The sequence below is a fragment of the Massilia sp. 01N410 genome, from assembly GCF_056399665.1.
Window position 1 is genome coordinate 1 of record NZ_JBFTRV010000014.1, and the last position, 164,727, is coordinate 164,727.

160 protein-coding genes and 3 pseudogenes are annotated in these 164,727 nt (G+C 66.3%); 69 read left to right on the forward strand and 94 right to left on the reverse strand.

The window, feature by feature from the left end:
* Positions 1 to 221: SDR family NAD(P)-dependent oxidoreductase (locus AC1DOP_RS18130; RefSeq protein ID WP_442122331.1), on the reverse strand; the 221-nt coding region annotated here is incomplete at its 3' end.
* Positions 222 to 412: 191 nt separating this feature from the next.
* On the opposite strand from AC1DOP_RS18130, the gene flhF reads away from it, so the two are divergent.
* The 7 genes from flhF to AC1DOP_RS18165 all read left to right on the forward strand — a co-directional run bounded on the left by flhF (position 413) and on the right by AC1DOP_RS18165 (position 8,808).
* Positions 413 to 1,912: a flagellar biosynthesis protein FlhF gene (gene flhF / locus AC1DOP_RS18135; RefSeq protein ID WP_477252594.1), complete on the forward strand. Its 1,500-nt coding sequence runs from the start codon at positions 413 to 415 to the stop codon at positions 1,910 to 1,912.
* Complete coding sequence (locus AC1DOP_RS18140; RefSeq protein WP_442122481.1) at positions 1,905 to 2,774, forward strand: MinD/ParA family ATP-binding protein; 870 nt, start codon at positions 1,905 to 1,907, stop codon at positions 2,772 to 2,774. The genes flhF and AC1DOP_RS18140 overlap by 8 nt, the downstream gene beginning before the upstream one ends.
* A 20-nt stretch (positions 2,775 to 2,794) precedes the next feature.
* A complete protein-coding gene (locus AC1DOP_RS18145; protein WP_442122333.1) occupies positions 2,795 to 3,523 on the forward strand; it encodes an RNA polymerase sigma factor FliA in 729 nt (242 codons plus the stop codon).
* Positions 3,514 to 4,257, forward strand: a complete 744-nt coding sequence (locus AC1DOP_RS18150) for a flagellar motor protein (RefSeq protein WP_477252597.1) — start codon at positions 3,514 to 3,516, stop codon at positions 4,255 to 4,257. Before AC1DOP_RS18145 ends, AC1DOP_RS18150 begins: the two co-directional genes overlap by 10 nt.
* A gap of 14 nt (positions 4,258 to 4,271) precedes the next feature.
* The gene (gene motD, locus AC1DOP_RS18155; protein ID WP_477252599.1) at positions 4,272 to 5,015 is read left to right on the forward strand and encodes a flagellar motor protein MotD; all 744 of its coding nucleotides are present in this window, start codon (positions 4,272 to 4,274) and stop codon (positions 5,013 to 5,015) included.
* 69 nt (positions 5,016 to 5,084) lie between these two features.
* Positions 5,085 to 5,573 carry a hypothetical protein gene (locus tag AC1DOP_RS18160; protein ID WP_477252601.1) on the forward strand — a complete coding sequence of 163 codons (489 nt, stop codon included), beginning with the start codon at positions 5,085 to 5,087 and terminating at the stop codon, positions 5,571 to 5,573.
* Positions 5,574 to 6,237: 664 nt separating this feature from the next.
* The gene (locus tag AC1DOP_RS18165) at positions 6,238 to 8,808 is read left to right on the forward strand and encodes an EAL domain-containing protein (protein WP_477252604.1); all 2,571 of its coding nucleotides are present in this window, start codon (positions 6,238 to 6,240) and stop codon (positions 8,806 to 8,808) included.
* A gap of 52 nt (positions 8,809 to 8,860) precedes the next feature.
* Here AC1DOP_RS18165 and AC1DOP_RS18170 read toward each other — a convergent pair whose 3' ends face one another.
* From AC1DOP_RS18170 to flgA, 3 genes are all read right to left on the reverse strand, one after another.
* Complete coding sequence (locus AC1DOP_RS18170; RefSeq protein WP_442122338.1) at positions 8,861 to 9,328, reverse strand: flagella synthesis protein FlgN; 468 nt, start codon at positions 9,326 to 9,328, stop codon at positions 8,861 to 8,863.
* Between the two features lie 7 nt (positions 9,329 to 9,335).
* Complete coding sequence (gene flgM, locus AC1DOP_RS18175; protein WP_442122339.1) at positions 9,336 to 9,650, reverse strand: flagellar biosynthesis anti-sigma factor FlgM; 315 nt, start codon at positions 9,648 to 9,650, stop codon at positions 9,336 to 9,338.
* Between the two features lie 89 nt (positions 9,651 to 9,739).
* Positions 9,740 to 10,441, reverse strand: coding sequence for a flagellar basal body P-ring formation chaperone FlgA (gene flgA, locus AC1DOP_RS18180; protein ID WP_442122340.1), 702 nt, complete (start codon positions 10,439 to 10,441; stop codon positions 9,740 to 9,742).
* Between the two features lie 163 nt (positions 10,442 to 10,604).
* On the opposite strand from flgA, the gene flgB reads away from it, so the two are divergent.
* The 12 genes from flgB (at position 10,605) to AC1DOP_RS18240 (ending at position 22,193) form a co-directional block, all read left to right on the forward strand.
* Entirely contained in the window at positions 10,605 to 11,030 is a 426-nt protein-coding gene (flgB, locus tag AC1DOP_RS18185; protein WP_442122341.1) for a flagellar basal body rod protein FlgB, read from the forward strand.
* Between the two features lie 2 nt (positions 11,031 to 11,032).
* On the forward strand, positions 11,033 to 11,434 hold the full coding sequence (gene flgC / locus AC1DOP_RS18190; RefSeq protein ID WP_442122342.1) for a flagellar basal body rod protein FlgC: 402 nt from the start codon (positions 11,033 to 11,035) through the stop codon (positions 11,432 to 11,434).
* An 18-nt stretch (positions 11,435 to 11,452) separates the two neighbouring features.
* Positions 11,453 to 12,169, forward strand: a complete 717-nt coding sequence (locus AC1DOP_RS18195; protein ID WP_442122343.1) for a flagellar hook assembly protein FlgD — start codon at positions 11,453 to 11,455, stop codon at positions 12,167 to 12,169.
* Between the two features lie 16 nt (positions 12,170 to 12,185).
* Positions 12,186 to 13,712 (forward strand): flagellar hook protein FlgE, encoded by a 1,527-nt coding sequence (locus AC1DOP_RS18200; protein ID WP_442122344.1) that lies wholly within the window; start codon positions 12,186 to 12,188, stop codon positions 13,710 to 13,712.
* Positions 13,713 to 13,927: 215 nt separating this feature from the next.
* Positions 13,928 to 14,668, forward strand: a complete 741-nt coding sequence (flgF, locus tag AC1DOP_RS18205) for a flagellar basal-body rod protein FlgF (protein ID WP_442122345.1) — start codon at positions 13,928 to 13,930, stop codon at positions 14,666 to 14,668.
* Between the two features lie 61 nt (positions 14,669 to 14,729).
* A complete protein-coding gene (flgG, locus tag AC1DOP_RS18210) occupies positions 14,730 to 15,512 on the forward strand; it encodes a flagellar basal-body rod protein FlgG (protein ID WP_442122346.1) in 783 nt (260 codons plus the stop codon).
* Positions 15,509 to 16,159, forward strand: a complete 651-nt coding sequence (locus AC1DOP_RS18215; protein WP_442122347.1) for a flagellar basal body L-ring protein FlgH — start codon at positions 15,509 to 15,511, stop codon at positions 16,157 to 16,159. The genes flgG and AC1DOP_RS18215 overlap by 4 nt, the downstream gene beginning before the upstream one ends.
* Before the next feature lie 172 nt (positions 16,160 to 16,331).
* Positions 16,332 to 17,438 (forward strand): flagellar basal body P-ring protein FlgI, encoded by a 1,107-nt coding sequence (locus tag AC1DOP_RS18220; RefSeq protein ID WP_442122348.1) that lies wholly within the window; start codon positions 16,332 to 16,334, stop codon positions 17,436 to 17,438.
* A gap of 15 nt (positions 17,439 to 17,453) precedes the next feature.
* Positions 17,454 to 18,410: a flagellar assembly peptidoglycan hydrolase FlgJ gene (gene flgJ, locus AC1DOP_RS18225; protein ID WP_477252610.1), complete on the forward strand. Its 957-nt coding sequence runs from the start codon at positions 17,454 to 17,456 to the stop codon at positions 18,408 to 18,410.
* Positions 18,411 to 18,461: 51 nt separating this feature from the next.
* Positions 18,462 to 20,393: a flagellar hook-associated protein FlgK gene (flgK, locus tag AC1DOP_RS18230; RefSeq protein ID WP_477252612.1), complete on the forward strand. Its 1,932-nt coding sequence runs from the start codon at positions 18,462 to 18,464 to the stop codon at positions 20,391 to 20,393.
* Positions 20,394 to 20,413: 20 nt separating this feature from the next.
* The gene (gene flgL / locus AC1DOP_RS18235; protein ID WP_477252614.1) at positions 20,414 to 21,634 is read left to right on the forward strand and encodes a flagellar hook-associated protein FlgL; all 1,221 of its coding nucleotides are present in this window, start codon (positions 20,414 to 20,416) and stop codon (positions 21,632 to 21,634) included.
* A gap of 28 nt (positions 21,635 to 21,662) precedes the next feature.
* Entirely contained in the window at positions 21,663 to 22,193 is a 531-nt protein-coding gene (locus AC1DOP_RS18240) for a PH domain-containing protein (protein ID WP_442122352.1), read from the forward strand.
* Positions 22,194 to 22,491: 298 nt separating this feature from the next.
* Here the strand turns inward: AC1DOP_RS18240 and fliR are convergent, their stop codons facing one another.
* The 13 genes from fliR to fliF all read right to left on the reverse strand — a co-directional run bounded on the left by fliR (position 22,492) and on the right by fliF (position 33,774).
* Positions 22,492 to 23,331, reverse strand: a complete 840-nt coding sequence (gene fliR, locus AC1DOP_RS18245; protein ID WP_442122353.1) for a flagellar biosynthetic protein FliR — start codon at positions 23,329 to 23,331, stop codon at positions 22,492 to 22,494.
* Positions 23,328 to 23,597, reverse strand: coding sequence for a flagellar biosynthesis protein FliQ (fliQ, locus tag AC1DOP_RS18250; RefSeq protein WP_442122354.1), 270 nt, complete (start codon positions 23,595 to 23,597; stop codon positions 23,328 to 23,330). Before fliQ ends, fliR begins: the two co-directional genes overlap by 4 nt.
* A gap of 12 nt (positions 23,598 to 23,609) precedes the next feature.
* Complete coding sequence (fliP, locus tag AC1DOP_RS18255; protein ID WP_442122355.1) at positions 23,610 to 24,362, reverse strand: flagellar type III secretion system pore protein FliP; 753 nt, start codon at positions 24,360 to 24,362, stop codon at positions 23,610 to 23,612.
* Entirely contained in the window at positions 24,363 to 25,001 is a 639-nt protein-coding gene (fliO, locus tag AC1DOP_RS18260; protein WP_442122356.1) for a flagellar biosynthetic protein FliO, read from the reverse strand.
* A complete protein-coding gene (gene fliN, locus AC1DOP_RS18265; protein ID WP_442122357.1) occupies positions 24,998 to 25,423 on the reverse strand; it encodes a flagellar motor switch protein FliN in 426 nt (141 codons plus the stop codon). Before fliN ends, fliO begins: the two co-directional genes overlap by 4 nt.
* 32 nt (positions 25,424 to 25,455) lie before the next feature.
* Positions 25,456 to 26,439 carry a flagellar motor switch protein FliM gene (gene fliM, locus AC1DOP_RS18270; protein ID WP_442122358.1) on the reverse strand — a complete coding sequence of 328 codons (984 nt, stop codon included), beginning with the start codon at positions 26,437 to 26,439 and terminating at the stop codon, positions 25,456 to 25,458.
* A 24-nt stretch (positions 26,440 to 26,463) separates the two neighbouring features.
* The gene (gene fliL / locus AC1DOP_RS18275) at positions 26,464 to 26,985 is read right to left on the reverse strand and encodes a flagellar basal body-associated protein FliL (protein ID WP_442122359.1); all 522 of its coding nucleotides are present in this window, start codon (positions 26,983 to 26,985) and stop codon (positions 26,464 to 26,466) included.
* A gap of 127 nt (positions 26,986 to 27,112) precedes the next feature.
* Positions 27,113 to 28,444, reverse strand: a complete 1,332-nt coding sequence (locus tag AC1DOP_RS18280) for a flagellar hook-length control protein FliK (protein ID WP_442122360.1) — start codon at positions 28,442 to 28,444, stop codon at positions 27,113 to 27,115.
* Between the two features lie 11 nt (positions 28,445 to 28,455).
* Positions 28,456 to 28,896 carry a flagellar export protein FliJ gene (gene fliJ / locus AC1DOP_RS18285; protein WP_442122361.1) on the reverse strand — a complete coding sequence of 147 codons (441 nt, stop codon included), beginning with the start codon at positions 28,894 to 28,896 and terminating at the stop codon, positions 28,456 to 28,458.
* 36 nt (positions 28,897 to 28,932) lie between these two features.
* On the reverse strand, positions 28,933 to 30,354 hold the full coding sequence (gene fliI, locus AC1DOP_RS18290) for a flagellar protein export ATPase FliI (RefSeq protein ID WP_477252620.1): 1,422 nt from the start codon (positions 30,352 to 30,354) through the stop codon (positions 28,933 to 28,935).
* On the reverse strand, positions 30,317 to 31,060 hold the full coding sequence (locus AC1DOP_RS18295; RefSeq protein WP_477252622.1) for a flagellar assembly protein FliH: 744 nt from the start codon (positions 31,058 to 31,060) through the stop codon (positions 30,317 to 30,319). Before AC1DOP_RS18295 ends, fliI begins: the two co-directional genes overlap by 38 nt.
* The gene (fliG, locus tag AC1DOP_RS18300; protein WP_442122364.1) at positions 31,060 to 32,070 is read right to left on the reverse strand and encodes a flagellar motor switch protein FliG; all 1,011 of its coding nucleotides are present in this window, start codon (positions 32,068 to 32,070) and stop codon (positions 31,060 to 31,062) included. Before fliG ends, AC1DOP_RS18295 begins: the two co-directional genes overlap by 1 nt.
* A 3-nt stretch (positions 32,071 to 32,073) precedes the next feature.
* The gene (gene fliF, locus AC1DOP_RS18305; protein ID WP_442122365.1) at positions 32,074 to 33,774 is read right to left on the reverse strand and encodes a flagellar basal-body MS-ring/collar protein FliF; all 1,701 of its coding nucleotides are present in this window, start codon (positions 33,772 to 33,774) and stop codon (positions 32,074 to 32,076) included.
* A gap of 163 nt (positions 33,775 to 33,937) precedes the next feature.
* Here fliF and fliE point away from each other — a divergent pair, with 163 nt between their 5' ends.
* Positions 33,938 to 34,354, forward strand: a complete 417-nt coding sequence (gene fliE / locus AC1DOP_RS18310) for a flagellar hook-basal body complex protein FliE (RefSeq protein ID WP_442122366.1) — start codon at positions 33,938 to 33,940, stop codon at positions 34,352 to 34,354.
* A gap of 211 nt (positions 34,355 to 34,565) precedes the next feature.
* Here fliE and AC1DOP_RS18315 read toward each other — a convergent pair whose 3' ends face one another.
* The 8 genes from AC1DOP_RS18315 to AC1DOP_RS18350 all read right to left on the reverse strand — a co-directional run bounded on the left by AC1DOP_RS18315 (position 34,566) and on the right by AC1DOP_RS18350 (position 43,455).
* Positions 34,566 to 35,324 carry a flagellar brake protein gene (locus tag AC1DOP_RS18315; RefSeq protein WP_477252625.1) on the reverse strand — a complete coding sequence of 253 codons (759 nt, stop codon included), beginning with the start codon at positions 35,322 to 35,324 and terminating at the stop codon, positions 34,566 to 34,568.
* Positions 35,308 to 35,670, reverse strand: coding sequence for an EscU/YscU/HrcU family type III secretion system export apparatus switch protein (locus tag AC1DOP_RS18320; protein WP_442122368.1), 363 nt, complete (start codon positions 35,668 to 35,670; stop codon positions 35,308 to 35,310). The genes AC1DOP_RS18315 and AC1DOP_RS18320 overlap by 17 nt, the downstream gene beginning before the upstream one ends.
* Positions 35,654 to 36,781 (reverse strand): flagellar hook-length control protein FliK, encoded by a 1,128-nt coding sequence (gene fliK, locus AC1DOP_RS18325; protein WP_477252627.1) that lies wholly within the window; start codon positions 36,779 to 36,781, stop codon positions 35,654 to 35,656. The genes AC1DOP_RS18320 and fliK overlap by 17 nt, the downstream gene beginning before the upstream one ends.
* 7 nt (positions 36,782 to 36,788) lie before the next feature.
* On the reverse strand, positions 36,789 to 37,115 hold the full coding sequence (locus AC1DOP_RS18330) for a flagellar protein FliT (protein ID WP_477252629.1): 327 nt from the start codon (positions 37,113 to 37,115) through the stop codon (positions 36,789 to 36,791).
* Positions 37,115 to 37,549 (reverse strand): flagellar export chaperone FliS, encoded by a 435-nt coding sequence (gene fliS / locus AC1DOP_RS18335; RefSeq protein ID WP_442122371.1) that lies wholly within the window; start codon positions 37,547 to 37,549, stop codon positions 37,115 to 37,117. The genes AC1DOP_RS18330 and fliS overlap by 1 nt, the downstream gene beginning before the upstream one ends.
* A 109-nt stretch (positions 37,550 to 37,658) precedes the next feature.
* Positions 37,659 to 39,143, reverse strand: a complete 1,485-nt coding sequence (locus AC1DOP_RS18340) for a tetratricopeptide repeat protein (protein WP_477252631.1) — start codon at positions 39,141 to 39,143, stop codon at positions 37,659 to 37,661.
* Positions 39,140 to 41,047, reverse strand: a complete 1,908-nt coding sequence (locus tag AC1DOP_RS18345; protein ID WP_477252633.1) for a tetratricopeptide repeat protein — start codon at positions 41,045 to 41,047, stop codon at positions 39,140 to 39,142. The genes AC1DOP_RS18340 and AC1DOP_RS18345 overlap by 4 nt, the downstream gene beginning before the upstream one ends.
* Complete coding sequence (locus tag AC1DOP_RS18350; protein WP_477252635.1) at positions 41,044 to 43,455, reverse strand: tetratricopeptide repeat protein; 2,412 nt, start codon at positions 43,453 to 43,455, stop codon at positions 41,044 to 41,046. The genes AC1DOP_RS18345 and AC1DOP_RS18350 overlap by 4 nt, the downstream gene beginning before the upstream one ends.
* Before the next feature lie 322 nt (positions 43,456 to 43,777).
* Here AC1DOP_RS18350 and AC1DOP_RS18355 point away from each other — a divergent pair, with 322 nt between their 5' ends.
* From AC1DOP_RS18355 to fliD, 3 genes are all read left to right on the forward strand, one after another.
* Positions 43,778 to 44,590 (forward strand): flagellin N-terminal helical domain-containing protein, encoded by an 813-nt coding sequence (locus AC1DOP_RS18355; RefSeq protein ID WP_442122375.1) that lies wholly within the window; start codon positions 43,778 to 43,780, stop codon positions 44,588 to 44,590.
* 85 nt (positions 44,591 to 44,675) lie between these two features.
* On the forward strand, positions 44,676 to 45,029 hold the full coding sequence (locus tag AC1DOP_RS18360) for a flagellar protein FlaG (protein WP_442122376.1): 354 nt from the start codon (positions 44,676 to 44,678) through the stop codon (positions 45,027 to 45,029).
* A 41-nt stretch (positions 45,030 to 45,070) separates the two neighbouring features.
* Positions 45,071 to 46,426 (forward strand): flagellar filament capping protein FliD, encoded by a 1,356-nt coding sequence (gene fliD / locus AC1DOP_RS18365; protein WP_442122377.1) that lies wholly within the window; start codon positions 45,071 to 45,073, stop codon positions 46,424 to 46,426.
* Positions 46,427 to 46,430: 4 nt separating this feature from the next.
* Here the strand turns inward: fliD and AC1DOP_RS18370 are convergent, their stop codons facing one another.
* From AC1DOP_RS18370 to AC1DOP_RS18385, 4 genes are all read right to left on the reverse strand, one after another.
* On the reverse strand, positions 46,431 to 48,002 hold the full coding sequence (locus AC1DOP_RS18370) for a GGDEF domain-containing protein (protein WP_477252639.1): 1,572 nt from the start codon (positions 48,000 to 48,002) through the stop codon (positions 46,431 to 46,433).
* Between the two features lie 133 nt (positions 48,003 to 48,135).
* Positions 48,136 to 48,783, reverse strand: a complete 648-nt coding sequence (locus tag AC1DOP_RS18375) for a response regulator (RefSeq protein ID WP_442122379.1) — start codon at positions 48,781 to 48,783, stop codon at positions 48,136 to 48,138.
* The gene (locus AC1DOP_RS18380) at positions 48,780 to 50,246 is read right to left on the reverse strand and encodes a sensor histidine kinase (RefSeq protein ID WP_442122380.1); all 1,467 of its coding nucleotides are present in this window, start codon (positions 50,244 to 50,246) and stop codon (positions 48,780 to 48,782) included. The genes AC1DOP_RS18375 and AC1DOP_RS18380 overlap by 4 nt, the downstream gene beginning before the upstream one ends.
* 12 nt (positions 50,247 to 50,258) lie before the next feature.
* Positions 50,259 to 50,840, reverse strand: coding sequence for a hypothetical protein (locus AC1DOP_RS18385; protein ID WP_442122381.1), 582 nt, complete (start codon positions 50,838 to 50,840; stop codon positions 50,259 to 50,261).
* 102 nt (positions 50,841 to 50,942) lie between these two features.
* Between AC1DOP_RS18385 and greB the strand changes: the two genes are divergently transcribed.
* The 12 genes from greB (at position 50,943) to AC1DOP_RS18445 (ending at position 63,293) form a co-directional block, all read left to right on the forward strand.
* On the forward strand, positions 50,943 to 51,509 hold the full coding sequence (greB, locus tag AC1DOP_RS18390) for a transcription elongation factor GreB (RefSeq protein ID WP_442122382.1): 567 nt from the start codon (positions 50,943 to 50,945) through the stop codon (positions 51,507 to 51,509).
* A 3-nt stretch (positions 51,510 to 51,512) separates the two neighbouring features.
* Positions 51,513 to 52,112 (forward strand): biliverdin-producing heme oxygenase, encoded by a 600-nt coding sequence (locus AC1DOP_RS18395; RefSeq protein ID WP_442122383.1) that lies wholly within the window; start codon positions 51,513 to 51,515, stop codon positions 52,110 to 52,112.
* Between the two features lie 162 nt (positions 52,113 to 52,274).
* Positions 52,275 to 53,312: an SGNH/GDSL hydrolase family protein gene (locus tag AC1DOP_RS18400; RefSeq protein WP_477252643.1), complete on the forward strand. Its 1,038-nt coding sequence runs from the start codon at positions 52,275 to 52,277 to the stop codon at positions 53,310 to 53,312.
* Positions 53,309 to 55,156 (forward strand): carbamoyltransferase family protein, encoded by a 1,848-nt coding sequence (locus AC1DOP_RS18405; protein ID WP_442122385.1) that lies wholly within the window; start codon positions 53,309 to 53,311, stop codon positions 55,154 to 55,156. The genes AC1DOP_RS18400 and AC1DOP_RS18405 overlap by 4 nt, the downstream gene beginning before the upstream one ends.
* A complete protein-coding gene (locus AC1DOP_RS18410) occupies positions 55,143 to 55,508 on the forward strand; it encodes a hypothetical protein (RefSeq protein ID WP_442122386.1) in 366 nt (121 codons plus the stop codon). Before AC1DOP_RS18405 ends, AC1DOP_RS18410 begins: the two co-directional genes overlap by 14 nt.
* Before the next feature lie 19 nt (positions 55,509 to 55,527).
* On the forward strand, positions 55,528 to 56,265 hold the full coding sequence (locus AC1DOP_RS18415) for a hypothetical protein (RefSeq protein ID WP_442122387.1): 738 nt from the start codon (positions 55,528 to 55,530) through the stop codon (positions 56,263 to 56,265).
* A 33-nt stretch (positions 56,266 to 56,298) separates the two neighbouring features.
* Positions 56,299 to 57,093, forward strand: a complete 795-nt coding sequence (locus AC1DOP_RS18420) for a DUF6597 domain-containing transcriptional factor (protein WP_477252646.1) — start codon at positions 56,299 to 56,301, stop codon at positions 57,091 to 57,093.
* A 9-nt stretch (positions 57,094 to 57,102) separates the two neighbouring features.
* Positions 57,103 to 57,405: a hypothetical protein gene (locus tag AC1DOP_RS18425; RefSeq protein WP_442122389.1), complete on the forward strand. Its 303-nt coding sequence runs from the start codon at positions 57,103 to 57,105 to the stop codon at positions 57,403 to 57,405.
* A gap of 116 nt (positions 57,406 to 57,521) precedes the next feature.
* A complete protein-coding gene (locus AC1DOP_RS18430) occupies positions 57,522 to 59,105 on the forward strand; it encodes a methyl-accepting chemotaxis protein (protein WP_442122390.1) in 1,584 nt (527 codons plus the stop codon).
* Between the two features lie 112 nt (positions 59,106 to 59,217).
* Positions 59,218 to 61,932 carry an ATP-binding protein gene (locus tag AC1DOP_RS18435; protein WP_477252649.1) on the forward strand — a complete coding sequence of 905 codons (2,715 nt, stop codon included), beginning with the start codon at positions 59,218 to 59,220 and terminating at the stop codon, positions 61,930 to 61,932.
* Positions 61,933 to 62,058: 126 nt separating this feature from the next.
* A complete protein-coding gene (locus tag AC1DOP_RS18440; protein WP_442122392.1) occupies positions 62,059 to 62,856 on the forward strand; it encodes a prohibitin family protein in 798 nt (265 codons plus the stop codon).
* A 71-nt stretch (positions 62,857 to 62,927) separates the two neighbouring features.
* Positions 62,928 to 63,293, forward strand: coding sequence for a VOC family protein (locus AC1DOP_RS18445; protein ID WP_477252651.1), 366 nt, complete (start codon positions 62,928 to 62,930; stop codon positions 63,291 to 63,293).
* Positions 63,294 to 63,323: 30 nt separating this feature from the next.
* On the opposite strand, the gene AC1DOP_RS18450 is transcribed toward AC1DOP_RS18445, so the two are convergent.
* The 4 genes from AC1DOP_RS18450 to AC1DOP_RS18465 form a co-directional block, all read right to left on the reverse strand.
* Entirely contained in the window at positions 63,324 to 65,561 is a 2,238-nt protein-coding gene (locus tag AC1DOP_RS18450) for a RelA/SpoT family protein (RefSeq protein ID WP_477252654.1), read from the reverse strand.
* A 199-nt stretch (positions 65,562 to 65,760) separates the two neighbouring features.
* Positions 65,761 to 65,964 (reverse strand): DNA-directed RNA polymerase subunit omega, encoded by a 204-nt coding sequence (gene rpoZ / locus AC1DOP_RS18455; RefSeq protein ID WP_005665923.1) that lies wholly within the window; start codon positions 65,962 to 65,964, stop codon positions 65,761 to 65,763.
* 62 nt (positions 65,965 to 66,026) lie between these two features.
* A complete protein-coding gene (gmk, locus tag AC1DOP_RS18460; protein ID WP_442122395.1) occupies positions 66,027 to 66,674 on the reverse strand; it encodes a guanylate kinase in 648 nt (215 codons plus the stop codon).
* 225 nt (positions 66,675 to 66,899) lie between these two features.
* Positions 66,900 to 67,787, reverse strand: a complete 888-nt coding sequence (locus AC1DOP_RS18465; protein WP_442122396.1) for a YicC/YloC family endoribonuclease — start codon at positions 67,785 to 67,787, stop codon at positions 66,900 to 66,902.
* 118 nt (positions 67,788 to 67,905) lie between these two features.
* Between AC1DOP_RS18465 and AC1DOP_RS18470 the strand changes: the two genes are divergently transcribed.
* The 3 genes from AC1DOP_RS18470 to rph are packed head-to-tail and all read left to right on the forward strand — an operon-like array spanning position 67,906 to position 70,563.
* Positions 67,906 to 68,877: a serine/threonine protein kinase gene (locus AC1DOP_RS18470; protein ID WP_477252659.1), complete on the forward strand. Its 972-nt coding sequence runs from the start codon at positions 67,906 to 67,908 to the stop codon at positions 68,875 to 68,877.
* Between the two features lie 10 nt (positions 68,878 to 68,887).
* The gene (locus tag AC1DOP_RS18475; RefSeq protein ID WP_442122398.1) at positions 68,888 to 69,817 is read left to right on the forward strand and encodes a PP2C family protein-serine/threonine phosphatase; all 930 of its coding nucleotides are present in this window, start codon (positions 68,888 to 68,890) and stop codon (positions 69,815 to 69,817) included.
* 11 nt (positions 69,818 to 69,828) lie between these two features.
* On the forward strand, positions 69,829 to 70,563 hold the full coding sequence (rph, locus tag AC1DOP_RS18480) for a ribonuclease PH (RefSeq protein WP_442122399.1): 735 nt from the start codon (positions 69,829 to 69,831) through the stop codon (positions 70,561 to 70,563).
* 12 nt (positions 70,564 to 70,575) lie between these two features.
* Here the strand turns inward: rph and AC1DOP_RS18485 are convergent, their stop codons facing one another.
* The gene (locus AC1DOP_RS18485; protein ID WP_477252662.1) at positions 70,576 to 70,698 is read right to left on the reverse strand and encodes a hypothetical protein; all 123 of its coding nucleotides are present in this window, start codon (positions 70,696 to 70,698) and stop codon (positions 70,576 to 70,578) included.
* 13 nt (positions 70,699 to 70,711) lie between these two features.
* Positions 70,712 to 71,920, reverse strand: a complete 1,209-nt coding sequence (locus AC1DOP_RS18490; protein ID WP_477252664.1) for a cation:proton antiporter — start codon at positions 71,918 to 71,920, stop codon at positions 70,712 to 70,714.
* A 259-nt stretch (positions 71,921 to 72,179) separates the two neighbouring features.
* On the opposite strand from AC1DOP_RS18490, the gene AC1DOP_RS18495 reads away from it, so the two are divergent.
* Entirely contained in the window at positions 72,180 to 73,250 is a 1,071-nt protein-coding gene (locus tag AC1DOP_RS18495) for a glycoside hydrolase family 43 protein (RefSeq protein ID WP_477252666.1), read from the forward strand.
* Here AC1DOP_RS18495 and AC1DOP_RS18500 read toward each other — a convergent pair.
* On the reverse strand, positions 73,247 to 73,690 hold the full coding sequence (locus AC1DOP_RS18500; protein ID WP_442122403.1) for a nuclear transport factor 2 family protein: 444 nt from the start codon (positions 73,688 to 73,690) through the stop codon (positions 73,247 to 73,249). The two genes, AC1DOP_RS18495 and AC1DOP_RS18500, sit on opposite strands and share 4 nt — an antisense overlap.
* Before the next feature lie 111 nt (positions 73,691 to 73,801).
* Here AC1DOP_RS18500 and rdgB point away from each other — a divergent pair, with 111 nt between their 5' ends.
* Both rdgB and hemW read left to right on the forward strand, forming a co-directional pair.
* Positions 73,802 to 74,392: an RdgB/HAM1 family non-canonical purine NTP pyrophosphatase gene (gene rdgB / locus AC1DOP_RS18505; RefSeq protein ID WP_442122404.1), complete on the forward strand. Its 591-nt coding sequence runs from the start codon at positions 73,802 to 73,804 to the stop codon at positions 74,390 to 74,392.
* The gene (gene hemW / locus AC1DOP_RS18510) at positions 74,389 to 75,645 is read left to right on the forward strand and encodes a radical SAM family heme chaperone HemW (protein WP_442122405.1); all 1,257 of its coding nucleotides are present in this window, start codon (positions 74,389 to 74,391) and stop codon (positions 75,643 to 75,645) included. The genes rdgB and hemW overlap by 4 nt, the downstream gene beginning before the upstream one ends.
* 8 nt (positions 75,646 to 75,653) lie before the next feature.
* On the opposite strand, the gene AC1DOP_RS18515 is transcribed toward hemW, so the two are convergent.
* The gene (locus AC1DOP_RS18515) at positions 75,654 to 76,973 is read right to left on the reverse strand and encodes a carbohydrate porin (protein WP_477252669.1); all 1,320 of its coding nucleotides are present in this window, start codon (positions 76,971 to 76,973) and stop codon (positions 75,654 to 75,656) included.
* A 198-nt stretch (positions 76,974 to 77,171) separates the two neighbouring features.
* Between AC1DOP_RS18515 and AC1DOP_RS18520 the strand changes: the two genes are divergently transcribed.
* Positions 77,172 to 78,365, forward strand: a complete 1,194-nt coding sequence (locus AC1DOP_RS18520; protein WP_442122407.1) for an aminotransferase class I/II-fold pyridoxal phosphate-dependent enzyme — start codon at positions 77,172 to 77,174, stop codon at positions 78,363 to 78,365.
* A gap of 21 nt (positions 78,366 to 78,386) precedes the next feature.
* Here AC1DOP_RS18520 and AC1DOP_RS18525 read toward each other — a convergent pair whose 3' ends face one another.
* The 4 genes from AC1DOP_RS18525 to AC1DOP_RS18540 are packed head-to-tail and all read right to left on the reverse strand — an operon-like array spanning position 78,387 to position 84,316.
* Positions 78,387 to 81,503, reverse strand: coding sequence for an efflux RND transporter permease subunit (locus AC1DOP_RS18525; RefSeq protein ID WP_477252672.1), 3,117 nt, complete (start codon positions 81,501 to 81,503; stop codon positions 78,387 to 78,389).
* Entirely contained in the window at positions 81,493 to 82,665 is a 1,173-nt protein-coding gene (locus tag AC1DOP_RS18530) for an efflux RND transporter periplasmic adaptor subunit (RefSeq protein WP_442122409.1), read from the reverse strand. Before AC1DOP_RS18530 ends, AC1DOP_RS18525 begins: the two co-directional genes overlap by 11 nt.
* Entirely contained in the window at positions 82,662 to 83,933 is a 1,272-nt protein-coding gene (locus AC1DOP_RS18535; protein ID WP_477252674.1) for a TolC family protein, read from the reverse strand. Before AC1DOP_RS18535 ends, AC1DOP_RS18530 begins: the two co-directional genes overlap by 4 nt.
* Positions 83,930 to 84,316, reverse strand: a complete 387-nt coding sequence (locus tag AC1DOP_RS18540; RefSeq protein ID WP_477252676.1) for a hypothetical protein — start codon at positions 84,314 to 84,316, stop codon at positions 83,930 to 83,932. The genes AC1DOP_RS18535 and AC1DOP_RS18540 overlap by 4 nt, the downstream gene beginning before the upstream one ends.
* A 232-nt stretch (positions 84,317 to 84,548) precedes the next feature.
* Between AC1DOP_RS18540 and AC1DOP_RS18545 the strand changes: the two genes are divergently transcribed.
* From AC1DOP_RS18545 to AC1DOP_RS18560, 4 genes are all read left to right on the forward strand, one after another.
* Positions 84,549 to 85,250, forward strand: coding sequence for a winged helix-turn-helix domain-containing protein (locus AC1DOP_RS18545; protein WP_477252678.1), 702 nt, complete (start codon positions 84,549 to 84,551; stop codon positions 85,248 to 85,250).
* The gene (locus tag AC1DOP_RS18550) at positions 85,231 to 86,592 is read left to right on the forward strand and encodes a sensor histidine kinase (protein WP_442122413.1); all 1,362 of its coding nucleotides are present in this window, start codon (positions 85,231 to 85,233) and stop codon (positions 86,590 to 86,592) included. Before AC1DOP_RS18545 ends, AC1DOP_RS18550 begins: the two co-directional genes overlap by 20 nt.
* 8 nt (positions 86,593 to 86,600) lie before the next feature.
* Positions 86,601 to 87,179, forward strand: coding sequence for a DUF4337 domain-containing protein (locus AC1DOP_RS18555; RefSeq protein ID WP_442122414.1), 579 nt, complete (start codon positions 86,601 to 86,603; stop codon positions 87,177 to 87,179).
* A gap of 688 nt (positions 87,180 to 87,867) precedes the next feature.
* On the forward strand, positions 87,868 to 88,965 hold the full coding sequence (locus AC1DOP_RS18560; protein ID WP_477252681.1) for a hypothetical protein: 1,098 nt from the start codon (positions 87,868 to 87,870) through the stop codon (positions 88,963 to 88,965).
* A 12-nt stretch (positions 88,966 to 88,977) separates the two neighbouring features.
* Here the strand turns inward: AC1DOP_RS18560 and AC1DOP_RS18565 are convergent, their stop codons facing one another.
* From AC1DOP_RS18565 to AC1DOP_RS18590, 6 genes are all read right to left on the reverse strand, one after another.
* Entirely contained in the window at positions 88,978 to 90,606 is a 1,629-nt protein-coding gene (locus tag AC1DOP_RS18565) for a methyl-accepting chemotaxis protein (RefSeq protein ID WP_477252683.1), read from the reverse strand.
* Positions 90,607 to 90,729: 123 nt separating this feature from the next.
* Entirely contained in the window at positions 90,730 to 91,458 is a 729-nt protein-coding gene (locus AC1DOP_RS18570; protein ID WP_442122418.1) for a haloacid dehalogenase type II, read from the reverse strand.
* A 13-nt stretch (positions 91,459 to 91,471) separates the two neighbouring features.
* Positions 91,472 to 92,461, reverse strand: coding sequence for a M28 family peptidase (locus tag AC1DOP_RS18575; protein ID WP_442122419.1), 990 nt, complete (start codon positions 92,459 to 92,461; stop codon positions 91,472 to 91,474).
* Between the two features lie 110 nt (positions 92,462 to 92,571).
* Entirely contained in the window at positions 92,572 to 93,993 is a 1,422-nt protein-coding gene (locus tag AC1DOP_RS18580) for an efflux transporter outer membrane subunit (RefSeq protein ID WP_442122420.1), read from the reverse strand.
* Positions 93,994 to 94,001: 8 nt separating this feature from the next.
* Entirely contained in the window at positions 94,002 to 97,160 is a 3,159-nt protein-coding gene (locus tag AC1DOP_RS18585) for an efflux RND transporter permease subunit (protein ID WP_477252686.1), read from the reverse strand.
* A 27-nt stretch (positions 97,161 to 97,187) separates the two neighbouring features.
* Positions 97,188 to 98,435: an efflux RND transporter periplasmic adaptor subunit gene (locus AC1DOP_RS18590; protein WP_442122422.1), complete on the reverse strand. Its 1,248-nt coding sequence runs from the start codon at positions 98,433 to 98,435 to the stop codon at positions 97,188 to 97,190.
* A 257-nt stretch (positions 98,436 to 98,692) separates the two neighbouring features.
* Between AC1DOP_RS18590 and AC1DOP_RS18595 the strand changes: the two genes are divergently transcribed.
* The 3 genes from AC1DOP_RS18595 to AC1DOP_RS18605 all read left to right on the forward strand — a co-directional run bounded on the left by AC1DOP_RS18595 (position 98,693) and on the right by AC1DOP_RS18605 (position 100,263).
* Positions 98,693 to 99,217 carry a TetR family transcriptional regulator gene (locus AC1DOP_RS18595; protein WP_442122423.1) on the forward strand — a complete coding sequence of 175 codons (525 nt, stop codon included), beginning with the start codon at positions 98,693 to 98,695 and terminating at the stop codon, positions 99,215 to 99,217.
* Positions 99,218 to 99,309: 92 nt separating this feature from the next.
* Positions 99,310 to 99,816 carry a hypothetical protein gene (locus AC1DOP_RS18600; RefSeq protein WP_442122424.1) on the forward strand — a complete coding sequence of 169 codons (507 nt, stop codon included), beginning with the start codon at positions 99,310 to 99,312 and terminating at the stop codon, positions 99,814 to 99,816.
* Between the two features lie 3 nt (positions 99,817 to 99,819).
* On the forward strand, positions 99,820 to 100,263 hold the full coding sequence (locus AC1DOP_RS18605) for a hypothetical protein (protein ID WP_442122425.1): 444 nt from the start codon (positions 99,820 to 99,822) through the stop codon (positions 100,261 to 100,263).
* 14 nt (positions 100,264 to 100,277) lie between these two features.
* On the opposite strand, the gene AC1DOP_RS18610 is transcribed toward AC1DOP_RS18605, so the two are convergent.
* A complete protein-coding gene (locus tag AC1DOP_RS18610) occupies positions 100,278 to 101,171 on the reverse strand; it encodes a LysR family transcriptional regulator (RefSeq protein ID WP_442122426.1) in 894 nt (297 codons plus the stop codon).
* Positions 101,172 to 101,235: 64 nt separating this feature from the next.
* Here AC1DOP_RS18610 and AC1DOP_RS18615 point away from each other — a divergent pair, with 64 nt between their 5' ends.
* The gene (locus AC1DOP_RS18615) at positions 101,236 to 102,453 is read left to right on the forward strand and encodes a YbfB/YjiJ family MFS transporter (protein WP_477252689.1); all 1,218 of its coding nucleotides are present in this window, start codon (positions 101,236 to 101,238) and stop codon (positions 102,451 to 102,453) included.
* Positions 102,450 to 103,517 (forward strand): NAD(P)H-dependent flavin oxidoreductase, encoded by a 1,068-nt coding sequence (locus AC1DOP_RS18620; RefSeq protein WP_477252691.1) that lies wholly within the window; start codon positions 102,450 to 102,452, stop codon positions 103,515 to 103,517. The genes AC1DOP_RS18615 and AC1DOP_RS18620 overlap by 4 nt, the downstream gene beginning before the upstream one ends.
* Positions 103,518 to 103,640: 123 nt before the next feature.
* Here AC1DOP_RS18620 and tal read toward each other — a convergent pair whose 3' ends face one another.
* The 10 genes and pseudogenes from tal to pgi form a co-directional block, all read right to left on the reverse strand.
* Positions 103,641 to 104,570, reverse strand: a complete 930-nt coding sequence (gene tal, locus AC1DOP_RS18625) for a transaldolase (protein ID WP_442122429.1) — start codon at positions 104,568 to 104,570, stop codon at positions 103,641 to 103,643.
* 62 nt (positions 104,571 to 104,632) lie between these two features.
* Positions 104,633 to 105,043 (reverse strand): fosfomycin resistance glutathione transferase, encoded by a 411-nt coding sequence (fos, locus tag AC1DOP_RS18630; RefSeq protein WP_442122430.1) that lies wholly within the window; start codon positions 105,041 to 105,043, stop codon positions 104,633 to 104,635.
* A complete protein-coding gene (locus AC1DOP_RS18635; protein ID WP_442122431.1) occupies positions 105,037 to 105,534 on the reverse strand; it encodes a GAF domain-containing protein in 498 nt (165 codons plus the stop codon). Before AC1DOP_RS18635 ends, fos begins: the two co-directional genes overlap by 7 nt.
* Before the next feature lie 84 nt (positions 105,535 to 105,618).
* Positions 105,619 to 106,320, reverse strand: a complete 702-nt coding sequence (locus AC1DOP_RS18640; RefSeq protein ID WP_442122432.1) for a YjjG family noncanonical pyrimidine nucleotidase — start codon at positions 106,318 to 106,320, stop codon at positions 105,619 to 105,621.
* A 34-nt stretch (positions 106,321 to 106,354) separates the two neighbouring features.
* A complete protein-coding gene (locus tag AC1DOP_RS18645; protein WP_477252694.1) occupies positions 106,355 to 106,564 on the reverse strand; it encodes a glutathione S-transferase C-terminal domain-containing protein in 210 nt (69 codons plus the stop codon).
* Positions 106,565 to 106,803: 239 nt separating this feature from the next.
* A pseudogene (locus AC1DOP_RS18650) lies at positions 106,804 to 107,043 on the reverse strand (thioredoxin domain-containing protein); the annotation flags it as partial.
* Positions 106,988 to 107,842 (reverse strand): SIS domain-containing protein, encoded by an 855-nt coding sequence (locus tag AC1DOP_RS18655; protein WP_442122434.1) that lies wholly within the window; start codon positions 107,840 to 107,842, stop codon positions 106,988 to 106,990. The gene AC1DOP_RS18655 and the pseudogene AC1DOP_RS18650, both read right to left, overlap by 56 nt.
* 13 nt (positions 107,843 to 107,855) lie before the next feature.
* Positions 107,856 to 109,325 (reverse strand): glucose-6-phosphate dehydrogenase, encoded by a 1,470-nt coding sequence (zwf, locus tag AC1DOP_RS18660; RefSeq protein ID WP_442122435.1) that lies wholly within the window; start codon positions 109,323 to 109,325, stop codon positions 107,856 to 107,858.
* Positions 109,326 to 109,504: 179 nt separating this feature from the next.
* The gene (locus AC1DOP_RS18665) at positions 109,505 to 110,401 is read right to left on the reverse strand and encodes an SMP-30/gluconolactonase/LRE family protein (protein ID WP_477252697.1); all 897 of its coding nucleotides are present in this window, start codon (positions 110,399 to 110,401) and stop codon (positions 109,505 to 109,507) included.
* A 19-nt stretch (positions 110,402 to 110,420) separates the two neighbouring features.
* On the reverse strand, positions 110,421 to 112,073 hold the full coding sequence (pgi, locus tag AC1DOP_RS18670) for a glucose-6-phosphate isomerase (protein ID WP_477252699.1): 1,653 nt from the start codon (positions 112,071 to 112,073) through the stop codon (positions 110,421 to 110,423).
* A gap of 254 nt (positions 112,074 to 112,327) precedes the next feature.
* Between pgi and edd the strand changes: the two genes are divergently transcribed.
* The 4 genes from edd (at position 112,328) to AC1DOP_RS18690 (ending at position 115,937) form a co-directional block, all read left to right on the forward strand.
* Positions 112,328 to 114,250: a phosphogluconate dehydratase gene (gene edd, locus AC1DOP_RS18675; protein WP_477252701.1), complete on the forward strand. Its 1,923-nt coding sequence runs from the start codon at positions 112,328 to 112,330 to the stop codon at positions 114,248 to 114,250.
* A 21-nt stretch (positions 114,251 to 114,271) separates the two neighbouring features.
* Entirely contained in the window at positions 114,272 to 114,898 is a 627-nt protein-coding gene (eda, locus tag AC1DOP_RS18680) for a bifunctional 4-hydroxy-2-oxoglutarate aldolase/2-dehydro-3-deoxy-phosphogluconate aldolase (RefSeq protein WP_477252764.1), read from the forward strand.
* Positions 114,899 to 114,916: 18 nt separating this feature from the next.
* The gene (locus AC1DOP_RS18685) at positions 114,917 to 115,153 is read left to right on the forward strand and encodes a hypothetical protein (protein WP_477252703.1); all 237 of its coding nucleotides are present in this window, start codon (positions 114,917 to 114,919) and stop codon (positions 115,151 to 115,153) included.
* Between the two features lie 67 nt (positions 115,154 to 115,220).
* Positions 115,221 to 115,937: a hypothetical protein gene (locus tag AC1DOP_RS18690; protein ID WP_477252705.1), complete on the forward strand. Its 717-nt coding sequence runs from the start codon at positions 115,221 to 115,223 to the stop codon at positions 115,935 to 115,937.
* 606 nt (positions 115,938 to 116,543) lie between these two features.
* Here the strand turns inward: AC1DOP_RS18690 and AC1DOP_RS18695 are convergent.
* A complete protein-coding gene (locus AC1DOP_RS18695) occupies positions 116,544 to 117,506 on the reverse strand; it encodes an SIR2 family protein (protein WP_477252707.1) in 963 nt (320 codons plus the stop codon).
* A gap of 243 nt (positions 117,507 to 117,749) precedes the next feature.
* Here AC1DOP_RS18695 and AC1DOP_RS18700 point away from each other — a divergent pair, with 243 nt between their 5' ends.
* Positions 117,750 to 118,973: an RES family NAD+ phosphorylase gene (locus AC1DOP_RS18700; protein ID WP_477252709.1), complete on the forward strand. Its 1,224-nt coding sequence runs from the start codon at positions 117,750 to 117,752 to the stop codon at positions 118,971 to 118,973.
* Between the two features lie 303 nt (positions 118,974 to 119,276).
* Here the strand turns inward: AC1DOP_RS18700 and AC1DOP_RS18705 are convergent, their stop codons facing one another.
* A complete protein-coding gene (locus AC1DOP_RS18705; RefSeq protein WP_477252711.1) occupies positions 119,277 to 119,954 on the reverse strand; it encodes a recombinase family protein in 678 nt (225 codons plus the stop codon).
* Between the two features lie 128 nt (positions 119,955 to 120,082).
* Between AC1DOP_RS18705 and AC1DOP_RS18710 the strand changes: the two genes are divergently transcribed.
* Positions 120,083 to 120,877 carry a DUF4145 domain-containing protein gene (locus AC1DOP_RS18710; protein ID WP_477252713.1) on the forward strand — a complete coding sequence of 265 codons (795 nt, stop codon included), beginning with the start codon at positions 120,083 to 120,085 and terminating at the stop codon, positions 120,875 to 120,877.
* Between the two features lie 72 nt (positions 120,878 to 120,949).
* Here AC1DOP_RS18710 and AC1DOP_RS18715 read toward each other — a convergent pair.
* Positions 120,950 to 121,267: pseudogene (locus AC1DOP_RS18715) on the reverse strand (Hcp family type VI secretion system effector); the annotation flags it as partial.
* Between the two features lie 244 nt (positions 121,268 to 121,511).
* On the opposite strand from AC1DOP_RS18715, the gene AC1DOP_RS18720 reads away from it, so the two are divergent.
* Positions 121,512 to 121,997 (forward strand): hypothetical protein, encoded by a 486-nt coding sequence (locus tag AC1DOP_RS18720; RefSeq protein WP_477252715.1) that lies wholly within the window; start codon positions 121,512 to 121,514, stop codon positions 121,995 to 121,997.
* Here the strand turns inward: AC1DOP_RS18720 and AC1DOP_RS18725 are convergent, their stop codons facing one another.
* The 5 genes and pseudogenes from AC1DOP_RS18725 to AC1DOP_RS18745 all read right to left on the reverse strand — a co-directional run bounded on the left by AC1DOP_RS18725 (position 121,998) and on the right by AC1DOP_RS18745 (position 124,037).
* Entirely contained in the window at positions 121,998 to 122,171 is a 174-nt protein-coding gene (locus AC1DOP_RS18725; protein WP_477252717.1) for a hypothetical protein, read from the reverse strand.
* An 88-nt stretch (positions 122,172 to 122,259) separates the two neighbouring features.
* Positions 122,260 to 122,364: pseudogene (locus tag AC1DOP_RS18730) on the reverse strand (hypothetical protein); the annotation flags it as partial.
* A 22-nt stretch (positions 122,365 to 122,386) separates the two neighbouring features.
* Complete coding sequence (locus AC1DOP_RS18735; RefSeq protein ID WP_477252719.1) at positions 122,387 to 122,671, reverse strand: LIM domain-containing protein; 285 nt, start codon at positions 122,669 to 122,671, stop codon at positions 122,387 to 122,389.
* A gap of 21 nt (positions 122,672 to 122,692) precedes the next feature.
* Positions 122,693 to 123,535: a DUF1444 domain-containing protein gene (locus tag AC1DOP_RS18740; RefSeq protein ID WP_477252721.1), complete on the reverse strand. Its 843-nt coding sequence runs from the start codon at positions 123,533 to 123,535 to the stop codon at positions 122,693 to 122,695.
* A 22-nt stretch (positions 123,536 to 123,557) separates the two neighbouring features.
* Positions 123,558 to 124,037: a VOC family protein gene (locus AC1DOP_RS18745; RefSeq protein WP_442122444.1), complete on the reverse strand. Its 480-nt coding sequence runs from the start codon at positions 124,035 to 124,037 to the stop codon at positions 123,558 to 123,560.
* Positions 124,038 to 124,169: 132 nt separating this feature from the next.
* On the opposite strand from AC1DOP_RS18745, the gene AC1DOP_RS18750 reads away from it, so the two are divergent.
* From AC1DOP_RS18750 to AC1DOP_RS18770, 5 genes are all read left to right on the forward strand, one after another.
* Positions 124,170 to 124,934, forward strand: coding sequence for an autoinducer binding domain-containing protein (locus tag AC1DOP_RS18750; protein WP_477252724.1), 765 nt, complete (start codon positions 124,170 to 124,172; stop codon positions 124,932 to 124,934).
* A 55-nt stretch (positions 124,935 to 124,989) separates the two neighbouring features.
* The gene (rpiA, locus tag AC1DOP_RS18755; RefSeq protein WP_442122446.1) at positions 124,990 to 125,667 is read left to right on the forward strand and encodes a ribose-5-phosphate isomerase RpiA; all 678 of its coding nucleotides are present in this window, start codon (positions 124,990 to 124,992) and stop codon (positions 125,665 to 125,667) included.
* A 13-nt stretch (positions 125,668 to 125,680) separates the two neighbouring features.
* Positions 125,681 to 126,016: a hypothetical protein gene (locus AC1DOP_RS18760; RefSeq protein ID WP_442122447.1), complete on the forward strand. Its 336-nt coding sequence runs from the start codon at positions 125,681 to 125,683 to the stop codon at positions 126,014 to 126,016.
* Positions 126,013 to 127,503, forward strand: coding sequence for a hypothetical protein (locus AC1DOP_RS18765; protein WP_477252727.1), 1,491 nt, complete (start codon positions 126,013 to 126,015; stop codon positions 127,501 to 127,503). Before AC1DOP_RS18760 ends, AC1DOP_RS18765 begins: the two co-directional genes overlap by 4 nt.
* Positions 127,504 to 127,714: 211 nt before the next feature.
* Positions 127,715 to 128,962, forward strand: coding sequence for a glycosyltransferase family 9 protein (locus AC1DOP_RS18770; RefSeq protein WP_442122449.1), 1,248 nt, complete (start codon positions 127,715 to 127,717; stop codon positions 128,960 to 128,962).
* An 86-nt stretch (positions 128,963 to 129,048) separates the two neighbouring features.
* Here AC1DOP_RS18770 and AC1DOP_RS18775 read toward each other — a convergent pair whose 3' ends face one another.
* Complete coding sequence (locus AC1DOP_RS18775) at positions 129,049 to 129,321, reverse strand: oxidative damage protection protein (RefSeq protein WP_047823576.1); 273 nt, start codon at positions 129,319 to 129,321, stop codon at positions 129,049 to 129,051.
* A gap of 35 nt (positions 129,322 to 129,356) precedes the next feature.
* Positions 129,357 to 130,679, reverse strand: coding sequence for an amino-acid N-acetyltransferase (argA, locus tag AC1DOP_RS18780; RefSeq protein ID WP_442122450.1), 1,323 nt, complete (start codon positions 130,677 to 130,679; stop codon positions 129,357 to 129,359).
* 46 nt (positions 130,680 to 130,725) lie between these two features.
* Between argA and hrpA the strand changes: the two genes are divergently transcribed.
* Positions 130,726 to 135,036: an ATP-dependent RNA helicase HrpA gene (hrpA, locus tag AC1DOP_RS18785; RefSeq protein WP_477252730.1), complete on the forward strand. Its 4,311-nt coding sequence runs from the start codon at positions 130,726 to 130,728 to the stop codon at positions 135,034 to 135,036.
* A gap of 9 nt (positions 135,037 to 135,045) precedes the next feature.
* Here hrpA and AC1DOP_RS18790 read toward each other — a convergent pair whose 3' ends face one another.
* Positions 135,046 to 135,759 (reverse strand): CPBP family intramembrane glutamic endopeptidase, encoded by a 714-nt coding sequence (locus AC1DOP_RS18790; RefSeq protein WP_442122452.1) that lies wholly within the window; start codon positions 135,757 to 135,759, stop codon positions 135,046 to 135,048.
* Positions 135,760 to 135,860: 101 nt separating this feature from the next.
* On the opposite strand from AC1DOP_RS18790, the gene AC1DOP_RS18795 reads away from it, so the two are divergent.
* Positions 135,861 to 136,679 carry an alpha/beta hydrolase gene (locus tag AC1DOP_RS18795; protein ID WP_477252733.1) on the forward strand — a complete coding sequence of 273 codons (819 nt, stop codon included), beginning with the start codon at positions 135,861 to 135,863 and terminating at the stop codon, positions 136,677 to 136,679.
* Here the strand turns inward: AC1DOP_RS18795 and AC1DOP_RS18800 are convergent.
* The 15 genes from AC1DOP_RS18800 to AC1DOP_RS18870 form a co-directional block, all read right to left on the reverse strand.
* Positions 136,631 to 137,161, reverse strand: a complete 531-nt coding sequence (locus AC1DOP_RS18800; RefSeq protein WP_442122454.1) for a DUF6622 family protein — start codon at positions 137,159 to 137,161, stop codon at positions 136,631 to 136,633. The two genes, AC1DOP_RS18795 and AC1DOP_RS18800, sit on opposite strands and share 49 nt — an antisense overlap.
* Before the next feature lie 151 nt (positions 137,162 to 137,312).
* Complete coding sequence (locus tag AC1DOP_RS18805; protein ID WP_477252735.1) at positions 137,313 to 138,176, reverse strand: helix-turn-helix domain-containing protein; 864 nt, start codon at positions 138,174 to 138,176, stop codon at positions 137,313 to 137,315.
* A complete protein-coding gene (locus AC1DOP_RS18810) occupies positions 138,173 to 138,553 on the reverse strand; it encodes an alpha/beta fold hydrolase (protein WP_477252737.1) in 381 nt (126 codons plus the stop codon). The genes AC1DOP_RS18805 and AC1DOP_RS18810 overlap by 4 nt, the downstream gene beginning before the upstream one ends.
* Entirely contained in the window at positions 138,468 to 138,830 is a 363-nt protein-coding gene (locus tag AC1DOP_RS18815) for an alpha/beta fold hydrolase (RefSeq protein ID WP_477252738.1), read from the reverse strand. The genes AC1DOP_RS18810 and AC1DOP_RS18815 overlap by 86 nt, the downstream gene beginning before the upstream one ends.
* Before the next feature lie 10 nt (positions 138,831 to 138,840).
* On the reverse strand, positions 138,841 to 139,209 hold the full coding sequence (locus tag AC1DOP_RS18820; RefSeq protein WP_442122458.1) for a nuclear transport factor 2 family protein: 369 nt from the start codon (positions 139,207 to 139,209) through the stop codon (positions 138,841 to 138,843).
* A 64-nt stretch (positions 139,210 to 139,273) separates the two neighbouring features.
* Complete coding sequence (gene mnhG, locus AC1DOP_RS18825; RefSeq protein WP_442122459.1) at positions 139,274 to 139,705, reverse strand: monovalent cation/H(+) antiporter subunit G; 432 nt, start codon at positions 139,703 to 139,705, stop codon at positions 139,274 to 139,276.
* Positions 139,702 to 139,980, reverse strand: a complete 279-nt coding sequence (locus AC1DOP_RS18830) for a K+/H+ antiporter subunit F (protein ID WP_442122460.1) — start codon at positions 139,978 to 139,980, stop codon at positions 139,702 to 139,704. Before AC1DOP_RS18830 ends, mnhG begins: the two co-directional genes overlap by 4 nt.
* Positions 139,964 to 140,491, reverse strand: coding sequence for a Na+/H+ antiporter subunit E (locus AC1DOP_RS18835; protein WP_477252741.1), 528 nt, complete (start codon positions 140,489 to 140,491; stop codon positions 139,964 to 139,966). Before AC1DOP_RS18835 ends, AC1DOP_RS18830 begins: the two co-directional genes overlap by 17 nt.
* Positions 140,488 to 142,107: a monovalent cation/H+ antiporter subunit D gene (locus AC1DOP_RS18840; RefSeq protein ID WP_442122462.1), complete on the reverse strand. Its 1,620-nt coding sequence runs from the start codon at positions 142,105 to 142,107 to the stop codon at positions 140,488 to 140,490. Before AC1DOP_RS18840 ends, AC1DOP_RS18835 begins: the two co-directional genes overlap by 4 nt.
* Positions 142,104 to 142,460 carry a Na+/H+ antiporter subunit C gene (locus AC1DOP_RS18845; protein ID WP_442122463.1) on the reverse strand — a complete coding sequence of 119 codons (357 nt, stop codon included), beginning with the start codon at positions 142,458 to 142,460 and terminating at the stop codon, positions 142,104 to 142,106. Before AC1DOP_RS18845 ends, AC1DOP_RS18840 begins: the two co-directional genes overlap by 4 nt.
* A complete protein-coding gene (locus tag AC1DOP_RS18850; protein WP_477252744.1) occupies positions 142,460 to 145,396 on the reverse strand; it encodes a monovalent cation/H+ antiporter subunit A in 2,937 nt (978 codons plus the stop codon). The genes AC1DOP_RS18845 and AC1DOP_RS18850 overlap by 1 nt, the downstream gene beginning before the upstream one ends.
* Positions 145,397 to 145,473: 77 nt before the next feature.
* Positions 145,474 to 146,145, reverse strand: coding sequence for a PRC-barrel domain-containing protein (locus AC1DOP_RS18855; protein WP_442122465.1), 672 nt, complete (start codon positions 146,143 to 146,145; stop codon positions 145,474 to 145,476).
* 113 nt (positions 146,146 to 146,258) lie between these two features.
* Positions 146,259 to 147,062, reverse strand: coding sequence for an SDR family oxidoreductase (locus AC1DOP_RS18860; protein ID WP_477252746.1), 804 nt, complete (start codon positions 147,060 to 147,062; stop codon positions 146,259 to 146,261).
* Between the two features lie 85 nt (positions 147,063 to 147,147).
* A complete protein-coding gene (yghU, locus tag AC1DOP_RS18865; protein ID WP_477252748.1) occupies positions 147,148 to 148,002 on the reverse strand; it encodes a glutathione-dependent disulfide-bond oxidoreductase in 855 nt (284 codons plus the stop codon).
* Between the two features lie 72 nt (positions 148,003 to 148,074).
* Positions 148,075 to 148,992, reverse strand: a complete 918-nt coding sequence (locus tag AC1DOP_RS18870) for a LysR family transcriptional regulator (protein WP_477252766.1) — start codon at positions 148,990 to 148,992, stop codon at positions 148,075 to 148,077.
* 99 nt (positions 148,993 to 149,091) lie between these two features.
* On the opposite strand from AC1DOP_RS18870, the gene AC1DOP_RS18875 reads away from it, so the two are divergent.
* Positions 149,092 to 149,886, forward strand: a complete 795-nt coding sequence (locus tag AC1DOP_RS18875) for an SDR family NAD(P)-dependent oxidoreductase (RefSeq protein WP_442122468.1) — start codon at positions 149,092 to 149,094, stop codon at positions 149,884 to 149,886.
* Positions 149,887 to 149,904: 18 nt separating this feature from the next.
* On the forward strand, positions 149,905 to 151,098 hold the full coding sequence (locus tag AC1DOP_RS18880; RefSeq protein WP_477252750.1) for an L-dopachrome tautomerase-related protein: 1,194 nt from the start codon (positions 149,905 to 149,907) through the stop codon (positions 151,096 to 151,098).
* Between the two features lie 10 nt (positions 151,099 to 151,108).
* Here the strand turns inward: AC1DOP_RS18880 and AC1DOP_RS18885 are convergent, their stop codons facing one another.
* The 9 genes from AC1DOP_RS18885 to AC1DOP_RS18925 all read right to left on the reverse strand — a co-directional run bounded on the left by AC1DOP_RS18885 (position 151,109) and on the right by AC1DOP_RS18925 (position 160,535).
* Positions 151,109 to 151,453, reverse strand: a complete 345-nt coding sequence (locus tag AC1DOP_RS18885; RefSeq protein ID WP_442122470.1) for a TfoX/Sxy family protein — start codon at positions 151,451 to 151,453, stop codon at positions 151,109 to 151,111.
* Positions 151,454 to 151,502: 49 nt separating this feature from the next.
* Positions 151,503 to 152,501 (reverse strand): aldo/keto reductase, encoded by a 999-nt coding sequence (locus AC1DOP_RS18890; RefSeq protein WP_442122471.1) that lies wholly within the window; start codon positions 152,499 to 152,501, stop codon positions 151,503 to 151,505.
* 73 nt (positions 152,502 to 152,574) lie between these two features.
* On the reverse strand, positions 152,575 to 152,901 hold the full coding sequence (locus AC1DOP_RS18895) for a hypothetical protein (protein WP_477252753.1): 327 nt from the start codon (positions 152,899 to 152,901) through the stop codon (positions 152,575 to 152,577).
* Between the two features lie 9 nt (positions 152,902 to 152,910).
* Entirely contained in the window at positions 152,911 to 155,823 is a 2,913-nt protein-coding gene (locus tag AC1DOP_RS18900) for an Hsp70 family protein (protein WP_477252755.1), read from the reverse strand.
* Positions 155,824 to 155,826: 3 nt separating this feature from the next.
* Positions 155,827 to 157,686: an Hsp70 family protein gene (locus AC1DOP_RS18905; protein ID WP_442122484.1), complete on the reverse strand. Its 1,860-nt coding sequence runs from the start codon at positions 157,684 to 157,686 to the stop codon at positions 155,827 to 155,829.
* Positions 157,687 to 157,694: 8 nt separating this feature from the next.
* Positions 157,695 to 158,267 carry a DUF2760 domain-containing protein gene (locus AC1DOP_RS18910; RefSeq protein WP_477252757.1) on the reverse strand — a complete coding sequence of 191 codons (573 nt, stop codon included), beginning with the start codon at positions 158,265 to 158,267 and terminating at the stop codon, positions 157,695 to 157,697.
* 76 nt (positions 158,268 to 158,343) lie between these two features.
* Positions 158,344 to 158,805, reverse strand: a complete 462-nt coding sequence (gene hepT / locus AC1DOP_RS18915) for a type VII toxin-antitoxin system HepT family RNase toxin (RefSeq protein WP_442122475.1) — start codon at positions 158,803 to 158,805, stop codon at positions 158,344 to 158,346.
* A gap of 29 nt (positions 158,806 to 158,834) precedes the next feature.
* On the reverse strand, positions 158,835 to 160,097 hold the full coding sequence (locus AC1DOP_RS18920; RefSeq protein WP_477252759.1) for a putative Na+/H+ antiporter: 1,263 nt from the start codon (positions 160,095 to 160,097) through the stop codon (positions 158,835 to 158,837).
* A 114-nt stretch (positions 160,098 to 160,211) separates the two neighbouring features.
* Positions 160,212 to 160,535, reverse strand: coding sequence for a hypothetical protein (locus tag AC1DOP_RS18925; protein ID WP_442122477.1), 324 nt, complete (start codon positions 160,533 to 160,535; stop codon positions 160,212 to 160,214).
* Positions 160,536 to 160,791: 256 nt separating this feature from the next.
* Between AC1DOP_RS18925 and AC1DOP_RS18930 the strand changes: the two genes are divergently transcribed.
* Together AC1DOP_RS18930 and AC1DOP_RS18935 are read left to right on the forward strand one after the other, a co-directional pair.
* Positions 160,792 to 163,662, forward strand: coding sequence for a TonB-dependent receptor (locus AC1DOP_RS18930; protein WP_442122478.1), 2,871 nt, complete (start codon positions 160,792 to 160,794; stop codon positions 163,660 to 163,662).
* Positions 163,663 to 163,811: 149 nt separating this feature from the next.
* Positions 163,812 to 164,294 carry a hypothetical protein gene (locus AC1DOP_RS18935; RefSeq protein ID WP_477252762.1) on the forward strand — a complete coding sequence of 161 codons (483 nt, stop codon included), beginning with the start codon at positions 163,812 to 163,814 and terminating at the stop codon, positions 164,292 to 164,294.
* A 186-nt stretch (positions 164,295 to 164,480) separates the two neighbouring features.
* Here AC1DOP_RS18935 and AC1DOP_RS18940 read toward each other — a convergent pair whose 3' ends face one another.
* Positions 164,481 to 164,693 carry a hypothetical protein gene (locus AC1DOP_RS18940; protein WP_442122480.1) on the reverse strand — a complete coding sequence of 71 codons (213 nt, stop codon included), beginning with the start codon at positions 164,691 to 164,693 and terminating at the stop codon, positions 164,481 to 164,483.
* Between the last annotated feature and the right edge of the window lie 34 nt (positions 164,694 to 164,727).

The window sequence follows — 164,727 nt, forward strand, 5'->3', positions numbered from 1 at the left end:
ACCTTGTGCGCGCCGAACGCGGCTTCCATCGCCGCGCGGTCGCGGATGTCGGCCTCGACGAATTCGAAAGCCTTCCCCGTGATGCGAGTCACCCGTTCCTGCACGGAACGGTTGGCGTTGGACAGGTTGTCGACCACCACCACCTCGTGACCTGCGTTCTGCAGTTCAACCACGGTGTGCGAACCGATATAACCCATGCCGCCGGTAACCAGAATCTTCATCAATACACTTCTTTCTAAATAGTTTTGTAAATATTTGCAAGGCACGGAGAAATAGGCAGATTTCCTTGCCCTTTTCGAAGGATGCTTTCCTCCAGGCATCGTCAATAATTGTAACGTGAATGAGCCACTGCGCCCGCCGACCAATAGCGACCGACTGACGTAACACCTGCCTGCAAGAGCGGAGACCAACGATGAACGTGAAGAAATTTACAGCCCCGACTTCCCGTGAGGCCCTGCGCAAAGTGCGTGATGCCCTGGGACCGGACGCGGTCATCCTGTCGAACCGCCCGGTGGACGGCGTGGTCGAGATCCTGGCGCTGGACAACGACGACGTCGCCTCGCTGGCTTCGCCGGCGCCGGAGTCGGAAATGGCGGCCCCGCGCCCCCAGCTGAACCATCTGGACGATGCGCCGGCGGCACCAGCGGCCCGCACGCTGCATGCAGCGGGCCGTATCGACGGACCGGCACCGCGCCCCTACAGCGCGCCGTCATTCGAAGTCCCGGCCGAGCCGGCAGCAGCAGCGCCCCGCACGCCGATGGCCCGCCCGGCCATGCCGTCCTTCCACGACCTGGAAGAACCGGCCCCGCAAACCTACGCCAACCGCCGCGCCCCGCAGCCGGAAGCGCCAGCCTTCGACATGGCCGCGATGACGGCCATGATGTCGGCCGCGATCGCCCAGGCCAAGGAATCGGCAGCCAGCGCGGCTGCCAGCGCCGCCGCCGCCGAGATGCAGGGCATGATGAGCGAGCTGCGCGCGATGCGCGGCATGATGGAATCGCAGCTGTCCGAGCTGTCCTGGGGCAGCACCCAGCAGCGCGAGCCGCAGAAGGCCGCCGTGCTGCGCGAGATGCTGGGCGCCGGCTTTTCGGCCAGCCTCTCGCGCTATCTCGTAGACAAGCTCCCGGCCGGCAAGGATGCCGCCGAATCGCTCCGCTGGATCAAGACGGTCCTGGCGCGCAACATCACCACCATGGCCGATGAGGACGCGATCCTCGACCGCGGCGGCGTGTTCGCGCTGGTCGGCCCGACCGGCGTCGGCAAGACCACCACCACCGCCAAGCTGGCGGCGCGCTGCGTGATGCGCCACGGCCCGGAAAAGCTGGCCCTGATCACCACCGATGCCTACCGTATCGGCGGCCACGAGCAGCTGCGCATCTACGGCAAGATCCTCGGCGTGATGGTGCACTCGGTGAAGGATGAAGCCGACCTGCGGATCGCCTTGAAAGAGCTGCGCAACAAGCACACCGTGCTGATCGATACCATCGGCATGTCGCAGCGCGACCAGATGGTGACCGAACAGGTGGCCATGCTGACGGAGAGCGGCGCCAACGTGCAGCGCCTGCTGTGCCTGAACGCGACCTCGACCAACGAGACCCTGAACGAAGTGGTGCGCGCCTACCAGGGCAGCGGCCTGGCCGGCTGCATCATGACCAAGCTGGACGAAGCCGCTTCGATCGGCGGCGTACTGGACGTGATGATCCGCCAGAAGCTGAACCTGTATTACGTGTCGACCGGCCAGCGCGTGCCGGAAGACCTGCACCTGGCCGACCGCGCCATGCTGGTCGACCGCGCCTTCCGCAACAAGAAGGAGGCCGCGGCCCAGTTTTCCGATGCCGACCTGCCGCTGATGATGGCCGGCCTCGGCAACCTGAACAGCGACCGTTCGCTGCGCGAGGTGACCATTGGCTAGTTTCGACTTCGACCAGGCCGAAGGCCTGCGCCGGATGCTGGCCGGCCCCAAGCCGCGCATCGTGACCTTCCTTTCGGCGACCCCGCAGGACGACAAGGGCGCCATGCTGATCAACCTCGGCGCCTCGCTGGCGCAGAGCGGCAACGACGTGCTGATCGTCGACGCCTGCGAGCGCGACTACGGCGTGGCCCGGCGCCTGGGCGTGGACCGCGGTCCCGGCCTGCTGCAGGTGGCGCGCCAGGAGTGTGCGCTGAACCAGGTGATCCATCCGGCGCCGCAGGGCTTTTCGGTGGTGACGATGAATAGCGTCGTTCCCGCGGAGGCGGGAACCCAAGTTCCTGTGAGTGGCCGGGGACGCCAGCAAACTTGGCCCCCCGCCTACGCGGGGGCGACGGAGGATGCGCGCCGCCTGGCGAAAACCTTCGACGTGCTGGTCAAGCAGGCGGCCGGCAGCATCGTCATCGTCGACGGCGAATTCAGCGAGGAGGGCGGCTTTCCGGTGCCGATCATGGCCTCGTCGGAGATCGTGGTCCAGGTCTCGACCGGCGCGACATCCATCACGAATGCCTATGCCTTGATCAAGCGCCTGTCCCAGCATCTGGGCCGCCGTCCCTTCGGCATCCTTGTCACGGGCGCTACCGAAGCCGAGGCGAAGGTGGTATACGATAATATGTCATCTGCGGCAACACGTTACCTGGCGGTAACACTCAATTCGATGGGTTCCGTACCCGCCGACGAGTACCTGCACCGCGCCGCACGCCTCGGGCGGGCCGTGGTCGACGCTTTCCCGCTGGCGGGCGCTTCGGTGGCATTCCGCCGCCTCGCCGGCCGTTTTGCGACAGGCATGAGCCACGCTGCATAAGAGAATACGAATAAGCAAAAATGTACACGGTTAAAGGGAAAGCGGACAAGAATCACTTGCTGACGGAGCATATGCCGTTGGTGAAGCGTCTCGCCCACCAGATGAAGGCGAAGCTGCCGCCGTCCGTCGAAGTCGATGACCTGGTACAGGCAGGCATGATCGGCCTGCTCGATGCGATCGGCCGCTACGAAGAGAACCACGGCGCCCAGTTCGAGACCTATGCGGTGCTGCGGATCCGCGGCGCCATGCTCGACGAACTGCGCAGCAGCGACTGGATGCCGCGCTCGACCCGCCAGAACATGCGCAAGGTGGAGCAGGCGATGGCCGCGCTGCAGCAGCAGCTCGGCCGTCCGCCCAGCGAATCCGAAGTGGCGAAATCGCTCAAGCTGCCGCTGGCCGACTACCAGGAAATGCTGGGCGATTCCGGCGGCCACCAGCTGCTCTATTACGAAGACTTCCACAGCGGTGAAGGCGACGAGGGCAGCGACAGCTTCCTCGACCGCTATGCCGTCGACGAGGACGACCCGCTGCGCGCGCTGATGGAAACCGACTTCCGCCAGGCCGTGATCGACGCCATCGACGCCTTGCCGCCGCGCGAAAAACTGCTGATGGGCCTGTATTACGAGGAAGAGCTGAACCTCAAGGAGATCGGTGCGGTGATGGGCGTGTCGGAGTCGCGCGTCTCGCAGCTGCACAGCCAGGCCGTGGCCCGCCTGCGCGCCTACCTGCGGGAGCGCGCGTGGACATAGCCAGCCTGCTCGGGCTGCTGCTGGCGATCGCCGGCATCATCGTCGGCCACAACCTCGACGGCGGCAAGTTCTCCTCGCTGGTGCAGCCGGCCGCGTTCGCGATCGTGGTGGTCGGCACCTTCGGCGCCGTCCTGCTGCAGACCAGGAAATCCGCCTTCATCCGCGGCCTGCGCATGCTGCGCTGGGTGTTCGCGCCGCCGCCCGACCGCCGCCAGCACCTGGCGCGCGAAATCCACCTGTGGAGCCTGTCGGCGCGCCGCGACGGCCTGCTGTCGCTGGAACAGTATATGGTGAAGGCCGACCCCTTCATCCAGAAGGGCCTGCGCCTGGTGGTCGACGGCATCCATCCGGACAAGCTGCGCAGCCTGCTGGAAACCGAGATCAACAGCTACGAGATGCGCGAGCGCCAGGCCGCCCGCATCTGGGAAGCGGCGGCCGGGTATGCGCCGACGGTCGGCATCCTGGGCGCCGTGCTGGGCCTGATCCACGTGATGGAAAACCTGAGCGACCCCTCGCGCCTGGGCGCCGGCATCGCGGTCGCCTTCGTCTCCACGGTGTACGGCGTGGGCCTGGCCAACCTGCTGTTCCATCCGGTGGGAAATAAACTCAAAGGGATCGTCGCCGAGCGCGTGCTGCAGTACGAGATCCTGACCGACGTGTTCCACGACATCGCCACCGGCGACACCACCCGGGTGCTCGAGGAACGCATCGCCTGCCTGATGGCGCAGCACTGATCCGGGCCGGGCACATGGCGCGCCGCAAACCCTTCGTCGAAGACAGCGAGAACCACGAGCGCTGGCTGATCTCCTACGCCGATTTCATCACCCTGCTGTTCGCCTTCTTCGTCGTGATGTATGCGGTCTCGGTGGTCAACGTCGGCAAGTACAAGGTGCTGTCGGACGCCCTCGGCGACGCCTTCGGCGGACGCGGCGCTGCCGCGAAAATCAATACATCGGTCGAGACCGACCCCTTGCCGCTGCCGCTGGCGAACATCATCGCGCACAAGCGTGCGGAGGCGGCCAAGCGCGAGCGCGAGCGCCTCGACCTGCTGGCGCGTAAGCTCGACAGCGTGCTGGCGCCGCTGGTCAACAGCGGTAAGGTGCGCATCACCCGGAATGCCCGCGGCATCACCATCGAGATCAACGCCAGCGTGCTGTTCGACGAGGGCGACGCCGGCCTCGCCGGCAATGCCCGCGAGACCCTCGCCACCGTGGCCGGCCTGCTGAAGGACGACCCGCATGCGATCGAGGTCGAGGGCCACACCGACACCACCCCGATCGCCAACGCGGCCTTCCCCTCGAACTGGGAGCTGTCGGCGGTGCGCGCCACGACCGTGGTGCGGCTGTTCATCGAGAACGGCGTGCTTGAACGCCGCCTGGCCGCGATCGGGCGCGGCGCCAACCTGCCGATCGCTTCCAACGACGATCCCGTCGGGCGCGCGCGCAACCGGCGCGTGGCGGTCACCATCCTGGCGGGCACCGGCACGGAGTAATCCACCCTGCGCACGCTTGGCATTTCGGCCATGCCGGAGCACAATCGTTCAACCCGACAGGAGATGTCGATGCGCAGACGAACGATGCTGTGCGCCGCGCTGTGGCTCATGACGGCCACCGCCGCCCGCGCCGATGGAGGAGAACCGATGAATGTGCATGCGAGCCTGAGCGTCGACGCCAGGCATGACAAGGTGCTGGTGACGTTCAGGATCGAGAACCGCGGCGAGCGCAGGGTCGGCCTGCCGCGCGAGATCGCGGCGGATACCGAACTGGCGCGCCGCCTGTTCGACCTGCGCGAGCATCCCGGCGAGGCGCCGGTGCCGTACACGGGCCGCATGGTCAAGCGCGGCTCCTTGACCCTGGACGACTACGTCGAGCTGGCGCCGCACTCGGCCCACGCGCACACCATCGACATCACCCATGCCTACGCCTTCCGGCCCGGCACGCACACCTATGTGATCCGTTACGAGGGCAGCGCGCTGGCGGACGTGCGCCAGCTCGACTCCGCGGCCGATATCAAGACCGACGCGGTCATGTTCAGCCATACCCAGAAATAGGATGCCCAGGTAGCGCACCGGCAGGCCGTCGCGCGTGACCTCGAGCAGCGGGGCCTCGATGGCGCCGAACGGCGTCTGCCACTTCAGCAGGTATTGGGTGGCCGCGGTCGCGTTGGTGACGCTGACCTCGACCACCACGTTGTCGCTCTTCGCCAGGTTCTGGCGTCCCGGCGTAACCCGGATCGTGACGTCGGCGGCCGCCGCCGCGGCGCCGGACCCGGCCAGCAGGCCCGTTGCCAGCGCCGCCCCGATGATCGTTTTCCAGTCCATGTCTTCCTCCCGGTGCTTGTCCAAAAACCGGTTGTAGCAGGCCGGACGCCGGGGAATATTGCCGCGTCGCAAGAAACCACACTATGAGTGAGGCTTTAGCGCAACGGATTGATTGCTTGTCACAAATTTGGTTTCTTGGTGCAGTGCACGATTGTTAGAATGTAATGATGCTGGAAGAACATACGAGTTTCACGACAGAAATACCCACGTCCTGACCGCTCTTGCGCCGCCCGAACAACGCGCGTAAAGGCCCACGAGATGCGTCCCACAGCACCCCCGAACCACCGCGCTTGCGCCTGCCGCGGTGGCTGCCGCATTGGCGCGCCAGATCGGGGCGCAACCATCGGCGGGCGCATTCATCGAACATCGGTTTATGAGCGGATCAGACAATTCAGTGGCAGCAATCGCAAGCGAGATCGGACTGGACGAGCGCGAGCTCGCGGCGCGCAAGCGCTTCCTCGAACTGGACGGGGAAGACGAGGCCCTGCTGCGCGAAGTGCACGCCCTCACCGGCGCCGACGGCGCCTCCTTTTCCGAAGCCTTCTACAACCACCTGCTGGAGTTCGGCGAGCTGCGCGCGCTGCTGAAGGACGATGCCGTCATGGCGCGCCTGCGCGACACCCTGAGCGTGTATTTCCACCGCCTGACCGCCGGCGACTACGGCCCGGACTACGTGCACGACCGCCTGCGCGTCGGCGTGGTACACCAGAGCATCGGCCTCGAGCCGAAGTGGTATATCGGCGCCTACCGCAAATACCTGGCCGAGATGATTCCGCTGCTGTGGGAGCGCTTGAAAGGCGATCCGGCGCGCTTCGGCGCCGCCTACAAGGCGGTGTTGAAGGTGGTCGCCTTCGACATCGGCCTGGCCCTGGACACCTACGGCCACGCCGGCCAGCGCAGCGTCCTGCAGTACAAGAACTACCTGGAGCAGGTCATCGACGGCATGCCGGCCGGCCTGCTGGTGGTCGACGCCGGACTTCGCGTCCGCTCGATCAACGCCACCATGAGCGCCATGCTCGGCGTGCCCGAGGACGTGCTCAGCGCCCATCCCGAACTCGACGCCTTGATTCCGGCGCCGGAACTGGGCGAGCGGGTGACGGCCGCGCTGCGGACCAGCGCGCCGCAGGATGCTGTGGTGGTGCCGGTGTACGGCCACGCGGACGGCGTGCGCTGGTTCGAGTTCAACATCCGCCGCACCCGCCAGGCCGGCGACGAGCTGCTGCTCCTGATCGGCCAGGACGTCACCTTCCGCCGCCAGGCCAGGCTGCGCCTGCAGGAGAGCGAGGAGTTCTTTCGACTGACCTTCAGCCAGGCCGCGGTCGGCATCGCGCTGCTGTCGCGCGAAGGGCGCTTCCTGCGCGTGAATCGCAAGCTGTCGCGCATCGTCGGCTATACCGAGATCGAACTGCTGCAGCGCTTCTTCCACCAGATCACCCATCCGGACGAGCTGGATGAGGACAAATCCCTGGTGGCGCGCCTGGTGGCCGGTGAGGTCCGCGACTTCCAGCGCGAGACGCGCTACCTGTGCAAGGACGGGCGCGAGGTCTGGGTGGCGCTGAGCGCCTCGACCATGCGCGAAGCCGCCTCCGGCCACCTGCGCCTGATCGTCGCGGTCGAGGACATCTCGCGCCGCAAGCAGGCCGAGGAAGCGCTGCTGCGCATGGCCAGCCACGACGCCCTGACCGGACTGCCGAACCGATTATTGCTGCAGGACCGCCTGGCGCAGGCGATCGCCCAGGCCCAGCGCGCGCGGCGCCAGGTCGGCGTGATGTTCATCGACCTCGACCGCTTCAAGCACGTCAACGACAGCCTTGGCCACGAAGCCGGCGACCAGCTGATCGTCGAGATCGCGCGCCGCCTGTCCGGCGTGCTGCGCGAGAGCGACACCGTGGCGCGCCAGGGCGGCGACGAATTCGTGGTGGTGCTGGCGGACCTGGCCGGGCCGGACGATGCCGCGCTGGTGGCGTCCAAGTTGCTCGAGAGCCTGTTCCAGCCGCTGGCGCTGTGCGGCCAGGAGGTGTTCCCGTCGGGCAGCATCGGCATCGCCATGTACCCGGGCGACGGGCGCGACAGCGAAGCCCTGCTGAAGGCGGCCGACAGCGCGATGTATCGCGCCAAGGGCAGTGGCGGCAACCATTACGCCTTCTACGCGGCCGATCTCGCCGTCAAGGCCGAGCAGCACCTGCGCATCGAGAACGGCCTGCAGCGCGGCCTGCTGCGCGGCGAGTTCGTGCTGCACTACCAGCCCCAGGTCGATGCCGCCAGCGGACGCATCGTCGGCGTCGAGGCGCTGCTGCGCTGGCAGCCGGACGGCGGCCCGATGGTGGCGCCGGGCGACTTCATTCCGCTGGCCGAGGAAACCGGCCTGATCGTACCGATCGGCGAGTGGGTGCTCGAGGAGGCGCTGCGCCAGCAGGCGCGCTTCGCGGAACTGACCGGCGGCGCGCCGCCGCGCATGAGTGTGAACATGTCTGCGCGCCAGTTCCGCGAGCGCGACGTGGCGGCCAACGTCGAGCGCCTGCTGCGGGAAACCGGCTGCGAACCGTCCTGGCTGACGCTGGAGATCACGGAAAGCGTGCTGATGGAGAACCCGGCCGCGGCCGCCGACACCATGGCGCGCCTCTCCAGCATGGGCGTGCATCTGGCGGTCGACGACTTCGGCACCGGCTACTCGAGCCTGGCCAACCTGAAACGCTTCCCGATCCACTGCCTGAAGATCGACCGTTCCTTCGTGTCCGACATCGCCGGCAGCGATGCCACCGAAGGCGATGACGCCGCCATCGTCAAGGCGGTGATCGCGCTGGCGCAGTCGATGAAGCTGGAGGTGATCGCCGAAGGCGTGGAAAGCGCCGCCCAGCTGGACTTCCTGGGCGCGCACGGCTGCAGCCGGATGCAGGGCTTCTACTTCAGCCGGCCGGTGACGGCGGAGCGGGTGGAGGAGTTACTGAGGGAGCAGGGCGGCTGATCGTCGTGCCGGGCATTGCCCGCCCCGACGGTGATTTCGCGGGACGGCGGAATTAGCCGACCACGAACCGCCGCGAAGGCCCCGACCCCAGCGCCTGGCCGGCCGGGCCGTACACGGCGGCGCCGGCCGAAGCGGGGCGCAGTTCGTTCAGCATGTTCTGGGTGTGCGCCAGCTGCTTGTTGACCAGCATGCTGTTGACGCGATTGAGTTCCTTGGCTTCGCGCGTGAGTTCGAGCAGGCGGTTCCAGTCGGCGCGCACGTCGGCGTTGCCGCCCACCGCCAGCCAGGGCTCCATGCCGGTCTCGCCGGCGGGGAAGCCGGCGGTGCCGAGCGCCTTGTGGCGCAGTCGTGCCAGCTCGGCCGCTTTCTGTGCCAGCTGCAGCTTCTTCGGGGTAATGTTGGCGAGGCCATCGGCATCCGCATCGATCAGGAACTGCTGTTCCGATTTCATCAGCTCCACGATGGAGCCGATCAGTTGCTGTTCGTCGCGCAGCGTTGCGCCGGGGGATGCAATGGCCATGTCTTATCTATCGTTTGCGGGAGTGCAGCAGGTCGCGTACCGTTTCCAGCAGGCCATCCGCCACTTTCTCCGAATTTACCTGGAACTGGCCATCCGCGATGGCCGCCTTGATGCGCTCGACTTTCTTGGCGTCGAACACCTGATTCGTACCGCCGGCAGCCAGCGCCTGGCCCTGCGAGGACAGGCGCACGGTGTCGGATGCTGCGGGCGTGGTCGCGCTGGCAACGGCAGCCGCCGCGTTGTCGGCGCTTTTCGCGTTGGCGGGCGGCGTATTGTTCGCCTGAACGCCTGCGTTGTTCTTGAGGGTATCGTTGATTTTCACAGCATTATCCTTTGCAGTTCGGAACAGAAAGCCCGGGATCTGCATTCTGTAACGGCCTGGCTGCCGAAAACTTTAGGATACTCTCAAGCTCAAAACGCGACTTCCACCAGGCCGCCGGCCTTCGCCGTCCCGCTGACCACCGTGCCGGACGCCGTGCGCACCTGTACCACCTGGCCTTCGCCGGCGGTGCCGATCGCGCGGCCCTCGGACGACACCGAAAAACCGTTACCGGTCAAGACCAGGCGTACCGCCTGGTTCTGCTGCACCACCGGCTTGCTGCGCAGAGTGTCCAGGCGCAGCGGCGTGCCGGCCGCCAGCGAGACGGTCGGGGTGCGCCCGATCGCCTGCGCCATGTCGGTGATGATTCCGTTCGGCATCGCCGCGATGTCGCCTTTTACCAACATCAGCTGGCCTTGCTCGACCGGCTGGCCCTGGGCCAGCGGCACCGCCGCCGCCACGTAGTCCGCCTTCACGTTCACCTGGGCCTGTACATAGATGGTCCAGTTCGACGGCGCCGTGCAGCGCACCCCGACCGTGGTCTTGCCCCAGGCGCGCGCGCCCGGCTGCAGGAAGGCTTCGGGCGCCGGACAGCTGGCCAGCGCGGTGCGGGCGTCGACCGCGCCCACCTTCACCGAGACTTCGCCCGGCAGGCCGGCGGTCTGGGTCAGCAGGAACTGCTCGACCACGGCGCGCAGCGCGTTCACGTTCTGGACGCCGGTCGCGGCCGCGGCAAGGCCGGGCAGGGCGAGCAGAGGAGCGGCCAACAGGGAGACAAACAGGGTGCGGAGCATGGGAAAAAGGCTTGCGAGGAGATTCGATGCTGCCATCTTAGGCGTCCCGATCCGGTACTGAAACCTGGAATAGCCGCGGTTTGGGTCTCTTTATTGCCCGATTGGAAGACTCAACAGGCCCGTATGATCGATGCTGTCCAATAAGTGAAGGCCCGGAGGCGGCATGATCGGCAAACTCGACGATTACCTGCGTTTTAACGAAACGGCGCTGAGCCTGCGCTCGCAGCGCCAGGAACTGCTGGCGTCCAATATCGCGAACGCCGATACGCCCAATTACAAGGCGCGCGACATCGATTTTTCGAACGCGCTGCAGAGCGCGCTGTCACGCGGTGCCCAGCAGGGCGGGCTGGCCACCACCGCCCAGGGCCATATCGCCAACGGCCCGGTGGCGGCGGACGGCAAGGCGCTGACGGACGGCACGCCGGTGCTGTACCGCAACGTATCCCAGGGCGCGGTCGACGGCAACACGGTCGACATGGACACCGAGCGCACCCAGTTCGCCGACAACGGGCTGCGTTACGAAGCCGGCATCACCATGATCAACCACCAGATCCGCAACCTGCTCGCCGCCATCCAGGGAGGCCAGTAACCATGTCGCTATTTAACGTATTCAATGTCGCCGGTTCGGCGATGAGCGCCCAGTCGCAGCGCCTGAACACCACCGCCAGCAACCTGGCGAATGCCGACAGCGCCACCAGCGCCACCGGCGAAGCCTACCGCGCCAAGCAGGTCGTGTTCGAGGCCGTGCCGGTGGCGTCCGGCTCCACCGGCGTCAAGGTGCGCGAAGTGGTGGACGATCCGTCGCCGATGAAGCAGGTGTACGACCCGAAGAATCCGCTGGCCGACGGCAAAGGCTATGTGACGATGCCGAACGTGAACGTGGTCGACGAGATGGTCAACATGCTGTCGGCATCGCGCTCCTACCAGACCAACGTCGAAACCATGAACGCGGCCAAGACCATGCTGCTCAAGACCCTGACGATCGGTCAGTAACACTGAAAGCCCCTATCCATGACCACCGTGAATACCAATACCGGATCGACCACCACCATCAACGACCTGATGGCGACCATGAACGGCAAGCCCGCGGCCACCAGCGGCGACAGCGTGCAGGCCGATACCGACAAGTTCATGACCCTGCTGGTCACCCAGCTGAAGAACCAGGATCCGCTGAACCCGCTCGACAACGCCCAGGTCACCAGCCAGCTGGCGCAGTTGCAGACCGTGACCGGCGTGAACAAGCTGAACGAGACCCTGAACTCGCTGAAATCCAGCTACCAGAGTTCGGAAGCGATGCAGGCGACCAGCCTGATCGGCCACGGCGTGCTGGTCGACGGCAGCAACGTGACCCTGTCGAGCAGCAAGGGCATCCTCGGCGTGGAACTGGGCACCGACGCCGACAGCGTGAAGGTCGACATCATGGACAAGAACGGCAAGATCGTGCAGTCCATGGACCTGGGCAAGCAGAAGGCCGGCGTGATTCCGCTGGCGTGGGACGGCGTCCCCGATGCCACCAAGCTCGACAGCAACGGCAAGCCGATCACCTTGGCCGACGGCAATTACACCTTCCAGGTCACCGCGACCAAGGGCGCGGACAAGCTGAGCGACGCCAAGACGCTCTCCTTCGACAGCGTGGCTTCGGTCACCACCAACAGCACCGACGGCGTCAAGCTGAACCTGCCCGGCAAGGGTGGAGTTGCGCTGGCCGACATCAAGCAAGTCTTGTAAATTCTAGGAGCAGAACATGTCTTTCCAACAGGGCCTGAGCGGCTTGAACGGCGCCGCGAAATCGCTGGACGTCATCGGTAACAACATCGCCAACGCCAGCACGGTCGGCTTCAAGGGCTCGACCACGCAGTTCGCCGACGTCTACGCGCGTTCGCTGAACGGCGCGGGCGGCAACCAGGCCGGTATCGGCGTGGCCGTGGCCGGCATCGCCCAGCAGTTCACCCAGGGCAATATCGAGACCTCGAGCAATCCGCTCGACATCGCGATCAACGGCTCCGGCTTCTTCCGCACCGAGACCTCGGGCCTGGTCCAGTACACCCGCAACGGCCAGTTCTCGCTCGACAAGGGCGGCTACCTGGTGACCCCGCAGGGCGCCAACCTGACCGGCTACGGCGTCGGCCCCAGCGGCCAGATCCTGGCGGGCTCGCCGACGCCCCTGCAGATCAGCACCGCCGACCTGAAGCCGGTGCCGACGTCGAAGGTCGACACCTCGCTGAACCTGGATTCGCGCGCCACCCCGCCGACCAACTTCCCGTTCAATGCCGACGACCCGACCACCTACAACAAGCAGACCCCGGTCGATGTCTACGACACGCTGGGCAACGCGCATGTGATGTCGCTGTACTACGTGAAGACCGGCGCCGGTACCTGGGACGTGTACGCCGGCAGCGACGGCACCGAACTGACCAACGTGAACGTGGCCGCGGCCGGGCAGCAGAACGCCGGCGTGCAGGCCGCGCGCAACACCTGGCTGACCGCCACCAAGGCGGTGCCGCCGGATGCCAACGCGATCTCGGCCGCACTGAGCGACTATGCGAGCAAGGCATCAAGCGCCGTCGTGAGCGCCGCCACCGCCGCCGGCGCCAGCCCCGCGACCATCGCCGCGATCCAGAGCGCGGCCACCAGCGCCGGCAACACCGCCGGCTACAGCCCGGACCAGATCGACAAGGACATCGCCAAGGCCGTTTCCGTGCCGTCGGTGCCGGTCGGCCACCTGAACTTCGACTCGAACGGCGCCCTGTCGGCGCAACTGATGTCGCCGCAGACGCTGCCGCTGACCGTTAACCTGCCGGTGTACCCGCCGACCGGCGCCAATGCCAGCCTGCCGATCAAGCTGAACTTTGCCGGCACCACCCAGTACGGCGCCGACACCAGCGAGAAAAAGACCACCCAGGACGGCTACACCGCCGGTCACCTGCAGCGCTTCTCGGCCGGCCAGGACGGCACCATCCTCGGCCAGTACAGCAACGGCCAGACCAAGCCGCTGGGCCAGATCGTGCTCGCCAACTTCACCAACCCGGGCGGCCTGGAACCGCTGGGCAACAACGCCTTCGCCGAAACCTCGGCCTCGGGCTCCCCGCTGGTCGGCACCCCCGACACCGGCAGCCTGGGCGTGCTGCAATCCTCGGCCACCGAAGCCTCGAACGTCGACCTGACCGCCGAGCTGGTCAACATGATCACCGCGCAACGCGTCTACCAGGCCAACGCCCAGACCATCAAGACCCAGGACTCGGTGCTGCAGACGCTGGTGAACATGCGCTAATAAAATTCGGGGTCAGAGCACATTTCGCTGGAAATTCGGGGTCAGAGCACTTTTTCCAGCAATGTGCCGCCGGCAAAAAAAGCGCGCGTCCGATGGGCGTTGCACTGGAGAGCCAGGGCCTGCATATGCTCGTTAGCTATTTCCTCAAAAAGTGCTCTGACCCCGAATTTCGACAATAAAGTGCTCTGACCCCGAATTGAAGGGACTGGAAAAACATGGATCGGTTGATTTATACGGCAGCCAGTGGCGCCAAGCACATCCTGGAACAGCAGGCGACGACGTCGAATAACCTGGCGAACCTCAGCACCACGGGTTTCCGGGCGCAGTTCGATACGTTTCGTGCCGTGCCGGTCCAGGGCGAGGGCTTGCCGACGCGGGCTTTTGTGGTCGACAACACCACTGGCGCCGATTTTTCTTCCGGTCCGCTGCAGGTGACCGGGCGCGATCTCGACGTCGCGGTCAAGGGCAAGGGCTGGATCGCGGTGCAGAATGCGGACGGCACCGAGTCGTACACGCGCAACGGTTCGCTGCAGATCAGCCCCAACGGCATCCTGCAGACCTCGAACGGCATGACCATTGCCGGCGAGGGCGGTCCGATCACGATTCCGCCGGATGTGACGGTGGCGGTGGGCAGCGACGGCACCATCTCGACCATGTCGACCACCACCACGCCGGCCGCGCCGACGGTGCTCGGCCGCCTCAAGCTGGTGAATCCGAACGAGGCCGACCTGGTGCGCGGCGACGACGGCATGTTCCGCCTCAAGGACGGCAGCAGCGCCCAGGCCGATCCCGCCGTGGCCGTGGCCGGCGGCGCCCTCGAGGGCAGCAATGTGTCGGCGGTGGACTCGATGGTGAACATGATTTCGCTGGCGCGTTCCTTCGAAACCCAAATGAGCCTGCTGAAGAACGCCGAGAATAACGCGACGAAAGCCACCCAGATCCTCGCTTTGACTTGATTGCTGCTGGGACATAATTTCATGGTGGGCGATGGGGTTCCGTCGCCGTATGGAGAACACCATGATCCGTTCCTTATTCATCGCAAAAACCGGTCTCGAAGCCCAGCAGACCAATCTCGACGTCATCACCAACAACCTCGCCAACGTCAGCACCAACGGCTTCAAGAAGTCGCGTGCGGTGTTCGAGGACCTGCTGTACCAGAACGTGCGCCAGCCCGGCGCGCAGAGTTCGCAACAGACCCAGCTGCCGTCCGGCCTGCAGATCGGTACCGGTGTGCGCACCGTCGCCACCGAGCGCATCCACACCCAGGGCAATCCCCAGCAGACCGGCAACGACAAGGACGTGATGGTCAACGGCGCCGGCTACTTCCAGGTGCTGCTGCCCGACGGCACCCAGGCCTATACCCGTGACGGCTCCTTCCAGACCGATTCCAACGGCCAGCTGGTGACCTCCAGCGGCTACGTGCTGCAGCCGCCGATCACGGTCCCGAACAATGCGCTGTCCCTGACCGTGGGCCGCGACGGCACCGTTTCCGTGACCACCCCGGGCCAGACCGCGCCGACCCAGATCGGTTCGATCCAGCTGAACACCTTCGTGAACCCGGCCGGCCTCGAATCGCGCGGCGAGAACCTGTACGTGGAAACCGGCGCCTCCGGCACCGCCAACGCCAACACTCCGGGCACCAACGGCGCCGGCGCGCTGATGCAGGGCTATGTCGAAACCTCGAACGTCAACGTGGTCGAGGAGATGGTCAACATGATCACGACCCAGCGCGCCTACGAGATCAACTCGAAGGCGATCACCACTTCCGACCAGATGCTGCAGAAGCTGGCTCAGTTATGAAACACGTTCTTAGTATCGCTGCGGCGCTGCTGGCCTTGGCCGGCTGCGCCAGCACCCCGACCTCGATCGTCAAGGGCCCGACCTCGGTGCGCCCGATGATCGCCGACGCCGGGCTGCCTTCCGAAGGTGCGATCTACAACAGCAGCAGCTTCCGCCCGATGTTCGAGGACCGCCGCGCGCGCCACATCGGCGACATCCTCACCGTCAGCATCGTCGAAAAGACCTCGGCCAACAAGAGCGGCGCCGCCACCGGCAACAAGTCGGGCAGCGCCAGCTTCGGCGTGCCGGGTCCGCTTGCCGGCAAGCTGGGCGCGAACATCTCCGCCAGCACCGCCAACAAGTATGCCGACGGCGACACCCAGAGCGCGTCGAACGCCTTCACCGGCACCATCGGCGTGACGGTCTCGGAAGTGCTCTCCAACGGCAACCTGATCGTGGTCGGCGAAAAGCAGGTCGCGATGAACAAGGGGATCGAATTCATCCGCTTCTCGGGCATGGTCAATCCGGACACCATCCAGCCCGGCAACATCGTGTCGTCGACCCTGGTGGCCGATGCCCGCGTCGAGTACCGCACCAACAGCACGATCGACCGCGCCGAGCTGACCTCGATGATGTCGCGCTTCTTCCAGTCGATGCTGCCATTTTAAATTTTTGGGGTCAGAGCCCGAATTACTCGGGTGGGCTCTGACCCCAACTGACTAATATTTGGGGGCAGAGCCCGAATTACTCGGGTGGGCTCTGACCCCAACTGACTAATATTTGGGGTCAGAGCCCGATTCACTCGGGTGGGCTCCGACCCCAACTGACTAGACGATGACTATGAATTTCAAGCTGCTTATCCTGGCCACCGCCCTGATCGGCCCGATCCTGTCGACCCCGGCCCAGGCCGAGCGCCTGAAGGACATCGCCAGCTTCGGCGGCGTGCGCCAGAACCAGCTGTCCGGCTACGGCATCGTGGTCGGCCTCGACGGCACCGGCGACCAGACCACCCAGACGCCGTTCACCGTGCAGTCGATCATGGCGATGCTGCAGCAGAAGGGCATCAGCCTGCCGGCCGGCACCCAGCTGCAGTTGAAGAACGTGGCGGCCGTGATGGTCACCACCTCGCTGCCGGCCTTCGCCCAGCCCGGCCAGACCATCGACGTGACCGTGTCCTCGATGGGCAATGCGAAGAGCCTGCGCGGCGGCACGCTGCTCATGACGCCGCTGCAGGGTGCCGATGGCCAGGTGTATGCCATGGCCCAGGGCAACGTCCTGGTCGGCGGCGCGGGAGCCTCGGGCGGCGGCGCCTCGACCCAGGTGAACCAGCTGGCGGTGGGCCGCATCTCGGCCGGCGCCACCGTCGAACGCGCGGTGGCATCGAACCTCGGTGCCGATAACCAGGTCAAGCTGGAACTGAACACCACCGACTTCTCCACCGCCAGCCGGGTGGTCGAGGCGATCAACGACAAGTTCGGCCCCGGCATCGCCACCGCCCTGGATGGCCGCGTGATCCGCGTGCGCGTGCCGTCGTCGAGCGACCAGCGCGTGTCCTTCCTCGGCATCCTCGAGAACATGGACGTCAGGCCGTCGGAAGCCGCGGCCAAGGTGATCCTGAATGCACGCACCGGCTCGGTCGTGATGAACCGCGCGGTGACCCTGGACACCTGCGCGATCTCCCACGGCAACCTGACGGTGACGATCGGCGCCGATACCCAGGTCAGCCAGCCGCAGCCCGGTTCGCGCGGCGCCACTGTGGTGACCCAGACCCCGTCGGCCTCGGTCAAGAAGGACGCTGGTCGCGTCATCATGCTGAACAACGGCGCCTCGCTGGCCGAAGTCGTGAAGGCGATGAACGCGATCGGCGCGACCCCGCAAGACCTGCTCTCGATCCTGCAGTCGCTGAAGGCCGCCGGCTCGCTGCGCGCGGAACTCGAGATCATCTAAACAGGAAGGCAAACCATGCTCGGCTCGACCTCTGACCTGTCTGGAAAATTCGCGCTCGATACCAACAGCCTCGGCGACCTGAAACAGTCCGCCAAGGCCGGTTCGCCCGAAGCCTTGAAAGGCGCGGCGACGCAGTTCGAATCCATGTTCGTCAACATGATGATGAAGAGCATGCGCGACGCCACGCCGCAGGACGGTCCGATGGACAGCCAGGAGACCCGCACCTTCACCACCATGCTCGACCAGCAGATGAGCCAGAAGCTGGCCAAGCGCGGCATCGGCCTGGCCGACGTGCTGGTGCGCCAGCTGTCGGTGCAGCAGCAGGGCCAGGCGCTGGCCAAGCAGATGCAGTCGGGCGCGCTGGCGATCGGCGCCGACGCCGGCACCGCGCAGGGCAGCGCCGGCACCGCGCGCCTGATGCGCGACGCCGACACCATGTCGACCGACGGCGCCGCTTCCACTTCCGCCTCCGGCATCACCGGCTCTGCGCGCAGCACCAGCGACGCCGGCAAGCCGGCCCACGTGCGCGCCTTCCAGGACAAGCTGGCCGACGCCGCCGAGGAAGCCGAGCAGGTCACCGGCGTGCCGGCCAAGTTCATGCTGGGCCAGGCCGCGCTGGAAACCGGCTGGGGCAAGCGCGTGATCCGCAACCAGGACGGCAGCTCCAGCAACAACCTGTTCGGCATCAAGGCCGGCCCGGGCTGGAAAGGCAAGGTCGCCACCGCCGTCACCACCGAGTATGTGAACGGCCAGCCGCACACGCGCGTCGAGAAATTCCGCTCTTACGCCTCGCATGCGGACGCCTTCAAGGATTACGCGAAGATGCTCAGCAATAACCCGCGCTACGAGAAGGTGCTGGCCCATGGCGGCGACGCCGCCACCTTCGCGCACGGCCTGCAGCGCGCCGGCTACGCCACCGATCCGCAGTACGCGGCCAAGCTGTCGCGGATCATCAAGCACTCGCTTGCTTAAAGTTTTAGCGGGTCTTGCCGAAAACAACAGAGTACACAGGAAGAAGAGCACATGTCCCTCCTCAGCATCGGCAAGTCCGGTCTGTACGCCGCCCAGGCGGCGTTGACGACGACCGGCCACAACATCACCAACGCCAACGTGGCAGGCTACAGCCGCCAGGTGGTGGTGCAGGAAACGTCGATTTCGATGGGGGGCAGCAATGGCTTTTACGGCACCGGCACCCAGATCGCCCAGGTCAAGCGCTATTCGGACGAGTTCCTGAACGCCCAGGTGCGTACCGCGCAGGCGGCCAACAGCGGACTCGAAGCCTACCAGGCGCAGGTGACCCAGATCGACAACCTGCTGTCCGATTCCACGGCCGGCCTGTCGCCGGCGCTGCAGGATTTCTTTTCGTCGGTCCAGAACCTGACCGGCGACCATGCCGGCGTGCCCTCGCGCGGCGCGCTGCTGAGTTCCGCCGACACGCTGGCGGCCCGCTTCCAGAGCATGAACCAGCGCCTGGAAGAGATCCGCAAGGGCGTCAATACCCAGGTCACCTCGAGCGTCAACCTCATCAACAGCTATGCCAGCCAGATCGCCAAGCTGAACGACCAGATCGGCAAGCTCGCGGCGGGCGACAACCTGAACCTGCCGAACGACCTGCTGGACCAGCGCGACCAGCTGGTCATGGAGCTGAACAAGCAGGTCAAGGCGACCGTCATTCCGGGCGATAACAACAGCCTGACGGTATCGATCGGTAACGGCCAGCCGCTGGTGGTCGGCTCGAGCGCCTTCCAGCTGGCGGCGGTCGGCTCCGCCACCGACCAGACCCGGATGACGGTCGCCTACGTCACCAATTCCAAGGTGTCGCCGATTCCGGAGAGCGCCCTGGCCGGTGGCGAACTGGGCGGCGTGCTGGAGTTCCGCAGCCAGTCGCTGGACCTGGCGCAGAATTCGCTGGGCCGCATCGCCCTGAGCCTGGCCCAGACCTTCAACGACCAGCACCACCTGGGCGTGGACGCCAACGGCAATCCGGGCGGCGACTTCTTCACGGTGTCGCCGGCCGAAGTCACCAAGAACGTCAACAACAACCAGACCAGCACTACCAAGGTCAGCGCCACGGTCGTCGACGCCACCCAGCTCACCACCAGCGACTACAAGGTCCAGTACGACGGCAGCAAGTACATGGTCTACCGCCTGTCGGACAACACGGCCACCGAGATCAAGGGCGACCCGCAGGTCATCGACGGCCTGTCGTTCTCGATCAGCGGCAGCGCCGCCGCCGGCGACAACTTCCTGGTGCGCCCGACCATCAACGGCGCCGCCAACTTCAAGCTGGCGCTGACCGACCAGTCCCAGGTCGCGGCCGGCTCCCCGATCTCGACCAGCATTCCGCTGACGAACAACGGCACCGCCAAGATCAGCGCCGGCACCGTCACCAAGGATTACCTCGCATCGCCGCTCACCGGTCCGATGAACCTCACTTACTCGGGCGGTAACCTGAGCGGCCTGCCCGCGGGCCAGAAGGTGACGATGATGGTCGGCGGCACCCAGACCGAGATCGCCGCCGGCGACCCGGTCCCGTTCAAGGACGGCGCCACCTATACCGTGGCCGGCATCAGCTTTACGTTGACGGGGCTGCCGAAGGACGGCGACACCTTCACCATCCAGCGCAATACCGGTCCGGGCGACACCCGCAACGCCAGCCTGCTGGGCGACCTGCAGTCGAAGACCATCCTCGACGGCGGCACCGCGACCTACCAGTCGTCCTATGCCCACATCGTCAGCGCGATCGGCAACAAGACCCGCGAGGTCCAAGTCAACGCCGAAGCCGCCGCGACCCAGCTCGAACAGGCGCAGGGCGCGGCCAACAACGTCTCGGGCGTGAACCTCGACGAAGAAGCGGCGAACCTGCTGAAGTACCAGCAGGCCTACCAGGCTTGCGGCAAGGTGATGCAGGTGGCCGATACCATCTTCAACGCGCTGTTGCAGATCGGTCATTAAATAAATAAGCGGAGCAAACCATGGCTTTACGGATCAGTACGAGCGCCATCTTCGCGGCGGGAACGACCAAGCTCAATACGCTGCAGGCCCAGATGGCCAAGACGCAGCAGCAGCTGTCCAGCAACCGCCGCGTCCTGACCGCGGCGGACGACCCGATCGCCTCGGCGCGCGCGCTCGAGGTGACGCAGTCGCAGTCGATGAACAGCCAGTACGGCACCAACCGCACCAATGCCAAGACCTCACTGTCGCTGGTCGAGAACGCGCTCGACGACGCCACCAACCTGCTGGAAGACGTGCAGACGCTGACGGTCCAGGCCGGCAACGGCACGCTGAGCGATACCGAACGCGGCATGCTGGCGACCGAGCTGGAAGCGCGCATGACCGACCTGCTGGGCGTGGCCAACAAGGCCGACGGCACCGGCGCCTACCTGTTCTCGGGCTACCAGACCACCACCATGCCTTTCGTGCAGACCTCGACCGGCGCCACCTACCAGGGCGACCAGGGCCAGCGCGTGCTGAAGGTGGGGGCGATCCGCAACATGGCCATCAGCGAGACCGGCAGCAACGTGTTCGAGAACATCCCGACCGGGAACGGCACCTTCCAGGTGAGCCCGGGCAGCGCCAACCAGGGCAGCGCCGTGGCCAGCACATACTCCGTGACGGACAGCTCGCAGCTGACCGGGCATAACTACAGCCTGAAATTCCAGGTGACGGGCTCGCCGGCGGTGACGACCTACACCGTGACCGACGCAAGCTCCAACGCCGCCGTGTCGAGCGGCACCTATACGGCCGGCCAGCCGATCACCTTCGGCGGCATGTCGATGAAGATCGACGGTGCGCCGGCCGACGGCGATTCGATGAACGTGCAGCCGAGTTCCAGGCAGTCCCTGTTCACCACCCTGACCAACCTGATCGGGGCGCTGCGCACGCCGACCGACACCCCGGCCGGCAAGGCGCTGATGAGCAATGGCGTGACGATGGCGGGCGCCAACCTGGGACAGGCGCTGGACAACATCCTCTCGGTCCGCGCCTCGGTCGGTTCGCGCCTGAAGGAACTCGACTATCTCGACAGCAGCGGCCAGGACCTGGACATCCAGTACCAGACCACGCTGAGCGGCCTGCAGGACCTCGACATGGCCAAGGCGATCTCGCTGTTCACCCAGCAGCAGCAGACGCTGCAGGCGGCGCAGATGTCCTTCAAGACGATGTCGGGCCTGTCGCTGTTCAACTACATCAGCTGAGCGGAGCCGGCTGGCATATACTTGAGCGATGACCATCGAACCGATCACCATCCGCGCAAGATTCAACCCGCTCATCAAGCCCTTCCTGGTGATGCAGATCGGCGTCACGATGATGCTGACCATCGTCGGCATTCCGCTGGCGATCGCCTGGTTCCTGGGCGTCGGCCGTTGGTGGGCCCAGCATTATTTCGACAAGCTCGAATGCCAGCTGGGCGAGCGCAGCCTGCGCTACCGGAAGGGCATCCTGGTCACCACCGAAAAGACCATCCCGCTGGAGAACATCCAGGACGTGACCTTCATCGAAGGACCGATCCTGCGCCACTTCAACCTCAGCACCCTGAAATTCGAAACCGCCGGACACAGCGCCGGCCAGGCCTCGGACATGCGCCTGACCGGCATCATCGACGCCCAGGCCTTCCGCGCCAGGATCCTGCAGGCGCGCGAAGCCTTGCGCCATGCGCCGCAGCAGAAAAGCGAGGGCGACGAACAGCTGGTCGTGCTGCGCTCGATCGAGGCTAAGCTGGGCGAGATTGCAGAGCTGCTGCGCGCCAGGCAGTAACGCGCTTTCACCGACTCTCTCCGGATGCTTACTACCCGACCGACCAGCCGATGTGCTTCCTTCTCGTCCAGAGACGCGACGTCGGCGCCATCCAGCGCTGCCGTGAGGCGCCATTGGCCGCTGACTGCCTGCTCGTAGCGCTTTCCTGAAGCGGCCTGAGCCGGTAAGGCAGCCAGGGCGGGGGTGGCTTCCAATGGTGGCGGCTCGACCATCGGTGGTTGGGATCTGGCTGCGAATAAGGTCGCCTGACCGAATCATGAAAGGCCGCGGCATAGCGCTGTCCGGCCGGCGTCCTGTTTCAGGACGCCGGCACGATCGCCGGCGGCGGCGCGGCCGGCCGCGGCTGCCCCGGCCTTTCCGCGCCGATGCGCGGGATCCGGCGGCTCGCCTCGATGCCCTGGTTGAACAGGTTCTGCAGCGGCGTGTTCAGGTAGGGAAGGGTCAGGCTCAGCACCAGCAGGCCGGTGCCCAGCGTGACCGGGAAGCCGATGCCGAACAGGTTCAGCTGCGGCGCGGCGCGGGTCAGGATCGCCAGCGCGACGTTGGTGATCAGGAGGGCCGCCACGATCGGCAGCGTGAGCTGCAGGCCCGCCGAAAAGATGCGGCCGCCCCAGCGCGCCATCTCGAGCGGCGCGGCGAGCGACATCGGGGTGCCCGAAATCGGCAGCGTGAAGAAGCTTTCGACCAGCACCTCCACCAGCACCAGATGGGCGTTCATGGCCAGGAAGGCCATGGTCGCGACCAGCGCCATGAACTGGCTGACCGCCGAGGAGCGTCCGGCCGAGTTGGGGTCGAAGAAGCTGGCGAAGGAAAATCCCATCGTGGAGCTGGCGAGTTCGCCGCCGAATTCGATGGCGGCGAACACGAGCCGCATCGAAAAGCCCATCGCCATGCCGATCAGCATTTCCTGGCCGGCGATCAGGATGCCGGCCCAGGAGGTCGGGTCGACGGCGGGGATGGCGGGAATGGTCGGCGCCACGATCGCCGCCAGCAGCACGCCCAGGGTCAGCTTGACCAGGGAGGGCACGCCGGTATTGCCGAAGACCGGCGCGGCCGCCACCAGGCCGAGAATGCGCGTCAGGGGCCACAGCAGGCCCCCGATCCACGCGTACAGCTCGGTGGTCGTAAACGAGATCAACCGATCATGCCCGGAATGCCCGTGAACACGGTGCGCATATAGTCCGTCATCACGGTCAGCATCCACGGGCCGGCCAGCACCAGGGCGACGAACACGCCGACCAGCTTGGGGATGAAGGACAGGGTCTGTTCGTTGATCTGGGTCGCGGCCTGGAAGATGCTGACCACCAGGCCGATGATCAGGGACACCAGCAGCAGCGGCGCCGACACCATCAGGGTGACTTCCATGGCCGTGCGGCCCATCGCGATGACGCTTTCCGGAGTCATTCTCTGCAATCCTTAATTGAAGCTCTGGGACAGGGAACCCAGCAGCAGCTGCCAGCCGTCGACCAGCACGAACAGCATCAGCTTGAACGGCAGCGAGATCACCGCCGGCGACATCATCATCATACCCATCGACATCAGCACCGAGGCGACCACCATGTCGATGATGAGGAAGGGGATGAAGATCGCGAAGCCGATCTGGAAAGCCGTCTTCAGCTCGCTCGTGATGAAGGCCGGGATCAGGACCCGCAGCGGCACGTCTTCCGGGCCCTGCAGCGCCGGCGTGCGCGAGATCTTCACGAACAGCGCCAGGTCCGACTGGCGGGTCTGCTTCAGCATGAAGCCCTTCAGCGGCGCAGCGCCTTTGTCCATCGCCTCGCCCATCTGGATCCGGTTCTCCTGCAGCGGCACATAAGCCTCGGTGTAGATGCGATCGAAAGTGGGACCCATCACGAACAGGGTCAGGAACAGGGCCAGGCCGACCATCACCTGGTTGGGCGGCGCGGTCTGGGTGCCGAGTGCCTGGCGCAGCAGCGACAGCACGATGATGATGCGGGTAAAACTCGTCATCATCAGCAGCGCCGCCGGGATGAAGGTCAGCGCCGTCATCAGGAGCAGGGTCTGGACCGGCAGCGAGTAGGCGGTGCCGCCGCCCGGCGCGGGGCTGGTGGTGAAGGCGGGGATGGCGGGCGCCGCGATGGCGGCCGTGGCTGCGGCGAGCGACAGGGCCATCAGGCCGGCCGCCAGCAGGAAAGTCTGTTTGCGCATTTACTTACGTTTGTCGATGGTCTGCTTCAGCCAGTCGGCGAAGTTGTTCGCTGGCTGCGAATGTGGGGCCAGCGTAGCACCGCTTCCACTCATCTCGGCGCCCTCCTGTTTCGGCATCGTCGCCAGGGCGTTGATGCGGCCGGGCGAGGCGCCCACCACGATCCACTGGCTGCCGACTTCGACCACCAGCACGCGCTCGCGCCCGCCGAGGTTGAGGGCGCCGACCACGCGCAGGTTGGCGCTGCCGGCGCCCGCTTTCGGGCCGTAGCGCTTCAGGAACCAGGCGAGGGCGCCGAGCACGGCCAGCACCGCGATCAGGGCGAACAGGGTCTGCAGCAGGCTGCCGGTGGCCGAGCCGGAAGGGATCTGGACCGGGGCGACCGCGGGCGCGCTGCGGTTGGCGGCGCCGCCGCCGACGGTGGTCTCGGGTGCGTTGGGGCTGGACGGGTTCAGGACCGGCGCGTTGGCTGCCGGTGCCGGGACGGCCGGCGGCACGACCGTGCTGGCCGCCTGCGCATCCTGGCCGGGACTGGCTGTCTGAACGAGCGGTGCCTGGGCGGACGGCGCCGGCTGGGCCGCGCAGGCGACCAGCGGCAGCAGTAAGGCGAGGAGGGTCGGCAGGCGCGCGCTTGTCGTCATTTATTCAGTTTGCGGATACGTTCCGATGGCGTGATGATGTCGGTGAGTCGGATACCGAACTTGTCGTTCACGACCACCACCTCGCCCTGGGCGATCAGGCAGCCGTTTACGAGCACGTCCATCGGCTCGCCGGCCAGGCCGTCCAGTTCCACCACCGAACCCTGCGCGAGCTGCAGCAGGTTCTTGATGGCGATCTTGGTGCGTCCCAGCTCCACCGTCAACTGTACCGGGATATCGAGAATGAAGTCGATATCGTTCGGCGTATCCGGGCGCAGGCCCTTGTTCGAAAAATCCTGGAACACGGCGGCGCTCGCCGCCTGCTGCTGGCTGGCGATCGCAGCGGCTTCCGCGGCCGCCTGTTCGGCGATCGCGGCGCCCCAATCGTCGTCGAGGCTGCTTTGGTCGTCTTGGGTGTCGGACATGGACATTCTCCGGGTCTATTACGTACTACGTGTTATTTGTTGAAGGTTTCGCTGTTGGCGATCAGTCTTTCGACTTTCAGGGCGTACTGCCCGTTCGATACGCCATAGGTGCAGTCCATCACCGGCACGCCGTCGACGGTCGCCTGGATGGTTTCGGGCACCGAGATCGGGATCACGTCGCCGACCTTCATGTTCAGGATTTCGTCGAAGTTCGCCTTGCCGTGGCCGAGCACGGCCACCAGGTCCACTTCCGCCACCTGGATCTGCTGCGTCAGCAGGCGGATCCAGCGCTTGTCCACTTCGAGGGCCTCGCCCTGGATGCTGGACGTCAGCGCATCGCGGATCGGTTCGACCATCGAATACGGCATGCAGAAGTGGATCTGGCCCGACACCGAACCGAGCTCGATGGTGAAGGTGCACGATACCACGACTTCGTTCGGGGTGGCGATGTTCGCGAACTGCGTGTTCATCTCCGAACGGATGTACTCGAATTCGATCGGGTAGACCGGTTCCCAGGACTTCGCATAGGCCTCGAACACGATGTCGAGGATGCGCATGATGATGCGCTGCTCGGTCTGGGTAAAGTCGCGGCCTTCCACACGGGTGTGGAAACGGCCGTCGCCGCCGAACAGGTTGTCGACCAGCAGGAACACCAGGCCCGGATCGAAGACCATCAGCGCGGTGCCGCGCAGTGGCTTCATGTGGATCAGGTTCAGGTTGGTCGGCACCACCAGGTTGCGGATGAATTCGCTGTACTTCGAGACCCGCACCGAGCCGACGGACACTTCGGCGCTGCGGCGCAAAAAGTTGAACAGGCCGACCCGCAGATACCTGGCGAAGCGCTCGTTGATGATCTCGAGCGTCGGCATGCGGCCGCGGACGATCCGCTCCTGCGTTGCCAGGTTATAGGTGCGGACTCCCGAGGTGTCTTCAGGCGCCGCGACATCGTCCTGATCGCCGTTGACCCCCTTTAGGAGGGCATCGACTTCTTCCTGTGAGAGAAAATTATCGGCCATGCTCTATCAAGTCTTACTGAATGCTCATTGGATAATGAACTCGGTGAACAGGACGTCCGAGACATCCTGGTCGTCGCCGTGCGACTCGAAGGGTGTCTTGACCGCGGCCAGGATTTCGCCGGCCAGCTGCTGCTTGCCTTCGACCGTGTTGATCTCGGACGCCTTCTTGCCGGACAGGAGCAGCAGAACGCGGCTGCGCACCTTGGCCATGTTCGCCTTGATGAGCTCGGCCTGCTCGGCGCCGACGACCTGCAGCGTGAACGCGACGCGCAGGTACTGGTCGCCGTTTTCCGGCTGCAGGTTGACGGTGAAGGGCTCGATCGCCAGGTATTCCGGCGGCGCTTCCTTCTTGCCCTTCTTCTTGCTGCCGTGGTCCTTCTTGGCCGGCTCGGCCGCTTCGGCGCCGCCGCTGCCGTGCAGGAAGTACCAGCCGCCGCCGCCGCCCAGGCCCAACACGAGCACGGCCGCGCCGATCATGATGAACAGCTTGCTCTTGCCGCCCGCTGCCGGCGCCGCCGCTGCATCCGCTTTCGGATCAGCTTTCATTTTTGGATTCGCTTTCAAGATACCTCGGTCCCGCTGTGGTTCGTCCCGTCATTATGTCATTATCGGGAAAAAGTGAGCAGGAGCAATGATTGAAAAGAGGGGAGATCGGGGGCTATCTTGTTGTTTCTTAGGCGAACGTGTCGACCATGCCGCGATTGCCGAGCGTTGCGGTGCGGGTGACTGGACGGGCGCTCGCATCCTCGGTTCCGCTGCTGCTTTCGCCACGGCCGCGGCCATTGCCGGCGAAGCCGCCGCTATTGCGCGCCGCCTGCTGCTGGGCCTGGCCGCTGTCCGGCATGCCGGCGTTGACGGTGGCGCTGCCCAGCGCGATACCGCTCTCGCTCATCATTTCGCGCAGGCGGGGAAGGGCGTTCTCGAGGGCCTGGCGCACTTCTTCCTGGTTCGCGGAGAAGGCCACGCTGGCCTGGTCGTTGGTTACCGACAGCACCACCTGCAGCGGACCGAGGTCCGGCGGGTTCAAGGTCAGCGAAGCGGTCTGCTCTTCGCTGCCGACCATGTAGACGACCTTCTGGCCGACCTGGTTTTCCCAGGCATCGGTGCCGACCCGTGCGCTCAGTCCTTCGGCGGCGCCGGCGGCGGCCTGCACGGCTTCCATCACGGCCGGCTGGGCCTGGGCCAGCGCGGCGACGGCGGCCGCCGGTTCGCGGGCCGCGGCGGTCTCGCGCGCCTGCAGCAGGCTGAGTTCCGCGGTATCGATTTGCGGCTCGGCCTGGCCTTTGCCGGCGGTGGCCGCCAGGGCCGCGCGCAGGTCGGCGCCCAGCTTGCCCCCCGCATCCACAGCCGCGCTCTTGTCGTCCGCGCCGAGGGCGGCGCCGGCGGCGGCCAGGGCCGGGTTGCGCAGGGCCGCGGTGTCGGAGAAGGCTTTACCGGCGGTGGTGGCAATGCCGGCGCCGTCCTTCGACACTGACTTCATCGCCGCCTGCAAGGCGGCCAGCTGGGCGGCGTCGCCGCGCTTGCCCTTGCCGGCGGCGCCGCCCAGGGCGTCGTAGGCCTGGGCCGCGGCGTCCGTGGCGGGCAGGGCTTTCGCATCCTTTGGCTGCTGCAGGCTTGCCATCAGGGCCAGCATGGCGCTGGCCGGATCGCCGGCCTGGCCCGATTGCGCATTGTCCTTGCCATCCTGGCTGTCCGCATCGTCGCTGTCCCTGGCTTCGGCGGTCTTGTCGGCATCGGCCGGCTGCGCGGCTTGCTCCGGTTTCGAGGCTTCCTGCGCGCCGGCGCCCGCGTCGGGCTGGGCCGGCTTGTCGGCGGCATTGGGCTTCGGCGCCTCCGTCTTCGGGGCGGGCGCGGGCGCGGGGCTTGGCGCTGGCTGGCGCAGCTCCATCTCGTTCGACAGCATGGAGCTGAACTGGGCGCCGTCGCTGCCGGCGGAAGCGCCGTTGCGCTGGGCCGGCGCCTGGGCGTTGGTGTTCAGCTGGATCGGAAGGGAATTGGTCTGCATCGTTGTCTCGTTCAGCGTTTCATGCGTGCGGTGCGGGCCGCGAAGTCGTCCATCGTCTTCTGGTCGCGCCTGGTCTCGATCGCCAGCGCCTGGGCCGCCGCGCGTTCGTTCAGGGTGCGGTAGGAGAGGCGTTTGCGCTCGCTCTCCTGCAAGGCCTTGCGTTCGGTGTCGGCCTTGTATTCGGCATGCTTGATCACTTCGTGCTGGCCGTTGATCGCGTTGTCCAGCTTGCCCAGGAAGGCCACGAAATTCGCGTAGGCGAAAGGCGTGATCCCGTTCATCTGGGCCTGGTCCAGGCGGTCCGCGTAATCCTGGCGGTAACCCAGCAGCATCTGCAGCTTCTGTTCGGCTTCCTCGACCGCCTTCAGTGCCACCCCCAGGCGCTTGGCACGGTTGTCCGACTCGCGCTGTGCGAGGTCGACGAGGGTCTGGAGTGCGGAGGGGTTGGCCATGGTACGTCAAGTATATCGGCCGCGGGCTTCGCTCAATCAGCCGAACAGAGAGGTCAATTCCCCCAAGCTCTGCAGCATATTGGCGTTGTCGTGGATTTCCTGGCACAGGAAGGCCTCGATGCGCTCGTGCAGGACGATCGCCTTGTCCAGCACCGGATCGGTGCCGGCCACGTAGGCGCCCACGCTGATCAGGTCGCGCGAGCGTTCGTAGCGCGAGTACAGCTGCTTGAGCGTGCGCGCCGCCTGCTGGTGCTCGCGCGAGGTGATGTTGTGCATCGCGCGCGAGATCGATTGTTCGATGTCGATCGCCGGATAGTGGCCGGCTTCGGCCAGGCTACGGTTCAGGACGATGTGGCCGTCCAGGATACCGCGCGCGGCGTCGGCGATCGGGTCCTGCTGGTCGTCGCCCTCGGACAGCACGGTGTAGAAGGCGGTGATCGAGCCGCCGCCTTCCTGGCCGTTGCCGGCGCGTTCCACCAGTACCGGCAGCTTGGCGAACACCGAAGGCGGATAACCCTTGGTGGCCGGCGGCTCGCCGATCGCCAGCGCGATCTCGCGCTGCGCCTGCGCGTAGCGGGTCAGCGAATCCATGATCAGCATGACATTCTTGCCCTCGTCGCGGAAGTGCTCGGCGATGGCGGTGGCGTAGGACGCGCCCTGCATGCGCAGCAGCGGCGGCGAGTCGGCCGGCGCCGCCACCACGACGGAGCGGGCCAGGCCTTCCTCGCCCAGGATCTGCTCGATGAATTCCTTCACCTCGCGTCCCCGTTCGCCGATCAGGCCGACCACGATCACGTCCGCCGTGGCGTAGCGCGCGATCATCCCCAGCAGCACCGACTTACCGACGCCGGTACCGGCGAACAGGCCGAGACGCTGGCCGCGGCCGACGGTGAGCATCGAATTGATGGCGCGGATGCCGACGTCCAGGGTGTCCGAGATCGGTGCACGCTCCAGCGGGTTGATCGGGCGCGCGTTCAGCGGGCCCATCTCGGTGCTGTCGAGCGGACCCTTGCCGTCCAGCGGGCGGCCGGCGCCGTCGACCACGCGGCCCAGCAGGCCCCAGCCTACCGGCAGGTGGCGCGCGCGGTCCATCGGGCGGCGGCGCGGGTGATCGACGCTGCCGGGCTTCGGCACGCTCGGCTCGACCGGGAACACGCGCGAGCCGGGCACCACGCCTTCGACGTCGGATTGCGGCATCAGGAACAGGCGCTCGCCCTCGAAGCCGACCACTTCGGCCTCGATGCGCGCACCCGATGCCACCGGAATGGTGCAGGCGCTGCCCACCGCCAGCTTGAGGCCGACGCACTCCATCACCAGGCCGGCCACGCGGGTGACGCGGCCCGAGACCTGCATCGGCTCGACGAAATCGAGCACGTTGCCGCAGTCCTTCAGGTAGGACTTCCAGCGCGTGGTGTGGCGGTCACTCACCCAACCACTCCACGTTGCGGCCCAGCGCATGCGCCAGGCGCTGCCAGCGCGATCCGATCTGGGCGTCGATCTGGTTGCTGGCGGTGTCGATGCGGCAGCCGCCGCGTGCGACCTGCGCGTCTTCGACGATGCGCCAGCCGGTCTTTTCGAGTTCGTGGCCGATGCTGCCGCGGACGATCAGGGCGTCTTCCGGATGCAGGACCAGCAGGGCAGGCTGCTGCAGGGTCGGCAGGTAGTCGACCGCTTCGCGCACCACCGGCAGGATCAGTTCGGGGCGCACTTCGAAGGCGGTGCGCACCATGTTCTTCGCCAGGTGCAGGGCCAGTTCCAGCACGTCGGCGGCGATGGCTTCGTCGGCCTGGGTGACAGCGTTGCCGAAGTCGGCGGCGATGCCCTGCAGGTGGCTCAGTTCGGCGGCGGCTTCGGCGCGGCCCTGGGCCAGGCCGTCTTCGTAGCCGCTGGCGTGGCCGGTGGCGAGGCCGGCTTCATGGCCTTCGGCATAACCCTGCTGGCGCGCCGCTTCGCGGATCGCCTCGAGTTCCTCTTCGCCGATTGCCGGCACCATGGGGGACGGCACGGCTTCCAGCGCGCGCTGGGCGGCCAGTGCCTGGGCCTGGGCTTGCGCGGCGGCGGCTTCGGCCGCCTGGCGTTCGGCGACCCTGCTTGCGCGGTCGTCGCCGAAGGAGGTCATTTCCCAGCGCTTGAACATGGGCTGGACGTCTTTCGAGTTCACCATCAGACGAACGAGTCCTCACCCTTGCCGCCCAGGACGATCTGGCCTTCGTCGGCCAGGCGGCGGACGATCTGCAGGATCTGCTTCTGCTGGGATTCCACTTCGGACAGGCGCACCGGTCCCTTCGAATCGAGGTCTTCGCGCATCATCTCGGCCGCACGCTGCGACATGTTCCTGAAGACCTTCTCGCGCAGATCCTGCGAGGCGCCCTTCAGTGCGATGATCAGCATCTCGGACTGCACTTCGCGCAGCAGCAGCTGGATGCCGCGGTCGTCGATGTCGATGATGTTATCGAACACGAACATCTCGTCCATGATCTTCTGGGCCATGTCGTTGTCGTAGTTCTTGATGTTTTCCATGACCGAGCTTTCCTGCTCGCCGCTCATGAAGTTCAGGATCTCGGCCGCGGTGCGCACGCCGCCCAGCGAGGACTTCTTGATGTTCTCGTTGCCCGACAGGAGCTTGGTCAGCACGTCGTTCAGCTCGCGCAGGGCGGCCGGCTGGACGCCGTCCAGGGTCGCGATACGCAGCACCACGTCGTTGCGCAGGCGGTCGGTGAAGTATGCCAGGATCTCGCAGGCCTGGTCGCGCTCGAGGTGGACCAGGATGGTGGCGATGATCTGCGGGTGCTCGTTGCGGATCAGTTCCGCCACCGAGGGCGAGTCCATCCACTTCAGGCTTTCGATGCCGGAGGCGTCCTTGCCGCCCAGGATGCGGTTCAGCAGCACGGCGGCCTTGTCGTCGCCGAGCGCCTTGGTCAGCACCTGGCGGATGTACTCGTCCGAGTCCAGGCCGACGGTCGACTGCAGGTCGACGCGTTCGCGGAATTCGCCCAGCACGGTGGTCACTTCCTCGTGCTGGACCGCCTTCATCTGCGCCATTGCCGCGCCCAGCTTGAGCACTTCGCGCGGGCCGAGGAACTTCATGACCTCGGCCGCTTCGGATTCGCCCAGGGCCAGCATCAGGATGGCCGCCTTGTTGACGTTGTCTTTGTCTTTGTCTTTGTCGCTCATGTCTTATTCGGCGCCCAGCCATTCCTTGATCACGTTTGCCACGATGCGCGGGTCGTTCTGCGCAAGGGTCTTGGCCATCTCCAGGTTGCTCTTGTAGACGATGACCTGCTTCTGTGCTTCCGCTTCGCGCGTAATGCGTGCGATTTCATCGTGGTCCGGCTCCGGTTCCGGCTCCGGTTCTTCCGGTTCCGGCTCCGGCGGCATCTCGACCGCCTGGTCGAATTTCTTCATCACCGGCTTCATGATCGGACGCAGGATGCGGTACCAGAGGAACAGCAGCACCAGCGCGATGAACACCCACTTCGCGACGTCCTTCGCCATCGGCAGGTTGTTCGGGTCCTTCCACCAGTCCGGGGTGACGTCGGCCGGCTTGTCGACGCCGTCGAACGGGGCGTTGGCCACGTTCAGGGTGTCGCCGCGCGCCTGGTTGTAGCCCATCGCCTGCTTGACCAGTTCGTTGATCTGGGCGACTTCGGCCGCGCTGAGCGGCTTGATCACGACCTTGCCGGTCTTCGGATCGACGCTGCGGCGGTAGTTGACCACCACGCCCACGGTCAGGCGCTTGATGCCGCCCATCGGCTTCTGCTCGAAGCGCAGGGTCTTGTCGACTTCGTAATTGGTGGTGGCGTTCTTGCTGGTCGGGGCGGCGGCCGCTGCCGCATTGCCGGTCTGCTGGCCGGCGCTTGGGGCGGCGCCGTCGATCGGAGCGGTGGCCACGCCCGGCGGCTGGTTCGACAGCGCGCCCGGGATGCCGGACGGGTTCTGGCTGCCCGGACCGGTCGACTCCGAGGTCTGCTGGCTGCGGATCGCCTGCGGTTCCGGCGGCGAATTCGGCTTGTACAGCTCGGCGGCGGTGTCGACCTGGGCGAAGTCCACTTCGGCGGTCGCCTCGGCGCGCACATTGTTCTGGCCGACGATCGGGGCGATGATCGACTCGACCTGCTTGACGATGTTCTGCTGCAGCGCCTCGACGTACTTCAGCTGGTTCGGATCGAGCTGCTTGCCGTTCTTGGCGCTGGTGTCGGAAAGCAGGGTGCCGTTCTGGTCGACCACGGTCACGTTGGACGGGGTCAGTTCCGGCACCGACGATGCCACCAGGTGCACGATGGCGCTGACCTGGGCCTGGTCGAGGGCGCGGCCCGGCTGCAGGTTGAGCAGCACCGAGGCGGTGGGCTTCTGCTGGTCGCGCACGAACACGGAGGGCTTCGGCAGGGCCAGGTGCACGCGCGCCGACGACACCGCCGACACCGACTGGATCGAATTCGCCAGCTCGCCTTCCAGCGAGCGCTGGTAATTGACCTGCTCGACGAACTGCGAGGTGCCCAGCTTCTGGTTCTCGAGCAGCTCGAAGCCGACGTTGCCGGCACGCGGCAGGCCCTGGGCGGCCAGCTTCAGGCGCACGTTATGCACCTGCTCGGCCGGGATCAGGATCGCGGTGCCGCCTTCGGAAAACTTGTACTTGACCCCCATCTGGTCGAGCGACGCGGTGATCGCGCCGCCGTCGCGGTCGCTGAAGTTCGAGAACAGCACCTTGTAGTCGGGCGCCGAGCTCCACAGCCAGATCGCGGCGATGACGGCCATGGCGGCCGCGATGGCGCCGCCGATGACGACTTTCTTGCCCATCGGGGTTTCCCAATACTTCGGCTTGGGTTCGGCGTGGGCGCCGAGATCGTCGTCGAGGAGGGGTTCCGCTGCTGTTGCCATGGTTGGTGGTCGGGGATGTAGGGTAGTTGAACGCCATTATGAAGCCGTACGGCAACATCCAATACCGGGAAAAGGGGGGTGTTTACGGTGCTGCTCAAAGGCAGGCCTTGCTGGGGCGCTGATATTCTGACAGCCTGAATGAACCTGTTTTCAAGAGGCGGACATGAATATCGGCGGAATCGACAGCAGCCGTATCGAAGCGATGATGGCGCAACTGAAGGCGGCAGCCACCAGGCCGGCCATGCCCTCGGCGGGCTCCGCGGCATCGGCGCTGGCTTCCGGCGGCGTGGGCGGGATCGGCGGGATCGGCGGCCTGGGCAAGACGGGCGGCGCGGAAGGCGTCGAGTCGTCGTCGAAGGTCAGCTTTTCGGATGCGCTGAAAGCCCAGCTGGACAACGTCAGCAAGGCCCAGGACCAGGCCGACGAGATGGGCAAGAAGTTCGCCGCCGGCGACGATTCGGTCAGCCTGTCCGATACGATGATCGCAATGCAGAAGGCCAGCATCACCTTCCAGGCGACCGTGCAGGTGCGCAACAAGCTGGTGTCGGCCTATCACGACATCATGAACATGCAAGTCTAAAATTCGGGGTCAGAGCACTTTTTGGGACAAATTCGGGGTCAGAGCACTTTTTTGCGCAATGCCCTTTCGGCAATAAAAAACAGGCCGCTGTCGTCGCCCCCGCTGGGGCGCCGGAACAGCGGCTTTTTTGTTGACGGAGCAAAATTGATCAAAAAAGTGCTCTGACCCCGAATTTCAGCCAAAAAGTGCTCTGACCCCGAATTTCAGCGGGTCAGACCAGGCCGGCCAGGCGGGCGTTGCGTTCGCGCTCGAGCTTGGTGATGTAGCGCTGCACGGCGGCGAGGTTGCCGCGGGAGATGTCGACGAACTGGCAGCCGAGGCGGCGGTTGGTCTTGTTGTTCAGCAGAGTCATGTCCAGCGAGTTGCGGATCTGCAGCGAGGTCATGACCGGGCCGATGTCCGGCAGCTCCAGGCGGCAGCCGACGTAGGTTTCGCCGATGGTGGTGCCGAGCACCTGTTTGTTGTCGAGGATGGCGATGCCGCCGCAGCTGATGTCGGCCAGCGGGAAGGTCTCGAGCTTGCCGCCCAGTTCGGCGGCCAGGGGGATGGTCACGCGCACCGGATTGCTGACCGGGGTCGCCATCCGGTAGAACTCGCGGCGCTGCAGGCGGATCAGGCTGGCGGGGATGTTGGCGCGCACCGCGGTGCCGCCGTCGTAGCTGATCTCGCGCAAGCCGTCCGCGCCGAACAGGATGCGGATCTTGTCGAGCGAGGTTTCGCAGCGCACCGTGCCGGCGGCGACGATGCGTTCGCTCTGCTCGCGGCTGACCGGGCGGTCGAGCACCATGGTATTGGTGTCCGGATCGACGTCGAGGATCGAGGTGACGCAGACGTCGGCCTCGCCCCGGATCAGCACGCGGACGAGCTGGTTCTTTTCGGCGATCTGGCGCAGCAGTGCGACGATTTCCCTGCGCGACTCCACTTCATAGTCGTGCCAGGCTTCAAGTTCGGCATCAGTGATTGCTTGCATCTGTTCCAACCGGTGATTCTTCTGGTTGCAGGAGTCGCTTCGTGTCCGGGGGCGGGGATAAGGCCTGGCCGGTAGCTTGCGCTGACTCAATATAATAAAGCCATGCCAACAGTTCGGCAATGGCGCGATAGAGAAGGGGTGGAATCTGCCGGTCGAGGTCGACTTCCATGAGCAGCGCCACCAGTTCCTTCGACTCGTGCACGAACACGCCGGCGCCGCGCGCGCGTTCGATGATCTGTTCGGCGACCAGGCCCTGGCCCTTGGCCACCACTTTCGGCGCCGGATCGCCGGTGCCATAGGCCAGCGCCACCGCATGCTGGCGGCGGCTGTTATCGGCGCTCGTCATCGCCGTGGATCGCCAGGGTGTTCAGGGGCGTGCCGGCGGCGGCCAGGGCGTCGGCCAGGCGGCCGCTGCCGGCTTCCAGCAGGACGCGTGCCGATTCCGGCGCGTCGAGGCGGATGTGCAGCTGGTCGCCGGTCAGCACGACCTGCGCCTTGACCTCGCCCAGCTGTCCGAAGCGCAGCCGCAGGCTGCTTTGCCAGCTGCCGCGGGCGCCATCGCCGTCGCCATCGCCGTCATGCCGGCCCGGCTCGCGTTCGGGCGCGTCGCGCTCGATCTCCCAGCGCAGCTCCTGGCCCGGCCACAATTGGCCCTGCCAGGCCACGCGCGCCTGCTCGTGGGCGTTCAGTTGCTGGTTGATGAGCTGGGCGGTGGCCGGATCCGAGGGCGGCGGCATGCCGCGCGCCTGCGGTTCGGCGGCCAGGTCGGCCAGCGGACGCGCGCCCTGTGCCCACTCGGCGACGTGCGCCTCGTAGAACAGGCCGCTCTTCGCGAGCCCCTCCTGCAGCGCAGCCGCGACCCGGGCGGCGTCCGCGCTCGGCGCCGCCAGCAGCGGCGTGCGGCCGGCGACTGCCGCCGCCGCGCCATCCTTCTGGGCCGCGGCGATCACCTCGCCCAGCAGCTTGCCGGCGGCGCTGATCGACGCATGTTCGGTATCGGCGCCCGCCTCGGGCAGCCTGGCCGCCGCCAGGCTGGTGGCCAGCATGGCGGCGGCACGGACCGGCGCCGCTTCGCCGCCGCCGATCCAGGACAGCGGCAGCGCCTGCCGGAAGTCGCCCTCGGCAGGCGCGGGCCGGGTTTCGGCAAAGGCGCTGCCCTGGCCGGTCTGGAGCTGGAAGGTGGGACGCGGGGTCAGCGCCACCAGGGTCAGCGGCAACTGGGTGCCGAGCTGGGTGCCGGGCGGCAGGGAAAGGCGTGCGGCCAGGTCGTTCATGCGCACGACGAAGCTGCCGTCGGGCAGGCGCGCCAGCACCTGGGCCTGCAAGGATTTGCCCAACAGGCTGGCCAGCGTGGGCTGGCCCGCCTGCTGGCGGGGTTGGCCGGTCGCCTCGATGCCGGCGACCGGCACGGTCTGGCCGACCGGATTCGCGCCGGTGGAAGTGAGGCGCGTGGCCATTTCCGCCTCAGACGCCTCCGTAGGCGTTGACCAGCCTGCGCTGGGTGGTGGTGCTGTTGATCATCGCCGACAGCTTTTCCATCCACGGCATGGTGAGGTCGCGGATGTGGCGGTCGGCATCGAGGATCTTCTTGATCAGCTCCACCTTGCGCTGGCGTCCTTCAGGGGCGAGGGCCACCTCGCCGCTGTCGCGCAGGCGCGCCACGTGGAGGGTGCACGCCTGCTCGAGTTCGACCAGGCGGTCCCACTGGGCGCTGCGGGCGGCGCTCAGCATTTCGCCGGTGATGCGCTCGAGCGTCTCGTAGGTCGACAGCATTTCGTCGCCGGTCATCATCAGGCGCTCGCCAGGATCGGTGCCGCGTTCGGGACTGCCGCAGGCGCCGCCGGCGTCTTGCCGATCGAGGCCCAGGCGTCGCGCAGGTCGACCAGCAGGACCTGCACTTCATCCAGCATGTCCACCGAGTTCTTCAGGTTGGCCTGCAGCAGGCGGTCGGTCATGTAGCCGTAAAGACCGTCCAGGCTGTTGGCGATGTCGCCGCCGGCCTTCTTGTCCAGGCTGGCGCGCAGGCCGTCGTTGACGATCTCGATGGCGCGCGAAATCGATGCGCCTTTTTCCTGGATCTTGCCTGCCTTCATATGGAGGCGTGCGGAGTGGATCGCGGCGAGTGCGCCGTCGAACAGCAGGACGATCAGCTCATGGGGCGACGCGGCGACCACCGAGGTCTCCAACCCTACCTTGGCGTAAGCTTGCACGCCGCGTGGCGTCATTCCAAACATCTTGAACCTCCGTGTGAAACTTTTCGATTTGAACGGACTGTAATGTACCTAGTTAACGGCCGGATTCATCCGAACTTAAGAGCAATGAATCCCTGCTATTTCACTGCTTGGCCGGGTTTGTCATAGTGTCAATCCCGTCGCGCACCTGCGCCAGCACCGCGCTCCAGGGCTCGCCGCGCCGCTGGCGGATCAGGCGCGCGCGCGGATACCAGGGGCTGTCGCTGCGATCCAGCAGCCAGCGCCAGTCGGTGGCGGCCGGCAGCAGGATCCAGACCGGCTTGCCGAGGGCGCCGGCCAGGTGGGCGATGCTGGTGTCGACGGTGATGACGAGATCCATCGCCGCGCACAGCGCCGCCGTGTCGCCGAAGTCGGCCAGGCGCGCGCCGAAGGTGCGCACCGGGCTGGCGGCGAGCGGGGCGGCATCCTCGGGACGGTGGCGGTCCTGCAGCGAGACGAAGTCGCAGGCCGGGCTCAGGATCTCCGCCAGCGTGGCGAAATCGATGCTGCGCCGCTGGTCGTCCCTGTGCTCCTGGCTGCCGCGCCAGGCCAGGCCCACGCGCGGTCTGTCCGCCGGTCCGAGCAGGGCGGTCCAGGCGGCGGCCCTGGCGGCATCGGCCCGCAGGTAGGCCGGCGGTGCGGGGATGGTTTCGAGCGCGCTGCCGAAAGCCAGCGGCAGCGACATCAGCGGGCAGTGGTAGTCGAACGGCGGCAGCGCATCGCCGCGCGCCAGGACCATGGCCGGTCCGGCCAGCGTGCGCATCAGGTTCACCAGCGTGGGCGGCACCTCGAGGATGACGCGGGCGCCGCGCGCCGCCGCCAGCGTGGCGTAGCGGCAGAACTGCAGGGTGTCGCCGAGGCCTTGTTCGGCGTGCAGGAGTATGGTCTTGCCGCCCAGGTCCTGTTCCCCCAGCCACAGCGGCTGTACAAAGTCACGCCGCTGGCGCGACACCGACAGGTGCGAGACCCGCCAACGCCACTCGTAGCCGCGCCAGCCTTCCGCGAAGCGGCCGTGGCGGAGATGGAGCAGGGCCCGGTTCCAGTGGGCCTCGGCATTGCCGGGCTGGAGCCGCAGCGCCGAGTCGAAGCTGTGCAGGGCGTCGTCGTGGCGTCCGAGTTCCTGCAGGACGGCGGCGCGGTTGTTCCAGGCCTGGCCATCGTCCGGCTGCAGCGCCAGCGCCTGGTCGTAGCAGGCGAGCGCCTCATCGAAGCGGCGCAGCGCCTGCCAGGTGTTGCCATAGTTGTACCAGGCGTCCACATTGGCGCGGTCCAGCTCCAGCGCCCGCGCATAGCTGGCCAGCGCTTCCTCGAGGCGGCCGCCCGCCTTGAACACATTGCCCAGGTTGCCGTGCAGCGCCGAGACGCCGTCGCCGGTCTCGCGGGCGGCCAGCAGGAATTGCTCCGCCGTGGCGAGGTCGCCGGCCTGCCAGGCGAGGATGCCGATGTGGTGCAGCAGGTCGAACTGGCCCGGCTGCAGCAGCAAGGCCTGCTCATAGGCGGCCAGGGCCTGGCCCAGCGCGCCCTGGCGATGCAGCGCGAGTCCCTGTTCGAACAGATGCGCGGCCCGCGGATCGATGAAGCCGCTCATCTGGGGCCGCCCGCCAGCGCATCGAGGTCGGCGCGCACCCGGGCCAGCACGGCGCTCCAGTCCTCGCCGTATCCCTGGCGGACCAGGCGCGCGCCCGGATACCAGGGGCTGTCGCCGCGCTCCAGCAGCCAGCGCCAATCCGGCGCATACGGCAGCAGGATCCAGACCGGCTTGCCGAGGGCGCCGGCCAGGTGGGCGATGCTGGTGTCGACCGTCACCACCACGTCCATGACGGCGCACAGGGCGGCGGTGTCGCCGAAGTCGTGCAGCTGCGCGCCGAAGTCGCGCACCGCGCCGGCGGCGAGGGCCGCCGCATCGCTCGCGCGGACCTCCTTCTGCAGCGAGACGAATTCGCAGGCCGGCGTGAGCGCCTGCGCGAATTCGGCGAAGGCGATGCTGCGGTGATGGTCGTTCGTGTGGTCCGGATTGCCGCTCCAGGCCAGGCCGGCGCGCACGCGGGCGGCCGGGCCCAGCAGCGTATTCCACTGTGCGATCCGCTCGGGGGCGGCGCGCAGGTAGGAAGGCGCGGCCGGGATGGTGGCGAGTTCGGTGCCGAAGGCCAGCGGCAGGCTCATCATCGGGCAGTGGAAGTCGAAGTCGGGCAGCGCCTCGCCACGCGCCAGCACGCGCGCCGTGAAGCTGGACTGCGAGCCGGTCAGCGAGCCGGACAGCAGGCCCACCAGCGCCGGCTGCACCTCCAGGATCACGCCGGCGCCGCGCGCCGCCAGCAGGCCGGCATAGCGGGCCATCTGGATCGTGTCGCCCAGGCCTTGTTCCGCCCACAGCAGGATGGTCTTGCCCGCCGGGTCCTGCTCGCCCAGCCACAGCGGCTGCTCGAAGCGCTGCAGTTCGCCGTCCTGCATCAGCTGGTCGACCTTCCAGCGCCATTCGTTACCCTGCCAGCCTTGCACCAGGCGTCCGCGCAGCAGCGCCAGCAAGCCGAGGTTCCAGTGTGCGGCGGCGAGTTCCGGATCGAGTCCGATGGCGTGCTCGAGGTCGGCCTGGGCCGCATCGAGGCGTCCCAGGTCCTTGAACAGCTTGGCGCGGTTGACGTAGGCGTCGGCGTAGTCCGGGCGGCAGGCCAGTGCCCGCGTGAAGCTGTCCAGCGCGGCCTCGTGCCGGCGCAGCCGCAGCAGCAGGTTGCCGCGGTTGTTGTGGGCTTCGGCGTGTTGCGGTTGCAGCTTCAGCGCGGCATCCAGGCTTTCCAGTGCGGTATCGAAGCGGCCCATCTCATCGAGCGCCCTGGCGCGGTTCACGAGGGCGTCGGCATAGTCCGGGCGGCAGGCCAGTGCGCGCTCGAAGCTTTTCAGCGCCGCTTCCTTGCGCCGCTGGCGCATCAGCAGGTTGCCGCGATTGTTGTGGGCTTCGGCATGTCCCGGCTGCAGCCCGAGCACGGCGTCGATGCTGGCCAGCGCTTCCGCCAGCAGCCCGAGCTGCTGCAGCGCCACGGCGCGGTTGTTCCAGGCCTGCACCAGGCCGGGATCGAGCGCGAGCGCCCTGTCGTAGCCGGCCAGCGCTTCCTCGTGACGGCCCAGCGCCAGCAGGGTGTTGCCGCAGTTGTAATGAGCGTCCGTGTATTCCTGGTCGATTGCGAGCGCCTGCGCGTAGGCGGCCAGCGCCGCCTCGTGGCGGCCGCAGGCCTTCAGGACGTTCCCGAGCGCGTTCCACACCGCCACCGCGCCGCCGTCGATCTCGAGGGCGGCGTACTGGAATTGTTCCGCGGTGGCGTAGTCGCCGGTCTGGTAGGCGAGGATGCCGATGTGGTGCAGCACCTCGGCGTAGCCTGGCTGCAGCTGCAGCGCCTGTTCGTACGCCGCCAGCGCCTCGCCCAGCGCGCCCTGGCGGTGCCACTCCAGGCCCTGGGCGAACAGCCGCTCGGCCCGCGCTTCGATCGGGCCGCTCATGGCCGGTTTTCCGCCAGGGCGTCGAGGTCGGCGCGCACGCGCGCCAGCACGGCGCCCCAATCCTCGCCGAGCTGCTGGCGGTACAGGCGCGCACTCGGATACCACGGACTGTCGCTGCGTTCCACCAGCCAGCGCCAATCGGCCGCATAGGGCAGCAGGATCCAGACCGGCCGGCCCAGCGCGCCGGCCAGGTGGGCGATGCTGGTATCGACCGCCACCACCACATCCACGGCGGCGCACAGGGCGGCGGTGTCGGTGAAGTCGTGCAGCAGTTCGCTGAGATCGCGCACCGCGCTGTCCGCGAGCAGCGGCAGGTCGGCTTCGCGATGCTCCTTCTGCAGCGAGACGAATTCGCAGGCCGGCGTGAGCACGCGCGCGAATTCCTCGAATGGGATGCTGCGGTTGTGGTCGTTCTTGTGGACGGGGTTGCCGCTCCACGCCAGGCCCACGCGCGGACCGCGGGCAGGGCCCAGCAACTCACGCCAGCCGGCTTCCCGGACGGGGTCGCTGGACAGGTAGGCGTCCGGGGCCGGAATCGTGGCAAGGGTGGTCTTGAACGCCAGCGGCAGGCTCAGCAGCGGGCAATGGAAATCGAAGGCCGGCAGCGCGTCGCCCTTGGCGATCACCTCGGCGGCGCCGGACAGGGGCTGTATCAGCTTCACCAGCGGCCGCTGGACTTCGACGATGACGCGCGCGCCGCGCGCCGCCACCATCGGCACGTAGCGGCAGAAGTGCAGGGTGTCGCCCAGCCCCTGCTCGGCATACAGCAGGATGGTCTTGCCCGCCAGGTCCTGCTGGCCGAGCCACAGCGGCTGGGGGAAGTCGCGGTTTTCGCGGAACACCGCCAGGTGCTCGGCTTTCCAGCGCCATTCGTAGCCGTCCAGGCCCTGGCCGAATTCACCCATCCGCATGCACACCAGCGATTTGTTCCAGTGGGCGGCGACGAAGTCTGGCTTGAGCTCGATCGCCTTGTCGAATTCGCGCAGCGCGGCATCGAACTGGCCGATGCCCTCGTACAGGTTGCCGCGGTTGTTGTAGATCATCGGCTCGTTCGGGTTCAGCGCGATCGCGATGTCATAGCTGGCCAGCGCGCCTTCCGTGTCGCCCATGTCCTGCAGCAGATTGCCGAGGTTGAGATGACCGCTGATTTCCTTCGGGGCGATCCCGATCGCGCGGGCCAGGCTCGCGCGGGCCGCGTCGTGGCGGCGCAGCCTTTGCAGGGCGATGCCATGCCCGACCAGCGCGTTGTAGTGCGCCGGCGCGAGCGCGAGCGCGCGCTCGTAGGCTTCCACGGCCTCCTCGCAACGGTCCAGTTCGCGCAGCGTATTGCCGCGCACGACCTGGGAATCGGCGTCATCGTCTTCCTTCAGGGCGATCGCCTTGTCGAAGCTGGCCAGCGCCGCTTGATACGCTTTCCGGCGATGCAGCAGCAGGCCGCGGTGGAGGTGGGCCAGGCGGTTGTCGGGATCGGCGGCGATCGCCGCCTGCAGGCACTCCAGCGCCTCGTCGTGGCGGTCGCATTCCATCAGGAGCCGTCCGCGCTCCAGCTGGGCCTCGGCATAGGCGGGCCTGAGCGTGGCCGCTCGTTCGTAGGCGGCCAGCGCGCCGTCGTGGTCGCCGCGCGCGCGCAGCAGGTCGGCCTTGCGCTTGTGGGTTTCGGGTACCTCGGGCCCCAGCGCCAGCGAGCGCGCGTAGCTTGCCTGCGCCTGCTCGTAAAGGCCCAGTGCGGCCTGGTTGGCAGCGAGGTTCGACCAGCCGTCCGCGTAATCGGGCTGGATCCCAATGGCGGTCTCGAAACTGCGCATCGCCTCGTCGCGGCGGTGCAGGTAAACCAGGATGTTGCCGCGGTTATTGTGGGCGGCCGCCAGGCCGGGCGCCAGGGCCAGGGCCTGGTCGACGCTCGCGAGCGCCGCGTCGTAGCGTTTCAGGTCCTGCAGCACGACCGCGCGGTTGTTCCAGCCCGAGACGTCGCCCGGCAGCAGCGCCAGCGTGCGCTCGTAGCTCTGCAGGGCGTCCTCGAGCCGGTCGAGGCGCCGCATCACGTTGCCGCGGTTGTAGTGCGCATCCGCATTCGCATCGTCCAGCCGCAGGGCTTCGTCGTAACAGGCCAGTGCCGCGGCATGCTGGCCGAGGGCCTGGTACACATTGCCCAGGTTGCCATAGGCGGTCGACACCTGGGGATTGCGCTCGATGGCGGCGCCGATGAACTGCAGGGCGATGTCGTGATTGCCCGCATGATAGGCCGCGATGCCGATGTGGTGCAGGGCGTCGAAATGACCCGGCTCGCGCTGCAGTGCCTGTTCGTACAAGTGGACGGCCGTGCCCAGGTCGCCGCGGCGGTGCGCGTCCAGTCCCTGGGCGAAGAATTCGTCGGCTTGGCTCGGTGGTGCTTGGTCGATGGTGTGCATGCGCGGGATGTCCAGTTAAAGAAAACGCCGGCGCTGACGAAAACGGCAACAGCAGCGCGGGCGAGTTTTGACAGCCAGCATTGTAGCGAGAGGCAGCGAAGATTTATTGCCCGTTGTAATCGTGAAAGCGCCCTTAATTCAAGGGTTTGCACGATGGAGGGTGTAGCAGGGAAATCATGAAAAGTTGGCCATATCCAACTTTTTTTAAAAAATACCCTCAAGCTTTTTCGAAGCACTCCGTTAAAGAAATCAACCCCGCTGAACAAGCGACGAACCAACAAACGAACTTACCAAGCCGTACTCTGATAACAGGAGAACCACCATGTCCGTCATTAACACCAACCTGGCTTCGCTGAACGCACAACGCAACCTCGGCACCTCCGCCAACGACCTGTCGACCTCGCTGCAGCGCCTGTCCTCGGGTCTGCGTGTGAACAGCGCCAAGGACGACGCGGCCGGACTGTCGATCGCCACCAAGATGGACTCGCAGATCCGCGGCATGACCGTGGCAGCGCGTAACGCCAACGACGGCATCTCGCTGATCCAGACCGCTGACGGCGCACTGTCGAACATCTCCGACGCGCTGCAGCGTATCCGCGAACTGGCGGTGCAGGGCTCGAACGGCACCAACGGCACTGCCGAATGGAGCAACATCAACACCGAAGTCCAGTCGCTGAACACTGAAATCGGGCGTATCTCGACCGACACCAAATTCAACGGTGCAGCAGTGCTGAGCGGCACCGCCGCCACCAAGGACATCCAGGTCGGCGCCGATACCGGCCAGAAGATCACCATCAGCTTCGGCTCCGACACCGCCTTTGCCGGCATGACCATCGGTGCGATCACCGACGGCGCCTCCGCAACGGCAGCCCTGGCCCAGGTCGACAGCGCCCTGAGCGCACTGAATACCGAGCGCGCTTCGCTGGGTACTGCGCAGAACCGCATGGGCTACGCGATCAACAACCTGAACAGCTCGATCGAAAACCAGTCGGCCGCCAAGAGCCGCATCATGGATACCGACTTCGCTGCTGAAACCGCCAAGCTGACCCGCGCCCAGATCCTGCAACAGGCCGGTACCGCGATGCTGGCCCAGGCGAACCAGGTGCCGAACGGCGTGATGAGCCTGCTGCGCTGATCGAACGTTATAATTCGGATAGGAAAGCTGAGCGAGGTGTTGCGGAAACACCTCGCCTAGCGTCGTTTTGGAAAGGAGTGTCGTGATGCTGAATCCCTTATCTGGTAGCGTACAGGCTGCGCCCGGGAACGCAGCGGCGCCGGCGTCCAATTCGCCATCCAGGGGGGCGCCGGCTGCACCGGGCGCCAACGCCGGCAACCAGGGATCGGCGCCGGCTCGCGATGCGGTGGAAAACGCGGTCGGCAAGCTGAACGAGAATCCGCAGTTCACCGCCCAGGGCCTGCGTTTCTCGATCGACGAGGAAAGTGGCAAGACGGTGGTCAAGATCGTCGACACCTCGACCCAGGAAGTACTGCGCCAGTTCCCGAGCGCGGAGGCGCTGGCGCTGGCGCACTCGATCGACAAGATGCAGGGCCTGCTGTTGCGGGAAAAAGCATGATGGGCGCCTAGCGCCCTTTTTTCTTTTGATAAGGACACACGATGGCAATCGTTTCGACCGGTATCGGATCAGGTCTGAACATCGAATCGCTGGTCACCCAGCTGATGCAGGCCGAGAGCACGCCGCTGACCCAGCTTCAGGCCAAGGAAACCAGCTACAAGTCGAAGCTGTCGGCCTTCGGTACGCTGAAAAGCGCGATTTCCTCGTTCCAGACGGCCGTCAAGTCGGTCACCGGTACTTCGCTGGCTGCGCTGACCGCCGCTTCCAGCGACGAAACCATCATGAAGGCCAGTACGCCTGCAGGCGGCGGCGCCACCGCCGGTACGTATGCCATCGAAGTCAGCAAGCTGGCCACCAGTGACAAGCTGAGTTCGGCCGGCGTCGATCCCACCAAGATCTTCAGCCCGGCGAACAGCTCGATGACGATCAGCGTCGGCAGCGGCAACCCCGTCAACATTCCCCTCGACGATTTCTCGATGTCGGGACTGGCGAGCGCGATCAACGGCGCCGATGCCGGCGTGACCGCCACCGTCATCAACGACGGCACCATGAACCACCTGGTGGTCACGGCCAAGGATACCGGTTCGGCCAACACCGTGAAGATCGCGGCCACCGGCAGCGTGGCCCAGTTCGATAATACCGATCCGATGACGACCACGATGAGCTGGCAGCAGAAGGCCGGCGACGCTCAATTCACGGTCGACGGAATGCCCGTGGTCAAGTCGTCCAATACCGTGACCGACGCGATCAAGGGCGTGACCCTGAACCTGGCCAAGACCAATGTCGGCGCTCCGGTCAATGTGACGGTCGCCAAGGACTCGGACACGATCAAGAAGAACGTCCAGGGCCTGATCGACGCCTACAACAAGATCGCGAGCACGGTCGGCAACCTGACTTCGTACAACACCTCGACCAAGACCGGCGCCGTGCTCAACGGCGACTCGTCGGCGCGCGGCATCCTGAGCCAGCTGCGCAGCGAACTCGGTAAGGCGACATCGGATGCGGGCGACCTCAAGAACCTGTCCGACATCGGCATCGTGTTCCAGCGCGACGGCACCTTGATGCTGGAGAAGCCCGACAAGCTGCAGAAGGCGATCGACAGCAACTTCGACAACCTGAGCAAGCTGTTCTCGTCGACCAGCGGCGTCGGCACCCGCCTGACCGCCCTGACCACCGACATGCTGGGCTCGAAAGGCGTGATCCAGACCCGCACCGACGGCATCAACGACACGCTCAAGCGCATGAGCGACCAGGAAAGCACGATCCAGGACCGCCTGACGCAGACCGAAGCGCGCTACCGGAAGCAGTTCAACGCGCTCGACACCGCGATGGCCAACATGAAGAGCACCAGCAACTACCTGGCCACGCAGCTGGCCTCGCTGTCTTCCTCTTACTAACCGTCTAGCTGTCGGCGATCACCACGCGGTTCTTGCCGCTGGTCTTGGCCTTGTACATCGCATTGTCGGCGCGCGCCATCAGCGCGGCCTGATCCTCGTTCTGGCGGCGCAGGGCCACGCCGCAGGAGAAGGTGATCAGCATCTTCTCGTTCTCGTGCAGGAAGAAGTGCCTGGTCAGCTCGCGCTGCACCCGCACCATCGCCGCGCTGGCGGCTTCCACAGTCGTCTCCGGCAGCAGGATCAGGAACTCCTCGCCGCCGAAGCGCGCAATCACGTCCATCGAGCGCAGCGTGTCCTTGACCACTTTCACCAGATGGCGCAGGGCCTTGTCGCCGGCCAGGTGGCCGTAGGTATCGTTGAGCTTCTTGAAATTGTCGAGGTCGAGCAGGGCGACGCACAACGGCGTGCCGCGGCGGTCGGCGCGCGCGCTTTCGCGCTCGAACACGTCGTCCAGGCCGCGCCGGTTCAGGCTGCCGGTCAGCTGGTCTTCGCGCACCAGTTCGCTCATGTGCTGCAGCTTCGCTTCCAGGTCCTTGATGCGCGCTTCCGCTTCCTGCACCTCCTGGTGGGCGGCCAGCATGCGGTCGCGCGAGGCCAGCGCCTCGGCCTGCACCGCGCGGGTCTCGCGCAGCACCTCTTCCAGCACCAGGTTGAGTTCCTCGATGTTGGCGGCGGCGCGGATGCGTTCCGAGAAGCCGCCGATCTTTTCCTGGTAACTGCCGGTCGAGGCCGCCACCGAGCCGAGCCGGTCGATGAAGGTCATCATCATGTTCTTCATGGTCGACTTGACGTCGGCGATGCCGGTCTTCAGCTGGCCCTGCTTGTAGATGACGTCCTTCAGGCTGCGCGTCGCGTCTTCCAGCGCGCGCGCGTCGAGCGGACCGGAAATCAGGTCCTGGACTGCGGCGATCTGGCCGCGCATCCAGCTGTCGTCGTCCAGCAGTTCGCTGACGTTTTCCAGCAGCAGCTTGAACAGGCGCAGCAGCAGCTCCTGCTGCTCGCCGCTGTCGCCGCTCTTCAGTTCGATCTGGTAGCAGAGTTCCTTCAGGCGTGCGCCGATCTCGTGCAGCGCCGCCTCGTCGTGCGCGGTCCTGACGGCGGCGCCCAGCGATTCGGCCTCGCCGGCCAGCGGCGACGCCGCCGGCAGCAGGGCGGCCACGGCGAAGCTCAGGGTGCGGCTGAGCAGGTCGCGCATCAGCTTGGCTTCGGCGTTCTCGACGCCCAGCGCCATCACCGGATGGGTGTGGCGGCGCAAGTGCTTCTCGGCCAGCTGCGACAAGGTGCGCGCATAGCCGTCCCAGTCGCGCTGCTTGACCGCGCGGTTCAGGCGGGTGCCGAACTCGGCCAGTTCGCCGGGCGTGTCGGCGAGACGGTAGGCAAAGCCGGACAGCACGTTTTCCGCGCCCGGGTCCGGCTCGGGAGCCGGGGCGGCAGGCGGCGCCGCGGGCAGGGCGAGGCCGGCGATCTCGTTATAGATCTCGCGGTAGGCGTCGGGCGTGGGCGCGATGCGCCGCGTCGCCAGGCGGCGAAAGGCTTCCCGGGCGATCTCGGCCGGGTTCAGGGGAGAGCTGGACATGTGCGACGTTGCTACTTCGAATAGTTATTATCGCCATCGTAACGCTGTTTCCTGATGTCGATCGATCGAAAAAACACCGGAATACCACTCAGTTATGCGGAATGTATTGACATGGTGGCAAGTTCCTGGTCAATCAGTCAATGAGCTGATTGCGGATGGCGTAATGGGTCAGCTCGGCGCTGGTCTTGAGCTTCATTTTCGACAACAGGCGCGAGCGGTATTCGCTGACCGTCTTGACCGACAGCGACAGTTCCCTGGCGATCTCGCTGACCGTCTTGCCGGAGGCGATCATCGTGAGCGTCTGGTATTCGCGGTCCGACAGGGTGTCGTGGACCGGCTTCTCGTGGTCTTCGCCGAGCTGGGCCGCCAGCACCTGGGCCAGCTGGGCGCTCACGTAGCGCTGGCCGCCGGCCACCTGGCGGATCGCATTGACCAGCTCGCGCGGCGCGCTCTGCTTGGTCAGGTAGCCGGAGGCGCCCGCCTTCAGCGAGCGGATCGCGTACTGGTCCTCCCGGTGCATCGACAGCATCAGCACTGCCAGCTCCGGTTTGTCGTCCTTGATCTGCTTGAGCACTTCGATGCCGTTGCGGTCGGGCAGGGAGATGTCGAGCAGGAGCACGTTGCAGCGCGACTTGCGGAACAGCTTGACGGCGTCAAGGCCGGTCTCGGCTTCGCCGACGACGGAAATGTCGCGTTCCTCGGCGAGGATCTGTTTCAGGCCGGCACGCACGATGGCGTGGTCGTCGGCGATAAAAACGCGGATGCTGGCTTTTTCTGTCATGCTCGGGTTAGTTCGGATTGCAGCCTGATCTTGACGACCACCATCGTGCCGCCGCCGGGCGCGGGCGACAGGTTCAGGGTGCCGCCCAGCGCACGGGCCCGCTCGCTCATGCCGCGCAGCCCGAAGGAGTGCGGCTTGACGCGGTCGGCCGGGGTGATGCCGCGGCCATTATCGCAGATGGAGAGGGTCAGGTGCTGGCGCTGGCGGCGCAGGGTCACCGTGACCCGGGTGGCGTGGGCATGCTTGGCGATATTCGTCAGCGCTTCCTGGAAGATGCGGAACAGGGCGCTGGCGCGGTCCGGGTCGAGTTCGCCCTCGATTTCCTGGCCGTCGGCGGCGCCGTCGATACGCACGACGCAGGCGATGCCCATCTGCTTCTCGAACTCGCGCGCCTGCCATTCCAGCGCGGCAACGATGCCCAGGTCCAGCGTCGACGGCCGCAGGTCGAGCGAGATCCGGTGCACGGCCTCGATGGTGCGGTCGACCAGGCTGTCCAGGTAGTCGGCCTTTTCCTGCAGCACCTTTTCCTGCGGCAGGCGCGCTGCCAGCATGGCCAGCGCCATCTTGATCGCCGTGAGGTTGCCGCCGAGATCGTCGTGGATCTCGCGCGCGATGCGGGTGCGCTCCTGTTCCTTGACCTGCTCGATGTGCTCGGTCAGCTCGGCCAGGCGGGCGCGCGAGCGGCGCGTCTCTTCCTGTTCCAGCTTGCTGGCCGTGATGTTGGTCATGATGCCGTCCCACTGCATGCCACCGCCGTCGAGCGGGGACGGGGTGGCGCGCAGGTTGATCCACTTGACGTCGTTCCAGGTGTCGTTGATCCGGATCCTGCCTTCCCAGTTCCAGGCGCTGCCGTTCGCCTTCGAGGCCAGCATCGCGTCCTGGTAGCTCTTGCCGTCTTCGGGCAGGATCAGTTCCGGGAAGCGCGTCGGATCCTGCTGCAATTCGCTCACCGACAGCCCGAGCAGGGCGCCGCAGCCCTCGCTGAGGTAGGGAAAGGCGCTGCTGCCGTCCGGGTGCAGCACGAACTGGTAGACCAGTCCCGGTGTATGGTCGACCACTGCGTTGAAGCGCGCCTGGTACTGCTGCAGGGCAGTGCTGGCGGCGTGGGCGAGCGACTGGTCGTCGCCGATCGCCAGGAACAGCGAGCGGCCGTCGCGCAGGATGCGCAGGAAGCATAGCTTGATCGGATAGCGGCTGCCGTCGGCGCGCAGGAAACGGGTAGCCAGGCTGACCTGGGCGCCGACTTCCGGACCCAGCGAGGCCAGCAGTCCTTCGAGTTCGGCCCGGTCCAGCGCGGGGGCGAGGTCGAGCGGCGTCATCGCGTTCAGTCGGGCCAGGTCGTGGCCGAGGTTCTGGCGCGCCGCCTGGTTGACGTCGACCAGCAGCAAGGTGTCGGCATCGATCAGGTAGATCTCGGTGGCGGCGGCCTGCATGGCCGGGGCCAGTTTCGTCTCATTGTTCATCTTGTTGTTCCATCAGCGGCGCCGTGCGCGCCATTGGACGACGAAGCGCCGCAGCACCCGGGAGGCGCGGCTCGCGTGGCGGCTGCCGAAGCGGGCGCCGCGCCGGTTGCGCCAGCGGCGCAGCGTGCGCCGCATGGCCCGCAGCAGCCGTCCGGCCTGCACGAAGGCGTGGCTGGCGCGCAGCCGGCCGACCCAGTGGTCTTTCAGCGTCATGAACCAGCCGTGGCAGCGCGCGAACCAGCCGACCGCGAGCAGGGTCGGCAGGGTCAGCGCGTACAGCCGCGCCACCACCGCCGCGCCGCCCAGCTTGGCGACCACGATGGTGGCGATGCCGGACACCGCATGGCCGTGCGCGATCGCCACCACGGCCAGCAGCTTGACCGGCAACAGCAGCAGGCCGGGCAGCACGAACAGGCACAGCGCGCCCCAGGGCGGCAGCAGACGCACGCGCGCTTCGAGCGCCGCCAGCAGCGGCCAGCGCGCCAGGCCGGCGCCCAGCCATGCGCCGACGTCCCAGCACCATTCCTCGAGCAGCAGGAAGAGGGCGGCCAGGTGCACCAGCGGCGCGAACAGCCGGGTACGCGCATTCGTCATGGCTCGTGTCATGCCCGAATGATACGGGAAATGGCGGCGTCCGCCGTCACGGCCGTGCCGCGCGCACATCATATTCGTGCGCTTGCGGCTACAATAGGACGCATGAACAAGGCATTTGTAAAAGAGTCCGATAACGACGACGATGACGAAGCCCTGGCGCTGGCCCAACAGATTCCGGCCGGTTCCAAGAACTACATCACCCCGGCCGGGCACAAGGCCATCAAGGACGAGCTGCTGCAGCTGATCGACGTCGACCGGCCGGAAGTCGTGCGCGTGGTGCACTGGGCCGCCTCGAACGGCGACCGTTCCGAGAACGGCGACTACATCTACGGCAAGCGGCGCCTGCGCGAGATCGACCGCCGCATCCGCTTCCTCACCAAGCGCCTCGACTCGGCCTTCGTGGTCGATCCCTCGGTCCACCACGGCAACGACCAGGTCTTCTTCGGCGCCACCGTCAGCTATCTGAACAAGGCGGGCGAGGAGCACACCGTCACCATCGTCGGCATCGACGAGCTCGATCCGCTGAAGGGCCGGATCAGCTGGGTCTCGCCGGTGGCGCGCGCGCTCACCAAGGCGCGCGAGGGCGAGGTCGTGACCCTGCAGACGCCGCAGGGCACGGACGAGCTGGAAATCCTCAGCGTAGACTATCCCGAACCCATTACGGACTGATTCATGAAACACCCCTCCCGGTCGGCGCGCGAGCCGGATCCCCTTGCCGCGCTGCGCTCGGCCACCGCGAGCCGCCACCAGGCGCTCGACAGCGGGCTGCCGATCGGCGCCGACGATGCCTCCCTCGGCGATTACGCTTCCCATCTCGCCATGCTGCGCGCCTGGCTGGCACCGCTGCAGGCCTGGCTGACGGGCTTCGCGGACGGACCGCAATGCGGGCCGCAATTCGATCAGGCCCAGCGGCTGGCCCTGATCGAGCAGGACCTGGCCGAGCGCGGCATGCCGGCCGCGCCGCTGCCCGCGCCTGCGGCATCGGACTGGCCGGCCGCCGCCAGCCCCGCCTGGCGCTGGGGCGTGTGCTACGTGATCGAAGGCTCGCAGCTGGGCGGCGCCGTCCTGTACCAGCGCCTGCACCGGCGCCTGGCCCCGCATCCGCTGCGCTACCTGAAGGGGAACGAGGCCGGTCCCGGCCCGCGCTGGCGCAGCTTCATGCAGGTGCTGCGCGAGCAGGTGCGCAGTCCGGAAGAGATCCTGGAGGCCTGCGCCGGGGCTTGCGCGGCTTTCGACAGCATCCTCGCGCTGGATAGGTACCGCGATTCCTGATCCGCGAATTGTTTTAGAGGTTAATTTCTTATTCGTATTATTTCTTAATTCAAATAATTCAATTAAGAATTGTGTAAATACATAGTCCGGTTTTGAGTCCGGTTAAAAGCCTCATAAGCAAATAAATCATCATCATTTCCGTGGTCTAAAACAGGGGAAATGATGAGACAGTTTTACGAATACCATCCAGTCATCGGCTATCGCTACATTCCCGGCCTGCGGGTTCGTATCCCGCACGAAGGCGGCGGTTACCTGATGCAAGTCAACGGACTAGGCTTCCGCTCCGATAAAGAATTTGTGCAGGAACGTAGGCCGGGACATCGGCGCGTGCTTGTGTTCGGCGATTCCTTCACGGCCGGCGATGCCGTGCCGAACCGCCGGCGTTATACGGAATTGCTGGAGACATATTTATCCGCCAGCGAGGCCGGCCCGGTCGAATTATTCAATTTCGGCCTGTCTTCCACGGGTACCGACCAGCAATATCTGATCTGGCGTGAATTCGCCCAGGACATCGAACACGACCTCGTCGTGATTGCGGTATTCGTCGAAAACATCCGGCGCGTCAATGCCCGTTTCCGGCCTCACCACGACGAGCACGGCCGCGAGCGCATTTACGCCAAACCCTATTTCCAGCTCGAAGACGGCGAGCTGCGGCTTTGCCAGGTGCCGCCGCGCCGCGAACCCTTTGACGAAGCCGGGTTGAGCCCCGAGCAGGCCGCTGCGGTCGACCAGGGCGGACGCTTCATGGCGTTGCGCAGGATGGTCACGGCTCTCGGCGTGCGCGACGTGGTGCAGAAGCTTACCCAGTACCAGCCGCTGCCGCATTACGATTCGCCGTCGAGCCCGGCCTGGCTGCTGATGCGGGCCATCCTCGCGCAGTGGATCGGTGCACTCGGCAAGCCGGTGCTGCTGCTGCCGATTCCCCTCCCGCAGCACCTCGACCAGACCTGCGACGCCGCGCCTTACCAGGCCCGCTTCGCCGAACTGGCGGCCGACCTGGGCTGTGCGCTGCACGATCCTTTGCCCGGGCTGCTGCGCATTGCCCCGGCCGAGCGGCGCCGCCTGCGCTGGGAAAAGGACATCCATTTCACGCCGGCCGGACACGAAGCGCTGGCGCGCTCGCTCGAACCCGTGCTGGCCGGTATGCTGGCGCAAAGGCCGAGCCCTTTGCCGGCGGCTGAGCTGCGGGAGCTCGCATGAGCGCGACCATCCTGGGCATTGCCGGCTACTACCACGACGCGGCGGCGGCGCTGGTGCGCGACGGCGTGATCGTCGCGGCCGCGCAGGAAGAGCGCTTCACGCGCAGGAAGCACGACCCTTCGTTTCCCGTCAACGCCATCAACTACTGTCTCGAGGAAGGCTTCGTCGATGCCGTCGATCTCGACGCGATCGTGTTCTACGACAATCCGCTGCTGACCTTCGACCGTGTGGTGCAGAACGCCTGCGCGGGCGGGCCGGACGGACGCAGGCTGTTCGCCCAGGCCGCCGGCAATCTGCTGGGCGACAAGATCTGGGTCAACGAGCACGTGCAGCGCGCGCTCGGCACGCTCGGACGGGAAGGGCGGGTGCTGTTCACCGAACATCACATGGCGCATGCCGCCAGCGCCTTCTACCCTTCGCCCTTCGACAGCGCCGCGGTGCTGACCATCGACGGCGTCGGCGAATGGGCCACCACCAGCCTCGGCCTGGGACATGGGCGCAGGCTCGAGCTGTTCGCCGAAATCGACTACCCGCACTCGCTGGGCCTGCTGTACAGCGCCTTCACCAGCTTCTGCGGCTTCAAGGTCAATTCCGGCGAATACAAGCTGATGGGACTGGCGCCCTACGGCCGTCCGAAATACGCCGACCGCATCCGCGACCACCTGATCGACATCCGCCCGGACGGCTCCTACCGGCTCGACATGGCCTGGTTCGGCTATATCGACGGCATGGCGATGGCCGGGCCGCGCTTCGCGGAGCTGTTCGACGGTCCGGCGCGCGCGCCCGAGTCGCAGATCACGCGGCGCGAGATGGACCTGGCGGCCAGCATCCAGCAAGTGACCGAGGACATCGTCCTCAGGACCGCGCGCCACCTGCGCCGCCTCACCGGCGAAAAGAACCTGGTCCTGGCCGGCGGCGTGGCGCTCAACTGCGTCGCCAACGGCAAGCTGGCGAAGGCCGGGCTGTTCGACGGCATCTGGATCCAGCCGGCGGCGGGCGATGCCGGCGGCGCCCTCGGCGCGGCGCTGATGGCGCACCACGGCTACTTCGAGGCGCCGCGCGCGCGTCCGGCCGGGGCCGGCGACGCCCAGCGCGGCAGCTACCTGGGGCCGCGCTATTCGAGTGCGGAGATCCTCGCCTTCCTCGACCGCAAGGGCTACCGCTATCACCGCATCGCGGACCGCGACGAAAGGCTGGGGCTGGTGGCCCAGGCGCTGGCCGCAGGCAAGATCGTCGGCTGGCTGTCGGGGCGGATGGAATTCGGCCCGCGCTCGCTGGGCGCTCGCTCGATCCTGGGCGATCCGCGCAACCCGCGTACCCAGGCCACGATGAACCTGAAGATCAAGTACCGCGAGTCGTTCCGCCCGTTCGCGCCGGCCGTCCTGCGGGAAAAGTGCGCCGACTATTTCGACTACGACGGCGACAGCCCCTACATGCTGACGGTGGCGGCGGTGCGCGAGGACCGGCGCCGGCCGATGGATACCAGCGCCTTCGAGGGCGGCGACGACGACATGATGGCGCTGATCAACCAGCCGCGCAGCGACGTGCCGGCCATCACCCACGTCGACTATTCGGCGCGGATCCAGACCGTCGACCGCGACAGCCATCCGGAATTCCGCGCCCTGATCGAAGCCTTCGAGCGCCTGACCGGCTGCCCGCTGCTGGTGAACACCTCGTTCAATGTGCGCGGCGAGCCGATCGTGTGCAGTCCACAGGATGCCTACCGCTGCTTCATGCGTACCGAGATGGACCTGCTGGTGCTGGAAGACGTGCTGCTGTGGCGTTCGGAACAGGCGCCTCTGCCCGACGACGAAGACTGGAGAAAGACCTATGAGCTCGATTGACGATGCGGTACTGGGTGCGGCCACGGCGGCCCTGTTCGACGCCCTGACCGCGGGCGCCGCGCCGCCGGCCAGGGGGCAGGCGCCATTCCCGATGGGACCGGACCCGCAGCTGCCCAGCTATTACATCCAGCGCGGTCGGCCGGCGATGGCGCGTGAGGATTTCCTGTCCGCGTCCTGTCTCGATGCCGGCGAGTTCGGGCAGCGCCTGGCGGCCTGCTGGCTGGCGGCGGGGCGGCCGGCACTGGCGGCGCAGGCGCCGCTGGCGGCCGAGACGGCGGCGGCGCTGCACGCCCTCTACGTGCAGGCGCGGCCCGAGGCCGAGCTGTCGCCCTATATCTACCAGATGTTCTAGCCGGGCATGGTGGCCGAGCATGAAGAACGCCGATGCGGAAGTCGCTGCGGTGGCGGCCGGTCTCGCGTGCCCGCCGGGCTTCGTCGTGGTGCCGGAGACCGTCCTCCCATGCGGCATCACGGTGCCGGCCTTCGCCGTCGCGCGCTGGCTGGCGGCGTGCGGGCCCGACGGCCAGGTCCTGCTGCGCGAGGATGCGCCGCCGTGGGTGAACGTCAGCTATCACGCGGCGCAGCGCGCCTGTGCGGAGGCTGGGCTTGGCCTGCTGACCGAACTGCAGGCCCTGGCCATCGCGCATGACCTGGCGCGCCAGGACGCGAACTGGAGCGGCGGCGAGGCCGGGGCAGGCGAGTTGTACCGGGGCCTGCACCTGGCCGGCTTCGGCTGCGCCCAGCCGCCTTGCGTGTGCTCTCCCGATGCGCGCGAGCGGCGCTGGCACGTCCTGTCGACCGGCGAGCGCATCCACGATGCCGCGGGCAATGCCTTCAGTTGGGTGTTCGACGACGTGCAGGGCAACCCGGATGGCATCGTGGCGCGCGGCTTCGCCGAGACCTCGCCTACCGTGTCGGGGGCGCCCGGCAGGCGCTGGGAGCGGGGACTGGGCTGGTGGCCGAAGGCCGGACGCTGCTGGTGGGGGCGGGCGCTGGCGCGGGGCGGCGCCTGGTCGTCGCAGGAAGGAGCGGGGCTCTTCACGGTAATCGACGAGAAACCGGGAGCGCAGCGGCCCTACGTGGGGTTCCGCTGTACTTTCCCCGTGTAGTATTTTCCTGATAAGCCGCACTATACTCGGGGCATGCACCTGTACCGCGAATATCCGCCCCATCCGCTTCTCGCAGGCCACGTCGCCTGCCTGTGGACCAGCCACGCGGCGCCGAGCGGCGCGCCGGTGCGCCACCGCGTGCTGCCGGACAACTGCATCGACATCCTGTGGCAGGACGGCACGCCGCTCGGCTTCGTCGCCGGGATGATGTCGCGCCCGCACCGGGTCGAGGTGACGCAGCCGGTGCTGACGGTGGCGGTGCGCTTCCTGCCGGGCGCCGCGCGCGCCGTTTTCGACCTGCCGCTGCACGCCCTGCAGGACGGGCATCCGGCCTTGTCCGAGCTGTGGCCGCGCCATGAGGCGGAGGCGCTGGCGGCAGCCTTGTGGGATCGCGCATCGAGCGCTGAGCAGCGCCTGGCGGTCATCGAGCGTGCGCTGCTGGCGCGCCTGGGCCGCGCCCCGGATGGCGGCCCGGATCGCGCCGGCCGCCTGGTACGCGCGGCCGTCGGGCAGATCGAGCGTGCCGGCGGCGCCCTGCGCATCGAGGAGCTGGCGGGCACGCTGGGCGTCTCGCGCCAGCACCTGGCCCAGCAGTTCCGCGAGCGGGTCGGCCTGAACGCCAAGACCTTCGCCATGGTGTGCCGCTTCCGGCGCGCCAGCGCCGCCCTGCGTGCCGAAGCGGGCAGCGGCGCGGGCGCCATCGACTGGGCCGGGCTGGCGGGGGAGTGCGGCTACTATGACCAGTCGCACCTGATCCACGAGTTCCAGCAGTTTGCCGGGGAGACGCCGCAGGACTTCGCGCGGCCGCGGACGGGCCGGGCCGGCTAGAATGCCGGCATGCCCAAGAAAACCCCCACTTTTCCCGGCCCGCGCACGGCGCGCGGCCAGGTCCTCGCGATCCTGCTGTCGAATACCGACCAGGCCGGCGCCGAGCCCCTGCGCGGACGCGTGACGCTCGCCGCCATCGTCCGTTCCCTGAAACGCAAATACCATTGGCCGATCGAGACCACCAGCTTTCCGTCGAATGCGGCGGACGGCCGCGCCACCTGGGCCACCGTGTACAGCCTGCCGGCCGAGGTCATCGACAAGGCGCTGGATGCGCGTGGACGGGATTGGTTGCGCAGCAGCCTCGGAATGTGAAAATCTCACCAAAAACCACAATCTTTACCTGGATTAACAAATTTTTCCCGGAGGAAATCGTATAGTAGGGACTCGTGTCTGGTTTCCCTTTGGCACTCTTTTGTTGAGGTCATAAAATGTTCAACAAGCTCACGATACGCACCCGCCTCATCGCGACGATGGCCTTCCTTGGACTGATCATCCTGGCATTCGGCCTGCTGGGCGTTTTCGGCATGCGCTCCCTCGAGTCCTCGCTGGAAGACGTGTATTCGAACCAGCTGGTGTCGAGCATCTCGGTCAACGATTCGAAGAATTTCCTGTCCCGCGCCCGTTTCGCCATCGACCGCGCCGCCCTGCATCCCGAGGATCCGGAAGTCGGCAAGACGCTGGAGCGCGTCGCGGCTTTCCTGGCCGATTCCGACAAGTCCTGGGCCGCCTACATGGCCCTGCCTCAGGACGCGGAGGAAAGCGTACTGGCGCGCGACGTCGTCGCCAGGCGCGACGTCTATGTCAGGGAAGGCTTGCTGGCGCTGGCGGACGCGGTGAAAAAACAGGATGCCGCGGCGATCGATGCCCTGAACAACCGGCTCCTGAACCTCTACACCGATTTCAATGACGCTGCAGGCAAGCTGGACCAGTACCAGATCAGGGAAGCGAAGAGCCATTACGAAAGCGGCGTGCACCTGGCCGACAAGGTGATGTACACGTCGATTGCCGGCATCGTGATCGGCGCCCTGCTGATCGTGGTCTCGTCGGTGTCGCTGGTGCGCGCGATCATGGGCCCGCTGGACCAGGCGCTGCGGCACTTCCATGCGATGGCCGAAGGCGACCTGGCCACCAGCGTGGTCATCGAGCGCGAGGACGAGATGGGCAAGCTGCTGGCGGGCCTGGCGAAGATGCAGGGCCAGCTGGCCCGCACCGTGCGCAGCGTGCGCGACAGCAGCAGTTTCATCGCCGGCGCCAGCAGCGAGATCGCTTCCGGCAACCTGCACCTGTCGGGCCGCACCGAGGAGCAGGCCAGCAGCCTGGAGGAAACAGCGTCCTCGCTGGAAGAACTGACGTCGACGGTGCGCCATAATGCCGACAACGCACGCCAGGCGAACCAGCTGGTGGTGTCGGCATCCGAAGTGGCGCTGCGCGGCGGCCAGCTGGTGGCCCAGGTGGTGGACACCATGGGCACCATCAGCGATTCGTCCAGGCGCATCGTCGACATCATCGGCGTGATCGACGGTATCGCCTTCCAGACGAATATCCTGGCGCTGAACGCGGCCGTCGAGGCGGCGCGCGCCGGCGAGCAGGGCCGCGGCTTCGCGGTCGTCGCCGGCGAAGTGCGCAACCTGGCCCAGCGCTCGGCGGCCGCCGCCAGGGAGATCAAGGAACTGATCACGGCTTCGGTGGCGAATGTCGATACCGGCACCGAACTGGTCGACAAGGCCGGCGCCACCATGAGCGAGGTGGTGGCGAGCGTGGCGCGCGTGACCAGCATCATGTCGGAGATCGTGACCGCCAGCCAGGAGCAGAGCGAGGGCATCGAGCAGATCAACCGCGCCGTGCTGCAGATGGACCAGGTGACGCAGCAGAATGCCGCCCTGGTCGAGGAAGCGGCCGCGGCCTCGTCCTCGCTGCAGGAACAGGCCAGGTCCCTGACGGATGCGGTCGCGGTGTTCCAGCTCGAGCACCATCAGGCACCGCAGCGCGGCGCCATGCTGTTGACCGCCTAGCGGGTGCCTGGGCCTGCGGGCGTTAGCTGGACTTTGAAGAAACTGCTGTAGGATTGTGAGACCGGCGCGACCGGTCTCTACTCAACGTGCCGTCAACCACATTGGAACACACGTGTCCTTCCGCACCCACCCGGAGCTGATCGAGCTTGCCAGCCGCGCCCCAAGCAGGAGCCAGTCGCGCTTCGTCCTCCTGACCCTGCTCGCGGGTGTCGCCGCCTACGTCGCCGTCCTTGGCGTTGCCGAAGCGCCGGTCAGCCCGGCCCTGGGCATCGTCGAGATCCAGAGCGCCGGGCTGGCCATCACCGGCCTGCTCACCGGCCTGATGCTGATCGGCCAGATGCAGCTGCGCCGCTCAGCGGCCCTGGCCATCCTCGCGTTCGGCTACCTGTTCTCCTCGGTTGCGGCCTGCGCCTACACGCTGCTGTTCCCCGAATTCATCAGTCTGTTCCAGTCGATCAGCAGCCGGCAGGCCAACGACTGGCTCTACCTCGCATGGCATGGGATCTTCTCGGCCTGCGTGCTCGGCTACGCCTTCGCGAGCGGCGAACCGTCACGCCGCCAGCGCAGGCGCCAGGCAGTGCTGTCGTTATGCACCCTGCTCATCGTCGTCATCGGATTCGCCATCGGGCCGGACCCGCTCGTCGCTTCGCTCGCCGCGAACCGCCGTGCCGGCGGGACCTATTTTGCCGGCATCGGAATCGTGCTGGCGGTGTCGATACTGGCCCTGGCCGCCGTGCTGCAAAAGCGGCCGCGCACCCTGCTCGACCTGTGGCTGAGCGTGGTCATGCTGACCTGGGTGTACGACATCGCGCTGGCGGCCTCCTTCGACAACCAGTCCTTCGATCTCGGCCTCTATGTCGGCAGGCTGGGCAGCCTGCTGGGGTCCCTGTTCCTGCTCGGCGTTCTCGGCGCCGAAAACCTCAGCATCCACGTGCGCCTGCGAGCGGCCTTCGACGACATGATCGAATCGCGGGTGCGCGAAAAGTCCAACGAATTGCTGGCGGCCGTCCTGCACCAGCTGCCCGAAGGGGTGTTCGTCTTCGACGGCGACGAGCGCCAGGCCGTCGTCAACGCACGCGGCAAGGCGCTGATCGACGGCGGCCGGTCCGGGATCATGGACATGGTCGTCGCGCAGGCCGACCGCGCGGCCGGGCAAGGCCCCTTCGAAGACGAGATCGTGGAACGCGTGGCCGCGGGAGACCGCCGGGTCTTCTCGGTCAGCGGCGCGCCGATCTACACCAGCGAAGGAAGCCTGGCCGCCAGGGTGGTCGTCGTGAACGACGTGACCGAGCGGATCGAGGCCGAACGGGCCCAGTGGGAATATCTCGAGCGCCTGCACGCCCTGTTGGAAAACACGCCGCTGGCCGCCATCGAGTGGGGCGGCGACCGCATCGTGCGGCGCTGGAGCAAGCGCGCCGAGGAACTGTTCGGCTGGCCCGCCTCCGAGGTGATCGGCAAACCGATCGATGCCCTCCAGCTCATCCATCCCGACGATCTCCACATCGTCGACGGGATCATGGCTGCGCTCGTCACCGACGAGGCCGCCTACATCAAGAGCGAAAACCGGAATATCCGGCGCGACGGCACGGTCGTGCAATGCGAATGGCACAATTCGGCGCTGCGCGACGAGCAGGGCAGGATCGACGCGGTCTTCTCGCTCGCGCTCGACATCACGGAACGCAAGCAGGCGATGGCCCAGTTGACCGAGGCGGATGCGCGCAAGGACGTCTTCATCGCCACCCTCGCCCATGAGTTGCGCAACCCGCTGGCGCCGATCGCCAACGCGGCCTCGCTGCTCGTGAGCCAGCATGCGGACCGGGAGCGCGTCGAATGGCTCGCGGCGATGATCAGCCGCCAGAGCGCCCGCATGGGCCGCCTGCTCGACGATCTGCTCGATGTGTCGCGTATCGGCCGCGGCAAGATTCAATTGCGGAAGGAGACCATCGACCTGACCGGCCTGGTGCACGAAGCGCTCCAGGTCAGCATGCCGCTCATCGAGGCCGGGCGCCATCGCGTCGACATCGCTTTGCCGGACGAACCCGTGTGGGTGCTTGCCGATCCGGTCCGGATCGCCCAGCTCATGTCGAACCTGTTGAACAACGCGGCAAAGTACACGCCCGCGGGCGGCCGGATCGAGGTGCGGCTCGAGAAAGCGGATGCGCACTGCATGTTCACCGTCAGCGACAATGGCATCGGCATCGAGCCGGACATGCTTTCCCAGGTGTTCGAGGCCTTCGTCCAGGTGGGCAGCGCGCGTCACCTGGCCCAGGGAGGATTGGGCATCGGCCTGTCGCTCGCCCGCGGCCTGGCCGAACTGCATGGCGGCACGCTCACCGCGGCCAGCGAGGGCAAGGATCGCGGCTCCACCTTCACCCTGTGCCTGCCGCTGGCCAGCCGCCATCGGGATGCGCAGCCGCCGGCCGCCGGCTGCGAACCGGCGGCGAAGCTCGAGGCCAGCGTCCTCGTGGCCGACGATAACGTGGACGCCGCCGAGTCCCTGGCCATGCTGCTGCGTGCCCGCGGCGCGGAGGTGACGGTGGCCTACGATGGCGAGCAGGCATTGAGGATGTTCGGCGAGCGCCCGGCGGACATCCTGATTCTCGACCTCGGCATGCCCCACGTCGACGGACTCGAGCTCGCGCGCCAGCTTGCGCGCGTCCATCCCAGGCCCTACCTGATCGCCCTGACGGGCCGCGGCCGCAAGGAAGACCGCACGGAATCGCTGCTGGCCGGCTTCGACGAACACCTGATCAAGCCGGTCGACCTGGAACGCCTGGCGGCGATCTTGCAGCGCGCCGCCTTGAAGACAAACCGGGAGCGAGCTTGAGGCCGGCTTCGAATTTCCTGAACTTCAACATCCGAATTTCCTGATGTTCTTATCGCTTCTGCCGCTATACACTTTGTTGGCAGTTCATAAATAGTTCGTCAGAACAATTCAGAAAGGGACATCGAAATGCGAAGCTTTCCGTTGAAGGCCTTGGGGTTTGTGATCGTGCTGATCCTGCTGGTGGCGCTGGCGCCCTTCGGCACCGTGCCGGCGGGTCACCGCGGCGTGATGACGACCTTCGGCAGCCCGAGCAGCGAGGTGCTGAGCGAGGGCATCCACTTCCGCGTGCCGCTGGCGCAGAAGCTCAACCTGGTCAACGTCTCGATCCAGAAGGGCGAGGGCGACGGCGATGCCGCTTCGCGCGACCTGCAGACCGTGCACACCCGCGTGGCCCTGAACTACCACGTCAAGCCGGAAGCCGCCGTGACGGTGTTCCGCGACCTCGGCAACGAGCCGGGCACGCGCATCATCATCCCATCGGTGCAGGAAGCCGTGAAGGCCGTCACCGCGCGCTTCACGGCCGAGGAGCTGATCGCCAAGCGCACCGACGTGCGCGACCAGATCGTGACCCAGCTGCGCGAGCGCCTGGCGCGCCACGGCATCGTCGTGGACGAGTTCTCGATCGTGAACTTCAACTTCTCGCGCTCCTTCAACGAGGCGATCGAAGCCAAGACCACGGCCGAGCAGCTCAAGCTGAAGGCGGAACGCGACCTGCAGCGCATCGAGGTCGAAGCCAAGCAGCGCGTGGCCCAGGCCAGGGCCGAGGCCGAATCGCTGGCCGTGCAGCGCCAGCAGGTGACGCCGGAACTGATCCGCCTGCGCGAGATGGAGAACCAGCGCCAGGCCATCGAGAAGTGGGACGGCAAGCTGCCCAACGTGGCCGGCGGCGCCATCCCCTTCATCAATGTGAGCCCGGCCAAGTAAAGCTTCCATTTTTCCAATACACGGCGGGCGGCGTCGGGCATGATGCCGCTTTGCCATTCAAGGAGACGAATATGATCAAGGGATTACGTACCGTGAAGTACCCGGTGTCCGACCTCGGCAAGGCCAAGGCCTGGTTCACGGAGGTGTTCGGCAGCGCACCTTATTTCGACCAGCCTTTCTACGTCGGCTTCGCCATCGGCGGCTTCGAACTCGGCCTGGTGCCGGACGGGACGCCGGGCACGGCGGGCTCGGTGGTGTACTGGGGCGTGGACGACATCGAGGCCGAGTTCGCGCGCATCCTCGGGCTGGGTGCGACCGTGCACGAAGCCATCCAGGAGGTCGGGGAGGGGATCAAGGTGGGCGAGCTGGAAGACCCGTTCGGGAATGTGCTGGGATTGATCTACAACCCCGTGTTCGATCTGGCGGCCGTGCGTTGAGCGCGCGGGCTCTCCGAGCCCACGCGCAAATCAGGTCCGCTCGCGCTCGACCCGGTTCACGCCGGCCACGCGCCGCAGGTTGCGGATCAGGTGGGCCAGGTGCACGCGGTCCTTCACCTGGATGGTGAAGCGCAGCTGGGTCATCATGTGTTCGTCGTCCTCGTCCATGCCCACATAGGTGATGTTGGCGTCGGACTCGCCGATCTCGGCGGCGACCCGGGCGAGGATGCCCTTCTCGTTGTTGATCAGCAGGCGGATGCGGCAGTCGAAGCGGCGGTTCAGCTCCGTGCCCCACTGGACCGCGATCCAGCGGTCCGGCTCCTTGTTGCGCAGGCGCTTGGCCTGCGAGCAATCGCCGGTGTGGACCACCAGGCCCTGGTCGCGGCGCAGCTGGCCGATAATCTGGTCGCCCGGGATCGGCAGGCAGCAGGGCGCCAGCTGCACCGACACGCCTTCGCTGCCGTAGATCGTGACCGGATCCAGTTCCGGCGAACTGCTCGGCTGGGTGGGCACCGTGTCGACCGGATTGTCCATCAGGCCGAAGATGTGGCGCGCCACCAGCGCCGGCATGCGCTTGCCGATGCCGATGTCGGCGTACAGCTCCTCCATCGACTTGGCCGAGGATTCGGACAGCAGCTTCTCGATCGTGGTTTGCTGGATTTCGCCGCGGATGCCCAGCTGGCCCAGTGCCTGCGACAGCAGTTCCTGGCCCAGTTCCACCGATTCGTTCAGGTTGATGGTGCGCAGGTAGTGGCGGATCGCCGAGCGCGCCTTGCCGGTGCGCACAAAAGAGAGCCAGGTCGGGCTCGGGCGCGAGTTCGGGTCGGTCTCGATCTCGACGATGTCGCCATTGTGCAGCTCGGTGCGCAGCTGGGCCGGCTCGTGGTTGATCTTGACGGACACGGTGTGGTCGCCGATGCCGGTGTGGATCGAGTAGGCGAAGTCGAGCGGGGTCGCGCCGCGGGGCAGGGCGATGATCTTCGACTTCGGCGTGAACACGTAGACCGAATCCGGGAACAGGTCGACCTTGACGTGCTCGAGGAACTCGGCCGAGTCGCCGGTCTGCTGCTGGATGTCGAGCAGCGACTGCAGCCAGACGTGGGTACGCTGCTGCAGGTCCGACATGTTCTGGTCGCCGGTCTTGTACAGCCAGTGCGCCGCCACGCCGCTTTCCGCGGTGCGGTGCATTTCCTGGGTGCGGATCTGGAATTCGACCGGGGTGCCGTAGGGGCCGATCAGGGTGGTATGCAGCGACTGGTAGCCGTTGATCTTGCGGATCGCGATGTAGTCCTTGAACTTGCCGGGCATCGGCTTGTACAGGGCATGCAGGGTGCCGAGCGCCACATAACAGTTCGGCACGGTGTCGACGACCACGCGGAAGCCGTACACGTCCAGCACCTGCGAGAACGACAGGTGCTTGTTGCGCATCTTTTTATAGATGCCGAACAGGGTCTTCTCGCGGCCGTAGACTTCGGCATGGATGCCGGCGGCGGCGAGCTGGTTCTTGACGGCGTCGAGGATCTTCTTGACCACTTCGCGGCGGTTGCCGCGCGCGGCCTTGATCGCCTTGGCCAGGGTGCGGTAGCGCAGCGGGTACAGGTGCGAGAACGACAGGTCCTGCAGCTCGCGGTAGATGTCGTTCAGGCCGAGCCGGTGCGCGATCGGCACGTAGACTTCCATGGTCTCGCCGGCGATGCGGCGCTTCTTCGCGGGCGCCATCACGCCCAGCGTGCGCATATTGTGCAGGCGGTCGGCCAGCTTGATCAGGATGACGCGCACGTCGGATGCCATGGCCAGCAGCATCTTGCGGAAGTTTTCGGCCTGGGCCTCGACCACGCTCTGGAATTCGATCTTCTCCAGCTTGGACAGGCCGTCGACCAGGTTCGCCACCTGCGGGCCGAAGCGCTCGAGCAGCTCTTCCTTCTTGACGTCCTGGTCCTCGATCACGTCGTGCAGCAGCGCGGCCATGATGGCCTGGGCGTCGAGCTTCCAGTCGGCGCAGATCTCGGCGACGGCGATCGGATGGGAGATATAGGGTTCGCCCGACTTGCGCACCTGGCCGAGGTGCATCTCGTCGGAGAAGCGGTAGGCTTCCTTGACCTTCTTGAGTTCGGCGGGCGTGAGGTATTCGGCCAGCTTGCTGGCCAGGTGGCTGATCGACGCGACGCCAGGAGCAGGCGCCGGTTCGGCTTCCTGTGGCTTTGCAGGCCGGCTGGGCCGGCCTTTGGTGGTGCCTGAGTGGATGGAATCCGGTGGAGACAAAGTCATACTCGAAGAAAATCGGCCGCTGTGGAGAACAGCATATCAGAATAAGTCGGGGTCAGAGCCCGGTTCATGCGGTTGGGCTCTGACCCCGACTTATTCTCGATTCACTGATTCCGGCTCCAAAATCAGTTGGGGCCAGATCCCAGGCGTAAAAACCGGGATCCGACCCCAAGAAATCTGCCAAGAAATCTGACCCCAAAAATTACATCGGGACCTTTTTCAGCATTTCCAGGCCGACCTTGCCGGCGGCGATTTCACGCAGGGCGACGACGGTCGGCTTGTCCTTGGCTTCGACCTTCGGGGTGTGGCCCTGCAGCAGCTGGCGTGCGCGGTAGGTGGCGGCCAGGGTCAGCTGGAAACGGTTCGGGACGTTTTTCAGGCAATCTTCGATGGTGATGCGGGCCATGGTCTACTCCAAAATGATGATCGGTCGAGGTCGATCGGCGTCAGCCAATGACCCCGGAGGGTTTAATTTTGCGGTTGATGCGCGTGGATTCCCAACTGCGCGAACAGCGAAGCATTGCGGGCCGCCTGCTGGGCGAATCGTGCTCGTGTCGCTTTGACAATCGCCTGCAGCTCGGACAGGGCGACGTTGAACTCTTCGTTGATGATAACATACTCGAACTCGGGAGCGTGAGCGATCTCGCCACCCGCAGCCAGCAAACGTCGCGTAATGATGTGCGGTTCGTCGGTGCCCCGCTTGTGCAGCCGCTCCTCCAGCGCCGCGATCGACGGCGGCAGGATGAAGATGCCGGCCGCATCCGGGAACAGCTTCTTCACCTGGCGCGCGCCCTGCCAGTCGATTTCCAGCAGGATGTCGGTGCCGTTCTTCATCTCCTGTTCCACCATCAGGCGGCTGGTGCCGTAGTAATTGCCGTGTACCTCGGCCCACTCCAGGAACTCGCCGCGCTCGGAGCGGGCGACGAAATCCTCGGCGGTGGTGAACTGGTAATGGACGCCGTCCTGCTCGCCCGGGCGCGGCGGACGCGTGGTGGTCGAGATCGACAGCTTGATGCCCGGCTCCTGCGCCAGCAGCGCATTGACCAGGGTCGACTTGCCGGCGCCCGACGGGGCCGCGACAATGAAGAGGCTGCCGGAGAAGGCGTTGGTGTGCATGGTTGTTCCTTTGTTACGTGTATTCGATATTCATAATGTCCGTGGGCACGGAGTGCCCACCCTACGAATCGATGTAGGGTGGGCACCCCGTGCCCACGTGCGCCAGGCAAATCAGCCCGGCGTATAGTCAGTCGGGGTCAGAGCCCACCCGCCAAGTTGGGGCTCTGACCCGTTTAATCAGTCGGGGTCAGAGCCCAACCGTGAAATTCGGGCTCTGACCCGCGATTATTCGAGATTCTGCACCTGCTCCCGCATCTGCTCGATAAGGAGCTTGAGCTCCATCGACGCATCCGCCAGCTCCTTGACCGAAGCCTTGGCGCCCAGCGTGTTCGCTTCGCGGTTCAGCTCCTGCATCATGAAGTCCAGGCGCTTGCCGACCTGGCCGCCTTTCTTCAGGATGTGGCGGGTCTCGTTCAGGTGCGCGGTCAGGCGCGACAGCTCCTCGGAGACGTCGATGCGGATGCCATACAAAGTGACTTCCTGGCGAATTCGTTCGAAAACTTCCTGTCGCGTCAGCACCTGCGGATTGCCGTGGCCGGCCAGGCCCAGCGCGTCCTGCATGCGTTCGACCGCTTTCTGCTGGAACTGCGAGATCACCTGCGGGATCAGCGGCATGATGCGCTTGACGATGGCTTCCATCGATTCGATGCGCGACAGCAGCATCGCTTCCAGGGCCGCGCCTTCGCGCTGGCGGCTGTCGACGAAGTTGGCCACCACTTTCTTGGTGAGCTCGGCGACGTCGGCCTGCAGCGACTCCTGGCCCACCTGGGCTTCCTCGATCACGCCCGGCCAGCGCAGCAGCTCGGCCACCGTCATCGGGGGAGCGGACACGAAATGGCGCGTGACCTCGCCCTGCAGCCGCGCGAGGTCGGCCAGCAGCTCGTGGTTCAGCACCTGGGAGCCGCTCGCCGCCTTGCGGCCGAACGAGAGGCGGACTTCTACCTTGCCGCGCGTGATCGCAGCCATGATCGCCGAGCGCAGGTCCGGTTCGAGCGCACGAAGCTCGTCGTTGATGCGGAACTGGAGGTCGAGGAAGCGCGAATTGACGCTCTTGATCTCGATCGTGAGGGTACCCGCAGCGCCTTCGCTGGTGGCGACCGCATAACCTGTCATGCTAGAAATGCTCAATGGAGTCCCCGGATAATCACAGGCCCTGAAGTGGCCGTTTATTCTTTACAAAGCGGTGATTTATCCACACAATCGCCGTGTTACGCAAGGAATACTTTCCCAAATGGCTGCACAAAATAACGCTCCCCTGCCCGACGGGCTGGAAATTGGCGGATATCGCATTGTAAAGAAAATTGCGTCCGGCGGGTTCAGTATTGTTTATCTTGCATATGACGGCGACGGCAATGCGGTCGCGATCAAGGAATACCTGCCCAGCGCCCTGGCGCTGCGCCAGCCCGGCGAGCTGGCCCCGAGCATTTCGAAGGCCAACTTGCCGGTCTTCCGCATCGGCCTGAAGTGCTTCTTCGAAGAGGGCAGGGCGCTGGCGAAGATCGTCCATCCGAACGTGGTGCGGGTGCTGAACTTCTTCCGCGCCAACGACACGGTTTACATGGTGATGGCCTACGAGTCCGGCCACTCCCTGCAGGAGCAGATCTCGCGCCTGCTGGCGCGGGGGCAGCGCGCCGGCGAGGGCTTCATCCGCCAGTCCTTCAAGGGCGTCTGCGGCGGCCTGCGCGAGGTCCATGCCAACAAGCTGCTGCACCTCGACCTGAAGCCCGCCAACATCTACCTGCGTACCGATGGCACCCCGCTGCTGCTGGACTTCGGCGCCGCGCGCCAGACCATCAACACCGACGTGCCGACCCTGGCGCCGATGTACACGCCGGGCTTCGCCGCCCCCGAGCTGTACGCGAAGGGCGCCACGCTCGGCCCCTGGACCGACATCTACAGCATCGGCGCCGCGATCTATGCCTGCATGGCCGGGGCGCCGCCGCAGCCGGCCGACCAGCGCAGGGGCGCGGACGAGATGGCGGCCCGCATCGACAAGATCGGCGTGGCCTATTCGGCCGAACTGGTGGCGATGGTGAGGGCCTGCCTGGCGATGGATCCGCTGGCGCGCCCGCAGAGCGTGTTCGCGGTGCAGAAGGTGCTGCAAACCGGCCCTTCGGCGCATGCGCCGGCGCCGACCCCGGCACAGGAAGCGCCGATGTCCGGCTGGCGCGGCTTCGTCAACCGCTTCCGCGGCCAGACCTGAAAGGAACCCGATGCAGTTTTCCGTCTACCAGCAGAGCCATATCGGCGGCCGCAAAGTCAACCAGGACCGCATGGGCTACAGCTACACCCGCGAGGCCCTGCTGCTGGTACTGGCCGACGGCATGGGCGGCCACCAGCGCGGCGAGGTCGCGGCGACCATCGCCCTGCAGACCATGTCGACCCTGTTCCGCAACGTGGCCACGCCCTGGGTGAAGAAGCCGGAGCGCTTCCTCGAAGAGGCCTTCATGCAGGCCCATGAAGCGATCCAGCGCTATGCCCGCGAACACGCGATGCCGGACAATCCGCGCACCACCATCGTCGCCTGCCTGGTCCAGCACAACTGCGCCGTCTGGGCCCACTGCGGCGACTCGCGCCTGTACTGGCTGCGGCGCGGCCAGATCCTGGCGCGCACGCGCGACCATTCGCACATCGAGCACCTGATCGCCAAGGGCCTGGCCGACCCCGGCGAGCGCAACACCCATCCGGACCGCAACAAGCTGTACAGCTGCCTGGGGGCGTCGGCGCCGCCCAGGGTCGAGCTGTCGCGCCAGGCCAGCCTGGAGCCGGGCGACGTCCTGCTGCTCTGTTCGGACGGCCTGTGGGGCGTCCTGCCCGACACCGAGATTGTGCACCAGCTCTCGACCCACACGATCGTGCAGGCGGTGCCGGACATGATCGGCATGGCCACCGCGATCGCCGGCCAGCGCGCCGACAACACCACCGCCCTCGCCATCCAGTGGCAGGGCGCGCATGATGCGCCGTCCGCCGGCGACGACAGCATGGTCTCGACCCTGATGCTGCCGGAAGGCGAGGTCACGACCCGCCTGGCCGAGCATCCCGCCGCCGCCGGCATGGCCGACGACTTCGACGACGATGACATCGAAAAAGCCATCGCCGAGATCCGCGACGCGATCGAGAAATCATCCCAGCTACTCAAATGACAAGGACCCCAATGAGCTTCACTTCCCGCCCCAGCAACCGTACCGTCGACCAGCTGCGCGACGTCAGGCTGACCCGCCAGTACACCAAGCATGCCGAGGGTTCGGTGCTGATCGAATGCGGCGACACCAAGGTGATCTGCACCGCCAGCATCGAAGACAAGGTGCCCGGCTTCCTGAAGGGGAAAGGGCAGGGCTGGATGACGGCGGAATACGGCATGCTGCCGCGCTCGACCCACACGCGCATGGACCGCGAGGCGGCGCGCGGCAAGCAGTCCGGCCGCACCCAGGAGATCCAGCGCCTGATCGGCCGCTCACTGCGTGCGGCGTTCGACCTGCAGGCCTTCGGCGAGCGCACCCTGCACCTGGACTGCGACGTGATCCAGGCCGACGGCGGCACCCGCACGGCCTCGATCACGGGCGCGATGGTGGCGGCCTACGATGCCTTCAATGCCCTGGTCGGCCAGGGCCTGCTCGGCGCGGTGCCGGTCAAGCAGTTCGTGGCGGCGGTGTCGGTGGGCGTCTACAAAGGCATGCCGGTGCTCGACCTCGACTACATCGAGGATTCGGACTGCGACACCGACATGAACGTGGTGATGACCGATCTCGGCCACTTCGTCGAAGTGCAGGGCACGGCCGAAGGCGCGGCGTTCTCGCGCGCCGGCATGAACCGCCTGCTCGACCTGGCCGAGCTGGGTATCCGCGAGCTGGTGACCGTGCAGAAGCGGGCGCTGGGCCTGGCGGCGTAATCCGGCGGCAGATCAGAGGAACTTCAGCGCCGGCGGCCGCAGGCGCAGCGCGTCGACGAAGGGGTAGCGGCCCTCGGCCAGCAGCCGGTCGCGACAGGCCCTGACCTGGGATTTCGTGAGTCCCGTTCTCGCCATACGGTTCATGAAGTCAGGAGCTGGCCTGATTGACCAATCCGCGGTTCTGCGCCCGGTTCAGCTTCGGGTGCACCACGGGTATCGTCAGCATGGTACTGCCGACCGCCATCAGCAGCAAGGCCGTGAAGGTCTCGCTGGTGATGATCTGCTTGTCGAGCAGGATGTTGGCGAAGATGATCTCGATCAGGCCCTTGGTCTGCAGCAGCCAGCCGATGATCGAGGCCTCGCCATCCTTCCACTTGAGGACCTTGCCGGCGATGCGGGCGCCGGCCAGCTTGCCGGCCACCGACGCGAACAGCAGCAGGCCGCCGACGAAGAACACCTGGTAGCCGCCCAGGTCCCACTTGGTGCGCAGGCCGGTGCTGAGGAAGAACACCGGCATCAGCACCAGCAGCACGTTCTTGAACAGGGCGTCGAGCTGGTCCTGGCCGAACCACTCGGCGTCCATCACCACGCCGGCCAGGAAGGCGCCGACCATGAAGTGCAGGCCGGCCCAGTCGGCGCCGAAGGAGCAGGCGATCAGCCAGATCACGGCGACGTACCAGCGGTCGCTGCGCGGCAGGCGCGCCATCAGGCGGCGGAACAAAACGGTCAAGATGGCGAACGCGAGCAGGAAGCCGAGCTGGCGGCCCACGCGTTCCCAGTCGAGCATGATCAGCGCCAGCACGCCCCAGATGGCGACGTCGTCGAGGCTGGCGTAGCGCAGGATGCGCTGGCCCATCGGCTGGCGCAGGATGTCGAGTTTCTCCATCAGCAGCACCAGCACCGGCAGCGCGGTCACCGCGCAACCCATGCCGGTGCCCAGCATGAACTGCCAGGTCGCGGCCTTCGGTCCCATCCAGCCTTCGTAATGGACCAGCAGGAGGGCGGCGCCGCAGCCGAACAGCAGCGGCATGCCGAGCGACAGGCCGGCCGCGGTCGCGCTTTCGCGGCGGTACTGCCAGACCTTCTTGAGGTCGAGTTCGACGCCGGCCAGCATCACGAACAGCATCACGCCCCATTGCGCGACGCCGTTCAGGGTCTTCACGACGTCGGGATTGAAGACGAAGCGGTGGTATTCGGGGAAGAGTGCACCGACCACGCCCGGCCCCAGCACGATGCCCATGATGATCTGGACGATGGCCAGCGGGGCGAAGTAATCGGTCCTGAAGAGACGCCAGACCAGGTAGGGCGCGACGAAGATCAGCAGCATCGCGAGCAGGAAGATTTCGGTGGTGCTCATGGGTCTCCTCGGGATTACGTAATCATGTAATGGCGGGATGCTAGCGAACAATTAACACGATGCAAAGCAATTTCCGGTGGAAATGGGAGCGTTTCCAAACAGCCTCCATGTCTTGATAGGTAAATAGCGGCGGCAAATGATTCGTTTATCGCGAAACCACGAAACAGACGTGGACGAGCGGCGCTTTCGGAACATTCGTCTTTTTCGTCGGCGATAATAGTTTTGGGAATGACCACTTCGACTGACATCGATGAGAGTGATGAAAAAGTATCCACGTCTCGTAAGCCACGCCGCGATCTCGCTGTGGATGGCCGCCGCCGGCACCCTCGCACAGGCGGCCAACCCGATCGTCCCCGGCTGGTACGCCGATCCCGAAATCCGCATCTTCAAGGGCCAGTACTGGATCTACCCGACCTATTCCGACGACTACGGCAAGCAGGACCGTTCCACCCGCTTCACGGCCGCGCAGGAGAAGATGCGCGCGCAGAAGGAGCTGATCTGGGAGCCCTACCTGAAGCAGACCTTCCTCGACGCCTTTTCTTCCCCGGACCTGGTGCACTGGACCAGACATCGCCACGTGCTCGACGTCGAAAACGTCGCCTGGGCCGCCTACGCGGTCTGGGCGCCGTCGGCGATCGAGCACAAGGGCAGGTACTACCTGTTCTTCGGCGCCAACGACATCAAGAGCAACGGCCAGCCGGGCGGCATCGGCGTGGCCGTCAGCGACCGCCCCGAGGGACCGTTCAGGGATGCCATCGGCAAGCCGCTGATCGGCGAGATCGTCAACGGCGCCCAGCCGATCGACCAGATGGTGTTCAGGGACGACGACGCCCAGTTCTATATATACTACGGCGGCTGGAAGCACGCCAACGTGGTCAGGCTGGCGCCGGACCTGCTGAGCGTGCTGCCTTTCCCCGACGGCACGACCTACAAGGAAATCACGCCCGACCCCGACTATGTGGAAGGCTCCTTCATGGTCAAGCGCAAGGGCGTGTACTACCTGATGTGGTCGGAAGGCGGCTGGACCGGGCCCGACTACCGCGTCGCCTATGCGATGGGTTCCTCGCCCGTCGGGCCGTTCAAGCGCATCGGCACGATCCTGGCGCAGGACGGCAAGATCGCACGCGGCGCGGGGCACCATTCGGTGGTGAACGTGCCGGGGACCGACGACTGGTATATCGTCTATCACCGCCGGCCGCTGGGCGACGACAACGGCCACCACCGCGAGATGGCCATCGACCGGATGATCTTCAATGAGGACGGCACGATCCGGCCGGTGGTCATGAGCAATGAAGGGGTGGCGCCACGTCCTCTCGGCCCTGGCGTTTAATGGTGCAGCTGGCTCGGCATGGAAGGCTGGGCGGACTGGTCTGAACGGAAAGCCCGTTCGCCGGCCGCCGTGTCGGCATGCGCTTCGAATCGGATCACCTTGCCGTCACGCATGGTGAACGCGTGGATGAAGGGGGTATCGAAACTGCGTCCGGTCGGCTTGGCCTGCCACGTGGCATGCCCGAGGACGATGACCTTGTCGCCTTCCGCCACGAATTCCCGCGGTTCGAAGCGCAGGGCTTGCGCATTGGCGTCCAGCCGGGAAAAGAAATCCGCAATGCCTTGCTTGCCGTGGAAGGTGCCGGCGAAGGGGATGTATTCCGAGTCCGGGCTGGTCCATTCCGCATTGTCGTCGCAGCGTTCGATCACGCCGCGGATGTCGCCGTTCAGGAACAGACGGTAAGCTTCCTGTATCACTTGCTTGTTTTGTTGTGCGTCCATGACATCTCTCCAGTGACTCGGCCCCATGTGGCCGATGAATCAGCCTAGTACCGCACCCGGATAAGTCAAGACGGCTAAAATATGGCCTTCCCCGCGCTTTCCAACAAGACCATGACCCAACGCCTCATCCTTGCCTCGAATAACGCAGGCAAGCTCAAGGAATTTGCCCAGCTGCTGTCCCCGATCGGCTTCGAACTGCATCCGCAGGGCGAATTCAACGTTCCCGAAGCGGAAGAGCCTTTCGGCACCTTCGTCGAGAACGCCCTGCAGAAGGCCCGCCACGCCTCGCGCCTGACCGGCCTGCCGGCGCTGGCCGACGATTCCGGCGTGTGCGTGAACGCCCTCGGCGGCGCGCCCGGCGTATACTCGGCGCGCTATGCCGGCGAGCCGAAGTCGGACGCCCGCAACAACGAGAAGCTGATCCAGGACCTCGCAAGCCACGCCGACAAGTCCGCCTATTACTACTGCGTGCTGGTCTACGTGCGCCACGCCGACGACCCGCAGCCGGTGATCGCCGACGGCATCTGGCGCGGCCGGATCGTGGATGCGCCGCGCGGCGCCAACGGCTTCGGCTACGACCCCCATTTCCTGATCCCGGAACTGGGCAAGACCACCGCCGAGCTGGAGCCGGCCGAAAAGAACGCGATTTCCCACCGGGGCCAGGCGATCCGCGCACTGGTCGACAAGCTGAAACTGAAATGATCCCGATTAAACCCGTCGGCAACGGCGTCCCGGCCGGCACTCGCAGTTCGAACGACATGCGTTCCCCGGCCACCGCCGCCCTGCAATACCTGCAGCCCGGTTCCCTGAACCTGGCGGCGCTGCCGCCGCTGTCGCTGTACATCCACTGGCCCTGGTGCGTGCGCAAATGCCCCTATTGCGACTTCAACTCGCACGAATCGAAGGGCTTGGCCCCGGAGCAGGAATACCTGGACGCGCTGCGCGCCGACCTCGAACAGTCGCTGCCGCTGATCTGGGGCCGCAAGATCCACACCGTGTTCATCGGCGGCGGCACGCCCAGCCTGATGTCGGCGGCCGCGCTGGACCGCCTGCTGTCCGACCTGCGCACCCTGCTGCCGCTGGAGATCAATGCCGAGATCACGATGGAAGCGAATCCCGGCACCTTCGAGGCCGAGAAGTTCAAGGCCTACCGCGCCAGCGGCATCAACCGCCTGTCGATCGGCATCCAGAGCTTCAACGGCAGGCACCTGCAGGCCCTGGGCCGCATCCATGACGAGAACGAAGCGAGGAAGGCTGTCGAGATCGCGCAGGCCAACTTCGACAACTTCAACCTCGACCTGATGTTCGCGCTGCCCGGGCAGACATTGGATGAGGCAAAGCGCGACATCGATACCGCGCTCTCCTTCGCGCCGCCCCACCTGTCGCTGTACCACCTGACGATGGAGCCGAACACGGTGTTCGCCAAGTATCCGCCGCAGCTGCCCAGCGACGACGAGAGCGCCGACATCCAGGACATGATCCTCGAGAAGATGGCGGGGGCAGGGTATGAGCACTACGAGGTCTCGGCCTATGCCAAGCCGGGACACCGGGCGCGCCACAACCTGAATTACTGGAGCTTCGGCGACTATCTCGGCATCGGCGCCGGCGCCCACTCCAAGCTGTCCTTCCCGCACCGCGTGCTGCGCCAGGTGCGCTACAAGCAGCCGGCTTCCTTCATCGAGGCGGCGCAAAAGGGCAATGCGGTGAGCGAGGAGCACGAGATCGCGCGCGCCGACATGGGCTTCGAGTTCATGCTCAACGCGCTGCGCCTGACCGGCGGCTTCGATCCGAACCTGTTCGGCGAGCGCACCGGGCTGTCCATCACCATGATCGAGAAGGCCCTCAACGAAGCCGAAGCGAAAGGCCTGATCGACCGCGATTTCAAGCTCATCAAGCCGACCGAGCTGGGACAGCGCTTCCTCAACGACCTGCAGGAGATGTTCCTGGCGGACTAGTACTGATTTTAGTACGACAGGTGCAGGCGCAGCGAGCCGACGTCGACCGGCCCGCGCGCCCGGTTGTAGCCGGGGTTGGCGATGTGCTGGAAGTCGAGCGTCAGCTCGACACCCTTCGCGAGCGGAATCTTGTAGTAGGCCTCGGCGATCGATTCCGGGCGGTAGTCGAGGCGGCCGTCGCCGATGAAGGCACCGACGCCGCCGGCGGCCAGGTAGGCGCGGTGCGCGGCCGACAGGCCGTTCCTCACGACGGCCAGGCCGAGGCTGTCGCCGGCCCGGCCCCAGGCCGCGCCTTGCAGCGTGACCCCGGCGGAGACGGAACGCTCGATCTCGGCGAAGGCATAGGTCTCCGAGCGGCCGTCGTTCCAGCTGGCGCGCGCGAACACGCCCGCATTCTCGCCGAGCGCCTGTTCGGCGCTCACCCCGAATCCGGTCTTGCTGCGTTCGCGGCGCACCTGCGCCACGTCCGGAATGCCGCCGTCCGCCGCCGCCAGCGCATCGCGAAAACCGCCCATGCGCGCGCGGTCGCGGAAAGCCAGCAGGCGCAGCTTGCCGGGCTGGCCCAGCCAGGAGGTGGCGCGTTCGACTTCGAGCTGGTCGCCGTAGTGGCGGAAGATGCGCTTGTCGAGCGGCAGGCCGTTCGATTCGGCCGGCATCATGAAGCGTCCGGCGCGTACCGCCCACGGACCGTCGTAGTACTCGAGCGCCGCGCCCCAGGTATAGCCGCGGGCATCGGCCGCGAAGTCCCATGCCCCATGCGCCAGCAGGGCCCAGTTCATGAACTCGCTGCGGGCGTCGTGGGCATAGGCGTTGTTGTCGAAGATGTCGCTGACGGCCAGGTTGCCGGCCGTGAGCACCAGGCGCCGGCTATCGACCGCACCCGCCAGCTGGTTCAGGTCGGATTCCACCGCCTGCCGTTCGCCGCCCAGGTTCCAGGTCTGGCGCAGGAACAGGCGCGCGCGGTACAGCGTCGGGTTGGGGCCGCTGGTCTTCTGCTGCTCGCCGTTGCTCATGCCGCCCAGGCCGTGCAGGCCAGAGAAGGCCTTGCCCTGCACCAGTTCCGGGTCGAGATAGAGTTCGCCCCCGGCCCAGGGGCGCAGGCCGAAGGCGGCGGTGGCGCTGAAGGAATAGCCGGTCTCGCGCTGCGGCGACAGGCTGTTCGGCCCGCTGTAGGCGGCAGGGAAGGAAGGCTTGAGCTGCCAGACCCAGGTGGCCTGGGCGTGGGCATTCCAGGTTTCTTCCCGCGGCAGTTCGTCGGCGCGCGCGCCCGCCGGGGCCAGCGCGGCCAGCAGCAGCCAGGCGGCTTGTTGTTGGGTAAAACGGAACATCGGAATCTCACTTCGTGACAGCGCACGCATGATAGCCGCGTCGTATGACGGTGTCATTACAGATTGGTCATCCGTGCGTGCTTACAACGACATTACCGAACCGTAATATTTCCACTGTTCAGCCGCACCTATACTGCACGCACTCCGCACGTGGGCCTTTGGCCCCGCCATCCTTCTTCACACCGCCACACGATCACCATGCACGACCTGAGCGATATCGCCGACTGGCTGCGAAGCCACGCCATCCATCACGAATCGGCGGTGCACGACACGCTGCCCGACCCGGTGTTCCGGGTCAACGGCGAAGCGGCCGTCTCCTTCAGCACCAACAATTACCTTGCACTGGCCAACCATCCGCGCCTGGTCGATGCCGCCAAGGCCGGCCTCGATCGCTATGGCGTCGGCAACTGCGAGTCGCGCCTGCTGGGCGGCGACCTGCCGGTGTACCGCGAGCTGGAGCGCCGCCTCGGCGCCCTCAAGCACAAGACCGACGCGGTGCTGTTCGTCACCGGCTACATGACCAATATCGGCGTGCTGTCGACCTTGACCAAGGCCGGCATGCTCGCGCGCCTGCACGGCTACCGCGCCAAGACGCGGCGCAAGTACGCCTATTTCACGGACGAGTACAACCACATCAGCATCCGCGAGGGCATCCTGATGTCGGGCGCCGTGCGCCACACCTACCGCCATGCGGACATGGACCACCTGGAATCGCTGCTCAAGGCGGCCGACGGCTACAGCCCGATCATCGTCAGCGACGGCGTGTTCAGCATGGAAGGCACGATCGCGCCGCTGCCCGAGCTGACCCAGCTGGCCGAGCGCTACGGCGCCATCCTGTACATCGACGATGCCCACGCCACCGGCGTGCTGGGCGCGAACGGCGGCGGCACCTCCGAACACTTCGGCTGCTACAGCCCGACCATCATGCAGATGGGCACGCTGAGCAAGGCGCTCGGCGCGATCGGCGGCTTCGTCGCCCTCGAGCGCGAGATGGCCGACGTGCTGCGCCTGACGAGTTCCGCCTACGGCTTCACCTGCCCGCCGCCGCCGGACCAGGCCAACGCCCTGCTGGCCGCGCTCGACATCCTGCAGGAAGAGCCGGAGCGCCGCGCGCGCCTGTGGGACAACCAGCGTTACTTCGTCGAGCGCATGCGTCCGCTCGGCTACGAGTTGACCTCGACCGCCACGCCGATCGTGCCGGTGCTGATCGGCGATGCCGCGCGCTGCCAGCATTTCGCGCGCGCGCTGCGGGCCGAGGGCGTGCACGTCGACGCGATCCAGTTCCCGGCAGTGCCGGTGGGTCAGGCGCGCCTTCGCTTCATGCTGAACGCGGCGCATACGCGCGAGCAGATCGACCACGTGGTGTCCGTGATGGCGCGCCTGAGCGCCTGACCTGCCCGCCAATTTCCCTTCTCAAGTTACCGGCTCCTCGGCCGGTTGCGCCGGCGCCGCGGCCTCGCGACGCGGGCCGCGTCCGGAAAAATACGGATAGGCCAGCGGCAGCAGCACCAGCGTGAAGATCGTCGCCGAGACGATGCCGCCAACGATCACGACGGCGAACGGGCGCTGGGTTTCCGAACCGATTCCATGCGACAGCGCGGCCGGCAGCAGGCCCAGGCCGGCCATCAGGGCCGTCATCAGGATCGGACGCAGGCGGCCCACCGCACCTTCCACTGCGCTGTGCCACGGCGCCATGCCGCCGCGCGCCACCTCGACGATCTGCTCGACCAGGATCACGCCGTTCTGGACCGAGATGCCGGCCACGGCGATCAGGCCGACCGCCGCCGAGATCGAGAAATGCAGTCCGGCCAGGGCCAGTCCAGCCACCGCGCCGACCAGCGTGAACGGCACGATCGCCAGCACCAGCAAGGCCTTGGGCACCGAGCGGAAGGCGCCGAACAGCAGTGCGAAGATCAGGAAGGCGGTCAGCGGCACGATGATGCGCAGGCGCCGCAGCGCGCGCTGCTGGTTCTCGAACTGGCCGCCCCACACGATCCGGTAGCCGGGCGGCAGCTGCAGCTGCGCGGCCACCTTGGCCTGCGCTTCGGCGACGAAGCTGCCCTGGTCGCGGCCCAGCAGGTTGGCCTTTACGGAGGCGTTGCGCTGGCCGCCTTCGCGGCTGATGCGGGCGGCGCCCTGGCGGGTGCCGATGCGGGCGATGTCGGCCAGGCGCACGCTGCCGGCCGCGCCTGGCAGGCTGACCTGCAGCGCGCCGATGCCGTCCAGCGAATCGCGGGCCTTCTCGTCCAGGCGCAGGGTCAGGTCGAAGCGACGGTCGCCTTCGTAGAACTGGCTGACGGCGATCCCGCCCAGCGCGGCCTGGATCGCGCCATTCACGTCCGCGACGTTGAGGCCGAGGCGGGCGATGCGCTCGCGGTCGATGGCGATATCGAGTTCGCTCTGGCCGCCGATGCGCACCGCCTCGACGTCGGCGGCGCCGCGGATCCCGCGCAGGATCTCGGCCACCTGTTCCGCCTTGCGGCCGAGTACCGCGAGGTCGGGGCCGTACAGCTTGACCGCGATCTCGCCCTTCACGCCGGACAGGGCTTCCTCGACGTTGTCCTCGATGACCTGGGAAAAATTCGTCGGCACGCCCGGCAGCGCATGGATGCGGCGCGAGATGTCCGCGACCAGCGCTTCCTTGTCGGCGAAGCGCCACTCCTGGTGCGGGCGCAGGTCGGCCAGGACCTCCATATTGTTCGGTCCCTTGGGATCGGTGCCGTCATCCGGCCTGCCGACGTGCGCGACGATATTCCCGACCTCGGGGTAGGACTGCAGGATGGCGCGCACCCGGTGTTCGATGCCGCTGGTGGTCTCGAGCGAGCTGGAGGTCGGCAGCTCGATGGTCAGCCACAGGTTGCCTTCGTCCAGCTTCGGCAGGAATTCGCTGCCCAGCAGGGGCGCCAGCGCCAAGGTCAGCGCCAGCAGCGCGGCGGAGGCGCCGAACACCGCAAGCCGGTGCGCGTGGGCGCGCAGCAGGAAGGCGCGGTAGGCCCGCTGCAGCCGCGCCAGCCAGGCATTCGGCCGCTCGCGCAGCGGGCTGGCGCGGTGGGCCCAGGCCAGCAGTGCGGGCAGCAGCGTCATGGTCAGCAGCAGGGCGCCCAGCATCGCGAAGCTGAGCGTGAACGCGACCGGCGAGAAGATCTTGCCTTCGACGCGCTGGAAGGTGTAGATGGGGATGAAAGCGACCACGATCACGGCCTTGGCGAACAGGATGGGCTGGCCCAGGCCGGCCACCGTGTCCCTGACCGCCGCTTCCGCGGATGGCGGGTGGGCGGCGCGCGCCTGCAGGTGCAGGCGCACCAGCAGCGCCTCGACCAGCACCACGGCGCTGTCGATGATGATGCCGAAGTCGACCGCGCCGAGCGAGATCAGGTTGGCCGGAATCCCGCGCGCGTCGAGCACGATGAAGGCGCACAGCAGCGACAGCGGGATCACGGCGGCCACGATCAGGGCGGCGCGCCAGTTGCCGAGAAAGATGACGAGGATCGCGATCACCAGCAGCGCGCCCACCACCAGGTTCTCGGCCACGGTGCGTACCGTATGCCCGATCAGCTCGCTGCGGTCGTAGATGGTGCGGATGCGCACGCCCGGCGGCAGCCGCGCGCCGAGCTGCTCCACCGCCTGCTTGACGTCGGCCACGACCTTGGCCGCGTTCGCGCCTTTGCTCATCTGGACGATGCCTTCGACCACGCTGTCCGCGCGGTTGAACGACACGATGCCGGAACGCGGGCTGTGGCCGACCTCGACCCGGCCGACGTCCGACACCAGCACGGTGCGGCCGTTGCTGGCGCTGACCACGGCGCGGCCGATGTCCTCGATGCGCTCGAAGATGCCGATGCCGCGCACCACCAGGGACTCGTCGCCGCGGCGCACCAGGCCGCCGCCGGCGTTGGCGCTGGCATTGTTCAGGGCCTGGCGCACCTGGTCCAGGGTGACGCCGTAGCGGTTCAGGGCCAGCGGATCGACCAGTACCTGGTATTCCTTGACGGTGCCGCCGAAGCTGACCACGTCGGCCACGCCCGGTACCGAGCGCAGCGCCGGGCGCAGCACCCAGTCCTGCAGCGCCCTGGCCTCGTTGCCGGGCATGTCCGACGGCACCTCGAGCACGTAGCGGAATACTTCGCCGACCGCGGTACTGAGCGGCGCCAGGGCCGGCTGCACGCCGGCCGGCAGGGTCACGTTCTGCAGCCGTTCCAGCACCTGCTGGCGGGCGAAATAATCGTCGGTGCCGTCGGCGAAGGTGAGGGTGATCACCGACAGTCCGCCGATGCTTACGGAACGCAGCTGGGTCTGGCGCGGCACGCCGCTCAGCTCGCGCTCGATCGGCAGGGTCAGCACCCGCTCCACTTCCTCGGCCGCCTGGCCGGGCAGCTGGGTCACCACCTGCACCTGCACGTCCTGCACGTCGGGAAAGGCTTCGATCGGCAGGTCGTCCAGCGCATGCCAGCCGACCGCCGCCAGGCAGGCGGTCAGGAACAGCACCGCCACCCGCTGGCGCAGCACCAGGTCGATGAACTTAGCCAGCATGGTTCGACGCCTCCGCATTGAGCAGCAGCGCTCCTTCCGTCACGATCAGCTCGTGCGAGTGCAGGCCGGTATCGATATAACTGTGGGTAGCGCCGCCGAGTGCCACGCGCACGCGCCGCTTCTCGAACGTGCCGCGGTCGCGTTCGACGAACACGTAGGTGTACAGGCCTTCGGTCACCAGTGCGGTGTTCGGCACCGGCAGGGCTTGCGCCGCGCCAGCCGCGGGCACGAAGGCGACGCGGGCGAACATGTCGGGCTTCAGGCTGCCGTCTGGATTGTCCAGTTCGCATCTCACCTGCACCCGCCGCGAGACCGGATCGACCGCCACCCCGATGCGCTTGATGCGGCCGTGGAAGCTTTTACCCGGGAAGGCATCGGTCTCCACCAGCACCGGCTGGCCGGGGCGCAGCGAGGCGGCCACGCGCTCGGGCACGTCGGCGATCACCCACAGGTGGCGCAGGTCGCTGATCACCAGTAGCGGATTGGCCTGGTCCGGCCGCACTTCCTGGCCGATGTTGAGCTGCCGGTCGGCGACGGTGCCGGCGATCGGCGCGCGCAGGCCGAAACGGCCGTCCACCTTGCCTTGCGCATGCAGGTTGCCGATTCGCTGGCGCGCGCGGCGCGCCTCGGCGTCGGCCTGGCGGTAGTCGGCGTCCGCGTTCTCGACGTCCTTGCGGGCCAGCACGTCGGCCTCGACCAGCATCCGGGTACGCGCCAGCGCCAGCCGCTTGCGCTCTTCGTCGGCGGCGGCCTTGCGTTCGTCGGCCTGGGCGCCGGCCAGGTCGGGCGAATCGAGTTCCGCCAGCAGCTGCCCGGCGCGCACGCTGTCGCCGACGTCGACCCGCTGGGCCGTGACGCGGCCCTGCACCGGCGAGGCGATCCGGCTGGTGCGGTCCTCGTCGTAGGCGATGCGGCCGGCGACCGGCTCGGCCACGGGCAGGGCCTGGGCGCTGACCGGGACGATGCGGAGGAAGGACATCTGGGCGCCGCCATCGGGCAGGCTGAAAAGTTGATCCTGGCCGGCGCGCGAAGCCGCCTGCGCTTGCGCCTGCGTCCGTGCCTGCGGCGCCGGTTCCGCGGCGGGGCGCATGGCGTACCAGCCGAGCCCGGCGGCGAGGAGGGCAAGCGCCAGCGGCGCCAGTCGTTTCTGATTCTTCGTCATGGGTGCTCTCGTGAGAGGGCGGCGTCGAGGGCCGCCAGGGATTTGGCGAAATCGGCGTGCGCCGCCAGCGCGTCGAGCTGGGCGGCGCGCCAGGCGCGGCGCACGTCCAGCACGTCCATTACGCCGATGGCGCCGTGCGCAAAGGCGAATTCGGCGGTGTCGTCGGCCTTGCGCGCGGCCGGCAGCAGTTCGCCGTCGTAGCGTTCGACGCGGCGGGCGCCGGCTTCGGCCTGGGCTCTCGCCTTGCCGATCTCGGCGCGTGCGTTCTGCCGCGTCCGGGCCAGGTTTTCCTCGGCGGCGTCGAGCGCGGCGGCGGCGCTGCGGATCTCGCCCTGCATGGCGTAGCGCACGAACAGCGGCACCTGGACCGACACCCCGATGCTGTTGCCGCTGCCCTGGGGATTGGCGGCGCTGGCCGGGTAGTGGTCGACCTGGACACCGACCGTCAGGTCGCGCGTGCGTCCCGCCAGCGCCAGCTCGTGCGCCGTCCGGGCCGCCTGCACGCGCGCACGCGCGGCGGCGACGTCGGCGCGCGCTTCGATCGCGGCGTCCGCAGCCGCTTCCAGCACCGCCGGCGGCAGCGCTGCGGGCCAGTCGTCGGCCGCGCTCAGCGCCGCCGCGTCGTCCAGGCCGAGCAACAGGGCCAGCGCGCGCCGGGCCTGGTCGAGGTCGGCGGTGGCGTCGTCGGCATCGTTGTGCACGCGCAGGGTGTCGATGCGCAGGCGGGCCGTATCGGCGCCGGCCAGGTCGCCGGCGCGGCGGCGCGTCTCGGCCGCCTGCATCGCATGGTCGGCCAGCGCCGCGGACTCGGCGGCGATCCCGGCGCGGCGCTGGGCCGCCAGCAGGTCGTAATAGGCGCCGGCGACGTCGCGCCGCAGCTGGCGCCGCGCGTCCGCGAGATCGAAGCGTGCGGCCTGCTCCAGCTGCCCGGCGGCGGCGGCGCGCAGCCGCCGCTTGCCGCCGCGTTCGATCAGCTGGTCGACGCGCACCGCGCTGTCGACGGTCTTGCTGCGCAGCGGACCGGAGCCGATGCCGGCCGCCGGATTGATGTTCATGGTTTGCAGCGTCAGCACCGGATTGGGCGCGGCAGAGGCGCTGGTCACGGCCGCGGCCGCGCTGTCGACGGCGATCGCGGCGGACTTCAGGTCGTGGTTGCGGCCGTAGGCCAGCGCCAGCGCCTCGTCGAGACGCAGGGCCTGGGCGGCGGCCGGGCCGGCGGCCAGCCAGCAGGCCAGCAGCGGCAGGATGGTCTTGCGCAAAGGTTTCACTGCCGGCCCCCCAGATCGGCGGCCGGTGGGGACAGCACACGCTCGACGCGCGCCAGCCGCCCGGCGCGGCAGTCCTGCGGCCACAGCTCGACCTCGTCGCCCGGCTGCGGCGCCAGGCCTTCCGCTACCGTCGCGACGGTCTCACGGTGCAGGCGCACGCCGCGGTAGCGTACCCGCACGTAGCGTCGGTCCGCCTGCCAGTCCCAGCCATCCGGAACGCAGGTCCGCGCTTCGGCTTCGGCCGCCTGCGGGCCGAGTGTCGCCAGCACCCTGGCGCGGCGGGCGCCATGGTCCCAGTCAACCTCGCCGTGGCCGAGGGCCTGGACGCACGAAGCCAGGCAGCCGCAGGCCGCCAGGCCGATGATGAGTGAGCCAATACGCATGCTATCCTCTGAGGAAAATACGCGCGGAAAATTCGCACTGGACAGCCACGCATGATAGGCAGGCGCAAGCGGGGCGAGATTACCATCGAGTAATCATTACGAAGTCTTAATCCGGCCAGGGCTTGCCGTTGCAGAAACGCCCAGCTTACCGATCGGTAATGCCGGGCAATCCGCAGCTCGCCTATACTGCCTGTTCGAGCCGGCATGCCGCCGGCCCCTTTTTTCTATTGCCATGCCACATTGTCTTGTCATCGAAGACGACGCCGAAACCTGCAGCTACCTGCGCACCGGCCTTGAGTCCGCCGGCTATACCGTGGTCACGCTCGACAATGGCACCGACGGCAGCCGCGAGCTGCGCGAACGCCACTGGGACATCGTGGTGCTCGACCGCATGCTGCCCGGCCAGGTCGACGGCGTCGGCATCCTCGAGGAATTGCGCGGGCGCGGCGACACCACACCGGTGCTGATCCTGAGCGCCCTGAGCAGCGTCGACGAGCGCGTGCGCGGCCTGCGCGCCGGCAGCGACGATTACCTGGTCAAGCCCTTCGTCATGTCGGAACTGCTGGCGCGCGTGGCCAACCTGACGCGGCGGGCCAGCTGGGCGCACGAGGTCAGCCAGCTGCAGGTGGCCGACCTGCAGCTCGACCTGCGCACCAGCCGCGTCACGCGGCGTGGCGTGGCGATCCTGCTGCAGCCGCGCGAATTCCGCCTGCTGGAATACCTGATGCGCCACGAAGGCCATATCGTCACCCGCACCATGCTGCTGGAAGGGGTGTGGGACTACCACTTCGATCCGCAGACCAATGTGATCGACGTGCAGATCAGCCGCCTGCGCAGCAAGATCGACAAGGACTTCGACCCGCCGCTGATCCACACGGTGCGCGGCGCCGGCTATGTGCTGAGCGCCTCAGGCTATGGCCCGTCTGCGGCTTAGCCTGCGCGGCTCGATCGTCGCGCGGCTGGCGGTCGGCTACGGCCTGCTGGTGGCGCTGTCGGTGGCGGTGCTGTCGACGGTCTTCTATGCCGGCACCGTGGGCGTGTTCGAACGTTCGATGGACAACAAGATCCAGGCCATCGCGCTGCGCCTGGTCAGCGCGTGGAATGCCGGCAGCGACGCCGAGCTGATACGCCAGATCGACCTGCAGCTGCACGACCGCATCGACAGCGACACCGAACTGGTCGGCCTGCTCGACGGCAGCGGCCATCTGCTGGCTGGCAACCTGCCGCCCTGGCAGGGCAAAGCGCCGCAGGGCCAGCTGGTGTTCGACACGATGAAGCGCAGGAAGGGCGTCGTGTCGGTGCGCCTGCTGGCCATGCCGCTCGGCGGCGGCCGGCAACTGGTGGTCGGGCGCGATCTCAGCGAACTCGACGCCATCCGCGAGGTGGTCGAGCGCGCGCTCCTGATCAGCGCCTCGATCTCGCTGCTGCTGGCCTTTGCCGGGGCCTTGCTGTTCCGGCGCCAGATCGACGCCCGTATCGGCCATATCCGGCGCACCGCCGCGCGCATCGCCGCCGGCGAACTGTCGAGCCGCATCGCGGTGCAGGGCAATGACGAGTTCGCGCGCCTCGGCACCGACATCAACCAGATGCTCGACCGTATCGAGTCCCTGATGGAAGGTGTGCGCCATGTGTCGAACTCGATCGCGCACGACCTGCGCACGCCGCTGGGCCGGGTGCGCAGCCGCCTCGAGCGGGCGCTCGCCGCCACCGCCGATCCCCAGGCCCTGGTCGGCGACGCCCGCCTGGCGATCGAAGAAATCGACAACGTGATCGGCCTGTTCGACAAGCTGCTGCAGATCGCGGCCGCCGAGAGCGGCGTGCGGACCCGCTCCTTCGGCCAGGTCGACATCGCCGCCATCGCGCGCGACATGGCCGAGCTGTACGAAGCCTCCGCCGAGGAGCGCGGCATGGTGCTGCGCTATGTCGGCACCGGGACGCCGAGCGTGCGCGGCGACCGCGACCTGCTGGCGACGGCGCTGGCCAGCCTGATCGACAACGCCATCAAGTACGCCCCCGCCGGCACCTGGGTCGACGTCGGCGTGTACGCCAGCCAGGAAGAAACGGTGGTGTCGGTGCGCGACTACGGCCCGGGCGTGCCGGAAGCCGATATCGGCAAGCTGTGCGAACGCTTCTACCGCGTCGATCAGAGCCGCCACCTGCCGGGCAACGGCCTCGGCCTGTCGATCGTGACCGCGATCGCCCAACTGCACGGCGCCGGCCTGCGCCTGCGCAACGCCGGACCGGGGCTGGAAGCCAGCCTGGTTTTCCGCGATTAGGAGCCGCCATGGACGACGACGATTACGAAGTGCCCAGCCCGCACGAGCATGCGCTGGAAGAAGCCGCCGAGCGCGAACGCGACGGCCTGGCGCAGAAGGTCGCGCTGATGACGGCGATCCTGTCGACGGTGGGCGCACTCATCAACTACCAGAGCGGGAACGCGCAGACCGAGGCGATGTTCCTGAAGAACGAGAGCATCCTGAAGCAGGCCCAGGCCAGCGACCAGTGGGCCTATTACCAGGCCAAGTCGACCAAGGCGCAGATCGCCGGCGTCGCCGCGGCGCTGGCCACCGAGCCGGCGCAGCGCCAGCGCTTCGCCGACGTGCGCGACAAGGAAGACCGGGCGCGGATCGGGGTGCAGCGCACGGCGGAGAAGCTGCAGGAGGAATCGCGCCAGCTGGCGGCGGAGTCCGACGCCAAGCTGCGCCCGCATGAGCGGCTGGCCCTGGCGCTGAGCTGCGTGCAGATCGCGGTGGCGCTGGCGGCCATCACGGTGCTGACGCGGCGGCGCTGGCTGCTGTGGGGCGTCGGGCTGTCGGCACTGGCTGGCTTCGGCGCCGCGGCCTCCGCGTTCCTCGTTTCCTGACGATGCATGAGCTGCTTCAAAGATGACTAATCTGTAACCCATGCTTACGGCATGCGGGACTAGAATCACCTGCAGTCTTTACGCACTGGGTCATCGATGGATTACGAGTCTTCCCTGATTGAACGTGAAAGGCCGCCGGTTCGCGGCGCCGCCGAGGCCGGACGGCGCCCGGCGGACCCGGCGCCGTCCGCGGGCGGGTTCGAGCGCAGCCGCTTCGTGCTGGCCGGCTCGAGCCGGGCCTTCGCCTGTTTCATCCTCCTGTATGCCTTGCCCGGCCTGCTTGGCCACGAGCCGTGGAAACAGGACGAAACCTATATCGCGGAAATCGTGCGCAGCATGTCGGCCACGGGCGACCTGGTGGTGCCGACCATGGCCGGCGAAACCTTCCTCGAAAAGCCGCCGCTGTTCTACTGGCTTGCCGCGGCGCTCGCCCGGATCTTTGCCGGCGTTCTCCCGATGTGCGACGGCGCCCGCCTGGCGGCCGGGGTCTTCGTCGTGCTTGCCTGCGGCGCGGTCGCGCGCTGCGGGCGCCGCTGGCGCGGGCGCGAGTTCGGACGCACCGCGGTCTTCGTGCTGCTCGCCTGCGTGGGACTGGAAACCTACGCCCACCTGATGCTGACCGACCTGGCCTTGCTGGCCGGCGTGGCGGTCGGACTTGCCGGCCTGCCGCGATGGCGCCAGTCGCCGGTTGCGAGCGGGCTCGAAATCGGCACCGGCGTCGGCATCGGCTTCCTGGCGAAAGGGCTGCTGGCGCCGGCGTGCCTATCTGCGTACCGGGCTGGCGGCCCTGGCCGCGGCGCTGCCCTGGCTCCTGATCTGGCCGGCCGTCCTGTATGCCCGTTCGCCAGCGCTGTTTGCCGACTGGTTCTGGGTGAACAACATCGGGCGCTTCGTCGGCTTTGCCGTTCCCGAGCTGGGCGCGGCGCACGACAGCGGCTTCTGGTCGAGGAATCTGTGGTGGGTGACGCTGCCGGCGCTGCCGCTAGCCCTGCTGAGCCTGTGGCGCGAACGGCGCACCCTGCGCACCAACGAACTGCTGCAGGCCAACCTGGTCATGGCAGGGGTGATCCTGGGCGTGCTGGTCCTGTCGGCTTCCGCACGCGGCGGCTACGCCTTGCCCTTGCTGATCCCGCTGTCGCTGCTCGGTGCGTCCAGCGCCGTGTCGCCCGGTGCACGCCTGGAACGCGCATGGCGCGGCGCCGCCCGGCTGGTCTTCGGCGCCGTCGCTGCCTTGCTGTGGCTGACCTGGGCCTATGTCATGTTTTCGGGCGATCCGCTGCACCTGCATGGCTTGTATGCCCAGCTGCCGCCGGTGCCGGACCGGCATCCCGATGCCGCCGTCGTCGGCGCCTGCGCGCTGGCGAGCGCGGCTGCGCTGGCGCTGATGTTCTGGCGCGCGCCCCGCCAGGTCGCACTGCAGACATGGGCGGTCGGTCTCGCCCTCTGCTGGCTGTTGGCGGCAGGCCTGTTCACTCCCTGGGTCGACCAGGTCAAATCCTACCGGGACGTCTTCACCTCGATGCGCCCCTTCCTGGCGCCGGGTGCGGAGTGCGTCGCCAGTCCCGGACTCGGGGAGAGCGAGCGGGCGATGCTGCGCTATTACACCGGCGTGGTCACGCAGAGAGTGGAGTCGAAGCAGGCCGCCGATTGCCGCCTGCTGCTGGTGGAAGACTGGCGCGGCGAGGCGCCCCGCCGGGTCGACGGCCGGCGGTGGGTCGCGGTATGGGAGGGGACGCGGCCGGCCGACGACCGCGAGCGATTCCGGCTGTACCGGCGCCGGCCTTAGCCGGCGCAGGCCTTAGTCAGCGGCGGCTGGTGCGGCAAGGCGGGACGCCGTAGGCACCGGACGGACGCCGGGCTGGCGTCCACTGGCCGTCTCCGCCAGGCGGAACCGGCGCATCAGCTGCTCCAGGCGTACCGACTGGTCCTGCATGCTGGAGGCGGCGGCGGCGGCTTCCTCGACCAGGGCCGCGTTCTGCTGGGTGGCCTGGTCCATTTGCGTGATCGCCGCGTTGACCTGGTCGATGCCGGCGCTCTGCTCGCGGCTGGCGGCGGTGATCTCGGCCATGATGTCGGCCACGCGCGCCACGCTGGCGACCACTTCCTCGATCGTGGCGCCGGCCTGCTGCACCAACGTCGTGCCATTGTTCACCTGGGCGACCGAATCGCCGATCAGGGCCTTGATCTCGCGCGCCGCGGTGGCCGAGCGCTGGGCCAGGTTGCGCACTTCGGAGGCCACGACGGCGAAGCCGCGGCCCTGTTCGCCGGCGCGCGCCGCCTCGACCGCCGCGTTCAGCGCCAGGATATTCGTCTGGAAGGCGATGCCGTCGATGACGCCGATGATGTCGACGATCTTGCGCGAGGCGCCGTCGATGGCGCCCATGGTATCGACCACCTGGCCGACGATCTCGCCGCCGCGCGCGGCCACCTGCGAGGCCGCCTGCGCCATCTGGTTGGCCTGGGTCGCGTTGTCCGCGTTGTGACGCACGGTGGAGGTGAGTTCTTCCATCGAGGCCGCGGTTTCTTCCAGCGAGCTGGCCTGCTGTTCGGTGCGCGCCGACAGGTCGAGGTTGCCGCTGGCGATTTCGGTCGATCCGGCGGCGATCGTCCGCGAACCGGCCTGCACCTCGGCCACGACCTTGGCCAGGCCGTCGCTCATGGATTGCATCGCGCGCATCAGGGCGCCGATCTCATCGCGGCGGCCGTGGTCGTAGGACCCGGTGAGGTCGCCGGCCGCCACGGTTTCGGCCGCACGCACGGCGCGCGACAGCGGACGGACGATGCTGCGCGTGATCGCCACCGCGGCGAATGCGCCCAGCACGATCATCAAAGCGTTCAATAGCAGCACCAGGCGGGAATGTTCCTCATAGGTGGCGCGGCTGTCGCGGGTCATTGCGTCGATGGTGCGGCGCTGGATCGACAGCAGTTCCTGCAGAGCGGCGGAATAGGCCTGGGCGGCGGGGGCGAAGCCCTCGTCGTAGCGGCGCTCGGCGGTCGCGGAGTCGCCGGCCTTCTTGGCATTCATCACCTCGACCTTGGCGGCCTGGTATTTGGCGCGCAGGGCCTGCACTTCCTGCAACTTGGCCTTTTCTTCCGGAGAAACGAGCAGGGGCTCGACCTTCTTGATGATCTCGGTGCTGCGGGTGACGCTGTCGGCGATGTCCTTGGCGAAGACGGTGCTGAGGGTGTTGTCGGTGCTGCGCGCAATCAGCGAGGTGCGCACGATCGCGGAATAGGTGTTCACGTTCCAGTCGGACACCATGCGTTCCTTGGCCAGCGGCACGGCCAGCATCCTTTCGGTGGCCTCGGCGTTGGCGCGGGCGGTCATGAGGGCGGAAGCGGTGGCGATGGTGGCGAGCACCAGGATCAGGGCAAAAGCGACGGCGAGGCGGGTGCCGATGCGCGTATGGCGTAGCAGGTACTTCATGTGTCTCCCATGGTTTTTGTTGTAGGGAAAGTATGCGATATTTACTTGTGGTATGGAAATTCTTTCGAGCGAAGGGCGCAATCTGTGGCAATTTTGCCGCGTCCGAGATCTGTTCAATATTTCTCAGGCGCAGCCAAGAATATCCGCCACCTCGATGAGCGAATCGGCAACCACGTCCCAGTCTTCCTCGGCCCGCAGGTCCTGGTCCTGGTCCGGTCCATACTCGTGCGGCCGGCGCACGAACACGGTGTGCATTCCCAGCGCCCGCGCGGCCCGCAGGTCGCCGTTGTGGGCGGCCACCAGCGCCGCCTGGCCGGGCTCGAAGCCGGCCGCTTCCAGCGATTTCAGGTAGGTGGCGGGCTGCGGCTTGTAGCTGCGCGAAATCTCCGCGCCCAGGATGGCGTCCCAGGGCAGGCCGCCGAAGCGGGCCAGTTGCAGCATGCCGGCGATATGGCCGTTCGAGATCGGTGCGATGGCGAAGCGGCGCTTCAGGCGCGCGAGGCCGTCGGCGACATCCGGCCACGGGTCCAGCCTGTCCCAGGCGCGGGTCAGCTCGGCCAGGTCCTGCTCCGGAATATCGTCGACCGCCACGCCATGGCCGGCGAGCAGCCGCTCCAGGTTTTCGCGCTGCAGGACGTCGAGCCGGACCCAGGGCCGTTCGCCCGAACGCACGCTCTCCATTGCCGGCTGGTACAGCGCGCGCCAGGCGTTGGCAAAGTCGAAGGGATCGAGTGCGATGTCGTAGCGCTCCAGGAAGGGCGCGGCCGCGCGCGCCACGCCCGAACGCCAGTCGACCACCGTGCCGAACACGTCGAAACCGAGGAAGCCGACCTGCTGCAGCCTGCAATTCATGTCCGCTCCCGGCTCAGCCCTGGGCGCCGGCTGCCAGCGCCACGATGGTGCGCGCCAGGCCCTCCAGCACGCGCGCCGTGGCGGTGTAGTCGAGGCTACCCGGCGTGTCACCGGCCTGGTCGCCGGCATCCATCTTGTAGTAGGGATAGCGCAGGAAGGCGGTGTCCGTGACCATGACGGCGGGATAGCCGGCGTGCCCATAGGACGCGTGGCCGGACAGGGTCACGCCCTGCACATAGGCCGGTGCGGCCAGGCCGTAGGAGGGCAGGTCGGAAGTCGCCCGGAAAGCGGACAGGGCATCCTGTACCCGGCGCGAGGATTCGAGCGTGCCGACGTAGGCGATGAAGCTGCCGGCGTCCGGGCTGCCGGTGTCCGGACGTGCGGCATCCTCCTTCGCGCCGGGCGGGAGTTTGCGGCCGTGGCGCCGCAGCGCGTACCATCCGGCGTCGTGCGGCGCCGGCGCGTCTTCGAGCCGCTGCGCGCTGCCCGGTTCCCCATCCCTGGACCAGGACGGCTCTTCGTCGATGAAGAACACGAACTTCACTTCGGTGCCCTGACTGGGCCGCAGGTCCTTCAGCAGGCGCGCCAGCTCCAGCACCGCCGCGGTGCCGCTGCCGTCGTCGTCGCCCGGCGCCGGGTCGCAGCGCGCGCCGACGATGAAGATGCGCGTCGGCCTGGCGCCGGGCGCGAGATTCGATACCGCGACCTCGATATTGCGCACGAGGCGGGGCGCATGCGGTCCGCCGGCCTGGTAGCGCTGCCGCCGGATCGCGTAGCCGTCGCCGCGCAGCACGTCCTCGATGTAGCGCGCGGCCCGTTCCCGCCTGGCCGGAGTGGCCGCGCCGCGCTCGCCGGCATCGATGGCGGCCACGTGGGCGCGCAGGCGCGAGGCCAGCGGGATCTCCGGCACCGCGGCGCCGGGGCTCACGGTGAACAGCGCCAGCACCACCAGCAGGACGATGGCGACCAGGGCTTTCCAGTGTGCGCGCAGAAAGATTCGCATGACATGAAGACGCCGCAAAAAGAGACCGGGGCCGGCCTGCGATTTCATGATACCGAAATCACAAGCCGGCCCCGGTAGGGCGCTTTCAATTACGCGGAGTAACTCAGAGCTCAGCGCGCCGCGGTCGTGTTCCCCGCCGGCTCGGTCCAGCCGCCGCCGAGCACGCGGTACAGCGTGACCTGGTTCTGCAGTCGCGCCAGGTTCGCTTCGATCGCCTGTTGCTGGGCGGTGAACAGCGAACGCTGGGCATCCAGCAGGTCGAGGTAGCTGGCGGTGCCGTTGCGGTAGCGCAGGTCCGACAGGTTGAAGCGGTCGCTTTCCGCTGCCGCCACGGCCTGCTGGGCGCGCAGCTGCTCGCTGAAGGTGGCCTGGCCGGCGAGGGCGTCCGAGACTTCGCGGAAGGCGGTCTGGATCGACTTCTCGTAGCGGGCCACGGCGATGTCGCGGCCGGCAACGGCGCTCTCGACGCCGGCGCGGCGGGCGCCGAAGTCGAACAGCGGCAGGATCGCCTGCGGTGCGAAGCTCCAGCCGAAGGAGCCGGACTTGAACAGGCCCGACAGCTCGGAGCTGGCGCTGCCGGCGCTGCCGGTCAGCGAGATGCGCGGGAAGTAGTTCGCGCGCGCCGCGCCGATGTCGGCATTCGCCGCGATCAGCTGCTGCTCGGCCGAGCGGATGTCCGGACGCGCGACCAGCAGGTCGGACGGCAGGCCCGCCGGCAGGTCCGGCAGGTTGGTTGCCGCCAGGGTCGCGCCCGGCGGCAGGTTGTCCGGAATGGTCTGGCCGACCAGCAGGGTCAGCGCATTCGTGTCCTGCGCGATAAGGCGCTGCTGCTGGGCCAGCACGGTGCGGGCCTGTTCGACCAGCGAGACCGCCTGCTGCAGGTCGAGCTTGGAGATCACGCCGTTATCGAAGCGCAGCTGGGAGAGGCGCAGCGATTCCTCGCGCGTCTTGAGGGTCTGCTGGGTCAGGTCCAGCAGTTCCTTGTCGGCCAGCAGGGCCAGGTAGGTATTGGCCACCGTGGCGATCAGGCTGATCTGCGCCGTCTTGCGTGCTTCCTCGGTCGCCAGGTATTGCGCCAGCGCCGCATCGCTCAGGTTGCGCACGCGGCCGAACAGGTCCAGCTCGAAGGCGGACACCGACAGGCCGGCCTGGTAGACGCTGGTCAGGGGCGCGTCGCCGGGCGTCGAGGCGCGGTTGGCGGTCAGGCCCGCATTAACCTGCGGGAAACGCGCCGCCCGCTGGATCTGGAAGGCGGCGCGCGCCTGCTCGATGTTCAGGATCGAGACGCGCAGGTCGCGGTTGTTCGCCAGCGCCATCTGGATCAGCTGCTGCAGGCGGGCGTCGGCGAAGAAGCGCTGCCAGGCGATGTTGGCCGGGGCCTCGGCCGCCACCGGGTTGCCGCTGTGGACGGTGCCTTCCACGGTCGGGAAGGCGCCGGCCACCGGCGCGGCCGGGCGCTCGTACTTGGGCGCCAGGTTCACGCAGCCGGTCATCAGCATGGCCAGGGCCAGGGGAGTCAGGACTTTTTTCATGGTTCCGTTCATATTTCTTCTTTCGCAATACCTGCGGCTTCGGCGTGGTGCTCGTAGATCTCCTGCTGGCGTTTGCTGCCCTTGAAGATGCTGCGGATGACCACGAAGAACACCGGCACGAAGAACACGCCGAGCGCGGTCGCGGTGATCATGCCGCCCATCACGCCGGTACCGATGGCGCGCTGCGAAGCCGCGCCGGCGCCGCTGGCGATCACCAGCGGCAGCACGCCGAGGATGAAGGCCAGCGAGGTCATGATGATCGGACGGAAACGCAGGTGCGCCGCCTCGATCGCCGCCTCGATAGGCGACTTGCCCTGCGCCTGCAGGTCCTTCGCGAACTCGATGATCAGGATCGCGTTCTTCGCCGCCAGGCCGATCACGGTGATCAGGCCGACCTTGAAGTAGACGTCGTTCGGCATGCCGCGCATGGTCGCGGCCAGCAGCGAGCCGAGCACGCCCAGCGGCACCACCAGCAGCACCGAGACCGGGATCGACCAGCTCTCATACAGTGCCGCCAGGGCCAGGAACACCGCCAGCAGCGAGAAGCCGATCAGGACGAACACGGTCGAGCCGGACAGGATTTCCTCGCGCGACTGGCCGGTCCATTCGTAGGCGAAGCCGGCCGGCAGCTTGGCCGCCAGGTTCTGCATCTCCTGCAGCGCGTCGCCCGACGAGTAGCCCGGCTTCGGTTCGCCGGTGATGCTCATCGCCGGATAGCCGTTGTAGCGGGTGGTCTGCTGCGGACCGTTGATCCACTTGGTGCTGGCGAAGGCCGACAGCGGCACCGGCTGGCCCTTGGTATTCAGGGCGTTCAGGCGCAGCAGGTCTTCCGGCTGCATGCGGTCCTTGGCGTCGGCCTGGACCACCACGCGCTGCAGGCGGCCGGCGTTCGGGAAGTCGTTCACGTAGCTCGAACCCAGCGAGGTCGAGATCGCGGTGTTGATCGCATCGAAGGTCACGCCCAGGGCGTTCGCCTTGTCGCGGTCGATCTCCAGCTGCAGCTGCGGCGCATCTTCCAGGCCTTCCGGACGGATGCCGGTCAGAACCGGGGATTGCATCGCCATGCCCAGCAGCTGGTTACGCGCCTGCAGCAGGGCTGCGTGGCCGAGGCCGCCGCGGTCCTGGAGACGGAAGGAGAAGCCGGCGCCGCGGCCCAGTTCCGGGATCGGCGGCGGGCTCACCACGAAGATGAAGGAATCGCGCAGCGCCATCAGGTGCCCGGTGATGCGGCCGGCCAGGCTCTGTGCGTCCGAGCCTTGCGCCTTGCGCTCGTCCCAGGGCTTCAGCGGGATGAAGGCGAGACCCATGTTCTGGCCCTGGCCGGAGAACGAGAAGCCGGTCACGGATACCATGTCGGCGACTTCCGGCTGCTTCAGCACATAGGCTTCGGCGGCCTTCAGCACGGCGTCGGTGCGCTCGGCGGTGGCGCCCGGCGGCAGCTGGATGTTGGCGATGATGTAGCCCTGGTCTTCGTTCGGCAGGAAGGAGTTCGGCATCCTGGTGAATACCAGGCCGACCAGGCCCAGCAGCAGCACGAAGACGACCAGTGCGCGGCCGGTGCGGCGCAGGATCTTGCCGACGAATCCTTCATAGCGCTTGGCGCCGGTGCTGAAGGTGCGGTTGAACCAGCCGAAGAAGCCGCGCTTCTCCATGTGGTGGCCGGCTTCCACCGGCTTGAGCAGGTGGGCGCACAGCGCCGGGGTCAGCGACAGCGCCAGGAAGGCCGAGAAGGCGATCGAGGACACCATCACCGCCGAGAACTGGCGGTAGATGTTGCCGACCGCGCCGGCGAAGAAGGCCAGCGGCACGAACACCGAGATCAGCACCACGGTCACGCCGATGATGGCGCCCGAGATCTGGCCCATGGCCTTGCGGGTCGCCTGCAGCGGCGGCAAGCCTTCCTCGGACATGATGCGCTCGACGTTCTCCACCACCACGATGGCGTCGTCGACCACGATACCGATCACCAGCACCATGCCGAACATGGTCAGCACGTTGATCGAGAAGCCCAGCGCCAGCAGGGTGGCGAAGGAGCCGAGCAGGGCGACCGGCACCACGATGGTCGGGATCAGGGTGTAGCGGATGTTCTGCAGGAACACGTACATCACGATGAACACCAGGATCACGGCCTCGATCAGGGTCTCGATGACCTGGCTGATCGAAATCTGGATGAACTTGGTGGAGTCGTAGGGAACCGCGTACTTCATGCCGTGCGGGAAGTACTTCTGCAGCTCGGCCATGCGGGTCTTGATCAGGTTGGCGGTCTCGAGCGCGTTACCGGTCGGCGACAGCTGCACGCCGATACCGCTGGACGGCTTGCCGTTCAGGCGCGCCGAGGTCGAATACGCCTGGCCGCCGATCTCGATGCGGGCCACGTCCTTCAGGCGCACGGTGGAGCCGTCCGGATTCGCGCGCAGCACGATGTTGCCGAACTGTTCGACGTTCGACAGCTGGCCGGTCACGACCACGGTCGCGGTGATCTGCTGGCCCACGTTCAGCGGCAGGTCGCCGATGGTGCCGGACGCCACCTGGGCGTTCTGGGCGCGGATCGCGTTGTTGACGTCGGAAGCGGACAGCTTGAAGCCGACCAGCTTGGCCGGGTCGATCCAGATGCGCATCGCCTTCTCGGTACCGAACAGCTGGGCCTGGCCCACGCCCTTGATACGCTGGATCTCGGGCAGCACGTTACGCGAGGCGTAGTCGCCCAGCGCGATCGGGTCCCAGTTCGGGTCGTCCGAGGAGAGGATGGTGAACAGCAGGAAGTTCGAGCGGGCCTTGTCGACGCGCACGCCCTGCTGGGTCACGGCAGCCGGCAGGCGCGGGGTCGCGCGCGACAGGCGGTTCTGGACGTCGACCTGGGCCAGGTCGGGATCGGTACCGGTCTCGAAGGAGATCGTGATGGAGCCGGTGCCGTTGGCCTGGCTGGTCGACTCCATGTAGACCATGCCGGGCGAACCGTTCATCTCGCGCTCGATCACGGAGATGACCGAGTCCTCGAGGGTCTGTGCGGAAGCGCCAGGGTAGGCGACGCTGACGACGATCGACGGCGGCGCCACGGTCGGGTATTGCGCGATCGGCAGCTGCTTGATGGCGACGCCGCCAAGCACCATGATGAACAGCGCGATCACCCAGGCGAAAATTGGGCGGTCAATAAAAAAACGAGCCATTGGGAAGTCCTGTTTCTAATGTTGCTCTTACTGGCGGGTAGTGCCCGTGCCGGCGGCGGCGGCGGCCGGCGAACCGGTCGCGGCCGGGGCGCTGTTGGCGTTCTGCGGAGTCCATGCCACCGGCTGTACCGGGGTGCCCGGCGGCAGCATCTGCAGCTTCTGGAAGCCGTCGACCATCACTTTCTCGCCTTCCTTCAGGCCGCTTGTCACGACCCAGTTGGCGCCTTCCTGCGAGGCGATCTTGACGGTGCGCGGGGTCGGCTTGTTGTCCGCGCCGATCACCATCACGGTGTCGCCGGTCTGGCCGCCGCGGGTCACGGCCTGCTGCGGCACCAGGATGCCCGACGGCAGCTCGGCCTGGGCCAGGCGCACGCGCACGTACTGGCCCGGCAGCAGGGCGCTGTCCGGGTTCGCGACCTGGGCGCGCAGGGTGACCTGGCCGCTGGTCGGGTCCACGGTCACGTCCGAGAACAGCAGCTTGCCTTTGCGGCCCAGTTCGCTACCGTCGTCGAGGATCACCGACACCGGGATCGCCGAGTCGATGCCGCGGTTGCCAGCGCTCTTGCGCAGGCGCTGCAGTTCGGCGGCGGACTGGGTGATGTTCAGGTAGACGTTGTCGGTCTGCTGGATCAGCGCCATCTGGGTCGCCTCGGTGCTTGATACCAGTGCGCCTTCGGTCACGAGGGCGCGGCCGATACGGCCCGAGATCGGGGCGTAGACGTTCGCATAGCCATAGTTGATCTGGGCGATCTTCACCTGCGCCTTGGCGGCGTTGACGTCGGCTTCGGCCTGCTTGGCGGCGGCGACGGCGTTGGTGAACTCCTGCTTGCTGACCGCATTCGCCTCGACCAGCGGCTTGTAGCGCTCGACGGTGGCCGAAGCCGAGGTCAGGTTGGCCTGGGCGCGGCCGAGCGAGGCCTGGGCGCTGTTGAGCTGTGCCTGGTAGGGCTCCGGATCGATCTGGAACAGGGACTGGCCCTGCTTGACCATGCTGCCTTCGGTGAACAGGCGCTTCAGGACGACGCCGTTGACGCGGGCGCGCACCTCGGCCACGCGGATCGCTTCGACGCGGGCCGGCAGTTCGGTTTCGAGGGCAACCTGCTGGAATTTGGTCGTGATGACGCCGACTTGCGGCGCCGGCATCTTGCCGCCGGGGGCACCGGCGCCGGCCTGGGCGGCATCCTTGTGGCCGCAGCCCGACAGCAAGGCCAGGGCGGTCAGGGTGCACGCGGCAATCCTGGTCAGATTCAGGGTAGATGGTTGGGCAGAACGCATTAAGTGCTTCCTTCTGTTGAAAAAAGGACAAAACCGTCCTGCAGTACTACTCCGGCACCGCACAACGATTCGTCATTGGCTTTTAGGTAAACGGGGATATACTATCACGAGTGTATGTTTAATGTTTCTTGACCACCAAAAAATGGAGATAGGCGCCAATGGCCCGCAGAACCAAAGAAGAGGCCGCTGCCACGCGTGACAGCATCCTTGATGCTGCAGAGAAATTGTTTGTTGAACAGGGTGTTTCGAGAACGACCTTGCAGCATATCGCAACCGCTGCCGGTGTGACGCGCGGTGCGATTTATTGGCACTTCGACGACAAGGGCGCCCTGTTCAACGCGATGATGGAGCGCGCGATCCTGCCGCTGGAGGCGGAGCTGCAGGTGCTGGACGAAGCCGATTCGAGCGATCCGCTGGCCGACCTGCGCGAGTACATGCTGGCCGTGCTGCGTCGCACGGTCGAGGACCCGGTGGCCCGCCGCGTGTTCGAGATCGCCATGCTGAAGGTGGAGTTCGTCGACGAGATGGATGCGGTGCGCTGCCGTCGCCAGCATAGCCTGAGCCAGTGGATGGCGCGCGTCGAACGCCGCATCAAGGTGGCCGCCGACCAGGGCTTGATCTCCTGCAAGGTCGAGCCGAGCACGCTGGCGCTGGCGATGTGGACCATGATCGACGGACTGGTCCGCAACTGGATGTTCGCGCCCCAGAGCTTCGATCTGCTCGAGTTGGGGAAGTGCGTGATCGATCCGTATATGGAAGGCTTGCGGGCGGGGCGCGCCTGAGCCCGCCTGAGCCCGGCAAGCCTTCGAGTATGCATGTTTACAATATTGCCAACTGATGCAAGGATGGGGCCTGTTTCCTTGTGGAGGACGGCATGCGTACCAGACTGACCATTGCGCTAGCCTTGTTCATGGTTGTACTGCTGGGCTGGCAGCATTTGCACGGCGGTGTCCCGGCCCACCACCTGCTGGCGCGCGAAGACCTGCCCGCGGTATCCAACTGGTGGGGAGTGCTGACCCTGCCGGTCCTCGCCTGGTTCCTGCTGGGCCGCATCGAGCGCCGCCGTGAAGGCGGGCAGGGCGGTACCCGTGCCATGGCCGCAGGTTTCGTCGCCAGCCTGCTGTATGGATTCACGCTGGCGCTGTGCTTCGTCTCCGGCAAGCCCGAGGTCAGCGACATCATGGCCCAGGGCGTGTTCGTCATCGCCTTGTTCCTTCCGGTTTACCGCGCCGAATGCGTGCTCGGTTTCGTGATGGGGATGAGCGTGTTCCTGGGCGCCATCCTGCCGATGATCGCCGCGCTGGTCTTCGCCGCGGTCGGCGCGCTGCTGTATCACGCCGTCCGCTTCGTCTGGCTGAGGCTGTCGGCACTGGCGCGCTAGCTCATGAGATTGTTGTTGGCATTCCTGCTCGGCCTCGGCTGCGCCCCTTCGGTCCTGGCGCAGGCGCAGGCGCTGCCGTTCGCGGGCCGCTGGCTGCTGGACGATCGGCCGGCGGCACAAGCTGCCTATACCGTCCTGAACATCAACAACGATCGCCTGCGCTGGAGCGGACCGGATAAATCGGTCCCGCCCTGCGAGCAGGAATTCGCGCTGAAAAAGGAAAAGCCCGGCACGGTGTACCTCGATGGACGCGGCACCAGATTCCTGGCCGGCGTCCCGGGCAGCATCCCGACCTATCTGCTGACCTTGCGCAGCAGCACCTGCGGCCGCGCCGGCGAGGATGTGAGGATCCGCTATCCGCTGATCTACGATGCCCAGCACATCGAAGTCATCGAATACGAGAACGGCAAGCCGGTGAGTTCGCGGCGTTTTCACCGCAAGAAATAAATTCTTCCGAAAGATCAATGCACATCGGCCGGCATTTCTTCAGGGGATTCCGCGCGCAGCATCGAGATCAGGCCTTCCAGCGCCAGCGAAGCCTCGCCGCGCCACACCAGGTGGGTCCGGTTCTCCGCGATGTGTGCCGGCAGCTTGTGCTGCCTCACCTTGTCCGCGGCCTGCAGCGCGCCGAGCACGCTCTGCGGCACGACGGCAAAGCCGGTCCCCGCCGCCACGCAGGCGATCATGCCCTGGTAGGAACCGAATTCGAGCACCCGTTCCACCGTCACGTTTTCGCTGCCCAGCCATTCGTCCAGGCGCCGCCGGTAGGAGCAGCCGTGGGTAAAGGCGATCATGGTCAGGCGGCCGAGGTCTTTCGCATCGCGCACCGGACCCGTGGCAAGGGGCGTGATCAGCACCAGCTCTTCGCGGAACACCGGCAAGGCTTCCAGCTCGGGCGCGGTGAAAGGCTCGGACACGAAGGCCGCTTCGATCTCGAAGTTCCTGACCGCCTTGAGCAGGGCGCCGGTGGTGCCGGTGACGAGCTCCACCACCACGCCCGGATGTTCTTCGTGGAAGCGCGACAGGATGGGCGCCAGGCGGCTGCCGGCCGTGCTTTCCAGGGAACCGAGGCGAAACACGCCCTGCGGCTTGCCGCTGCGCAGCTCGTCGACGGCTTCGTCGGCCAGGCGCAGCAGGCGGGTCGCGTAGTTCAGCAGCGTCCTGCCTTCGGCGGTCAGGCTGAGCGAGCGGCCGTCGCGGCGGAACAGGCGCACGCCGAGGTACTCTTCCAGTTGCCGGATGCGGGTGGTGACGTTGGATGGCACGCGGTGCAGCTTTTCCGCGGCCCGGTTCACGCCACCCTCGCTGACGACGGTACGGAAAATGAGCAGGGCTTCCAGGTCGATCGTTCTCATGGAGAGAATGATAGTCCATTTTTATTCATTAGTCAGCGCGCCCAGCTTGCGCTTTAATTTAGGCATGGATAGCACGACACTTCCCCTTGCCGCCAGGAGCGGCCGCGTTGCCGCCGCCGTCTGCGCCGCGGCCATGATCTCGCTGGCGGTGGCCATGGGCATTGGCCGCTTCGCCTTCACGCCCCTGTTTCCGCTGATGGTGAGGGACGGGCTGCTCGACAGCCACGCCGGCGCCATGCTCGCCGCTGCCAACTACCTGGGCTACCTGGCCGGGGCGCTGGCGGCCTCGCGCCTGCGCATCAAGCCGGCGCTGCTGCTCGCCCTCGGGCTGGCCGGCACCGTGCTGATCACGGCGGCGGTCGGCTGGACCGCCTCCGGCTTCTGGTGGGCCGTGCTGCGCTTCCTGGCGGGCGTGATGAGCGCCTGGACCCTGGTCGCGACCAGCGCCTGGGGCCTCGGCTGGCTGGCGGCGATCGGGCGTCCGGACCTGGCCGGGGTCCAGTTTTCCGGCGTCGGGATCGGCATTGCCGCCGCCGGCATGTTCTGCCTGCTGCTGGGGCGTTCGCTGCCCTCGCCGCAACTATGGATCGGCCTGGCGGCGCTGGGCGCACTGGCGTCGATCCTGCCGCTGGTGCTGAGCCGCAGCCTGCCGGCGCCGCCGGCGCCCATGCCCGCAGCCGCAGCGGCCGCCACCGGGCCCGCCGCGCCGCAAGCCACCTTCGGCCTGGTCGTCTGCTATACCCTGTTCGGCTTCGGCTACATCCTGCCCGCCACCTATCTGCCGGCGCTGGCGCGGCAACTGGTCGACGATCCCGCCGTGTTCGGCCTGGCCTGGCCGGTGTTCGGCGCCGCGGCGGCCATCTCCACGGTGCTGGTGTCCTGGCGCCTGGCGAAGGCGCAGCGCCTGGGCGTGTGGGCGGCCGCCCACCTGCTGATGGCGGTCGGCGTGCTGCTGCCGGCCGTGTGGACCTCGCTGGCCAGCGTGACCCTGGCTGCGCTGCTGGTGGGCGGCACCTTCATGGTCATCACCATGGTCGGCATGCAGGAGGCGCGCGCGCGTGCCGAAGGGCAGGCCACGCGCGTGCTGGGCAGGATGACGGCAGGCTTCGCAGTCGGCCAGCTGGCGGGGCCGCTGGTGAGCGCGGGCATCGCCGGCCTGACGGACACCGAGGCCGCGGCCCTGCACATGGCGCTGGCGCTGTCGGCGCTGGGCCTGCTGGGCAGCGCAGCCTGGCTGTGGAAAACGAACTCGCACATTGCACATCGAAAGGGGAAACCATGAATCCGAGCCAGAGCCAGCAATTCCTTGAACGCCTCGCGCTCCAGTATCCGATCATCCAGGCGCCGATGGCCGGCGTGTCGACGCCGCGCATGGCGGCGGCGGTGTCCAACGCCGGCGGCCTGGGATCGCTGGGACTGGGAGCGAGCAATGCCGCCCAGGCGCGCCAGATGCTGGAAGAAACGCGCGCCCTGACCAGCCGCTCCTTCAATGCGAACGTGTTCTGCCATGTGCCGGCACGCCGCGATGCCGAGCGCGAAGCGGCCTGGCTCGGCCACCTCGCGCCCCTGTTCGCCGATGCGGGCATCGCGGCACCAATCTCGCTCGACGAGATCTACAAATCCTTCAACGAAGATGAAGACATGTTCCGCATGCTGCTCGAGCTGCGTCCGGCGGTCGTGAGCTTTCACTTCGGCCTGCCGTCCGCCGAACGGCTGGCCGCCTTTCACGAGGCGGGCGTGTTCACGATGGCCACCGCCACCAGCCTGCGCGAGGCCGGGATCATCGAACGGGCGGGTGTGATGGCGATCGTGGCCCAGGGCATCGAGGCCGGCGGCCACCGCGGCATGTTCGATCCGGAACAAGGCGACGAAGGCCTGAGCACCTCGGTGCTGGTGCGCCTGCTGGTCAGGAAGACCGGCCTGCCGATCGTCGCCGCCGGCGGCATCATGGACGGTGCCGGAATCAGGGCCGCGCTGGACCTGGGCGCGGTGGCGGCGCAGCTGGGGACCGCCTTCATCCTGGCGCCGGAATCCTCGGCCAGCGCCGTCTACCGCGCAAACCTGAAGAGCGAACGGGCCGAGGCCACGCGCATGACCGCGGCCATTTCCGGACGCCCGGCGCGCGGCATGCTCAACCGCCTGATCGCCCACGGATACGAGGCCGGCAGCCCGCCGCCGGCCTCGTATCCGGTCGCCTACGATGCGGCCAAGCAGCTGCACGCCGCGGCCGCCAAGGCCGGCAACCACGAGTTTGCGGCGCAGTGGGCAGGGCAGGGAGCGCCGCTGGCGCGCGAGATGCCGGCGGGGGAGATGCTGCAGCAGCTTGCCAGGGAAATGGCGATGTAAACGGAAAACGGCGGCACGAATGCCGCCGTTCACCCACTACCGTCATTCCCGCACACACCACCACGTCGTCCCCGCGCAGGCGGGGATCCAAGTTCTGCGTGCGTTACGTCAGCTTATGCAAAATCAGCGCAGCTCCTCGATCATCTTCTTCAGCTTGACCGAATCCGCAACGAAGGCACGGATACCCTCGGCCAGCTTCTCGGTCCCCATCGCGTCTTCGTTCAGCATGAAGCGGAAGGTCTTCTCGTCCATCGCGATCTTTTCGATGTCCGCGGACTGGTCGGCCACCAGCTTGCGCTCGACGGTCGCGTCGGCGTCGGCCAGCTTCTGCAGCAGGTCCGGCGAGATGGTCAGCAGGTCGCAGCCGGCCAGTTCCAGGATCTGCGAGGTGTTGCGGAAGCTCGCGCCCATCACTTCGGTCTTGTAGCCGAACTTGCGGTAGTACTGGTAGATGCGCTTGACCGACTGCACGCCCGGATCGTCGGCGCCCTGGTAGTCGGTGCCGGTCGATTTCTTGTACCAGTCGTAGATACGGCCCACGAACGGCGAGATCAGCTGAACGCCCGCTTCGGCGCAGGCCACGGCCTGGCACAGCGAGAACAGCAGGGTCAGGTTGCAGCGGATGCCGTCTTTTTCCAGGATCTCGGCGGCGCGGATACCTTCCCAGGTCGAGGCGATCTTGATCAGCACGCGCTCGCGCTTGATGCCGGCGGCTTCGTACAGGGCGATCAGTTCGCGGCCCTTGGCGACGGTCGCTTCGGTGTCGAAGGACAGCGCGGCGTCGATCTCGGTCGAGACGCGGCCCGGCACGAACTTGAGGATCTCGACGCCGAAAGCGATCAGCAGGCGGTCGACGATCTCTTCGACCGAAGCGCCTTTGGAGTCGGCGACAGCTTTTTCCAGCAGCGGACGGTATTCCGGCTTCTGGACCGCCTTCAGGATCAGCGAGGGGTTGGTGGTCGCGTCTTGCGGCGCGTAGGCCTTGATCGACTGGAAGTCGCCGGTATCGGCCACCACGGTGGTGTACTGCTTGAGCTGTTCGAGTTGGTTCATGGTGCGTGGCAAGTGATGTGAGATACGGATTCCGTGATTGTACCGCACCGGCAGCCGGCGATTTATTCGAAAAAACGCATGCCGGCATAGGGCGCCGCACGGCACTGGGCCAGGCGGCTGGCCAGTTTGCCGACGTGGACCTCGAGCTGGTGGCCGTCCGGATCCAGGAAATAAAAGGAATCGCCTTCGCTCCTGTTTTTCCGCCACTCGACGGCGCCGGCCTCGAGCAGGCGCGCACGGAAGGCGGCGAAATCGACCTGGGCGACATCGAAGGCGTAGTGCGTATAGTCCGGCTCGGCCGGGGCTGCGCGCTTGCCGTCGAGCGACAGGCACAGCCATAGTTCGCCCAGGCTCAGGTAGGCGCCCGTGTTCCAGATCGCTGCCGGTTTGAAGCCAAGCAGGTCCTTGTAAAAGGCGAAGCTGCGCTCGAGGTCGGCAACGGCCAGGGTCAGGTGATTCAGTCCGCTCAGCAATCGGTGGCGTCCAGGAAGGCCGCGACCATGCGCTCCAGGCCGGCCTTGTCTTCATCTGAGAAACGTTCCAGCTTCGGGCTGTCGATATCGAACACGCCGACCAGCTTGCCGTTCTTGATGACCGGAAGCACGATCTCCGAGGCCGAGGCCGAATCGCAGGCGATGTGGCCGGGGAAGGCGTGCACGTCCGGCACCACGATGGTCTCGCGCTGCACGGCGGTGGTGCCGCAGACGCCGCGGCCGAAGGGGATGCGGGCGCAGGCCGGCTTACCCTGGAAGGGGCCGACCAGCAGATCCTGGCCTTCGCCCTTCTTGCTCGGCACGGTGAAATAGAAACCGGCCCAGTTCAGGTCGGCCAGGGTGTCGTAGACCAGCGCCGAAAACTGCGAGGCGTTGGCGGTGAGGTCGCGCTCGCCTTCGAGGACGCTGGCGACCTGGCGTACCAGCAGGTCGTAGTCGGGGCGGGTGCTGCGTTCGGGATTGATGTGCATGGCGTGAGCTCGAAGGAACTGATCGGAAAGCGATATTTTACCGCCAGCATGGCAATACTGCCGGGCCGAACCGGATGGCGCCTTTCAGGCGGCGGCCAGCTGCCGCAGGGCCGGCAAGATGGCATGCAGGCTGTCGACTTCGCAGGTCGGCACGGCCTCGCTCGCATTGCCCAGCTTGCCCGGATTGAACCAGCAGCTGTCGATGCCGAAGCGGTTGGCGCCGAGGATGTCGGCGTCCAGCCGGTCGCCGACGATGACGGTTTCCCGCTTCGCAAAGGCGCGCGCCATCTTCGCCGCGTAGTCGAAGAAGCGGCTGTCCGGCTTGGCAAAGCCGCAGGCTTCGGAGGTCGAGACAAAGGAGATGTGGTCCTTCAAACCCGAGCTGGCGATGCGGCGGGTCTGGATGTGCTCGACGCCATTGGTGATGATGCCGACCTCGCCGATGGCCGACAAGGCTTCGCAGACCTGCCTGGCGCCGTCGATGAGGACGACGGTGTCCGACAGCGACTCGAGATAGAGGTGGCTGGCGGCTTGCGGATCGAGGTCGAGGGCCTTCTGCGCGAAGGTACGGCGGAAGCGTTCGACTTTCAGGAAATCCTTCGAGACGGTCCCCAGCTCGAATTCCTTCCACAGCGCAATGTTGATGGCCTGATATTGCGGGAACAGGGCTTCGATGCCGTCTTTCAGGCCGAGCGCCTGCATGGTGCGCACGAAGGAAAGCTGTTCGGATGCCTTGAAGTCGAGCAGGGTGTCGTCGAGGTCGAAGAGGAAGAGCGTATGTTTCATCGGCTATATATTAGCCGAGCATGCGAACTCTGTCTCAGGTGGTCAGCGGCGTCATCACCAGCTTGTGGAAGGCCGGGCGCGCCGCAAGGCGGTCGAACCATGCCTGCAGCCCGGGCAGGGGTTCGCGTTCGATCGGCAGGGCGAACCAGCGCCAGGCCGCGCAGCCCACGGCGATATCGCCCACCGTGAACGTGGCGCCGCCGACGTAATCCTGGTCGCCCAGATGGCGGTCGAGAATGCGCATCGTGGACAGGGCGGCAATGCGCTGCTCCTCGATCCTGCCGGATCGCGGTCGGCCGCGGGCGTGCGCATGAAGGCGCGGAACAGGGGCAGCAGGGCCGGCGACAAGGTCGAATTCGTCCAGTCCATCCAGCGCTCGGCATCGGCGCGCGCGCGCGGCTCGAGCGGCAACAGGCCGTCCAGCGCGTATCGCCCCGCGAGGTACCTGACGATGGTGTTGGATTCCCAGACCACGAAACCGTCGTCGTCGATGGTGGGCACCAGGCCGTTCGGATTCAGGATGCGGAAGGCCGGCGTGCCGACCACGCCGAAGTGGCGTCCGGCGTCGATGCGGCGATAGTCGAGCGCCAGCTCCTCGCAGCACCAGAGGACTTTCTGTACATTGATCGAATCGGCGTTGCCCCAGACGGTAATCACGGCGCCGGCATCAACCGATGAAGGAATCGAACTGCATGTCGAATTCCTGCAGCGCCTTCTGCGCATTCTGCATCTTCTTCCTGAACTCCGGCCCGCGCTTCAGGGCCAGGCCGACCGCCAGCACGTCGATCACGACCAGGTAGGCCAGGCGCGCCGAAATCGGCGTGTAGGGGTCGATCGCGAACACGAGGTCGATCGGGATCAAGAGGCTGGCCATGTCCGCCAGCGGGGTGCCGGAGGGCGCCAGCACGATCACCTCGGCGCCGCCGCGGCGCGCCAGTTTCGCGGAACGCGTGAGTGCGGGATTGTTGCCGCGTTGAGAAATTGCCACCACCACGTCGCCTTCGCGCAGCAGGGCCGCGGCGATCGAGTGGATCGCCGGATCCGTGTAGGCGATGGTCGGCACGCCCGAGCGGAAGAACTTGTGCTGGGCGTCGGCGGCCACGAAGCCGGAGGTGCCCTGGCCGTAGAACTCGATCTTGTTGGCGCGCGACAGGATGTCCAGCGCCTTCTGGATCAGCTCCGGCTTGAGGTTGTTGCGCAGGTCGAGCAGGGTGTTGATCGAGCGGCTGCAGATCTTGTTGACCAGGTCGGCGGCGAGGTCGTCCTGGGCCGGCTGCTCGGTGGCGCCGGGCAGGGCCAGCGCCAGGCCTTGCGCCAGTTTCAGCTTGAACTCGTGCCAGCCGTCGTAGCCGAGGGTGCGGCAGAAGCGCACGACGGTCGGCTCCGAGACCCCTGCTGCGCGCGCCAGCGCGGTGATGTTCTGGCTGACGGTGGCGCTGGGCGATGCCAGCACGGCGAGCGCCACCTTGCGTTCGGATTTCGACAGCGAGTCGAGCTGGGTGCGGATGGAATCGAGCAGCACGGGGTCGGCGTCCTTAATCTTCCGGCAGCGCTTCTTCGCGCCACTGCAGGCCGTCGCGGCCGATCAGGGCGCTGGACGCGGCCGGGCCCCAGGTGCCGGAGGAATAGGGCACCGGCGAGGTGTCGTCCTGCTCCCAGTAATCGAGGATGGGCTCGACCCATTCCCAGGCCGCTTCCAGCTCGTCGCCGCGCATGAACAGGGTCAGCTGGCCGCGCAGGACATCCAGCAGCAGCCGCTCGTAGGCTTCCATGCGCGGCGCCTTGAACTGCTCGCGGAAATCGAGTTCGAGCTCGGCCTGCTTCAGGCGCATGCCGTCGCCCGGGGTCTTGGACATCAGGTTCAGCGACAGGCCCTCGTCCGGCTGCAGGCGGATCACCAGGCTGTTCGGCTGGAAGCTGGAGGTCGGCTGGTTGAAGATCGAGTGCGGAATCGGCTTGAAGCGCACGACGATCTCGGCCAGGCGGTCGGCCATGCGCTTGCCGGTGCGCAGGTAGAAGGGCACGCCGGCCCAGCGCCAGGTATCGATCTCGGCCTTCATGGCGACGAAGGTCTCGGTCTTCGACTGCTTGGGCGCGCCCGGCTCGTCGCGGTAGCCCGGCACCGGCTGGCCATCGACGTAGCCGGCGCGGTACTGGCCGCGCACGATGTTCTGCGTCAGCGTGGTCGGCGTGAAGCGCTTCAGCGAGCGCAGCACCTGCAGCTTGGAATCGCGCACGGCGTCCGGCGCGATCGAGGTCGGCGGTTCCATGGCGACGATGCACAGCAGCTGCAGCAGGTGGTTCTGCAGCATGTCGCGCAGGGCGCCGGAATTGTCGTAGTAGCCGAGGCGGTTGCCGACGCCGATCTTCTCGGCGATGGTGATCTGCACGTCCGAGATCCACTCGCGGCGCCACAGCGGCTCGAACAGGACGTTACCGAAGCGCAGGGCCAGCAGGTTCTGCACGGTCTCCTTGCCCAGGTAGTGGTCGATCCGGTAGATCTGCGATTCGGCGAAGACCTTGCCGACGTCCAGGTTGATCTGCTTGGCCGACTCCAGGTCGCGGCCCAGCGGCTTTTCCAGCACCACGCGCGAGTTCGGCGTGGCCAGGCCGCTGGCGGCCAGGTTGTCGCAGATCTTCGCGAACAGCGAGGGAGGGGTGGCCAGGTAGTACACGCGGGTCAGGGACTCGTCCTTGCGCAATGCCTCGACCAGGCCGGCGTAGCTCTTCAGGTTGACGGCATCGACGGACACCCAGGTGATGCGGTCCAGGAATTTCTTCCACGCGGCTTCGGCGACGCTTTCCTTGATGTGCGGCTTCGAATTCGTCTCGACCATCTGCAGGAAGCCTTCCTGCGTCATCTCTTCGCGGCCCACGCAGATGATGCGCGCGCTCGGGGGAAGGTCGTTGGCGACGTCGCGGGCATACATCGCGGGCAGGAGTTTGCGCATCGCGAGGTCGCCGCTGCCGCCGAAGAAAACGAGATCGAAATCGGAAAGTGCCATGGAGTATCTGATCGTAAGGGAGGGATAAGCTTGAATTGTAAATTTACTACACGAATATTGATCGCGCAAGAAAATTTACTACGCCATCGAGCGATCCGAGGAAATATGGTGCCACATCCATTTAATGGCCGGCATTCGCGTGGGCACGGTGTGCCCACGCCGGCCGCGCCCGCCCTACATCAGCCGCGGTATTCCGGCATCTCGAGCCCGGCCACGTCGACGCGGAAGGCCAGCACCTTGCCGCTGTCCGGCATCGCCGCCAGCTCCTCGGCCGGACGGCCGCCGCACGCACTGGTGACGTACAGGGTACGCAGGTCCGGGCCGCCGAAGCAGACCGCGGTCGGGCACTTCACCGGCAGGTCGATCTGCTGCAGCAGTTCGCCGGTGGGCGACAGCTTCAGGATGCGGCCGCCTTCGTACATCGCGATCCAGTAATTGCCTTCGCTGTCGAGCGCCGCGCCGTCGGGACGGCCGCCATAGGTGCCCGAGGTTTTATCGGCCTCGAAGGTGACCAGGTTGCGGCGGTTCGACGCGGTGCCGCTGGCGAGGTCGTAGTCGTAGCAGTCGATGCGGTGGCTGGTGGTATCGGCGTGGAACATGGTCTTGCCGTCCAGGGACCAGGCCAGGCCGTTCGAATTGGTCATGCCGCCGCTCCAGGCCAGGCGCAGCTCACCCCTGTCCAGCACGTACATTTCGGCCTTCGGCTGGTCGCGCGGTTCGTAGATGGTGCCGACCCAGAAGCGCCCTAGCGGGTCCACGCGGCCGTCGTTGAAGCGCATGATCTTCGTATCGTAGGGCGCGGGCGCGATGTCCTCGACCTCGCCGCTGCTGGTGTTCAGGTAGACGAAGCCGTTGCGGGTGGAGATCACCAGGTTGTTGTCGATGTCGACGGCCAGGGCCGACGGTTCGCTGTCCATCTTCCACGCCGAATACTTGCCGCTCGCCGGATGCAGGCGGTGCACGGTCAGGCCGGGAATGTCGACCCAGTACAGCGCCGATTCGACCGCATGCCAGATCGGGCATTCGCCGGTCTTCATCGCCTCGTCGTGCGCTACCACGAAATGTTCGGTTTTCATGAGGAATCCTTACAGAGACTCAGATGGCGGCCTTGGCGCGCGCGATCAGGCCATTGGTCGAGCTGTCGTGCCGGGCCGGCTGCACGTCGCCGTTGAGCTCCGCCTCGATCTTCTTGGCCAGCACCTTGCCCAGTTCGACGCCCCACTGGTCGTAGCTGTTGACGTCCCACAGCGCGCCCTGCACGAAGACCTTGTGCTCGTACAGCGCGATCAGGGCGCCCAGGGTGGCCGGGTTCAGGTAATCCATCAGGATGGTGTTGCTCGGGCGGTTGCCCGGGAAGGTCTTGTGCGGTACCAGGCGCTCGATTTCTTCCGCCGGCTGGCCGGCCAGGTCGGCGCGTACTTCAATCGCGGTCTTGCCCTTCATGAAGGCTTCCGACTGCGCGAAGCAGTTGGCCAGCAGGGCCGCGTGGTGGTTGTGGAACTCGTGAGCCGGGCGCAGGGCGGCGATGAAATCGATCGGTGTCACGTCCGTGCCCTGGTGCAGCAGCTGGAAGTAGGCGTGCTGGCCGTTGGTGCCGACGTCGCCCCAGATCACCGGGCCGGTGTCGTAGTCGGTGATGGTGTCGCCGGCGCGCGTGACGCGCTTGCCGTTGCTTTCCATGTCGAGCTGCTGCAGGTAGGCCGGGAAGCGGTTCAGGTCCTGGTGGTAGGGGGCGATCGAGACCGAGGCGCAGTCGAGGAACTCGCGGTTCCAGAAGCCGACCAGGCCCAGGATCATCGGCAGGTTCTGCTCGATCGGGGCGCTGCGGAAGTGCTCGTCCATGGCGTGGGCGCCGGCCAGGAAATCGCTGAAGTAGCCGAAGCCCACGCACAGCGCGACCGGCAGGCCGATCGCCGACCACACCGAGTAACGGCCGCCGACCCAGTCCCAGAACGGGAACATGTTGGCCGGATCGATGCCGAAGGTCTTGATGGCTTCGACGTTGGTCGACACCGCCACGAAGTGCTTTGCCAGCGCTTGTTCAGCCGACTGAGCCGGCGCGTTCTGCAGGAACCAGGCGCGGGCCGTGTTCGCGTTCATCATGGTCTCGGCCGTGGTGAAAGTCTTCGAGGCGATGATGAAGAGGGTGGTTTCCGGGTTCACGCGCGACAGCGCCGCGTCCATGTCGTGGCCGTCGACGTTGGAGACGAAGTGCATGCTCAGGCGCGGATGGGCGAACTGGCGCAGCGCCAGGCAGACCATCTTCGGGCCGAGGTCGGAGCCGCCGATGCCGATGTTGACGACGTCGGTGATCTCCTTGCCGGTGTAGCCCTTCCACGAACCGTTGCGCACGCTGTCGCTGAAGGTCCGGATATGGTCCAGCACGGCGTGCACGTCGCCGGTCACGTCCTGGCCGTCCAGCGTGAAAGGCTTGTTGCGCGGCGCGCGCAGGGCGGTGTGGAGGACGGCGCGGTTTTCCGTCAGGTTGATCTTCTCGCCGGCAAACATGGCGTCGCGCAAACGCTCGACGCCGCGCTCGCGCGCGAGTTGCGCCAGCAGTTCAAGCGTGCGCCCGTCCAGACGGTTTTTTGAATAGTCTAGGAACAGCCCGGCGGCCTCGCAGGAGAGGCGTTCGAAGCGCTGCGGATCCTGTGCGAACAGCTCGCGCATCTGCCACTCCCGGGCCTGGGAAGCATGGTTACGGAGCGACTGGTAGCTGGTGGTGCTGGTGAGAAGAGGTTGGCGCATAGGTAGTGGTGACGACGGACGGTATGATGTCATTTTGTGCAGGTTATCGAATCATACAGGAAGTGGGCGTAAAATCACTACAAATTGTGTTCGAAGTTGCGTGAGCGTGGTGCTCACCCTACGGCAGGGCAGGCACACCGTGCCCGCGATCAACACCCGAATTCCCGAAGGCTGCAATTGAAAGCGGGGCGCCAGCATGCGCCCGCTCGCATTTTGTAGTAAAATTTCAGAAATCCAATTCATAAGGAACGATCATGGCGGTGCATCCCGTAGTAGAGAAGGTGACCCAACGCATCATCCAGCGTAGCCGGTCCTCGCGCCAGGCTTACCTGGCGCACCTGGACGCGGCGCGCGTCAAAGGTGTCCAGCGCGGGACGCTGGCGTGCACGAACCTGGCGCACGGCTTTGCGGCATTCCCGGCCAGCGACAAGCTCAAGCTGCGCGAGCAGAAGCAGCCGTCGGTGGCCATCGTTTCCTCGTACAACGACATGCTGTCGGCCCACCAGCCCTTCGAGTACTTCCCGAAAGTGATCAAGGACGCGGTGCGCGACGTCGGCGCGGTGGCCCAGTTCGCCGGCGGCGTGCCCGCCATGTGCGACGGCATCACGCAAGGCCAGCCGGGCATGGAACTGTCGCTGTTTTCGCGCGATACCATCGCGATGTCGACCGCCATCGCGCTGTCGCACAATATGTTCGACGCCTCGCTCTACCTGGGCATCTGCGACAAGATCGTGCCGGGCCTGCTGATCGGCGCGCTGCACTTCGGCCACATCCCGGGCATCTTCGTGCCGGGCGGCCCGATGACCACCGGTATCTCGAACAAGGAAAAGGCGGCGATCCGCCAGCGCTATGCGAAAGGCCAGGCCACCCGCGAAGAGCTGCTGGAAGGCGAATCCGCGGCCTACCATGGCGCCGGCACCTGCACTTTCTACGGCACCGCCAACAGCAACCAGATGCTGATGGAGATGATGGGCCTGCACCTGCCGGGCGCCGCCTTCATCACCCCGGGCACCCCGCTGCGCGATGCGCTGACCCGCGCCGCTGCCCAGCGCGCCGTCAAGATCTCCCAGCAGGGCGGCGAGTACATGCCGATCGGCCACATCGTCGACGAGAAGAGCATCGTCAACGCGATTGCCGCGCTGCACGCGACCGGCGGCTCGACCAACCACACCATGCACCTGATCGCGATCGCGCGCGCAGCCGGCATCGTGGTCGACTGGAACGATTTCGACGAGCTGTCGAAGGTGGTGCCGCTGCTGGCGCGCGTCTACCCGAACGGCGATGCCGACGTGAACCACTTCCAGGCCGCCGGCGGACCGACCTTCGTGATGCGCGAACTGCTGGATGCCGGCCTGGCCCACGACGACGTCAACACCATCCTCGGCCGCGGCTTGCGCGCCCACTGCAAGGAACCCTTCCTGGACGGCGACCAGGTGGTCTGGAAAGACCTGCCGGAACAGAGCGGCGACGAGGCCGTGCTGCGCAAGCACACCAACCCGTTCAGCCCCGATGGCGGCCTGATCCTCGTGCAGGGCAACCTGGGCCGTGCCGTGATGAAGGTCTCGGCCGTCAAGAAGGAACACCACATCGTCGAGGCGCCGGCCAAGACCTTCGATTCGCAGGAAGACTTCATGCATGCGTACAAGGCCGGCCATCTAAACACCGACTTCGTCGCCGTGATCCGCTTCCAGGGCCCGCGCGCCAACGGCATGCCGGAACTGCATGCGCTGACCCCGGCGCTGTCGAACCTGCAGGACGCCGGCTACCACGTGGCGATGGTCACCGACGGCCGCATGTCGGGCGCGTCCGGCAAGGTGCCGGCGGCGATCCACGTGTCGCCGGAAATCCTGGCCGGCGGTCCGCTGGGCCTGGTGCGCGACGGTGATATCATCCGGGTCGATGCGACCGCCGGCACGCTCGAGGCGCTGGTGCCGGCCGACGTGTGGGCATCGCGTAAGATGGCCACGGCCGACCTCAGCAGGAGCCACATCGGCATGGGCCGCGAGCTGTTCGAGGTGTTCCGCAAATCCGTCACCGCAGCCGAGGAGGGCGCCGCCCACTTCCCGCTGCCGTCGCTGATCGACACCACCGTCCCTCTGCATGAAGGCACCGACAGTGGTGAGATCATGCCGGGTTCCGACGAAGATTTCCTGTTCCGCAAATCCACCGCCAAGTGAAAGCAAACGATGAGTACTGATATGAGCCTGCTCGACATCATGAAGTCGGCCGTCGTGATCCCGGTGATCGCGATCGACGATCCGGACCACGCCGTTCCCCTCGCCAAGGCGCTGGTCGCCGGCGGCATCCGCGTGCTCGAGGTGACCCTGCGCACCAGGCACGGCCTGGAGGCGATCCGCGCGATGGCCCAGGTCGAAGGCGCGATCGTCGGCGTCGGCACTCTGACCCAGCCGGAAGAATTCGCCGCTTCGCGCGATGCCGGTGCAGTGTTCGGCGTGTCGCCGGGCCTGACCCCGGCCCTGATCGAGGCAGCGAAGAAGAGCGGCCTGCCGCTGCTGCCGGGCTGCATGACCCCGTCCGAAGTGATGGCGGCGCGCGAAGCCGGCTTCAAGCAGCTGAAGCTGTTCCCGGCGGTGCCGGCGGGCGGCGTCGGCATGCTGAAGGCGATCGGCGGCCCGCTGCCGGACGTGACCTTCTGCCCGACCGGCGGCATCTCGATCGAAACCGCGCCGCAGTTCCTGGCGCTGAAGAACGTGGCCTGCGTGGGCGGCTCCTGGCTGACCCCGGCGGACGCGATGAAGGCCGGCGACTGGGACCTGATCACCGACCTGGCCAAGTCCGCGTCGAACCTGCGCGCCGCTGCTTAAGGTCCGGTCCGGGTCCGCATGGCGCGCGGGTTGACCCCGGGCGAGATCGCGATGGCGTCGCTGCTGTTCGGCGGCGCCATCGACTACGGCCGCGTGCGGGTCCACGACCGCCGCTATCTGCCGCTGCAGCCGAAGAACTGCGCGATGTCCCCCAACGGCAGCATCTACTTCCACCGTTCCTGCTTCCTGCCCGACTACAGCTTGGGCAATCCCACCGTCATCCACTGGTTCATGCATGAGATGGTGCTCTTGTGATAGTTTGCACACAACCACGGTCTTGACCTTTTGCAATGTAGAGTTTTCTTGTCGTTATTGCATTTTCATGCAATCATCGTTTGTTTATGGCAACGGTATTTTTAGCTTGCTGTTTCACTCCACTTTTCTAAGGTTCAAACTACCGATGATTCTTCAAATTGTAATTACATCTTTGGCGCTCACGTTTTCCGCTGCTGTAACGGCTACAACGCTGACTTTCGATGAACTTGTGCCACTTAGTTTTATTGGTGCCTCTTATGAATCGTCGGGATTTGTATTGACGGGAACACCCATGCCAAATAGGCCTTTTTATGACTCTGAGTTTCGTGCACAAAACGTTCTGACTAGAGATGGAACGACTTCAACGGGGCTTTTTATGGGTGGTCCTGCTTCGAAAATCAATCTCAATGAGAGCACAGGCGCACTATTTAATGCTATCTCGATAGACCTTGACGAAAGCTGGGTATACCAATACAGTCAATATGGAATGATGCCGGAACCCGTTTCCTTCACTGGAACAAAGGGAGATGGAACGAAGGTTTATGCCAAGTACTCATTCACCGGCATACCGAATAGTGAAACGTTTGTATTTGGGAATGAGTTCCAGAGTCTTCAATCTTTGCAGTGGGCGCAAGGAGCGATAGGTCATACCTTTGACAATGTGAATGTCGAATTAAGCTCTAGTGTTTCGGAGCCATCCACTATGTGGCTATTCTTGCCGTTAGTAGCTGCACTTTCGTTATGGTCGTGGAAGCGGAATCATGCGGGAAGCGTAAGTGCCTAGCCTCTCTAACTCTCTCATGCGGCTGGCAGCTTCGCTAGCTAACATAGGATGGTGCTCTTGTGTTAGTTAGCACATCACGTAGTTTGCGCTCCTTAACTTCGGGCGAAATAGCAATGACAGCGTTGCTATTCGGTGAATCAATCGACTATCAACATGTTCGCATTCATGCGCGGCGTTACATGCCGTTCCAGCCGAGGAACTGCTGTATGACGCCCAACGGCAGCATGTACTTTCATCGATCCTGTTTTCTCCCCGATTACAGTTCCGCGGCTCCACATCTGGTGCATTGGTTTTTTCATGAAATGGTTCATGTATGGCAACATCAGATCGGGTACGCAGTACGTCTGAGGGGTGCTGTGCGAATTTGTCTGCCATACGATTATGAACTATCGCCCGGTAAGACGCTGGCCGACTACAATATGGAAGCTCAAGCCGAAGTGTTGGCCGATTACTTCGCACTCAAGTACCTGAATTCTCCAGAGGTAATGCGTCAAAAACGCTATAGAGGCAGATTGTCGCTGTACGAACAGATATTGGCGGGCTTCTCTGCTAATCCTGCTAGCATCGCGAATCTGCCCCGCGATTGGGGTCGTTGCTTGCTATCGCTCAAAGGCTGGCGAGGAAGTCGATAAGATCATATTCATCTGCTTTTGCCCAGTTATGACGCTCGCATAATCCAACAAGCCTATCTTCCAAATCATAAGTACTAATTTTGTCAAATACCCCGCCTTTAATGCCATCACGTATATTGCTGACAATGTGCGTGTCTTCGTCGCGGAAGCCAAATCCAATGATTGCCAAGTTATTTTCTGCGTAAGCCTGTCGGTCATTGCCCTTGGGGTCGCATAAGGTTTTAAAACGACTATTGTAAAACGATAACGCAGTATTCGAAGCAATAATTCCTCGTTTAACCTGCTGATCGCCTACGACAATCACAGGCCATTGGTACTCTTCATCGACCTGTCTGCTCCTTTTGTTAATTTTGTTTGGTTTGTAACGTAGGTCGCCATGTAGGTGAAAAATCTTTATTTTGGCATCTTGATTCTTTTTGAGTCCGCTTTTTCCCCAGTAGTCAGTGCATATCCCCATTCTGCGGTAATTTGGGCCTAAAAGCATGTGGTCGAAAACGCTATCGAAGTTCAGCGTAAAGTAGTTTATCGAGTCATACTGGGCTGCAAGGCTTTCAATCGCTGGCTCGAATTTCTTTAGGGTGCCTAGCAACTCGTCAAGTGGAATTGTTAAACTTTGCTCAATTTGTTGAAGCGCGTTAGCGATGGAATCCTGAATATCACTGTGCCTAAATAAATCGGCAAAAGCTTCCTCGTTCATCTTGAAGCGTTTCAAATCGCTCTTGATTTTTCGCATTGCTAGGTTAACGGTAAGTAAGCCGCCCAGTATGAAATCGAACGAGTCGGGCGTGAACATGCGTTGAATATCATCGCGAATCTTTCGATAAACACTCTGACTAATCTTTTGATAAGTAAAACCTAGTAAATCTTTTGCGTCTGGGCAAGAATTAGAAATACCTATATTGATGCCTGCTCCGCTGATAATCGTTAGCTGTCGCATTGCCGTCCTTTGTCGTAACTGAACTCGTGTGTACCTATAATTTTGCCACAAACGAGGGTTTTCCGTTCAATATCTGGTAACTGCGAGGAGTGGTTGCGTTCCTTAACACGGATGGCTTAGCGGTAAACGGGCAGCTGTTGCTGATAAAATATACAACATGCTCAGGAATGGTCTGGAGTCAAAATCATGCAAGGAGGATGGAATGTCTAGTCATGCTCCGCTGTCAGGTTGCTAGGATTGATAATGTCGATATGCGCTAACTGTACACAAAACAAACATTTAAAACGGATCATTGAAGCTGAAGGGGGCGACGATTACTGCTCTGTATGTAGGAGTCAGCAAAGCAAGGTTTTCAATATCGAGCGTCTAGCCGATCTCATTGGGCCGATAATTACAGAGTTTTTTCGGCCTGAAGCGAAGAATCATGACTCGGATGATGAAGGTTATTATCCGGGTGAGCCTAATGCCTTTTACCTCGATGAAGTAGTATTTGCAATTCTAAAGCAGGATGTGGATTTTCGTGACGAGTTAGCTGAAGCAATTGTCGATGCTCAAAAACTTCGAGAGGATGGTGACGGACCTTTCCTTCTTGACTTAAGCACATCATATGCACCAGTTTCGATGCGAGCTGGGCCTGACTATTTCACGCCGAGATGGAATCTTATAGTTGAGGAGTTAAAACATAAGCGTCGATTTTTCAGTGACTCGGTTCGTAAATTTTTCAATGGAATCTTTGCTGATCTAGATGATATAACAACTTTTCAACTTGATCCGTTTAAGTTTCAACGTGTAGTACGGGAAGAAGTAAGTGGTTTTAAAGTTTATCGGAGCAGGATAATTCATTCCGAACAAACTAAGGCCGTGCTCGATAACCCCTATAAGGAAGTTGGTCCGACGCCTAGAGCTAAAGCGCGTGCGGGGAGGATGAGTGCTGAAGGAGTCGTAGCACTATATTGTGCGACAGAAGCAGATACCGCAATAGCAGAGTTGCGCCCAGCTATCGGACAAGTTGTTGCCGTTATCGAACTTCAGTTCGCAAGGCCACTGCGACTGCTCGATTTCGTACGCTTGGAGCGTGCCCTAGACGACGGATGGGATGCATTTCTTGATCCTAATTTCAGAACTGCACGGGAAACTAGGCGGTTTTTGCGAAAACTACATACGCTTATTTCTCAGCCGATCGTTCCAGGGAATGAAGCGGAATATCTTGTAACTCAAACAATGGCAGAGTATTTGGCTCATGTGCACCCGTACAAGTTTGACGGTATCGTATTTCGCTCGGCACAGCACGCAAAAGGTACTAATGTAGTTCTATTCGCTGACCACAATACGGTGGAAGATGTTGAGACATTCCCAGTGGAATACACTATAGGGAGTGTCGTATTTCACCAAATTGAGCAGGTTAAATACTCACATAAAGTATTACTTCGGGACACCCAACTTTCATTGTGGCAAGAGTCAGAGTAATTGCAGGGTACTACCTATACAAGGACGAGGGTATGTGTTCACACCACCCGAAGATCTGGAATTAAGTCTCAGCCGAATTTGACTTTAAAAATGGAAAGTGTTATCTACGGTCACGAAGTCGAGAGAGCGAACGTGGCACTTAACACGAGTGGATGCGAGGTCGAATTAGGCGAGTCTGGCCGTAAAATATCCGAGTGGGTTTGGCGAGGCCGCTTAAAGGCCCAAGTGGGTGCTAGTGCTGAGTTTTGGGGCGGTATGTGTGTTGCGAGAAATGCCCGGAAATGCCTGCTATCGCTTCTTAGATTAGTCCTCAAGCCGGGCTAGCAAATTTGCTACCGAAGTCTTGTGCCATGCCTTGTCGCGTGGAGTCTTGAAACCGTCGTCATTTAAAGCTTTGGCAATCGCTCCAAGCGACTTGATACCTTGGCTTACAAGGTGCTCGATAACTGGCTTAAGGTCGGCTGCGTGAGCGTTTGCTTTTTCTTTGATTGCTTGCACGCCTGCTACGTTGCCCTTGCCAGCACGTTTCAAGGCTGCTGCGCCGTTCGGGTTGCCCAGCTTCGTTCCACGCTTCTTGGCGACTGCTAGAGCCTCCTTGGTACGCAATGAAATGGATTCCCTTTCCTGCTGGGCTACAACTGCCAAAATGTTTACGGTCAGGTCGTTGGCATCTGCATTGTCGGCTGCAACAAACTTCACGCCCGAGTCTTTCAAGGTCAGCAGAAAGGCTGCGTTGCGGGACAGGCGATCCATTTTAGCGATAACCAGCACCGAGCCAGTAACTTTCGCCAGATGCAGGGCTGCAAGCAGTTCTGGCCTGTTGTTGCTGCGCTTGCCGGATTCGACTTCTACAAACTCCTTAAGGATACGGGCATTACGGGAAGCAGCATACGCCTTAATGCGGTCCTGTTGCGCTTCCAGGCCCAAGCCACTGTCACCTTGACGATCCGTACTTACCCTGCAATAGCTCACGATTTTCATTCGGTTCCTCGAAGGTATAAAATTGCGCAATGTTCGTTAAACAATTCTACCTTTGTTAAAGCGTTTACAATGGGCGCTTGGCTGAGTCCCACGTAAGGATCGGCAGCTTTTCCCGATGAGCTGGCAAGTTGAATACACTTAAATACCAAACGGCAGACAAAATGACAGGAGGGAGTTTGGAGCAGAAATACTTATTACAGAGCTTCGCGATGGACAACGTCCCCCCTTGGAAATGCCCATCTTGCGCTGGCGGCAGGTTGAAGGTTGTCGGAAGCTTCTCTCTGCATAAGGACGCTGCCACGCAGCAAAGTTGGGGTGAGGAATGGTTTGACGCGGAATATGCTCACTATGTTTTCACCGGGCATCTTCAATGCGCCTCATGCAGTGAAAATGTTGTCGTCTGTGGCGACGCAGGTATCGAGGAAGATTACAGTGACGGTGACAGAAGCTATTACAACGTGCTCACGCCAAGGTTCTTCTACCCTCCGCTCAAGATCATCGAGCCAAACACAAACGACAACGTTCCCGAGGACGTGACTGCGTTCTTGGAAAAGGCATTTCAAGTCTTCTGGTGTGACGCCGACTCATGCGTGAATCGGCTGCGCACCGTGTTAGAGCATTTGTTAGATGACTTGAAGGTTGATCGTACCAATGCGAAGGGTGAGCGCCTCGACCTTGCGAGTCGTATCAGCAAACTTACCGATCCTAAGTACAAACAAATCAAAGCTGCCATGACAAGTATTCGACACATGGGCAATGATGGAAGTCATGGCTCAGTTGGGATTGAACGACGCGAACTTCTCTCAGCGTTCGGAGTCGTGAACTATTGTCTTGAGCAGCTTTATCCCAAGGTGACAGACCACACTGAGGTTTTACAGTTTGTGGAAACGGTGAACAAACAGAAGGGCTTCCGTCCAAAGTAGTCGGTTAGGGCAGGTGTGCTGGTCAGTATGGATCTGCGGCTGTCGAGTGTCTAGAAAACTCGTGGCGATTCAATTTTCCAACTCTACTTCGTAGTATTTGATGGGCTTTCCGTCGCTGTCTGCTCGCATGAACTCGAGCCTGGCCTTCGGGATCGTCCGCCCTGCTGAGCAAGTCTGCATGAGGATCGGGGACGAGAGGTCAGCGAGCTTGCTGAGCGAAATGATTTTTTGCTCGCACCGCTCAGCCGTATGTCCGCCAGCGGTGGATGCTGTGGCGCTTCTGGGCTGCTTCACACCGAAAGAGGCGCTAGTTAGTTCAATCCACCCAGCGTGATTCGAGTCTGCGGACTCTCCCTTGATGCCGTCGATTTGCAGATAAGCGTCGATCATGTATACCTCCGTTGCAAAGTTGAACGGGGATTCTTGCTTGCTTGCCCAGGTATGGCCTTGGCAGGAGTCAGTAGGGATAGCGAAGCGCATCAACAACCCCATTTCTGGCTGGCCAGATTATGGATGAGTGATAGCGAGCTCGCACCCGCTAGTCAAGCTTAATCGCGCTTGCGCCCAATCAACCCCCAGGCGAGCCCGCCAACGTAGGCTTTCCCGCGTACGTTCGTTCCCAGGCGAGACCGTCATGCGATTCCCACCCCTTCTCTGCGTGCTGTGTATCCTCGTGCCGGCTGCGGACGCCGCGGCCCGCATCGGCGCGGCCGAGGTGCGTGAGGGCCCGCGCGGCGGTCCGTGCTTCACCATCAGTCCGCGCGAAGACCGCGAAGGAACGCCGGACTTCCACTCCGTCACCGTTTCGGACGGCCAGCGCCCGCTGTGGAAGATGACCATGCCGCCCGAACGCACCTTCCCGCTCCGTTTCTCGATGTGCGTGCCCTACGGCGGGCAGGTCGCGTCCCTGCCGCGCACCAGGGCGGCCACACTGGAGCCGGGCAGGGTCTATTACCTGCGCATCGAGGCCAGGCCCGGCAAGCTCCGCGGCACCGTCCAGGCCTACGAGGCGCGCTTTTGCCTGGCAAAGCAGCGCGACGGCAGCGCCGCCGTGCACCAGATCTGGGATGGCGAGCGGCCGGGCAAGCGCCTGTTCGGCTGCCTGCCGCCGGAGCAGTGACTAGTCTTCGGTACGTCCGTCCGGGCGGTCGTATTCGTAATGCCTGGCGAGGGGAAAAGGCGGCAGCCAGGATTCGCGGCGGACGGTCCACAGTTCGTAGGTCGGCCTGAACTGGTCCGGCTTGTCCAGCGCCCTCAGGTAGACCTCGATTTCTTCCCCGCTTTTCGCGAACACCAAAGAGCCGCAGTGCGGGCGGAAATGCCTGCCGCCATAGGCGCGCCTCGCCTTCGATGTCCACCGCCTGTTCCGGGAAGATCGCGGATGCGTGAAAGACGGCGCCGTGATGCTTGCGGCAGTCGAGGCAGTGGCAGAGGCCGACACGGTAGGGCAGCCGCCGGTGAACTGGTCCACGATGTGTCTCCTGTATCTCGCCCGATCCCTCAGGGGCATCAGGGCTTCCGGACTTCCTCGTAGGTGCTTAAACGGATCTGGAGGAAAGCCAGGATGAGGACGATCGTCATCTCCCAGAAAATATCCAGGTCAATATGGATATGAAAGAGCAATCCCATCAAGCTCCGGCTCATGAAATAGGCCGGCAGGATGAAGTTGGTCAGCTTGATTTTCACCTTCAGCTCGGCAGCGCAGGTGAGGCATTTGACCCGGCCATCGAATGGCGGAGACAATTGCGTCGCACCCGAGATCGACAGGTCGCCGCAATGCGGACAGCGATACATGGCATCTCCCTTGGTGGGTTGTCAGGGAACCGGCTCCCATCCGGTTCTCGTCCAGCGCAACAGCGCCGGCGAGAGCGGCGCCGGCACCTTTTTCATGACGTCGTTTACCAGGGCGCGCAGGGCGTCGATGGCTTGCGGCGACTCTTCACCGACATAAAAAATAACATCCCGCGCGGGCGCCGCAACGATCAGGGTGCCACCCTGCGCTTCCGCCAGCGGCGCCCAGCTGTCGTGCAAGGCCAGGCGGCTGGATTCGTAGGCGTCGCCGGTGAGGTCGCCGATCTGGCCGTGTTTCGCCACGCGCGCCTGCGTCATCAGGGGCGCGAGGGTCCGGACCAGATTGTCTCGTCCGAGCTGGACGACCTGCTCCGCGCTCAACCCCAGTTTCTTGAAGTCGTCCTCGTTCAGGGAACGGGTGGTGCGGGGCGAATCCAGCACGGGCATGACCACCAGGCCGCCGCTCAGGGGCCAGCTCCGCACGGTTTTTCCGGTGGCCGCGGCCGACTGCTGCAGGTACGAGCTCGGGCGAACGGCAAGGCGCACGTCTTCCTTGCGGGGCGGCGCATTCATATCCTTGATGACTTGCGCGACGCCCTGTACGTAGCGGTCGATCTCGCCCTGGCAGGCTGCGGCATTCGCGCCGCAGAAACCGAAAACCCGGTCCAGATTGGCCTGCAGATCCCCTACCTTCAGGGTCAGCGGGCCTTTGATCGTGACCGCCTGGCCGGCCAGGGGCTGAAGGCGCACTTGCGCGGCGACGTATTCCGTGAACGCGGCTTCAGCGGTCGGGATTTGCTGTGCAGACGCATTCGCCGTCGCCGCCAGCGCGGCCAGCAGGATCGCGGGTTTCCAGTTTCCGATCATGAGCAGCTCCAGTCGGCCTGCCTCAGCCCCGCCGCGCCGCCTCGATGGCCGCGACATCGATCTTCACCATGCCCATCATCGCTTCGAAGGCCCGCTTGGCCGCCGCCGGGTCCGGGTCGACGATGGCTTCGGACAGCACGCGCGGCGTGATCTGCCACGACAGGCCCCATTTGTCCTTGCACCAGCCGCAGGCGATTTCCTGGCCGCCGTTGCCGACGATGGCATTCCACAGGCGATCGGTTTCTTCCTGGTCTTCGGTGGCGATCTGGAAGGAAAAGGCGTCCGTGTGCGGGTGGCCCGGACCGCCGTTCAGGCCGAGGCAGGGAATGCCGGCCACCGTGAACTCGACCGTCAGCACATTGCCCTGTTTGCCGGCAGGGTAGTCGCCCGGCGCGTGATGGACCGCCGTGACCGCGCTGTCCGGAAAGGTGGCGGCGTAGAACTGCGCCGCTTCCAGTGCATCCTTGTCGAACCACAGGCAAATCGTGTTCTTGCTGATCATCCTCGTCTCCTCAGGGGTGAAAAAATGCCGGCTGGGTAGGGTGCTTCTTGTGTTATTGTTGGCAACAATTCGTGGCACGCCAGTCTAGCAGTCTTCTGTCCGGCAAGGCACTGTAAGTTCTTGCAGGCCGGCGTGTTCGAGGTATCACGGTTCCCTTACCTGGAGAGCAGGGTGGCGCAGCAGTTCGGCATGGATGGACATCAGGATTGGCTGCACGGCCTGGCGGAAGCGCGCAGCGAGGCCGCCTTGCTGGACCTGCTGGCAAAGGCGGCCGGGGAACTCGGCTTCGATTGCTGCGCGTTCGGCATGCGCCTGCCGCTGCCGTTCTCGAACCCGCGCACCATCATGGTGAACAATTACCCGCAAGCCTGGCAGCTGAGATACCAGTCCGAGCATTACATGAAGGACGATCCCACCGTGGCCCACGGCATGACGTCGACCCGGTCCCTGCTGTGGTCGGAGGCGCTGTTCGCATCCAGCCGCGCGCTGTGGGAAGATGCGCGCGCCCATGGATTGCAGATCGGCTGGGCCCAGCCGACGCACGACCTCAAGGGTGTCGCCAGCCTGCTGACGCTTGCCCGTTCGGGCGAACCCATCGCGCACAGCGAATACCAGGCGAACTCGCAGAAGATGCACTGGCTGGCCCAGGCGGCGCATGCGGCGCTGTCGAACATCCTGGCCGCCAGGCCGGATGGCGCGGCCTCGATCAGGCTGACCGAGCGCGAGGTCGAGGTGCTGCGCTGGGCCGCGGACGGCAAGACGGCCTCGGAGTCCGCCGAGATCCTGGCGATCTCGGAGCGCACCGTAATCTTCCACATCGATAACGCGCTGCGCAAGCTGGGCGCGGCCAACAAGACGGCGGGTGTGCTGAAGGCGGCGATGCTGCGGCTGATCTGAGCTTCGCCCGCATCCGGTAGAATGGCGGCATTTCTCACCTACCAACAACACCATCATGACTCAGGACGAACTCAAGCAGGCGGTAGCCCGCGCCGCCATCGACTATGTGGTCGACGGCGAAATCATCGGCGTCGGCACCGGCTCGACCGCCAATTACTTCATCGACGAACTCGGCAAGATCAAGCACCGCATCAAGGGCGCGGTCGCGTCGTCGGAAGCCACCGCCGCCCGCCTGCGCAGCCACGGCATCGAAGTGCGTGACCTGAACGAGGTCGACTCGATCTCCGTCTACGTCGACGGCGCCGACGAGATCGACGCCTCCGGCGCCATGATCAAGGGCGGCGGCGCGGCCCTGACGCGCGAGAAGATCGTCGCCTCCGTCTCGAAGAGCTTCGTGTGCATCGCCGACGGCTCCAAGCTGGTCCAGACCCTGGGCAAGTTCCCGCTGCCGGTCGAAGTCGTGCCGATGGCGCGCGCGTCGGTGATGCGCAAGCTGGCGGCCCTCGGCGGCCAGCCTCGCCTGCGCACCAAGGCGGGCAGCGATGAAGCCTTCGTCACCGACAACGGCGGCCACATCATCGACGTGGCCGGCCTGTCGATTACCGATCCGGTGGCGCTGGAAACGGAAATCAACCAGATCGTCGGCGTGATCGCCGTCGGCCTGTTTGCCCAGCGCGGCGCCAACGTCTGCCTGCTGGGCATGGCGGAAGGCGTCAAGACCCTGAGCTTCTGATCCGGAGCGCGGCATGAAGCGTCTGCCATGCATGATCTTCCTTGCCGCGCTGCTGGGCGGCTGCTCGATGTTCCACAAACCGATGCCGCCCGTATCCGCGGCGGCGGCGGTGCCGGCCAGGCCTGCCGGGCCGGTCGACGCGGACGGCACGCCGATCCAGAAGCTGCCGTTCCGCCTGGGCGTCTCGTCGAACACCGTCGAGAAGCTGGCCAGGCAGCAGGCCTGCACGGGCGGGCAGGGCGCGGCCCTGGTCACCGAGCCGGGGCCGGTCGAGGTCTACCGCATGCAATGCGATAACGGCAAGGTGTTCATGGCGCGTTGCGAAATGCGCCAGTGCCGCCAACTGTGAGGCGAGAGGGTTCGCCGCGCCTGGCCTTCGCCATCCAGCTGGCGCTGATCCTGCTGGTCCTGCTGGTGTCGAAGCCGGACAAGGCGGGAGATTTCTTCGAATACGGCGTGACCACCGTCGCGATCGCCAGCCACGGCACGCCCGAGCTGCGTGTGGAGGATGCCGCGCTGGCCGCCGCCTTGTCGCCCGAGCCCGGCTATCGCGCGCTGTTCCTGTCGATGCGCGACAAGATCGCGCGCGGCGAGCAGATACCCATGCCCGGCCTCTACCGCGGCAAGGATGGCATCTACACCATCCACTTCTTCGCCTACCCGGTGCTCGCCGCCCTGCCTTTCCGGCTGTTGCTGGAAGCCGGCGCCGCCAATCCCTTCAAGGCATTCCAGATCGTTAATTTCGGTGCCCTGTGGCTGCTGGGCATTGTGATGTTCCATTTCTTCGGCTCCGGCAGGCGCGCCTTTGCGGCCCTGGGGCTGGTGCTGCTCAGCGGCGGCATCTTGTACGGCAACTGGTGCAGCCCCGAGATGGTCACGGCGGCGGCCCTGCTGGCGGGCATGATGTTGTTCGTCCAGGGGCGCCCGCTTGCCGGCGGCCTGCTGGCCGGCATGGCGGCCATGCAGAATCCTTCGCTGGCTTTCTTTTCCGTATTCGCGCCCTTGTTCGCCTTGCTGGTTGCGCGCGGCGAGGAGAGGGACGTCCAGGCGCCGCACTGGGGGCGTTTGCTGGCTGGTGCCGTCCTGCAGGGCGGCCTGGCCCTGCTGCCTTTCGCCTTTGGGCAATGGCAATGGGGAACGCCCAGCGTCATCGCCCTGTATTCCACCGACCGCCATCTGGTCGGGCTGGCGCGCCTCTGCTCGTATTTCTTCGATCTCAACCAGGGCATGATCCTCGCCATCCCCGGCATCCTGGTCCTGCTGGCGGGCGCCTTCCCGCGGCGCCGGCGCGGACTGGCACTGGCGGCGGGGATGCTCACGGCGCTTTTCATGCTGGCGCTGGCATTTCCGGCGCTGTCGGCGGTGAACTGGAACGCCGGCGGACAGGGCGTCCTGCGCTACGCCTTCTGGGGTGCGATGCCGTTGCTGTTCCTGGCCTTCTGGTGGCTGCGCGGCCGCGCTCACTGGCCGCGTGCGCTGCTGGGCATGGTCTTCCTGCTGCAGGCCGGCGCCATGGTCCACGCCAAGAAATACGCGTACACGCAATTCAGCCCGCTGGCGCGCCATGTGCTCGACCACGCTCCTGCTCTCTACGATCCCGATCCGGAGATTTTCTTTGAACGCAGCCGCAACGTGGACGGCGGCATGGACCTGCAGGCAACTGCCGTCTATCCACAGACCGGCCAGCCGCGCAAGGTGCTGTTCAATGCCGGCAGCGACAGCGTCGACCGCCTGCTGTGCCCCGCGGGCCAGCGCCTGGCGCCAGGCCTGCCCGTGGTGGAGCTGCGCGGCGGCTGGCGTTACCTGAACGCCGCCCCCGCCTGCCTGCCGCGCTGACGCTGCGGCGTCATTCCGCGTTTGTGCGGGCGCCGTCGCGCGCTCGGCGCTTTTGTGTGCTTTTCGTTCATCCAATCGTGCGCATGCATGCTTGCGCAGTGCACCATGCTATCGTCTTGACATAACTTTACCAATTCTTACAGTTCATTTGCATTTCGCATGGCTGATTCCCCATAGAATTTCCGCATCGTCTTCAGTGCAAGGTCGGAATATGAAACCAGCAGGTGAGCAATCCATCGGGCTCGATACCTGGCGCAAGCATGCCGCCAAGCCCGCTTTCGCCGGGCCTTATGTTGTGCCGCAACCATCGGGATTCGATGCCGTCCGTCCTTTTCCTCCGGCCATGCAGGCCCCGCTGGTCGCTCCCGCACTGCTGCGGCAAGCCGACAAGATCCTGTTCATCGCCCACCTGGCCATCGGCGACTTCACTTACCTGCAGGCCTGCTTCCAGGCCTTCGCCCAGGCCCATCCCCATCTGAAGATCCACCTGTGGGTCGACGAGCGCCGCCGCACCTCCCGTTCTTCGGAATGGGAGCAGCTCCGCAAGTATGCCTTGTACGACTGGCTGGCCGAATGCTCCTGCATCCACAAGGTCTACGACGAAACCTACAGCCCCCGGCTCTACCGCGAATCGCTGGAAGCGGCGCGCCGGGAAGACTATCCGGTCGTGGTCTCGCTCGCCGTGCTGGAGCGCCACAAGTACGCGAGCCTGGCGCGCAGCATCAGCCCGCAGGGCTTCGTGGTCGGGCAGAAGAAACGGGTGCGGCCCTACGACCTGCCCAAGCGCCTCATCTACCGCAAGCTGGATGCCTTCATTCCGGCCTACACGGCGGCTTCCCATGCCGGGCAGCACATCAGCGACATCTACGCCGGCTGGTTCACCCAGCTGTTCGGCATGGAGATCCCGCCGTCCGCGCGCTTCCCGGTGCTCCAGGTGGCGGACAAGTGGATGGCCTATGCGCGCAGGCAGTTCGCGGACTGGGGCTTCATGGGCGTCGACGGCAAGCCGTCCCGCGTGGTTTTCGTCAACGCGTTTTCCAAGTCGGTGGAACGCAGCTGGCCGCTCGAACGGGTCATCGGGCTGATCCGGACCATGCGCTGCGAGGCGGACTGGCGCGACGCCGGCTTCGTCGTCAACGTGGTGCCCGAGGAATTGGGGCGGGCCCGCGAGCTGTTCGCCGCGGCCGGGCTGGAGCGGACCTGGCTGTTCAGTGCGGAAGACAACTTCTTCCAGCTGCCGGCCGTGTTGAGCCTGTGCGAGCTGGTCATCTCGGTGGAAACGGCCGTGATGCACCTGGCGAATGCCGTCCACGTGCCGGTGATCGCGCTGATGCGGCAGAACAATCCGGAATGGGCGCCGATCGACCGGGCCAACAGCACCGTGATCACCGCCCCCCAGCGCGGCGACTGGGTCGACAGGATAGTCGTGCAGGATGTGATGGCGGTGCTCAAGGCTTGAGCTCACCCTGAGCGCTTCGTCTTGCGGAAACGACAACGGCGCCAGATCTGGCGCCGTTTTGCTTTGCTTTGCTGCGATGCGGACGATCAGGCCGTCGGCGGCACGTAACCGGCCGCCTCATCGGCGCCTTCGCCAAAGAAATGGCGCTCCATCTGGGTCGCCAGGTATTTGCGGGCGCGGGCGTCGGCCATGTTCAGGCGGTTTTCGTTGATCAGCATGGTCTGGTGCTTGAGCCAGCCCTGCCACGCTTCCTTCGACACGCTTTCATAGATCCGCTTGCCCAGTTCGCCCGGGTAGGGCGGGAAGTCCAGGCCTTCGGCTTCCTTGTTCAGTTTGATGCAGTGGACGGTGCGCGCCATGTTCTTGCTCCTGGTTCGAAATTCGAAAGCGACAATTATAAGGTCTTGATGAAAATCTGCGACCGGCGCTGCCAGTTATACATGTGGGCGCGGTCCTTCGGCAGGTCGTCCACGGTGGCCGGCACGAAGCCGCGCTTCTTGAACCAGTGCGCGGTGCGGGTGGTCAGCACGAACAGCCTGGTCAGGCCGGCGGCCCTGGCGCGGTTTTCGATGTTCTTCAGGATGCGTTCGCCGTCGCCCTGGGTCTGGGCGTCCGGGCTCACGGTCAGGCAGGCCATCTCGCCCATCTTCTCGCCGGGGAAGGGGTAGAGCGCGGCGCAGCCGAAGATCACGCCGTCGTGCTCGATGACGGAGAAATGGTCGATCTCGCGTTCGATCAGCTCGCGCGGACGCTTGACCAGGGTGCCGTCGGCTTCCAGCGGCTCGATGAGCTTGATAATTCCGCCGACGTCCTCAATTGTGGCCTGGCGCAGGCTCTCCAGGTTCTCGTGGCTGATCATGGTGCCCACGCCGTCGTGGGTGAACAGTTCGAGCAGGGCCGAGCCGTCCAGCTGGAAAGGCACGATGTGGGAGCGGTCGACGCCGCTGTTGCAGGCCTTGATCGCATGCTGCAGGTAGAACGAGGCGTCGTTCGGCAGGAAACCCGCCTGCAGCACGGCTTCGGCCTGGTGCGAGGACAGTTCGCGGATCTCGGCGCCGGCGGCGTCGAGCATCATCGGCGTTTCCGTGATGAAGATGAGCTTTTCGGCATGCAGGGCGATCGCCGCCTGCGAGGCCACGTCTTCCATGGTCAGGTTGAACACCTCGCCGGTCGGCGAGAAGCCGAGCGGCGACAGCAGCACGATATTGTCCTCGGTCTGCAGGATCGGGTGGATCTTCTCGGCCGCGATCTTGCGGGTGACGCCGGTCAGTTCGAAGTCGATGCCGTCGATCACGCCCAGCGGACGCGCGGTCACGAAGTTGCCGGAGACGATGCTGATGTGGGCATTCGACATCGGCGTGTTCGGCAAACCCTGGCTGAAGGCAGCCTCGATGTCCAGGCGCAGTTCGCCGGCCGCTTCCTTCGCGCATTCCATCGCCGCGCCGTCGGTGATGCGCACGCCGTTGTGGAAGCGTCCCTCGACGTTACGCAGGGCGAGCTGCTCGGCGACCTGGGGCCGCGAGCCGTGCACCAGCACGACGCGGATGCCGAGGCCCACCAGCAGGGACAGATCCTGGGCCAGCACGGGCAGGGCGCCGGCGGCGACCAGCTCACCTGGGAAGGCGACGACGAAAGTCTTGCCGCCGAACGCGTGAATATACGGTGCGACCGAGCGCAGCCACTGGACGAATTGGGTAGGGTTTTCCATTTGCCGCATTATAATTGGCTGCGCGACTTGCGCACCAAATACCTTGTAAAAATCAATGTCAGAACAGAGTAACAAGCCTTCGCCGAGCCCGGCGCGCGCCGCTTCCACCGACCGCAATCCAAGCCCGTCCCGCCAGGACGCGGGCGGCGCCGACACGCGCGCGCCGCTGACGAAGACGCCGGACCTGCAGGCCAAGCCGGAACGCGTGCACCGCGAGGCCGGCGAGCGCCGTGGTGGCGATGGCCGCCAAGGTGGGGGCCAGCGAGGTGGACGCGATGGTGCGCTGGCGAATGCGCTCGCGCAGGCGAAAGCGCGTGCGCCCGCAGCGACGCCGCAAGACGGCGAACGTGCGCAGCCACCCAAGGAGCAGCCACGCAAGGAGCCGGGACGCAGCGAGCAGCCGCGCGCCGAACGCAAGCCGCCGATGCGCACGCCGCTGCCCGTCATCACCTTCCCCGAAGACCTGCCGGTCTCCGGCCGCCGCCGCGAGATCGCCGAAGCCCTGCAGAAGCACCAGGTCATCATCGTCTCCGGCGAAACCGGTTCCGGCAAGACGACCCAGCTGCCGAAGATCTGCCTGGAACTGGGCCGCGGCGAGAAGGGCATGATCGGCCACACCCAGCCGCGCCGTATCGCGGCTTCAAGCACCGCCAAGCGCATCGCCCACGAACTGGGCACGCCGCTGGGCGAGCACGTGGGCTACAAGGTGCGCTTCAACGACACCCTGCAGCCTGGCGCCTGGGTCAAGCTGATGACCGACGGTATCCTGCTGGCCGAGACCCAGACCGACCCGCTGCTCAAGGCCTACGACACCATCATCATCGACGAGGCCCACGAGCGCAGCCTGAACATCGACTTCCTGCTGGGCTACCTGAAGCAGATCCTGCCGCGTCGCCCGGACCTGAAGGTGATCATCACCTCGGCGACCATCGACGCCGAGCGCTTCGCGCGCCATTTCGGCAGCGAGACCAAGCCGGTGCCGGTCATCGAAGTCTCCGGCCGCCTGTACAAGGTCGAGGTGCGCTACCGCCCGGTCGACCGCGACCCGGTCACGGCCGGCGCGCCCGCAGAGGGCAGGCAAGATGCGGGCAAGTCGGTGTCGAAGGCCCAGGCCGCGCGCGACAAGCGCGACCTGATCGACGCCGTGGTCGACGGCGTGGATGAGCTTTGCCGCCTGGGACAGGGCGACGTGCTGGTCTTCCTGCCCGGCGAGCGCGAGATCCGCGACTGCGCCGAAGCCTTGCGCAAGCAGCATCCGCCGCACGTCGAGATCCTGCCGCTGTTCGCCCGCCTGTCGGTGGAGGAGCAGGATCGCGTCTTCAAGACCACCAATGCGCGCCGCATCGTGCTGGCGACCAACGTGGCCGAGACCTCGCTGACCGTGCCCGGCATCCGCTACGTGGTCGACTCCGGCCTGGCGCGCGTGAAGCGCTACAGCTACCGCAACAAGGTCGAGCAGCTGCAGGTCGAGCCGATCGCGCAGTCGGCGGCCAACCAGCGTGCCGGCCGCTGCGGCCGCGTGGCCGACGGCGTCTGCATCCGCCTGTATGAAGAACAGGATTTCCTGCAGCGCCCGAAATTCACGGAGCCGGAGATCCTGCGTTCCTCGCTGGCGGCCGTCATCCTGCGCATGAAGTCGCTGCACCTGACGGACGTGGAGACCTTCCCGTTCGTGGAGTCGCCGCAGGGCCGCGCGATCGCCGACGGTTACCAGCTGTTGCAGGAGCTGGGCGCGGTCGACGATGCCAACGAACTCACCCCCATGGGGCGCAAGCTGGCCAAGCTGCCGCTCGACCCGCGCGTGGGCCGCATGATCCTGGCCGCCGTCGACAACAACTGCCTGACCGAGATGCTGATCATCGCGTCGGCGCTGTCGGTGCAGGACCCGCGCGACCGGCCGATGGAATACCAGCAGCAGGCCGACGAGAAGCACAAGAAATTCGCCGACGAGAAGAGCGAGTTCCTCAGCTACGTGAAGATCTGGCGCTGGTTCGAGCAGGCCATCGAGCACAAGAAAACCAACCGCCAGCTGCAGGAGAACTGCCGCGAGAACTTCCTCTCGCAGGTCCGCCTGCGCGAGTGGCGCGACGTGCATTCCCAGCTGCTTACCATCGTCAGGGAGCAGGGCTGGCGCATGAACGAAGCCCCGGCCACCTACGATCAGCTGCACATGGCGCTGCTGACCGGCCTGCTGGGGAACATCGGCTACAAGATGGAAGACGACTCCGGGGCTTACCTCGGTGCGCGCGGCATCAAGTTCCACATCTGGCCCGGTTCCTACCTCGGCAAGAAGGCGGGCAAGTGGGTGATGGCGGCCGAACTGGTCGAGACCACGCGCCTGTACGCGCGCACCCTGGCCCAGATCCAGCCCGAGTGGGTCGAGAAGATCGGCGGCCACCTGCTGAAAAAATCGTGGGGCGAACCGCGCTGGGAGAAGCGCAGCGCCCAGGTGACGGCCAGCGAGCGCGCGACCCTGTACGGCATCGTCGTCTACAGTCAGCGCCGCATCAACTACGCCAACATCAATCCGGCCGAATCGCGCGAGATCCTGATCCGCGACGCGCTGGTGGCGGGCGACTACGACACCCGTGCGCCCTTCTTCGCCCACAACCACAAGCTGATCCGTGAAATCGAGAACCTCGAGCACAAGTCGCGGCGCCTCGACGTGCTGGTCGACGACCAGCTGATCGCGGCCTTCTACGACAAGGAGATCCCGGGCGACATCGTCAACGGCGCCGGCTTCGAGAAGTGGTACAAGGACGCGTCGCGCGACAACCCGAAGCTGCTCTTCCTGAACAAGGAGGAGTTGATGCGCCACGAGGCGGCCGGCGTCACCACCGAGCTGTTCCCGAAGACGATGAACGTCACCGGCATCGAGATGTCGCTGAGCTACCACTTCGAGCCGGGCAGCCCGCGCGATGGCGTCACGCTCACCGTGCCGCTGTTCGCGCTGAACCAGATCCCCTCGGCGCGTCCGGGCTGGCTGGTGCCCGGCATGCTGAAGGAAAAAGTGCAGCTGCTGCTGAAGTCCCTGCCGCAGAAGCTGCGCCGCCACTGCGTGCCGCTGCCGGACTACGCGGCCGGCTTCTTCGAGCGCAACCAGGACCCGGTGCGCTTCGGCAGAGGAGATCTCATCGATGCGCTGATCGCCGACATCCACCAGCACACCAGTGCGCGCGTGCTGACCACCGACTTCAAGCTGGAGACCCTGCCGGCCCACCTGTTCATGAACTTCAAGGTGGTCGACGAGCATGGCCGCCAGCTCGACATGGGCCGCAGCCTGGCAACCCTGCAGGCGGAACTGGGCAGCCAGGCGCGCCAGAGTTTCCAGCGCATGGCGGAATCCACGCCGGCGGCCGTGGCCAGCGGCCAGGCGAAGGCGCAGGCGGCGTTCGGCAAGCCCGCTGCGGCATCCGGCTCGGCATCCGGCACGGCTTCCGCTCCTGCTGCCGCTGCGAATGCGCCGGCGGCGAAAGGCAAGGAAGCGGCAGCGGCACCGGCCAGCACCCCGGCGTCGGCCACTACCAACATCACCAGCTGGACCTTCGGCGAGCTGCCGGAACTCCTGGAGATCAACCAGGGCAAGCTGACCCTGATCGGCTTCCCGGCCCTCGTCGACAAGGGCACGCACTGCGACCTGGAGGTCTTCGACGACCCCAACGTGGCCGCGCGCACCCACCGCATCGGCCTGCGCCGCCTGTTCGCGCTGCAGTTCAAGGACCAGCTCAAGTTCGCCGAGAAGAACATTCCCGGCCTGCAGCAGATGGGCATGCAGTTCATGTCGGTCGGTTCGTCCGACGACCTGCGTGAGCAGATCGTCAACAAGGCCATCGACATCGCCTGTCTGCAGGATCCGCTGCCGATTGATGCCGCGTCCTTCAACAAGCGCAAGGACGAGGGCAAGGGCCGCATCGGCCTCCTGATCAACGAGATCGCGCGCCTGGTGGGACAGGTGCTGGCCGAGTTCCACGGCATGCCCAAGCGCCTGCAGAACCTGCCGCAGGCGGTGGCCGCCGACATGCAGGCGCAACTGAAGGAACTGGTGCACAAGCGCTTCATCGCCGACACCGAGTACAGCCAGCTGGCCCACTTCCCGCGCTACCTGAAGGCGATGAACGTGCGCCTCGAAAAGCTGCGCACCAATACGGCGCGCGACGCCCAGCTGATGGCGGAATGGCAGACGGCGGCGACCCAGTTCCAGCGCACCATCAAGAACCAGCCGCTGAAGAACCTCGATCCGCGCATGACGGACTTCCGCTGGATGCTGGAAGAGCTGCGCGTCTCGCTGTTCGCGCAGGAGCTGAGGACGCCGATGCCGGTGTCCAGCAAGCGCCTGCAGAAGGTGTGGGAGTCGATGCTGCGCTGAGCCGCGCGGCTATGCCGCCGACGCGGATGCCGCGGCCTGCGCCGCCCGCGCCTGGATTTTTCGCACGGTGAACAGCATCGTGACCGGCGCGGCCGCGTGCAGCACGATCAGCCACCACAGGCTCCTGGTGAGCGCATAGCCGATCGCGAAGGCGAAGGAGGCCGCGATCGAGCCGGCGAACTGGCGCGGATTCTTGTAGCCATGCGCCGCGCCGTAGGCGATGGCGGCCAGCGCGAGCGCCACGGGCAGGCCGGTGAACGGCGGTACCACGAGCAGCAGGTAGCCCCGGAACAGGATCTCCCAGGCCGCGGTCATGAGAACGGAGGTGGCCAGGTAGGCCGCGGTCTCGAGCGCCGTGCGCGGCATCACGAAGGGCAGCTGCTGCAGCCGTGCTTCCTGCGCCGCGAGCTGCGCCGGCGTCATCCTGCGCTCCATCCGCTTGCCGGCCAGGTGCAGGGCCAGCAGCACGCCGCAAGCGATGGCCAGGCCCCAGGCCGCGGCGGACGTCCGCGGGAAGGCCAGCCCCAGGTTTGCCGCCGAATGCCCGCCGGTCCACATGACCGCAGCCAGCGCGGCAAGCAGTACCAGCACGAAGCGGGCCTGTTTCCAGTAGGTCCGCAGCGGCGGCAGCGGCGGCTTGCGCGGCGCCGGATGCAGGCTGCGCCACAGGCGTTGAAGAGGGAAGACGAGCAGCAGATACAGCGTCAGAAGCAGGTCGGGCAAGGGAAAAAAGTGGATACTGTTGGCCATGCTGGACAATAGCAGCCGCGGGTGCCCAACAAATCCACGCTTTGTCACAATCATAAGAAAGAATGAGCATGCCAATGTCACGTATCACTTCCGCCGTCTTCGCGATCTGCCTGTCGATCGGCTGCTGGAACGCCGCGGTGGCGGCGCCGGCAGTCGCGTCCGCAGCCGCGCCGCTGTCCATCGGCGACACCTGGACCATCCAGTCCGCCGCGCTCGGCGAGACCCGGCGCATCAATGTTTACGTCCCGGCCGGCATCCCCGCCGGCACGCCGCTGCCGGTGCTGTACATGCCGGACGGCGGCATGCTGGAAGACTTCCTGCACGTGGCCGGCCTGCTGCAGGTCGGCGCCGGCAACGGCACCGTGCGGCCCTTCCTGCTGGTGGGAATCGAAAACACCCAGCGCCGGCGCGACCTCACCGGCCCTACCGAGGTTGCGAAGGACCGCAGCATCGCACCCCAGGTCGGCGGCTCCCAGGCCTACCGCAACTTCATCCGCACCGAGCTGATGCCGGAAGTGGAAAGGCGCTACCGCGTCACGCGGGAGCGGGCGATCGTGGGCGAATCGCTGGCCGGGCTGTTCGTGGTCGAGACCCTGGCATTGGAGCCCGACCTGTTCGACACCTATATCGCCATCGACCCCAGCCTGTGGTGGAACGACCGCCGGCTGGCCCAGCGCCTGCGCACGCAGCCGCCGTCCGGCGCGGTGAAGAAAACCCTCTACATCGCGGCCAGCGCCGACGGCCTGCCCGACATGGATGCCGCGCTGAAGAACAGTCTGGAAAAGGCGCCGGGCCTCGGCTTCAGTTATGAAGCCTGGCCCGGCGAGACGCATGCCACCATCTATCATCCGGCTGCGTTGAAGGCATTCCGGGCGGTGCTCAAGCCGCGCTGATCGCGCACGGCGGCGACATCAAGCGCCAGGCGGCCCAGGAAGCAGCCGTTGAAGACGCCGAACAGGGCGCACACGCCGGCTGCCACCAGCGCATCCTGGCGCGCATGCGGCAGCACCGCCAGCAGCACCGAGGCCGCGTACTTGGTGAAGAAGATCGCCATCATCATCGCCAGCGGTACCCAGCTGCCGCGCACGATCACGCTGCCGGGGCCCGAGCCGGGCGCCGTGCGGCTGCGGCCGGATTTCCACACCAGCAGCGCGCTGATTGCCGCCGCGGCGGCCCAGACGGCGTAGGCCAGGCCGCTCGAGCCGAATTTGCTGCCGACGTCCTGCAGCGACAGCGCCAGCATCACGGCCGGGACGATGAACAGGCTGCGGACCTTCATCTCGCGGTCGCGCAGGGCGGCCGTGCCGCGCCAGACCAGCACGGCCAGGATGGCCCAGACGTAGACGGGGGTGTGGATCAGGATCTGCTGCAGCATGATGGGCTCCTTCGGGTTCGTTGGGTAAAGTGCATCGGGTGAGCACACTTTGCCCTGGTCGTGGAGAAGGCGGGACGGCATGCGACGAATTGCGGCGAACCGGCGCGAAATGCAGCCTGGCGGCGCGAGTTGCAGCGCCTCCGTGGCCTGTCTAGCCGCCGAAGCGCTCCCGGAACCAGGCCGCCGTCTCCGGATCCGCCGGAAAGAAGGACTCCAGCCGCAGCTCGTGCACCGTCACGTCGTGCGGCGTGCCGAGCGTGGTGATGGTGGTGAACAGGTTCAGGCGGATGTCGTCGCGGGCGATCTGCATGGGCAGGAAGGGCAGCGCCCTCCGCTCCAGGTTGGGCAGGTGGCCGGCCGAGGGCATGCCGGGCAGGATGGAGAGTTCCGCCAGCAGGGCGGTGGCTTCGCTGCCCGGGCCGTCGGCCATGGCTTCGCGCTGGATCCACAGCAGGCTGTCGGCGCACACCGCTTCCCAGTTGAGGAGGTGGCGGCGCAGGCCGTCGGGGCTCAGCATCAGGCGCAGCACGTTGACCGAACCGTCGCGCGGGATGACCGCTTCTTCCGGCATGCCGAGCAGCCACTTCATCATGCCGGCGGCGGGCTCGTTGAACATCACGAGGTTCCACAGGCGGTCGACCACCAGCGCCGGAAAGGGGGCCTGCTGGCGCAGCATGAATTCGAGGGCCTGCATCACGCTCGCCAGCTCGGGGTCGGACAGGCTGCGTTCCTGGTAGGCCGGCGCGAAACCGGCGGCCAGCAGCATTGCATTGCGCTGCCGGAGCGGGACGTCGAGCGCGATGCCGAGCTTCAGGATCAGGTCGCGGCTGGGCTGGGAGCGGCCGCTCTCCAGGAAACTCAGGTGGCGCTGCGAGACCCCGCTGTCGGTCGACAGCCGCAGCTGGCTGACGCCGCGCCGGGTGCGCCAGTAGCGCAGCGCGGACGCGAAGTCGCTGAAGTATGTCGACTCCGCCCCGGTGCCGGCGTCTTCGATGTTTGCTGTGGCTGTGCTCATCCTCGCTCCTGTCGGTCGCGCCCAATGTAACCGGGCTCGGAAATGAACTCAAGCAGATCGGTGTTCACCCGCTCGACATGGGTCACGAACATGCCGTGGGCCGCGCCTTCGATCACCCGCAGGCGCACGTCCGGGACCAGGGCGGCGCTGCGGCGCGCGGTCAGGTCGAGCGGCGCCGAGACGTCCCGATCTCCCGCAATGATCAGCACCGGCACGTCGATGGCGCGCAGCTCGTCCACCATGTCGGCGCCCTGGACCGCGGCGTGGCAATCGTGCAGGGCCTGCAGCGAACTATCGAGGGCCATCGCGGCCAGCCAGGCCCTGGTCGTCGCGTTCGCGCCCGGCACGAAAGGCTCGATGTTCTCCTCGATCCACAACGGGTAGTCGCGCAGCAGCTGCCGGCTGCGGAACTGCTCGAGCAGCGCCGGATCGACCCCGCCCGTGGCCGCGGCGGTCGAAGGCGACGCAGCGCAGGCCGCGGCGCTGCAGGGCCATCATCTGGTAGCCCCAGGAGCTTGATGCCATCGACCAGCCGCCGACGAAGAGGACGGGCTGGGCCTGCGCGCGGCTGCCGGGCCAGTCGCGGTAGAACAGCTGGACCCCATCCGCGGTGGCGATGGTGTTGGGGCCGTCGATGCGTGCATGGGGGCTCATGGTGGTCTCCTCAGACGGCGTCGAGGAAGCCGGTGACCTTGAGCAGGCGGCCGCGCCCGTCGATGTAGGCGACGTCGCTGCCCCTGGCCACCGGCGCGGCGCCGTCGGCGGCCAGCGTCCACGAGAAGCGCACCACGTTGTCGTGGCCGTCCGGCGCGCCGTGCAGGCTGAAACGCAGGCCGGGGAACTGGCGCTGGGCGGTGGCGATCATGCTGTCGATGCCGTCGATGCCGCTGCCGTGCATCATCGGGTCGGCATAGGTGGCGTCGGCGGCGAACAGCTGGGCGACGCGGGCGCGGCGGGTGATGTCGTCGCGTTCGTTCCAGACGGCGAGGTAGCGGTCGGCGATGATGGTGGCCTGGGTGGCTGCGTGGTTCATGGCGATCTCCTTGTGGCGGGTGGTTGATGGAGACCAGTGTGCCGGGCAGCGTGCCGCGTGGCGATTACCTCCCAGGTAATGGCGGACCCGCATCCGGGGACGGCGGCGGCGGGGCGGCCAGTTGCTGCGCAGGGGCGACAGCGTACACCTTGCCGGCTTCCACGCCGGAGTCCTGGCGGCGCGCGCGCAGGTCGCGGTAGACGGCGGCGCGCATCAGCATCATCGAGACCACCGGCGCCGTCATCAAGAGGAAGGCGGCGATGATCAGTTCGTGCATCACCAGGCGCGATTGCGCGGCCGTGAAGTACAGCATCGACGCCAGCAGCACGGAGCCGGCGCCGAGCGTGATCGTGATCGCCGGCCCGTGGATGCGCTGGTAGAAGGTGCGCAGGCGCAGCAGGCCGAGGGCGCCGATCAGGGTGATGCTGGCGCCCAGGACCAGCAGCAGCGCGGCGCCCGCCAGTGCCCAGGAAGGGGGCTGTTCCAGGCCGCTCATTCGATGATCTCCCCGCGCATCAGGAACTTGGCCAGGGCGACGGTCGAGACGAAGCCCAGCAGCGCGATCAGCATCGCCGCTTCGAAGTACACCTGGGAGCCGTAGCGGATGCCGAGCACCAGCGCCAGCAGCATCCCGCACATCCACAAGGTGTCGAGCGCCAGCGCGCGGTCGTGGGCCGAGGGACCGGCCAGCAGGCGCACGGTGCACAGCAGCATGGCCGCCAGCACGCACACGAGCGCATAGCCGACCGCCAGTTCAAACAGGGTCGCCACGGGAAGCCTCCGTTTCAAAGATGTCGATCAGGGGTTGTTCGTAACGGGTCTTGATGGTGGCTATCCACCATTGCGTGTCCTTCAGGTCGAACACGTGCAGCGCGAGTTCGTGGCGCTCGGGCAGGATCTCGACCCAGACCGTACCGGGCGTCATGTTGATCAGGCAGGACAGGGCCGCCAGGCCGTAGGGATCGCGCAGGGTCAGCTGCACCCGGATGAACTGCGAATTGACCCGCGTGTAATCGGCGAACAGGATGATCCGGCACACCGCGAAGCAGGAGCGCACCACTTCCACCGAAGCCATGGCCAGCAGGCGCACCAGGGATCGCCACTGCGCCGCCGTGCGCATGCGCGGGTAGCCGAGTGGCTGCAGCTTGCGGCTCAGGAGCGGCGCGGCGATGCCGATGGCGGCGCCCAGCAAAAGGTGGGCCGGGTGCACGGTCTGGTTCAGCAGCAGCCACAGGGCGCACAGGGCCAGCGAGACGAGGGGGAAGGGCAGCCAGCGCCTCATTTCGCCTCCACCGCGGACGCCACCGGCGGCTGGCCCAGCACCCGGGCGATGTAGTCCGCCGGCCGGTGGATGCCTTCGCTGGTGCGGCCCAGGTAGCCGAAGATCGGTCCGGCTTCGACCGTCATGAAGACCGTCAGCCCGAGCAGGAAGACCACCGGCAGGACTTCCGAGCGCTGCAGCCTGGGCGGCGCATCGACCCTGCTGGCCCAGAAGGTGCGTACGCCGAAGCGCATCATCGAGAGCACCGCCACCAGGCCGGCCGCGATGATCAGGGTCATCAGCGCCCAGCCGGCGGCCGGAATGGGGCCGTCCGGTGGATTCAGCAGCGCGTGGAAGAGGCTGAACTTGGCGACGAAGCCGGACAGCGGCGGCAGGCCGGCGATCACCAGCGCGCAGGCGGCGAAGGAGAGCCCCAGGAAGGCCATCGCGGCCGGCACGCCGCGCCCCTCCGGCTCGTCCGGCTTGTCCTCGACCGCCCAGACCTCCATCGTCAATGCCAGCATCGCCGCGCGCGGGGTGCGGATCCGTTCGATCAGTTCGATCAGCAGCAGGAAGGCGGCGATCGCGAGCGTCGAGCCGGCCAGGTAGTACAGCCCGGTCGCCACCAGCGAGGCCTGGCCGTAGCCGATCACCGCCAGCAGCGTCCCCGACGAGACGATGGCGCCATAGCCGGCCAGGCGCCCGGCGCTGTCCGTGGACAGCATGCCGGCGGCGCCGAACACGATGGTGGCCATGCCGCCCCACAGCAGCGCAGGGTAGCCGAAATTCGAGCCGAAGCCGGCCGCCGCGCCTTCGGCTATCGGGAACAGCAGCAGCCACAGGCGCAGGATGGCGTAGGCGCCGACCTTGGTCATCAGCACCAGCATCGCCGCCACCGGGGGCGAGGCGGCGGCATAGGTGGTCGGCAGCCAGAAGCCGAGCGGCCACATCGCGCTCTTGATCAGGAAGGCCAGCGCCAGCACGGTGGCCCCGAGCTCGAGCAGGCCGCGGTCCGCGGGCGGCATGGCGGCCACGCGGGCGGCCAGGTCGGCCATGTTCAGGGTGCCGGCGGCGGCATAGATCAGCGCTGCGCCGAGCAGGAACAGCAGCGAGGCGGCCAGGTTGACGGCGATGTACTGCATGCTGGCGCGCAGCCGTTCGGCGTTATACCCGTGCAGCACCAGGCCGTAGGACGCCGCCAGCATCACCTCGAAGAACACGAAGAGGTTGAACAGGTCGTGCGTCAGGAAGGCGCCGTTGATCCCCATCAGCAGGAACTGGAACAGCGTATGGAAGTGCGCTCCGATCCGGCCCCAGCGCTGCCTGGCGAAGTGCAGGGCGGCGAGGCCCAGCAACGCGGTGAGCAGCAGCATCAGCGCAGCCAGGCGGTCGGCCACCAGGGCGATCCCGAACGGCGCCGCCCAGTTGGCGGCCAGGTAGACGCCGATGCCGTCCTCCCAGTAGCCGCCGTCGGCCAACGCGGCCAGCGCCAGCGCCGTCGCCAGCATGCCCAGCACCGAAGCGTAGCCGAGCGCGAACTTGAGCCGGTGCCAGCCCTGGGTCAGCGGCGTCAGCACCGCGCCGCACAGCAGCGGCAGCAGGATCGGCACCAGCAGCAGGTGGTCCAGCGCCTTCATGGCTCGGGCTCCCTGCCGTCGACGTGGTCGGTGCCGGTCAGGCCGCGCGAACCGATCATCACCACCAGGTAGAGCGCGGTGGTGGCGAAGCCGATCACGATCGCGGTCAGCACCAGGGCCTGGGGCAGCGGGTCGGCCAGCGCGGCCGGATCGGGCGCGCTGCCTGCTGGCAGATCGGAAGGAATGAGCGGCGGGCGGTCGATCCACAGCCGGCCCATGACGAAGATGAACAGGTTGACGGCATAGGACATCAGCATCAGCCCGCACAGCACCTGGAAGCTGCGCGGCCGCAGCACCAGCCAGATGCCCGCGCCGAAGACGATGCCGATCGCCAGCGAGATGACGGCTTCCATTACTGGATCTCCTTGGCCGGCGGCAGCGCCGACGGTGCCGCGGCGCGTGCGGCGCCGGGCGGGAGCCGGTGGCTGCGCAGCGACTGGTGGGCCAGCGCCACCAGGATCAGCATGGTCGAGCCGACCACCACCAGGAACACGCCGAGGTCGAACACGAAGGCGCTCGGCACGTGGATCTCGCCCAGCACCGGCAGCGCCAGGTGGGCGGTATGGCTGGTCAGGAAGGGGTAGCCGAGCAGCCAGGCGCCCAGGCCGGTGCCGCAGGCGGTTGCCAGGCCCCAGGCGATCCAGCGGTGCGGACGCAGGCGCAGGTGGGCCTCGACCCATTCGGTGCCGGCCACCATGTACTGCACGATCAGGGCGGTGGCGAAGATCAGGCCGGCGACGAAGCCGCCGCCCGGCAGGTTGTGGCCGCGCATGAAGAAATAGGCGGCGATGGTGCCCATCACCGGCAGCAGCAGCCGCATGTAGACGGCGGGGATCATCAGGTAGCCGCCGGCGGCCTGCAGCGCCGGCGGCTGGCGCATCGCCGGGTCGGCGTCGTTGGCCTGCTGCAGCGGGATCGCCACGCTCTCGGGCGCCGGCCGGAAGCGCCGCAGCAGCGCGTACACGGTCAGCGCCACCGCGCCCAGCACGGTGATCTCGCCCATCGTGTCGAAGCCGCGGAAGTCGACCAGCAGCACGTTCACCACGTTGGCCCCGCCGCCTTCCGGCAGCGCGCGCAGCACGTAGAAATCGCTGATGCTGCGGCCGCCGGGGCGGGTCAGCACGAGGTGGCTGAGGGCCGCCAGTCCGAGGCCGCCGGCCAGCGCCAGCAGCAGGTCGCGCGCGCGGCGGAACTGGGTGGAGGCCGGCGGCCGCGCCAGCAGGCCGGGCGGGGCCCGGCGCAGCGGCAGCCAGCGCAGGCCGAGCAGGATCAGCACCGTGGTGACGGTTTCCACCATCAGCTGGGTCAGCGCCAGGTCCGGCGCCGACAGCCACAGGAAGCTGATGCTGGTGGCGATGCCGGTGCCGCCGACCATGATCAGTGCCGCCAGCCGGTGGTACTTGGCCTTCCAGGCCGCCGCCACCGCGCAGGCGGCGCCGATCAGCCACAGCAGCGAGAAGCGCGGGTCGAAGTCGCCCAGGTCCGGCGGGTTCCAGGCCGGCAGCGGCCGGGCCAGCAGCAGCGGCGCGGCCACCAGCATGAACACGATGACCCGGAACTGCGGCTGCAGGCGGCGGGTGGCGGTCCAGCGGATCAGCCAGGCGGCCGCAAGGCTGAGCCACTGCATGATGTTCTCGTAGGCCTGGGCGCCCTTCAGGTGGTGCAGCACCGGCACGTCGGTGCGCTGGCGCAGGTTGGCGCGGCGGCGCAGGAAGACGTAGAACACGCAGCCCCCGGCCAGGGCGACAAAGCTCATCAGCAGCGGCAGGTTGAAGCCGTGCCAGATGGCGAGGTCGTATTCCGGCATGTTCGGCCCCAGCACCGCGCGGGTGGCCACCGCCAGCACGGCGCCGACCGTGCGCGCCGGCAGCACGCCGACGGCGATGCACAGCAGGACCAGGCACTCGACCGGGAAACGCATCCAGCGCGGCGGCTCGTGGATCTGGTGGGCCGGGCGGTTCGGGATGTCATGCGCGAGCGGGCCGAAGAACACGCCGATGAAACGCAGCGAGTAGGCGACGCTGAAGATCCCCATCAGGGTGGCCGCCACCGCCATCGACCAGTCCTCGGTGCCGCCGGCCAGCGCCGCCTCGGCAAAGAACATCTCCTTCGACAGGAAGCCGTTCAGCAGCGGCACCCCGGCCATGGCGGCGCTGGCGACCACGGCCAGCGCCGCCGTGAACGGCATGACCTTCCCGAGCCCGCGCAGGATGCGCATGTCGCGGGTGCCGGTCTCGTGGTCGATGATGCCGACCGCCATGAACAGCGACGCCTTGAACACCGCATGGTTCATGGTGTGGAAGATCGCCGCCACCACCGACAGCTGGGTGCCGATGCCCAGCAGGACGGTGATCAGGCCCAGGTGGCTGATGGTCGAATACGCCAGCAGGCCTTTCATGTCGTGCTGGAAGATGGCGTAGAAGGCCCCCAGCAGCAGGGTGCAGACGCCGGCGCCGCCGACGATCCAGGTCCATTCCTGGGTGCCCGAGAGCACCGGCCACAGGCGCATCAGCAGGAACACGCCGGCCTTGACCATGGTCGCGGAATGCAGGTAGGCCGAGACCGGGGTCGGCGCGGCCATCGCGTGCGGCAGCCAGAAATGGAAGGGGAACTGCGCGCTCTTGGTCAGCGCGCCGAGCGCGATCAGCACCAGCGCGGTCGGGTAGAGACGGTGGGCCTGGATCCGGTCGGCTGCCTTCAGCACCGCATCGAGCTCGTAGCTGCCGGCCATGTGGCCGAGCGTCAGCATGCCGGCCAGCAGGCACAGCCCGCCCGCCGTGGTCACGGTAAAGGCCATGCGGGCGCCGCGCCGCGCATCGTTACGCTGGTGCCAGTAGCCGATCAGGAGGAAGGACGTGAGGCTGGTCAGCTCCCAGAACACGACCAGCTGGATGATATTGCCGGACAAGACCACGCCCAGCATCGAGCCCATGAAGGCCAGCATGTAGGCGAAGAAGCGGCCCAGCGGATCGCTGCGCGACATGTAGTAGCGCGCATAGACCAGCACCAGCAGGCCGACGCCCAGCACGATCACGCTGAACAGCCAGGCCAGCCCGTCCATCCGCCAGACGAGGTCGAGGCCGGCCTCGGGCAGCCAGGCGGCGCGCGCACGCAGGACCTCGCCGGTGCGGACTTGCCCGAACCGGGAAACGGCCAGCAGCAGCGCGGCCAGGGTCGCCAGCCCGGCCACCGCCGCCGGGCGCGTGCGCGAGCCTTCCGGCATGCACACGGCCACGAAGGCGCCGATGAACGGAAGCAGGACCAGGAGGGACAGCGGCCACATCGGCATCAGCGCTGGCCCGGCAAGTTGTGATGGTTGAAGTCGTCTCGCATTCCGTTTCGCAAAGTGGCTCCTGACGACGGGCCTCAGCCGATATTGCTGCCGCGGATGTGGCTCAGGTCGTCGTCGCCGCCCTGATTGCCGGCGCGCGGATCGGTGCTGATGCCGCTGCCCGAGCCGAGGTCGCCGCCACCCGCGCCGCCGCCCACGCCCGAGGCCACGCCCGCGCCGGTCTGGACGCCGCCCGCATGGCCGGCGCCCAGGCCGCCCATGCCCGCGCCCATGCCGGACACCGAGCCGGCGCCGCCCGGCATGCCGCGCATCGCCACGTCAGGACCCATGCTCGGCGGGCCGCCGCGGTCCGGGTCGGTGCCGTAGAAGCTGTGGACCTGGCTGGCCCACTGGACGTCGGCCATGTCGGGCCAGGCATCCTTGTCGAAGCCCGGGGCGGTTTTCAGGCGCTCCTTCTCGACGTCGAGCACGAAGCGGTGGTTGACGGTGTCCAGGTGCAGGGCCTGCCAGGGCACGGCGAACAGCTTCTCGCCCATGCCGAGGAAGCCGCCGAAGGCCAGCACGGCGTAGGCGACCTGGCCGGTGTTCATGTCGAGCATGATCTCCTTGATGTCGCCCAGATCCTCGTTGGCGCCGTTGACGACGCCGTCGCCGAGCAGGGTGTCTGCCCCCATCAGGGCGGGGCCGGGACCGGCGTGGCCGGTGTCCTTGTACATGCCGTACTTGTCGCGGTCTGCATAACTCATGACGGTTCTCCTGCTGGTATTGGGTTGGTGTCGGTGCAACCCGGTCAGGGTAAAAGGCGCGTACCCCGCGCGTTTGATGACGATCAATTGTGCCGGCTGCTCTCCTCTGGCGGTCAGGGATTCCCCGCGCCGCCGGCCACCCCGTACACCTGGCCGGTGGTGTAGCTGGCGTCGGCGGCAGCCAGCGCGACATAGGCCGGCGCCAGTTCGGCCGGCTGGGCTGGACGCTTCATCGGCGAATCGTCGCCGAACTTCTCCAGCTTGCCCTGGGTCTGGCCGCCGCTCACCTGCAGCGGCGTCCAGACCGGCCCGGGCGCCACCGCGTTCACGCGGATGCCCTTGTCCGCCAGCTGCTTGGCCAGCGATTTCGTGAAGGCCACCCGGGCCGCCTTGGTTTGCGAATAGGCCAGCAGGTTGGGCGAGGGGTCGTAAGCCTGCACCGACGCCGTGGTGATGATGCTGGCGCCCGGCGGCAGGTGCGGCAGCGCCGCCCTGGTGATCCGGAACAGGGCGTACAGATTGGTCTTGAAATGCCAGTCCAGCTCCATCGTGGTGAGCTCGAGGATGGAATCGATCGACTGCTGGCGCGCCGCATTGTCGACCAGGATGTCGAGCCCGCCCAGCTGGTGCACGGCCTGCTCCACCATCTTCTTGCAGAAGGCTTCGTCGCGGATGTCGCCCGGCAGCGCGACGGCATTGCGGCCGGCCAGGCCGGGCCAGTCCTGCTTCTGGCGCGGGAAGGGCGGACCGGGATAGGGAGGCGGCGTCAGGGAACGGGCAGCGACCGGCGCTGCCTGGGCGCCGGGCTGGGCCTGGGCCAGTGCCGGCGCCGCGGCGAGGCCGGTGGCCATGGTGCCTACGAAGCGGCGGCGCGAGGGCTGGACCCCGCGCCCGTCCTTGCGGTCGGAATCGTCCATGAGGGTTCGTCCATGCGGCTGGAAACTGAACAGATACTAGCCGCAAACGGCCTCGAGGCGCGTCCGATAGACCTCAGGCAAGAAATCAGTCGAGATCGGCGGCGTCGTGGCGCTCGGCCACCTGTTCCTCGGGCTTGCCGCGCACGCGGTTGACCTTGCGGCCGCGGATCACGGCCGGGCGCGCGCCGACCTCGTCGGCCCAGCGCCGCACCTGCTGGTAGTTGTGCACGGACAGGAATTCGGCCGCCTCGTACAGCTCGCCCATCACCATGCCGCCATACCAGGGCCAGATCGCCATGTCGGCAATCGTGTACTCGTCGCCGGCGACGAAGCGGCGCTCGGCCAGCAGGCGGTCGAGCACGTCGAGCTGGCGCTTGGTTTCCATCGCATAGCGGTTGATCGGATACTCCAGCTTTTCCGGCGCATAGGCGTAGAAGTGGCCGAAGCCGCCGCCCACGAAAGGCGCGGAACCCATCTGCCACATCAGCCAGTTGAAGGTCTCGGCGCGGGCCGGCAATTCCTTCGGCAGGAAGGCGTCGAATTTTTCCGCCAGGTAGACCAGGATCGAGCCGGATTCGAACACGCGCACGGGTTTGTCGCCGCTGCGGTCGACCAGGGCCGGGATCTTCGAGTTCGGGTTGATCCCGACGAAGCCGCTGCCGAACTGGGCGCCCTCGTTGATCTTGATGAGCCAGGCGTCGTATTCGGCGCCGGCGTGGCCGGCGGCCAGCAGCTCCTCGAGCATGATCGTGACCTTCTGGCCGTTCGGCGTACCCAGCGAATACAGCTGCAGCGGATGCTTGCCGACCGGCAGCTCCTGCTCATGGGTGGCGCCGGCGATCGGGCGGTTGATGTTGGCGAAGGCGCCGCCCGATTGTGTGGCGGGCGACCAGACCCGTGGCGGGACGTAGGTCGAGAAGGGGTTCGAGCTGCTGGTCATCGATTTCTCCTTGTTTGCGTGCTATCGAGGAGGACGATGATGCCGCAAATCGGGCGAGTTTGCCGACAATGGCTACGGTGCGGGACCGGAGCCGTCCGCGCCCGTCAGGATGGCGATCATGGCGCGGGTGGCGGCCGACTGGCGCCGGTGCGGCGCGTACACGACCGAGAAGGGACGGGAGCGGCCGCGCAGTTGCGGCAGCAGTGCCACCAGGCGTCCGCTCTCCAGGTGCGGGGCCACGATGAAGTCATAGCTCTGGGCGATGCCGATGCCCGCCACCGCCAGCGACACCACGCCCAGCACGTCGTCCGACACCGCGATGGTGGACGGCGCCGTCCACTCGATGTCCCGGCCGCCATCCCTGAACACCCATGGCGCGATGCGGCCGGTGCGCGGCAGGATGAAGGGCAGGCAGGCGTGCCCTTGCAGCGCGCCCAGGGTCTGGGGCGTCCCCGCGCGACGCAGGTAGTCCGGCGAGGCTACCAGGCATAGCGGCTCGTCCGCCAGCTTGCGCGCCACCAGGCCGCTGTCCGGCAGGTGGCCGAGCCGGATCGCCAGGTCGAAGCCCTCGGCGACCAGGTCCACATTGCGGTTCGTGATGTTCAGCTCGACCCGCACCTGCGGATAGGCGCGCGTGAAACGGGCCAGCAGCGCCGGCAGGCGGTGATGGCCCCAGGTGGTGGGCACGCTCATGCGCACCCGGCCCGTCATGGCGTCGGCCTGGCCCTGGATCTCGCGCTCGGCGTCGCCCAGCAACGTGAAGGCGGCGCGCGCCTGCTCCAGGTATTGGCGGCCGGCCTCGGTCAAGGTCACCTTGCGGGTCGAGCGGCGCAGCAGCTGTCCGCCGAGCCGGTGTTCCAGCCGCGTCACGGCACGGCTCAGTACCGAGGCCGTGGTCGACAGGGCCACGGCGCCGGCCGTGAACGAGCCGTGATCGGCCACCGCGAGAAAGGCTTCGAGGTCGTCCAGGTAATCGAATTGGCGGCTGATTTTATCCTCCTGAGAACAAATACTTTGCTTTTTGCGTAGTTTATCTCGCCTACGGGTGGGAATAAAGTTGTGGACCTGAACACAGCATTGGAGAAGCACATGGATCTGCAATTGAATGGCAAGACCGCTCTCGTGACGGGAGCGACCGCCGGTATCGGCCTGGCCATTGCCCGCACGCTGGCGAAGGAAGGGGTGAAGGTCAGCATAACCGGACGCAGCCAGGACAAGCTCGATGCCGCGGCGGCGCAGATCGGCGCCGCCGCACCCGGCGCCACGGTCACGACCCTGGTGGCCGATCTCGCTACCGCCGAGGGCGTGCTGGCATTGACTGCCGCCCTGCCGGACACCGACATCCTGGTCAACAACCTCGGCTATTACGAAGCCAAACCCTTCGCCGAGATCCGCGACGTGGACTGGGAGCGCATGCTCGACCTGAACCTGATGTCGGGCGTGCGCCTGGCACGGCACTACTTCCCGCGCCTGCTGGAAAAGAATTGGGGCAGGGTGATCTTCATCTCGAGTGAAGTAGGCGCCTTCACGCCGCCGGACATGATCCATTACGGCGTCAGCAAGTCGGCCCAGTTGGCGGTGTCGCGCGGCCTGGCCGAACTCACGCGCGGCAGCGGCGTGACCGTGAACAGCGTGCTGCCCGCGGCCACCCGCTCGGACGGCATCGTCGAGTACCTGCGCCAGACCGCGCCGCGTCCCGGCATGAGCGATGCCGAGATCGAAACCCACTTCTTCGATACCTATCGCCCGAGCTCCCTGATCGCACGCATGATCGAGGCCGACGAGGTCGCCGCCATGGTGGCCCTGCTGGCCAGCCCGCTCGGCGCCGCAACGAATGGCGCCGCCGTGCGCGTCGAAGGCGGCAGCTTCCGTTCCATCCTCTAATTCGCAGGAGTCGCCATCATGAAAGCGCATCGCTTTTTCCTGGCTGCCTATGCCGCGGCCACCACCCTGTTCCTGTCCGGCGCCGCAAGCGCGGCCGACCGGCCCGCACTCGAGCGCTGGCGCAGCTACGCCGGCGTGAGCTGGGACGCCGCCGCGGGCGGCCGCGACCGCGCTCCCTTCGCCGGTTCGGTCGGCGCCCCCATCGCCGGCATCCATTTCGACGCACACGGACGCGCTTTCGTCAGCACGCCGCGCCTGGTATCGGCCGACAGCCCGGCCACCCTGAGCATCCTGGATACGGGCGCCGCCACCGGGCCGGCTCGGCTGACGGCCTTCCCCTCGGCCGCGGCGAATGCGGTATCCGGTGCGCCCGACAGTCACTTGCGTAACGTGCTCGGCTTTTACATCGATAAACGCAATGGCTGGCTGTGGGCGCTCGACCAGGGCTTCGTCGCCGGCGAGGCGAGCGCACCCAAGGGTGGGCAGAAGATCATGGTGTTCGAGCTATATACCGGGAAGCTCGTCAAGACCATTACGCTGGACGCGGTGGCGGACCGCAAAGGCAGCTTCCTGAACGACATCGTGGTCGATGAAGCGCGCAGGATCGCCTACGTCTCGGACAGCGGCCTGCGCAGCGCGCCGGCCAACCAGGCCGGCCTGATCGTCGTCGACTTCGGCACTGGCCGCGCGCGCCGCCTGCTCGACCGGCATGCCAGCCTGATGCCGCAGCCCGGCGTGAAGGTGATGTCGCATGGCGAAGAGGTATGGCCCGGCAAGCCCCTGGTGCTGGGAGTGAACGGCATCGCGCTGTCGCCGGACGGGCAGACCCTGTACTGGACCGTCACCACCGGCACCCATGCCTACGCCATGCCGACCGCCCTGTTGCGCGACCCGCGCGCCGGCAAGGCCGCGCTGGCCAGGGCGATACGCGACCTGGGCGAGGTCGGCGGCAATACCGACGGCATCGTCACCGACGCCGAGGGCCGGTTGTACATCACGGACGTCAGCCGCAACGGCATCGTCGAATACGATCCGCGCACCGGATCGATGGAACTGCTGGCTGCGGACGAGGGCGTGCACTGGCCGGACACGCCGGCGATCGGTCCCGACGGCAGGCTGGTCTTCACCTCCAGCAACCTGAACCGGCATTTCGCCGGCCAGGTCAAGCCGGGCGAGGAGCGCTACGAGCTGTGGCGCGTCAGCCGCAAATAAGGGAACCCGCTCAGCCGGCGACCGCCGTCCTGGCCGGCTTTTTCTTCGGCTTCGGCAGCGGCATCAGCGCCGCCGTTTCCTCGATCAGGCGGCGCAGCAGATCCGGATCGTCGAGCAGCTCGTCGGCGATCGGATAGTCCTTTGTGCCCGGGTAGGGTGGCCCCTGCGGCAGGTCTGGCGCCAGCCTGCCCACAGCCTGCGAAGGCTTGATGAAGAGGCTGTTGTCGCAGGCGAAGGCGACGACTTTCTCGTCCAGGTAGAGCGCGTATTCGCCGAACATCTTCCGGTACGTCATGCGGCTGCCCAGCCTGACGGTTTCGAGAACGTATTCGACGAAGCTCAGCTCAGTTGCCATGTGTACCCTCAAGGATGTCGATACCATGGAGGGTAGCAGATGTTCGATACTAGGTCCTCGCTTTCCGCGGCGGCAGCGGCGCCTCGGGCGGCACCAGCCCCTCGGCGCGCAGCGCTTCCCAGAACGCGGCCGGAATCTCGATGTGCATGAGCGTGGCATTGCGCCGCAGGTGCTCCGGGCTGCTGGCGCCGGGGATGGTCGCAGCCACCACCGGATGGGCGACGCCGAACTGCAGCGCGGCCGCCGGCAGGTCGACGTGATGGCGGCTGGCCACCTGGCGCAGGCGTTCGCGGTGCGCATGCTGCTCCGGCCTGGCCGGCTGGTAGTCGTAATGCTCGCCGCCGGCCAGGAAGCCCGAGTTGAAAGGGCCGCCCAGCACCACGTGGGCGCCGCGCCTGGCGCACAGCGGGAACAGCTCTTGCAACGGCGTGGTTTCCATCAGCGTGTAGCGGCCGGCCAGCAGGAAGATGTCGGGATCGGAATCGCGCAGCGCGCGCAGGCAGGGATCGACCGTGTTCACGCCCAGGCCCCAGGCCTTGATCGAGCCTTCCTCGCGCAGCTTGAGCATGCCTTCGAAGGCGCCGCCCTTGCCGGCGGCGATCCGGTAGTAATGCTCGAATTCTTTCCCGAACATGTCGGGCGAAAGGTCGTGCACGTAGGCGATGTCGATGTGGCCGAGGGCCAGGCGCTGCAGGCTGTCTTCGACCGCACGGCGCACGCCGTCGGCCGTGTAGTCGATCACGCGCTTGAAGGGCAGGGCGCCGACGAAGGGCGCTTCGATTTCGCCGGGCATGTGCGGCGCCAGCAGGCGCCCGACCTTGGTCGACAGCGTGTACTCATGGCGGGGCCGCTTGCGCAGCGCCTGGCCGAAGCGGTGCTCGGACAGGCCGGCGCCGTAGTGGGGCGCGGTGTCGAAGTAGCGGATGCCGGCTTCCCAGGCGGCATCGACGGTGGCGATGGCTGCCGCGTCGCTGGTGGTGTGGTACATGTCGCCCAGCCCGGTGCCGCCCAGGCCCAGGCGCGTGATCGGTTGGTAGCGCTGGTTCACGGTGGATCCTTTCTCATGCTCGGTTGCGGAACATGCTACACCGTGGGGGAGGGCGCACGGTTGAAGAACCGGACTATGCGCGCCGGCGCCGCCACGCCAGGCTGCCGATCATCGCCATCAGCAACCAGAACAGGCTCGTGAGCCCCAATCGTGGCCACAGGATGTCATCCTCGCCGGTCAACAGGGACAAGGGATCCCGGGCCACCGAGCCGACCGGCGACACTGCCTGGCTGTCCGCGAGGAAGGGCAGCGGAAAGCCATAGGCGAGCACTGGACAATAGCTTGGGGTGACGACATTGGAACACACCGCGCTGACCCGTCCCGGCACCGCCAGCGAGGAGTAGGTCAGGGCGGCTGCGATCGCGCATGTCGCTGCGACGGCCTTGAAGTGCGAAGCCATTTGTTCGGCTCAGCGCAGCAGCTTCAGGCCCGGCGGCAGCGCATCGCCGAACATGCGCGTGGTGCTGGCCTGGTCGAGTTCCACGACCTCGCGCACCATGGCGGCCCAGCTGGCCGGGGCGCCGCTGGCGGCCAGCTTGTGCAGTACCTGCTGGCGCAAGGCCTCGCCAATGTCGCGCGAGCGGTCGCCGGTCTTGCGCGCGATGTGGGCGGCGGCGAAGCCGGCCGGTTCGATGCGCTTCCAGTCGAGCTGCAGCAGGATCTCCAGCCAGCGCTCGGCCGCCTCGATGGTCGCGACTTCGTGGGCGCTGGATTGCAACGACTGGCGCGCGCCGACCCTGGCCAGGGCCCAGAGATAGCGCGCATAGGTGGCGGCGGTTTTCGCATCCGGCTTCGGCATCGCCGGAATCGCCGTGATTCTCCCCAGCATCCAGTCGCCGATCTCGACCTTGTAGGCGGAGGGGATGCGTTCGAGCGAGGCGCCCAGGCGCAGCATGTCGTCCTCGCTGCCGTCGACCAGGGTGACGGGGCGCCTGGCGCGGTCCGCCGGCTCGGCCTGCAGGTTGAAGGCGAAGTCGTCGAGCAGGCGCAGCTGCGCATCAAGGGAGAGTCCGCCGGCGACGCGGCGCCACAAGGTCCACCACTCGGCGCGCACCTGGCTGTCCTTGTGATACTGGACGCCGGTCTCGAACAGGGCCCACAGCTGCTCGATGCGCCATTCGTCGAGCGGGTGGCCGAAGCCGGGACGCAGGCACCAGCCGGCCAGGTTGAGCCACACCCGTTCGTGTTCGCTTGATCTGCGCCGGCCCTTCGCGCGCTCCATCAGAGCGTCGAACAGGCGGCGCAGCAGCGGCGTCTCCCAGCGTTCGCGGCCGCCCAGCAGGTGTTCGAGGCTGCCGCGCAGCTGGCGTACTTCGCGGCTCTCGACCTGCTGGTTGCGGGCGCCGAAGATGCGGTCGATGCGCTGGATGGCTTCATCGAGTCGCGGCGGCAGGTCGCCGTCCGCGCTGTCGTCGCGGGCCTCGTCTTCCTGCCCGCGCAGCTGGAACTCGAGCTTCCAGCGCTGGCCGCTGCCATCTTCGGCGACGCAATGCACTTCCAGCGTGCCGACCTCCGACAGCGAAGCCGCCAGCTGGACCGGCATCTCAGTCTTCGCGCCCACGTCCCTTGCGCGCAGCACGGTGGCGATGGCCGGCAGGCGCACGACCTCGAGCGGATCCAGTTCGAGCAGCTCGCCCGGCTGCGGCCGGCTGCCTTGCGGATCGGCGATCGCCGACACCAGGTGGAAGCGCACCGGCCGTCCCAGGCGCAGGCCGAAGCTGCGATCGAGCAGGCGCACTTCGACGCCGGGCTTTTCGCCGCGCGGCAGCAGGCAGACGGCTTTCAATGCGCCGCCGGCCTGGGCACGGGTTTGCAAGTCTTCCAGCAGCAGGAAGTAGCTGCGCGCCGAACCGCTTTCGATGCCCGGGGCCAGGCCCTGGCGCGCCAGCGAATAGGCGACCGCGCCGCGCGCCACGGCGACGTCGGGGTCAGCGTTGTGCAGCACGCGGATGCCGGCGCCGCGCCAGGTGGACAGGGTGTCGGCCAGCCGCCGTGCGAGTGCGGCGCCGCGGAATACGCCGCCGTTCAGCAGCAGCGTGTCCGGGACCGGCATGTCCGGGACCGGCATGTCCGGGACCGGCAGGCTGCCGTCGTCGCCGATGCCGAGGGCTTCGCGCGCTGCCCTGGCGTGCTGGCGCAGGAAGTCGGCCAGGTGGCGCGTGATGGCCGCATCGCTGGCATAGGGCAGGCCGAATTCGACGATGCCGGCGCGTGCCCGGTGCGCGCCTTCCCGCGCCTCGTTGAGCGGGAAGAAGCCGTCCAGCACGATGCGCTCGACGTCCTCGCGCGTGAGCGGGGCGCTGCGGCTGGCGCCGATCAGGCGGGCGCCGGCGCCCAGCAGGGTCACGCTCACCTGGTCCGGCGCATCGGGGGCCAGCAACTGTTCCTTGGCCGCGCGGCAGCGTTCGGTCAGCTGGGCCAGGCGGGCGGCGGACAGGCGTGCAGGCTGGCCTTGCTGGCCATCCTGCGCCGCCAGCCTCGATTCGATCAGGTGGGCGAGGGCGAGGTCCATATTGTCCCCGCCCAGGATCAGGTGGTTGCCGACGCCGATACGGGTCAGCCTGGGCGTTCCATCCTCCAGCGCCACCTTGACCAGGCTGAAGTCGGTGGTGCCGCCGCCGACGTCGGCCACCAGCACCAGGCGCGTGTCCGCCAGTTCGGCGGCCAGGGTATCGCGGTGGCGGTGCAGCCAGTCGTACAGGGCGGCCTGCGGCTCTTCCAGCAGGCGCAAGGAGGGCAGGCCGGCCAGGCGCGCCGCTTCCAGCGTGAGCGCGCGCGCGCCCTCGTCGAAGGAGGCGGGTACGGTCAGGACCAGGTCCTGGTTTTCCAGCGGCTGCCGGGGATGGCGTGTATTCCAGGCCGCGCGCAGGTAGGCGAGGTAGCCGGCACTGGCCGCCAAAGGGGAGACCTTGGGCACTTCGTCCGGCGCGCCCCAGGGCAGGATGGGCGCGGTGCGATCGACGCCTTGGTGGGACAGCCAGCTCTTCGCAGATGCAACTAACCGACCAGGAGTGTGGGCGCCCAGCAGGCGGGCAAGCCGGCCGACCACGGCATCCGGCACCCCGGCCGGGTCGGTGGCCTGCCAGGGCAGTTGCAGGGCGCCGGCCGGCAGTTCGCCCGCGGCCGGGTGGTAGCGGCTTGACGCCAGCAGTTGGCCTGGTGCGACTTCGCCCGGCGCCACCAGCTGGTCGATGGCAAAGGTGTCGACCTGCTGCGTCCCAGGTGCCGCATAGGCCAGCACCGTGTTGGTGGTGCCCAGGTCGATGCCGACCAGCCAGGCCGGCGCTGCTGCCGATGTGCCCACGGCGCCGTTCACACTCACCTTTTACTGCTGCTCGGTGGCGCGGACGTCGAACTCGACCTTCCAGCGCTGGCCTTCGCGCGACACCGCGATCAACTCCAGCGTGCCTGCCTCGGTAGCGAGCGCGTGCAGCTTGACCTGGGCGACGTCGCCCGGCGTACGGCCTTCCGCCGGCAGCTCGGCCTGGATCTCGTTCAGCTCCTGCAGCTCGTCCGGACCCCAGAACTCGAGCACTTCGCCGATACGGTCCTGGCGGCGCACCGTCGAACCGAAGAAGCGGAAGTGCACCGGCTCGCCCACCACCAGGCCGAACTCCTGGCCCGGCAGTTCCAGCTCGCTGCCTTCTTCCATGCCGAAGGGCGCCACGCACAGGGCCGTGATCGGCGGCTCCATGCCGGGGATGGCCGGCATCGAGGATTCCACGCCCACGTAGTAGGAACGGGCCGTGCCGCCGCGGATGCGCACGCCGCCGCCGCGCCGCGCGTAGCCGTAGTAGGCCGCGCCGCGGGCGACCGCCAGGTCGAGGTCGGCGCCTTCCAGCATGCGCGCCGGTTCCGCGCCTTCCATGTACAGCCAGTCGTTGATGGTGTCCATCACGCGCTGGGACAGGATCTCGGACTTGAACACGCCGCCATTGAACAGCACCGCGGTCGGGTGCAGGAAGCTATGTTCCGGGTTGACCTGTCCGTTGAAGCCTTCCAGCTCCGCGGTGGCGCCGGCCTGGCGGGCCAGGAAGGCGGCCAGGTGGCGGGTCACCGCGGCGTCCTGCGCATACGGCAGGCCGATCTGGGTCAGGCCGGCGCGGGCGCGGGTGGCCGGTCTGCTTGATGCTTCGACCTTCGGGAAGAAGCCGTCGGTGATGAAGGTGGTGACTTCGTCGCGCGTGAGTTCGGTGCGGATCGAACCGCCGATCAGCTTCGAACCGCGGCTCGGCACCACGATCGGCCAGGTGGTGGCATTCGCATCGGCCAGCAAATGTTCCTTGGCGCCGCGGCAGGCGTAGGTGAGGGCGCGCATCTGCCAGGCGTCGAGCTGGGTGCCGTTCGCCTGCAGCTTGCGCGCCACCAGGTGCGCCAGCGCGAGGTCCATATTGTCGCCGCCCAGCAGGATGTGGTCGCCGACCGCGACGCGGTGCGGCTCCAGGTTGCCGTCGCGCTCGAGGATGGCGATCAGCGAGAAGTCGCTGGTGCCGCCGCCGACGTCGACCACCAGCACGATGTCGCCGGCTTTCACCTGCTTGCGCCAGCGTCCGCCGCTGCCTTCGATCCAGCTGTACAGGGCCGCCTGCGGCTCTTCCAGCAGGGTCGGGCTGCCGTAGCCGGCATGGCGCGCGGCTTCCGCGGTCAGCTCGCGCGCGCCGGGATCGAAGGAGGCCGGGATCGTCACGGTGACGGCCTGCTGGTCGAAGGGCGCTTCCGGATGCGCGGCATTCCAGGCATTGCGGATGTGTTCCAGGTAGCGGGTCGAGGCCGCCAGCGGCGACACGCGCCCGACTTCTTCCGGGGCATCCGTCGGCAGGATGGCGGCGCGGCGGTCCACGCCCGGGTGGCTCAGCCAGCTCTTGGCCGAGGAGACCAGGCGGATCGGGGTGCCGGCGCCGCGACTACGGGCCATTTCGCCGATGATGGATAAAGAAGCGGGCGCGGCCTGGCCATCGGTCCAGGGCAGGGCCAGCTCGCCCGGCGCCAGTTCGTCCGGGTGCGGCAGGTACATGAAGGAGGGCAGCAGCGGCAGCGCCTCGACGGTGCCGGGACCGCTCAGCTGCGGGATCGGCAGCACGCCCTGGTCGGCCTTTTCGCCGTCGCTGGCCTGCAGGTCGACCCAGGACAGGGCGCTGTGGGTGGTGCCGAGGTCGATGCCGATGGCATAGCGCGCGGTTTCCATGTTGGCGCTCACAGTTCCACCTCCGCCGGAGCGATGATGCTGGCGTCGTGCTTGTCGGCCAGTTGCGGCAGAGTCACCTTGGCGGCGCGCCAGCCGCGGTGGCTCAGGGTACCGGTGAACGGCGCCTTGCCGACCACGTTGCCGGTCAGGCGCACGCTGGCGGCGTCGAAGCCTTCCTGCAGGGTGACGCGCGCGCCTTCCAGCTCGCTGCGCACTGGTTCGATCGTGAAGTGCTCGCGCAGCACGCGGGCGCAGCCTTCGTGCACGACGCGGGCGGCGGCGCCGATGTCGGCGTCGCTGTAGACGGTGATGTTCTCGTTGGCGAAGTCGATCAGGCGCGCCTCGCGCTGCAGCAGGGACAGCAGTTGCAGGGCGGCGTCGGGCGTGGCCACGCGCAGCGGTGCGGCGGCCGGTGCCGGTGCGGGCGCAGGCGCAGGCGCAGGCGTCGGTGCGGCGATCGGGCCGATCTGGTCATCGCGCACGCGCGCGGCGAATTCGGCGTCGCCCAGGGTCTTGAAGAAAGCGCCGAAGGCGAGGGAAAGCCGGCTCCAGAAGGAGGGCAGGTTGGTCGGTTGGCTCATGTTCTTGTGTTGTCCGGTCCATGAAAGCGCGCATGATACCAGTTAGCCAAAAAATGGATGGCCAGGCGCGGCAGAGTCAGAGGGCGGAATTGCCCGTGGTTGGCGGCGGCGCGGCGGGTTCCGGCGTGCCGGCGGCCCTGCCGAGCAGGGCGCTCGCATAGGCGTCGAAATCGTCGAGTCCGCGCTTGATGATGGTGACCAGGGCCGGCAGCGGTGCCGCCTGGTAGTCCCATTCGGCGCGGCAGAATTCGCCGGTGCGCTTCAGGTCCTCGCCCAGGGCGGGATCGATCCAGCCCCCTTGTTCCAGCAGCGAGATCACTTCGCGTTCGTCCCGCGGCGTGCCGAGGCCGTAATGGGCGAGCACGTAGTCGCCCATCTCCACCGCCGCTTCCCAGGCGCGGATCACGTTCAGCGTGGCGGCGTCCTGGCGCGTGATGTCGCCGACAAAGGTCGTCGGGTCCTTCTCGTACTCGTCGCGGGCACGCTTGATGCAGCGCTCGATGGTGCCCGTCTTGCTGACCATCAGATCGTTGTCCATCGCTTTTCCTTGTTGTCCGAAGCTTTACGTTACAACAAGAACATGATGGCCGCCGCACAGGTGGGACCGAGGGCGCCCAGGAACAGCCAGACCGCGCCGATCGACTCGTCGGCGAAGCCGTGGCGCAGCAGGGCGGCGCCGGCCGGATTCGGGGCGTTGGCGATCACCGTCAGGCCGCCGCCGCCCACCGCGCCGGCCACCAGCATGTATTTTTCGTGATCGGACAGGCCGGTGATCAGCGAGCCGAGGTAGGTCAGGGCGGCGTTGTCGGTGACGGCCGTCAGGCCCAGGGCGCCGAAGAACAGGGCGGTCGGGCCGAGGCTGGCGACGGCCGGCTGCAGCCACCACTGCTGCATGCCGCCCAGCACTACCAGGCCCGCCAGGAAAAAACCGACCAGCAAGCCTTCCTTCAGGATCAGCGGCGACTGGTAGCGGTTATAGGCCTGGGTAAAACCGAGGAAGAGCAGGAACAGGCCCATGAACAGCACCGGATGGTGGGCCAGCAGCACCACCGCGGCCAGGAAGGCCAGGTGGATCAGCGAGACCAGCGGCGGTACCGGCGCCGTTTCGCCGTCGACGGAGGTATCGAGCTGGCGCAGGTGGGACCGCAGCAGGAAGGTGATGACGGTGGCGTTGAACACCACCGCGACCAGGGCGCGCCAGCCGATGTGGGTCAGCATCCAGGCGCTGTCCCAGCCCCAGGTGCCGGCCACCATCAGCACCGGCGGCGCCGCGTACGAGGTCAGGGTGCCGCCGATCGAGACGTTCACGAACAGCACGCCCAGCGCGCCGTACTTGAGCCATTCGGGCATGCCCTGGCGGAACACGGCCGGGGCCAGCATCAGGGCGGCCAGGGTCATCGCGGCCGGCTCGGTGATCAGGGAGCCGCACAGCGGCACCAGGGCCAGGGCCAGCCAGGCCTGGGCCACCTCTTTGCGCACCGGCGCCAAGGAAGAGATTAAACCCGCGAGGATGCGCAGCAAAGCGCGCGCCGCTTCCAGCACGGGACGCGAGGCGGCCACCACCATCACGACGAACACGAACAGCGGCTCGGTGTAGTGGCGCGACTCGGCATAGTCGACCGCCGCGGTGCGGCCCTCGACCAGGGCCATGAAACCCATCAGCACGAAGGCCCAGAAGCCGAACACGACCTCGACTTCGCCCAGCAGGTGGAACAGCCCGGCATGGCGCGGATGGCGGTGCGCCAGCACTTCGAACATGTGGGTGGAGAAGGTGTGCAGCAGGGCCACGACGAACAGGACCAGGCCGATGGTTTGCATGGTCGTGGTCATCGTGGCACTCCGGTGAAGCATGCGGTAGCGGGCATTGTGCAGCTTGATTGAAATGGCAATGCCGCCATTATTTCATTTTTTGCAGCCGGGGCCCGGATGGCCGGCCGTGCGGGCCTACTTTGCCTGTTTTGCCGGCCCGCCGGCGCCGATGGCCATGGTGGCGGCGTCGAACTTGGGCACCTGCTTCAGGAACTTGCGCTGGAATTCTTCCTGCGCCGCGATGCAGGCCTTGCCGAAATGGTCGCGCGCGCAGATCTCGTTGATCTTCCGGGTCTCGTCCAGCATTGCCTTGTACACCGCCCGGTTCGAGGCTGCGTCGGCGCTGCCGGCGGGTTGCGGGCTTGCCTGCCTGGGCGCGGTGGCTTGCGCGGCGGGGGCGGGCGAGGCGGCGCCGAAGGCGAGGAAGGCGGCAATCAGGAGCTTGATCAGGATGGTCATGGCGGATCCGGTCGGCTGCACAAAGGGAAGGCGAAAGTCTAGTGAGCACGCCCAACGCCGTGCAGCCCCACCGATGGGGGAACGAGAGACAAGGTGCAATTTGTGACCAAAAATGCCACACAAAGATGTAACTGATTCGCGTTCAATTGACACCAAAATACGCCGGTGCTTTGATGGATCGGCCTGACTGCCGGGGAAAAAGAAGAAGGCCGCTAGCCAGGTACTCGACGAATTCCTATCACGGAGACCTATTCTCATGGCTACATCGCATTCGGCTTTCCTGCAAAAGCCGCTTACCCTTGCGGTTCGTTTTGCCCTGGCCAGCCTGGCGGCCATTCCGCTGGCTGCCATCGCCCAGGATTCCACCACCTCGACCACGACCGACACGACCAAAACGCCGGCCGCCAACCAGCAGGTTCAGCGCGTGGAGGTGACGGGCTCGCGCATCCGCCGCACCGACGTCGAAACGCCCAGCCCGGTCCAGATCATCAGCGCCAAGGAGCTCAAGCAGACTGGCTACACCTCCGTTTCCGAGGTGCTGCGCAACATCACCGCCAACGGCCAGGGCACGCTGTCGCAATCCTTCAGCGGCGCCTTCGCGGCCGGCGCCTCCGGCATCTCCCTGCGCGGCCTGACGGTCGGCGCGACCCTGGTGCTGATCGACGGCCAGCGCATGGCGCCCTATGCGCTGTCGGACGACGGCCAGCGCAGCTTCGTCGACATCAGCCAGATCCCGATGGAGGCGATCGATCGCATCGAGGTGCTGAAGGACGGCGCTTCCTCGATCTACGGTTCGGATGCGGTGGCCGGCGTGGTCAACGTGATCCTGAAGAAGCAATACTCGGGCAGCGAGCTGACCGCCGAGGCCGGCCAGGCCTGGCGCGGCGACGGCGTCACCGCCCACGCCTCGGGCATCCACGGCTGGGGCGATCTCGACCGCGACGGCCACAGCGCGTACATCGCGCTCGAATACCGCCACCAGAACGAGATCCTGGCGAGCAACCGCAACCGGGCGTTCACGAATACCGACTGGACGGCCTTCGGCGGCAAGAACCTGACCCGCGGCGTGCCGACCGCTGCCAATGGCTTCCAGCCGGCCAGCATTACCGGCTACCTGATCGATCCGGACACCGGCGCCGTCACCAACCTGCCGGGCTGCACCAGCGCCCAGTTCAATGCCGGCCAGTGCGCCTACCGCGACCGCGGCCTGCAGCTGCAACCGAGCACCAAGAACATCAACCTGCTCGGTTCCTATGTCCAGAAACTGGGCAGCGACTGGCAAGTGAACCTGAAGGGCTCGTATTTCCGCTCGGAGGCGGAGCAGGTGAACCGCTATGCAAGCACGCTCGGGCTGGCCGGACTGTCGGCGCTGGCCTATGGGCCGGGCATTCCTCCGGAGGCAACGCCGCCGGGCGCGCCGGTCCTGATCACGGTGCCCGCCACCTATCCCGGCAACACGACCGGGCGGCCCCAGGTCCTGCAATACAACTTTCCCGAACTGGGCGGCAGCCGCGCCGGCGTGAAGTCCGATACCTGGCGCCTGGGCGCCGACCTGGCCGGCAGCCTTGCCGGCTGGGATCTGACGGCCGCGCTCGGCGCCAGCGAGAGCAAGGTCCGGCAGGACATCAACAACGGCTTCAACATCACCAACCTGCAAGCGGCCTTCAACGATCCTGTCCATCCCTACCTGATCGGGGACGCCGCCAGCGGCAATACCCAGGCCCAGCGCGACTTCATCGCCCCGATGCAGCATGCGAAGGCCACCAGCAAGCTGCAGTTCGTGCGCGTGTCCGCCGGCCACGAGCTGATGACGCTGAAGGGCGGCGCGCTGGCCCTGAACCTGGGCCTCGAATATACGCACCGCGCCCTCGACGCCCAGGCGCCGCCCACCGTTGCCAACGGCACCCAGATCGGCAATAACGCCTGGGCCATCGGCACCCAGAACATTGCCGCCGGCTATGGCGAGATCGTGGCGCCGATCCTGAAGAACCTCGAGCTCGATGCCTCGGTGCGCTACGACAAGGTGATGGGCATCGACAAGGCCGTCACGCCCAAGGCGGGCTTCAAATGGTCGCCGCTCAGCCAGGTGACGTTGCGCGGCACCTATACCGAGGGCTTCCGTGCGCCGAATCCGGCCGAGATCGGCAACACCGGCAACTATTTCTTCGCGAATACCCAGCCGGATCCGGTCCTGTGTGCGAACACGGGCGCCGATCCCACCACGACGCCCGGCAACTTCCCGCAGCAATGCAATGTGTCGATCGCGGGCGTCCAGACCCCGGGCAAGAACCTGAAATCGGAAAAATCGAAGTCCTATACCTTCGGCCTGATCCTGGAGCCGGTCCGCAACCTGAATGTGTCGCTGGACTACTACCACATCCGCATCGACAACCAGATCATCAGTGCGATCAACGACCCGGCCTACGACGCGACGCCCTTCCTGGTGCGCGGCGTGCCGATCGCCCAGCCCTTCGTGAACCCGGACGGCAGCCTCTCGACCGTCACGCCGCCGGTCGGCAATGCGCTGTTCGCACCGTATCCCTACGAGAATGCGCTGTACACGATGACCAACGGCATCGACCTCGACGCGCGCATGAACTGGCCGCTGGCGGGCGGCAAACTCAGCGCCCAGCTGACCGCGACCCACATGATCTCGTACAAGCAGGGTACCACCGGCGCCGAGGCGATCCAGCTGGCCGGCACCCACGGCCCGTCGGCCACCTCCGGCGATACCGGCAACCCGCGCGACCGGGCCCAGCTCAAGATCGGCTGGGACAAGGGCCCGCTGACCGTGTCGACCACGGTGAACTGGGTCAGCAGCTTCTCCGTGACCGACCCCTCGTCGACCAATGCCGCCACCTGCGCGGACGCGATCTCCTTCGTGTTCGCGACGCCGAATACGGAATTCTGCCGTATCCGTGCGTTCACCTCGGTCGACGTCTATGGCGAGTACCGCCTGTCGCAGAAGCTCAGCCTGCACGCCTCGGTGCTGAACCTGTTCAACAGCCCGCCGCCGCTGGACTTCCAGACCTACGGCAGCTCGCCGTCGACCTTCTACAACCCGGCGCTGCACCAGGCGGGAGCGGTCGGGCGTTTCGTGAATGTCGGGCTGAACTACAAGTTCTGAGCGGGGGGCGAACAGGGCTGGCGATGGCGCTGTTGCAAAGCATGTAAGTATCTGTCAGCAGCGTAAGCGTTTGTAAAGTAGGTCAACACCTAGGGCAGAGGCTGCGTTTTACGAGCACATCGACCAACAAACAGCTGAGGATCTTTATCATGAAAAAAACCATTGCCGCTGTGATCTCCGCCCTGTTCGCCACCGCGGCGTTTGCCCAGACACCGGCCCCGGCCGCGGCCCCGGCCTCCAAGCAGGCCGTACTGGTCAACAATGCCGACCTGAAGGCATCGAAAGCCGCCACCAAGCCGGTGCATGTGGAAGCACAGGCAGCGCAAGCCAACGCGAAAGAGGCACATGACGATGCGAAGGCGGCCAAGGCGCATGCCAAGGAGGCGAAGACCAGCGCCAAACATGCAAAGAGCAAGGCCAAGCATGTCGCGAAGACCGACACGATGAAGGACAAGCAGGAGACCGCTGTCACGACGCCGGCGTCGGCTGCTCCTGCCGCACCGGACGCGGCAGCGGCTACCGCTCCCGCTCCTGTTGAAACCCCGGCTCCGGCTGCAAGCACGCCGCCGGTACAGGACGCCACTCCGGCGCCTGCCGTCACCCCGGCGCCTGCGGCTCCGATTACTCAGTAAAGCTGCCGTTTCGATTCCAGCGAAGCCCGCGCAATGCGGGCTTTTTTTCGAACAAAAAAAAAGCCGGCAGACAAGTCCACCGGCGAACGTGGGAGAGTGAGAACCGAATGTTCCCTGTCAGGCCTAGCTGACATCGACATGTTATCGAATGACGCCACGCGCATTATTAAATCTTGTCCATCTTTCTCACGTGGCACAGGCGATCAAGCAGAGGTAGCCGTATAGCTCGATGAAATCTGCCGATTCAGCGCCGTAAAAGCGGGCATCGGGCGCACTACGAATTGATTGGCGCTGTTCGCGCCAAGTGTGGAATCTTTTCTGCAAGCCTGCGGTCCAATGTCGACCTGAACCGTTGACGGAGGCAGCATGCAAGCACGGCAGTTCGAACAGTTCCTGCAACGCCTGTCCTCTCTAACGCGGCGCCAGCGCGACC

Excerpts from the sequence above, each read along its gene's own strand:
- gmk (WP_442122395.1), bottom strand. The coding sequence starts at position 66,674 with ATGCACACCAACGCCTTCTCCGGCAGCCTCTTCATTGTCGCGGCCCCG.
- eda (WP_477252764.1), top strand. The coding sequence starts at position 114,272 with ATGAGCCTGCTCGACATCATGAAGTCGGCCGTCGTGATCCCGGTGATC.
- AC1DOP_RS18145 (WP_442122333.1), top strand. The coding sequence starts at position 2,795 with ATGTACACGGTTAAAGGGAAAGCGGACAAGAATCACTTGCTGACGGAG.
- AC1DOP_RS18195 (WP_442122343.1), top strand. The coding sequence starts at position 11,453 with ATGACCACCGTGAATACCAATACCGGATCGACCACCACCATCAACGAC.
- AC1DOP_RS18530 (WP_442122409.1), bottom strand. The coding sequence starts at position 82,665 with ATGACGAAGAATCAGAAACGACTGGCGCCGCTGGCGCTTGCCCTCCTC.
- AC1DOP_RS18425 (WP_442122389.1), top strand. The coding sequence starts at position 57,103 with ATGCCCAAGAAAACCCCCACTTTTCCCGGCCCGCGCACGGCGCGCGGC.
- mnhG (WP_442122459.1), bottom strand. The coding sequence starts at position 139,705 with ATGAGCGGCCTGGAACAGCCCCCTTCCTGGGCACTGGCGGGCGCCGCG.
- AC1DOP_RS18815 (WP_477252738.1), bottom strand. The coding sequence starts at position 138,830 with ATGAGCCCCCATGCACGCATCGACGGCCCCAACACCATCGCCACCGCG.
- fliP (WP_442122355.1), bottom strand. The coding sequence starts at position 24,362 with ATGCGCAAACAGACTTTCCTGCTGGCGGCCGGCCTGATGGCCCTGTCG.
- AC1DOP_RS18695 (WP_477252707.1), bottom strand. The coding sequence starts at position 117,506 with ATGCGACAGCTAACGATTATCAGCGGAGCAGGCATCAATATAGGTATT.
- flgB (WP_442122341.1), top strand. The coding sequence starts at position 10,605 with ATGATCGGCAAACTCGACGATTACCTGCGTTTTAACGAAACGGCGCTG.
- AC1DOP_RS18770 (WP_442122449.1), top strand. The coding sequence starts at position 127,715 with ATGAAACCAGCAGGTGAGCAATCCATCGGGCTCGATACCTGGCGCAAG.
- flhF (WP_477252594.1), top strand. The coding sequence starts at position 413 with ATGAACGTGAAGAAATTTACAGCCCCGACTTCCCGTGAGGCCCTGCGC.
- AC1DOP_RS18415 (WP_442122387.1), top strand. The coding sequence starts at position 55,528 with ATGAAGAACGCCGATGCGGAAGTCGCTGCGGTGGCGGCCGGTCTCGCG.
- AC1DOP_RS18885 (WP_442122470.1), bottom strand. The coding sequence starts at position 151,453 with ATGGCAACTGAGCTGAGCTTCGTCGAATACGTTCTCGAAACCGTCAGG.
- fliE (WP_442122366.1), top strand. The coding sequence starts at position 33,938 with ATGAATATCGGCGGAATCGACAGCAGCCGTATCGAAGCGATGATGGCG.
- AC1DOP_RS18575 (WP_442122419.1), bottom strand. The coding sequence starts at position 92,461 with ATGCGAATCTTTCTGCGCGCACACTGGAAAGCCCTGGTCGCCATCGTC.
- AC1DOP_RS18640 (WP_442122432.1), bottom strand. The coding sequence starts at position 106,320 with ATGAAACATACGCTCTTCCTCTTCGACCTCGACGACACCCTGCTCGAC.
- yghU (WP_477252748.1), bottom strand. The coding sequence starts at position 148,002 with ATGACCAGCAGCTCGAACCCCTTCTCGACCTACGTCCCGCCACGGGTC.
- AC1DOP_RS18665 (WP_477252697.1), bottom strand. The coding sequence starts at position 110,401 with ATGAAAACCGAACATTTCGTGGTAGCGCACGACGAGGCGATGAAGACC.
- AC1DOP_RS18485 (WP_477252662.1), bottom strand. The coding sequence starts at position 70,698 with ATGGCGAGAACGGGACTCACGAAATCCCAGGTCAGGGCCTGTCGCGAC.
- hepT (WP_442122475.1), bottom strand. The coding sequence starts at position 158,805 with ATGGACAACGATCTGATGGTCAGCAAGACGGGCACCATCGAGCGCTGC.
- AC1DOP_RS18620 (WP_477252691.1), top strand. The coding sequence starts at position 102,450 with ATGAATCCGAGCCAGAGCCAGCAATTCCTTGAACGCCTCGCGCTCCAG.
- AC1DOP_RS18565 (WP_477252683.1), bottom strand. The coding sequence starts at position 90,606 with ATGAAGTACCTGCTACGCCATACGCGCATCGGCACCCGCCTCGCCGTC.
- AC1DOP_RS18910 (WP_477252757.1), bottom strand. The coding sequence starts at position 158,267 with ATGAGCCAACCGACCAACCTGCCCTCCTTCTGGAGCCGGCTTTCCCTC.
- AC1DOP_RS18350 (WP_477252635.1), bottom strand. The coding sequence starts at position 43,455 with ATGCACACCATCGACCAAGCACCACCGAGCCAAGCCGACGAATTCTTC.
- fliS (WP_442122371.1), bottom strand. The coding sequence starts at position 37,549 with ATGACGCCACGCGGCGTGCAAGCTTACGCCAAGGTAGGGTTGGAGACC.
- AC1DOP_RS18600 (WP_442122424.1), top strand. The coding sequence starts at position 99,310 with ATGCGTACCAGACTGACCATTGCGCTAGCCTTGTTCATGGTTGTACTG.
- AC1DOP_RS18590 (WP_442122422.1), bottom strand. The coding sequence starts at position 98,435 with ATGCGTTCTGCCCAACCATCTACCCTGAATCTGACCAGGATTGCCGCG.
- fliJ (WP_442122361.1), bottom strand. The coding sequence starts at position 28,896 with ATGGCCAACCCCTCCGCACTCCAGACCCTCGTCGACCTCGCACAGCGC.
- AC1DOP_RS18800 (WP_442122454.1), bottom strand. The coding sequence starts at position 137,161 with ATGCTGCAGCAGATCCTGATCCACACCCCCGTCTACGTCTGGGCCATC.
- fliD (WP_442122377.1), top strand. The coding sequence starts at position 45,071 with ATGGCAATCGTTTCGACCGGTATCGGATCAGGTCTGAACATCGAATCG.
- flgA (WP_442122340.1), bottom strand. The coding sequence starts at position 10,441 with ATGCTCCGCACCCTGTTTGTCTCCCTGTTGGCCGCTCCTCTGCTCGCC.
- AC1DOP_RS18700 (WP_477252709.1), top strand. The coding sequence starts at position 117,750 with ATGTCGATATGCGCTAACTGTACACAAAACAAACATTTAAAACGGATC.
- flgG (WP_442122346.1), top strand. The coding sequence starts at position 14,730 with ATGATCCGTTCCTTATTCATCGCAAAAACCGGTCTCGAAGCCCAGCAG.
- flgF (WP_442122345.1), top strand. The coding sequence starts at position 13,928 with ATGGATCGGTTGATTTATACGGCAGCCAGTGGCGCCAAGCACATCCTG.
- AC1DOP_RS18850 (WP_477252744.1), bottom strand. The coding sequence starts at position 145,396 with ATGCCGATGTGGCCGCTGTCCCTCCTGGTCCTGCTTCCGTTCATCGGC.
- AC1DOP_RS18495 (WP_477252666.1), top strand. The coding sequence starts at position 72,180 with ATGAAAAAGTATCCACGTCTCGTAAGCCACGCCGCGATCTCGCTGTGG.
- AC1DOP_RS18375 (WP_442122379.1), bottom strand. The coding sequence starts at position 48,783 with ATGACAGAAAAAGCCAGCATCCGCGTTTTTATCGCCGACGACCACGCC.
- AC1DOP_RS18550 (WP_442122413.1), top strand. The coding sequence starts at position 85,231 with ATGGCCCGTCTGCGGCTTAGCCTGCGCGGCTCGATCGTCGCGCGGCTG.
- AC1DOP_RS18540 (WP_477252676.1), bottom strand. The coding sequence starts at position 84,316 with ATGCGTATTGGCTCACTCATCATCGGCCTGGCGGCCTGCGGCTGCCTG.
- AC1DOP_RS18240 (WP_442122352.1), top strand. The coding sequence starts at position 21,663 with ATGACCATCGAACCGATCACCATCCGCGCAAGATTCAACCCGCTCATC.
- flgJ (WP_477252610.1), top strand. The coding sequence starts at position 17,454 with ATGCTCGGCTCGACCTCTGACCTGTCTGGAAAATTCGCGCTCGATACC.
- AC1DOP_RS18160 (WP_477252601.1), top strand. The coding sequence starts at position 5,085 with ATGCGCAGACGAACGATGCTGTGCGCCGCGCTGTGGCTCATGACGGCC.
- AC1DOP_RS18170 (WP_442122338.1), bottom strand. The coding sequence starts at position 9,328 with ATGGCCATTGCATCCCCCGGCGCAACGCTGCGCGACGAACAGCAACTG.
- AC1DOP_RS18760 (WP_442122447.1), top strand. The coding sequence starts at position 125,681 with ATGAAGCGTCTGCCATGCATGATCTTCCTTGCCGCGCTGCTGGGCGGC.
- AC1DOP_RS18570 (WP_442122418.1), bottom strand. The coding sequence starts at position 91,458 with ATGAATTGCAGGCTGCAGCAGGTCGGCTTCCTCGGTTTCGACGTGTTC.
- AC1DOP_RS18465 (WP_442122396.1), bottom strand. The coding sequence starts at position 67,787 with ATGACAGGTTATGCGGTCGCCACCAGCGAAGGCGCTGCGGGTACCCTC.
- AC1DOP_RS18580 (WP_442122420.1), bottom strand. The coding sequence starts at position 93,993 with ATGAAAAAAGTCCTGACTCCCCTGGCCCTGGCCATGCTGATGACCGGC.
- flgK (WP_477252612.1), top strand. The coding sequence starts at position 18,462 with ATGTCCCTCCTCAGCATCGGCAAGTCCGGTCTGTACGCCGCCCAGGCG.
- AC1DOP_RS18385 (WP_442122381.1), bottom strand. The coding sequence starts at position 50,840 with ATGACGAATGCGCGTACCCGGCTGTTCGCGCCGCTGGTGCACCTGGCC.
- AC1DOP_RS18840 (WP_442122462.1), bottom strand. The coding sequence starts at position 142,107 with ATGAAGGCGCTGGACCACCTGCTGCTGGTGCCGATCCTGCTGCCGCTG.
- AC1DOP_RS18925 (WP_442122477.1), bottom strand. The coding sequence starts at position 160,535 with ATGACCATCCTGATCAAGCTCCTGATTGCCGCCTTCCTCGCCTTCGGC.
- AC1DOP_RS18920 (WP_477252759.1), bottom strand. The coding sequence starts at position 160,097 with ATGACCACGACCATGCAAACCATCGGCCTGGTCCTGTTCGTCGTGGCC.
- AC1DOP_RS18490 (WP_477252664.1), bottom strand. The coding sequence starts at position 71,920 with ATGAGCACCACCGAAATCTTCCTGCTCGCGATGCTGCTGATCTTCGTC.
- fliL (WP_442122359.1), bottom strand. The coding sequence starts at position 26,985 with ATGAAAGCTGATCCGAAAGCGGATGCAGCGGCGGCGCCGGCAGCGGGC.
- flgC (WP_442122342.1), top strand. The coding sequence starts at position 11,033 with ATGTCGCTATTTAACGTATTCAATGTCGCCGGTTCGGCGATGAGCGCC.
- AC1DOP_RS18470 (WP_477252659.1), top strand. The coding sequence starts at position 67,906 with ATGGCTGCACAAAATAACGCTCCCCTGCCCGACGGGCTGGAAATTGGC.
- AC1DOP_RS18905 (WP_442122484.1), bottom strand. The coding sequence starts at position 157,686 with ATGGAAACCGCGCGCTATGCCATCGGCATCGACCTCGGCACCACCCAC.
- AC1DOP_RS18445 (WP_477252651.1), top strand. The coding sequence starts at position 62,928 with ATGATCAAGGGATTACGTACCGTGAAGTACCCGGTGTCCGACCTCGGC.
- AC1DOP_RS18605 (WP_442122425.1), top strand. The coding sequence starts at position 99,820 with ATGAGATTGTTGTTGGCATTCCTGCTCGGCCTCGGCTGCGCCCCTTCG.
- AC1DOP_RS18740 (WP_477252721.1), bottom strand. The coding sequence starts at position 123,535 with ATGATCGGAAACTGGAAACCCGCGATCCTGCTGGCCGCGCTGGCGGCG.
- AC1DOP_RS18420 (WP_477252646.1), top strand. The coding sequence starts at position 56,299 with ATGCACCTGTACCGCGAATATCCGCCCCATCCGCTTCTCGCAGGCCAC.
- AC1DOP_RS18220 (WP_442122348.1), top strand. The coding sequence starts at position 16,332 with ATGAATTTCAAGCTGCTTATCCTGGCCACCGCCCTGATCGGCCCGATC.
- AC1DOP_RS18355 (WP_442122375.1), top strand. The coding sequence starts at position 43,778 with ATGTCCGTCATTAACACCAACCTGGCTTCGCTGAACGCACAACGCAAC.
- AC1DOP_RS18875 (WP_442122468.1), top strand. The coding sequence starts at position 149,092 with ATGGATCTGCAATTGAATGGCAAGACCGCTCTCGTGACGGGAGCGACC.
- AC1DOP_RS18545 (WP_477252678.1), top strand. The coding sequence starts at position 84,549 with ATGCCACATTGTCTTGTCATCGAAGACGACGCCGAAACCTGCAGCTAC.
- AC1DOP_RS18635 (WP_442122431.1), bottom strand. The coding sequence starts at position 105,534 with ATGCACATCAATCCCGAACGCAGCACCCGCCCCGACTACGACCTGCTG.
- rpoZ (WP_005665923.1), bottom strand. The coding sequence starts at position 65,964 with ATGGCCCGCATCACCATCGAAGATTGCCTGAAAAACGTCCCGAACCGT.
- AC1DOP_RS18880 (WP_477252750.1), top strand. The coding sequence starts at position 149,905 with ATGAAAGCGCATCGCTTTTTCCTGGCTGCCTATGCCGCGGCCACCACC.
- fliM (WP_442122358.1), bottom strand. The coding sequence starts at position 26,439 with ATGGCCGATAATTTTCTCTCACAGGAAGAAGTCGATGCCCTCCTAAAG.
- fliN (WP_442122357.1), bottom strand. The coding sequence starts at position 25,423 with ATGTCCGACACCCAAGACGACCAAAGCAGCCTCGACGACGATTGGGGC.
- AC1DOP_RS18295 (WP_477252622.1), bottom strand. The coding sequence starts at position 31,060 with ATGGTGAACTCGAAAGACGTCCAGCCCATGTTCAAGCGCTGGGAAATG.
- AC1DOP_RS18320 (WP_442122368.1), bottom strand. The coding sequence starts at position 35,670 with ATGACGAGCGCCGATAACAGCCGCCGCCAGCATGCGGTGGCGCTGGCC.
- fliI (WP_477252620.1), bottom strand. The coding sequence starts at position 30,354 with ATGCGCTGGGCCGCAACGTGGAGTGGTTGGGTGAGTGACCGCCACACC.
- zwf (WP_442122435.1), bottom strand. The coding sequence starts at position 109,325 with ATGGCACTTTCCGATTTCGATCTCGTTTTCTTCGGCGGCAGCGGCGAC.
- AC1DOP_RS18720 (WP_477252715.1), top strand. The coding sequence starts at position 121,512 with ATGCGATTCCCACCCCTTCTCTGCGTGCTGTGTATCCTCGTGCCGGCT.
- rdgB (WP_442122404.1), top strand. The coding sequence starts at position 73,802 with ATGACCCAACGCCTCATCCTTGCCTCGAATAACGCAGGCAAGCTCAAG.
- edd (WP_477252701.1), top strand. The coding sequence starts at position 112,328 with ATGGCGGTGCATCCCGTAGTAGAGAAGGTGACCCAACGCATCATCCAG.
- AC1DOP_RS18860 (WP_477252746.1), bottom strand. The coding sequence starts at position 147,062 with ATGGACGATTCCGACCGCAAGGACGGGCGCGGGGTCCAGCCCTCGCGC.
- AC1DOP_RS18835 (WP_477252741.1), bottom strand. The coding sequence starts at position 140,491 with ATGAGGCGCTGGCTGCCCTTCCCCCTCGTCTCGCTGGCCCTGTGCGCC.
- AC1DOP_RS18615 (WP_477252689.1), top strand. The coding sequence starts at position 101,236 with ATGGATAGCACGACACTTCCCCTTGCCGCCAGGAGCGGCCGCGTTGCC.
- AC1DOP_RS18395 (WP_442122383.1), top strand. The coding sequence starts at position 51,513 with ATGAAACACCCCTCCCGGTCGGCGCGCGAGCCGGATCCCCTTGCCGCG.
- AC1DOP_RS18475 (WP_442122398.1), top strand. The coding sequence starts at position 68,888 with ATGCAGTTTTCCGTCTACCAGCAGAGCCATATCGGCGGCCGCAAAGTC.
- AC1DOP_RS18555 (WP_442122414.1), top strand. The coding sequence starts at position 86,601 with ATGGACGACGACGATTACGAAGTGCCCAGCCCGCACGAGCATGCGCTG.
- AC1DOP_RS18585 (WP_477252686.1), bottom strand. The coding sequence starts at position 97,160 with ATGGCTCGTTTTTTTATTGACCGCCCAATTTTCGCCTGGGTGATCGCG.
- AC1DOP_RS18380 (WP_442122380.1), bottom strand. The coding sequence starts at position 50,246 with ATGAACAATGAGACGAAACTGGCCCCGGCCATGCAGGCCGCCGCCACC.
- fliO (WP_442122356.1), bottom strand. The coding sequence starts at position 25,001 with ATGACGACAAGCGCGCGCCTGCCGACCCTCCTCGCCTTACTGCTGCCG.
- AC1DOP_RS18525 (WP_477252672.1), bottom strand. The coding sequence starts at position 81,503 with ATGCTGGCTAAGTTCATCGACCTGGTGCTGCGCCAGCGGGTGGCGGTG.
- AC1DOP_RS18370 (WP_477252639.1), bottom strand. The coding sequence starts at position 48,002 with ATGTCCAGCTCTCCCCTGAACCCGGCCGAGATCGCCCGGGAAGCCTTT.
- AC1DOP_RS18930 (WP_442122478.1), top strand. The coding sequence starts at position 160,792 with ATGGCTACATCGCATTCGGCTTTCCTGCAAAAGCCGCTTACCCTTGCG.
- AC1DOP_RS18690 (WP_477252705.1), top strand. The coding sequence starts at position 115,221 with ATGCAATCATCGTTTGTTTATGGCAACGGTATTTTTAGCTTGCTGTTT.
- AC1DOP_RS18515 (WP_477252669.1), bottom strand. The coding sequence starts at position 76,973 with ATGTTCCGTTTTACCCAACAACAAGCCGCCTGGCTGCTGCTGGCCGCG.
- AC1DOP_RS18400 (WP_477252643.1), top strand. The coding sequence starts at position 52,275 with ATGAGACAGTTTTACGAATACCATCCAGTCATCGGCTATCGCTACATT.
- greB (WP_442122382.1), top strand. The coding sequence starts at position 50,943 with ATGAACAAGGCATTTGTAAAAGAGTCCGATAACGACGACGATGACGAA.
- AC1DOP_RS18500 (WP_442122403.1), bottom strand. The coding sequence starts at position 73,690 with ATGGACGCACAACAAAACAAGCAAGTGATACAGGAAGCTTACCGTCTG.
- AC1DOP_RS18745 (WP_442122444.1), bottom strand. The coding sequence starts at position 124,037 with ATGATCAGCAAGAACACGATTTGCCTGTGGTTCGACAAGGATGCACTG.
- AC1DOP_RS18360 (WP_442122376.1), top strand. The coding sequence starts at position 44,676 with ATGCTGAATCCCTTATCTGGTAGCGTACAGGCTGCGCCCGGGAACGCA.
- AC1DOP_RS18410 (WP_442122386.1), top strand. The coding sequence starts at position 55,143 with ATGAGCTCGATTGACGATGCGGTACTGGGTGCGGCCACGGCGGCCCTG.
- fliQ (WP_442122354.1), bottom strand. The coding sequence starts at position 23,597 with ATGACTCCGGAAAGCGTCATCGCGATGGGCCGCACGGCCATGGAAGTC.
- argA (WP_442122450.1), bottom strand. The coding sequence starts at position 130,679 with ATGCGGCAAATGGAAAACCCTACCCAATTCGTCCAGTGGCTGCGCTCG.
- AC1DOP_RS18855 (WP_442122465.1), bottom strand. The coding sequence starts at position 146,145 with ATGAGTTATGCAGACCGCGACAAGTACGGCATGTACAAGGACACCGGC.
- AC1DOP_RS18895 (WP_477252753.1), bottom strand. The coding sequence starts at position 152,901 with ATGGCTTCGCACTTCAAGGCCGTCGCAGCGACATGCGCGATCGCAGCC.
- AC1DOP_RS18330 (WP_477252629.1), bottom strand. The coding sequence starts at position 37,115 with ATGATGACCGGCGACGAAATGCTGTCGACCTACGAGACGCTCGAGCGC.
- AC1DOP_RS18820 (WP_442122458.1), bottom strand. The coding sequence starts at position 139,209 with ATGAACCACGCAGCCACCCAGGCCACCATCATCGCCGACCGCTACCTC.
- AC1DOP_RS18405 (WP_442122385.1), top strand. The coding sequence starts at position 53,309 with ATGAGCGCGACCATCCTGGGCATTGCCGGCTACTACCACGACGCGGCG.
- AC1DOP_RS18200 (WP_442122344.1), top strand. The coding sequence starts at position 12,186 with ATGTCTTTCCAACAGGGCCTGAGCGGCTTGAACGGCGCCGCGAAATCG.
- rpiA (WP_442122446.1), top strand. The coding sequence starts at position 124,990 with ATGACTCAGGACGAACTCAAGCAGGCGGTAGCCCGCGCCGCCATCGAC.
- AC1DOP_RS18315 (WP_477252625.1), bottom strand. The coding sequence starts at position 35,324 with ATGCAAGCAATCACTGATGCCGAACTTGAAGCCTGGCACGACTATGAA.
- AC1DOP_RS18795 (WP_477252733.1), top strand. The coding sequence starts at position 135,861 with ATGTCACGTATCACTTCCGCCGTCTTCGCGATCTGCCTGTCGATCGGC.
- AC1DOP_RS18430 (WP_442122390.1), top strand. The coding sequence starts at position 57,522 with ATGTTCAACAAGCTCACGATACGCACCCGCCTCATCGCGACGATGGCC.
- fliG (WP_442122364.1), bottom strand. The coding sequence starts at position 32,070 with ATGAGCGACAAAGACAAAGACAAAGACAACGTCAACAAGGCGGCCATC.
- AC1DOP_RS18775 (WP_047823576.1), bottom strand. The coding sequence starts at position 129,321 with ATGGCGCGCACCGTCCACTGCATCAAACTGAACAAGGAAGCCGAAGGC.
- AC1DOP_RS18935 (WP_477252762.1), top strand. The coding sequence starts at position 163,812 with ATGAAAAAAACCATTGCCGCTGTGATCTCCGCCCTGTTCGCCACCGCG.
- fliK (WP_477252627.1), bottom strand. The coding sequence starts at position 36,781 with ATGGCCACGCGCCTCACTTCCACCGGCGCGAATCCGGTCGGCCAGACC.
- AC1DOP_RS18450 (WP_477252654.1), bottom strand. The coding sequence starts at position 65,561 with ATGACTTTGTCTCCACCGGATTCCATCCACTCAGGCACCACCAAAGGC.
- rph (WP_442122399.1), top strand. The coding sequence starts at position 69,829 with ATGAGCTTCACTTCCCGCCCCAGCAACCGTACCGTCGACCAGCTGCGC.
- tal (WP_442122429.1), bottom strand. The coding sequence starts at position 104,570 with ATGAACCAACTCGAACAGCTCAAGCAGTACACCACCGTGGTGGCCGAT.
- AC1DOP_RS18280 (WP_442122360.1), bottom strand. The coding sequence starts at position 28,444 with ATGCAGACCAATTCCCTTCCGATCCAGCTGAACACCAACGCCCAGGCG.
- motD (WP_477252599.1), top strand. The coding sequence starts at position 4,272 with ATGGCGCGCCGCAAACCCTTCGTCGAAGACAGCGAGAACCACGAGCGC.
- hrpA (WP_477252730.1), top strand. The coding sequence starts at position 130,726 with ATGTCAGAACAGAGTAACAAGCCTTCGCCGAGCCCGGCGCGCGCCGCT.
- AC1DOP_RS18685 (WP_477252703.1), top strand. The coding sequence starts at position 114,917 with ATGGCGCGCGGGTTGACCCCGGGCGAGATCGCGATGGCGTCGCTGCTG.
- hemW (WP_442122405.1), top strand. The coding sequence starts at position 74,389 with ATGATCCCGATTAAACCCGTCGGCAACGGCGTCCCGGCCGGCACTCGC.
- AC1DOP_RS18215 (WP_442122347.1), top strand. The coding sequence starts at position 15,509 with ATGAAACACGTTCTTAGTATCGCTGCGGCGCTGCTGGCCTTGGCCGGC.
- AC1DOP_RS18735 (WP_477252719.1), bottom strand. The coding sequence starts at position 122,671 with ATGTATCGCTGTCCGCATTGCGGCGACCTGTCGATCTCGGGTGCGACG.
- AC1DOP_RS18345 (WP_477252633.1), bottom strand. The coding sequence starts at position 41,047 with ATGAGCGGCCCGATCGAAGCGCGGGCCGAGCGGCTGTTCGCCCAGGGC.
- fliF (WP_442122365.1), bottom strand. The coding sequence starts at position 33,774 with ATGGCAACAGCAGCGGAACCCCTCCTCGACGACGATCTCGGCGCCCAC.
- AC1DOP_RS18705 (WP_477252711.1), bottom strand. The coding sequence starts at position 119,954 with ATGAAAATCGTGAGCTATTGCAGGGTAAGTACGGATCGTCAAGGTGAC.
- AC1DOP_RS18520 (WP_442122407.1), top strand. The coding sequence starts at position 77,172 with ATGCACGACCTGAGCGATATCGCCGACTGGCTGCGAAGCCACGCCATC.
- AC1DOP_RS18845 (WP_442122463.1), bottom strand. The coding sequence starts at position 142,460 with ATGGAAGCCGTCATCTCGCTGGCGATCGGCATCGTCTTCGGCGCGGGC.
- AC1DOP_RS18645 (WP_477252694.1), bottom strand. The coding sequence starts at position 106,564 with ATGCGCATTCTCGACCGCCATCTGGGCGACCAGGATTACGTCGGCGGC.
- flgL (WP_477252614.1), top strand. The coding sequence starts at position 20,414 with ATGGCTTTACGGATCAGTACGAGCGCCATCTTCGCGGCGGGAACGACC.
- pgi (WP_477252699.1), bottom strand. The coding sequence starts at position 112,073 with ATGCGCCAACCTCTTCTCACCAGCACCACCAGCTACCAGTCGCTCCGT.
- AC1DOP_RS18440 (WP_442122392.1), top strand. The coding sequence starts at position 62,059 with ATGCGAAGCTTTCCGTTGAAGGCCTTGGGGTTTGTGATCGTGCTGATC.
- AC1DOP_RS18805 (WP_477252735.1), bottom strand. The coding sequence starts at position 138,176 with ATGAGCACAGCCACAGCAAACATCGAAGACGCCGGCACCGGGGCGGAG.
- AC1DOP_RS18610 (WP_442122426.1), bottom strand. The coding sequence starts at position 101,171 with ATGAGAACGATCGACCTGGAAGCCCTGCTCATTTTCCGTACCGTCGTC.
- AC1DOP_RS18340 (WP_477252631.1), bottom strand. The coding sequence starts at position 39,143 with ATGAGCGGCTTCATCGATCCGCGGGCCGCGCATCTGTTCGAACAGGGA.